The organism is Halorussus rarus (assembly GCF_003369835.1).
In the GTDB taxonomy this organism is placed as follows: domain Archaea; phylum Halobacteriota; class Halobacteria; order Halobacteriales; family Haladaptataceae; genus Halorussus; species Halorussus rarus.
Map to the genome: position 1 here is coordinate 607,552 of NZ_QPMJ01000002.1, position 215,379 is coordinate 822,930.

General features: G+C 68.3%; 235 protein-coding genes, 4 tRNA genes and 1 pseudogene (2 of these 240 cut by a window edge). 112 read left to right on the forward strand and 128 right to left on the reverse strand.

Translation table 11 applies throughout. The annotated features are described in order from the left end of the window. The 3 genes from DVR07_RS11225 to DVR07_RS11235 form a co-directional block, all read right to left on the reverse strand. Window positions 1-513: the 5' portion of a molybdopterin-dependent oxidoreductase gene (locus DVR07_RS11225; RefSeq protein ID WP_240318875.1), read on the reverse strand. 1,068 nt of this gene lie to the left of the window's left edge; only the first 513 of its 1,581 coding nucleotides appear in the window; it begins with the start codon at window positions 511-513; its stop codon lies off the left edge, out of view. After that, window positions 510-1,166 carry a PGF-CTERM sorting domain-containing protein gene (locus DVR07_RS11230; protein ID WP_115797382.1) on the reverse strand — a complete coding sequence of 219 codons (657 nt, stop codon included), beginning with the start codon at window positions 1,164-1,166 and terminating at the stop codon, window positions 510-512. The genes DVR07_RS11225 and DVR07_RS11230 overlap by 4 nt, the downstream gene beginning before the upstream one ends. 148 nt (window positions 1,167-1,314) lie before the next feature. Then, a complete protein-coding gene (locus tag DVR07_RS11235) occupies window positions 1,315-1,962 on the reverse strand; it encodes a TVP38/TMEM64 family protein (RefSeq protein WP_115797383.1) in 648 nt (215 codons plus the stop codon). A gap of 103 nt (window positions 1,963-2,065) precedes the next feature. Here DVR07_RS11235 and DVR07_RS11240 point away from each other — a divergent pair, with 103 nt between their 5' ends. Continuing rightward, complete coding sequence (locus DVR07_RS11240) at window positions 2,066-2,527, forward strand: DUF5830 family protein (protein ID WP_394338817.1); 462 nt, start codon at window positions 2,066-2,068, stop codon at window positions 2,525-2,527. A gap of 56 nt (window positions 2,528-2,583) precedes the next feature. Here DVR07_RS11240 and DVR07_RS11245 read toward each other — a convergent pair whose 3' ends face one another. Continuing rightward, window positions 2,584-3,912 (reverse strand): DUF7115 domain-containing protein, encoded by a 1,329-nt coding sequence (locus DVR07_RS11245; protein ID WP_115797384.1) that lies wholly within the window; start codon window positions 3,910-3,912, stop codon window positions 2,584-2,586. 199 nt (window positions 3,913-4,111) lie between these two features. On the opposite strand from DVR07_RS11245, the gene DVR07_RS21570 reads away from it, so the two are divergent. The 3 genes from DVR07_RS21570 (at window position 4,112) to DVR07_RS11260 (ending at window position 6,164) form a co-directional block, all read left to right on the forward strand. Then, window positions 4,112-4,261: transfer RNA gene (locus tag DVR07_RS21570), tRNA-Met, on the forward strand. 197 nt (window positions 4,262-4,458) lie between these two features. After that, window positions 4,459-5,550: a matrixin family metalloprotease gene (locus DVR07_RS21575; RefSeq protein ID WP_162829526.1), complete on the forward strand. Its 1,092-nt coding sequence runs from the start codon at window positions 4,459-4,461 to the stop codon at window positions 5,548-5,550. 317 nt (window positions 5,551-5,867) lie between these two features. Continuing rightward, complete coding sequence (locus tag DVR07_RS11260; protein ID WP_115797385.1) at window positions 5,868-6,164, forward strand: hypothetical protein; 297 nt, start codon at window positions 5,868-5,870, stop codon at window positions 6,162-6,164. 246 nt (window positions 6,165-6,410) lie between these two features. Here the strand turns inward: DVR07_RS11260 and DVR07_RS11265 are convergent, their stop codons facing one another. The 3 genes from DVR07_RS11265 to DVR07_RS11275 form a co-directional block, all read right to left on the reverse strand. Continuing rightward, a complete protein-coding gene (locus tag DVR07_RS11265; protein ID WP_115797386.1) occupies window positions 6,411-6,614 on the reverse strand; it encodes a hypothetical protein in 204 nt (67 codons plus the stop codon). Window positions 6,615-6,728: 114 nt separating this feature from the next. Further along, window positions 6,729-7,661 carry a DMT family transporter gene (locus DVR07_RS11270; RefSeq protein WP_115797387.1) on the reverse strand — a complete coding sequence of 311 codons (933 nt, stop codon included), beginning with the start codon at window positions 7,659-7,661 and terminating at the stop codon, window positions 6,729-6,731. A gap of 91 nt (window positions 7,662-7,752) precedes the next feature. Beyond that, window positions 7,753-8,265, reverse strand: coding sequence for a CBS domain-containing protein (locus DVR07_RS11275; RefSeq protein WP_115797388.1), 513 nt, complete (start codon window positions 8,263-8,265; stop codon window positions 7,753-7,755). A 92-nt stretch (window positions 8,266-8,357) separates the two neighbouring features. Here DVR07_RS11275 and DVR07_RS22120 point away from each other — a divergent pair, with 92 nt between their 5' ends. Beyond that, window positions 8,358-8,477, forward strand: a complete 120-nt coding sequence (locus DVR07_RS22120) for a C2H2-type zinc finger protein (protein WP_193570133.1) — start codon at window positions 8,358-8,360, stop codon at window positions 8,475-8,477. Window positions 8,478-8,548: 71 nt separating this feature from the next. Here the strand turns inward: DVR07_RS22120 and DVR07_RS11280 are convergent, their stop codons facing one another. Further along, window positions 8,549-9,199 (reverse strand): reverse transcriptase-like protein, encoded by a 651-nt coding sequence (locus tag DVR07_RS11280; protein WP_115797389.1) that lies wholly within the window; start codon window positions 9,197-9,199, stop codon window positions 8,549-8,551. Window positions 9,200-9,332: 133 nt separating this feature from the next. On the opposite strand from DVR07_RS11280, the gene DVR07_RS11285 reads away from it, so the two are divergent. The 9 genes from DVR07_RS11285 (at window position 9,333) to DVR07_RS11325 (ending at window position 17,521) form a co-directional block, all read left to right on the forward strand. Continuing rightward, window positions 9,333-10,946, forward strand: coding sequence for an ABC transporter substrate-binding protein (locus DVR07_RS11285; RefSeq protein ID WP_165881754.1), 1,614 nt, complete (start codon window positions 9,333-9,335; stop codon window positions 10,944-10,946). Window positions 10,947-10,986: 40 nt separating this feature from the next. Continuing rightward, window positions 10,987-11,973: an ABC transporter permease gene (locus DVR07_RS11290; protein WP_115797390.1), complete on the forward strand. Its 987-nt coding sequence runs from the start codon at window positions 10,987-10,989 to the stop codon at window positions 11,971-11,973. After that, the gene (locus DVR07_RS11295) at window positions 11,973-13,046 is read left to right on the forward strand and encodes an ABC transporter permease (protein WP_115797391.1); all 1,074 of its coding nucleotides are present in this window, start codon (window positions 11,973-11,975) and stop codon (window positions 13,044-13,046) included. The genes DVR07_RS11290 and DVR07_RS11295 overlap by 1 nt, the downstream gene beginning before the upstream one ends. After that, a complete protein-coding gene (locus tag DVR07_RS11300; RefSeq protein ID WP_115797392.1) occupies window positions 13,046-14,302 on the forward strand; it encodes an ABC transporter ATP-binding protein in 1,257 nt (418 codons plus the stop codon). Before DVR07_RS11295 ends, DVR07_RS11300 begins: the two co-directional genes overlap by 1 nt. Further along, window positions 14,295-15,353: an ABC transporter ATP-binding protein gene (locus DVR07_RS11305; protein ID WP_115797393.1), complete on the forward strand. Its 1,059-nt coding sequence runs from the start codon at window positions 14,295-14,297 to the stop codon at window positions 15,351-15,353. The genes DVR07_RS11300 and DVR07_RS11305 overlap by 8 nt, the downstream gene beginning before the upstream one ends. A 186-nt stretch (window positions 15,354-15,539) precedes the next feature. After that, on the forward strand, window positions 15,540-15,941 hold the full coding sequence (locus tag DVR07_RS11310) for a DUF7344 domain-containing protein (RefSeq protein WP_115797394.1): 402 nt from the start codon (window positions 15,540-15,542) through the stop codon (window positions 15,939-15,941). Window positions 15,942-16,037: 96 nt separating this feature from the next. Continuing rightward, window positions 16,038-16,586: a peptidylprolyl isomerase gene (locus DVR07_RS11315; protein WP_115797395.1), complete on the forward strand. Its 549-nt coding sequence runs from the start codon at window positions 16,038-16,040 to the stop codon at window positions 16,584-16,586. A gap of 223 nt (window positions 16,587-16,809) precedes the next feature. Next, a tRNA-Leu gene (locus DVR07_RS11320) sits at window positions 16,810-16,894 on the forward strand. A 63-nt stretch (window positions 16,895-16,957) separates the two neighbouring features. Continuing rightward, the gene (locus DVR07_RS11325; RefSeq protein ID WP_193570134.1) at window positions 16,958-17,521 is read left to right on the forward strand and encodes a DUF5813 family protein; all 564 of its coding nucleotides are present in this window, start codon (window positions 16,958-16,960) and stop codon (window positions 17,519-17,521) included. Between the two features lie 41 nt (window positions 17,522-17,562). On the opposite strand, the gene DVR07_RS11330 is transcribed toward DVR07_RS11325, so the two are convergent. Further along, entirely contained in the window at window positions 17,563-17,793 is a 231-nt protein-coding gene (locus DVR07_RS11330) for an Lrp/AsnC family transcriptional regulator (protein ID WP_115797396.1), read from the reverse strand. 1 nt (window position 17,794) lies between these two features. After that, complete coding sequence (locus DVR07_RS11335; RefSeq protein WP_115797397.1) at window positions 17,795-18,490, reverse strand: potassium channel family protein; 696 nt, start codon at window positions 18,488-18,490, stop codon at window positions 17,795-17,797. Between the two features lie 82 nt (window positions 18,491-18,572). On the opposite strand from DVR07_RS11335, the gene DVR07_RS11340 reads away from it, so the two are divergent. The 7 genes from DVR07_RS11340 to nadC all read left to right on the forward strand — a co-directional run bounded on the left by DVR07_RS11340 (window position 18,573) and on the right by nadC (window position 25,427). Then, window positions 18,573-18,803 carry an Lrp/AsnC ligand binding domain-containing protein gene (locus tag DVR07_RS11340; RefSeq protein ID WP_115797398.1) on the forward strand — a complete coding sequence of 77 codons (231 nt, stop codon included), beginning with the start codon at window positions 18,573-18,575 and terminating at the stop codon, window positions 18,801-18,803. A 274-nt stretch (window positions 18,804-19,077) separates the two neighbouring features. Then, a complete protein-coding gene (locus DVR07_RS11345; RefSeq protein ID WP_115797399.1) occupies window positions 19,078-19,722 on the forward strand; it encodes a helix-turn-helix domain-containing protein in 645 nt (214 codons plus the stop codon). Window positions 19,723-19,830: 108 nt separating this feature from the next. Next, the gene (locus DVR07_RS11350) at window positions 19,831-20,124 is read left to right on the forward strand and encodes a HalOD1 output domain-containing protein (RefSeq protein ID WP_162829527.1); all 294 of its coding nucleotides are present in this window, start codon (window positions 19,831-19,833) and stop codon (window positions 20,122-20,124) included. Between the two features lie 60 nt (window positions 20,125-20,184). Then, complete coding sequence (locus tag DVR07_RS11355) at window positions 20,185-21,747, forward strand: amidohydrolase (protein WP_115797400.1); 1,563 nt, start codon at window positions 20,185-20,187, stop codon at window positions 21,745-21,747. A 212-nt stretch (window positions 21,748-21,959) separates the two neighbouring features. Further along, the gene (gene nadA / locus DVR07_RS11360) at window positions 21,960-23,093 is read left to right on the forward strand and encodes a quinolinate synthase NadA (protein ID WP_115797401.1); all 1,134 of its coding nucleotides are present in this window, start codon (window positions 21,960-21,962) and stop codon (window positions 23,091-23,093) included. 2 nt (window positions 23,094-23,095) lie between these two features. Further along, window positions 23,096-24,625, forward strand: a complete 1,530-nt coding sequence (locus DVR07_RS11365; protein WP_115797402.1) for an L-aspartate oxidase — start codon at window positions 23,096-23,098, stop codon at window positions 24,623-24,625. Further along, complete coding sequence (gene nadC, locus DVR07_RS11370) at window positions 24,612-25,427, forward strand: carboxylating nicotinate-nucleotide diphosphorylase (RefSeq protein WP_115798324.1); 816 nt, start codon at window positions 24,612-24,614, stop codon at window positions 25,425-25,427. Before DVR07_RS11365 ends, nadC begins: the two co-directional genes overlap by 14 nt. A gap of 324 nt (window positions 25,428-25,751) precedes the next feature. Here the strand turns inward: nadC and gpmI are convergent, their stop codons facing one another. Continuing rightward, window positions 25,752-27,374 (reverse strand): 2,3-bisphosphoglycerate-independent phosphoglycerate mutase, encoded by a 1,623-nt coding sequence (gene gpmI / locus DVR07_RS11375; protein WP_115797403.1) that lies wholly within the window; start codon window positions 27,372-27,374, stop codon window positions 25,752-25,754. Between the two features lie 150 nt (window positions 27,375-27,524). Between gpmI and DVR07_RS11380 the strand changes: the two genes are divergently transcribed. Together DVR07_RS11380 and DVR07_RS11385 are read left to right on the forward strand one after the other, a co-directional pair. After that, on the forward strand, window positions 27,525-28,931 hold the full coding sequence (locus DVR07_RS11380) for an NAD(P)/FAD-dependent oxidoreductase (RefSeq protein ID WP_115797404.1): 1,407 nt from the start codon (window positions 27,525-27,527) through the stop codon (window positions 28,929-28,931). A 104-nt stretch (window positions 28,932-29,035) separates the two neighbouring features. Then, window positions 29,036-29,794 (forward strand): hypothetical protein, encoded by a 759-nt coding sequence (locus DVR07_RS11385; protein WP_115797405.1) that lies wholly within the window; start codon window positions 29,036-29,038, stop codon window positions 29,792-29,794. Between the two features lie 81 nt (window positions 29,795-29,875). Here DVR07_RS11385 and DVR07_RS11390 read toward each other — a convergent pair whose 3' ends face one another. After that, the gene (locus tag DVR07_RS11390; RefSeq protein ID WP_115797406.1) at window positions 29,876-30,469 is read right to left on the reverse strand and encodes a DUF6149 family protein; all 594 of its coding nucleotides are present in this window, start codon (window positions 30,467-30,469) and stop codon (window positions 29,876-29,878) included. 131 nt (window positions 30,470-30,600) lie between these two features. On the opposite strand from DVR07_RS11390, the gene DVR07_RS11395 reads away from it, so the two are divergent. Then, window positions 30,601-31,842, forward strand: coding sequence for an NAD(P)/FAD-dependent oxidoreductase (locus DVR07_RS11395; protein WP_115797407.1), 1,242 nt, complete (start codon window positions 30,601-30,603; stop codon window positions 31,840-31,842). Between the two features lie 146 nt (window positions 31,843-31,988). On the opposite strand, the gene DVR07_RS11400 is transcribed toward DVR07_RS11395, so the two are convergent. Continuing rightward, the gene (locus DVR07_RS11400; protein WP_115797408.1) at window positions 31,989-32,273 is read right to left on the reverse strand and encodes a hypothetical protein; all 285 of its coding nucleotides are present in this window, start codon (window positions 32,271-32,273) and stop codon (window positions 31,989-31,991) included. Window positions 32,274-32,376: 103 nt separating this feature from the next. Here DVR07_RS11400 and DVR07_RS11405 point away from each other — a divergent pair, with 103 nt between their 5' ends. From DVR07_RS11405 to DVR07_RS11425, 5 genes are all read left to right on the forward strand, one after another. After that, window positions 32,377-32,613, forward strand: coding sequence for a DUF7120 family protein (locus DVR07_RS11405; RefSeq protein ID WP_115797409.1), 237 nt, complete (start codon window positions 32,377-32,379; stop codon window positions 32,611-32,613). 149 nt (window positions 32,614-32,762) lie between these two features. Continuing rightward, complete coding sequence (locus tag DVR07_RS11410) at window positions 32,763-33,005, forward strand: hypothetical protein (RefSeq protein ID WP_115797410.1); 243 nt, start codon at window positions 32,763-32,765, stop codon at window positions 33,003-33,005. Between the two features lie 161 nt (window positions 33,006-33,166). After that, on the forward strand, window positions 33,167-33,580 hold the full coding sequence (locus DVR07_RS11415) for a DUF7124 domain-containing protein (protein WP_115797411.1): 414 nt from the start codon (window positions 33,167-33,169) through the stop codon (window positions 33,578-33,580). 224 nt (window positions 33,581-33,804) lie between these two features. Further along, window positions 33,805-34,338 carry a DUF5815 family protein gene (locus DVR07_RS11420; RefSeq protein WP_115797412.1) on the forward strand — a complete coding sequence of 178 codons (534 nt, stop codon included), beginning with the start codon at window positions 33,805-33,807 and terminating at the stop codon, window positions 34,336-34,338. A gap of 119 nt (window positions 34,339-34,457) precedes the next feature. Then, a complete protein-coding gene (locus DVR07_RS11425; RefSeq protein ID WP_115797413.1) occupies window positions 34,458-34,679 on the forward strand; it encodes a hypothetical protein in 222 nt (73 codons plus the stop codon). A 40-nt stretch (window positions 34,680-34,719) separates the two neighbouring features. Here DVR07_RS11425 and DVR07_RS11430 read toward each other — a convergent pair whose 3' ends face one another. Next, window positions 34,720-35,679: a diacylglycerol/lipid kinase family protein gene (locus DVR07_RS11430; protein WP_115797414.1), complete on the reverse strand. Its 960-nt coding sequence runs from the start codon at window positions 35,677-35,679 to the stop codon at window positions 34,720-34,722. Between the two features lie 55 nt (window positions 35,680-35,734). On the opposite strand from DVR07_RS11430, the gene DVR07_RS11435 reads away from it, so the two are divergent. After that, window positions 35,735-36,454: a CehA/McbA family metallohydrolase gene (locus DVR07_RS11435; RefSeq protein ID WP_115797415.1), complete on the forward strand. Its 720-nt coding sequence runs from the start codon at window positions 35,735-35,737 to the stop codon at window positions 36,452-36,454. A gap of 131 nt (window positions 36,455-36,585) precedes the next feature. Here the strand turns inward: DVR07_RS11435 and DVR07_RS11440 are convergent, their stop codons facing one another. Next, complete coding sequence (locus tag DVR07_RS11440; protein ID WP_115797416.1) at window positions 36,586-36,999, reverse strand: Lrp/AsnC family transcriptional regulator; 414 nt, start codon at window positions 36,997-36,999, stop codon at window positions 36,586-36,588. A gap of 102 nt (window positions 37,000-37,101) precedes the next feature. Between DVR07_RS11440 and carA the strand changes: the two genes are divergently transcribed. Beyond that, complete coding sequence (gene carA / locus DVR07_RS11445) at window positions 37,102-38,172, forward strand: glutamine-hydrolyzing carbamoyl-phosphate synthase small subunit (protein WP_115797417.1); 1,071 nt, start codon at window positions 37,102-37,104, stop codon at window positions 38,170-38,172. A 67-nt stretch (window positions 38,173-38,239) separates the two neighbouring features. On the opposite strand, the gene DVR07_RS11450 is transcribed toward carA, so the two are convergent. Continuing rightward, a complete protein-coding gene (locus DVR07_RS11450) occupies window positions 38,240-39,337 on the reverse strand; it encodes a CNNM domain-containing protein (RefSeq protein WP_115797418.1) in 1,098 nt (365 codons plus the stop codon). 137 nt (window positions 39,338-39,474) lie between these two features. Here DVR07_RS11450 and DVR07_RS11455 point away from each other — a divergent pair, with 137 nt between their 5' ends. Then, the gene (locus DVR07_RS11455) at window positions 39,475-40,461 is read left to right on the forward strand and encodes an LLM class flavin-dependent oxidoreductase (RefSeq protein WP_115797419.1); all 987 of its coding nucleotides are present in this window, start codon (window positions 39,475-39,477) and stop codon (window positions 40,459-40,461) included. A gap of 91 nt (window positions 40,462-40,552) precedes the next feature. Here DVR07_RS11455 and DVR07_RS11460 read toward each other — a convergent pair whose 3' ends face one another. Both DVR07_RS11460 and DVR07_RS11465 read right to left on the reverse strand, forming a co-directional pair. Beyond that, the gene (locus DVR07_RS11460) at window positions 40,553-40,912 is read right to left on the reverse strand and encodes a hypothetical protein (RefSeq protein ID WP_115797420.1); all 360 of its coding nucleotides are present in this window, start codon (window positions 40,910-40,912) and stop codon (window positions 40,553-40,555) included. A 108-nt stretch (window positions 40,913-41,020) separates the two neighbouring features. Continuing rightward, window positions 41,021-42,022 carry a metallophosphoesterase family protein gene (locus DVR07_RS11465; RefSeq protein ID WP_115797421.1) on the reverse strand — a complete coding sequence of 334 codons (1,002 nt, stop codon included), beginning with the start codon at window positions 42,020-42,022 and terminating at the stop codon, window positions 41,021-41,023. 202 nt (window positions 42,023-42,224) lie between these two features. Here DVR07_RS11465 and DVR07_RS11470 point away from each other — a divergent pair, with 202 nt between their 5' ends. Beyond that, on the forward strand, window positions 42,225-43,133 hold the full coding sequence (locus DVR07_RS11470) for a Vms1/Ankzf1 family peptidyl-tRNA hydrolase (RefSeq protein ID WP_115797422.1): 909 nt from the start codon (window positions 42,225-42,227) through the stop codon (window positions 43,131-43,133). Between the two features lie 36 nt (window positions 43,134-43,169). On the opposite strand, the gene DVR07_RS11475 is transcribed toward DVR07_RS11470, so the two are convergent. Together DVR07_RS11475 and secY are read right to left on the reverse strand one after the other, a co-directional pair. After that, entirely contained in the window at window positions 43,170-44,636 is a 1,467-nt protein-coding gene (locus tag DVR07_RS11475) for a dihydrolipoyl dehydrogenase family protein (RefSeq protein WP_115797423.1), read from the reverse strand. Between the two features lie 209 nt (window positions 44,637-44,845). Continuing rightward, on the reverse strand, window positions 44,846-46,318 hold the full coding sequence (gene secY, locus DVR07_RS11480) for a preprotein translocase subunit SecY (protein ID WP_115797424.1): 1,473 nt from the start codon (window positions 46,316-46,318) through the stop codon (window positions 44,846-44,848). Between the two features lie 169 nt (window positions 46,319-46,487). Here secY and DVR07_RS11485 point away from each other — a divergent pair, with 169 nt between their 5' ends. Further along, a complete protein-coding gene (locus tag DVR07_RS11485) occupies window positions 46,488-47,114 on the forward strand; it encodes a DUF6663 family protein (protein ID WP_115797425.1) in 627 nt (208 codons plus the stop codon). A gap of 183 nt (window positions 47,115-47,297) precedes the next feature. Here the strand turns inward: DVR07_RS11485 and DVR07_RS11490 are convergent, their stop codons facing one another. The 25 genes from DVR07_RS11490 to DVR07_RS11610 form a co-directional block, all read right to left on the reverse strand. Continuing rightward, on the reverse strand, window positions 47,298-47,957 hold the full coding sequence (locus DVR07_RS11490; RefSeq protein ID WP_115797426.1) for an HAD family hydrolase: 660 nt from the start codon (window positions 47,955-47,957) through the stop codon (window positions 47,298-47,300). Between the two features lie 211 nt (window positions 47,958-48,168). Continuing rightward, window positions 48,169-48,663, reverse strand: a complete 495-nt coding sequence (locus tag DVR07_RS11495) for an uL15m family ribosomal protein (protein ID WP_115797427.1) — start codon at window positions 48,661-48,663, stop codon at window positions 48,169-48,171. Window positions 48,664-48,665: 2 nt separating this feature from the next. Continuing rightward, a complete protein-coding gene (gene rpmD / locus DVR07_RS11500) occupies window positions 48,666-49,130 on the reverse strand; it encodes a 50S ribosomal protein L30 (RefSeq protein WP_115797428.1) in 465 nt (154 codons plus the stop codon). After that, the gene (locus DVR07_RS11505) at window positions 49,130-49,774 is read right to left on the reverse strand and encodes a 30S ribosomal protein S5 (protein ID WP_115797429.1); all 645 of its coding nucleotides are present in this window, start codon (window positions 49,772-49,774) and stop codon (window positions 49,130-49,132) included. The genes rpmD and DVR07_RS11505 overlap by 1 nt, the downstream gene beginning before the upstream one ends. Window positions 49,775-49,777: 3 nt before the next feature. Then, entirely contained in the window at window positions 49,778-50,329 is a 552-nt protein-coding gene (locus tag DVR07_RS11510) for a 50S ribosomal protein L18 (RefSeq protein ID WP_115797430.1), read from the reverse strand. Between the two features lie 2 nt (window positions 50,330-50,331). Beyond that, window positions 50,332-50,772 carry a 50S ribosomal protein L19e gene (locus tag DVR07_RS11515; protein ID WP_115797431.1) on the reverse strand — a complete coding sequence of 147 codons (441 nt, stop codon included), beginning with the start codon at window positions 50,770-50,772 and terminating at the stop codon, window positions 50,332-50,334. Further along, entirely contained in the window at window positions 50,769-51,479 is a 711-nt protein-coding gene (locus DVR07_RS11520; RefSeq protein ID WP_115797432.1) for a 50S ribosomal protein L32e, read from the reverse strand. Before DVR07_RS11520 ends, DVR07_RS11515 begins: the two co-directional genes overlap by 4 nt. 3 nt (window positions 51,480-51,482) lie before the next feature. After that, window positions 51,483-52,019 (reverse strand): 50S ribosomal protein L6, encoded by a 537-nt coding sequence (locus tag DVR07_RS11525; RefSeq protein ID WP_115797433.1) that lies wholly within the window; start codon window positions 52,017-52,019, stop codon window positions 51,483-51,485. A gap of 4 nt (window positions 52,020-52,023) precedes the next feature. Continuing rightward, window positions 52,024-52,416: a 30S ribosomal protein S8 gene (locus DVR07_RS11530; protein WP_115797434.1), complete on the reverse strand. Its 393-nt coding sequence runs from the start codon at window positions 52,414-52,416 to the stop codon at window positions 52,024-52,026. A gap of 2 nt (window positions 52,417-52,418) precedes the next feature. Then, complete coding sequence (locus DVR07_RS11535; protein ID WP_115797435.1) at window positions 52,419-52,601, reverse strand: 30S ribosomal protein S14; 183 nt, start codon at window positions 52,599-52,601, stop codon at window positions 52,419-52,421. Further along, complete coding sequence (locus tag DVR07_RS11540) at window positions 52,598-53,122, reverse strand: 50S ribosomal protein L5 (RefSeq protein ID WP_115797436.1); 525 nt, start codon at window positions 53,120-53,122, stop codon at window positions 52,598-52,600. Before DVR07_RS11540 ends, DVR07_RS11535 begins: the two co-directional genes overlap by 4 nt. After that, complete coding sequence (locus DVR07_RS11545) at window positions 53,119-53,868, reverse strand: 30S ribosomal protein S4e (RefSeq protein ID WP_115797437.1); 750 nt, start codon at window positions 53,866-53,868, stop codon at window positions 53,119-53,121. The genes DVR07_RS11540 and DVR07_RS11545 overlap by 4 nt, the downstream gene beginning before the upstream one ends. After that, window positions 53,865-54,221 (reverse strand): 50S ribosomal protein L24, encoded by a 357-nt coding sequence (rplX, locus tag DVR07_RS11550; RefSeq protein WP_115797438.1) that lies wholly within the window; start codon window positions 54,219-54,221, stop codon window positions 53,865-53,867. The genes DVR07_RS11545 and rplX overlap by 4 nt, the downstream gene beginning before the upstream one ends. After that, complete coding sequence (locus tag DVR07_RS11555) at window positions 54,218-54,616, reverse strand: 50S ribosomal protein L14 (protein ID WP_115797439.1); 399 nt, start codon at window positions 54,614-54,616, stop codon at window positions 54,218-54,220. Before DVR07_RS11555 ends, rplX begins: the two co-directional genes overlap by 4 nt. Further along, window positions 54,616-55,023: a 30S ribosomal protein S17 gene (locus DVR07_RS11560; RefSeq protein WP_115797440.1), complete on the reverse strand. Its 408-nt coding sequence runs from the start codon at window positions 55,021-55,023 to the stop codon at window positions 54,616-54,618. The genes DVR07_RS11555 and DVR07_RS11560 overlap by 1 nt, the downstream gene beginning before the upstream one ends. Then, window positions 55,014-55,442, reverse strand: a complete 429-nt coding sequence (locus tag DVR07_RS11565) for a ribonuclease P protein component 1 (RefSeq protein ID WP_115797441.1) — start codon at window positions 55,440-55,442, stop codon at window positions 55,014-55,016. The genes DVR07_RS11560 and DVR07_RS11565 overlap by 10 nt, the downstream gene beginning before the upstream one ends. Window positions 55,443-55,449: 7 nt before the next feature. Beyond that, window positions 55,450-55,677: a 50S ribosomal protein L29 gene (gene rpmC, locus DVR07_RS11570; protein ID WP_115797442.1), complete on the reverse strand. Its 228-nt coding sequence runs from the start codon at window positions 55,675-55,677 to the stop codon at window positions 55,450-55,452. Further along, window positions 55,677-56,627: a 30S ribosomal protein S3 gene (locus DVR07_RS11575; protein WP_115797443.1), complete on the reverse strand. Its 951-nt coding sequence runs from the start codon at window positions 56,625-56,627 to the stop codon at window positions 55,677-55,679. The genes rpmC and DVR07_RS11575 overlap by 1 nt, the downstream gene beginning before the upstream one ends. After that, the gene (locus DVR07_RS11580) at window positions 56,627-57,088 is read right to left on the reverse strand and encodes a 50S ribosomal protein L22 (RefSeq protein ID WP_115797444.1); all 462 of its coding nucleotides are present in this window, start codon (window positions 57,086-57,088) and stop codon (window positions 56,627-56,629) included. The genes DVR07_RS11575 and DVR07_RS11580 overlap by 1 nt, the downstream gene beginning before the upstream one ends. 4 nt (window positions 57,089-57,092) lie before the next feature. Then, window positions 57,093-57,518 (reverse strand): 30S ribosomal protein S19, encoded by a 426-nt coding sequence (locus DVR07_RS11585; RefSeq protein WP_115797445.1) that lies wholly within the window; start codon window positions 57,516-57,518, stop codon window positions 57,093-57,095. A 1-nt stretch (window position 57,519) separates the two neighbouring features. Further along, window positions 57,520-58,239 (reverse strand): 50S ribosomal protein L2, encoded by a 720-nt coding sequence (locus tag DVR07_RS11590; RefSeq protein ID WP_115797446.1) that lies wholly within the window; start codon window positions 58,237-58,239, stop codon window positions 57,520-57,522. Between the two features lie 3 nt (window positions 58,240-58,242). Further along, window positions 58,243-58,497 carry a 50S ribosomal protein L23 gene (locus tag DVR07_RS11595; RefSeq protein ID WP_115797447.1) on the reverse strand — a complete coding sequence of 85 codons (255 nt, stop codon included), beginning with the start codon at window positions 58,495-58,497 and terminating at the stop codon, window positions 58,243-58,245. After that, window positions 58,494-59,240, reverse strand: a complete 747-nt coding sequence (rpl4p, locus tag DVR07_RS11600; RefSeq protein ID WP_115797448.1) for a 50S ribosomal protein L4 — start codon at window positions 59,238-59,240, stop codon at window positions 58,494-58,496. Before rpl4p ends, DVR07_RS11595 begins: the two co-directional genes overlap by 4 nt. Window positions 59,241-59,243: 3 nt before the next feature. Beyond that, the gene (gene rpl3p / locus DVR07_RS11605) at window positions 59,244-60,260 is read right to left on the reverse strand and encodes a 50S ribosomal protein L3 (protein ID WP_115797449.1); all 1,017 of its coding nucleotides are present in this window, start codon (window positions 60,258-60,260) and stop codon (window positions 59,244-59,246) included. A 4-nt stretch (window positions 60,261-60,264) separates the two neighbouring features. Next, window positions 60,265-61,158 (reverse strand): putative RNA uridine N3 methyltransferase, encoded by an 894-nt coding sequence (locus tag DVR07_RS11610; RefSeq protein WP_115797450.1) that lies wholly within the window; start codon window positions 61,156-61,158, stop codon window positions 60,265-60,267. Between the two features lie 213 nt (window positions 61,159-61,371). Between DVR07_RS11610 and DVR07_RS11615 the strand changes: the two genes are divergently transcribed. The 3 genes from DVR07_RS11615 (at window position 61,372) to DVR07_RS11625 (ending at window position 63,040) form a co-directional block, all read left to right on the forward strand. Next, a tRNA-Gly gene (locus DVR07_RS11615) sits at window positions 61,372-61,442 on the forward strand. Between the two features lie 267 nt (window positions 61,443-61,709). Beyond that, complete coding sequence (locus DVR07_RS11620) at window positions 61,710-62,150, forward strand: zinc ribbon domain-containing protein (RefSeq protein WP_115797451.1); 441 nt, start codon at window positions 61,710-61,712, stop codon at window positions 62,148-62,150. A gap of 53 nt (window positions 62,151-62,203) precedes the next feature. Further along, window positions 62,204-63,040, forward strand: a complete 837-nt coding sequence (locus tag DVR07_RS11625; protein WP_115797452.1) for an RAD55 family ATPase — start codon at window positions 62,204-62,206, stop codon at window positions 63,038-63,040. Between the two features lie 30 nt (window positions 63,041-63,070). Here the strand turns inward: DVR07_RS11625 and DVR07_RS11630 are convergent, their stop codons facing one another. The 6 genes from DVR07_RS11630 to DVR07_RS11655 form a co-directional block, all read right to left on the reverse strand. Next, window positions 63,071-63,271: a hypothetical protein gene (locus tag DVR07_RS11630; RefSeq protein ID WP_115797453.1), complete on the reverse strand. Its 201-nt coding sequence runs from the start codon at window positions 63,269-63,271 to the stop codon at window positions 63,071-63,073. A gap of 166 nt (window positions 63,272-63,437) precedes the next feature. Beyond that, a complete protein-coding gene (locus tag DVR07_RS11635; protein ID WP_115797454.1) occupies window positions 63,438-63,926 on the reverse strand; it encodes a hypothetical protein in 489 nt (162 codons plus the stop codon). 21 nt (window positions 63,927-63,947) lie between these two features. After that, complete coding sequence (mch, locus tag DVR07_RS11640) at window positions 63,948-64,880, reverse strand: methenyltetrahydromethanopterin cyclohydrolase (RefSeq protein WP_115797455.1); 933 nt, start codon at window positions 64,878-64,880, stop codon at window positions 63,948-63,950. Window positions 64,881-64,973: 93 nt separating this feature from the next. Continuing rightward, window positions 64,974-65,285: an MTH1187 family thiamine-binding protein gene (locus tag DVR07_RS11645; protein WP_115797456.1), complete on the reverse strand. Its 312-nt coding sequence runs from the start codon at window positions 65,283-65,285 to the stop codon at window positions 64,974-64,976. A gap of 180 nt (window positions 65,286-65,465) precedes the next feature. Next, window positions 65,466-66,455, reverse strand: coding sequence for a beta-ribofuranosylaminobenzene 5'-phosphate synthase family protein (locus DVR07_RS11650; RefSeq protein ID WP_115797457.1), 990 nt, complete (start codon window positions 66,453-66,455; stop codon window positions 65,466-65,468). Window positions 66,456-66,529: 74 nt separating this feature from the next. Further along, window positions 66,530-67,489 (reverse strand): glycosyltransferase, encoded by a 960-nt coding sequence (locus DVR07_RS11655; protein ID WP_115797458.1) that lies wholly within the window; start codon window positions 67,487-67,489, stop codon window positions 66,530-66,532. Window positions 67,490-67,797: 308 nt separating this feature from the next. Between DVR07_RS11655 and ilvD the strand changes: the two genes are divergently transcribed. Beyond that, window positions 67,798-69,510: a dihydroxy-acid dehydratase gene (gene ilvD, locus DVR07_RS11660; protein ID WP_115797459.1), complete on the forward strand. Its 1,713-nt coding sequence runs from the start codon at window positions 67,798-67,800 to the stop codon at window positions 69,508-69,510. Between the two features lie 43 nt (window positions 69,511-69,553). Here the strand turns inward: ilvD and DVR07_RS11665 are convergent, their stop codons facing one another. After that, window positions 69,554-70,096: a GNAT family N-acetyltransferase gene (locus tag DVR07_RS11665; protein WP_115797460.1), complete on the reverse strand. Its 543-nt coding sequence runs from the start codon at window positions 70,094-70,096 to the stop codon at window positions 69,554-69,556. Window positions 70,097-70,235: 139 nt separating this feature from the next. Between DVR07_RS11665 and DVR07_RS11670 the strand changes: the two genes are divergently transcribed. Then, a complete protein-coding gene (locus tag DVR07_RS11670; RefSeq protein ID WP_162829528.1) occupies window positions 70,236-70,646 on the forward strand; it encodes an acyl-CoA thioesterase in 411 nt (136 codons plus the stop codon). A gap of 476 nt (window positions 70,647-71,122) precedes the next feature. Here DVR07_RS11670 and DVR07_RS11675 read toward each other — a convergent pair whose 3' ends face one another. From DVR07_RS11675 to DVR07_RS11700, 6 genes are all read right to left on the reverse strand, one after another. Continuing rightward, window positions 71,123-72,250 carry a tyrosine-type recombinase/integrase gene (locus DVR07_RS11675; protein WP_115797462.1) on the reverse strand — a complete coding sequence of 376 codons (1,128 nt, stop codon included), beginning with the start codon at window positions 72,248-72,250 and terminating at the stop codon, window positions 71,123-71,125. Continuing rightward, window positions 72,243-72,824 carry a J domain-containing protein gene (locus tag DVR07_RS11680; RefSeq protein WP_115797463.1) on the reverse strand — a complete coding sequence of 194 codons (582 nt, stop codon included), beginning with the start codon at window positions 72,822-72,824 and terminating at the stop codon, window positions 72,243-72,245. The genes DVR07_RS11675 and DVR07_RS11680 overlap by 8 nt, the downstream gene beginning before the upstream one ends. A 75-nt stretch (window positions 72,825-72,899) precedes the next feature. Next, on the reverse strand, window positions 72,900-73,070 hold the full coding sequence (locus DVR07_RS22125) for a DUF7835 family putative zinc beta-ribbon protein (protein WP_205410986.1): 171 nt from the start codon (window positions 73,068-73,070) through the stop codon (window positions 72,900-72,902). A 41-nt stretch (window positions 73,071-73,111) separates the two neighbouring features. Beyond that, a complete protein-coding gene (locus DVR07_RS11690; protein ID WP_115797465.1) occupies window positions 73,112-73,525 on the reverse strand; it encodes a DUF7344 domain-containing protein in 414 nt (137 codons plus the stop codon). After that, a complete protein-coding gene (locus tag DVR07_RS11695) occupies window positions 73,522-74,145 on the reverse strand; it encodes a hypothetical protein (protein WP_115797466.1) in 624 nt (207 codons plus the stop codon). The genes DVR07_RS11690 and DVR07_RS11695 overlap by 4 nt, the downstream gene beginning before the upstream one ends. Continuing rightward, window positions 74,142-74,390 carry a hypothetical protein gene (locus DVR07_RS11700; RefSeq protein ID WP_115797467.1) on the reverse strand — a complete coding sequence of 83 codons (249 nt, stop codon included), beginning with the start codon at window positions 74,388-74,390 and terminating at the stop codon, window positions 74,142-74,144. The genes DVR07_RS11695 and DVR07_RS11700 overlap by 4 nt, the downstream gene beginning before the upstream one ends. 702 nt (window positions 74,391-75,092) lie before the next feature. Here DVR07_RS11700 and DVR07_RS21580 point away from each other — a divergent pair. From DVR07_RS21580 to DVR07_RS11710, 5 genes are all read left to right on the forward strand, one after another. After that, a complete protein-coding gene (locus DVR07_RS21580; RefSeq protein ID WP_162829529.1) occupies window positions 75,093-75,848 on the forward strand; it encodes a hypothetical protein in 756 nt (251 codons plus the stop codon). Beyond that, the gene (locus DVR07_RS21585; protein ID WP_162829530.1) at window positions 75,845-76,426 is read left to right on the forward strand and encodes a hypothetical protein; all 582 of its coding nucleotides are present in this window, start codon (window positions 75,845-75,847) and stop codon (window positions 76,424-76,426) included. The genes DVR07_RS21580 and DVR07_RS21585 overlap by 4 nt, the downstream gene beginning before the upstream one ends. Window position 76,427: 1 nt before the next feature. Next, on the forward strand, window positions 76,428-77,339 hold the full coding sequence (locus tag DVR07_RS21590) for a hypothetical protein (protein ID WP_162829531.1): 912 nt from the start codon (window positions 76,428-76,430) through the stop codon (window positions 77,337-77,339). Next, the gene (locus DVR07_RS21595) at window positions 77,332-79,395 is read left to right on the forward strand and encodes a hypothetical protein (protein ID WP_162829532.1); all 2,064 of its coding nucleotides are present in this window, start codon (window positions 77,332-77,334) and stop codon (window positions 79,393-79,395) included. Before DVR07_RS21590 ends, DVR07_RS21595 begins: the two co-directional genes overlap by 8 nt. Window positions 79,396-79,596: 201 nt before the next feature. Beyond that, complete coding sequence (locus tag DVR07_RS11710; protein ID WP_115797469.1) at window positions 79,597-79,803, forward strand: hypothetical protein; 207 nt, start codon at window positions 79,597-79,599, stop codon at window positions 79,801-79,803. Window positions 79,804-79,842: 39 nt separating this feature from the next. Here the strand turns inward: DVR07_RS11710 and DVR07_RS21600 are convergent, their stop codons facing one another. Further along, window positions 79,843-79,992 (reverse strand): hypothetical protein, encoded by a 150-nt coding sequence (locus DVR07_RS21600; protein ID WP_162829533.1) that lies wholly within the window; start codon window positions 79,990-79,992, stop codon window positions 79,843-79,845. A gap of 1,220 nt (window positions 79,993-81,212) precedes the next feature. On the opposite strand from DVR07_RS21600, the gene DVR07_RS11720 reads away from it, so the two are divergent. From DVR07_RS11720 to DVR07_RS11755, 9 genes and pseudogenes are all read left to right on the forward strand, one after another. Next, window positions 81,213-81,764, forward strand: coding sequence for a hypothetical protein (locus tag DVR07_RS11720; RefSeq protein WP_115797471.1), 552 nt, complete (start codon window positions 81,213-81,215; stop codon window positions 81,762-81,764). Between the two features lie 348 nt (window positions 81,765-82,112). Then, window positions 82,113-83,306 carry a CAP domain-containing protein gene (locus DVR07_RS11725; protein WP_115797472.1) on the forward strand — a complete coding sequence of 398 codons (1,194 nt, stop codon included), beginning with the start codon at window positions 82,113-82,115 and terminating at the stop codon, window positions 83,304-83,306. Window positions 83,307-83,577: 271 nt separating this feature from the next. Beyond that, a complete protein-coding gene (locus tag DVR07_RS11730; protein ID WP_115797473.1) occupies window positions 83,578-84,375 on the forward strand; it encodes a helix-turn-helix transcriptional regulator in 798 nt (265 codons plus the stop codon). A gap of 101 nt (window positions 84,376-84,476) precedes the next feature. Further along, window positions 84,477-85,412, forward strand: a pseudogene (locus DVR07_RS11735) (complex I NDUFA9 subunit family protein); the annotation flags it as partial. A 335-nt stretch (window positions 85,413-85,747) separates the two neighbouring features. Beyond that, window positions 85,748-86,032, forward strand: coding sequence for a hypothetical protein (locus DVR07_RS21605; protein WP_162829534.1), 285 nt, complete (start codon window positions 85,748-85,750; stop codon window positions 86,030-86,032). 146 nt (window positions 86,033-86,178) lie between these two features. Then, a complete protein-coding gene (locus DVR07_RS11740; RefSeq protein ID WP_115797475.1) occupies window positions 86,179-87,531 on the forward strand; it encodes a hypothetical protein in 1,353 nt (450 codons plus the stop codon). Window positions 87,532-87,841: 310 nt separating this feature from the next. Then, a complete protein-coding gene (locus tag DVR07_RS11745; RefSeq protein WP_115797476.1) occupies window positions 87,842-88,042 on the forward strand; it encodes a hypothetical protein in 201 nt (66 codons plus the stop codon). A gap of 790 nt (window positions 88,043-88,832) precedes the next feature. Continuing rightward, window positions 88,833-91,262: a BGTF surface domain-containing protein gene (locus DVR07_RS11750; protein ID WP_162829535.1), complete on the forward strand. Its 2,430-nt coding sequence runs from the start codon at window positions 88,833-88,835 to the stop codon at window positions 91,260-91,262. Window positions 91,263-91,495: 233 nt separating this feature from the next. Then, a complete protein-coding gene (locus DVR07_RS11755) occupies window positions 91,496-92,152 on the forward strand; it encodes a recombinase family protein (protein WP_115797478.1) in 657 nt (218 codons plus the stop codon). 3 nt (window positions 92,153-92,155) lie between these two features. On the opposite strand, the gene DVR07_RS11760 is transcribed toward DVR07_RS11755, so the two are convergent. Continuing rightward, complete coding sequence (locus DVR07_RS11760; protein ID WP_115797479.1) at window positions 92,156-92,386, reverse strand: AbrB/MazE/SpoVT family DNA-binding domain-containing protein; 231 nt, start codon at window positions 92,384-92,386, stop codon at window positions 92,156-92,158. A gap of 424 nt (window positions 92,387-92,810) precedes the next feature. Between DVR07_RS11760 and DVR07_RS21610 the strand changes: the two genes are divergently transcribed. From DVR07_RS21610 to DVR07_RS11820, 13 genes are all read left to right on the forward strand, one after another. Then, the gene (locus DVR07_RS21610) at window positions 92,811-93,008 is read left to right on the forward strand and encodes a hypothetical protein (RefSeq protein ID WP_162829536.1); all 198 of its coding nucleotides are present in this window, start codon (window positions 92,811-92,813) and stop codon (window positions 93,006-93,008) included. Then, a complete protein-coding gene (locus DVR07_RS11765; protein WP_115797480.1) occupies window positions 93,005-93,394 on the forward strand; it encodes a hypothetical protein in 390 nt (129 codons plus the stop codon). Before DVR07_RS21610 ends, DVR07_RS11765 begins: the two co-directional genes overlap by 4 nt. Before the next feature lie 8 nt (window positions 93,395-93,402). Further along, window positions 93,403-94,923, forward strand: a complete 1,521-nt coding sequence (locus DVR07_RS11770) for a hypothetical protein (RefSeq protein ID WP_162829537.1) — start codon at window positions 93,403-93,405, stop codon at window positions 94,921-94,923. Between the two features lie 6 nt (window positions 94,924-94,929). Continuing rightward, on the forward strand, window positions 94,930-95,385 hold the full coding sequence (locus DVR07_RS11775; RefSeq protein WP_115797482.1) for a hypothetical protein: 456 nt from the start codon (window positions 94,930-94,932) through the stop codon (window positions 95,383-95,385). A 66-nt stretch (window positions 95,386-95,451) separates the two neighbouring features. Continuing rightward, the gene (locus DVR07_RS11780; protein WP_115797483.1) at window positions 95,452-95,838 is read left to right on the forward strand and encodes a hypothetical protein; all 387 of its coding nucleotides are present in this window, start codon (window positions 95,452-95,454) and stop codon (window positions 95,836-95,838) included. Continuing rightward, complete coding sequence (locus DVR07_RS11785; protein ID WP_115797484.1) at window positions 95,839-96,336, forward strand: hypothetical protein; 498 nt, start codon at window positions 95,839-95,841, stop codon at window positions 96,334-96,336. It begins immediately after the preceding gene. Then, entirely contained in the window at window positions 96,336-96,572 is a 237-nt protein-coding gene (locus DVR07_RS11790) for a hypothetical protein (protein ID WP_115797485.1), read from the forward strand. Before DVR07_RS11785 ends, DVR07_RS11790 begins: the two co-directional genes overlap by 1 nt. Window positions 96,573-96,636: 64 nt before the next feature. Further along, window positions 96,637-97,074, forward strand: a complete 438-nt coding sequence (locus DVR07_RS11795; protein WP_115797486.1) for a hypothetical protein — start codon at window positions 96,637-96,639, stop codon at window positions 97,072-97,074. A 37-nt stretch (window positions 97,075-97,111) separates the two neighbouring features. Then, window positions 97,112-98,821 (forward strand): hypothetical protein, encoded by a 1,710-nt coding sequence (locus DVR07_RS11800; protein ID WP_115797487.1) that lies wholly within the window; start codon window positions 97,112-97,114, stop codon window positions 98,819-98,821. After that, a complete protein-coding gene (locus tag DVR07_RS11805; protein ID WP_240318876.1) occupies window positions 98,811-99,785 on the forward strand; it encodes a hypothetical protein in 975 nt (324 codons plus the stop codon). Before DVR07_RS11800 ends, DVR07_RS11805 begins: the two co-directional genes overlap by 11 nt. Beyond that, a complete protein-coding gene (locus DVR07_RS11810; protein ID WP_115797488.1) occupies window positions 99,782-101,185 on the forward strand; it encodes a hypothetical protein in 1,404 nt (467 codons plus the stop codon). Before DVR07_RS11805 ends, DVR07_RS11810 begins: the two co-directional genes overlap by 4 nt. A 238-nt stretch (window positions 101,186-101,423) precedes the next feature. Then, window positions 101,424-104,543, forward strand: a complete 3,120-nt coding sequence (locus DVR07_RS11815) for a hypothetical protein (protein ID WP_162829538.1) — start codon at window positions 101,424-101,426, stop codon at window positions 104,541-104,543. 3 nt (window positions 104,544-104,546) lie between these two features. Beyond that, window positions 104,547-104,852 carry a hypothetical protein gene (locus DVR07_RS11820; protein ID WP_115797490.1) on the forward strand — a complete coding sequence of 102 codons (306 nt, stop codon included), beginning with the start codon at window positions 104,547-104,549 and terminating at the stop codon, window positions 104,850-104,852. Between the two features lie 653 nt (window positions 104,853-105,505). On the opposite strand, the gene DVR07_RS11825 is transcribed toward DVR07_RS11820, so the two are convergent. From DVR07_RS11825 to DVR07_RS11880, 12 genes are all read right to left on the reverse strand, one after another. Next, complete coding sequence (locus tag DVR07_RS11825) at window positions 105,506-107,383, reverse strand: DUF7845 domain-containing protein (RefSeq protein WP_115797491.1); 1,878 nt, start codon at window positions 107,381-107,383, stop codon at window positions 105,506-105,508. Further along, a complete protein-coding gene (locus tag DVR07_RS11830; RefSeq protein WP_115797492.1) occupies window positions 107,380-107,850 on the reverse strand; it encodes a hypothetical protein in 471 nt (156 codons plus the stop codon). The genes DVR07_RS11825 and DVR07_RS11830 overlap by 4 nt, the downstream gene beginning before the upstream one ends. Further along, on the reverse strand, window positions 107,847-108,122 hold the full coding sequence (locus tag DVR07_RS11835) for a hypothetical protein (protein ID WP_162829539.1): 276 nt from the start codon (window positions 108,120-108,122) through the stop codon (window positions 107,847-107,849). Before DVR07_RS11835 ends, DVR07_RS11830 begins: the two co-directional genes overlap by 4 nt. A 209-nt stretch (window positions 108,123-108,331) precedes the next feature. Then, window positions 108,332-108,655, reverse strand: a complete 324-nt coding sequence (locus DVR07_RS11840; RefSeq protein ID WP_115797494.1) for a hypothetical protein — start codon at window positions 108,653-108,655, stop codon at window positions 108,332-108,334. Beyond that, on the reverse strand, window positions 108,652-109,635 hold the full coding sequence (locus tag DVR07_RS11845) for a DUF4326 domain-containing protein (RefSeq protein ID WP_162829540.1): 984 nt from the start codon (window positions 109,633-109,635) through the stop codon (window positions 108,652-108,654). Before DVR07_RS11845 ends, DVR07_RS11840 begins: the two co-directional genes overlap by 4 nt. Beyond that, a complete protein-coding gene (locus DVR07_RS21615) occupies window positions 109,632-110,129 on the reverse strand; it encodes a hypothetical protein (RefSeq protein ID WP_162829541.1) in 498 nt (165 codons plus the stop codon). Before DVR07_RS21615 ends, DVR07_RS11845 begins: the two co-directional genes overlap by 4 nt. A 232-nt stretch (window positions 110,130-110,361) precedes the next feature. Then, a tRNA-Pro gene (locus DVR07_RS11855) sits at window positions 110,362-110,432 on the reverse strand. Between the two features lie 100 nt (window positions 110,433-110,532). Continuing rightward, entirely contained in the window at window positions 110,533-111,612 is a 1,080-nt protein-coding gene (locus DVR07_RS11860) for a succinylglutamate desuccinylase/aspartoacylase family protein (RefSeq protein ID WP_115797497.1), read from the reverse strand. Between the two features lie 48 nt (window positions 111,613-111,660). Then, a complete protein-coding gene (locus DVR07_RS11865) occupies window positions 111,661-112,530 on the reverse strand; it encodes an RNA-guided pseudouridylation complex pseudouridine synthase subunit Cbf5 (RefSeq protein ID WP_115797498.1) in 870 nt (289 codons plus the stop codon). Between the two features lie 5 nt (window positions 112,531-112,535). After that, on the reverse strand, window positions 112,536-113,111 hold the full coding sequence (gene cmk, locus DVR07_RS11870) for a (d)CMP kinase (protein ID WP_115797499.1): 576 nt from the start codon (window positions 113,109-113,111) through the stop codon (window positions 112,536-112,538). 171 nt (window positions 113,112-113,282) lie between these two features. After that, on the reverse strand, window positions 113,283-114,149 hold the full coding sequence (locus DVR07_RS11875) for a DUF106 domain-containing protein (RefSeq protein ID WP_115797500.1): 867 nt from the start codon (window positions 114,147-114,149) through the stop codon (window positions 113,283-113,285). A gap of 248 nt (window positions 114,150-114,397) precedes the next feature. Next, window positions 114,398-115,030, reverse strand: coding sequence for an adenylate kinase (locus DVR07_RS11880; RefSeq protein WP_115797501.1), 633 nt, complete (start codon window positions 115,028-115,030; stop codon window positions 114,398-114,400). Window positions 115,031-115,217: 187 nt separating this feature from the next. Here DVR07_RS11880 and DVR07_RS11885 point away from each other — a divergent pair, with 187 nt between their 5' ends. After that, window positions 115,218-116,102, forward strand: a complete 885-nt coding sequence (locus tag DVR07_RS11885) for a homoserine kinase (protein ID WP_115797502.1) — start codon at window positions 115,218-115,220, stop codon at window positions 116,100-116,102. Window positions 116,103-116,262: 160 nt separating this feature from the next. On the opposite strand, the gene pdxS is transcribed toward DVR07_RS11885, so the two are convergent. Beyond that, entirely contained in the window at window positions 116,263-117,171 is a 909-nt protein-coding gene (gene pdxS, locus DVR07_RS11890) for a pyridoxal 5'-phosphate synthase lyase subunit PdxS (RefSeq protein WP_115797503.1), read from the reverse strand. A gap of 126 nt (window positions 117,172-117,297) precedes the next feature. Between pdxS and DVR07_RS11895 the strand changes: the two genes are divergently transcribed. Next, window positions 117,298-118,044, forward strand: coding sequence for a DUF1405 domain-containing protein (locus tag DVR07_RS11895; protein ID WP_115797504.1), 747 nt, complete (start codon window positions 117,298-117,300; stop codon window positions 118,042-118,044). Window positions 118,045-118,063: 19 nt separating this feature from the next. On the opposite strand, the gene DVR07_RS11900 is transcribed toward DVR07_RS11895, so the two are convergent. Together DVR07_RS11900 and DVR07_RS11905 are read right to left on the reverse strand one after the other, a co-directional pair. After that, window positions 118,064-120,745 carry a valine--tRNA ligase gene (locus DVR07_RS11900; protein ID WP_115797505.1) on the reverse strand — a complete coding sequence of 894 codons (2,682 nt, stop codon included), beginning with the start codon at window positions 120,743-120,745 and terminating at the stop codon, window positions 118,064-118,066. Window positions 120,746-121,068: 323 nt separating this feature from the next. Further along, complete coding sequence (locus DVR07_RS11905) at window positions 121,069-122,007, reverse strand: HFX_2341 family transcriptional regulator (RefSeq protein WP_115797506.1); 939 nt, start codon at window positions 122,005-122,007, stop codon at window positions 121,069-121,071. Between the two features lie 400 nt (window positions 122,008-122,407). Between DVR07_RS11905 and DVR07_RS11910 the strand changes: the two genes are divergently transcribed. Beyond that, window positions 122,408-122,857 (forward strand): DUF2240 family protein, encoded by a 450-nt coding sequence (locus DVR07_RS11910; RefSeq protein WP_115797507.1) that lies wholly within the window; start codon window positions 122,408-122,410, stop codon window positions 122,855-122,857. Window positions 122,858-123,138: 281 nt separating this feature from the next. Then, a complete protein-coding gene (locus DVR07_RS11915; RefSeq protein WP_115797508.1) occupies window positions 123,139-123,525 on the forward strand; it encodes a hypothetical protein in 387 nt (128 codons plus the stop codon). A 21-nt stretch (window positions 123,526-123,546) separates the two neighbouring features. Here DVR07_RS11915 and DVR07_RS11920 read toward each other — a convergent pair whose 3' ends face one another. Next, window positions 123,547-124,203, reverse strand: a complete 657-nt coding sequence (locus DVR07_RS11920) for an HAD family hydrolase (RefSeq protein ID WP_115797509.1) — start codon at window positions 124,201-124,203, stop codon at window positions 123,547-123,549. Between the two features lie 144 nt (window positions 124,204-124,347). On the opposite strand from DVR07_RS11920, the gene pyrF reads away from it, so the two are divergent. After that, complete coding sequence (gene pyrF / locus DVR07_RS11925) at window positions 124,348-125,241, forward strand: orotidine-5'-phosphate decarboxylase (protein WP_115797510.1); 894 nt, start codon at window positions 124,348-124,350, stop codon at window positions 125,239-125,241. A gap of 27 nt (window positions 125,242-125,268) precedes the next feature. Here pyrF and DVR07_RS11930 read toward each other — a convergent pair whose 3' ends face one another. The 3 genes from DVR07_RS11930 to DVR07_RS11940 form a co-directional block, all read right to left on the reverse strand. Next, window positions 125,269-125,475, reverse strand: coding sequence for a hypothetical protein (locus DVR07_RS11930; protein ID WP_115797511.1), 207 nt, complete (start codon window positions 125,473-125,475; stop codon window positions 125,269-125,271). A 116-nt stretch (window positions 125,476-125,591) separates the two neighbouring features. Further along, entirely contained in the window at window positions 125,592-126,521 is a 930-nt protein-coding gene (gene mptA, locus DVR07_RS11935; RefSeq protein ID WP_115797512.1) for a GTP cyclohydrolase MptA, read from the reverse strand. Window positions 126,522-126,571: 50 nt separating this feature from the next. Then, a complete protein-coding gene (locus DVR07_RS11940; protein WP_115797513.1) occupies window positions 126,572-127,393 on the reverse strand; it encodes an NAD(+)/NADH kinase in 822 nt (273 codons plus the stop codon). 120 nt (window positions 127,394-127,513) lie between these two features. Between DVR07_RS11940 and DVR07_RS11945 the strand changes: the two genes are divergently transcribed. Next, complete coding sequence (locus tag DVR07_RS11945; protein WP_115798325.1) at window positions 127,514-128,797, forward strand: KaiC domain-containing protein; 1,284 nt, start codon at window positions 127,514-127,516, stop codon at window positions 128,795-128,797. Window positions 128,798-129,218: 421 nt separating this feature from the next. Here the strand turns inward: DVR07_RS11945 and DVR07_RS11950 are convergent, their stop codons facing one another. Both DVR07_RS11950 and DVR07_RS11955 read right to left on the reverse strand, forming a co-directional pair. Further along, window positions 129,219-129,647 carry a universal stress protein gene (locus tag DVR07_RS11950; RefSeq protein WP_115797514.1) on the reverse strand — a complete coding sequence of 143 codons (429 nt, stop codon included), beginning with the start codon at window positions 129,645-129,647 and terminating at the stop codon, window positions 129,219-129,221. 162 nt (window positions 129,648-129,809) lie between these two features. Beyond that, a complete protein-coding gene (locus tag DVR07_RS11955) occupies window positions 129,810-131,720 on the reverse strand; it encodes an ATP-binding protein (protein WP_115798326.1) in 1,911 nt (636 codons plus the stop codon). Between the two features lie 87 nt (window positions 131,721-131,807). Between DVR07_RS11955 and DVR07_RS11960 the strand changes: the two genes are divergently transcribed. Further along, window positions 131,808-132,587: an inositol monophosphatase family protein gene (locus tag DVR07_RS11960; RefSeq protein ID WP_115797515.1), complete on the forward strand. Its 780-nt coding sequence runs from the start codon at window positions 131,808-131,810 to the stop codon at window positions 132,585-132,587. Between the two features lie 41 nt (window positions 132,588-132,628). After that, complete coding sequence (locus tag DVR07_RS11965; RefSeq protein ID WP_115797516.1) at window positions 132,629-132,979, forward strand: DUF7113 family protein; 351 nt, start codon at window positions 132,629-132,631, stop codon at window positions 132,977-132,979. 53 nt (window positions 132,980-133,032) lie between these two features. On the opposite strand, the gene DVR07_RS11970 is transcribed toward DVR07_RS11965, so the two are convergent. The 5 genes from DVR07_RS11970 to DVR07_RS11990 form a co-directional block, all read right to left on the reverse strand. Further along, window positions 133,033-134,469 (reverse strand): aldehyde dehydrogenase family protein, encoded by a 1,437-nt coding sequence (locus tag DVR07_RS11970; protein WP_115797517.1) that lies wholly within the window; start codon window positions 134,467-134,469, stop codon window positions 133,033-133,035. Between the two features lie 80 nt (window positions 134,470-134,549). Next, window positions 134,550-135,845: an ABC transporter substrate-binding protein gene (locus tag DVR07_RS11975; protein WP_115797518.1), complete on the reverse strand. Its 1,296-nt coding sequence runs from the start codon at window positions 135,843-135,845 to the stop codon at window positions 134,550-134,552. A 91-nt stretch (window positions 135,846-135,936) separates the two neighbouring features. Then, on the reverse strand, window positions 135,937-136,905 hold the full coding sequence (locus DVR07_RS11980; RefSeq protein WP_115797519.1) for an ABC transporter substrate-binding protein: 969 nt from the start codon (window positions 136,903-136,905) through the stop codon (window positions 135,937-135,939). Then, window positions 136,902-137,894 carry an ABC transporter substrate-binding protein gene (locus tag DVR07_RS11985; protein ID WP_115797520.1) on the reverse strand — a complete coding sequence of 331 codons (993 nt, stop codon included), beginning with the start codon at window positions 137,892-137,894 and terminating at the stop codon, window positions 136,902-136,904. Before DVR07_RS11985 ends, DVR07_RS11980 begins: the two co-directional genes overlap by 4 nt. A 67-nt stretch (window positions 137,895-137,961) precedes the next feature. Beyond that, complete coding sequence (locus DVR07_RS11990; RefSeq protein ID WP_115797521.1) at window positions 137,962-138,864, reverse strand: ABC transporter substrate-binding protein; 903 nt, start codon at window positions 138,862-138,864, stop codon at window positions 137,962-137,964. A gap of 77 nt (window positions 138,865-138,941) precedes the next feature. Between DVR07_RS11990 and DVR07_RS11995 the strand changes: the two genes are divergently transcribed. Then, entirely contained in the window at window positions 138,942-139,283 is a 342-nt protein-coding gene (locus tag DVR07_RS11995) for a cupin domain-containing protein (protein WP_115797522.1), read from the forward strand. A 58-nt stretch (window positions 139,284-139,341) separates the two neighbouring features. Then, window positions 139,342-139,770, forward strand: coding sequence for a VOC family protein (locus DVR07_RS12000; RefSeq protein ID WP_115797523.1), 429 nt, complete (start codon window positions 139,342-139,344; stop codon window positions 139,768-139,770). Window positions 139,771-139,850: 80 nt separating this feature from the next. Here the strand turns inward: DVR07_RS12000 and DVR07_RS12005 are convergent, their stop codons facing one another. Together DVR07_RS12005 and DVR07_RS12010 are read right to left on the reverse strand one after the other, a co-directional pair. Beyond that, a complete protein-coding gene (locus DVR07_RS12005; protein WP_115797524.1) occupies window positions 139,851-140,171 on the reverse strand; it encodes a hypothetical protein in 321 nt (106 codons plus the stop codon). A 335-nt stretch (window positions 140,172-140,506) separates the two neighbouring features. Next, window positions 140,507-141,766 carry a DNA double-strand break repair nuclease NurA gene (locus tag DVR07_RS12010; RefSeq protein ID WP_115797525.1) on the reverse strand — a complete coding sequence of 420 codons (1,260 nt, stop codon included), beginning with the start codon at window positions 141,764-141,766 and terminating at the stop codon, window positions 140,507-140,509. 79 nt (window positions 141,767-141,845) lie between these two features. Here DVR07_RS12010 and DVR07_RS12015 point away from each other — a divergent pair, with 79 nt between their 5' ends. Continuing rightward, the gene (locus tag DVR07_RS12015) at window positions 141,846-142,331 is read left to right on the forward strand and encodes a hypothetical protein (protein WP_115797526.1); all 486 of its coding nucleotides are present in this window, start codon (window positions 141,846-141,848) and stop codon (window positions 142,329-142,331) included. Window positions 142,332-142,410: 79 nt separating this feature from the next. Here DVR07_RS12015 and DVR07_RS12020 read toward each other — a convergent pair whose 3' ends face one another. Further along, the gene (locus tag DVR07_RS12020) at window positions 142,411-142,641 is read right to left on the reverse strand and encodes an Lrp/AsnC ligand binding domain-containing protein (RefSeq protein ID WP_115797527.1); all 231 of its coding nucleotides are present in this window, start codon (window positions 142,639-142,641) and stop codon (window positions 142,411-142,413) included. A 129-nt stretch (window positions 142,642-142,770) separates the two neighbouring features. Between DVR07_RS12020 and DVR07_RS12025 the strand changes: the two genes are divergently transcribed. The 6 genes from DVR07_RS12025 to DVR07_RS12050 all read left to right on the forward strand — a co-directional run bounded on the left by DVR07_RS12025 (window position 142,771) and on the right by DVR07_RS12050 (window position 146,488). Beyond that, entirely contained in the window at window positions 142,771-143,418 is a 648-nt protein-coding gene (locus tag DVR07_RS12025) for a helix-turn-helix domain-containing protein (protein WP_115797528.1), read from the forward strand. A 174-nt stretch (window positions 143,419-143,592) separates the two neighbouring features. Then, a complete protein-coding gene (locus tag DVR07_RS12030; RefSeq protein WP_115797529.1) occupies window positions 143,593-144,249 on the forward strand; it encodes a helix-turn-helix domain-containing protein in 657 nt (218 codons plus the stop codon). 169 nt (window positions 144,250-144,418) lie between these two features. Continuing rightward, window positions 144,419-144,577 (forward strand): DUF1059 domain-containing protein, encoded by a 159-nt coding sequence (locus DVR07_RS12035; protein ID WP_115797530.1) that lies wholly within the window; start codon window positions 144,419-144,421, stop codon window positions 144,575-144,577. A gap of 3 nt (window positions 144,578-144,580) precedes the next feature. After that, window positions 144,581-145,336, forward strand: a complete 756-nt coding sequence (locus DVR07_RS12040; RefSeq protein ID WP_115797531.1) for a helix-turn-helix transcriptional regulator — start codon at window positions 144,581-144,583, stop codon at window positions 145,334-145,336. A 322-nt stretch (window positions 145,337-145,658) separates the two neighbouring features. After that, window positions 145,659-145,985, forward strand: a complete 327-nt coding sequence (locus tag DVR07_RS12045; protein WP_115797532.1) for a HalOD1 output domain-containing protein — start codon at window positions 145,659-145,661, stop codon at window positions 145,983-145,985. An 83-nt stretch (window positions 145,986-146,068) separates the two neighbouring features. Then, a complete protein-coding gene (locus tag DVR07_RS12050) occupies window positions 146,069-146,488 on the forward strand; it encodes a DUF7344 domain-containing protein (RefSeq protein ID WP_162829542.1) in 420 nt (139 codons plus the stop codon). A 42-nt stretch (window positions 146,489-146,530) separates the two neighbouring features. On the opposite strand, the gene DVR07_RS12055 is transcribed toward DVR07_RS12050, so the two are convergent. The 8 genes from DVR07_RS12055 to ppc all read right to left on the reverse strand — a co-directional run bounded on the left by DVR07_RS12055 (window position 146,531) and on the right by ppc (window position 155,216). Next, on the reverse strand, window positions 146,531-147,406 hold the full coding sequence (locus DVR07_RS12055; RefSeq protein ID WP_115797534.1) for a hypothetical protein: 876 nt from the start codon (window positions 147,404-147,406) through the stop codon (window positions 146,531-146,533). A 6-nt stretch (window positions 147,407-147,412) separates the two neighbouring features. Next, complete coding sequence (locus DVR07_RS12060; RefSeq protein ID WP_115797535.1) at window positions 147,413-148,081, reverse strand: hypothetical protein; 669 nt, start codon at window positions 148,079-148,081, stop codon at window positions 147,413-147,415. A 185-nt stretch (window positions 148,082-148,266) separates the two neighbouring features. Then, the gene (locus DVR07_RS12065) at window positions 148,267-149,079 is read right to left on the reverse strand and encodes a TrmB family transcriptional regulator (protein ID WP_115797536.1); all 813 of its coding nucleotides are present in this window, start codon (window positions 149,077-149,079) and stop codon (window positions 148,267-148,269) included. An 84-nt stretch (window positions 149,080-149,163) separates the two neighbouring features. After that, a complete protein-coding gene (locus tag DVR07_RS12070) occupies window positions 149,164-149,385 on the reverse strand; it encodes a helix-turn-helix transcriptional regulator (protein ID WP_115797537.1) in 222 nt (73 codons plus the stop codon). Further along, window positions 149,382-149,801, reverse strand: coding sequence for a DUF2178 domain-containing protein (locus DVR07_RS12075; protein ID WP_240147530.1), 420 nt, complete (start codon window positions 149,799-149,801; stop codon window positions 149,382-149,384). The genes DVR07_RS12070 and DVR07_RS12075 overlap by 4 nt, the downstream gene beginning before the upstream one ends. Before the next feature lie 137 nt (window positions 149,802-149,938). After that, window positions 149,939-151,621, reverse strand: coding sequence for a thioredoxin domain-containing protein (locus tag DVR07_RS12080; protein WP_115797539.1), 1,683 nt, complete (start codon window positions 151,619-151,621; stop codon window positions 149,939-149,941). Window positions 151,622-151,841: 220 nt separating this feature from the next. Beyond that, on the reverse strand, window positions 151,842-152,384 hold the full coding sequence (locus DVR07_RS12085; protein WP_115797540.1) for a hypothetical protein: 543 nt from the start codon (window positions 152,382-152,384) through the stop codon (window positions 151,842-151,844). A gap of 138 nt (window positions 152,385-152,522) precedes the next feature. Next, on the reverse strand, window positions 152,523-155,216 hold the full coding sequence (gene ppc, locus DVR07_RS12090; protein ID WP_115797541.1) for a phosphoenolpyruvate carboxylase: 2,694 nt from the start codon (window positions 155,214-155,216) through the stop codon (window positions 152,523-152,525). Between the two features lie 136 nt (window positions 155,217-155,352). Between ppc and DVR07_RS12095 the strand changes: the two genes are divergently transcribed. Beyond that, window positions 155,353-155,742 (forward strand): thiol-disulfide oxidoreductase DCC family protein, encoded by a 390-nt coding sequence (locus DVR07_RS12095; protein ID WP_115797542.1) that lies wholly within the window; start codon window positions 155,353-155,355, stop codon window positions 155,740-155,742. Between the two features lie 13 nt (window positions 155,743-155,755). On the opposite strand, the gene DVR07_RS12100 is transcribed toward DVR07_RS12095, so the two are convergent. The 4 genes from DVR07_RS12100 to DVR07_RS12115 all read right to left on the reverse strand — a co-directional run bounded on the left by DVR07_RS12100 (window position 155,756) and on the right by DVR07_RS12115 (window position 158,771). Further along, window positions 155,756-157,252 (reverse strand): lipase maturation factor family protein, encoded by a 1,497-nt coding sequence (locus DVR07_RS12100; protein WP_115797543.1) that lies wholly within the window; start codon window positions 157,250-157,252, stop codon window positions 155,756-155,758. A gap of 64 nt (window positions 157,253-157,316) precedes the next feature. Further along, window positions 157,317-157,622: a HalOD1 output domain-containing protein gene (locus DVR07_RS12105; RefSeq protein WP_115797544.1), complete on the reverse strand. Its 306-nt coding sequence runs from the start codon at window positions 157,620-157,622 to the stop codon at window positions 157,317-157,319. A gap of 55 nt (window positions 157,623-157,677) precedes the next feature. Then, window positions 157,678-158,346, reverse strand: a complete 669-nt coding sequence (locus DVR07_RS12110; RefSeq protein WP_115797545.1) for a helix-turn-helix domain-containing protein — start codon at window positions 158,344-158,346, stop codon at window positions 157,678-157,680. 95 nt (window positions 158,347-158,441) lie between these two features. Then, window positions 158,442-158,771 (reverse strand): transcription factor S, encoded by a 330-nt coding sequence (locus DVR07_RS12115; RefSeq protein ID WP_115797546.1) that lies wholly within the window; start codon window positions 158,769-158,771, stop codon window positions 158,442-158,444. 165 nt (window positions 158,772-158,936) lie between these two features. On the opposite strand from DVR07_RS12115, the gene DVR07_RS12120 reads away from it, so the two are divergent. From DVR07_RS12120 to DVR07_RS12140, 5 genes are all read left to right on the forward strand, one after another. Further along, the gene (locus tag DVR07_RS12120) at window positions 158,937-159,497 is read left to right on the forward strand and encodes a J domain-containing protein (protein ID WP_115797547.1); all 561 of its coding nucleotides are present in this window, start codon (window positions 158,937-158,939) and stop codon (window positions 159,495-159,497) included. 118 nt (window positions 159,498-159,615) lie between these two features. Next, a complete protein-coding gene (locus DVR07_RS12125; protein WP_115797548.1) occupies window positions 159,616-161,058 on the forward strand; it encodes a BGTF surface domain-containing protein in 1,443 nt (480 codons plus the stop codon). A gap of 58 nt (window positions 161,059-161,116) precedes the next feature. Next, on the forward strand, window positions 161,117-162,145 hold the full coding sequence (locus DVR07_RS12130) for a restriction endonuclease (RefSeq protein ID WP_115797549.1): 1,029 nt from the start codon (window positions 161,117-161,119) through the stop codon (window positions 162,143-162,145). A 179-nt stretch (window positions 162,146-162,324) separates the two neighbouring features. Beyond that, entirely contained in the window at window positions 162,325-163,974 is a 1,650-nt protein-coding gene (locus tag DVR07_RS12135) for a GTPBP1 family GTP-binding protein (protein ID WP_115797550.1), read from the forward strand. A gap of 3 nt (window positions 163,975-163,977) precedes the next feature. Continuing rightward, the gene (locus DVR07_RS12140; protein WP_115797551.1) at window positions 163,978-164,298 is read left to right on the forward strand and encodes a hypothetical protein; all 321 of its coding nucleotides are present in this window, start codon (window positions 163,978-163,980) and stop codon (window positions 164,296-164,298) included. A gap of 55 nt (window positions 164,299-164,353) precedes the next feature. Here the strand turns inward: DVR07_RS12140 and DVR07_RS21620 are convergent, their stop codons facing one another. Continuing rightward, window positions 164,354-164,860: a hypothetical protein gene (locus DVR07_RS21620; RefSeq protein WP_162829543.1), complete on the reverse strand. Its 507-nt coding sequence runs from the start codon at window positions 164,858-164,860 to the stop codon at window positions 164,354-164,356. Between the two features lie 82 nt (window positions 164,861-164,942). Beyond that, a complete protein-coding gene (locus DVR07_RS12145; RefSeq protein WP_115797552.1) occupies window positions 164,943-165,713 on the reverse strand; it encodes an HAD family hydrolase in 771 nt (256 codons plus the stop codon). Window positions 165,714-165,824: 111 nt separating this feature from the next. Between DVR07_RS12145 and DVR07_RS12150 the strand changes: the two genes are divergently transcribed. The 5 genes from DVR07_RS12150 (at window position 165,825) to DVR07_RS12170 (ending at window position 169,974) form a co-directional block, all read left to right on the forward strand. Continuing rightward, entirely contained in the window at window positions 165,825-166,724 is a 900-nt protein-coding gene (locus DVR07_RS12150) for a hypothetical protein (RefSeq protein WP_115797553.1), read from the forward strand. Continuing rightward, on the forward strand, window positions 166,721-167,341 hold the full coding sequence (locus tag DVR07_RS12155; RefSeq protein WP_193570137.1) for a hypothetical protein: 621 nt from the start codon (window positions 166,721-166,723) through the stop codon (window positions 167,339-167,341). The genes DVR07_RS12150 and DVR07_RS12155 overlap by 4 nt, the downstream gene beginning before the upstream one ends. A gap of 93 nt (window positions 167,342-167,434) precedes the next feature. Further along, window positions 167,435-167,950 carry a DedA family protein gene (locus tag DVR07_RS12160; protein ID WP_240318878.1) on the forward strand — a complete coding sequence of 172 codons (516 nt, stop codon included), beginning with the start codon at window positions 167,435-167,437 and terminating at the stop codon, window positions 167,948-167,950. 247 nt (window positions 167,951-168,197) lie between these two features. Then, window positions 168,198-168,668, forward strand: a complete 471-nt coding sequence (locus tag DVR07_RS12165; protein WP_115797554.1) for a phosphate-starvation-inducible PsiE family protein — start codon at window positions 168,198-168,200, stop codon at window positions 168,666-168,668. A 52-nt stretch (window positions 168,669-168,720) separates the two neighbouring features. Beyond that, window positions 168,721-169,974, forward strand: a complete 1,254-nt coding sequence (locus DVR07_RS12170) for an outer membrane protein assembly factor BamB family protein (protein WP_115797555.1) — start codon at window positions 168,721-168,723, stop codon at window positions 169,972-169,974. 26 nt (window positions 169,975-170,000) lie between these two features. Here the strand turns inward: DVR07_RS12170 and DVR07_RS12175 are convergent, their stop codons facing one another. Together DVR07_RS12175 and DVR07_RS12180 are read right to left on the reverse strand one after the other, a co-directional pair. Next, a complete protein-coding gene (locus tag DVR07_RS12175; RefSeq protein ID WP_115797556.1) occupies window positions 170,001-170,318 on the reverse strand; it encodes a cupin domain-containing protein in 318 nt (105 codons plus the stop codon). A gap of 571 nt (window positions 170,319-170,889) precedes the next feature. Then, window positions 170,890-171,108 (reverse strand): hypothetical protein, encoded by a 219-nt coding sequence (locus DVR07_RS12180; RefSeq protein ID WP_115797557.1) that lies wholly within the window; start codon window positions 171,106-171,108, stop codon window positions 170,890-170,892. 158 nt (window positions 171,109-171,266) lie between these two features. Here DVR07_RS12180 and DVR07_RS12185 point away from each other — a divergent pair, with 158 nt between their 5' ends. Further along, window positions 171,267-171,962 (forward strand): MBL fold metallo-hydrolase, encoded by a 696-nt coding sequence (locus DVR07_RS12185; RefSeq protein ID WP_115797558.1) that lies wholly within the window; start codon window positions 171,267-171,269, stop codon window positions 171,960-171,962. 31 nt (window positions 171,963-171,993) lie between these two features. On the opposite strand, the gene DVR07_RS12190 is transcribed toward DVR07_RS12185, so the two are convergent. From DVR07_RS12190 to pyrG, 3 genes are read right to left on the reverse strand one after another with little or no spacing between them, the layout of a single operon-like run. Beyond that, window positions 171,994-172,314 carry a DUF7126 family protein gene (locus DVR07_RS12190; protein WP_115797559.1) on the reverse strand — a complete coding sequence of 107 codons (321 nt, stop codon included), beginning with the start codon at window positions 172,312-172,314 and terminating at the stop codon, window positions 171,994-171,996. 1 nt (window position 172,315) lies between these two features. Further along, complete coding sequence (gene guaA / locus DVR07_RS12195) at window positions 172,316-173,233, reverse strand: glutamine-hydrolyzing GMP synthase (protein ID WP_115797560.1); 918 nt, start codon at window positions 173,231-173,233, stop codon at window positions 172,316-172,318. Next, window positions 173,233-174,933, reverse strand: coding sequence for a glutamine hydrolyzing CTP synthase (pyrG, locus tag DVR07_RS12200; RefSeq protein WP_115797561.1), 1,701 nt, complete (start codon window positions 174,931-174,933; stop codon window positions 173,233-173,235). The genes guaA and pyrG overlap by 1 nt, the downstream gene beginning before the upstream one ends. A gap of 171 nt (window positions 174,934-175,104) precedes the next feature. On the opposite strand from pyrG, the gene DVR07_RS12205 reads away from it, so the two are divergent. Next, window positions 175,105-176,226, forward strand: coding sequence for a S1C family serine protease (locus tag DVR07_RS12205; protein ID WP_115797562.1), 1,122 nt, complete (start codon window positions 175,105-175,107; stop codon window positions 176,224-176,226). A 50-nt stretch (window positions 176,227-176,276) separates the two neighbouring features. Here DVR07_RS12205 and DVR07_RS12210 read toward each other — a convergent pair whose 3' ends face one another. Continuing rightward, a complete protein-coding gene (locus tag DVR07_RS12210; RefSeq protein ID WP_115797563.1) occupies window positions 176,277-176,891 on the reverse strand; it encodes an alpha/beta hydrolase in 615 nt (204 codons plus the stop codon). Between the two features lie 478 nt (window positions 176,892-177,369). Between DVR07_RS12210 and DVR07_RS12215 the strand changes: the two genes are divergently transcribed. Beyond that, window positions 177,370-178,221, forward strand: coding sequence for a PspA/IM30 family protein (locus DVR07_RS12215; protein ID WP_193570138.1), 852 nt, complete (start codon window positions 177,370-177,372; stop codon window positions 178,219-178,221). On the opposite strand, the gene DVR07_RS22365 is transcribed toward DVR07_RS12215, so the two are convergent. After that, a complete protein-coding gene (locus tag DVR07_RS22365) occupies window positions 178,199-179,692 on the reverse strand; it encodes a hypothetical protein (protein WP_240147531.1) in 1,494 nt (497 codons plus the stop codon). The two genes, DVR07_RS12215 and DVR07_RS22365, sit on opposite strands and share 23 nt — an antisense overlap. Window positions 179,693-179,857: 165 nt before the next feature. Between DVR07_RS22365 and DVR07_RS22370 the strand changes: the two genes are divergently transcribed. Further along, complete coding sequence (locus DVR07_RS22370; protein ID WP_240318879.1) at window positions 179,858-180,340, forward strand: desampylase; 483 nt, start codon at window positions 179,858-179,860, stop codon at window positions 180,338-180,340. A gap of 27 nt (window positions 180,341-180,367) precedes the next feature. On the opposite strand, the gene DVR07_RS12225 is transcribed toward DVR07_RS22370, so the two are convergent. Together DVR07_RS12225 and DVR07_RS12230 are read right to left on the reverse strand one after the other, a co-directional pair. Continuing rightward, on the reverse strand, window positions 180,368-180,751 hold the full coding sequence (locus tag DVR07_RS12225; RefSeq protein WP_115797565.1) for a hypothetical protein: 384 nt from the start codon (window positions 180,749-180,751) through the stop codon (window positions 180,368-180,370). Then, window positions 180,748-181,794, reverse strand: coding sequence for a zinc-binding dehydrogenase (locus tag DVR07_RS12230; protein ID WP_115797566.1), 1,047 nt, complete (start codon window positions 181,792-181,794; stop codon window positions 180,748-180,750). Before DVR07_RS12230 ends, DVR07_RS12225 begins: the two co-directional genes overlap by 4 nt. 188 nt (window positions 181,795-181,982) lie before the next feature. Between DVR07_RS12230 and DVR07_RS12235 the strand changes: the two genes are divergently transcribed. Next, window positions 181,983-182,633, forward strand: a complete 651-nt coding sequence (locus DVR07_RS12235) for a MogA/MoaB family molybdenum cofactor biosynthesis protein (RefSeq protein WP_115797567.1) — start codon at window positions 181,983-181,985, stop codon at window positions 182,631-182,633. 57 nt (window positions 182,634-182,690) lie between these two features. Here DVR07_RS12235 and DVR07_RS12240 read toward each other — a convergent pair whose 3' ends face one another. Then, window positions 182,691-183,284 carry an NUDIX hydrolase gene (locus DVR07_RS12240; protein ID WP_115797568.1) on the reverse strand — a complete coding sequence of 198 codons (594 nt, stop codon included), beginning with the start codon at window positions 183,282-183,284 and terminating at the stop codon, window positions 182,691-182,693. Between the two features lie 420 nt (window positions 183,285-183,704). Between DVR07_RS12240 and carB the strand changes: the two genes are divergently transcribed. Next, complete coding sequence (gene carB, locus DVR07_RS12245; protein ID WP_115797569.1) at window positions 183,705-186,998, forward strand: carbamoyl-phosphate synthase large subunit; 3,294 nt, start codon at window positions 183,705-183,707, stop codon at window positions 186,996-186,998. Between the two features lie 31 nt (window positions 186,999-187,029). On the opposite strand, the gene DVR07_RS12250 is transcribed toward carB, so the two are convergent. Together DVR07_RS12250 and DVR07_RS12255 are read right to left on the reverse strand one after the other, a co-directional pair. Beyond that, window positions 187,030-187,329, reverse strand: coding sequence for a hypothetical protein (locus DVR07_RS12250; protein WP_115797570.1), 300 nt, complete (start codon window positions 187,327-187,329; stop codon window positions 187,030-187,032). Between the two features lie 105 nt (window positions 187,330-187,434). Then, window positions 187,435-187,791, reverse strand: a complete 357-nt coding sequence (locus DVR07_RS12255; protein WP_115797571.1) for a DUF5802 family protein — start codon at window positions 187,789-187,791, stop codon at window positions 187,435-187,437. Between the two features lie 213 nt (window positions 187,792-188,004). Between DVR07_RS12255 and DVR07_RS12260 the strand changes: the two genes are divergently transcribed. The 3 genes from DVR07_RS12260 to DVR07_RS12270 all read left to right on the forward strand — a co-directional run bounded on the left by DVR07_RS12260 (window position 188,005) and on the right by DVR07_RS12270 (window position 190,814). After that, the gene (locus DVR07_RS12260; RefSeq protein ID WP_115797572.1) at window positions 188,005-188,652 is read left to right on the forward strand and encodes a DUF1405 domain-containing protein; all 648 of its coding nucleotides are present in this window, start codon (window positions 188,005-188,007) and stop codon (window positions 188,650-188,652) included. A 115-nt stretch (window positions 188,653-188,767) separates the two neighbouring features. Further along, complete coding sequence (locus DVR07_RS12265; RefSeq protein WP_115797573.1) at window positions 188,768-189,916, forward strand: coiled-coil domain-containing protein; 1,149 nt, start codon at window positions 188,768-188,770, stop codon at window positions 189,914-189,916. Window positions 189,917-189,992: 76 nt separating this feature from the next. Further along, window positions 189,993-190,814, forward strand: a complete 822-nt coding sequence (locus DVR07_RS12270; protein WP_115797574.1) for an ArsR/SmtB family transcription factor — start codon at window positions 189,993-189,995, stop codon at window positions 190,812-190,814. A gap of 31 nt (window positions 190,815-190,845) precedes the next feature. Here the strand turns inward: DVR07_RS12270 and DVR07_RS12275 are convergent, their stop codons facing one another. Next, entirely contained in the window at window positions 190,846-191,349 is a 504-nt protein-coding gene (locus DVR07_RS12275) for a hypothetical protein (RefSeq protein ID WP_115797575.1), read from the reverse strand. 355 nt (window positions 191,350-191,704) lie between these two features. On the opposite strand from DVR07_RS12275, the gene gatD reads away from it, so the two are divergent. Together gatD and DVR07_RS12285 are read left to right on the forward strand one after the other, a co-directional pair. Then, window positions 191,705-192,952: a Glu-tRNA(Gln) amidotransferase subunit GatD gene (gene gatD / locus DVR07_RS12280; RefSeq protein ID WP_115797576.1), complete on the forward strand. Its 1,248-nt coding sequence runs from the start codon at window positions 191,705-191,707 to the stop codon at window positions 192,950-192,952. A gap of 5 nt (window positions 192,953-192,957) precedes the next feature. Further along, on the forward strand, window positions 192,958-193,899 hold the full coding sequence (locus DVR07_RS12285; protein WP_115798329.1) for a GNAT family N-acetyltransferase: 942 nt from the start codon (window positions 192,958-192,960) through the stop codon (window positions 193,897-193,899). A gap of 48 nt (window positions 193,900-193,947) precedes the next feature. On the opposite strand, the gene DVR07_RS12290 is transcribed toward DVR07_RS12285, so the two are convergent. From DVR07_RS12290 to DVR07_RS12305, 4 genes are all read right to left on the reverse strand, one after another. Continuing rightward, window positions 193,948-195,135, reverse strand: a complete 1,188-nt coding sequence (locus DVR07_RS12290) for a hypothetical protein (protein ID WP_115797577.1) — start codon at window positions 195,133-195,135, stop codon at window positions 193,948-193,950. Between the two features lie 91 nt (window positions 195,136-195,226). Continuing rightward, window positions 195,227-195,517 carry a ubiquitin-like small modifier protein 1 gene (locus tag DVR07_RS12295; protein WP_115797578.1) on the reverse strand — a complete coding sequence of 97 codons (291 nt, stop codon included), beginning with the start codon at window positions 195,515-195,517 and terminating at the stop codon, window positions 195,227-195,229. 74 nt (window positions 195,518-195,591) lie between these two features. Beyond that, the gene (locus DVR07_RS12300) at window positions 195,592-196,824 is read right to left on the reverse strand and encodes a TrkA C-terminal domain-containing protein (RefSeq protein ID WP_115797579.1); all 1,233 of its coding nucleotides are present in this window, start codon (window positions 196,822-196,824) and stop codon (window positions 195,592-195,594) included. Next, a complete protein-coding gene (locus DVR07_RS12305; protein ID WP_115797580.1) occupies window positions 196,821-198,278 on the reverse strand; it encodes a potassium channel family protein in 1,458 nt (485 codons plus the stop codon). Before DVR07_RS12305 ends, DVR07_RS12300 begins: the two co-directional genes overlap by 4 nt. A gap of 77 nt (window positions 198,279-198,355) precedes the next feature. Between DVR07_RS12305 and DVR07_RS12310 the strand changes: the two genes are divergently transcribed. From DVR07_RS12310 to DVR07_RS12320, 3 genes are all read left to right on the forward strand, one after another. Then, the gene (locus DVR07_RS12310; RefSeq protein WP_115797581.1) at window positions 198,356-199,540 is read left to right on the forward strand and encodes an NAD-binding protein; all 1,185 of its coding nucleotides are present in this window, start codon (window positions 198,356-198,358) and stop codon (window positions 199,538-199,540) included. A gap of 185 nt (window positions 199,541-199,725) precedes the next feature. Beyond that, complete coding sequence (locus DVR07_RS12315; protein ID WP_115797582.1) at window positions 199,726-201,099, forward strand: TIGR00341 family protein; 1,374 nt, start codon at window positions 199,726-199,728, stop codon at window positions 201,097-201,099. 118 nt (window positions 201,100-201,217) lie between these two features. Then, a complete protein-coding gene (locus tag DVR07_RS12320; RefSeq protein WP_115797583.1) occupies window positions 201,218-202,258 on the forward strand; it encodes an FAD-binding oxidoreductase in 1,041 nt (346 codons plus the stop codon). Between the two features lie 69 nt (window positions 202,259-202,327). Here the strand turns inward: DVR07_RS12320 and DVR07_RS12325 are convergent, their stop codons facing one another. The 5 genes from DVR07_RS12325 to DVR07_RS12345 form a co-directional block, all read right to left on the reverse strand. Then, window positions 202,328-204,205, reverse strand: coding sequence for an alkaline phosphatase PhoX (locus DVR07_RS12325; RefSeq protein WP_115797584.1), 1,878 nt, complete (start codon window positions 204,203-204,205; stop codon window positions 202,328-202,330). A gap of 123 nt (window positions 204,206-204,328) precedes the next feature. Next, window positions 204,329-205,834, reverse strand: coding sequence for a universal stress protein (locus DVR07_RS12330; protein ID WP_115797585.1), 1,506 nt, complete (start codon window positions 205,832-205,834; stop codon window positions 204,329-204,331). A gap of 107 nt (window positions 205,835-205,941) precedes the next feature. Further along, window positions 205,942-206,673, reverse strand: coding sequence for a nucleoside phosphorylase (locus DVR07_RS12335; RefSeq protein ID WP_115797586.1), 732 nt, complete (start codon window positions 206,671-206,673; stop codon window positions 205,942-205,944). A 54-nt stretch (window positions 206,674-206,727) separates the two neighbouring features. After that, window positions 206,728-207,636 (reverse strand): carbohydrate kinase family protein, encoded by a 909-nt coding sequence (locus DVR07_RS12340; RefSeq protein WP_115797587.1) that lies wholly within the window; start codon window positions 207,634-207,636, stop codon window positions 206,728-206,730. 437 nt (window positions 207,637-208,073) lie between these two features. Then, window positions 208,074-208,880, reverse strand: coding sequence for a DUF63 family protein (locus tag DVR07_RS12345; RefSeq protein WP_115797588.1), 807 nt, complete (start codon window positions 208,878-208,880; stop codon window positions 208,074-208,076). A 166-nt stretch (window positions 208,881-209,046) separates the two neighbouring features. Here DVR07_RS12345 and DVR07_RS12350 point away from each other — a divergent pair, with 166 nt between their 5' ends. Beyond that, a complete protein-coding gene (locus DVR07_RS12350) occupies window positions 209,047-209,961 on the forward strand; it encodes a hypothetical protein (protein WP_115797589.1) in 915 nt (304 codons plus the stop codon). Here DVR07_RS12350 and DVR07_RS12355 read toward each other — a convergent pair. Further along, window positions 209,928-210,494 carry a DUF7553 family protein gene (locus DVR07_RS12355; protein ID WP_115797590.1) on the reverse strand — a complete coding sequence of 189 codons (567 nt, stop codon included), beginning with the start codon at window positions 210,492-210,494 and terminating at the stop codon, window positions 209,928-209,930. The two genes, DVR07_RS12350 and DVR07_RS12355, sit on opposite strands and share 34 nt — an antisense overlap. Before the next feature lie 131 nt (window positions 210,495-210,625). Next, entirely contained in the window at window positions 210,626-211,030 is a 405-nt protein-coding gene (locus DVR07_RS12360; RefSeq protein WP_115797591.1) for an SPW repeat protein, read from the reverse strand. Between the two features lie 110 nt (window positions 211,031-211,140). On the opposite strand from DVR07_RS12360, the gene DVR07_RS12365 reads away from it, so the two are divergent. Further along, window positions 211,141-211,734 (forward strand): NUDIX hydrolase, encoded by a 594-nt coding sequence (locus DVR07_RS12365; RefSeq protein ID WP_115797592.1) that lies wholly within the window; start codon window positions 211,141-211,143, stop codon window positions 211,732-211,734. A gap of 252 nt (window positions 211,735-211,986) precedes the next feature. Beyond that, window positions 211,987-213,309 carry a hypothetical protein gene (locus DVR07_RS12370; protein WP_162829544.1) on the forward strand — a complete coding sequence of 441 codons (1,323 nt, stop codon included), beginning with the start codon at window positions 211,987-211,989 and terminating at the stop codon, window positions 213,307-213,309. 139 nt (window positions 213,310-213,448) lie between these two features. On the opposite strand, the gene DVR07_RS12375 is transcribed toward DVR07_RS12370, so the two are convergent. Beyond that, the gene (locus DVR07_RS12375; RefSeq protein ID WP_115797594.1) at window positions 213,449-213,880 is read right to left on the reverse strand and encodes an FxLYD domain-containing protein; all 432 of its coding nucleotides are present in this window, start codon (window positions 213,878-213,880) and stop codon (window positions 213,449-213,451) included. A gap of 89 nt (window positions 213,881-213,969) precedes the next feature. On the opposite strand from DVR07_RS12375, the gene tgtA reads away from it, so the two are divergent. Then, window positions 213,970-215,379: the 5' portion of a tRNA guanosine(15) transglycosylase TgtA gene (gene tgtA, locus DVR07_RS12380; RefSeq protein ID WP_115797595.1), read on the forward strand. The gene runs 60 nt beyond the window's last position; only the first 1,410 of its 1,470 coding nucleotides appear in the window; its start codon is at window positions 213,970-213,972; the stop codon falls past the right edge of the window.

Consider the following 215,379-nt stretch of genomic DNA (forward strand, 5'->3'; position numbering starts at 1 on the left):
CGCGCCCGCCATCGCCCGGAGGACGCGCCGCCGGGCGACGGTCGGTGCGGCGGCGTCACCGCGGCTCGGGCCGAGGCCGACCGAGGCGATGCCGACGACGAGCCCCGCGCCCGCGCCGGCCGCGAGCGCGGAGGTCGCTGCCCCGACCAGCGCCACCGCAGCGGCGACGCAGCCGACGCCGGCGACCGGCCACGCCGGGACCGCGAACCGGTCTGCCAGCGCGGCCCCGGCCGCGGCCGTCGCCGCGAACAGCCCGACCGCGAGCGCGAGCGCCAGCAGGAAGCCGAGCTGGTGGCCGAGGTCGCCGAGCGTCTGTATCGACCACGTGATTACCGCGTCGGGGGTCGACGCGACGACGAGGTCGGCGACCGGTGCGGCGACGAACGCCGGCGTCCGACCCACCGCCGCGTACGACCCGCCGACCGCCGCGACGCCGGCCGCGACCGCGACGACGCCGGACGAGAGCAGGCTCCGCACGCGGGACGCGTCGCCCGAACCAGGGTCGCCGGTCACGGTCGCCTCCGCGCGACGAACAGCGCCGCCGCGAGCGCGACGACCGCCGCGCCGACGCCGAACCCGGGCACGAACGCGCTCGACCCGTCGTCGGGCGTGGCCGTGCCGTCGTTCATCGAGTCGTCCATGCCCTGCTCGGTCGTCTCGTCCATCGAGCCGTCGCCCATCTCGCTTGTGGTGTCGTTCATCGAGTCACCGCTCATCGACCCGTCGGCCATCGACCCGGACGCGCAGGTGGTCGTCTCGGAGGCCATCGAGTCGGTCGTCCCGTTCATCGATTCGTCGCCCATCATCTCGGTGGTCTCCGCCATCGAGTCGTTCCCCATGGATTCGTTCTCCATCGACTCGGTCGTTTCGCTCATCGACTCGTTGCCCATCATCTCGCCCGACTCGTTGTTCATCGAGTCGTCCGCCATGGACTCGGTAGTCTCGTTCGCCATCTCGCCCATCGACTCGTTCCCCGTGGACTCGTTGGCCATCGAGTCGTCGCCCATCATCTGGGTCGTCTCGTTCATCATCTGCGCGGTCGTCTCGTCGCCCATCGTTCCGTCACTGGTCGTCGTGGCGCACTCGGTCGTCGTCTGGGCCGCCACCGGAGCGACGCCGGCCGTCAGCACGACCAGCGCCACCGCGATCGGAGTTGCGAAACGCATGGTTCTACCGGCGACAGCCACCCTAAAAGGAATTTTTCGGACTCTCGCCCACTTCGTGAGGAGTCGGGTGAGACTCTCTTCCAATTTCGTTCCGAGTGCGACCGCCGCGGGCGGTCGGCGTCGTATCGGTGCGGCACTCACCGCGTCGCTACCGCCGGGCGGACGCGGCCCGGTAGGCCGGCCCGGCGAGTAGCGCCACCGCCACCGCGCCCGCCGCGGCGATGAGTTCCCACCCGACGGCGCTCAGGCCCGCGGTCGAGAGCCGGTCGAGCGACCCGCCGGCCAGGACGGCCGCAACGGTCCACGGCACCTCGCCGACCGCGGTCCCGGCGACGAACGCGCCGGTCGAGACGCCAGAGAGGCCAGCCGCGGCCGAGACGGGGTCGGAGGGCGCGGGCGCCAGTCGGGAGGCAACCATCCCGCGGAGGTCGCCGGTTGCGGCGAAGAACCGCTCGCCGGAGTCACCGAGGCGCCCGACCAGCCCCGACCCCGCACCGACGTAGCGCGCGGCGAGGAAGGGGAGGAGCGCGCTCCCGGTCGTCCCCGCGAGCGCGACGGGAAAGCCGACGACCGGGCCGTAAGCGTACCCCGCCAGGATGGCGACCAGCGTGGTGGGCCACGCGAACAGCGGGCGGACGAGATAGACGCCGAACAGGAGCGCGCCGAAGGCGACCGGCCGGTCTGCGAGCCCCCGGGCGGTCCCGAGGAGGTACTCCGGCCCGGCGAGGAGGCTCGCGGCCGCGACGGCGGCGAGGAGGGCGAGGCCGACGGCCTGCCGGCGGACGAACGCGGTCATCGCCGGGGGTTTCGGTCCGGCAGGTAACTGCTTTTTGGGTCGCGACGGCGGTCCGGGCCGCTTCGCGCAAGGTTTAATCCGGCTCGCGGGCGAATCGGGAGTGATGGCCGACGACGAGGACCCGGCGAACGGGGGTCGCGCCGGCGACTCCGGAGGTGGGCGCTCCGCTGCCAGGGCGGGGGGCGACCGCGAGGGGGCCGACACCGGCTCGGACCCCGACCCCGTCGAGCTGGGCGTCGAACTCCTCTCGAAGCTCGAACACCCGGAGCTGTCGGTCGCCGAGGCGGTCGACCGGATCGAGACCGTCACCACCCATCCCGCGACCACCCGGAAGATCCTCGACGAGGCCGAGAAGCGCGGCGTCATCGAGCGCGAGGACGGCATCGTGAAGACGACCGGCGGGGGCTACGTCAGCTTTCAGAGCGAGGTCGTCACGAAGGAGGGCGAGTTCTCGTGTCGGCGCTGCGGCGCGAGCATCTCGACGGGCTACTTCATAAAACTCGACGCCGGCGAACACGGCGCGTTCGGTCCCGAGTGCATCCGGAAGGTCACGGGGCGGGACTGACTGAGAGAACAGAAAGCGAACGTCCGGGGTGTGCCCGCCGGCGACCGGACGGGAGTTCAGCGACCGCGGCTCAGTTCCTCGATGAGCTGTTCGAGCGTGCGCTGCTGCTCGGCCAGCAGCTCGTTCTGGCGCTCGACCGCCTCGGTCAGCGCGGCGAGCTGCTCGTCGGTGTCGTCGGTCTCGACCGACGAGCTCGCGGGCTCGAAGCCCGAGTCGGCGAAGCCGCTCGACGAGGCCGACTTGTCGGTCGCGCTCCCAGCGTCCTCTCCGGCGTCGACGGACCCGGCGTCTCCGGCGGTCAGGGGCGCCTCGTCCGCGTCGGCGGACCGCTCGGCGTCGTCGCCCGCCGACGTGTCGGCGGGTTCGTCATCGGTCGCCGCAGCATCGGCCGACGCGTCGTCAGTCGCAGCGGCGTCGCTCGCGCCGGCTTCGGTCGTCGCGACGCTCGTCGAGTTCGTCCCGTCGTTCGCGGTCTCCTCGGTCGCACCCGCGGTCGCGGCGGCGGCCTGCGCCGTCGCATCGCCCGACTCGGCGGCGGCCGACTGTTCGCCGGCGGTCGAGCGCTCGGCGTCGCCGCGCTCGCCGGTGGTCACGCTGGTCTCCTCCTCGATGATGGCGCCGTCCTCGTCGAGCTCCGGCGGGTTGGCGTCGATGGGGTCGACGCCGCCGCCGGCCAGCGGGTCGTTCTCGTTGGCGGGCTCGGTCGCCTCGTCGGGGTCGCGCTCGGCCTCGGCGTGGTCCTCGGGGTCGGCGTGCTGGCGGGCGAACTCCTCGTAGGAACTCAGGCCGTGGTGGTCGAGCAGCGCGCGCTCGATGCGTTCGCGGACCTCGCGGGTCTGGTCGCTCGGGGTCTTGATGCGCTGTGGCCGGCCGTCGCTCTCGATGATGATCTGGGAGGAGACGCTCCCCTCCTCGACGTCGAGGGCGGTCACGTCGTCGAAGTGGAACTCCTCGTAGTCCTCGTCCCAGACCGCGGCGCCGACGTGCTTGACGACGCGGTCGCTGGTGATGACCAGCGTGAGCTCGCTGAACTGGTAGGTCTGCTTGACCGTCTCGTCGGGGCCGGTCACGCCGGCGGCGTTGAGCACGCCCGCCAGCACGGGGTGGAGCGCCTCGTACAGCCGGTTGCTCGGTACCTTGAACTTCGCCTCGCCGTCGATGCCGTAGTCGAGCTCGACCGCCGACTTGCGGCGCCCCTCCGAGATCTCGATGCGTTCGGCCTCGTGGGGGTACTCCTCGACCGACTCGTCGCTCAGCAGCCCGTCGGCGTGGTAGATGAGCGTCCGGGTCCGGGTGACGTAGAGGCCGTCCTCGCTGCCGAGCGAGACGTGGGCCGCGACCTGTTCGCCGTCGAGCTGGGACTGCACGATTCCGGGAACGTCCATGCAGACGTATGATTAGCCCCCCGGCTTAAATCCGCCGGGTGAGTACCGGGGCGGTTTCGTCTCCGCGAGATGGACCGATTACGGCCCCTCAGCGGTCGAATCCGCCGGGTCGATCGGCGCGGAAATCGCCGTGCGCCGGAGTCCCGAACCGGCGGGAGATGAGAACTTTAAAGAGCAGCACCCGCCTACCCAAGACTGAGCCCGGGTGGCTTAGCTGGACATAGCGCCGCACTCATAGGGTTACTGAGATTCGGTGCTCAGGCCTTGGAAGCCTCCCATGCCCGTGAGGCCCGCCGAGCCTCGTACCTGGGTCATGCGGAGATCGAGGGTTCGGAGCCCTCCCCGGGCATCCGTCCGTTTCTGTCGCGGTCATTCCGACGTCGAATCCCCGCCGAGTATCGACGACGGCGTGTCGGAACGCGCGAAGAGGTCACCGTCGGAGATGCCTATTTTTATGCTGTCTCACTCTTCACGCTACGCTACGACATGAGGAATTCTGGAGCAGTGCTCGCCGTTCTTCTGGTCGCATTGGCGGGGTGTTCTGGGATGGTCCAAGAGCGACCCGGGACGACTACCGCCGAACCGACGACCACGTCGCCTCCCGCACCGGCGACGTCGACATCGACGGCGGACGCCGAGACGACGGTCCCGGCGACGACCGGCGGAACACCGACCGTGACGACGACCACCCGTCCACCGTCGACCCCACCGGGGACTCCCTCGTCGGGCAATCCCTGGGGGAAGAGGACGGTCACCGTCGCGGTCTACAACTACGCGAACGAGTCGCGGCACGTCGCGCCGCTCGTCGAACGAACCCTGGAGTACTGGAACGAGAACGCCGCCCGGTACGGCGACTACGCGGTGCGGTTCGAGCTCACCGAGGGTGCTGACGCCGACATCCACCTGGAGTACGTCCACCGGATCGCCGAGTGCGGTCACGAGCGGAGCAACCGTTCCGTCGGATGCGCGCCCGTGCTGGAGTCGGGAACGACCGCTGACCCGTTCGAGACCGTCCGGATCGTCGCGAGCTACTCGAACGAATCGACCCTCCAGATCATGAGACACGAGTTCGGCCACGTCCTCGGCATCGAACACGGCGAGGAGCCGATGCCGACGATGCGGGCGCTCAGCCGGTACCGGCACCTCGCCCGGCCGAACGCGACCGAGCGACCGGTCCCGTGGGCCGACCCGACGCTGTCGGTCCACGTCGACGCGAGCAACGTCTCGTCGGGTTCGCGCGACGAGGTGGACGCCCAGATCGGACACGCGCTGCGCTACTTCGAGACCGGCGCCGAGGGCAGCGTCCCGGAGAACGTCACGTTCGTCCGGACCGAGAACCGGACGAACGCGGACATCCGAATCGCGTTCCACGACGACGCCTTCGACTGCTACGGCGAGGAGACTGACGAGGGGTCCTGCGGGACGTCGTGGGGGTACAACACCGACGCGGACGCCGCCTTCGAGTACTACTCGGACTGGACGATTCGGCTCCGGGGCGTCGACGACGACGCGGTCGGCTGGCACGTCGGATACTGGCTGACCGAGGCGCTGGGGCTCACCGAGGACGAGCGTCCGTCGCCGTTTCGAGACGCGACCTACCGCGACCGCCGCGACGACTGGTGGGAGAGCGACGGATAGCCCGGCTCGGCACCCGGTGGTCGACCGCTGACACGTCCGGTCAGGCGGTCCCTTCGACGCCGCCCGACGTCGCCTAGACAACGCCTGATTACCATCGGTCCGGTCCCGAGTATCGTCCCATTTCTGAGCGAAAATACGAATCGAGAAAAACGCACAGAGACGGTTCTAAATTTTATGCGGGCGTCAGAGACGTTTTTGAAACGTACCGTTCTCACTCGTTTTTGCGCGTTCGCGGGTGAACTGTGATGAAATCGCGCTAACACTCTCGGCGTTATATGACCCTCCCGGTGGAATGATACGTCGAGGTCGAACCGCCCATGCCCGAATCCACCCTCCAGAACGAGAACAACTCCGCCATCGGCTCCCCCGCGGACGCCGGCGAGGCGACCGGCGGGAGGCAGCGACTCGCCGCGCTGTACGACCGCTACCGGAAGCACGCACTCACGACCCCGCTCGAGGTGGTCGGCTTCTGGTCGGCGATCGCCCTCCCGTTCCTCTACCTGCCGCTCCTGCTGTCCGGCATCTCGACCCAGGGCGAACTGCTGACGTTCGTCGGCCTCATCGTCCTGAACCTCGCGGCCTTCCTCGCCGGCCACGGTCACAAGCAGGAGTAGCACCGCTTCGGCCCTCCCACTCGCTGTCCTCGCCCCTGGGTCCCCGCCGCCGGTCCCCGCGAACCTCACCGCTGCTCTCTCGTCCGGCTCCTCCCCTGTCCAACGCTTCTCCTCTCTCGACTACCGTTCCACAGATCGTCTAACTACTCGACCGTCATCCTCGGTCCACTCGTTCGACCCCTTCGCACTCCGCCCTCGGGGAATCCCTGGAACAGTGGTGGTTCGCCGCAGTGGAGCGGTCCGTCGCTACCGCTCTTTGAGGTACAGCGGCACCAGCAGGCCCAGCGCGAGCACCGAGACGGTCGGGTGGGACACCGACTCGACGCCGAAGAAGTAGAGCGCGCTGTTGGCGACAACCGCGACCAGTCCGACGACGAACAGCGCGGTGGCGGCCCGCGACCGCTCGGGTCCGGACGCGACCTCGGCGTACTGTGTCCCCCGTTCGGTCATTGCTCGGTCCCATTCGGCGGGGTGTTAAAGTCCTTGTGGAGCGCAGCCGCCCCGGGTTCGCGTCATCGACCGGACCGCCGCGTCGTCACCGAGGCAGAGGACGAGGGTCGCCGATCACTGCCGGGTCACGGCGGCCCTGAGCTTCGGGAGCTCCCGGGCCAGCGCGTCGCGCTTCAGGAGGCAGAACCCGGCGAAGATGACGAGGAAGCCAGCGACGGTCGTCAGGTCGATGCCCTCGCCGAGGAACCACCAGCCCGAGACCGCCGCGAACACCGGCGCGACGTACGAGACGAGGTTGATCTCGATGGGGCCGAGCCGGTCGAGCAGGTCGAAGTAGACCAGGAACCCGAGCGCGCTCGCCGCGATGGAGAGGTACGCCAGCGCCCAGAGGGCCTCGGGCGTCCACCGGACCATGGCCAGCGACTCGCTCGGCCGGGCGACGCTGGCGACGTGCATCAGGACCGCGCCCAGCACCATCGACCACGCCTCCATCGTCTCGATGGGGAGCTCGGCGTCGATGCGTCGGGTCAGGACGCTGCCGAGCGCGAACGACGCCGCGGCGGCGAACACCAGCCCCTTGCCGACCATGCTCGAGGTGACGAGGTTGTTCGGGTCCGGGTTGCTGAGGACTACGACCCCGACCAGCCCGAGCAGGAGCCCCGCGACGCCCGCCGGCGTCAGGCGCTCGCTCGGCAGCAGGGCGCGGGCGAACCCGGTCGTCAGGACGGGACTGAGGCTGACGACGACCGCGGCGACCGCGCTCGTGACGCCGTCGTACCCCTCGCCGACGAACAGGAAGGCGTGGTAGCCCGCGATCAGCAGGGTCGCGCCGACGAGGACGAGCTGCCACTCGCCGCGGGTCCGGGGCCGCCAGCGGTCGGTCGCGTACGCGGCGTAGCCCAGCATCAGCACGCCCGCGATGTCGTACCGGATGGCGGCGAACAGGACCGGCGGGAAGTACTCGAGCCCGACCTTGATGGCCATGAACGCCGACCCCCAGACGGCGGCCAGGGCGACGAACAGCGCGACGTTCCGGTATCTGCTCACGACCGAACTGGTCGCCGCCGGAGAGTCAACGTTTCGAATGGTGACGGGGATTGCCGGTTCGAGGAGCCGTCGGGTCGAGGGGCCACCGGCGCTACGAGACCTGCTCGTCCCGGGTCCGACGCTCGTCGCGGACGGCCCGGAGCACGTCCTGGCGGGCGACGATGCCGACGAGTCGCCCCTCGTCGTCCACGACCGGCAGCCGATTGATGTCGCGCTCGTCGTCGGCCAGCAGGTCGAGGATGGCGTCGAAGCCCGTATCCGGTTCGACCGTCACCACGTCGTCGGTCATCACGGTGCGCACCGGCTTACCGGCGTGCTTGAGCATGTCGAGTTCCGTGTCGAGGTCGTCCCACGAGAGGTCGATGGCGTACTCCAGCGTCTCGAGGAACGGCGGGAAGCCGACCGGGATCCAGAGCGTCCGGTCGCTGGGCTGGAAGATGTGGACCAGGTCGTGCTGGGTCACGATGCCGACCACTCGCTCGTCGTCGTCCACCACGGGGAACCCGTTGAAGTCCGCGCGCGCGAGGCGCGTCAGCACCTCGCTGATCTCGTCGTCGGGGTGGACCGTCTCCACGTCGGTCGTCATCAGGTCGCGGGCGTTCATGTTCGAAGCCGAGGCGGCGGCGCGCCGTATCGTTTCCGGTCGCGCGACAGGTTCGGGCAACGCTTACCCGGCAGCCGACCGTTCCTCCCGCCATGGGGAACCGAGAGGATCCGGGAGAGCGTGGGCGGTACGTCTGCGAGGCGTGCGGGGAGTCGTTCGCTTCGGAGACCGAACTCCGCGACCACCTGAACGCCGTGGGGCTGGTGGAGTAGGTCGCGCGGCCCGCCGGTATCGACGGCGCCCGCGACCGAGCGGCGCGATTCGACCGGACGCTGGCCCGGGGTCAGTCGCTGGCCCGGGAGTCGCTCGCCCGGCGGTCGGCCCGGGACGGCGGCGGAATCTGGGCCTCGCTCGACGCCGGGCGCTCGGGCAGGAGACACCGGTCGGTCTCGCGGTTGACGTGGGCGTACTCCTCGGGGTCGTTCGCCAGCGCGTGGGCGGGATTCTGTCCGCTGTCGAGGACGGCGGCCCGGAGTTCGCCGAACCGACAGATTCGGGCCCGGATGCCCCGCCAGTGGTTCCTGCCGGCGGTCGGCACCGTCAGCTCCCGCGGGGGCGTGTGGTCGGTCCGACGCGTCGCCAGCGCCGCGCTGTTGACGTTCGCGGCGAGGTCGTCGTGGTCGACCAGGACCCCGACGCGACACCCCGACGGCGCGCGGGCCGCCAGGACGTCGAGACCGAGGTGGAGCGCGCGGTACTCCGCGATGTTGTTGTCGGCGACGGTCTCGTCGGGAATCGAGAGGCGGGCGACCCGCTCGCCGTCGCGCGTTTCGATGATGGCGCCCAGTCCGCCGTCGCCGCTCCGGAGGTCGTAGGAACCGTCGGTGGCGACGTAGAAATCGCGGTGGTGCGTCCGCGGCGGGTGGGCGATGTGGGGCGTGGGCGATTCGTCGAACAGTGCCCGAAGTGGGGAGGAACGGCCGTGAACGGCCATACCACACTTTCGGTTTGGCATGTCTTAAAGCTACGGCTCGTAACGGTCGGTTCGGAAAATGGAGCCATTATCGCGTTAGTCGGCGGCAACTTACCCCTACGCTTAATGGGGATAATGTCGTGGCTACCCTCTCATGGGGGAGAACAACGACGCGACCAGGCGGTCAGTTCTGAAAGCAGTGGGCGGTGCGGCGGCGGCCGCCGCCGCGACGGGTGCAGCGAGCGGACAGGAGACCACGACGTCGGGGAGCGGCGGGCAGGAAACCACGACGTCGGGCGGCGACCTGCCCGACGACTTCCCGGTCACCATCACGCAGGGCCAGATGCCGACGACGCTCGACCCGCAGAACCACCGGTCGACGCCGACCGATAACGTGGTCCTGCACGCTTACGAAGGGCTGCTCGGTCGCGACCAACAGGGCAAGATCGTCCAGAAGCTGGCGACCGGGTACGAGCGCCAGGAGCCGGGGCGGGTGCGGTTCCAGATCCGGGAGGGCGTCACGTTCCACGAGGGCGGCCAGCTCACGCCCGAGGACGTGGCGTTCAGCATCAACCGCGTCGTCCAGCAGGACGTGAGCATCGCGAGCCCGCAGGCCGACCAGCTCGCGGGGGTCACGGGCGCCCAGGTGGTCGACGGCCAGCGCGCGGTGGACGTGATGTCCGACGGCATCAACCCCATCGTATTCTCGCTGTTCGCCACCTACTGCGACATCATGCAGAAGTCGTGGGTCCAGGAGCGCTCGAGCTCCGAGGTCGCCCAGCAGATGAACGGCACCGGGCCCTTCGTGCTCGAACAGTACCAGTCCGACGTCCTGGTCCGGTTCTCGCGCAACGAGGACTACTGGCGCCGGCCGCCAGCGGTCACTCAGCTGACGTTCCGGGCGGCCACGGAGTCGAGCACCCGAGTCAACCAGCTTCTGGAGGGTGAGAGCGACGTCATCGTCAACGTCCCGCCCCAGGCGATCGGCCGGGTCAGGAACGCGAACAGCGCACGGGTGAGCGCCGCGCCGAGCACGCGCATCATCTACAACGCGATGAAGTACAACGTCGAGCCGTTCTCCAGCGTGGAGTTCCGGCGGGCGATGAACTACGCGGTGAACCTCCAGAGCATCATCGAGAACGTGCTGTCGGGCTTCGCGGACCCGACCGGCCAGCCCACCCTCGAGGGGTTCTTCGGGTACAACCCCGACACGAGCCTCTACCCGCACGACCCGGCGCAGGCCGAACAGCTCGTCGAGGAGAGCGGCCACGCCGGCGCGTCGATCACGCTCCACACGCCGGTCGGCCGCTACCTCAAGGACGTCGAGATCGCCCAGGCGGTCGCCAACCAGATCGACCAGCTCTCGAACGTCTCGTGTTCGGTCCGTCAGCGGGACTTCGCGACCCTCGCGGGCGAGCTCACCGACGGGAACATCGAGACCGGGCCGGACTTCTACCTCATCGGCTGGGGGAACGCGACGTTCGACGCGAGCCAGACCATCATCCCGCTGCTGACCTGCGACGGGGCGCTCACGTCCTACTGCAACGAGCAGGTCGACCAGCAGATGGACCAGGCCCAGAGCCAGGCCAACCAGGACCAGCGAGACCAGACGCTCCAGCAGGTCAACCAGACGCTCCACGACCAGGCGCCCTGGATCTACCTCAACCGTCAGTACAGCGTCTACGGCGTGCGCAACCGGATCCAGTGGCAGGCCCGGCGCGACGAGCGCATCGACGCCTACGCCATGGAGCCGGCGGACGGCCAGTAACATCCCGATCGATGCTCCCGCCTCGACGGAGTGATGGCTGATGGCGATTGGACGGTTCCTGCTGAAACGCAGCGCGCAGGGCGTGTTCGTCGTCTGGGGCGTCGTGACCGTGGTGTTCGGCCTGCGGTACGTAACGCCGGGCAACCCGATCACGTTCGTCGCACCGCTTGACGCCAGCCAGCAGCTACGCCAGCAGATCGCCCGGGAACTCGGGCTGACCAGGCCGTTCTACGTCCAGTACTTCGACTACATCGCGGGGCTGGTCCAGGGCGACATGGGCTACTCGTACATCCGGGGGGTCGAGGCGAGCGGCCTCATCTTCGCCCGGCTCCCGGCCACGGTCGAACTGGCCGTGGCCGCGAGCATCGTCGCGGTCGCGCTCTCGATTCCGCTCGGGGTCGTCTCGGCGACCCGGCGACACGAGCCGGCCGACTACGCCGCGACCGGCTTCTCGCTGGTCGGCATCTCGACGCCGAACTTCTGGCTGGGCATCATGCTGGTGCTGGTACTGGCGGTCCAGTTCGGGCTGTTCCCGACCAGCCGGCGCGGCATCGGCTTCCTGCCGGCGGTGGCGATGCTGTTCACCGAGTTCCGGATCTCCGGGCTGGTGAACTGGCTCGCCCACATCACGCTCCCGGCCATCACGCTGGGCACCTACTTCACCGCGCTCATCACCCGACTCACCCGCAGCGGGATGCTCGACGAGCTCGGCAAGCCCTACGTTAGGGCCTCGCGGGCGAAGGGGCTGCCCGAGACGCTGGTCCGGTACAAGCACGCGCTCCGGAACACGCTGATTCCGGTCATCACGGTGCTGGGACTCCAGCTCGGGACGCTCATCGGCGGCGCGGTCATCACCGAGGCCGTCTTCGCGTGGCCCGGGCTCGGTACCCTCCTCATCGGCGCCATCAACGCGCGCGACTGGCCGCTGATTCAGGGGTCGCTCATCGTCATCGGCGTCGGGTTCGTCCTCATCAACATCCTGGTGGACTCGCTGTACGCCTACATCAACCCGCAGGTGGTCCACTGATGCTCGACGACCTCCTCGCGCGGCTCGGCAGCGTCTTCTGGAACGGCCTTCGGAAGGGGGTCTCGCCCCGGACGGTCCGAAACCTTCGGAAGGAGCTCCGCAGCAGCGCGCTGGCGAAGCTGGGCATCGTCGTCGTGGTCGCCATCGTTCTGGTGGCGCTGTTCGCGCCGCTGCTGGCGCCCCACAACCCCACGAACCAGCACCTCGACCAGTCGCAGCTGCCGCCGCTCGGGTTCTCCAAGACCACGACCCAGACCAGTTCGGAAATGGTCAACGGCTCGATCGAGGTCGTCAACGAGACGGTCACGGTCTCGGCCACGCCGAAGTACCCGCTCGGGACCGACGCGCTCGGCAGGGGGATGCTCTCGCGGGTCATCTACGGCGCGCGGACCTCGCTGCTGGTGGGGCTGTTCGGCACGGTCATCGCGGGGACGGTCGGCGTGACCGTTGGGCTGGTCGCGGGCTACTACGGCGGGAAGATCGACGACGCGCTGATGCGGAGCGCCGACGTCATGCTCGCGTTCCCGTCGCTGGTGCTGGCGGTCGCGCTGGTCGGGCTGTTCGGACGGGCGGTGGTCCAGCTTCCCGATCCGCTCGTGGTGGCCGGCGTCGCGCCGAACATGCCCGAGACGTTCGCGTTACCGGGGACGGTCATCATCGTCGTGGGGCTGGTCAACTGGGTGTGGTTCGCCCGGGTGGCCCGCGGCGAGGCGCTGTCGGTCGAGGGCCAGGAGTACGTCAAGGCCGCCCGGTCGGTGGGTGCCGACGACGGGTTCATCATCCGCAAGCACATCCTGCCCAACAGCGTCACGCCCATCCTGGTGCTGGCGACCATCCAGATCGCGGCCATCATCCTGCTCGAATCGGCGCTCTCGTTCCTCGGATTCTCGGGGACGAGCCTCTCGTGGGGCTTCGACATCGCGCAGGGCCGGGACTATCTGGCCTCCTCGTGGTGGATATCGACGGTACCGGGCATGGCCATCGTGCTGACGGTCATCGGCATCAACCTGGTCGGCGACTGGCTCCGGGACGCGCTCGACCCCGGCATCGAGGGCGAGGGAGGTGGCGTCTGATGGCCGAAGATCTGCTGCGGGTCAGGGATCTCTCGACCCGCTTTTTCACCGAGGACGGCCAGATCAACGCGGTCGAGTCGGTCGACTTCGACGTGCGCGACGGCGAGGTGTTCGGCATCGTGGGCGAGTCGGGGTCGGGCAAGAGCGTGACAGCGCTGTCGGTCATCGACCTCGTGGAGTCGCCCGGCCGCATCACCAGCGGCGAGGTCTGGTACCGCAACCCCGACCTCGCCGACGAGGTCCGCGACGACGACCCCGAGGCCGTGGACGGCGACTTCGTGGACGTGCGCCGGGTGCCCGAGAACGTCCGGCGGGCGCTCCGCGGGCCGTCGTTCGCCACCATCTTCCAGGACCCGATGAGCAGCCTCAACCCCTCGCTGACCGTCGGCGAGCAGATCGCCGAGGCGGTCGAGGTCCAGCGCCGGGCGCGAGCGAACCCGCGGTCGACCCGGTCGCGCACGCAGGGGTACGGGCTGGCCGACCTGCTCACGAGCACCGTGCTTCCCTCGCGGAGCTACGTCAACGAGGAGAGCCGCGCCGAGGCGATCGACCTGCTCGAGCAGGTCGGCATCCCCGACCCGGCCGAGCGGGCCGAGGAGTACCCCCACGAGTTCTCGGGCGGGATGCTCCAGCGCGCGATGATCGCCCAGGCGCTCGCCGGCGAACCCGACCTACTGGTCGCAGACGAGCCGACCACCGCGCTCGACGTCACCATCCAGGCCCAGATTCTCGACCTCCTCCGGGACCTCCAGGAGGAGACCGGGATGAGCATCGTGATGATCACCCACAACCTCGGGGTCATCGCCCGGATGTGCGACCGGGTCGGCGTGATGTACGCCGGCGAGATCGTCGAGCGCGGCACGCTGGCCGACGTGTTCGACGATCCGGTCCACCCCTACACGCGGGGGCTGCTCGGGTCGATTCCCGACCTCGACGACCCCGCGCCCCGGCTCCAGCCCATCGAGGGCAACGTGCCGGACCTCTACGACGAGGAGATGGGCGACCGGTGCTACTTCGCCGACCGGTGCCCGAAGGCGATGGAGGAGTGCCAGGACCACCCGCCGGAGTTTGACACCGAAACCGGCGAACCGCGGGACGTGAAGACGCCGGCCGGCGAGCACGGCGTCCGGTGCGTCCTCGCACAGCACGAGTACGACCCCTCGCGGGCGCTGCCCGACGACTACTTCGAGCGGGAGGCCGACGCCGAATCGGGCCGGGCGTCCGACCGCGAAGAGGAGGTGAGCGCGGATGACTGACGACCCGCTGATCCGCGTCGAGAACCTGGAGAAGTACTACTACGAGCGCGACAGTCTCACCGACCGGCTGCTCGGCCGGGAACCCGAGAGCGTCAAGGCGGTCGACGGCGTGAGCTTCGAGGTCCGCGAGGGCGAGACGCTCGGGCTCGTCGGCGAGTCGGGCTGCGGCAAGTCCACGACGGGCGAGACCCTGCTCGACCTCCGCGAGCCGACCGGCGGCGCGGTGTACTTCGACGGGGAGAACGTCTTCGAGCGCGACGACCTCACGGAGTTCCGCGAGCGCGCGCAGGTCGTCTTCCAGGACCCGTTCTCCAGCCTCGACCCGCGGATGACCGCGGGCGAGATCGTGCGCGAACCGCTCGACGTCCACGGCGTCGGGACGAAGGACGACCGGAACGAGCGCGTGGCGGCGCTGATGGAGCGGGTCGGCCTGTCAGCCGGCCAGGTCGACCGCTACCCCCACGAGTTCTCGGGCGGCCAGCGCCAGCGCATCGGCATCGCCCGGGCGCTCGCGCTCGAACCGGACTTCATCGTCTGCGACGAGCCGGTGTCGGCGCTCGACGTGAGCGTGCAGGCCCAGATTCTCAATCTGCTGGAGGACCTTCAGGAGGAGTTCGGGCTGACCTACCTGTTCATCGCCCACGACCTCAGCGTGGTCCGGCACATCTCCGACCGGGTCGCCGTGATGTACCTCGGCGAGATCGTCGAGGTCGGCCCGGTCGACGAGATCTTCGAGAGTCCGGGGCATCCGTACACCGAGGCGCTGCTGGAGAGCGTCCCGCGGGCCGACACCGGCGAGCAGGGTCGCGAGGTCGAGACGCTGTCGGGCGACGTCCCCTCGCCGCGGGACCCGCCATCGGGCTGTCGGTTCCACACGCGCTGTCCGCACGCCCGCGAGGTCTGCGCGGAGGCGGACCCCGAGGACTACGAGGTCGACGCCGACGCCGACCACCGGGCGGCCTGCTTCCGTCGAGCCAGCGACCACGAGTACTGGTCGAGCCCGCCGCTCGACGTCGACGAGCGGACGGCCGGGACCGCCGCGGACGACTGACGGCTCTCGCGGCCGATTTCGTCGGTCTGACTGTCTCTGCTTGAATAGTCGGGCAGGGCCCTTATCCCCGTGAGTGTGTTTGTCAGACCACGGGACGACGCCCGGTGTGGCTCTCCCGCCGTGGGAGGACAGCGACTGCGAGCGCGGAACGCGGCGCGGTCGCACCCGGAGCGTCACACGATAGATATGAGCCAGGATCACAACCGGGGGACGCCGTCCCCACCGCACGTTTCGGAGAAGGACGTACTGCCGGTCGACAGCGACAGCGAGTCGCTCGACGTGGTGTTCCGGGCGCTCTCGGACCACCGGCGTCGGTGCCTCTGTCACTACCTCGCGCGGAGCGACGAGCCGATGCGGGTCGACGAGCTCGCCGAACTGCTGGCCGCGTCGATGACCGAGAAGACCCGCGCCGTGCTCACGTCCGCCGAGATCGAGAAGACGAGAGCCGAGGTCCTCCAGATGCACCTCCCGAAGCTGTCGGAGGCCGGCATCGTGGACCACGACAGCGGCGAGGGGGTCGTCCGCCTCGTCGACTCGCCCGGCCTCGTCGACACGCTCCAGGCGGCCGGCGGCGTGGACCTGCAGTAGCGCGACGCTGGACGGTCCGGACCCGTCACCGCTTCGCCCGGCGCCGCTCGGAACGCGTCCGGCACCGTTTTCTATCCGGCGACCCTTCCCCGAAGCATGGCAGACGATCTGACCGCGACGCTCCACACGAACCGCGGCGACATCGAGGTTCGACTGTTCGACGAGCGGGCGCCGACCACCGTCGAGAACTTCGTCAACCTGGCGAAGCACGACCCGGCCGCGAACGACGACCCCGCGCCCGACACCACCACCTGGGAGGACCCCGAGTCCGGCGAGACTCGCGGGGACGCGCTGTACGAGGACGTCGCCTTCCACCGGGTCATCGAGGATTTCATGGTTCAGGGCGGCGACCCGACCGAGACCGGTCGCGGCGGTCCCGGCTACGAGTTCGAGGACGAGTTCCACGAGGAGCTCCGCCACGACGACGCGGGCAAGCTCTCGATGGCCAACAGCGGCCCCGACACCAACGGCTCGCAGTTCTTCATCACGCTCGACGCCCAGCCGCACCTCGACGACCGCCACGCCGTGTTCGGCGAGGTCACCGACGGGATGGACGTGGTCGAGGAGATCGGCTCGCTGCAGACCGACGCCAACGACCGGCCGACCGAGGAGGCGGTGCTGGAGTCCGTCGAGATCCACGACTAGTCGGTGCTGTTTTCGCGTAACTCAGCCGTCTCCGATTAGTCGGACTGGCGGTCCCCGGTCTCGACCGCCCGGGGTCGGCCGCGACGCCGGACGACCGCGCGAGGCGTCCGGACGGGACTCGTCCCGGCTTCGGCCTTGAACCTTCGTACCGCCGGAGGGTCCGGAGCCGGAGTTACCCGCGTACCGAAACCCACTTCGGACAGAACCGTCAACCCACTCCTGCGCGAGGGTTGCCCAGCCTGGCCAACGGCGGCGGGCTTAAGACCCGCTCGTGTAGACGTCCATGGGTTCGAATCCCATCCCTCGCATCCGACCTTTTCATCGCGGGCAGTCGAAACCCACATTCCCCTCAACAACCTACGCACTCGAAAATGACCGACGAGCGAGTCGAACGTGCGTTCCGAGAGCATCCGGACTTCGAGCCGACCGACGACGGGGAGTTCGAGACGCCCGCTAAGCCCTTCGAGAACGTCGTCACCGTCGAGGAAGATGGCGACTCCCGACGGTACGAGGTGGTCGTTCGGACCCCGATGCTCGACGCCGCAGTCGAGGGCGAGACTGTCGCCGACGTGGTGGAGGACGGCTGGTTCGAGACGCTGGAGCTCCGGCTGGAGGACGCCCACACCGTGGCCGAGGCCGACGACGCCGAGCCGCCGGCGATAGAGCGCGAGGGCGACGAGGCGGTCGTCACCGTCGAGTTCGCGTCGTCCGACCCCGAGCGGGCCGTCGAGGACGCGCTGGCGATCGCCGAGTACGTCGAGGGGACCTGGGTCCAGGGCATCATCCCAGGGTACGACTACCGCGAACCCGCCGCGGGCCTGCGCGAGCGCGCCCGGCAGAACTACGACGACGATGGCGGTCGGGGCGACGGCAACGGCGGCGGCGAGTCCGGACCGAGCGGACCGTCCGGCGGGTCCGGGGGCACCCCGCTGTAATCCGGAACGGGGTCGACGTATCGCCGGTCACTCCGCGGCGGTCACTCCATCGCGATGTAGGTCTGGGTGCCCTCCACGCCCCGGATGCCCTGGATGGCGTCGGCCGCGATGTCCTTCACGTCCGCGGGCGTCTCGACGTCGAGCTTGGCGACGAGGTCGACGTCGCCCGCGACGATGTGGGCGTCGACCACGCCGTCGACGTCGAGGATCTCCCCCTTGAGCCTGTCCGCCTCGCCCGTGTTCGCCTTGACCATGACGTACGCGGTGACCATCTCAGCTTCCCCCCGTCATCGCCTGGGCGCTGGCCCTGCTGGCGTCGCCGACCAGAATCCTGCGCACGTCCTCCAGCACGTCGAAGTCGGCCAGCACCGCGAGCCGGTCGCCGACCTCCAGCGAGTCGTCGGGCAGCGGGATGCCCATCGCCTCGTCGGCCTTGCCGAACGCCAGGATGCGGGAGTCGGCCGGCAGCGAGAGCTCGCCCATGGAGTAGCCCTTCACCGGCGAGTCGTCGGTGACGGTGAGCTCGACGACCTGGAGGTGGTGGGCGATGTCGGCGATGGCCCGGATGTTCCCGCCGAGCAGCGCGTTCTTCGCGCCGATGGCGCCGAGCCGTTCGGGGTAGACCACCTCGTCGACGTCGCTGGCGAACTTCCGGTAGATGTCCTCGCGGTAGTCCTCGTCGATGCGCAACACCGTCCGGCAGTCGAAGTGCTTGGCCACCATGCACGCCGCGAAGTTGACGTTGAGGTCGCCCGTGAGCGCCCCGACCGCGTCGGCGGATTCGAGGTCGGCCTTCCGGAGTATCTCCTCGCGCCCCCCGTCGCCCTCGACCACCTCGAAGTCGTCGGTGCGAGCGCGCTCGACCTTGTTGGCGTCGCGCTCGACCAGCGTGACGTCGTGGCCCTCCTCGCGGAGGACCCGGGCCGTGCGGAGTCCCACCCGGCCGGAACCAATGATAACGAATTTCATGGTAACGCTTACGCGGCACTGCCTGAATAAGTTTTCTCCACCCCAAACGCTTTTCTTGTATGGTACTGAATGGCACAGTGCGATGGTCCACGCGTTTATCATGATCGAGACCGCTGCCGGGCGCTCCGGCGACGTGCTGGAAGCCATCCGGAGACTCGACCGCGTCACGGAGGCCCACGTGGTCGCGGGCGAGTTCGACGTCATCGCGGAGGCCGACGCCGACGAGGTGTACGACGTGCTGCACGCCGCCTCGACGGACATCTCCGGGATGGACGGGGTCGCCGACACCAAGACCTACATGGCGATCGACTAGGGCGGCCGCAACGCTCGTTCTCTGCGCACAGAAGCCCGCTGTTCCCCGAAAGTGGCGGGTTCGCGAAACGGAGCACCGCCGCGGCGTCCGTGCCGCTCAGCAATCGAGTTCCTGCACCTCGTGGTCGGCCAGGAACGAGTCGAGCTCGCCTTCTGGTCGCGAAGTTCCGGCTGGAGGTCGGCGTACACGCGCTCGAACACGTCTCGGGAGTCGCCGGGGTCGGACAGTTCGCGTCCCAAACGACCTTACCGCAGCGAGGCGAAGCCGGGGTGGAATGAGTGTCATCGCGGAACTGTCGGTCCCCGTCGAGGACTTCCCGCTCGGCCGGGCGCTCGCCGCGACGCCCGAGCTGGAGGTCGAACTCGAACGCATCGTCCCGACGGGCGACGCGACCCTGCCGTTCTTCTGGGTGTGGGGCGACGACGTGGAGGCGTTCGTCGCGGCGCTGGAGGACGAAGACGGCGTCGATTCGGTGACGGTGCTCGACCGGGTGAGCGACGGTGCGCTCCTGCGCGCGACCTGGACCGACGAGGCCGGGCTCGTCGAGGCCGTCGTCGACTCGGAGGCGACCCTGCTGTCGGTGGCCCGGCGCGACGGCGAGTGGCGGTTCCAGCTCCGGTCGCCCGACCGCGAGGCGGTCGCCGACCTCCAGCGCTACTGCGCCGCCCACGACATCGACCTCCGGCTCAACTGGATCCACTCGGTCGCGGCGGTCGAGGCCGGCGAGCAGTACGGCCTGACCGACGACCAGCGCGCGGCAGTCGTGGCGGCCTTCGGGGCGGGCTACTTCGACGAGCCCCGAGGCACGACCCTCGAGGAGCTCTCGGCGGAGTTCGACATCTCCCCGCGGGCGGTCTCGAAGCGGATGCGCCGCGGCCTCCGGAATCTGGTCGCGGCGACGCTCGCGACCGAAGAGTGACCGCCTCTTAAAGGCGTTCAGAGGCGAACGTGATAGGGTACACCCCTGGGTCCCGATTTCCGGGTAGGAACGCTCCGAAGACCCCGCGCTCTTCGAGGCCGAGTTATCATGAGCGAGAAGCAATCGACGACGCGCCGCGAGACGGTACTGACCTACGAACTGAACGGACACGAGCGACTGAGCGAGGGGGTGGTCGCGGCCGTTGCGGCGGCCGCTGACGCCGACCCCACCGAGATAGATCCGCTCGCCGAGGTCGTCGACCCGGACGCGCTCGACGCGCTGTTCGCCGCCCACCTCGACGGGACGCCCCGGGACGCCGGCCGAACCGAGTTCTCCTTCTGCGGGTACGGCGTCGTCGTGAACAGCACGGGCCTCGTCTCGGTGTTCGACGCGGGCCGGTAGGCCGGCCGCCGGGTCGCCGATTCCCCAACGGTTATCGCCTCCCGGGCGCACATCTCGGACATGACAGCGCCGGCAGACCGCATCTTCACGAACGCGGAGGTCCACACCCTGGGCGACCCCGACGAGGTCGCCGAGGCGGTGGCGGTCCGGGACGGCGAGATCGTCCGCGTGGCCGACGCCTACGAGGTGGACTTCCTGGCGGGCGTCGGGACCGACGTGGTCGACCTCGGCGGCCGGGTCCTCCTCCCGGGGTTCGTCGACGCACACACCCACCTCCAGCACCTCGGAGCCAGGCTGGTCCACGCCGACCTGTCGGCCGCCGACTCGCCGGCCGACGGCGTCGGCCTGCTTCGCGAGACGGGCGAGGCCCGCCCCGACGACGAGTGGGTGCTCGGCTTCGGTTACGACGAGAGCGCGTGGGACGAGTCGCGGTACCTCACCCGCGAGGACTTAGACGCCGTCTCCGAGGACCGGCCCGTCGCGGCGTTCCGCGAGGACATGCACACAGCAGCGGTCAACTCGGTCGCGCTCGACCGCCACGCCGACGCGATGCCCGACGACGACGTCCGGACCGAGAGCGGCGAACCCACGGGGGTCATCGTCGAGGAGGCTGTCGACGTCGTCTACGAGGCCATCGAACCCGACGCCGACCAGATGCGCGAACTCCTCACGGCCGCCCAGCGCGAGGCCCACCGGCAGGGCGTGACCGCGGTCCACGACATGGTCCGCCAGTCGCGCGCTCCTGAAGTGTACCGTCGCATGGACCTCGACGGCGACCTCGCGCTCCGGGTGCGCATCAACTACTGGTCGGACCACCTCGACGCGCTCGACGAGGTCGGCCTCCGGACCAACCACGGCAGCGAGTTCGTCCGGGTCGGCGGGATCAAGACGTTCACCGACGGGAGCTTCGGCGGCCGGACCGCGAAGCTCTCGGAGCCGTACGCCGACGCCGGAAGCGAAGAACCGGTGGACGACGACGCCACCGGCCAGTGGGTCGTTCCGCCCGAGGAACTCCGGGACCTCGTCGCAAGGGCCGACGACGCCGGGTTCCAGCTGACCGCCCACGCCATCGGGGACGAGGCGGTCGACGAGGTGCTGGCGGCCTACGAGGCGACCGGCGACCCCGGCGCCGCCCGCCACCGGGTCGAACACGCGGAACTCGCCGACGACGAGGCGGTCGAGCGGTTCGCCGAGTCGGGGGTCGTCGCTTCGGTCCAGCCCAACTTCCTCAAGTGGGCCCGACCGGGCGGCCTGTACGACGACCGCATCGGAACCGAGCGCCGACGGAGGGCCGACCGGTTCGCGGATCTGCTCGAGGCGGGCGCGCACCTCGCGTTCGGGAGCGACTGCATGCCGCTGGACCCGCTGTTCGGCGTCCACCAGACGGTCGACGCGCCGGCCGACCGCCAGCGGCTCTCGGTGACCGAGGCGCTGCGGGCGTACACCCGCGGGGCGGCCTACGCCGGGTTCGACGAGGATCGCCTCGGCACCGTCGCGGTCGGCAAGAAGGCCGACCTGGTGGCGCTGGAGCGGTCGCCGTGGGACCACTCCGAGGACATCGAGAGCGTCGACGTGGCGCTGACCGTGGTCGACGGCGAGATAGTCTACGACGACCGGAACTGACCCCGACTGTTTCCGCTACTCTTCGCCCGTAGACGGGATTTAGCTGCTGTCTGCTCGTACTCTGCAGTGGTTCCCTTTCGCGACGCCCCTCGAACTACATCGTATTCTCTCGAGACCGAGTAGTACGTCGAGTCGCTTCACCGGGGACTTCTGAAGAGAAAATATTTTCAATGACGGACACCGAAGTCAGTCACAATCGTAGGTGGCTTACTGTGCCAAAGATGGAAACGGCGGACATCGAAACGGACCTCAGTCTCTTCAAGTATGACAACCTCGAACAGTTACCCGAAGCGTACCGGGGACTGGACGAGGAGGAGCGAACGGAACGCATCGAGGCCGCCAAGGCGGCGCTCGGCGACGATCTCGTCATCCTCGGCCACAACTACCAGCGCCGGGAGATCGTCGGGCACGCCGACTTCGTCGGCGACTCGTACCAGTTGAGCGTCGAGGCCGCGGAGGCCGACGCCGAGTACGTGGTGTTCGGCGGGGTGACGTTCATGGCCGAGTCGGCCGACATCATCACCGACGACGACCAGACGGTCATCCTGCCGTCGATGGAGGCCTCCTGCCCGATGGCCGGGATGGCCGAGGCCCTCCAGGTCGACGCGGCGTGGGCCGAGATCACCGAAGCGGCGCCCGACGCCGACATCGTCCCGGTCACGTACATGAACTCCTACGCCGACCTGAAGGCGTTCTGCGCCGAGCAGGGCGGCGCGGTCTGCACCTCCTCGAACGCCCACGAGGTGTTCGAGTGGGCGTTCGAGCGGGGCGACAAGGTGCTGTTCCTCCCCGACAAGCACCTCGGCGAGAACACCGCCCACCGCCTCGGGATGGCGGACAGCATCGCCGAGTGGGACCCCTGGGACCCCGAGGGCAAGGACGCCGACGAGGTCGCGGAGAGCGACATCATCCTCTGGGACGGCTACTGCCAGGTCCACGAGCGCTTCCGCGTCGACCACGTCGAGCGGGTACGGGAGGAGTACGACGACGCCAGCGTCATCGTCCACCCCGAATGTCGCCGCGAGGTCGTGGAAGCCGCCGACGTCGCCGGCAGCACGGCGACCATCTGCGACACCGTGGCCGAGGCCGACCCGGGCGAGACGTGGGCCATCGGGACCGAGATCCACCTCGCGAACCACCTCCAGCGGTGGCACCCCGAGGTGAACGTCGTCCCGCTCTGTGGGGAGGCGTGCATGGACTGCAACGCGATGCGCCAGATCGACCCCAACTACCTGACGTGGGTGCTGGAGGAGCTCGTGGCGGGTCGCGAGCGCAACGTCATCGAGGTCGACCCACAGGAGGCCGAACTGGCCGAACTGGCGATGGAGCGCATGCTGGAGATCTGACGATGACCGGAACTGCCATTCCCGCGGAGACCGACGTCCTGGTCGTCGGCAGCGGCGTCGCGGGCTGTGCGACCGCGCTCGCCGCCGCCAGCCAGGGCGCGGAGGTGCTGGTCGTCACGAAGGCGACCCGGCCCGAGGAGACCACGTCCCACTGGGCGCAGGGCGGGGTCGCCACCGCGCGGTCGGACCCCGACTCGTTCGCACAGGACGTCCTCGACGCCAGCGCCGGCACCGCCGACCCCGAGGCGGTCGAAGTGCTGGTCGAGGAGTCGCGGGATGCGGTCGAGGACGTGCTGGTCGAGACGCTGGACGTGCCCTTCGACCGCGAGGGCACCCAACTGGATTACGCCCGCGAGGCCGCCCACTCCGAGCCCCGCATCCTCCACGTCGACGCCAGCACCGGCAGGCACGTGCTCGCGCCGTTCCTGAACCACCTCGACGCGCACGACCGGGTGACCGTCCGGGAGGACACCGCCGCGCTCGACCTGGTCACCCACGAGGGGCGCGTCCACGGCGCAATGGTCGACGGAAGCGGCGGAACCGCACCGAAGCCGGTCTTCGCCGGGGCGACCGTCCTCGCCACGGGCGGCATCGGCGCGCTCTACGAGCACTCCACCAACCCGGAGACCGCGACCGGCGACGGTATCGCGATGGCCGCGCTGGCGGGCGCGACGGTCGCGGACATGGCCTACGTGCAGTTCCATCCCACGGCCTACTCGGGTGAGGACCCCTTCCTCGTCAGCGAGGCAGTGCGCGGCGAGGGCGCGGTCCTGCGGAACGCCGAGGGCGAGCGCTTCATGCCCGACTACCACGCGGACGCCGAGCTCGGGCCGCGCGACGTGGTCGCCCGCGCGGTCGCCGACGAGCGCGAGCGCACGGGCGAGGTCGTACTGGACGTCTCGCCCCTCGACTTCGTCGGGGAGTTCCCGGACCTCGCCGAAAAGTGCGAGGCCCGCGGCGTCGACTGGCGGGACGGGATTCCTGTCGAACCCAGCGAGCACTTCCTCTGCGGCGGGATCTCGGTGGACGACCGCGGCCGGGCCGACCTCGACCGGCTGTTCGCTGTCGGCGAGTGCGCCCGGACCGGCGTCCACGGCGCGAACCGGCTCGCGTCGACCAGCCTGCTGGAGGGGCTGGTCTGGGGCCTGCGGGCCGGCGAGACCGCGGCCGGCTTCGAACCCGAGCGCGTCGAGGCGCCCGACCTGCGCGACAGCGACCCCGACCTGCCCGCGGGATTCGCCCGCGAGAAGTTCGTCCGGCTGCGCCGGGTGATGGACGAGCACGTGGGGCTGCGCCGGACGCCCGGGGGCCTCCGGCGCGCGACCGCGGTGCTCCGGCGGCTCAAGGGCGAGGTCGACGCCTACACCCGGACCCGGACCAGCCGGAGCCTCTACGAGCTCCGGAACGCCAGCGTGGTCGCGCTGCTGGTCGCCCGGCACGCGACCGAGGCCGACCCGGTGGGCTGTCACGCGCTCGAAGAGGGGGAGTCCGAAACTCGCTCCGAGGAGGTCGAGGCCCGTGCGGGTGACTGACCGGAAAGTGGAGGCGTGGCTCCGCGAGGACGTGGGCCACCGCGACGTGACCAACCACGTCCCGGGCGAGACGACCGGTCGGCTCGTCGCGAAGGAGTCGGGCGTCGCGGCCGGTCTCGACGCCGCGGAGGCCGTCTTCGATTACTTGGACGTGGACGCTGCGGCGACCGTCGACGCGGGCGACCGAATCGACCCGGGCGACGCGGTGCTGGAAGTGGCGGGGCCTGCGGAGTCGGTCCTCCGGGGCGAGCGCGTCGCGGTCAACGTCGCGGCCCACGCCTCTGGCGTGGCGACGGAGACTCGGCGGGCGGTCGACGCGGCCCGCGAGGTCACCGACGAGGTGGCGATCGCCGGCACTCGGAAGACAACGCCCGGCCTCCGCGGCGTCGAGAAGCGCGCCGTCGCGGCGGGGGGCGGGGACACCCATCGCCTCACGCTCTCGGGGATGGTGATGGTCAAGGACAACCACGTCGCCGAGATGGGCCTTGAGGAGGCTATCGCACACTTCCGCGAGGAGAAGTCGTTCGCCGCGAAGATCGAGGTCGAGGTGGAGGCTCCGGAGGACGGCGTCCGGGCCGCCGACGCGGGGGCCGACATCGTCCTCTTCGACAACATGACGCCCGAGGCGGTGCGGGAGGGCGTCGAACTGCTGCCCGAGGGCGTGCTCGCCGAGGCGAGTGGTGGCATCGGCATCGAGGACGTGCCGGAGTACGCGGCGACCGGCGTCGACGTCATCTCGATGGGGTCGCTCACGCACTCGGCGCCGAGCCTGGACCTGTCGTTCCGGACCGGAGAGGAGTGACAGAGAACTGCTTTCCTGTCGCGGTTTTCTCTTCCTTTGGAACTGCCGTACCCCGACACTGACTGGCTACTGACTGCTCTTCTGATTCCCGTCAACGGCCGGGACGAGGGTGATTGGCGGCAAGACGCTAGCTACTGCCGTCACCTATGAGTTACAGCGACCGCACGGCACCGCAGCCTCACACCTCCCCAGCCTCCTGCGTTGCTCGCTCGCTACGCTCACTGCGCTACTCGTCCCTCGCGCGCTTGGCGGACCCTAAGGGTCCGCCAGCGCGCGCCGGGTGGAACCGAGCCTCTAAAACTGGACGAGAAAATCCCGCGAACCCTACTCCAGCAGGCTATCGCCGGTCATCGCTTCGGGCTGATCGACGCCGATGAGCGAAAGCAGGGTCGGCGCGATGTCGCAGAGCGACCCGCCCTCGCGGACTCGTTTACCCCCGTCGTCGCCCTCGGGCGTCAGGTAGGCGAGCGGGACCGGATTGTAGGTGTGGGCGGTGTGGGGGTCCTCGGGCGTGCCCATGTCGTCGGCGTTGCCGTGGTCGGCGGTGACGAGGACGTGCCCGCCCGCCGCTTCGGCCGCCTCGACCAGTCGGCCCAACTGGGCGTCGACCGCCTCCACGGCTTCGACCGCGGCGTCGAAGTCGCCGGTGTGGCCCACCATGTCCGGGTTCGCGTAGTTGAGCACCAGCACGTCCGGGTCGTCGGACTCGATGGTAGTGACGGCGGTGTCGGTCACTTCCTGCGCGCTCATCTCGGGCTGCTGGTCGTAGGTCGGGACGTCCGGCGAGGGGACGATCTCGCGGCGCTCGCCCTCGAACTCCACCTCCCGGCCGCCGTTGAGGAAGTAGGTGACGTGGGCGTACTTCTCGGACTCGGCGATGCGGAGCTGTGTGAGCCCGTTCTCGGCCAGCACCTCGCCGAGCACGTCCTCGGGCTGGTGGGGCGGGAAGGCGATCGGCAGGTCGAACTCCTCGTCGTACTGGGTCATCGTGACCAGCCGGATCTCGGGCGGGTCGGTCTCGAACGTCCAGACGGGGTCGATGTCTTCTCGCGGGCTTTGCCCGCTCGAATGGGTCGCGGAGCTTCGCTCCGCGTTCTCCGCGAGCATTCTGGTCAGTTGGCGGGCGCGGTCGGCCCGGAAGTTGAAGAAGAGCGCGGCGTCGCCATCTCGCATCGCGAGATGGCTGCTCGCCGAGCTCTGCTCGGCGGTGTCTCCATCCTCCATCGCGGGGACGCCCTCGACCAGGGTGGGCTCCACGAACTCGTCGGTGGTGTCGCGGTCGTAGCTCTCCTCGACCGCCGAGACCGCCGAGTCGGCGGCGTACTCGGCCTCGCGCTCGACGATGGCCTCGTAGGCCCGGCGGGTGCGCTCCCAGTTCTGGTCGCGGTCCATCGCGTAGTACCGCCCGGAGACGGTCGCGACCTCGCCGGTCCCCTCCCGGTCGATAACTTGCTGGAGGTCCGCGAGGAAGTCGGCGCCGCTCCGCGGCGGGGTGTCCCGGCCGTCGGTGAACGCGTGGGTCACCGCGTCGACCCCGCGCTCGGCGGCGAGTTCGATGAGGGCGTAGAGGTGCTTCTGGTCGGAGTGGACTCCGCCCTCGCTGACCAGTCCCATGAAGTGGACCCGGCCGTCGTGCTCGCGGGCGTACTCGAAGGCCGAGTCGACGGCCTCGTTCTCGCCGAGTTCGCCGTTCTCGATAGCGTCCTCGATGCGGGTGTACTCCTGCTTGACCACCCGGCCCGCGCCGATGTTGAGGTGGCCGACCTCGCTGTTGCCCATCTGTCCCTCGGGCAGGCCCACGCGTCGCCCGGTCACGTTCAGGGTTCCGTAGGCGCCCGCGTCGGCGAACCGGTCGAAGTTGGGCGTGTCGGCGGCCTCGATGGCGTTTCTTCCGCCGTCCTCGCTTCCCAATCCCCAGCCGTCGAGGATTATCAGCGCGGCCTTCATGGCCGAAGGGAAGCCCTCGCATCCTAACTACCCTTCGCTTGGCGGGGAAGCGCGGACCGGTGCGGATTCCCGGCCGGACCGACGTGTTCTCCGTCCGACACTCCGGAACGTTCAACAAGACCTTTGGCCGCCCGCGGCGAACGGCGTGGTATGAAAGGTGTCGTCGGTGGGGGAATCGCGGGTCTCGCGGCCGCCTACCGCCTCCAGCAGCACGGTCACGACGTGCAGGTGTTCGAAGCCAGCGACCAGGTCGGCGGGCTCGCCGCGGTGTACGAGACCGCGGGCGACCCGATAGAGAAGTTCTACCACCACCTCTCGGCGACCGAGGAGACCATCGTGGACCTCATCGAGGAGTTGGGGCTGGAAGACGACCTGCAGTGGCCCATCGGCAAGAACGCCTACTACTGGGACGGGACCGTCTATCCGATGGACAAGCCGTGGGAGATTCTGGCCTACCCCTATATGAGCGTCTACGACAAGTTCCGGCTCACGATGCTCACCCAGGAGATCGACGTCCGGGGCGGGATTCCGAAGTTCGACACCTACGAGAACCTCGAGGACTTCGAGGACGTCCCCATCGAGCGGTTCCTGCGCGAGCACACCACCAACGGGGTGTACGAGGGGTTCTTCGAGCCGCTGCTCGACGCGAAGTTCGGCGACCGCAAGGACGACGTGAGCGCGGCCTGGCTGCTGGGCCGCATCAAGTTCCGGGGCGAGCGCGACCTCCTGCGGGGCGAACCCCTGGGCTACCTGGAGGGCGGCTTCGGTCAGCTGCTCGACGCACTCGTCGAGGCGGTGGGCAGGGAGAACATCACGACCAACGCCCGCGTGACCGGCCTGGACCTCGATGACGGCCGCGTAAGCGGGATGACCGTCGAGACGAGGCCACCCGCGGACGCCGAAAGCGGCGAGGCTGTCGAGGCCGAGGCGGACGGTGGAGTCGAAGCTCAGGACCCCGGCGTCACCACCGAGACCCACGCGGTCGACGACGTCGTGGTCGCGGCGATGCCCAACGTGCTCGAGGACCTCTGCGGCTACGAGTGCGACATCGACTTCCAGGGCGCGGTCTGCGCGCTCGTGACGATGGACGAGCAGCTGACCGACACCTACTGGCTCAACATCGCCCACGACGCGCCGTTCGGCGCGCTCATCGAGCACACCAACTACATGCCGCCGGAGAACTACGGCGGCGACCACCTGCTGTACGTCGCCAGCTACATCCAGGACTACGACGAGGAGCTCTGGCAGCTGGACGAGGGCGAGATCGAGGAGCTCTGGCTCGGCCACATCGAGGAGATGTTCCCCGACTGGGACCGCTCGCACGTCGAGGAGTTCCGGCTGGCCAAGAACCCCCGCGCGGCGCCCATCTACGAGCGGGGGTACCTCGACACGGTCATCCCGTACGACCTCTCCGAGGAGGTCGCCGAGGGGCTCTACTACGCCGGGATGGCGAGCCGGGCGCAGTACCCCGAGCGCAGCCTCAACGGCGGCATCGTCGCGGGCTACGAGTGCGCCGACCGAATCGCGGGCCGCAAGCGGGTCGTCAGCCCGGAATAGTCCGAGGACACATCCCGGGCTCGCCGGCGGAATCGGCCGGGTCTGCCGGCAGAACGCCCAGAATACTTTTCCGCGATTTCGGCCTATCCCCGCCGGGGAGACCAATGAGTAGCATCCTATCCGAAGCGGCAGACGCGGCGCGAACAGAACTGACGGACGACGGCGCGCGCGGCTCGATACTCCGAGTGGTCGAGCTGGTCGAGGAGACCGACTCCGACGGCGAGGGCCGGGCGGTGGCTCGCTCGCTGGGCCGGCCGTTCCTGCTCGTCGACCTGAAGGCCGTGCTCGACTACGTCCGCGGGAACCGCGGGAAGACGACCGAGATCGCCGAGGGGCACGTCGAAGAGGCGATTCAGACGGCGACCGACGACGGGGGCCGGCGGCGGGACGAGAGCCGGGGACGCGACGGCGGCGAGAGCGACGGCCGCGGCGCCCTGTCGAAGCTGTTCCTCCTCGGGGCCGTCGTCGGTCTCGGGTACGTGCTGCGAAAGCGGTCCGACTCGGTCGGTCAGGCCGTCAGTCAGGCGACCGACCGCGCCCGTGAGGTCGCCGACGAGACGGCCATGCGTTCGGGCGAAGCCGCCCAGCGGACGGAGGCCGTCGCCGGAGAGGCCGCAGACCGGATCGAGGAGAGCGGCGAGATGGCCGCCGACCGAGTGCAGGAGGGCAGCGAGACCGCCGCCGAGCAGGTTCGAGAGGGCGGTGAGATGGCCGCCGACCGAGTGGAAGAGGGCGGCGAGAAGGTCTCGGACGACATCGAGGGGGCCGCGGACACCGCCGAGGACGCCGAATCGACGGCCGAGGACAAGGCCGACGAGATGTCGAGCGACGGGAACGGCGACGACGAAGAGAGCGAGGAGTAACGCTCTCCTCGCGGTGACTGGTGGGAACGCAGACTTTTTCGGGCGATCCGCCTTCGGCAGCGTGTAGCTCGCGTGAACGGGTTACGCCTCGGCGTCTTCGTCGCTGACGCCGGGCGCCTGGGTCACGTCCACGTCGGCCGGTTCGTCCTGGCCGCCGACGTGGACGTTGCCCTCGGCGTCCTCGACGTACACGTCGTCGGCGAAGCCGCCCTCGGCGTAGGGGTGCTCGGGCTCTTCCAGCTTCTCGGGGGTCGAGGGCGCGTCGGGGATGCCGCCCGCGGGCTCGAACTCCCCGAGCGGGTCGTCGATGGCGATGCCGTGTCGCTCGAAGAACTCGGCGTAGCGGTCGTAGTGGTCGTCGAGTTCGTCGCTCGGGAACTCCATCATCTCGGTCCAGCCGTGGTTGTAGAAGTCGAAGTTGGCCTGGACGTGGGTGATCTCGCGGGCCTCGGCCTCCGGGGCGCCCTGCTGGAGCGCGGCGAGGTAGGTGTCCATCGTGGCGTCGAAGAACGCGTCGAGGCGCTCGCGGCGCTCCTCCCGGTGGTCCGGGTCGGCCTTCTCGAGGAAGATGCGGGTGTGGAGGTCCACCAGCCTGTCCTTCACGAGGTCCGAGACCACCGGCAGTTCCAGCGCCTTCCGGGACGCGAAGTGACGGACGTTCTGGTTTATCTTCATCGGGCGGAAGTTGGGACCCGACCCCCAAAAGTCCGTCCGTTCGTCAACAGTTCGCGTGGTACTCGGTCGGCTCTCCCACAAGCGATACCCAGATAGCAACCCACTTTAACCCCGATGCTGAAGTTTCGGCTATGAGCGAGTCGTACGTGATAATCGGAGACGGCATCGCGGGGAGCTCCGCCGCGGAGACCATCCGCGAGGAGGACCCCGACGCCGACGTCGCCGTCATCACAGACGAAGGTGAGGCCCTGTACAACCGCATCCTCATCAAGGAGTTCGCCAAAGGAAAGCTCCCCGAAGCGCCCATCTCCATCCACGAAGAGGGCTGGTACGCCGAACGCGACATCGACCTCGAACTCAACACGTTCGTCACCGACGTCGACCCCGACGCCCACGAGGTCCACACTCACGACAGCGGCACCTACGAGTACGACAAGCTGCTGGTCGCGACGGGCGGGACGCCGACCCAGCTGCCGGTCGAGAACAGCGACGCGGAGGGCGTCCACCACTTCTGGACGTTCCAGGACGCCCGGAAGATCCAGGAGCACGCCGAGTCGGCCGACACCGGCGTCGTGGTCGGGGCGGGGCTGCTGGGCATCGACCTCGCGGCCATCTGCGCCGCCCAGGAGGTCGACGCGAAGTACATCATGCGAGGCAACCGCTGGTGGCGCTACGGGCTGAGCCTCGACGGCGCCGAGATCATCCACGACGCGCTCGAGGAGAAGGGCGTCGAGCCCGTCCTCGAGAGCGGGGTCGAGGAGTTCCGGACCGACGACGACGGTCGGGTCGTCTCGACGGTCGACGCCAACGGCGAGGAGTACGAGAGCGACTTCGTGGGGGTCGCCATCGGCCTCAACTTCAACACCGAGTACCTCCAGGGGACCGGCGTCGAGGAGGACAGCGGTATCGTCGTCGACGAGTACATGCAGACCAGTGTCGACGACATCTACGCCGGCGGCGACATCACCCGGTACTACGACACCATCCTCGACGAGTACGCCCAGAACGGCTCGTGGGGCTCCGCGAAGGAGCAGGGCCAGATCGCCGCGAAGAACATGGTCGCCGACGGCGAGGCCGAGGCGTTCCGGTGGGTGTCCTCGTACTCCATCACCCACTTCGACTTCCCGTTCCTCAGCTTCGGCTTCCCGACGCTGGGCGACGACGAGTGCGAGCGCAAGTACAGCGACACCGAGTGGCGCCGTCTCGCGTTCAAGGACGGTAAGCTCGTCGGCGGCGTCCTCATCGGCGACATCGCCCCGCAGGGCAGGTACAAGGACCTCATCCGGCAGGAGGCGGAGGTCGCCGACCAGAAGGAGGTCCTGCTGGAGAAGGACTTCGACCCCGACGAACTCGCGATTCCCCAGGAACAGTAGCGGTCCGCGGCCGACTCACCGACCGGTTCGACGCCTCGGCTGACGGGGTTCACCGACCGTATTCACCGACCGACTCTCCTCATCGACTGACCCGCTCGTCAGTCGACGCGATTCACCGACCGACGGCACTCACCGACTGACGCGACTTACTCGGCTAACCACGAGTCGGCCGGTATCTCGTACCCCTCGTCGTCGCAGATGTCGCGCGCGAGCGACCGCACCGACTGCTCCTGGGGCAGGGTCCCGGACTTGCGTATCGACCGCGCGACGTCCTCGGCGAGCCGGTCGACCGCCGACTCGCCGCCGACCGCGCGCACCGCCTCGAACGCCTCGCGGTACTCGTGGTCCTCGGGCGCGGGACCGATTCGCTCGTCGAGTTCCTCGTCCGCGAGTGTCGCGATCTCCTCCAGGTGGGTGTCGACGCTCGTCATGCGAAATTCGACGGTCTCGACGCCTAAAACCCTGGTCGCCGCAAGCGGAACGAACTGCAACCGTACCCAACGTTGTTATACGTGGAACCGCTACCGAGCGCACATGCCCCAACTCGAAATCGCCCTGTCGGACGACGTCGACATGCAGATCGACCAGCTGGTCTCCCAGGAGGAGTTCGTCGACCGGCAGGAGGCGCTCGAGGAGATACTCTCGCTCGGGATCAAGGAGTACCAGACCACGATGGAGAGCGACACCCGCGACGAGATGGAGTTCGCCGACGAGATGATGGAGACCACCGAGCGGTCGCTGGGCGACGAGGACGAAGGCTACCGGTTCTGAGAGCTCGTTCCGCTCGATTCCGCCTCGGACGGCCCGCGCGCCCCCTTTTCCGAAGCCTCGCTCGCGAGGAATATCTACCTCTCGGAGAGTTTGGTTCCGCTCGCCAGAAGGTTTAAGATACTCCGAGACATTTGGTACCGTGTAGCACAATGTCCCTGGACACGACTTCCGGAACCGACAGCGACGGGTGCACCCTTCACCTCCGTCCCACGACGGGCGTGTCGCCCGGCACGCCGGTGCGACACTTCGACGAGCTGTCGGACCGGGCCCAGCAGCTGCTCGCCGAGACCGACGACCGAACCCACGTCGCGGTGACGCCCGACCTCGCCGCCGAGTTCGCCGACGAACCGGTGGTGGTGTTCTCCGAGTATCTGCGGGTCGAACTCGCCTGACGCGGGTCGCCCGGTCGCGGGGGAGCCCCACTGTTCGCCGCCGATTCCCGCGCCGCCTTCGTCCTCCGACGCGACCGCTCGTCGCCAGCGTCGGCGCCGGTCCGGAGACGGGAGAGCTCCGGACCGAAGGCGTTTTGCCCGCCACGGGCCGAGGAACAGGCATGAACGGAAGCGGCGACATGACCCTCGCCTTCGAGCTCTCGGCGCTGGAGGAGCTGGCCGACCCCGGCGCGGTGTTCGAAGACGCCCGCCGGTGGAGCAAGTACGTCGGCGTGGTCTCGGACAAGCCCACCTACGTCGTGACCAACTTCACCCGGAAGAACCGCATCCGCCAGGACTTCTTCTCCGGCCCGCGCGGGAAGGCCGAGAGCTTAGAGAGCGTCCGCGAGCAGTTCGACACCGACCGCCACGTCTTCGTCAGCACGAACGACGAGGACCGCGACCTGGCCGACGAGCGCGGCTGGGAGTTCCTCGACGTCACCGACGCCGCCGAGGCCGCCGAGTGGCAGCTCGCCGACGACGTCGACGAGGAGGCGGTCGAGAGCGAGGCCGACCAGCGCGACGACTGGCCCTGAACTCGGTTCTCCGTGACCCGGAGGACGACCTCCGAAAACGCCTCCCGTCGTCCCGCAGCGCCTTCAGGCGGTCGCGGGCCTCGCGGGAGATACAGATCTTCTTCGCCACGGCGTCGGATGGAGCGGAGTCGTCTCGGTCACGTACTTGACCCGTCACAGGAACCCCGAAGCGACCCCTCCCCCGAGTCGCGGCCTTTAAACGCCCGAGTCACCAATCCCGGGACATGGCAGAACCGCGCGTTCCGGGCGGCCGCGGGGCCGAACTCGACCTCCCCTGCGGCGAGTCGGTCCACGTCCACGACCTCGACATGGGCATGCGCGAGTACGACTGCGCGTGCGGGGAGGCCCACGCGGTCGTGACCGACGTCCACCCGCCCTCCCGCTTCTTCCCCGAGTTCCTCGTGGAGGTGCTCCGGGCGACCATCGACACCGACGACGACCTCGGCGAGTTTGGCACGCCCCACGTGATGGGCGTCGTGCTCGAGGAGTTCCCGGAGTCGGTCGTCAGCGAGAACGTCGAGGACGACCAGGACGTCGGCTACGCGCTGGTGTGGGTGACCGACTTCGACTCGCGTCGCCTCCACGAGATCGTGGTCGAGCTCGTTGTGGAACTGATGGAGCACGCCGTCAGCCACGCCGACGACGACTCCGCGATGGCCCAGTTCGAGGACGACATGCTCGACTTCGACGTCTCGGAGTTCGTCGCACAGTACCGCCGCGAGCGGGACTTCTCCGGCCCGCACGACCAGGCGATCTGAGGCCCGCCGACCCAGCGTCCTGTCGATCGACACCTCATATTTATCCATACAAATACATTTGTCTGACGCTCGTCTGACCGGGGATTAAGTGAGAACGTCTCACATACCAAAGTAGACGCATGGCTCAGTGCGCGAGGGAGTACGACCGGATTCGGACCGTCCTCGCCGACGTCGACGCCGACGAGCCGTTGACCGCGCGAGAGATACTCCAGTTGCTCGAGGCGCGCGGCGAACCGATCGAGAGCGCCCACCGCGTCGCCACCGTGCTCGGACGCCGCGCCCGCGACGGCGAGGTGACCGTCATCCAGTCGTCGCCGTACCGGTACCGGCTCGACGCGTAGGTCGGCGACTCCGCTTCTCCGAAACCGATACCGTCCGACCTCAACCGGGGGACGGGTCGTAGTTCTCGCCCACCGGGAGTTCGACCGTCTTCTCGCCCGTTCGCATCGTCAGCGAGCCGTAGGACTCCGTCTCGCCGTCGAAGCTGAACCCGACCGGGTCCTCGCGGCGGACGTCCAGCCGGAGCTCCGACGCGAGGAGGTTGGTGACGTGCTCGGTCTCGTCGCCGAACAGTCGGTGGAGGGCAGTCTCCCCCAGGAGGTTGCTCGGCGGCGTCTGCTCGACGATGGTGACCTCCAGCAGGCCGTCCTCGCAGTCGGCCTGGGTCCGACCCGACGACGGGAACCGCCGGGCGTTGCCGACCAGCACCATCACCGCCTCGCCCGACCACGTCTTCTCGGCCGCCGGGCAGTCGGCCTCGACCGCCAGGGGGAGCGCGTCGAACTCCCGGACGGTGCGGAGGCCCGTGACCACGTAGGCCAGCATGCCGAGCCGGTCCTTCAGCTCCGGGGACGTCGAGGCGCTGGCCTCGGCGGTCAGCCCCGCGATACAGGAGTTGAGGAACAGTTCCTCGCCGGCGGTCGCCACGTCGATGCGGCGGCGCTCGCCGTCCGCGAGGACCTTGAACGCGTGCTCGACGCCCTCGATTCCGAGGTTCGACGCGAAGTTGTTGCCGGTCCCGGTCGGGACGACCCCGAACGTCACTTCGTCGAGGGCGTCGGCGGCGTCGATACCACGGGCAACCTCGTTGATGGTCCCGTCGCCGCCCGCGGCGGCCACGACGTCGGCGCCGGCCGCCGCCGCGAGCCGACCGAACGCGACGCCCTCGCCGCTCGCCTGGGTCTCCAGAACCGTGAATCCGACCCTGTCGGCCAGCTTCCGGACCCGGTCGCGGTGGTCTCCGCTCCCGCTGACCGGATTGAGAACGAGCACTCGGTCGTTCTGGACGCCGCCGTCGGGGAGAACCGCCTCGCCCGTGGGATCGACCCCGTTGTCGGGCATGTGACAGCGAATTGGGGGCAGAAAACAAAAGGTCTACCGGCTGTTACGGTTCGGCGTGTACACGGTCGACCTTCACGCGCACACGCGGTTCTTCCACGGACGCGAGCGGGCCGCCGCCTACTACGACCCGCTGGGCGTCCGACTGCTGGCGGGAGCGGCCCGACTGCGGGGCCTCGACGGGGTGGCGCTGACCAACCACGACTACTACCGCGAGTTCGACCTGGGCGACGCGGGGCCGGACGGCCGGTTCGCCGAGACGGTTCCCGGTATCGAGATCTCGACCACCCACGGCCACGTTCTCGTGGTCGGTCCGGACCCGCCCCGCCGCACCGAGCCCGGCGACCTCTCGCCGGCGGAGGCCGTCGACCTCGCCCACGACCGGGGGTGTGCGGCCATCGTCGCCCACCCGTACCGGAACAGCACGGTCCGGCAGGTCGACGCCGACTTCGACGCCATCGAGATCAACGGCAAACACCCCCGGACCGAGGAGTGGGTCCGGGAGCTGGCCGACCGCCACGACCTCCCGCTGGTCGGCGGGAGCGACGCCCACTTCCCGGTCGAGGTGGGCCGGGCCTACACCGAGGTCGACGTCGCCGAGTTCTCGCCCGAGGCGGTCGTCGACGCCATCCGCGACGGCCGGGTCCGGCCGCAGGTCAACCGGGGCGCGCTCAACCGGACGGTCCGGACGCTCTACCGCCGGGTCCACGAGGAGAAGGACTACCTCCAGCGGCCCGAGTGGCTCGAGTCGCCGGGCGTGGGCGACCCCCCGAAATAGGGCTACGGACGCACGGTCGACCAGGAGAGAAATCACCCCACGCGGCAGAACGAGTCGGCCGCGTTCGCACAGACAGAACATCCCCAGTCCTCCGGCGAGTCGGTCGCCCCCGGCTCGGCCTCGTTCCCGGCTCACCCCAGCTTCTCGTTGAGAATCAGTCTGGTCTTGGTGTTGACGACCTCCTCGAGTTCGCGGGCGCGGGTGATGAGCTGGTTGACGCTCTGCGTGTCGGCGGCGTCCACGACCAGCACGATGTCCTCCTCGCCCGAGACCTGCCAGACGAAGTCGACCTGCTCCCAGTCGGCCACCCGCCGGCTCAGCGACGAGGTGTTGACGTCGACCGCCACGTCGAGTTCGATCATCGCCTTCACGTTGCCGGTCTGGGTCGCGACGGTGAACCGCTCGATGACCCCCTCGTCGGTCATCCGCTCGACCCGGTTCCGGACGGTCCCCTCGCTGGTGCCGACCTCCTCGGCGATCTCCGTGTACGGTTTTCGGGCGTCTCGCCTGAGGATGCTCAGGATGTCGCGGTCGAGTTCGTCCATGGAGATGCGAGAGTAGACCGGGGGTCCACTTGATGATTACGAAATTCGTAATCTCGCTACGAAAGCAAGGTTTATACGGCCGGGTTTCGTATGAATCTCGTAATGCCGGACGCATACGTCGCGCTGGAGGGCGGCAGTGTCGTGGAGGCACGCTGTTGCGCTCCGGGCACGTCCCACGGGGAACTAGTGTTCACGACCGCGTACACCGGGTACGAAGAGAGCCTGACCGACCCCTCGTACGAGGAGCAGGTCCTGACGTTCTCGTACCCCCTCATCGGGAACTACGGCGTCCGAACCGATCGATTCGAGGACGACCGCGTCCACCCGCGCGCGGTCGTCGCGCGCGAACTCACCGACGACGTGGCCGAGTGGCTCGCGGACGAGGGCGTGCCCGCGGTCGACCACCTCGACACCCGCGACCTGGTGGGCCAGATCCGGGAGGGCGGCGCCATGAAGTGCGGCATCTCGGCCGGTCCCGACGCGTCGCCAGAGAAGGCGAAGGCGGCGCTCGCGGACTGTCCGGGTATGAGCGACCACACCGACATCGGCGCCCAGGTCAGCGTGACCGAGGCGACGACCTACGAGGGCGGCGACGGTCCCGACGTCGCGCTGGTCGACTGCGGCGCGAAGGGCAGCATCACCGACTCGCTGCTCGCGCGCGACGCGACGGTCCACGTCCTGCCCTACGACGTCTCGTCCGAGACGGTCGCCGACCTCGACCCCGACGTGCTGTTCATCTCGAACGGGCCGGGCGACCCTGCGAACTTCGAAGCCGCCCAGGCGCTCGTCGAGGAGTTCGCCGGCGAGGTCCCGCTGGCGGGCATCTGCCTGGGCCAGCAGATCGTCGCCCGGGCGCTCGGCGGCACGACCGAGAAGATGGACTTCGGCCACCGCGGCGTCAACCAGCCGGTCCGGGACCTCCGGACCGACCGGGTCGTGATGACCACCCAGAACCACGGCTACACCGTCGCCGAGCCCGGCCCGGAGCTCGACGTGACGCAGGTCAACGTCAACGACGACACCGCCGAGGGCCTGGAGAGCGAGGACCTGAGCGTCATCACCCGCCAGTACCACCCCGAGGCCAACCCCGGCCCGCACGACAGCCTCGACTTCTTCGAGGACGTGCTCGCGATGGCCGGCGACGAGTGTCGAGCGCCGGTCGCCGCAGACTGAGGCGCTTCGCTGCGGACGTTTCTTTTCGTTTCTCGGTTCCTGTCGAAGAACAGGAGTGCTCGGGCTGCTATTCGGGCGTGGCCTGGCCCCGACCGGTCCACTCCGACCCGCTCTCGCCGTCGAGCGGGTCCTCCAGTTCGCCCATCACGGCCTCCAGCGCGTCGGTCGCGGTGACGAGGCCGACCACGTCGCCGTCGGAGAGCACCAGCGCGAGCTCCTGGCCCTCGGCCTGGAACCGGTCGATCGCGTCGCTGATGGTGGTGTCGGCCGAGACCGTCATCGGCGGCGCCGCGATCTCCTCGAACGTCACCTCGCCGGCCTTCAGCTCCTCGATCTTGTCGACGACCGCCGGAACGTAGACGATCCCCACGACCTCCTCGACGTCCGCCCCGACGAGCGGATAGCGGGTGTGGGGCGTGTCCGAGACCCGCCGGAGGTTCTCCTCAGCCGAGTCGCCGGTCGAGAGGAACACGACGTCCTGCTCGTCGACCATCACGTCCCGGACCTCGATGTTGCCGGCCGCCAGCGCGTTCACCACCTCGTCGTGGCGCTCGCCCGAGATCTCGCCGCGTTCCAGCAGCGAGCTCAGCCGGTTCCGGAGCTGTGCCCGGCTCTCGATGGCGTCCTCCTCGGCTTCGAGCCAGGCGCCGGTCATCTCGACGCCGAACAGTCGCAGCGTCCACTTCGCGATCCAGTCCCCGAACGTGATGAGCGGCGAGATGAGCCTGTAGAACCAGTAGAGCGGCGCGGCGCCGTACCGGCTCACCATCCGCGAGCGCTCGACGCCGAGATACGTCGGGGTCTGCTCGCCGTGGGTGAGGTGGACGAGGTTGATGATAGCGTACGCGATGATCGCCCCGGCCCCGATCGTCGCGAGCGTCGTGCCCGCGAACAGCGGCTCGAACAGCGCCGCGAGCGCCGGTTCGGCGACGATGCCGACCGCGATGCTCGACGCCGTGATGCCGACCTGGCAGGTCGTCAGGTAGAGTTCGAGGTCCTGGGTCATCTCCCACGCCCGTTCGAGTCGCGAGTCGCCGTCGACGAACTCGTCCTCCGTGAACTGCCGAGCACGCGTCAGCGCGAACTCGATGGCGACGAAGAAGCCGTTCGTGAGGATGAGCAGGACGCCCGCGACGAGGCGGAGACCGAGCTCTATGGGGGTCATCGTCAGTCGGTATCCCCTTCTCGCCCAACACTTTAGAAAGCGTTGGCTCGGCGAGCCGAATACGGAGAATCCGATCCAGCGGATCGTCGGCGGAGCGACGGCGCGGCTTTTTCACCGACGACGTGGTGGGTAGTTCCATGCCGACCGACCTGCTGCTGCCGCAGACGACCGACCTCGACACCACCGACCTCGGCGTCCGCGCCGAGGAACTCGGATACGACGGCCTCTGGCTCGGCGAACTCTGGGGCGAGAGCGCCGTGGTCCGGCTGACCGACATCGCGGCCCGGACCGACGAGGTAGCGCTGGGGACCGCCATCCTGAACGTCTTCTCGCGGTCGCCCGCTGTGCTCGCGATGACTGCCGCCACCCTCGACCGGATCTCGGACGGCCGGTTCCGGCTCGGCGTGGGCACCTCGACGCGGAAGGCGGTCGAGGACCTCCACGGCGCCGACTGGGACGACCCGAACCCGGTCCGGCGCGCCCACGAGACCATCGAACTCGCGAAGGCCTTCCTCGGCGACGAGGGCCGGGTCGGCTACGACGGCGAGGTGTTCGACGTGCGGGACTTCCCCGCCCTGGATGCGGACGTCCCCGTCTACCACGCCGCGCTCGGGGAGGCCAACCGGCGCGTGGTCGCCAGGCTGTGCGACGGCTGGATCCCGCACAACGTCCCGTTTCCGGACCTCAACGGCGCCTACGCCTACATCGTCGAGCGGATGGAGGCGGCCGGCCGCGAGGCGTCGATCGACGTCGCGCCGTACGTCCCCGCGGCCGTCGACGACGACCCCGAGGCGGCGAAGGACGTCATCCGCGGCCACGTCGCGTACTACGTCGGCAACGGCCGGGGGTACGAGCGCGCGGTCGGCCGGCGGTTCCCGGACGAGGCCGAGGCGGTCGCCGAGGCGTGGCGGGACGGCGACCGGGGAACCGCCGCCGAGCGCGTCACCGACGAGATGGTCGCGGCGCTCGGGGTCGCGGGGACGCCCGACGAGGCCCGGGAACAGTTCCGGGCCGTGGCCGACATCGACTGCGTGACCCGACCGATGGTGACCATCCCGAGCAACGCCGACGACGAGACGGTCGAGCGGACCGTCGAGGAACTGGCTCCCGAGAACGCGGGGTGATCGGTCGGGACAGTTCCCGGTCGAATTCCACCGGTTCTACCGGCACGCCGATCGAAGGAATCGGAACCTGCGGAGTGGTGGTGTGAACCGCTCAAAGCGTTGCGAAGAACAGAGTCCATCCGAGGATAACCGTGCCGGTGAGCGCGAACAGTACCCGGGTCGGCAGTGGGAGGTCGGCGTGTGTCCCCCGGGAGACCTCCATGCCATACGTTGTAGCCGATTGGCGGGAGAGTTCACCACTCGGGCGTGCGGCGTCCATCCGTCGTCCCCCGCCCACGAAGGCAACCCACGCGAGCGCAGCCGCTCCAGTGGAGACGAACAGCACGGTCCCGAACTCGATGTTAGTCACGCGACTGCCGGTATAGAGGGCGGCGAGGACGACGAGCGGGATACCTATCCCGAAGACGGCCACTGCCCGCGCGAGCCGACGCGAACGGGATTGTTCACCCATGCGATGGAAAATTGTAGGGGATATAATATATGTTTGTCCGTGAAGGGACTCGCCTGCACTTACCGACGAGAACAGCGGCAGCGAAGATCAGAACGGCCGAGCCGACGATTACCGCGACCGCTCGTCCGCGAGCGGCAGGTCGGCGAGCTGGTTCTCGACCAGGTCACAGATGTTCGCGCTCCGGTCGGAGTGGGTCTGCGCAAGGTCGTAGGCCTCCGCCAACCCCTCGTCGTCGGCGACCGGTACCAACCGGAGCGTCGTGCCCGACGGACCGACCTCCGCGAGGACGTACGACTGCGGATACGACGAGAGCGCGGGGCAGACCAGCCCCCGGACGTCGCCGGTGATCGCCGCGGGCAGGTGGACGTGGCCCGAGACGTGGAGCGCGTCGCGGCCCGACAGCGCGTCGACCAGCGCGGGCGCGTCGCCGACCGGCGGGTGGGGCGCGTGGCCGTCCGGGCCGACCGCGGCGTCGAGCCCCGGCAGGTTGTGGTGGCTCACCACCAGCGCGGCGTCGGTCTCGGGCAGCGTCGCGTCGAGCCACGAGAGCTGGTCCGCCGAGACCGCGCCGTCGTGGGTGGCGTCGAGCTCGCCGTCGGGCGCCGACGCGGAGTTCAGCCCCAGCACGTCCACGCCGCCGAGGCGCTTCCGGAACGGGAACTCGTCGGGCGCGAACCGGTCGGCGAACGACGCGACCGGCGGCGTGTCGTGGTCGTCGAACGCCTTGGGCACGTCGTGGTTGCCCGGGACGGCGACCGCGGGCCCGTCGAGGTCGGCCAGCGCGTCGGCCGCGGCGTCGAAGTCCGCGGGCAGGCCGTCCCCGGTCAGGTCGCCCGCGACCACCGCCCCGTCGACGCCGCGGTCGTTCGCGTCGGCGACCGCGGCCCGGAGCCGGTCCTCGGTCCGGTGGTACGCCTTCCAGGTCCCCTCCTCGCGGGTCGAGACGTGGGGGTCGGAGAAGATCGCGAGCGCGGTGGGCGTCTCGGCCCGCGGCGCGGCGAACCGGGCCAGCGTGGCGGGCTCGCCGCGGAACTCGAACTCCGCGTCTTCGCCGTCGTCGGGCGACGTTGCGGCGTCTCGTCTGGTGACTGCGGTTCCCTCGGTAGTCATTGCTCGGTCGGAGCTAGCCGACTGACGCCCTTAAGCGTGCCGCAGAAAGTATATATTTAGCACCATAGTCTATATATTTCTGGGCGTGGATTCCGGTCGCGTCGACGCCGACCCTACCCGGCCTCATCCTCGTCCCGAACTGGCCCGGGACGGCCCGGCCGAACAGAAACTACAAGGCGCCTCCGCCCGGTCTTTCCGCCGAATGCTCGACGAGCTGCTCGGGCGCGCGGAGCTGAAGGAGCGCATCGCCGACCTCGAGGAGGACAAGCGTCACCTCGAGCGCCAGCTGGAGGCCGAGGAGGAGCGCCGGGCCGAGGCCGCCACCGCCCGCCAGGCGGCCGAGGAGCGGGTCAACCGGCTGGAGGACCGCATCGCCGAGCTCGAGGACCGCGTCGAGCGCACCGAGGGCGACGGCGACGCCGGCCTCGACTTCCGTGGGGCGGAGTCGGTCCGCGGAGACCGCCTCGTCGACGTCCTCGACCGACTCGACTCGGTCGCGACCGGCCCGGAGGCCGCGCTCACCGCGATGGTCGGCGAGGACGGCGACCTGCCCGACCCGGTCCGGGACGCCTTCGGCGACCACGCCGCCCTCGTGGACCGTGCGCGGCCCTGCCTCGCAGTCACTGACGACGCAGGCCTCGTCAGCGCCGCGCTCGCGCCGCCGGTCCGCCCCGACCCGTTCGCCGAGTGGGCCGAGGGCTTCCGGCTCGACCGGGAGTGGTTCCTGCCGACCGGCGGGTTCGCGCTGGCGCTGGTCCGGTCGGACCTGTTCGCGCTCGGCGTCTACGACGGCCGCGACCGGGTCGCCTTCGAGGGGTTCGAGAGCGACGTGAAGGGCGACCACTCGAAGGGCGGCTTCTCGCAGGGCCGGTTCGAGCGCCGGCGCGACGCCCAGATCGACGAGCACGTAGAGAAGTGCGAGGACGCCGTCGACGAAGCCCTCGCGGGCGACGGCCCCGACCGCCTGTTCGTCGCGGGCCAGCGCACTCTGCTGGGCGAGTTCGCCGAGCGCGCCGACGCGACCCGGCCGGTCGACGCCACCGGGGAGCCCGAGGCAGCCCTCGACGACGCATTCCGGGAGTTCTGGACGACCCGGCTCTACCGGATATAGCTGCGGCCGCTGTGCGTCCCTCCGGCTGCGACAGTCTCAGATGCCCGTCGGCGGGTGTCCCCTGGCCTCCCGGAACGCGCCCTGGACGACCTCCGAGAGCGCCGGGTGGACGTGAATCGTCTCGGCGATGCGGTCGGCGTCGGCCCCCGCCGCGACCGCGGTGGCGACCTCGTGGACCAGCATCGAGGCGTGGGGCCCGACCACGTGGAACCCGAGCACCTCGCCGTCTTTGGCCGCGAGGACCTTGGCGAACCCCTCCTCGACGAGCGCCGACCCGAGCGCGGTGTCGTCGTACGCGAAGGTCCCGACGTCGTAGTCGTCGCGGTTGAGGTCGCCCTCGGTCTCGCCGAGGCTCCCGACCTGGGGCGACCCGAAGACCGCGTGGGCCATCCCGGGGTAGTCGACGCTCGCGCGCTCGCCCCGGACCGCGTTCCGGACCGCGAACTCGGCCTCCCGGTCGCCCGAGTGCTTGAACATGTAGTTGCCCGCGATATCGCCGATGGCCCAGACGTCGTCGGTCGACGTCCGGAGGTACTCGTCGGTCTCGACGAACCCCTTCTCGTCGGTGTCGACGCCCGCGGCCTCTACGTTCCAGGAGTCGGAGTTGGGCCGCCGGCCGGTCGCGAGCAGCACCTCGTCGCCCCGGAGTTCGAGTTCCTCGCCGCCCTCAGATTCCGCGCGTACCAGCTTGGTGCCCTCGTCCGCTCCCTCCTCGGCGTCGTCCACCTCGCCTTCGGCCAGTTCCGTGACCTCGTACCCGGTGTGGACCTCGTGGCGCTCGGCGTACGCGCCGGTCACGAACTCGGCGACGTCTCGGTCCTCGCGTCCCAGGAGCACGTCGCCGCGGCCCACGATCGCGACGTCGGTCCCCATCGCGCCGAAGAAGTGGCCCAGCTCGACCGCGATGTAGCCGCCGCCCGCTATCACGAGGCGGTCCGGGCGCTCGCGGAGTCGGAGGGCGTCGGCGCTCGTCAGGAAGTCGACGTCGTCGGTGCCCTCGATGGAGTCCGGAATCATCGGCCGAGAGCCGCCGGCGAGCACGACCTTCTCGGCCGTTAGCTCCTCGGGACCGGTCGCGTCGTCGCCGACCCCGGCTCCTGCGTCGCTCGTCGGTCCGGACACCTCGCCGGCGTCGACCTCGACCGTGCGCTCGTCGACGAACCGGCCCTCCGCCTGAAAGAAGGTGATGCGGTCGCTCTCGCGGGCGGTCTCGGCCTTCGACTCGGCCGCGTTCGTAATCTTCTCGTTCACCTCGTCGACGACGTCGGCGAACGCGATGTCCTCGACGCTGGCCTCGACGCCGAGCGCCCCGGCCCGTCGGACGGTCTCGGCCACGTCGGCCCGGTGGATGAGCTTCTTCGAGGGATTGCAGCCCCGGTTGAGGCAGGTGCCCCCGAGCCGGTCGCGCTCGACCAGCGCCACGTCCAGCCCCTCCTCGGCGGCGGCCGACGCCACGACGTTGCCGGTACCCCCGCCGAGGACGAGCAGGTCGAACTCGGTCATGCGAACAGTGTCGGGAGCGAGCCAAATGAAACTCCTCGCCGAGGCCGCGACGGACTGCGGTCTCAGCAGAGGCGTCGAGACGTGCGCGGACGCGTCCGGAGCAAGACGAACGTGGACGCGTCAAGCGAGACGACAGAAACCACGGGACCGAACAGTAGTCCCCGGGGTCCCACCCGCGTCCGCAGTCCGAGAGAACGGCGCCGCGGCCGTTATCCGAACATCTCGCGCATCATCGGGTGCATCTCCATCAGCTGCTCCTCGGCGATCTCCTCGTAGAGCTTGTACGTGATGGAGACCGTCAGCAGCAGGCCCGTGCCGGAGACGCCGCCGATGGTGCCCAGCATGTTCGCGAGCACGGCCAGCAGGCCGACCAGCGCGCCGCCGATGACGGTGACCTGCGGGATGTACCGCTCCATCACCTTCTCGATGACGCCGGTGTTCTGCCGGAAGCCGGGGATCTGCATCCCGGAGTTCTGGATCTGCTTCGCGGTCGCCTCCGGGCCCATGTCGGTGGTCTCGACCCAGAAGATGGCGAAGATGGCGCCCCCGATGACCATGAACGTCAGGTCGATGAGCACCCGGATGATGACCTGCCAGGGCTCCTGGGTGACAGCGCCGGTCCACCACATCCACTGCCCGCGGGTCTGGATGGGCGCGAGGTAGTAGAACAGCCCGCCGGTCGGGTTGCCGGCCGACCCGTAGGTCCCCAGCCAGTTGGGCATCCCGCCGGGACCGAGCTGGCTGTAGAGGATGCGGCCCAGGAACTGGATGTTCTGCTGGAGCGCGCGGACGAGGATCATCGGCAGGACGCTGGCGTAGATGAGCTTCACCGGGAACCGACCCCGGGCGCCCTTCACGCGGGCGTGGCTCAGCGGGATCTCGACCCGGACGCTCTCGGCGTACACGACGATGCCGAAGATGAGCAGCGTCGTGACGAGCGCGAGCAGCTGCCCGCCGTCGAGCAGCAGGTACTGGATGCCGTTGCCGGTCAGCAGCGAGGGGACGTTCTGGGCGCTCCCGGTGAGGATGGCTATCCACGTCGGAACCAGCCCGGTCTGGCCCGGGAGCCCCGGCCACGCGAACATGCCGCCCAGGAGCTTCTGGCTCACGCCGGCGATGATGAACAGCCCGATGCCGGACCCGACGCCCCACTTGCTGATAATCTCGTCCATGAACAGGACGAGGACGCCCCCGACCGCGATCTGGGCGAAGATCAGCCACTGGACGCCCGCCGTGCCGATGCCGAGGCTCTGGACGACCGCTGAGTCGACCTGGAGGAACCCGCCGGCGAACACCATCGGGAGACCCGTCAGGAAGATCATCACGACCACCAGCAGCTTCTGGAGGCCCTGGTAGAGCACCTGGTCGCGGGGGTCGTCGGTGTCGAGGCCGAGCAGGTCCGCACCGCCGAGCAGCTGGAGGACGATGCTCGCGGTGACGATCGGACCGATGCCCAGCTGGAGGATTGTACCTTGCCCGCCGGCGAGAATCGAGCGGAACTGCCCGAATGCGTCGGTACCGCCGACGTTGACCCCGTACAGGTAGACGTTCGTGAGGAAGAAATACAGAACCAACACGCCCGCCGTCCATCCAAGCTTCCGCTTGAACGGGACGTGGCCCTCCGGACGCCTCACGGAGGGCATCCGGGTGAGTACTGGTTCTGCGGCTTCTTTCCAACTCATGTATCTGCATACACCTGATGGGGGTTTGTATGTGCTTCGCTTTGAACCACGTCGTGCGTGTGAAGAAATATCACGACGACCCGGGGAACCACGTCCCGCGTCGGCCTCGACCGGCGGAGAAACGCGTCGATGCGAGTCCTTTTCCCGCGGCCGAGCCCTATCGATCCCCATGACCGACCGCACCGCGGACGCCGACCCGTCCGACGGCGACGAGGCGACCCACCGCGTGCTCGCCGCCCCCGACGGGGGACCGCTCCGGCTGCTCGACCTGGAGACGTACGAGCCGGTCGTCACCGCCGACGCCGGCCACGACGCGCCTGTCGCCGACCTCCGTCCGGGCTACCTCGTCGACGCCGACCTCGACTGGTCGACCACCGAGCCGACGATTCGGTCGGCGTCGGTCGTCCGGCCGACGCTGTACGCGTTCGCCGACGACGTCGACCCGATGTTCGAGGCGGCCAGAGACGCGTGGAACGACGCCCGCGCCGCGGGCGACTCGATGAACGGCCGCGTGACCAGGAACACCGACAGCGAGGTCAACGGCGTCCTCTACGTGTTCGCCGAGGACGAGCGCAACGGGACGTTCGAGGCGTTCCGCGACGGCGCCCGCCCGGTCGAACCGCTGGTCGACAGGGTGAACGAGCAGGAGAGGCCGGCGCCCCGCGAGGCGTTCGTCCTGCGGCCCGCCGACGGCCGGTTCGTCGCCGTCGTCATCGCGCTCCGGAAGGGCGGACAGTTCGCGGACACCCTCCGGGAGACGTACGACCGCCCGCGGCCGGACGAGCCGCTGGCGTAGCGAGCGCTCGGCGACCCCACCGGCATCCTTGGCGCACTGAGAGGGCGAGCGCGGGCCGCGCGAGGGCTTTCGGGGACACTGCTGCCGCGTTGCTTCTGGCTCTGCACAGCGCGAGAGCTTTCGGGGACCTCGCTCCGTTCGTCAGTACGGATCTGGACGCAGCCTTCCGAATTGGCCGTCCCTTCAGGTACTACAGACCCGGTGGAGGTCGTCGAGGCACTCGATGTCCCACGTGGGCCAGACGTTCAGGTCCCAGTCGCTCCGGTGGGGCCGCCGGATGAACGCCGAGTCGATGCCGGCGTTCTCGGCGGCACGGACGTCCGACTCGTTGTCGCCGACGAACAGCGCCGAGTCGGCGTCGAGGTCCGCGAGCGCCCGGTCGACGTAGTGGGAGTTGGGCTTCCGGAGGTCGAGGCTCTCGATGGTCGCCTCGCGGCCGTAGGCGGTGTCGAAGTGGTGGCCGACGTCGAAGTGGTCGAGCAGGAAGTCGACCGTCTCCTGCTGGTTCGAGCTCACGATGCCCATCGAGGCGTCGAGGTCGGCCAGGGTGTGGATGTCGTCGTACGGGGTCTTGCGGCCCTCGCGGGCCTCGCGCTGCTGGGCCTTCGAGGCCGCGGTGTCGAGCGCCTGCCAGAACGTCTCGGCGTGGAGGTCGTACTCGGTACAGACTTCGGCGACGCGACCGGGGGTCGCTCCCACGGTCATGTCGTCGACGTGGTCGGGGTCCGGGTCGGTGACGCCGAACTCGGCGAACGTCTCCTGGGTTGCCTGCCGGAGGACGTCGAAGCTCGTGCGACCGACGAGGACACCGTCGTTGTCGAAGACGACGGTATCGTAGGTCATACTACGTATTGCGGAGTGGGGCTTATAAGTATTTCACCCAGTTTCCGCGCCCACCGGTCGTCTTGCCGGCGGTTCGGGAGACGGGCGGCCTCGGAGCCGTCGCTGGCGGTGACACCGGTAGAACGAATCCGCGCCGCACAAGGAATGGTTCGGCGCTCCGAGAATCGAAAGGACGCGGGAAAACGGGAAAACAGACCCCGTAGCTACGTCACTACTCCTCGTCGTCAGATTCGGCCTCGGCTTCCCCGTCGTCCTCGGCCTCCTCGCCGCGGTCGCTGAGGACGGCGTCGCCGCCGGCCTCCTCGATGAGCTCGACCGCGCTCGCCGAGAAGGCGTCGGCGGTCACTTCGAGCTGGTTGCGGACCTGGCCGTCGCCGAGCACCTTGACGGCGTCGGCGTCCCAGCCGTCCTCGACGACGTCGCGGGCGTCGAGGCGGTAGCCGAAGTCGGTCTCCTCGGCGTCGCCGTCGGCGGCCAGCAGCGCCGCGTCCTCGTCGAGCTTCTGGACCGTGACGGTCAGGACCTCCTCCTTGACCTTGTCCGGCCGGGAGAAGCCGTGCTTGCCGAGCGGTTCGTAGTTGTGGAACTCGTGTTTGGCGCGACCCGCGCGTCCGCGACCGCCGCGGTGACCGGCGCCGCGCCGGTTCTTGTGGCTACCGCCGCCGTGCGTGCGGGAGCCGCGCTGTCGTCGTTTCTTGTCGGTCATGGTTATCGCATCGCCTTCAGCAGCGAATCGATTTCCTCGGTCTCGTGCTTGCCGAGCTGGCCCCCTTCCTTGGTGGGGTGTTTCAGCCCGTCGTGGCCGCCGCGGGGCGGGTGGAGCCGGATGGCCGGCGAGAGGCCCTGCTCGCGCAGGGTCGTCTCCTCGTCGAGCAGCGCCGCCGCGAGGTCGGCCACGTCGTCGTAGTCGGTCTCCTCGGCGACCCACTCGTCGTCGACGTCGGCGTCGCCCTCGAGGGGCTCGGCGCGCTTGGCCAGCACCGTCTCGAGGACGTCCTGGCTCGGCTCGCCGTGCGCGGTGTACTCGTTGACCTTGGTGATCATCCCGCGGTAGGCGTCGGTCTCGGGTACGAGCGTGCAGTGGTTCACCCGATGGAGGTTGAGCATCTCCAGGGTGTCCTGGGTGTCGCCGCTCATGTCGACCTCGCCGCGGATCTGGACGACGGCCTCCATCAGTCGGCCACCTCCTCGCTGAAGTCGGTCCGACCCCGGGGACCGCGGGACTCCGCGGCGTTCTCCAGGGCGTTGTACGTCGCCTTCGCCAGGTTGAGCGTGGTCCGGGTGTTGCCGTGGCTCTTGGTCCAGGCGTTCTCGACCCCGCCAAGCTCCAAGATCTTCCGGACGGTGTCGGTCGCCGCCAGGCCCAGCCCGGTCGGCGCCGGAATCAGTTCGACCTCCACGCTACCGGCCTTGCCGGTCGTCCGGCGGGCCAGCGAGTGGGGCCGCTCGCTGCGGTCCTCCCAGGAGCCGGCGCCGCGGTTGACCCGGATCAGGTTGAGCTTCGCGATCTCGATGGCCTTCTGGATGGCGCCGCCGACCTGATCGTCGCGGCCCTCGGCGTAGCCGACGTAGCCGTCGCGGTTGCCGATGGCGACGACGCACCGGAACTTCACGCGCCGACCGGAGTCGGTCATGCGCTGGACCATGTTGATGTCCAGCACCTCGTCCTCGAGTCCCGGCAGCAGCTGGTCGACCAGTTCGGGCTCCTTCAGCGGGAGCCCGGAGTTGAGGGCCTCCTCCATCGTGTCGATGTCGCCCTCGGCGACCTTGCGGCCGAGACGGGTCTGGGGTTCCCAGCCGTCGTGGTTAGCACACATAGGTTAGTCCTCCATGATTGTCTCTCGCACTTCGTCGAAGTGCTCGGGTAGTTCAGTGGCGTCGAACTCCCCGCTGTACAGCGGCTCGTCGAGCTGCTCGGCGTACTCGGCGATGTGCTCGCCGCGGTTGCGCGACCAGTCGGCCAGCACGCTGTCGTTGTGGGGGATGTCGAGCCCCGCGTCGATCGCGCCCTCCTGCACCGCGAACACCTTGCCGCCCGGCGTCGCGGTGTTGAGGCCGATGTCGAGCACGGCCTCGTCGAGGCCGGCGTCGAGCGCTCGCTTGCCGGCGAGCAGCCCCGTGAGGTACGCGGCCGGGAGGTTGCCCGTGGGGGCCTCCCAGCCGTAGTCCGCGAGGTCGCCCGAGAAGGCGCTCGCGGCGGTCTCGTCGCCCTCCGGACCCATCGTGACCAGCTGCGCCCTGACGTGCTTGTTGCTCTTGCGAGCGACAAGCCGGGGCTTGCCCGATTTCAGCAGGCGCAACCTCTGATGGTAGTCGGTCCGGACCTCGCGGCGACGGCGCATCGGCACCGTGTATCGTGGTCCTGTTGCCATGGTTAGTAGTTACTCTCGATGTAGTTGAGCAGGTACTGGACGCTACGGAACTCCCCGCCCTTGGACTTGTCGTAGAGGTCGCGGTACTGCGACTGGGTGATCTCGCCCTCGGCGCGGAGTTCGCGCAGCTTCCGTCGCTGCGCTCGGATCGTCTGCTGCCACTGTTCCTTCCGCTGCTGGCGGCCGCCCGACTTCCCCTTCCGGGAACCGGGGCCGCTCTGGTGGCCGTAGTCGCGCTTGGCCTTGCGCTTGCGGGCGCGGCCGCGCGAGTTGCCCTTCGCCTCCTCGGCCCGGATCGTGCCCTCGTCGACGAGTTCGCGGATGTCCTCCCGGGTGATGGCCTCGGCGATGTCGGCCTGGGCCTCCGGATCGAACCACACGCGGCTCTCGCCGACGTCGAGCACGTCCGACGCGAGTCGCTTCTGTGCGCTCAGGTCAGTCATTCTTCGACCTCCACTTCGACGTAGGTGGGATTCAGGACGCGGATGCCGTTCTCCTCGGCCTGTTCCTCGATGCGCTCGCGCTTGCGAGCGCCGACCTTCGAGGCGATGCGGACCGCTTCCGTGTCTCCGTCGACGCCGTCGAGGTCGTCGGTGTTGTGGACGCGGACTTCCTCGAAGCCGCTGGGGTGCTTGCCCCGCACCTCGGTCGGCGTCCGGAAGCCGGCCTCGACCTTCGGGCCCTTGCCCTTGACGCCGCGGCGCTGCTTGCTGAGCTTGCCGCGGGGGCGCCGCCACGAGGTCGGCGTCCGCTTCTTCTTGTGGTAGTCCTGCCGGTTGAACTGCGGCTTGCCGACCCGCTTGCGCTGGGCGAGGAGCTCCTCCTCGCGCTCGGTGAGGTCGGGGGTCTTCTCGACCAGGCCGCGGGGCCGGAGCTCGGTCTCGGCCGCCTCGGTCTCGGCTTCCGCCGGCTCTTCGGGCTCTTCCTCCTCGATCTCGGCCTCGGTCTCCTCCTCGACCTCGAGCCCGCCCACGTCGGCCTTGATGCGGGCCGCCAGGGCGTTCCCGATGCCTTCGACCTCGGAGAGATCGTCCTGCGACGCGGCCTTCACGTCCTCGACGGAGTCGTAGCCGGCGTCGCGGAGCGCGTCGGCCTTGCTCGCGCCGACGCCGCTGATGTCTTCGAGTTCTGCTAGTTCGTCGTCTGCCATGCGTTAGACACCTCCTGTCTGGGGCTTCTCGGTGATGTAGACGCCGTCCTGGAAGACGCGGGTGTCCTTGCCCTGCACGCGGGTGAGCTGCTCGATGTCCGCGGCCGTCTGGCCGACGTCCTCGATGCTCGGCCCGCGGAGGTAGAGGACCTCGTCGTCGACCTCGACGGTCGTGTCACCGTGGATGTTCGTTCGTCGCGGCGCTCGCTCGCCGAGGAAGTTCTCGATGACGACCTCGTCGCCCTCGGCGCGGACCTGCATCGGGAAGTGGGAGTAGAACACCTCCATGGTGTACTCCCAGCCCTCGGTCACGCCGTGGAACATGTTGCGAACGTGGCTCTCGAACGTGCCCACGGTCGCGTTGGTCTTGGCGTCCTCGACGTCGGTCTCGATGACCACGTCGCCGTCCTCGACGTCGACGTTCACGTCGGGGTACCAGAGGCGTCGGGTCACCGACCCCTCCGGCCCCTCGACGGTCAGGTCGAGGTGGTCGATCTCGGCGGTCGCGTCGTCCGGAATCTCGAGTTCTGTTCGTGCCATTGTTCTAGTAGACGTACGCGATGACCTGGCCACCGACGCCCTCCTCGCGGGCCTCGTAGTGGCTCATGACGCCGCGGCTGGTCGTGACGACGAGCGCCCCGTAGTCGCGGGCGGGGAGGAACCGCTTCTCCCACTTCTCGAACTCGTCGGCGCCCGCCGAGTAGCGGGGCTTGACCGAGCCGCACTCGTTGATCGCGCCCTTCAGTTCGACCTCGAACTGCCCGGCTTTGCCGTCGTCGACGAACTCGAAGCCGTCGATGTACCCGCGGTCGTAGAAGACCTCGAGTACGCTGCCGATCTCGTTCGAGGCGGGCTGTACCGTGTGGTCGAGATGACCCACGCTCTCGGCGTTGTCGATGCCGGAGAGCGCGTTGGCCAGCGGATCGTTTCCTGCCATTGTTATCGATACTTCTTGAATCCCATGCTCCGGGCGATCTCGCGGAAGCACTGCCGGCACAGGAAGATATCGTACTTCCCGACCAGGCCCTGCTTGCGGCCACAGCGCTGGCACTCCTCGATCTGGCCCGTGCGCTTGGCGGCGTGCTCGCCGGTCGCCTCGGCGTCGGTCTCGCTTTCGCTCATTCGTTGACCTCCACGTCGTAGTTCGCTTCGAGGTACGCGATGGCGTCCTCGGCGGTCAGCTGGTGGCCCGAGGGGATCGACCGGGTGATCTTGTCGCGCTTGCTGACGCGGTAGCCCGGTCGAACCAGGTTGACCGTCACGTCGAGCCCGTAGATGCCGACGTTCGGGTCGTACTCCTGGCTCGGGAACTCGGTGTGCTCCTCGACGCCGAAGCTGAAGTTGCCGGTCTCGTCGAACTGACGAGCGGCGATGTCGGCCAGCGGCAGCGCCTTCTCGAGGAACTCCGCGGCGTCCTCGTCGCGCAGGGTCACCTTCGCGCCGATGGGGTCGCCCTCGCGGATGCCGAACTCCGGCTTGGTGGCCTTCGCGAGCGTCCGCACGCTCTGCTGCCCCGTCACGTCCTCGATGATCTCCTCGGCGTCCGCGAGCTCGCGGCCGCCCTCGCCGACGCCCATGTGGACGACGACCTTCTCGACGGTCGGCTCGCGCATCTCGTGGAAGTCGGCGTCTGCTTCGCTCATGCGGCCTCACCTCCGTCAGCTTCGTCGGTTCGAGTCGCCTCGGCCTCGTCGCCGCCGACGAAGTTCTCGTCGATGACGACGACGTACTCCTCGACCGTCTCGAAGGTCCCCTCGTCGTCGATCCGCTCGACGATGACGTTGTTCGAGCCGCTGCCGGGCGTCACCTGGATCTCGGTGACCTCGCCGATGTCGCCCGCGTGGGCGCCCCGGACCGCGGTAACGAGGCTGCCCTCCTCGTAGGGGAAGTGGGCGACGACCTCGTTGTCGTCGTTGTCGACGACGATGGAGTCGCCGGTGCCGTACTCGTCGTCCTCGACGAGCAGGTTCTGCCCGTCGTGGAGGTTGAGCTGGACCCGGCCGCCGTCGACCAGCGTCTTGTCCTCGATCTTGGCGAGCTTGCTCCCCGCGGCGTCGCCGTCGATGGGGGTCAGCGCGAGCCGACCGCCCTCGTCGGGGAAGACGCGGTAGTACTCCTCGCGCTCGTCGAACCCAACGATGTCGAACATCCCGATGGGCCGGTCCTCGGCGACGTTCTCGTCGCCGTTGACCAGCACGTTGCCCTGGTCGAGGGCGTACCGGGCTTCCTTCCGGGACTGGACGTAGCCCAGCACGTCCCGCAGCAGGATGAGCAGCGGGACGCCCTCCTCGCCGTGGGGGCCCGAATCGGCCTTCACGGTGAAGGTCTCGGTCTTTCGCTCGACCGGCCAGGACTTCGGAACGGAGAGTCGCTTCTGATGCTTCGTCATTCGTTCTCACCTCGGAGGCGCGCCTCGCGCCGGTCGTCCTCGAGGTCGAGGTCGGTGACCCGGAGGTTGCTCGCGTCGAGCGGCCGGGGCACTTCCTCGCCGTCGGCCTTCTCGAGGGTCACGTCCTCGACGCGGACGACCGCGTCGCGCAGGTCGACGTCGACGACCTCGCCCTCCTCGCCGGCGTGGTCCCCGCGCATCACCTCGACGGTGTCGCCCGCGTTGACGCGGACGCTGCGGGCGTCGAACTCCTCGCGGAGGTCGTCGGCGAGCGTCGCCTTGACCTGCTCGTGGCGCTCGTGGAGCGGGGCGCGCTCGGTCTGGTTTCGCTGTTTGCGTGGTTGCTGAGTCATACTATCATCGTAGCGGTGCTCGCGATGCTTCCGAACCGCTCGGCGACTTCCCGCGCGATGGGACCCTTGATCTCGGTCCCGCGCGGTTCCTCGACGTCGTCGATGACGACGGCCGCGTTGTCTTCGAACTTGACGCGGGTGCCGTCGGGGCGGCGGATGGGCTTGCGCTGGCGGACGATGACCGCCTCCAGCACCTGCCGGCGCATCTCGGGGGTCCCCTTGGTGACCGAGACGGTCACCTTGTCACCGATGCCCGCCTTCGGGTGGCGGTTCTTGGTGCCGGAGTAGCCCGAGACGCTGATGACCTTCACCTCGCGTGCGCCCGTGTTGTCGGCGCAGTTGAGCAGCGAGCCCTTCTCGAGGCCCTGGGTCACGTCGGCTTTGAGCGCTTCCATTACTCTTCGCCTCCTTCCTCGACGTCGCCGGTCGATTCCTCGCCCGACGGTTCCGCGTGGTCTGTGCCGCCCGCGCCGAAGCTCCGCGTCGTCTCGAACTGCTCGACGACGACGTGGCTCTTGGTCTTCGACAGCGGTCGGGTCTCTGCGATACGGACCGTGTCGCCGACGTCCAGTTCCATGCAGTCCGGCGCGTGGGCCGGAACGCGCGACCGGCGCTTCATGTACCGGTCGTACTTCGGAACCGGAACGTCGTACTCTCGCTCGACGATCACGGTCTTGTCCATGTCTGTGGAGGCGACCTCTCCTTCGAGGGTCTGGCCGCGCACGGAAAGCGTTCCGTGGAACGGACAGTTCTCGTCGGAGCAGGTCCCCTCCGGCTCTGATACGTTCAGTCCTATTGCCATTGAGAGTCACCTGCCTTCTCGGTGCGCAGTTCGGGTCGTGAGAGCAGCCGCGCGCCATCCACCGTAACGTAGGCCACGCCCTCGCGAGGGCCGGACTGACCGGAGCGGACTCCGGCAGTTTCCGACCCACGTTTGGACGCGGTCCCCGAGGTCTTCTCGACATCGTCGCGCGAAGCGCGACGTGGCTCCGAGTGTGACTCGGAACCCTCGGCGGGTTCATCTGTGAGCGCGAACTCGAACGTCGAACCCTGCTTTGGCACCTGTCGCACCCGGTCGGCGGACGCGACGCTCAGCGTGCCCCGCGTCTCGGCGACGACCCGGCCCTCGATTCCGACGAGGTCGGGGTTCGCCGCGTCGACGACGCGGACGTGAAGTCCGTTGAGCTCGTGTCGCGTCAGCGTCTCGGGTGTGAGTGGCATGGTTCGGTTATTCTGCTTCCGCAGCTTCTTCTTCGAGGTCGCCTTCCTCGCGCTGGATCGTCTTGATCCGCGCGATGGTCCGGCGCAGTTCCTTGAACCGGCCGGGGTCCTCGGGGGCGCCACCGGCCGCCTTCACTGCCTTCGCGTTGAGGAGTTCGGTCTCGAGGTCGTCCAGCTCCGACTCCCGCTCGGCGGGGGTCATGTCGCGGATCTCCTCGTTGTGGAGGATGGCCATTACTCCTCACCCTCCTCGTCGTCCTCGTCGTCCATCTCGTCCATCAGTTCCTCGGCCTCCTGCTCGACCTCCTCTTCGAGTTCGTCGAGTTCCTCCTCGGCCGACTGGTCGGACTCCTCCGACTCCTCGGCCTCGGCCTCGGATTCGGATTCGGACTCGGCGGTCTCCTCCTCGATGACCTCCTCGACGACTTCCTCGTCGATCTCCTCTTCGCCGGCCTCGGCGGGCTCCTCGCCCGCGTCCTCCTCTTCGCGGAGCTCCTCGAGCTCCTCGTCGGTCGGCTCCTCGAGGAGTTCCTCGACGCCGGCCTGCTCGTTGGCCTCGACGGCCTCGGGGACGACCTCTTCGGGGCTGGCGCCCTCAGAGACCTCGAAGTCGTCGGGCAGGTCGGCGCCCGGCGGGATGATCTTCACGTCGACGCCGATGGTGCCGAGCTTGAGGACCGCGACGCCCTGGCCGTGGTCGACGATGTTCTCGGCGGGTTCGCCGTTGTGCTTGATGTACCCGCGGTTGAACTTCTCGACGCGCGAGCGGGCGCCCGTGACCTTCCCGGAGAGGACGATCTCGGCGCCGAGCGCGCCGGCGTCCATGATGCGGTCGATGGTCGTGTGGCCGGCCTTCCGGAAGTACCAGCCGCGTTCGAGCGCGTTGGCGAGCCGGTCAGCGACGATGCGGGCGTTGAGGTCCGGCTCGTCGACCTCCTGGACGTCGATCTGGGGGTCGTCGAGCTCGAACTGCTCCTCGAGCTGGCTCGTGATCTTCCGGATGTTCTTCCCGCCCTTGCCGATGACCATGCCGGGCTTCTCGGCCTTGAGCACGATCTGGGTACCCATCGGGGTCGGCGCCATCTCCATGCCGCCGTAGCCCGCGCGACCGAGTTCGTTCGCGAAGAACTCGTCGATCTGGGACCGCTGCATGCCCTGGTCGATGAACTCCTGTTCGTCAGCCATTATTCTTCGACCTCCTCGAGGATTAGTTCGACGTCTACCTCGGGCGTGTTCCACGCGCTCGCCCGTCCCATCGCCCGCGGCTTGCGGCCCTGCACCTCGCCGACCTTGTGGGCGGCGACGTGCATGATCTCCATCGACTCGCCGTCGAAGCCCTGCTCGGTGGCGTTGTTGACGACGTTCTCGATGAGGTCGAGGAAGGCCTCGCTGGCCTTCTCGGGGAAGCGACCGGCGTCCCAGCCGTCGATGTCGCTCCGATGGCCGACGCCGCTGTTGTGGGACTTGAACGGCACCGACCGCTCGCCGTCGACGACCGCCTCGAGGTACTCCGTGGCCTCGGCGGCGGTCTTGCCCTTGATCTCGCGGGCGATGGCTTTGCTGTGCTTGTGGCTCATGTGCCGCTCCCGGAGCATCCCCTTGGCGGTGGTGTCCGGGTCGGTCTCGACGCTGTAACTGATTCCCATGATATCACTTGAGTGGCACGAACTTCGAGGAGCGGGTCGCGCCGATGCCGGCCTGTCCGTGCTCGACCGACTTGCGGGTCAGCTGGAACTCCCCGAGGTAGTGGCCCAGCATCTCCGGTTCGACGTACACGCGGTCGAAGCTCTGACCGTTGTACACCGCGAACGTCAGGCCGACGAACTCGGGGAGGATCGGCATGTTCCGGAGGTGGGTCCGGATGGGGTCGTTGGCCGTCTCCTCCTCGCCGGCCTCGCGGGCCTCCTCCAGCAGCTTCTCCTGCTGGGCGGACAGACCGCGCTCGATGGTTCGCCGCTGCCGTGCGGGGAGCAGTTCCGCGACTTCGTCCAGGCTCATGTCCTGCAGTTCGTCGAGGTCGTGACCGCGGTAGGTGAACTCACCCTCGCGGCCGGTTCGGTATTCGCCTTCGCTCATGCTAGTTGCCTCCCCGTCCCGTCCGCCGGGACGAGATGTCCCCGACCTTCCGTCCCGGCGGCGCGTTCCGCGAGACGGACTTGGGTTTGCCGGGGTGCTGGCGGCCCCCACCGCCGAACGGGTGGTCGACGGCGTTCATCGCAACGCCGCGCACGTTCGGCCACTTGGTGCCGCGGGCCTTCATCTTGTGGTACTTGTTGCCCGCTTTCACGAACGGCTTCTCGGTCCGGCCGCCGCCGGCGACCACGCCGATGGTCGCCCGGCAGTCGGGCGAGAGCCGCTTGACCTCGCCGCTGGGCAGTTCCACGACCGCAGCGTTGCGGTCGTGGGTGACGAGGTTGGCCGCCACGCCCGAAGCCCGGGCGAACTTGCCGCCGTCGCCGGGCTGGCGCTCGACGTTACAGACCGGGACCCCTTCCGGGATCTCGGCCAGCGGCAGGGTGTTGCCCTCCTTGATCTCGGCGCTGACGCCGATCTGGATCTGCTCGCCGACGCCGACGCCCTCGGGCACGAGGATGAGCCGCTGGTCGCCGTCCTCGAACTCGACGGCGGCGACCGGCGCGCTCCGGGCCGGGTCGTGCTCGATGTCGACGACCGTGCCGGCCACGGTGTCGACGTCCTCGGGTTTCTTGTGCGTGAGATCTGCCTTGTACCGGTGCGACGGGGCGCGGAACGTCGGTCCGCCCCGTCCGCGTCGCTGTCCCTGGATTCGTCGTCCCATGTGTCAGAACACCCCGATCCGCGAGGCGACTTCCTGGGCGTCGTCGTCCTCCGAGAGCCGGACGGTCGCCTTCTTGTCGCCGTTCATCGTGACCATCGTGTTGATCTTCTCGATGGTGACGTCGTACTGGTCCTCGATCTCCGCTTGGATCTCTGGCTTCTCGGCGTCGAGGTCGACGATGAACTGGAGCTTGTTCTGGAAGTCCATCTCGTTCATCGCCTTCTCGGTCACCCACGGGTACTCGATGACCGACGTCATCGGTCGGCCACCTCCTCGAGCGCGCTCTCGGTCCAGACGGTGAGCCGGCCCGGATGCGTGCCGGGCGCGAGGTCCTCCGCGTTGACCTCTCGTGCGGTCGCGACGTCCGCGCCCGCGAGGTTGCGGGCGGCCTTCGAGGGCTCGTCGCCGGTCACGAACAGGATCGACTTCGGTGTCTGGTACTTCCGACCCCGGGTCGTCCCCTTGCCGGCCCGCACCGACTTGTTCTCCTCGGCGCGCTCGACGTCCGCGTGGACGCCGACCGCTTCGAGGAACGAGACGACCTCCTGGGTCTTGAGGAGGTCCTCGAACTCGTCGCTGACGACCAGCGGCAGGTCGAGGTCCTCGTCGAAGCGGTGGCCGCGCTCGGCCACGAGGTCGGCGTCGGCCGTCGCAGCGACGGCCGACCGGACCGCCTTCTTGCGCTCCTTCGTGTTGATGTCGAGCGTTCGGTCCTTCTCTTCCTTCGGCGGGTGGGCCTTGCGACCCCCGACGGCCTGGGGCACGCGCGCCGCCTGGCCGTTCGTCCGGGGGACGTGGGCCATCCCGCGGCCGCTGCCGGGCGACTCCGCCGAGGTCCGCATCCCGGCGTAGTCGTCGGCGCCGTAGTCCTGCTTCCGGTTTGCCTGCGCGGCGAGCACGGCTCGCTTGATGAGGTCCGACCGGACGGTCGCTTCGAACACGTCCGGCAGGTCCACGGAGCCGTCTTCCTCGCCGTCGAGGTTGCGTACTGTTGCCTGCATAGATTATCCCTGGTTCGAGTCGGTGCTCACGTACCGCACCTCGGGGTCGAGGCGCGGCTGGTCTTTCGGCCGGATGGCCGGGCGGAAGCGCAGGAGGCGCTTGTTCGGACCGGGGACCGACCCCTTGACCAGCGCGTACGAGCCGTCGACCTCGCCGTAGTTGACGAAGCCGCCGTCGACGTTGATGTCGTCGCCCTCACCCAGGTCGATGAGGCGCTTGTTGAGCTCGGTGCGCTGGTGGTAGCCGGTCTGGCCCTGCTGGGGCACCGTCGAGCGGACCCGGGACGGGTTCCACGGACCGAGGTTGCCGATCCGTCGGCGCCATCCCTGGCGGGCGTGCTTGCCCTTCCGCTTCTGGACGCCCCATCGCTTGACGGGACCCTGCGTCCCCTTGCCTTTCGTTACGCCGCTGACGTCCGTGTACTCGCCCGCGCGGAACACGTCGTTCATGGCGTGTTCCCCGCCGTCGGCGAGCAGGTCCAGCGCGAAGTCGACGCGGTCGCCGAGCGACCCGCCGCCGACGCGGCTCTCCATCACGTCGGGCTTCTTCTTCGGCACGCTGGGGATCTGGTCCGGGACGGTGTGGGTGACGATTCGCACGTCGGCGACGTCGCCGTTCTCGAGCGCCTCGCGGAGTTCGTCCTCCGCGGCGTCGGCGTCGTGGTCCTCCGGCACGTCGAGCGTGCGCGAGAGGTCGTCGTGGAACTCGTCGCCCCACACGTCCGTCAGCGGCTTCTTGCCGTACGGCGTCTCTTCGTAGGCTCGCAGGGCGACCGCCCGCATCGGCGGCGTCTCCACGATGGTGACGGGGACGGTCTCCTCCATCCCCTCGGTGGGGGAGTCGGACTCGTCGTTGACCATCACCACGTGGGTCATGCCGACCTTGTAGCCCGCGAAGCCCTGGAGCGACGGGTTGCCGTCGCCGTCGGGCCACGAGTTGAAGCGCGGCACCTCGCTGGACGCGCGCTTGCGGGGGCCGAACCCTAGCGAACCTTTGCGTGGTCTGCTTGTTTCTGGCATCGTATCACTTCTCTTTGAGGTTCAGGCAGCCGAGCGCGGCGAACATCGCCTCTTCGGTTCGCACGACCTCGCTGCCTTGATTCGGAACCGCGTTCAGCCAGAGGTCGAACCGGCCGGGTGCGCCGTGTTCGACTCCGGACTCCGCGTCCGCCTCGTCCCCCGACGCGAGGTCGCCGGGCCGGTCGCGGCCCAGCGAGTCGGTCGGGAGGTCGAGCATCTCCGGCAGCCCGCGACCCGGGGAGCCGAACGCGACGGTCATACCGTCGCGCTCGACGCGGCCGACCACGTCGGTCAGCCGCCGGGTCGTCAGCTCGACCCCGTGGCGGGACGTCGCGATTCGGACGCCCGCGTCGTCGCGGTCGAGCGCTGCCGGGAGGTCCGCGCGCGTCACCGACCAGCCCGAGAGGGGCTCGTCTACGAGCTTCGCGCGGACCGGACTTCGCGAAGAGATCCTGACGGTAACGCGCTCCCCCTCGCCGACCTCCATTTCTGGCGGCACGACGAGCGAGATCGGGTGTTGCAGTCCGCAATTGACCCGAACGCGCCCTTCAGGTCCGACCTCGGTCACGATTCCCTGTCTTAACGACCCCGAACCCTCGGATTCGGAGCCGGTCAGTGAGGGGGCGCGGAGCGGCGGCAGGACGCCCGCGTACTCCAGTTCGTCCCGCTTGCCGAATACCTCCTTTCGGAGGTAGGGCGGCGTCGCGGCGTACTCCAGTACGGTGCTTACGAACCCGCCACCCCATCGCCGCTCGCCGTCGCGGTCGGGAAAGACCACGAGGCGGTCGGCCCGGAACACCGTCGCCGCGCGGGCGACGTAGCCGATCTTGCGGGTCGCCTCCCGCTTGTCTTCGGCTTCCCGGACGAGGGATGACGGAACGAGTACGCTGACGGTCATACCGTGACGCTTCGACGCCCCGTCACTAGACTGTAGCGAATCGTACCGTCTTGGGTCTTAAAAGGGTGCCGCTTTCCGTCAGGGAGTGGGAGCCGGTCACAAAGCTCGTGCCGGCGGAAATCGGAGCTTGAACCGTGCCACCGTCCCCCGATTCTAGCTCGTTTCGGAAGCCTTATTTACTGGCCGGGCGTTATCTGGAAATGCAATCGCAGGGCGCCGGTAGTGTAGTGGTATCACGTGACCTTGCCATGGTCGCAACCTGGGTTCAAATCCCAGCCGGCGCACTTCTCTCGGATTCCACGCTCGCGAAGTTTCATCTCCTCGTATTCACGGAATTCGAGTAATTCGGTTTGCGGGATTTGAACCCCGCCAGTCGCACGCTCGCGCAGTGACCGAAGGGAACGAGCAAGAACGTCTGGCTCCGGTTCACAATTCCAGCCGGCGCACTTCTCTCGGACGCGAACCGGTGAGCCACCGGTGTATCGTCCCTCCCGACGCGACGGAGCGCGGCGACGAAACATTGATTTGTGACTGACCATTCAGTTAACTACATGGGACGGACGCAATCTCGAACGCGACCCTGGCTCGCCGCGGTGCTCGGCGTGGCCGTCACGGGACTGGGCCACCTCTACCTCCGCCGGTGGCGGCGTGCGCTCGGGTGGCTGCTCGCGGTCTTCGCGACCGGCAGCCTCTTCGTGCCCGACGCGGCGCTCCAGGCGTTCGCGACCGGCGAGCGGCTCCCGTTCGTCGAACTCCTCCCCGTCGTGGCCGTCAGCACGCTCAGCGTCGTCGACGCGTACCTCCTGGCGGTGAGCAAGCGGTTCGGCGCGGAGTACGACGACGAGGATCGCACGATGTGCCCCGACTGCGGTCGGCCAGCCGACGCCGACCTCGACTTCTGCCAGTGGTGTTCGACCCGACTGGCCGACCGTAGTGGGGACGCCGACAGTATCGCGGACGCTGACGCGGACACCGACCGCGGCAGTCGCTGACCCCCGGAGACGAAAGACCCAAGCACCCCGCTCGAGACGCCCCTAGGAAGGACATGGACCGAGTTCCGTTCGGCGTCTCCCGGCTCGACGACATCATCGACGGCGGCGCCCCGCCCGGAAGCGTGGTCCTGCTGGCGGGCGAGGCCGGCGCCGGCGCCCGCGAGTTCTGCTACACCGCGGCGACCATCAACGGGCTGGCCCACACCGACGAGGAGACGTTCGAGCTCCACTACGGCGAGGTGTCCGACGAGGCCGCCGTGCCCGAGGACATCCACTACGTCTCGTTCACCGCCAGCGGCGACGAGCTCCGGCGGGAGATCGAGTTCACGATGAGCGAGGAGCTCGTCCGCGCGGGCGTCGAGGCCGTGGACTTCGCCGACTTCAGCCAGGAGTACTTCCAGCTGTCGGCCATCCCCCGCGAGTGGTACACCCGCAAGACCCAGACCATCACCGACCTCGGCAGGGGGAACGACCGTCGGGGCGTGCTGGAGGCGCTCGGCGGCTACCTCAACGAGCACGCCGCGGCCAACCTGGTCGTCATCGACTCGCTCACCGACCTCGCCCGCGCGCCCAGCGGGCACCTCGGCTGGAGCGACATCACGCTGCTGGTCAAGGGGCTCCAGAAGGCCTCCCGGGCGTGGAACGGCCTCATCCTCGTGCTCGTGAACCAGGAGGCGCTGACCGACATCCAGATGGGAAGCCTGATGGGCGCGGCCGACGGCACCATCGCCTTCGAGTGGGAGACCGGCGGCAGCGAGCGCGACCGGGTGATGTTCGTCCGGGAGTTCCGCGGGGTCCTCTCGCGGCTGGAGGAGGAGGACATCGTCCGGTTCGAGACCGAGATCCACGACGGCGGGTTCGACGTCAGCAACGTCCGGAAGATCCGGTGACACCGCCGAGCCCGCATCCCTGCGAGACGGTCACCCCGCGAGCCGGTCGTACCCGTCGCGCAGGAGCTTCCCCGCGCCGACGACCGTCAGCGCGGCGGCCCCGACCACTACGCCGGCGTGCACGCCCGGAAGTAGCGGAGCGAGGGTGTAGCGCCCCAGCATCAGGAGCACCACGGCGACGAGCCACAGGACGTACAGGCCGACCGCGACTCGCCGGAGGGCAACGAACATGCGTACGTTCCCGTCGGAAACCCTCTTATTCCTGTCGAATTTGCAACCCGAACGCCGCTGGCACGCGTCAGGTGTTCGACTCGCTGTCGACCGTGCCACCGCTTCCGGTTGTGCGACGGTCTGACCGCACCGACTGCGAGTGTCGTCGTTGTGAGTCTCGGTTGGATCACTCGGCCTCGTACGTCCCGTCCGCTTCCTCGGCCAGTCCAAGCAGCACGGCCCAGTCCAGCAGGTACTCGACGCGCTCGCGCCATATCTCCGCCCACGAGTTCGGGTTCTTGTGGTGCTCCCACGTCGGCACTTCGTCGCGGAACCGCTCGAACACCTCGTCGGCCGACAGCGGTTCTCCGGCCTCCGAGAGAATCGCCAGCACCGCGTCCGCGCCGAAGACGTCCTCGCGGAACTGCTCGCGCAGGAATGGGGCCTCCGGGTCCTCGCGCGTGCGGGTGAACCCCGACGTCCGCTCCTCGGCCAGGCCGAGCGCCCGCAGGAAGGTCAGCCACGTCCGGGCCGCGTCCCGGCTCGGCAGGTCGGTCCGGTCGAGCAGTCGGGCGCAGCAGTCGTCCTCGCTGCCGGGCACCAGCGGGACCGCCCGCTGGGCGGTGGCCACGAAGTCGAGGTCCGCGGGCGGTTCCGGAACCAGTTTGAACTTCATCGTTCTCTCACCACCTCGGTCTCAGAACCCGAAGCTCTCGGCCAGCAGGTCCTCGTCGCGCTCGCCGACGACGTAGGTGTCGCCTCCGACCACGTCGACGGTCGCCTGCGCGGGTGCGAAGACGCTCTCGTCGACCTCGTAGAAGTCCCAGTCGACCGACTCGAAGATGTCGGCGAAGTGGGTGCCGTACTCGTCGGTGGCGGTCGAGACGATCTCGTCGAACCGGTCGAACTCCTCGCGGACGGTGAGGTGGACCCGGCCGCCGTAGGCCAGCGCGTCGTTGGTCCGCGCGATGGCGGCCTCCTCGCCGCCCGCGACCGGCGCGACCGGCGCCGACCCCGTGGCGCTCACCACGTCGAGGGGGTCGTAGCCGAGCTCCGAGAGCCGGAACACCGCCATCTCGGCCGCCCGGGAGGCGACGCTCACGCTGCCCGCGACGCTCGCCGTGGGGACCGACGCGATGAAGACGCTGCCGGGCTCGACGCCGGTCAGGTCCGAGACGTGCTCGGCGACCGACTCGGTGGGGTAGTCGCCGCTCTCGACCGCCAGCACCGCGAACTCCGAGACGTCCTCGTAGCCCACGCGCGCGAACTCGTCCTCCTCGGCCACGAGCGCCCGGGCCGGACCGCTCCCCAGGCCCTGGAAGTCGTCGGTCGAGACCTCCCAGCCGGCCTTCTGCGAGCAGAGCAGCGCCAGCGCGGGGTGGTCGCTCGTGAGCTCGACGTGCCGGAGCGGCGCGCCGGCCACCTCGTCGAGCCGGGTCTGGACCGTGGCGAGACCGGCGGTCTGCAGCTCGGCCAGCAGCAGGCCGGCCTCGACGCCCCCGTCGAACTCGTGGCCGAAGTCGAGCACTGTCGCCCCGTTGTCGAGCTCCCGCGCCCCGATGTCGAGCTCCTCGGCGAAGTCCAGCGCCTCGTCGGCGAGCTCCAGCGCGTTCCGGTTCAGGCTGTCCATGGGCGTGGGTTGGGCGTCACCCCGTAAACAGTTTATCAGTCCCGACGCGACCGGGTCGCGGAGTCCGGGGAACTCCGCTTCCGGTCGGCCGAGCTATCGCTCCCGCCTGGCCTCGCGACCCAGCGCCTCCTCGACGGCGTCGACCTTCTCGTGCGCGCGCTGCTCGCGCGTGCGCTTGTCGTCTATCTTCAGGACGGTGCTCACCCGGTCGCCGTCGACAGCCTCGTGGGCGGCCTGCGCGGCGGCGAACAGTTCGTCGACGGTGTCGGCCTCGATGACGGTTCCCATCGGGTTGGTCTCGTAGGAGACGTCGAAGTCGTCGAGCGCGGCGACTGCCTTGGCCACTTCCTCGGCCATACTACCTTCGACGACCGGTGCGACGCTCAGGAGTGCGATGACGGTCATGCTCACGCGGAGAGACGCGGGGCGATCCCTTTGTCATTTTGTAACCGAGCTGCCATCCGGTCGAACGTCCCGCGCGAAGGTTCAAGTGCGAAAACGGAACGAATCCCGACCGGACGCCCCGCGCGGTCCCGGACGAGGGCGGCGTGCGTACCGTCGCGCACTACGGGACCGCCAGTCCGACTACTCCGAGAGGACTGCGCCATCGCTCGCCTCGACCCGCGCGCCGCGGTTCCGGGGTCCGGCGACCAGCACGTCGCCGCCGACCCCTGCCGCCGAGAGCGCCGCCTCCGCCGCCTCGCGGGCCGCGTCGGCGCGGCGCTCGGTGGTCACGCCGTAGACCGCCGGCCCCCACGACGACTGGCCGGCGCCGGCGACCGCGGGCGAGTCGCCGAGCTCCGCGACCAGTTCGCCGACGGGCGGCCGGTAGACGCCGCCCTGCTCGTCGGCGTACCACGCGCCGTTGAGCCGGCCGACCTCCGCGACCGCCGCGCCGAACGACTCGGCGTCGCCCGACGCGACCGCGGGGAGGACGCGCCGAGTGACGACCGCGGCGATCTCGTCGCCGATGGTCGGGTCGGCCCGCTCGACGACCGACCGCATGCTGGCGTCCTCGTCGTCGCCGCTCCGGCCGGGGTCGGCGTCCGGGAGGACGACGACGAACCGCCAGTCGCCGGGAACGCCGTGGCGAGCCGCGACCGCCGGGACCGTCCACTCTCCGCGCGGAGGTCGGTCGGCCGTGAACCGCTCGGTGGGGTGGCCCGCGTCGAGGACGAACCCGCCGGCCTCGAAGGCGGCGACACCGACGCCGCTCCGGCCGCCACGACCGAGTTTCGGCGCGCACTCGCGGACCCGCGGCTCCCGGTCGTGGGCGCGGGCGACCGCCGCCAGGACCGCGAGTGCCAACTGGGTCCCGCTCCCGAGCCCGACGTGCCGGGGGAGCGTGCGCTCGACCGCCACGTCCGCGCCCGGCACGCCGAGCAGGTCGACCGCCCGGCGGACGTGCGCCCGGGCGACGTCGTGGTCGCAGCGCACGCTCCCGGCGGGGGCGGCGGTCACGACGACCCGCGGCGAGTCGAGCGCGACCCCCAGCGACCCGTAGAGACGCTCGTGGGCCAGCGAGAGGTTCTGGAAGCCGAAGTGGAGGCGCGCTCCGGCCGAGACCCGTGCCATGGCGGCGAGTTACTTCCAGAGGGGGTTGCCCGTTCCGGCAGTGGCAAAAACTGGCCGCATTGTCGGGTGTGCGCTCACGCCAGGTCGGAGATGACGTGGTCGGCCACGCGCTCGATGCCGTTCTCGTGGTCGGGCGACTCGGGCGGGTGACGGACAGCGCGGGCCACGTGGGCGACCGAGTGCTCGACCTGGAACCCCCGGACGCCCCGGCGTTCGAGGACGCGGGTCACGCCGTGCTGCTCGTCGGTGAACGGGTAGACCACGCAGGGCGTGCCGGCGACCGCGGCCTCCATCACGGTGGAGTAGCCCGAGCAGACCACCACGTCGGCGGCCCGGACCCACGGCAGGAGCGCGGGGACCGCCTCCCAGCCGTCTGCACCCACGTGGATCACGTCGTGGCCCTCGGTCCGGAGCGTCTCGGCGAGCACGTCGAAGTCGGTCGAGTAGACGCTCGGGACCACCAGCACCTCCAGGTCCCGCTCGGGCGACCGACAGCCGGCGGGGTCGAGCGCGATGGGCGGGACGTGGGTCACGCCCGGTGGATCCCCGTCGTCGGGCGGCCACACCGCGGGGTAGAGGAACGACTCGGCCGCGCCGAGCTGGTAGCGGTTGAGCAGCCACGTGAACACCTGCTCGACCGCGGCGTCGTAGTAGGACGCGGCGTTGTGGGTGACGACGTACAGCGGCGTCCCGGTCACAGACGCGGCCATCGCCGCGAACATGTCGTCGGTCACCAGCGCTGCGGGGTCGACCCGGCGGAGCCACCGGATCAGGTCGATCACGCGCTTGGCGCTGTACGGGAGGCTCCGCGTGAGGACTCGGCCGAGCGACCCCTCCTGGTAGTCGCCGATGTAGTCGACCGGCGCGGCCCGGAACACGTCGTAGCCGTTGTGCTCGATGAACCGCGAGCCCGGACCGCCGCCGGCCAGCGCGATCTCCGCGCCCGCGTCCTCGAAGGCCTGAGCGACCGCGAGCATCCGCGTCGCGTGGCCGGCGCCCTCCGGGTAGTGGGCGACGGCCACCGTCTGGTCCATGGCGTCCCTTCGACGGCCGCCCGAAAAGTATGTTCTCATTCTAGGATTTCGGCGGCGTTTCGGACCGGCTGCCGCGAGTTCCTGTACCACACCGCTCCGGCTTCGTTTCCCGTTTTCGAGGCAGGAAACTACCGGAGGTCCAGGGAGATGGCGGCGATGGGACACGAACGAGATGCGCGTGCAGCGACCGCCCCGAGAACGTCGCCGGGGAGTGCGCCGGCAAGAGACGGCAACCGAACAGATTCGGGTCCGACAGCAACGTTTGTTGGAGCGGTGGAACTTAAGCCTCTCCGGGGCTACCCCCGGGTATGTCCGAGAAACCGGCCGACCTCCCGAGCACCGAGGTCACCGAAGGAGTCGAGCGCGCGCCCCACCGGTCGATGTTCCGGGCCATGGGCTACGACGACGAGGACCTCTCGTCGCCGATGGTCGGCGTCGCCAACCCCGCGGCCGACATCACGCCGTGCAACGTCCACCTCGACGACGTGGCCGCGTCGGCGTACGACGGCGTCGACGACGCGGGCGGGATGCCCATCGAGTTCGGCACCATCACCATCTCCGACGCTATCTCGATGGGGACCGAGGGGATGCGGGCCTCGCTGATTTCGCGGGAGGTCATCGCCGACTCGGTCGAACTGGTCGCGTTCGGCGAGCGCATGGACGGCCTCGTCACGGTGGCGGGCTGCGACAAGAATCTGCCGGGGATGATGATGGCCGCCATCCGGACCGACCTCCCGTCGGTCTTCCTCTACGGCGGGTCCATCATGCCCGGCGAGCACGAGGGGAGGGAGGTCACCGTCCAGAACGTCTTCGAGGGCGTCGGCGCGGTCGCAGAAGGCGAGATGAGCGAGGAGGAACTCGACGACCTCGAGCGCCACGCCTGCCCCGGCGCGGGCTCCTGCGGCGGGATGTTCACCGCGAACACGATGGCGTCGGTCTCGGAGGCGCTGGGCCTCGCGCCGCTCGGGAGCGCGGGCGCGCCCGCCGAGTTCGACGAGCGCTACGAGGTCGCCGAGCGCGCCGGCGAGCTCGCGCTCGACTGCATCGAGAACGACCGCAGGCCCTCCGACATCCTCGAGAAGCGGTCGTTCGAGAACGCCATCGCGCTCCAGGTCGCCGTCGGCGGGTCGACCAACGGCGTGCTCCACCTGCTCGCGCTGGCCGCCGAGGCCGGAATCGGCCTCGACATCGGCGAGTTCGACGAAATCTCCCGTCGGACGCCCAAGATAGCCAACCTCCAGCCCGGCGGCGAGCGCGTGATGTACGACCTCTACCGGCAGGGCGGCGTCCCGGTCATCATCCGGCGGCTCGTCGAGGCGGGGCTGTTCGACGGCGACGCGATGACGGTCACGGGCCGGACGATCTCTGAGGAACTGGAACACCTCGACCTGCCCGACGACGACGAGGTCGACGCGGAGTTCATCCGGCCGGTCGACGACCCCTTCCACGAGGAGGGCGCCATCAAGATCCTCCGGGGCAACCTGGCGCCCGACGGCGCGGTCCTGAAGGTCACCGGCGAGGACGACTTCCACCACGAGGGGCCGGCCCGGGTCTTCGAGAACGAGGAGGACGCGATGAAGTACGTCCAGGAGGGTCACATCGAGTCGGGCGACGTCATCGTCATCCGGAACGAGGGCCCCCGCGGCGGCCCCGGCATGCGCGAGATGCTCGGGGTCACCTCCGCGGTCGTCGGCGCGGGCCACGAGGACGACGTGGCGATGGTGACCGACGGTCGGTTCTCGGGCGCGACCCGCGGGCCGATGATCGGCCACGTGGCGCCGGAGTCGTTCTCGGGCGGTCCCATCGCGGCGGTGGAGGACGGCGACCGCGTCACCATCGACATCCCCGACCGGACCCTGGACGCGGAGCTCTCGGACGACGAGATCGAGTCGCGCCTCGACGCCCGCGACGACCCGGAGCCGGCCTACCAGAACGGCGTACTGGCGAAGTACGGCGCGACGTTCGGGTCGGCCGCGAACGGCGCGGTGACGAACCCGGGCGTGCGGCGGAACGGGGAGTAGCGAAGTCGGGCGCGGACCGGAGACGGAAGTATCGGAGACCCGCCTACGCTCGCCACTCTTCTGCCAGCAGTCCGAACCGGAGCAGATCGACGAACTCGCCGTCGACGTACGCCTCCTCGCGGAAGACGCCTTCCCGCTCGAATCCCAGTTTCTCCAGCACACGGACCGACGCCTCGTTGGATGCGAACGACTTCGCGGTCACCTTGTGGAGGCCGAGGCGGTCGACCCCGTGGCCGAGGACCGTCCGGGCCGCGTCGGTGGCGTAGCCGTTGCCTTGCGCGGCGGGCGCGACCCAGTAGGCGAGCTCCGCCCGCCGGTATGTCGCGTCGTTGGGCTTCTCTCGGATGAGGTAGACCTGGCCGACCCTGTCGCCGTCGGCGAAGACCACAAGCGCGAGGGTGTCGTCCCTCCGGCCGAGCGTGCCGCCGAGTCGGCGGCGGACGTCGTCGGGACCCGACGGCGCGGTGACGCTCCGCGTCGCGCGCACGTCGGGGTCGTTCTCGTGATCGAGCAGGAAGTCCACGTCGGACTCGTCGGGGACGCGAAGCGTCACGCGGTCGCCGTCGAGGAACGTCGGTCCGGGCATCGTGGTCGACCAGTCGGCCGGCCGAGCAATAAATGAAAGCCATCCGACCGGACGGCGACCGAGTCGGGGCGACTCTGCCCGAACCGCCGCGACGGCCGAGATAGGTGATTTCAAATCGGCCGTCGGCGTCGTTCCGGACGTGACTCCGCGAACGTTCACTCACGACGTCGAGGTCCAGTTCCGGGACCTCGACACCCGCGCGCACGTCAACCACGTCGTCTACGCCGCCTACTTCGAGCGGGCGAAGGAGCGCCTGTTCGAGGAGGTGCTGGGCGTCCCGCTGTCGGAGGCACCCACCGTCGTGCGGTCGCTGGAGGTCGACTACGTGGCGCCCATCGGCCCCGACCGGACCGTCACGGCGGCGCTCGGGCCCATCGAGACCGGCGAGACCAGTCTCACCATCGAGTACGAGCTCCGTGACGGCGACGACGTCGCGGCGACGGGTCGGACGGTGTCGGTCTACCTCGGCGAAGACGGTCGACCGGCGTCGCTGCCGACGGCCTGGCGGGAGGCGCTCGCGACGTACGATTCGGAGAGTGATGGGGAGTAGCTCGAGTAGGAGTAACTTCCGGACGCGATGGGCGAGAACGCCAAGCGCAAGCCGATAGATTAAGCGGGGGCTTCCACATCAAGGTAGCCGGTACCGGCCAGAGAAGCTCGTACTCGTCGGTCTCGGGATACCACCGACCATCAACCACGTCCAGCACCTCGGTCACCGACACCCTCGTAATCTCTAGCGGCTCCCACCCACTCGACACCACCGAGGGATACAGCACGACGACGCCACAGTGGTGGCTTTCGTGCCGGAGCGACCGGAGGAGATGGAGGTTGAACCGCAAGACGCCCAGCGGACCGCCGGTACCCGACGGAACCAGGGTTGGACCGTTCCATCGACGTTTTGCGAGCGAGGTACTCGCAGAGTATCTCACGCAGTAGAAGGTTGTAGTGGGACCGCCGAGGTCCGCGTGCCGGTTTCTGCGCATGCCGATGCGAGTTTCGTACTGCTGGGGGAGTAGGGATTCATGATTACTCAAGATCGTCGAGGTAGCTCCGGCGGGACTCCATCCGGCGAAGCTTCTCGGGGTGGTCGTAGTGCGCCCGAATCGTCTCCGGGGTCGCGTTCACCTTCTCCGCAAGCGCCTCAGGCGGCCAATCACAATCGCGATGCCAGGTGATCGATCCGGTGCGGATCTTGTGGGGTGACCGCGCGGACGGACACCGCTGCTCGCGACCGTGCTCGAGCGCCTCGCAATCGTCCGGATCGCGGTCGTGGGGGCACGTCCCGTACCGGCAGGGCTGGGTCTTGATGTAGAACCGCCGCCGAATCGCACCCTTCGTAAATCGCCCATTGCCCTTCTTCGACGCGAACAGTGGTCGACGGCCGTAGTCGTCGGTGACGTTCGGCCGGTTCACCTCGATGTAGTCCCGGAGAATTTCAGCAAGGTCGCCGTTCAGCGAGACTGGACGTTCGCCCTCCTCTTTGTTCTTCAGCGGCGTCTCAGTCTCCGGGCGATGCCGGAAGAAGATGAACGGGACGCTCACCTCGTCCAAGAGGGACTCCACGTCGTTCTGGTCGGGGGTCTTGAACAGGCCCGCCTCGTCGAGGTCCTCCTCGTGGGCGAGGCGTTCGAGGTCACTCTTATCGAGATAGCAGTCCTGGACGTCGAGCGCTCGGAGCGCCCCAAGGCGGCAGCCCGTCCGCCACGCCGTGACGAACAGGGCGTGGTCGGTGCTGGCCCACTCGTAGCGCTCCAGTTGCTCCATTATCGTGTCCGCACGGGCCGCCGGGAGCTTCTCCTCGTTCGCGCGCTCGGCCTTCGAAAGTTCCGGCACGTCGAGGCTCGCCGCGACACCTCTCTCAACTGCTTCGATGTCCTCGCAGAACGCGAGGAACAACCGGAGCGTCCCGAGTTGGTTGTTCAGCGTCGTGATGCTGAGGTCCTGACCACGCCGATGCGTGTCGAAGCGGAAGAGGTCGCGACCGTCGAGCTCGTTCAGGTTCTCGATGTCCTCGCGCTCGCACCACTCGACGAACTGGTTGATGCGGTATCCGTAGCTCTTGACGGACTCGGCCGCCTTCTCCGACCGCTGACGTTCGAGCCACATCTCCATCGCCTCTCGGGGGCCGAGGGGTTGGAGATCGTCCTCACTCATCCAGCATCGCCTCCTTGGCGTTCTTCACCCGGCGGAACTCTGCCTCGCTGCCGCCGTGATCGGGGTGTCTCTCCTGAACCTGCTGGCGGAACGCTCGCCGAACCTCATCGGGAGTAGCATTCCGGTCGACGCCCAACACCATGTGGGGCGGCTGTTCGTCGACAACGAGCTCGGAGTCACCGGAGGGGAGTCGTGCGTTGGCGAACTCGGATGCACCGGTCTCGACCGGACGCTGCTCCATCTTGCGCTTCTCGTGGACGTAGAGGTAGAGCGTCCGGACGTTGTCGCGGAGTCGCGAGTAAGCGTCGCAGGCAACCGCGAACTGCTTCCCGTTCATCGTCCAGCGGACGACCGCACCGGGGTCGTCCGGCGAGGCGTCGGCGTAGGGGTACTTCGGGTTCTGCGACTGGTGAAGCGCCGCCGTCGAGAGATTCCAGTCTCCGACGTCCATTCGCTCAAGCTCTGTCTCGAGGTCATCGATGGACTCCCGGAGAGTCGTGCCGTAGTGGTTGTTCCGCGTCCGCTCGGCGGGGTCGGTCCGCTCGAACCCCTTCGGCCAATCGAGACCCGTCACGCCGACCCCTCCGTCGCGGTCTCGCCCTCGATGATCTGTTCCGCTGCGCTCCGCTCGCCGTTGTCGTCCGTAGTCTCAGGCATCGTTCATCCTCGTCGTGGTCTGCGTCCCGCAGATACGGCACTCGCTAACCCGGTACGGTTCGCGCGAAAACTCCGCGTTCTCGCGGCGCTCACTCTCGGTCCGAATCTCCACCGCCACCTCGTGCGGCGTCTCACGCTCGCAGTCGTCGCACTCCTCCAGCATCGCCGAGAAGACCGCCGAACTGTCGGCCTCAGCGGTCGACCTCATCGGTACTCTCCCACGGGGAACTGCTCGCGCGCCGACGCGATGACCGCCGTCAGCGCCTCGACGTCCGACGACCGCGTCACCTCGCTCGCCCGCTGGTCGTACTCGATGACGCCCATCTCGTCCAGCTTCGGTAGGTGCGTCTGGTGGAGCGCCGACCGGACCGTCTTCTTCTGACGGGCCGAGACAATGTCCGGCTCGACGTCGAACTCCAGCGAGGCGATGTAGATGGTGAGCTCACCGACGCTCACCGTCTCGCCCGGCTCCAAGTCCGCCAGGTACTCCGCGACGTGCCGGCGCCGACTGTTCCGGAGCAGCTGGAACGCCTCGTCGAACGTCACCTCGGGTTCCGGCGCCGGACCACTCAGCGGCGACCAGTCGGACACTCGGCTCGTCACGGCGCCGAGCATCATGGCGCATCACCTCCCGGGAGCGCGTCCTCGCCACGGACGACGGGGTCGAGGCCCTCGTCCGCGGGGAAGTGGACCTTCTCGCCGTTCGGCGGCGCGACGATCTCCGAGTGCTCCTTGTCGACCGGGATCCAGTATCCGCCGAACGGGTGATAGTCGGGGTCGATACCGACGTGGAGGTAGCCCTGCGCGTCCGCCACGGGTTCGACCGCGTCGACCAGGTGCTCCGGGACGTAGCAGCTGTATTCGGCGTCCGCTGCTTCGCCGACTCGGATCACCTCCAGCTTGAAGGCGTACCGTTCATCGTCGGCGAGGTAGAGCACCGCGTCACCGTCCGGGGTTTCGACTTCCGGCACGCAGTCGATGACCGCTTTCTCTTCGAGCTCGTCTTCGTCGAGATGCACGGCATCGACAGTCCACTCGCCGGTCCCCCATCCGACGGTGGCTACGAGGACACCGTCTTCGTAGTCCTGATGGACCGCTATCGCGGTATCGTAGGCGTCTCGGAACTCCATCCGTTCGCCGTTCAGCTTGACCGCGATGCCGGTTCCGTTGCCGAACTCGTGGTGCGGTCTGAGTTCGCCCTCCTGACTCGGAACCCCGCCGTCGGTCGCGGGACTCACGCCGACCCCTCCTGGTGGACGTCCCGGTAGGTGCCGACAGGCGTGACGAGTTCGAGCTGGTCGCGCTCGTGGGTCTCGCCGGTCTGCTTGTTCAGGAGGTCGTGGAACACCCCGTCGGTGTCGTAGTGGCGCGCGCAGGTCTCGCACCAGAAGTGGTGGTTCGTCGGCTCCCAGTTGCGGTGGCCGTTGGGACACACCCACTTCCACCGATCTACCTCATCGTCGAGATGAATTCGCTCCGACATCCGACTCGGGCTGACGAACCCACCTGTAAAAGGCCGAATCCTCGTCCGAAGCGGAAGTGAAACTGTAACTCGTGCGCGCCGACGAGTTTCGAATCGTCGGCGCGGCGATGCAGACCGTCGGTCGGGGCTTTCAAGACCCCGCGTAGCGATTGCGTACATGGCTTCCGTACCTCAGTTACGGAGGCTCACGCGGACCCGATGGCCCAAACATCGGGGTCCGCTTTCTGAGGACCCATCGGCGAGCGACGGGTCCGCGATTTTGTCTCCGTGATTAGCGGATGTTCATGCCACCGTAATAAAACTTGAGCATTTTATGGCTCAATTGAGCCTAATAATGTCGCACAGATAGACATATCGTCAAAGGTAATAAACAGTGGTCTGAGTTTCTTTTACGATGTCGAGAGGGCCGGAGTGGAAGAATAGCGCCACTGAACCAACTCTAAAATTTCTGGAAGAGCATGATCTTGCCCTCTCCGCTACGGCGATTCACTATAATTTAGAGCAACTACTACAGCGTCCTCCGTCTCGGTCAACGATTACACGGGCACTCAAAGGATTACGAGATACTGGCTTAGTAGAACAACCTCATGGTTCGCTCTATCAAATTACCAACAAAGGTCGGAAATATCTTGCTGGTGACCTTGACGAGAGCGAGTTAGAAAGTGACAGATGATTAATTAGATATATGCGAGTGAGGATAGAATGCGTATAAGGGATTATTTTACCTTCGGTCGGCCAGAAGGTACTGCTGTTGCAATCTTCTTGCAATCTGTTCCGATCTTTTTCGCCTTACTACCCGGAAGTCCACCAATTATTAAGTGGCCTTTTGGTCAGAAAATTGCTGTTTTAGTGTCCTCGTCAGTAGCTCTTCTCTTAGCCTATGCCCTATATCGGACTATTGACCAAATTTCCCAATCCCTTCTCTCCATTGAGATGCAGAAAAGGAGTAACAAACTGATCTCGGTCGGACTTTATTCTATCGTTGGTTTGTGCTCGGCTATTATTGCGTATCTCTTGTTCATTTTCCCCACGAATGTTCATGTACCGGTTGGCCTTGATGATTACACAACTGGAGCTGCAATGGGCCTTCTCTATTCGGAGTATATTGCACTACCACAGGCAGTACGGATAAAGGCGTCAGTAAACGGTGAACAACGAAATCAAATGATTAGTAAATTTCTCTCAGATATAGAGAAGCTCCAAGTAGAATCTGGGAGCGAATTAGATGGCGTTTCTGAATCAATTAGTGAGTTAGGAGACGAAATCATAACTGAAATTGAAGAGGAGCCGATATCCGGGAAAGGTTCCTTGCATACCTATTTGAAAGATTGGCTTGCCGATTTCGATGAGGCACGGAATCTTCCCCAAGAGAGGAAATTGGTGGACCCAGACGAAGATAATCGTATCGAGTATATTACGAATAATTTAAGTGCGTTGGCACAGATTTCCGGTCCATGACTGGGGGAGCATACATTGATCCGTATCCCCGCGACAAAACTCTCACTAATCACAAAGAGAATATTGCTGTAATCTGTGATCCCAGTGCGACTTGTTTTGGGGAACCACTTGAGGATTTCTTAAATAATGTGTGCTCTCAGATAACCGATTATGGGAATACAATAGATACGGCAGATAATTATAATGCAATTGAATTAGTTGAACGATCCTGTCCTACGGGGAGTTCTACCCCAGATGAACAGCGAGATGCAGAAAAATCGCTCATCACCCATAGTTTGTGGGTTATTCGGTATGAGACCTTGCTCCGAGATGACCTCTATACCGCACTCTGTTACCAAGTCCGCGGGCTTCCTGACGAGACTGCGGTCTTCTCGTGGGTTGATTCAGAAGGAGATCGGGAAAGTATCGAAACTGAGATTTCCTCACAGTTTACTAGTGTACAAGTAGCTACGAGTAAATCAGAATTGGAAGACAACATAAAGGGATATCTCGGATTTCAAGTGAATCCAAATGGGGCGGAGCAAAACGTAATTGCGTGGAGCCACAATGCTGCTAATAAGATAGACAAGATCGATTGATATGGTTAATGAATGGCTGGCTATCCAACGGGTTGGCGAATGGGCCGGGCTGAAAGGCCAAGAGTTAGATGACTACCTTAAAACAGCTCGCGAAATCCACGAAGATGCCCTCGAAGATCGCGGAGGCGAATTTGATTTGGATAGTCAGTACTTCGAGTTCCTTAACCAAGAAGTATTTTCTAAGGATGAAATCCAGGTTCTACTCAAGGAGTTTGAGGTCAGTGAAATTACAGTATCTCACTTTGAAGAAAGCTCGGTTCCAATTGAGGAAGCTTTCCAAGCGCACACGGTAGTTGATTATGGAATTGATGAGATTGCAGACTTCGTTATGCTTCTCAAACTCATTGACAAACACCAACAATTAACGGGGAAGGAACACATTAAACCATTAGAGAAATTCCATAGTTTAGTTTACATGGTGAACAACCGCCTATCTCAGGAGGACAATCCCCAAATTAGTAATAGCGATTTGGAGTTTGGTATGTTAGAAAGAACGGGATACCGTTATTCATTCAGGAAAAAACAGTCTTACCCTTGGTCCTCTAGCTTACAGCGTGATCGAGACCGTCTCTTTGCATGGAATTTGCTTGATTCAAGCCCTCTTGAAGAAAGTCAAGAAAGTTGGGACATCTCCTACTCCGTTTCACTTGGAGATGCAGCTCAAATGTTTCTGACAAGGTTCGAATCAAAGCTGGAAAACTTCGATAGTGTGTTACTAAAGGAATGGGATTTGAAGCAGCGCAAAGTCTTGGAGGACTTCGCAGATAGCTCGATGACTGGAATTGAGGACCAGTTAGAATCGCAAGACCGGTATAATGAACATGATGCTGGAGAGACCATCTTGAATGGACGGCCAAAACGTTTTGAATCAACCAATCAAATAACAGAAAGAGTGACTGCCATTAATGTCTGAAGAACCACCCGTTTTCGACCAAGTAGCGGAGAAAGTCGATAGAGAAAGTGAATTCTCGGACAGTCAACGGGAAGAGCTCAAGGATTTCTTCCTAAAGCATTATGATGAGATAGATTTCCAATCGTCAGACATTCGTTTGGACCGAATGGCTGTTGAACACTTTCGGACAATCAATAAACGCGAAGTAGATTTCGACAAAAGAAGTACCATCCTGTACGGAGAGAATTCTCAAGGGAAAACCAGCTTAGTGAAGTCAGTCCTTTTCAATATTGCAGGACTTCCTGAGAACAACGATTTTGAGATGACTAATCTCATTCAGTTTGGATATTCTGGTCTCTCTACCACAGGATATTGGACAATAAATGACGAACCATATACGTTAGAACGATCTCTTCGACAATCTGGACAAGGAAGTGCACTTTCAATGGCTGATAAGCCATACCTTTCTGAAGGACATACTACTGATGCCTCAATAACTTCAAAGTACACAGATCCTTCTGAGGTCAGAGAACGGTTTGGGCTTCAGGACCTTCGGACCCGTGGGCACGACCCATATGAAGTTCTCACTATCTTCTTCTTAATGTCCGAAGATTTCACCCGGTTCTTAGGAAGTAGCCATTCTGAGCTGATGGATTTACTATTTGGAATCAATATCACGACGGTCATATCAGTCATAGAAGACAAAATTGATGAAATTGATACCCAGATCAAAAATTACGAACTAAATGAATCTGGAGAGTCTCTCCTCCAAGAATCACTAGGTTATGGTTCTAAACAAGATGATTTGGAACACCACTTAGAAATCAAAAAAGATTTGCGACAGAGTATAGTTGACACTTTGAAAGCTAAACGGGGTCAGTTAGAGTCCCTAAATGCTACGCTTGCCGGAGAAGAAATCCCTCACGGCTTGAAATCTCGCAGAGACGAGCTTCGCGCAGAGATTGCTGATCTAAGATACGATCGAAAGGAGGTCTATGAAAAGCTTACTAGCGTGAAACGTGTAATCGAACGCTATGAGGATACAGAAATGTTGGATGATTTGGAGGGAATTGGTGATGAACTCCGGAATTTCATGACCATTCCAAATCGTTGCCCAATTTGTACTAATAGCGTCGATAAGGAACAACGACAGAGGTTATTGGATGAGAAAGACTGTCCTCTCTGTGCAAAAGATATGCCAGAGGACCGATATCGGAAAGAGGCTGAGCATGTGGAGACTGAATCAATTACAGATACCAGTGCACAAAAGCACCAAGAGGAGTTAGAGGAACTTCAGGAGGAAAAACAGGAATTAGAAAGAGAAAAAAGAAGTATTGAAACGCGTTTAGAGGAGGCAGAAGCTGAATTCGAGACAGTTAAACAGCGAATTGAGGAGAATGAGATCACCGACGTTGTAGAGGAACAAGAGGAGTTACAGCGTGAAGTAAGGAATCTCCAAGATCGAGTTGTGGATGTCGATGTTGAAATTGACTCCTTAGAAACAGAGCTACGAAGAGTTAAGAAAGAGAAGTTGGGGGTTAGACACATTAGAGATATTGTTGCTTCAAAAGAAGATAAACGGGATGCATACAAGCGGTTTAGAGATATTGTTGAAAAATCACGAAAAGCTCAACGAGAAGATTTGAAACAAGACTTAGCCGAGACTATGGAGAGCTTCTTGAAGGACTTCAATCATGGAACGCTAGAAAGTGCTTATGAAATCAGGTTCAAGTCTGGCGGGTCCTATCACTTTGATATCCACACAGAGGAACGAATCTTAGATTCATCAGTAGCTGACGAGAGTACTGCAGAAATCAATCTCCATGCACTGTTATTCCACACAGCCGTTCTGAAGCAACTGAGCAAGTCGTTCAATAGCCCTCCAATTCGCTTGTTCACTATCGATTCACCATTTGCAAATGAAGTGGATGAGAACAATGCGAAGGCAATCTCTAATTTCCTAATTCGCCTCCCTGATATCCTGCCCGAATATCAAATCATCTTAGCCTCCGCAGAAACGGACTCCTTTGAACCAGACGAGTATCAAGATTCATACCAGATGCTTCAGTTCCATTAGATATAGACAAATAAACTATTCTCCTGTCCCACTACCGACTCTACTGATAGCTCTCTGGGAAACCAATCCACCTGTCTGGCACGAACTTTTCTCCCAATAATATGCGAATAAGAACATCAATTCTACAGAAATTGAGCGAGAGCCCTAGGTCGCCGCCGAGGCCGACCCCAACGAACTGGTTGAGACCACGAATACAACACCATGCCCGACGCGGTGAAAGCGAAGCTCCAAGAAATCGAGCAGGGCGAACTCGAAGAGGGTGCATTCGACAAGGGCAAAATCGCGGAGACGATCTGCGACCGGATAACGAGTGGAGAGTATAAGGCGGACGACCTCGGCGAGGAGACGGTAGAATCGATGAGGTCGTTGGTAGAGAGACTAAGTGGTGTTCTCGAAGAGTCTGAGTGAGTTGCTCTCCCCTGTCAGATAATTCTCTCCTACGGCAATCTAGAGCAGGTCCGCATCCTCAGACGACTCGATCTCCCCATCCCAGTCCTGGGCCGCTTGCCGAATCCCGTACTTCCGGTCGGCGATACTCAACATCCGACTTTCGAGGCTGTCGATGTACTCCTTCAGCTCGTCCTCGGTCTCGATCACGAAGTAGCCGTTCCCGCCGGAAGTGATTGGGATGTTCTCCTCGAGGATGAGTTCCCGGATGACAGCTCGCGTGTTCGGGAATGAACCGATATCGTTGACGCCGATCTACTCGGTGATTTCTCGGGCCGAAATCGAGCGGGCAAACATCACGCATTTCAAAGGAATGGTTTTCTGCATCTACTGTATTTTGAGCGACCCTTGCACGATGTGCACGGAATAAACTGAATATACTCTGAATTGCCACTTTGGGTGTGCGTGGGGTGATAACGCATGGCAAAAAAGTTCGGACACTGTAAAGAGTGTGGACAGAATTTCAAGCGAGCACGGATTAGCGGACGCCGCAAAGGGTACAAAGTGCTGAATAAGGGCAAGCATAGTACCCGCATTCGTTGCAAGGGGTGTGGCCGTACTGTTACTGTCAACGATAGATAAGCGACGACGTTCCATTTTTTGTAGAGTTCGATATTCACGACTCATCGGTTCCGGACCGGATTCGTCCCCCGCGAAGTCGAGCATCGCAACGCCGAAGTCACCCATTTCACCGAAATCTTCGCCCCACTCACCGACGGTAACCCCGCCGACACCACTCTCCTCCTCGGTCCCTCGGGAGTCAGGAAGACCTGCCTTGCGAAGTACACCGCCGAGCAGCTCCGCCAGGAGGTCCTCGACGTCGAGTACCAGTACGTCAACTGAGAATTGATTAGCAGATTCTCAGGGTTCCCCAGCTTCCCCCAACTCCGCAATCCGCCTGGCCATATCCTCAGTTGCTCGCGCTGCTGAATTACAACTGTATGTACGGATTCTCTGAGTCTCGCAGATACTCCCTCGCGGGGTTCGTCGCACCGTTCGCCCGCTCTTTTCGGAACTGTTGGGCCTCTGCGACGTGCGCGAGTCTACGAGGCTTCCCGAAGGTCTTCCGGTACTGAGGAGAGGTACCGAACTTCTCCTTAACATTAGACCCAGATGGGTCGTACGTCGGCGGAACTGACGGGAGCCCTTCCACGTCGGGGGATTCCCGTTCGCTTCAAGGTACTCCTCGAGGTCGTCGTCGTCGACGGCTCGAAGACGAAGTACATGGCCCAATTCCTCGACGCTGAGGCTACGACAAGGCCGACGTCAAGAAAGAGAGATTACGCGATGACCCCGAAATTACGATGTCGATGGTACAACAATCTACCAGAGCCATAAATGTTAACGAAAAGCACTTCCTATCCACTGTAATGGACGATATCAACCAACACGCCCTTGAGGAGATTAGCCACACTGGTGGTTCCATCTCGACTGAAAGAATCCTGTTCTTAATCGAGTACTACGATTCCGACGGTGAGCCAGGAATCCCCCGCGATCGATACGACAGGTACGCGGAGGCTATCGAGGCGAACGACCGGGTCCCGTACACCGCCGAAGAAATGCGCGCAGTCATCGACTCACGGCTGACGGACTCTCGGACGTGGGTCCCGCATGCGTTCTATCAGATCGCACCGAATCGAATCAGCCTCTTTCCGGCGCGCTGGCACGATAAACTCGATGGAGAAACCGACGTGCGAGAACACGTGCGTTACATCCAAAGCGCCGACTCGGGCTTTCATGGCGACGATGGGAACCTACATACAGCTGGAGTACCCAAACAGTTGCTGATTCGAGCAGTATCCGTGTTCGGAGGTGAAGACCCGGAGACTGTCAAGGAGCAACTCGATAATCACATACGGAACGGAGACCTACGCGCGCTTCCCGACCAAAATCCAAACGCCGACATTCAACTTCAGGAATGAAGCGGTGCTCTTGTGTAGTAAATTGTTGATTCCAGATAGCTTGCTTCAGGACTACTACTTTGAGAGGCAATCGTAGGAAGAGCACTCAAAGTAATACTTTCACTTCCGGTGTGGCGAGATTACGGTTTTGAAGGAAAGAGCCCACTTCCAGATTGGGGAGTAAGAATAGAAGATACGATTCCGTAATCCTCACTGACAATTCGTACTTGTAACGCTTCCAGACCAATGTTAGAAATCCGCCTCGGGTCCCGTACTGTTGCTCAACCTTCCCACTGAGCCAAATCGTGTAGCCCCTCGGCAGGAGGATGAACAAAACCATTAACTTACGACATGAAAAGGAGGCGGTAAATGGGCGAATGCTCGCACTGTGGCACAACAGATGCCCTGACCCGCAACTGCAACCACTGCGGGAAAGAGGTCTGCAGTAACTGTACTCTTCCCGAGAAACACAACTGCGCTGCAGTCGATTTCTTCGGAAAGAACTCGAAACACCTGCAGAACGACCTCGACGCTCGTCGCGATCCCGACAACGAGTCCAGCGACTCAGACACGTTCGAGTGTAGCGATTGTGGCGAGTCGTACGAGTACTTCGCCGACGCCCAGCACTGCTGTCAGGAGTCTCCCGAGCCGGTCGACAATCCACGGACTCACGGCGGGTCTGGACGAGATCGAGAGAAGGCCGATTTTTCGTCCAGTCCTGACGTCAACCCGGACGGCTCGATCAACGACGAGGACCTAAACGCCGAACTTGACCGAATCCGCGAATCGGCGACCACTGAGCAGGGACTTTTCGATGGTTTCTCGCAGAAACTCGGACGTCTCTGGCTCAAGATCAAGCTCGGGACTCCTCGTCTGCGCACACTCGTCCTCGTTCTCGCTATCGGGATGCTCACTGCCGGCCAGCTCGGCTTCGCGCCCGTCCCAGGCTTCCCGGTCGATACCTCTCCAGCGGAGTCCCTCGTCGATGATGCGATGAGTCCAGCAGCAAACGGTACTCACGAAACAACACGAGCGTCAGGGGGTTCTACCAACGGCGGAAGTTCTGGCTTCTTCGATCAAGATCTCAATCGAACGCGAGTCGAGTATCTGATTCACAAAGGGATAAACGAACGGCGGCAGGAACACGGCCTCCAGCCCATTGCATTCGATACGGACCTCCGAACTATCGCTCGGTATCACAGTCGCGATATGGGCGAGGAACAGTATTTCTCTCACACGTCACCGGATGGTGAATCGATGGAGGACAGATACGAGAAGTACGATTACTCCTGTCGAGTCTCTACTGGCGGAAACCAATATGCGACAGGTGCGGAGAACATTGCATACACGTATTTCGACGAGGATGTAGTCCGCGATAACGGTGAAGTGGTTCACTACTCCAACGAAGAGGAGCTCGCGCAAGGCCTCATCAATCAGTGGATGAACTCTACGGGGCATCGGAAGAACATCCTCAAAGAGTACTGGAAGAACGAGGGTATCGGGATCTACGTGGTTGAGGTAGACGACAAGACGAGGGTGTACGCGACGCAGAATTTCTGCTAACGCTCGCCCGTCCGCTAGAGGTTCGGTGCTGACATCTCCGGCTCGCTGTTCGGCAACACCAAGAACGTCCTAGTCGAGGCCGCCGGCCGCGAGCACAACACCATGCCCGACGCGGTGGAAGCAAAGCTCAACGGAATCGAGCAAGGCAAGCTCGTAGAGGGTCAATCAGACGAAGAAGAGCGTATCTCTGCCTGGCTCGGTTCTCCGGAACTCACTCGTCGGTCCACTCGCGCAGGTCAGACTTTTAACGACCGACGGTGACCCTCCGTTCATGCAGGATGACGCCCGGTTCCTCGCCGACTCCCCGGACCGGCTCGCCCTCCTCACCCGACTCCGCGAGGGTGTCGCCGGCCCCGCGACCCTCGCCGATGACCTCGACTGTACGCGTCGAAGCGTCCAGCGCAACCTCGCCGCCTTCGCCGATCGGGGCTGGGTCGAACGCAGCGACGGCGGCTACCGGCTGACCACCGCCGGAGACCTCGTCGCGACGACCCACGCGGACTACCTCGACCGACTGGAGCGCCTCGACCGCTTCGCTCCGCTATTGCGCCACCTCGACGCCGACCACGCCCCGCCGCTCTCGATGCTCGGGGACGCCGACCTTGTCGTCGCGACGCCGGAGAACCCGCAGGCACCGGTCCACACCTACGTCGACCGCCTCAAGCGGTTCGAGGGTGACACTGTCCGGATGTGTTCGCCCGTCCTCTCGCGCATCTTCCACGAGGCCCACGCCTCGCTGGCAATGCGAGGGGTCCACACCGAGCTCGTGCTCTCGGAAGCGACGGCCGAGAAGGCCCGCGAACTCAATCCCCTGGAGTTCGAGACCGTTCTCCGCGTCGGCGTCCTCGACCTGTATGCCCACTCCGACCCAGTTCCGTTCGGCCTGACCGTCGGCGAGGACCGCCTATTGCTCGCGGCCTATAACGAGGAGGGACGTCTGGAAGCTTGCCTCACCTCGGACGACCCCGACCTTCTCGCATGGGCCGGTGATCTCTTCGAGCGCTACCGCGAGCGCTCGGTGAAGGTCGAACTGTCGGGTGGCTTCCCCCTCGGTCTCGGTTCGCAGTAGGCCGGTCCTCGACGCCAATGGTGACCCGGCCACTGAGGTGACAGCCCCTGTCACGTAGGCCCGGAGGTGACGTAAAGCCCCGACAGCGTGTTCCTCCGAGTATGAAGGTCCTCGTCGCCGGCGGCACCGGCTTCGTCGGTACCGCCCTCGTTCAGGAACTGACTGCCCGCAATCACGATGTGACCGTCCTTGCGCGCTCGCCCGAGGACGCGGACCTGCCCGCGGGGGTCGACCGCGTTACCCTCGACCTGACGAGCGCCGACGCCACCGCGGTCCGGGAGTCCCTCGCCGACCACGACGCCGTTGTCAATCTCATCGCACTCTCGCCGCTGTTCACCCCTAGCGGCGGGAACGAGATGCACGAGACGGTCCACCTCGGCGCGACCGAAGCCCTTATCGCCGCCGCCGAGACTGCCGGTATCTCCCGGTTCGTCCAGATAAGCGCCCTCGGCGCCGACACCGACGGTGACACCCACTACATACGGGCGAAGGGTCGGGCCGAGACGGTCGTCCGCGACTCGGCCCTCGACTGGGTCATCGTTCGCCCTTCCGTGGTCTTCGGAGACGGCGGGGAGTTCGTTGACTTCACCCGACTGCTAACGACGCCGTACGTCTCCGGCCTCCCCAGCGGCGGGAGCACCCGGTTCCAGCCCATCTGGGTCGGCGACCTGGCCCCGATGCTCGCCGACTGCGTCGACGAAGAAGACCGCGGGGGCGAGACCTACGAGCTCGGTGGGCCCGAGGTGTTAACCCTCGCGGACGTAGCTCGCCAGATATACGCCGCCGAGGGGAAGTCACTCCGGGTACTCCCGATTCCGATGCCGCTGGCGGAACTCGGACTCACCGTCGGCGGGGCCGTCCCGGGCTTCCCCATGGGGCCCGACCAGTACCGATCACTCCGGTTCGACAACACCGTCGGCGGGGGCGACTCCGACGCGAACGACGTACACGCCTTCGGCGTCGGCCCGGCGGAACTCCGGACGTTCGATGACTACCTCGCCGGCGGCGACGGTGACGGGGGTTCCGAGACCGACTCCGAGTCGGTCCTCGTCGGCGTGGAGACGCTCGGTCTGTTTACGTTCCTTTCGATAGCGTGGTTCCTCCCCGAAGTCGTCGACATCTACTCGATTCCGGGACTAGTCCTGTTGATCATCCCCTCGTACTTGGTGAACATGGTGTTCTACGACGGCTTCTTCGGCCTCGAAGCCGTCGTCTACGCGCTCGAAAGTATTGTCGGCGAGTCGCCCTCTTTGTGGGACGCTGGCCTACTGGTCACCTACTACCTGTTCTCGGTCGCCACCGTCGCCCTCGGTCGGGCGCTGAAGCGCAGGTTCAGATTAGTCTCTGCTGACGAACAGCCCTCCAATGCCCAATGACGCTTCGCTACACCGTCGCCGCTGGCTGTCTGCTCGTCGGCCTCTTGCTCGTCGTGCAGAGCCTCGTCGTCTCCCCGGAGATCACCTCCGTCGAGTGCACCTCGTCGTCCTCGGTGAACACCACCGTGCCGAACCCGACACCCGACTGCGTCCGGACGACTGAACCTGCGACCGGCCAGCGGCTCTATACCCTCGGGCTCGGCGCTGGAATCGCTGGCCTCGGGGTCGCAATCGTCGCCCTCGACCGTCGAATTGTTCGTCGGGAGCGCAGAGCGTGTTGAGTGATCCTGTCGCCTTACAGTGGAAGAAGGTAGCAGCAGTGTACGGTTTGCTCGCTGTTTTGACCTGAGCTCCGACTGATGCCGGGAGCGCGATATACGGTGTGCCACTGCCGATTCAAGCGGTGAGGGGTCTCGAGCACAAGACCATGTCCGACGCGGTGACGGCGAAACTCCAGGAGATCGAGCAGGGCGAGCTCGAGGATGGTGCGTTCGACAAAGGCGAGGATACCCCTTTGAGACCATCCACAGAAGGCTTTTGTGACAGTCGTCTGAATCGCCGGACGATGCCCTCCACACGCCTCGTCTATCGAGTGGTATCCCTCAGCGTCCTCGTTTGCGTCTGTTCGAGCACCGCTATTGCCTCGTTCGGAGTTGTCCACGGAACGACCAACAACGCCGCGACGGGATGTTTCCCCGGCGTGGACTCGATAGAGCGTGGGGAAGCCGTCGGTGACGTAGTCGAAATGAAGATGCTACTCTGTTTCACCGGATCAGTCACCATCGAAGGTCCGGGGTATAGCGGCAAAGCGACGCTCGGGGATGGAAACAATTCCGGACACGTCACCCTACACCTGGACACCGGCGTCAACGGTTCAGCCGTCTTCGACGTCACCTCCGACCGACTTGACTCGGTACCGATGAACGCGACCGGCGACGGGTCGTTCGAGCCCGGAAACTACACCGTCACGATCCGCGACGGGAGCGGAGACGTTGCCGATACGATCACCTTCGAGCTCGACGAACCGCAGTCCCGAACGAACGTGACAGGTGACGGCCCGACCGTGTATCGGGCGGCGAACGCCAGCTTCGAGAGCGTCGCGTCTATCGAAGACGCGATTTCCACGGGTAGGGCCGAGCCTGCCGACGCCGTCGCTGTCGGGGATACCCTCATCGTTGCCATCGAATCCGAACAACTCGCCGACGCGATGAATACCACGAACGGTTCGACCACAGAGCAGTTCTTCACCGCGTTGAATGGCAAAGCGGAGTTCCGCATCATCCAGACAAACCCCACCCCAGAGGCAAACAGAAAGTTCGCGGCGATGGGTCAGGAGAACGTGACAGCTCACCGCGTCGGGACGACCGTGTACGCTGTCGTCGAGACGGAGAACCTTACGGTCAAATACCGCCGCGTCCTTCGAGAGACGCAGTTCGACAGCGGGGATCGATTCGCCGTTCAGTTCGGATACGACCTCCCCGACACCTGGTCACGGGCGACCGTTCCGTCGAGTCCGATCATCGAATTCCAACCACGGTCTCAGCTGACGACCACACAGTCCCAGACGACAACACGGCCAGAAACACCGATTCCGTCAACACACCCGGAATCGGAGACTTCCACGCTCAGGGGTTCGACGACATCTGAGCAAGTGACGTCGAAGGGAACCAGTGACGATCAGGCCGAGACTTCCGGTGTTCCGGGATTCACCGCACCGACGACGCTCCTCGCACTGCTCGGATTTGTAGTTCTGTGGATTCAGCGGTCATATAATCGATAGACTCGTCTTGGTCACGTCTGTACTGGAATAGTGTCGGGAAGCCACTTGACTGCTTGCTGCCAAGCCAGATGGTGATTCCTTCGGACCAAAAGTTCCTTTCAGTTGCCTTCTCTGCGTCGTAATGCCGAACATTCATACTAGTGGTCTGATATGGTCTAACTGCGCGTAGTACGGGGATTTCGATACCGGGCGGGGAGGAGACCGACCCCGCCGCGCAGATCACGTCCAGACCTTGGACGCACCCATCTTACTTTCACTTCCGGTCCGGGTATGGCTCACCTCTTAGTCACACTCCCGTGCATAGCCAGATATGTCGCAGCAAACGCAGAAACCGCAGAGTGAGAGGACCGACTACGGCGCGACCATGGTCGAGCTCGCCAAGCGCCCCGACGGCACGTGGGAGGCGACCCAGCCCGGCCTCGACGTCGTCGGGACCGGGCCGTCCGCCGCGCGAGCGACAGAGGACATGGCCGCCACAATCGCCGACCAGTTCGACACTACGGATGCCTAGGTCGCGACTTGCAGCGCTCGCGCCAAAGGGAAAGGCCGACCTACTCGGTGAGATTGCGAACGAGCTCGTCGACCTCCGCCCGGACCTCACCCGATTCTCGCCGCCCGCCACCTGGTCCTTCGGTCGGCGCCCCATTTCGTCGGACTCCAGCCCGACGGCCACGCCGTCTACAACTGGCAATACACTAGATTCGCGTCAGCGGTTCCGTTCGATGACGAGGATGTCTACGGTGGCGAGTCGGAGATGGTCGCGCGCGGATAACATCCATCAACGAGACGTCCCGGAATCAAGAGTATGTCTGGGTGCATCCCGACTTCTGTGACCGGATACCCTAACTGATTCACAGTGTCGACTGGCAGTCTAATCGCTATCGAGTTGTAGTCTGTCGTTGAAAACCATGGCTTCACGCCGTCGCACCGGCGCGAAGTCCCTACCCATGGCAGGCATGTGGTCACCGATCGAGGTGACCAACCAAACCTATGCAGTCAGTACTGACGTGCATCTTACTTGTTTGAACGACAACGTTTAAAAGTTATGTATTCTGATACTATGCGGGTAGTTGTCGAAGTAAAAATTGAAACACAAAACACTTAATGGTAGGATTACATTTCTCCGACTGTACCCCTACCCGACAGGTGTTAAGTAACGTTGCTCGCCTCCCCAGAGGATTGCGCAACCGAAAGACTCCTGTCAACGAAGACAACCCCCAACCATGACAAACACAACCGAGAAGGTTCGCAGCGTATTCCTCGCTGCACTCCTCGTCATGTCGGTGTTTGCCGTCGTCCCCATGTCTGCGAGTGCAGACCTGGACGGCGACGCCTACGCAAACACCAGCAACGGCGAGATCGAAATCGGAAGTACCGAAACCCAAATAATCAACGTCGCTGGCGTGACTGACGCTGGTAACAGCGACACAGTCACCATCGACATCAGCGAAGCCACCGACGCTGGTCTCGACGTTAGCGTCGACTCCCTCGGTGCTAACGTTCTGGACAACGAAGAGACTGGTCTGTCCGGCGATACACTGACGCTTGACCTGGCGGACGATACCGACAACGAAACGGTGTCGGTTACACTGTCCCTCGACGCGACGGGCGACGATGTCGAGGAAGACAGTCGGATCCGCTACGGCATCAGCTCCGACGGTGATTCGCTGAGCAGCAGTGCAACTGCTTCGTTCAAGGTCATCGACTCGGCGTCCGCCGACCGCACGTTCGGTGGCGGCGACTCGGCGACCATCTACGCCGGTGAGACGATCACCTTCAACACCGAAGGTGAGCCGACCAACGTTGTCACCATCTACGAGAACACTGCTGACGACGGCACCGACTGGGAGCAGGTCGACCGATTCTCGACCGCGCCCGGTAACCTGGTGAACTACGACACGTCCGACCTCGAAGGTGAGTTCGTCGTCACCTACGACGACGAGGAGCCGGACTCGGACGATTCGTCGAACTCGCAGACTGTGCTCGAGGTCAACCCACTGGACCTCGAAGCGACCGCGCAGGACGTCAACATCACGACCGAAGAGGACATCGTGGTTGACGCTTCCTCTGCGGACTTCGGCGGTGACTTCTCCGCGGAGCTCTACGAGGAAGGCACGGACTTCGAGGACAACGACGCGCTCACTAGCGAGGACGAGACCTTCGACGGCACGGGTGAGGCGACCGTCAACCTCGGGAACATCTCCGAGATCGAAGACCAGGGCGCTGGCGAGTACGTCGTCCGTGTCGTCCACGACGCCACTGGTGTTGAGGTGACCACCGACACGCTCAACGTCACTGAAGCTGGTGATGCCTCGGTGAGTGTCCCCCAGGACACCATCTACCAGGAGCGCGGTGACGTAGCGAACGTCTCGATCGAACTCGAGAACCGTGACGACGCCTACGTCCAACTGGGTGGCGACTCCAGCAACTTCATGGCGAACTTCACGGTGGTTGACGAGGACGGTAACGGCTACGTCAACCTCTCGATCAACACCTACGACTCGATGGGTGCGACCGCCATCACCGGTGACAACGGCTTCGTCAGCGTCACCAGTGATGATGACTTCATCTCGACCTCCGGCGCGAACGCCATGAGCGACGACCACGGCATCTACGTCGGTAATCCGCTCGAGCCCGTCGGTGACGGCGAGGACGAGGTCGACGCGCTGGACAACCCGATGGCGGCGGGTAACTACGACCTCGTTGTTGCGCAGGCCAACGACGACCGCGACTCGAAGACCATCCTGAGCGTGAGCGACCCGTCGGTCGACGAGGTCAACACGTGGGTCCACGAGGGCGTCAGTGCAACCAACCTGCCTGACAGCGGTGAACTCGACGAGTTGCTCAACGGTGTCGCGGAGACCGACACCATCGCCAACGGCGACTACGTCGTTGTCGAAACCCAGGTCTCGGGTATCTACGGCTACATCGGTGACGCTGGCTTCGCGGACGACGAGACCACCCCCGGTGACGACACGGTCTACCTGAACCTGACCCAGACCAACGCCGGCCCGAACACGAACGGCAACACGCTGTACGGCGGCGACGCTGAGAAGATGTACTTCGACGCGGGGAACAACACCGTCTACGCGGTCTTCCCCGACGAGAGCGGTGACTTCTCCGACGGTCAGGAGTACAAGGCCGACTTCCACGTCCCCGAGGAGAACGCGGCGTACAAGAACGACCAGAACGCGTCTGCGGAGTTCGAGGTCGCCGAGCGTTCGATCGAGTTCAGCAACCTGAACTCGAGCGACATCCTCGAGGTCGAAGCGAGTGAGAACGCGTCCGTCGAGGGCACGACCAACCTCGCGCCCGGTACGGCGGTCGACGTCGAACTCGAGTCGTCGGGCCAGCTGTTCACCAAGACCGTCGAGGTCGGTGACAATGGCACGATCAGCGCCACGTTCGACCTGAGCGGTCAGGACGTCGGCACCGAGCTCTCGGCGCTGCTGTCGGCCGACTCCGACACCGAGGCGACGGCTGACGCCGTTGTGGTCGAGCAGGTCGACGATGGCACGGACGAGACCACCACCAGTGACGGTGGCGAGGACACGTCCACGACCACGACGACCACCACGACGACCACGACCGAGGAGACCACGACCGAGGAGACCACGACCGAGGAGACCACCACCACGTCGAGTGACGGTGGCATCCCCGGCTTCGGCGTGGCCGTCTCGCTGGTCGCCCTCGTCGCGGCTGCGCTGCTGGCACTCCGCCGCAGCAACTGAATAGCTGACTAACCACCGAACCCTTCCGGGTTCGATTCGATTGCAGCCCCCATTTTTCGGACGCTACCCTGGTAGTGACAGCAATCGAAGCGATAGCTTCAACGTAGAAGTCCTCTGGTGAACTGCTCGAACTGTACCAAGGGATTTGAAAGGGACTGTACGAGAACCCTGGTTCCCGTACAGACCGTACGCAATTGTGTCTGTTTAAATGAGCGCCCAGGGTGTACGAGAGCATGGGCAACATCGCCTGCTACTGTCGCGTGTCCACCGCCGACCAGAGCCTTGAGCGCCAACTGACCTCCACCCAGGAGTTCGCCGAGCGAGAGTTCGGCGCGGAGCTGGCCGACCTCGAGATCTATCGCGACAAGAGCACCGGGACCAACACCGACCGCTCGGGCTACCAGAAGATGATCGACGATGCGGACGCCGGCGACCTCCAGGCCGTGGTCGTCCACAGCGTTTCGCGCATCTGCCGGTCAATCTCCGACCTGGAGCGAACGGCCGCCCGCCTCGAGGCCGCCGACGTGGAGCTCCACATCGTCAGCGAAGGGCTGACGCTCCGCCCCGGTGACGAAGACCCGTTCCAGCGGGCGCTGTTCCAACTGCTCGGCGTCTTCGCGGAACTGGAGGCGAACATGGCCCAGCAGCGGACGAAAGAAGGAATCGCAGCCCGCCAAGCGAACGATGACTACCACCACGGTCCGGCCCCGCTCGGTTTTGAGAAGGACTCGGGCCGCCTCGTAGAGGCGGAGAACTACCACGACGTGGTGGCGGTCCTGGACATGGTGGCGAAGGGAGAGCTCTCGAAACGGAAGGCCGCGGAACGATTGGATACGTCTCGGCCGACAATCAACCGGGCGCTGGACCGAGAAGAGTTGTACGCAGTCTGAGAATCAGTCGTCAGCCAGGACCGCGCCGGAGGGGCGGAGTTGGAGTGTGCGCTCGCCTTCGGGGCCAGTGATCAGCACGCGGTCGCCTTTCTGAAGCCCGAGATCTTCGACAGCTCCCTTCGGGAGTGAGACGTGATACGTCCCATCATTCTGCTGGACGATCATCGATTCCATGACGTTCTTCGAGAGAAGTCCGCCGGTATTCCGCTCCGAACGCCCTTTTTCTATACTCATGTGTACAGCAGTGTACCCTCGGATAAATAAAACGTAACAACTCACGACAACTGTACCTTACCCCGCACAGGTATTGTTTTTCCGATATTTTAGGTTCGAATGAACGGAACGTGGAGAGTGACGGCCGCGGTCCGGTAGCTCCGGGCTGGCGGTCGGGGTATCAAACCATGACCCGAGTACGCGGGCCTCCTGGCCCGAACACCTCCTTTTCGGAGGAAACGGGACGACGAACCGCCCAAGAGAACGGCAGAGGCTGTCAGTACGTCACGCCGGGCGGCCGGTGTGGCGACGCTGGCGTGACCCACCAGGTCGGTGGCGTCAGCCTCAAGCTCTGCCACGGCCACCTCGAGGCCGTTCTCTACGAGAACGACCTGGCCGCGCCGCCGCGATCGCCGCGGGGCCGGCTCGCCAGGAGGGCTCGAGCTTGAGCTGGCCGTGGTGGTTCACCCGATCCGATGCAGAGATTCTCGTCGGGGCGTGGATGTTGACGGCAGTCGGCTTCGCACTGTTGGGCATCCTAAACGCCAATGCCGTGATTAGCCTGGCTGTCGGGGCTCTGCTGTTCGTCGGCTTCTGCTGGTACACCAACGAACCTGGAGAAGATGTGGAGGCCAGCGCGTGAACCGAGAGACCTACGCCCACCTCGTGGGCTACTCGACGCTCGCGCTGATCCTCGGAACGGCCAGCTGGAGCACGTTCGGCTGGGTATTCGCCCTGCCGCTCGTGCTCGGGACGCTGGCGCTCGTCGGCCGGGCCGGCTCGAGCCTCGTGATCGAGAAGGCGCGGATCGACGATGAGCCGCTGGACCTGAGCCCCGATCAGTCGCCGAAAGCGGCGACGGATGGCGGCCGGACAACCCGGCTCTCACCCGCCGAGGTGGCGGATGCAGTTCGGGAGCACGGGGCGGAAAACGTCCAGGACGACGCGATCGCCTGGGCGATCGAACAGGGCGGATTGAACGCGGGTGGCGGCCGGAACCGCCGACACACTACTTCAGAACGGAACTAAGCACACAGATGATAGATAGAAAGCAACTGCTGGCGGTATTCGCGGTGTTCGCTGTCGTGACCAACATGACCGCTCCGGCACTCGCGGCGGCCACCGCACCGAGTAGCGGCCTCGGGATGAACCCCGACGCCGACCAGTACCCCGAAACCAGAATCGTCGAAGATCAGCTGACGATCGAGAGCCACGACCGCTCGAGCATGTCGTGGCTCCAGTACGAGAACGACAACGGCAAGATCGAGACCATCGACGCCCACGTGAACGGTACCGAGTCGGGCGCGAAGGTCTCGTACCGCGCCGACCAGCTTGAGCTCGCCGAGTTCGGCAAGTACCCGCGCCAGGGTGACGAAGAGAACAACAGCGTCACCTGGCTGAACGCCGGCAACTGGACGAGCTCCGGCGGCGTCACCGTCTCGGATAGCGCCGGGTCGACCGCCTCCGGCGTGGAGTCGGTCGAGATCGCCACGGACGGCTCGTTCACCTCGGGAAGTAGCGGCCACGTCGCCTACGGCGAGCAGTCAATCACCGACGACGCCGAGAAGCGGTACCTCCAGCTCGTCATGAACGTCGACAGGCTTGAGAGCAGCGCGGTCCTCGAGGTCCAGGTCCGCGACGGCGGCGGCGACTACGTGGCGGCGACCGTGGATAGCTCGGCGAACGCTTCGAAGGCGAACGTAATCGCCAACCAGACTGCCTCCGGCGTGATCTTCCAGGAGCAGCTCGGCCAGCTCGAAGTTCAGGGCTCGGGTGACGGTAGCCTGGACGGTGTGGAGGAGGTCCGCGTGGTCGCCACTGATGGCGACGTGACGGCCACGGTGGTCGGGCTGAACGTCCAGAAGAAGAGCCAGTGGGACTTCGGTGACGAGAAGGTCCCGGACACGAGCACGGACGACAGCGGCGACTACACAACTGAGCGAGTGATCGACCGGCCCCAGGGCGGGGCAATCATGCTGGCGGACTTGGCGAGTCTCGGGAGCTTCGCGTCTGACGCGGTGGTCCACAAGCTGACCTACTACGACGTGGAGTACCGGATGCAGGACAAGCCGAGCGCGGTCTCGGCGGAGTTCCGGGACGCCGACAACCGGTACCCGAACTTCAACGTGTTCGACTTCACGTACCGGCGGACGATTCCCGCGGCGTACGACATCACGCACGGGAATTTGACGCTCGAGACCAACCAGACGTTCCTTAGCGAGCGGTACGTCCAGCTCCGGGTCGCCGAAGGCGTCGGCGACACCGAGACCTCGGAGATCTCCGACAGCTCCTGGATCGACCTCACCGGCTCGCTCGGCGAGGCTGGGACGTGGCTGACCGCCGACAGCACCGTGAGCGCCGACAAGACGTACGTGATCGACGCCGAAATCAAGGTCACCGACGACCAGCAGAGCGCGCTCGAGCAGGCCGCCGGAGGTGGTGGCTTCTGGGGCGGCGGCGGTGGCGGCAACCCGTTCATGAGCCTCTACAACTGGGTCGCGGGCGGGTTCGTCGGCCTGCTGACCGCGCTGGGCCTGAAGAGCAAGGCCGGGAGCTGATCGTCGATGCCTGACGAAGGACCGCGGCTGACGAAGGCCATGACGTACATCAGTACGTCCAGGCAGTACGGCGGCTTCGCCGAGTCGTTCGTGTACGGTGCCGGCGGGCTCGTCATGGCGTTGTTCACCATCATCATCGGTATCGGAGAGGCGTTCGCGGGCCTAATCATTCGGCCAACGGACGCCTTCAGCAGCGTGACGGCGCTGCTGATCGACGCCGGGTTCGGAGCGCCGGCGAGGTTTCTCCAGTCGGCCTGGAACACCGCGGCGGTCGCGCTCGGGATGGACCCGTGGTTGCAACTTGGGCCGTTTCTGGCGACTGTCGCAATGGTGGCGTTCGTCGCCACCCTCTGGGTTCTGATCCAGTTCCTGGACGCGATCGACGCGGACACGCCGACCGGGATCAACCTCCCGTTCATCAATCTGGACACCGGCGGCGACATGGAAGACGAGAACGACTGACCATGACTGGCTACCGCCGCCTTCGACCGAGTGCTACTCACCGGCCCCCCGGAGGTGCTGGCTCCTGTGAGTAAGTCGTCCCGAACCACCCTGAACGAGGGCGGGAGCATGAACCTCTGGGCGACCACGTACATCAAGGACGGCGAAATCCTCGTCGGGAAGCTGGTCAGCTCGCTGCTCGGCGGCCTGTGGTTGGCCGTCGCAGGGGGCTGGATCACCGTCATGCAGTCGATCAATCGGGTCCACATCCAGATCCTGGACGCGGCGGCGGGAATGGTAGTCAGAATTGTCGAGGCGGCTGGTGGTGGCGGGGCCGAGACCATCCGGGTCGCCTGGGCCGAGGCGTACAGGGCGGCGGTGGCCGCGAACCCGCTGCTTGCGCCGGCGCTGATGACGCTCGAGATTATCCTGGTCTCGGCGCTGCTACTGTACGCTCGCCGGAGGTGGACGTAGATGGGAGACAAGTCTGTCTCCTGGTCCAGCCTCACAGGTGTCCCGGACTGGGTTGGTGATCTAAAAACGCTGACGACAGCGGGAAGCGGCGGTATCGTGGGAACCCTCGTGACGATAGCGACAGACCCACGGGATTGGCTTCGAGAGAACGTCTTTGCGCTGATCGCCGAATGGATTGTGAACCAGATCCTGGATGGGGCGACGTACATAATCGGCTGGGTCGTCTTCGCGTTCGACCGTATCGCGTCGATTATCTTGGATGCGCTCGGCCCGGTCGCCACGCCGTTCGAGATCATCGGGGACGCCGTAGTCGGCGCTGTCGAGACGGTGTACGGCGTGGCGCTCGCCGCCGCCCATGCAGCAGGGTTCACAGGCCCGCCAGCAGCGGCGTTCGCTGTCGCGCTGGTCTCGGCGGCGCTGGCGGCCGTGGTGTTCGCGGTCTGGAAGGCGCTCCCGGTCACGGAGGCACTCGGCGGCGGCATGGAGGCACTACGGTAATGGCGCGCAGAGACCTCGCCGCGGGCGTTCTCGCCGTCCTCGGCCACGGCTTCGCATGGGTATCGCACACCGAACAGATCTGGATGCCGATGGCGGGCGCATACGTCCGGTACGTTGCTCCCGCCACCGGCCTCCCCGACCTCCGAGGCCCGTTCCTGTTCATCACGCTGGTGTACATCGGCCTCCGGATCGGGGACCTGTGGGACAGACGAGACGACTTGGAGGACACGATATGAAACCCGAAACCAACCGGTACAGACACGGAAGCGGCGTATCGAGCGGAAAGAAGGAGGTGAGAGCATGGCGGTGAGCCCGGTCCACTGGGCGCTGTCGCACCCGGCGCTGGTGCTGACCGCGGCGCTCGGCCTAATCGCGGTGGTCTGGGCGTACGACGCCTACGAGGACGCCGACGACGGCAAGGAGGCGCTGGGCGGCTTCGCCGAGAACGCGAAGAGCGGGACGGGCGGCGCGCTGAACGTCGTCTTGGCGTCCCTGGTAGCGTTCGTGGGCTGGGCGGCGACGTGGTTCGGTACCGCGGGCGAGTTCGTCCAGTTCCTGATCGGGGTCGCGCCGCAGTTCCCGCTACTGAGCTCGACGATCTTCACGATCGGACTCGGAGCGCTCGGCCTCGGCGGCGTGATCGAGCTGAAGGCGATCCACTTCATCGGGTTCAGCGCGCTGGCGGTCCTGATCGCACTGGCGTTCCGGACGGACTTCGGGGAGGTTAGCCTCCAGTGAGACGGACCGCCGCGCTCGTGGCGCTCGTCGGCTTGTCGTGAGTGGAGCCGCCGCGCCGATCGTGCTCGCCCAAGACGGCGACACGGGCGCGGCGGCCCGTGATCTCACCCTGGAGGAGCTGACCCCCGGAGGCACGAAACCGACGAACGCACCGGACAGTATCCGCGCGAACGGCCGCTACGGCGAGTTCGCCGTGAAACAGCTCCCGACCGGCCTCATGGTCAACGAGGGCGAGCGGTCGCCGAGCTGGCGGTACATGAGGTCGGGTCAGACGATCTCCCGGAACTACCTCCAGCTGTGGAGCAAGCGCCCCTACGGGGCGGACGGCGAGGATTACGTAGTGGAGATCGCCCACTACCGGGTCGGCCCCGAGCGGTACCAGACCGAAGACGGCGGGACCGCCACCCGGAAGGCGGCGCTGAACGTTACGACCTACGAACGAACCGTGACGTTCTCGGGCGGCTACGACTTCGCCCGAATCGACCTCCGGGAGCACTACGACCAAAAGGTCCGGACAGTCATGTGCGTCCGGTCGCCGGGCGAGGCCAGCTGCCTCGAGAACCCCGGCGATACCCGCTGGACGTTCTACCACAAGTCCAGCAAGGCGACGCTCCCGATCGAGACCAACAGCGCCGGCGCGCGGCTGGCGTGGGGCATCCTTTCGCTGTTGCTCCCGTTCTTCGGCGCGACGGTGACGACGCTGTACGCCGGCAAGAAGTTCGTGGAGAAGGCGAAGGCCGGCCCGCAGGTCTCGGCGCTGTGGTGGGTGCTGGCGGCGATCGGCGGGATCCTGTTTATCGTCGTGGGCTGGAACTGGATCTCGGCCAGACTGATCCGGGCGCCGTGGCTCGTGGCAGCAGCCGGCGGAATCCTGCTCGGCGTAATCGCCGTGGAGTGGTTCGGTCGCCGGACGTACGGCGCCGGATTCCTCCAGTTCAAGCTCGCCGAAGGGTTCGACCCGACGGATCCGAACGACGTGCAGGAGGCCCAGCAGCAGGCCAAGAAGGCAGAGGACCCCGAGAACGACACCGACGCGCCGGGCGTCCTCAAGGCGTCGTTCAACATCGCGCGGTTCGCCCGCGGCGATCAGGGCGAGCGGTCGGTGATTCGGAAGGGCATCCGGAAGTTCTGGGCTCGAGCGCGCGGGGCGACCGCGGACTTCGAGACCGACGGCAACATGCAGACGAAAATCGAGGTGGACGGCCCGATCGACGAGCTGTACCTCCTTGACCCCGAGGACCCGGACCCGATGGAGTACCAACCCGAGCACCACGCAATCGAGTTCCCGGACCTCGTGACCTACGACGACGAGGGGAACGCGACGTACCACCCGGTCCCGTACCTGATGGGGATCGGGGCGCTCGGGTTCTCGTGGGTCGCCGGCCAGCTGGCGGCGGGCTCGGGACTGCTCGGCCTGTTCGTCGGCGGCGTGATCCTGTTTGCTACCCGAATCGCCAAACCCCGCAAGGGCCGGTTCTTCGCCAACCTCGCGCCGGTTCACTACCATCACGCGGTCGGGACGATGCTGACCCACGCTCGAGGGCTGGCCGACGCGAAGAGCTGGGAGGACTGGTTCAAGAACTACGCGGAGAGCGAGGCCGAGAGCCACGCCGACCGGAAGGAACTGCTGGACGACCGGAGCGAGAGCCAGCTGGAACAGCTGTACGACCGGTACGTGGGCGAAGGCTCGTCTGACGCGCCGGTCCGGAACGGCAACGCCGGCCAGGAGGTGACGAGTGACGACTAACGCCGAGAGCGAGGCTCAGGACGTGCTGGCCGAGGGCGCGTTCCCGGACGAGCCCCGCGGCGAGGTCACGATTACCGACGGGCTCCGGACGGTCTTGGGGGTGGCCCAGGAGGCCGCCAACGGCGCGGGCGCGTCCGGCCTTGAGGTCGACCCGGAGGATCTCCGGGACGAGTTCCACGACGCGCTGGAGACGGCGGGCGTGGAGACGCACACCCGCCCGGCCACGGCGAAGCTGACCCACGACCAGGCCGACCTGCTGGTGGACCTCTTGGCGGGGTTCGACAGTCGGCGGGCGATTCTCGAGTGGGAACAGGAGCTCGTGATCCAGACGGTCGGTCAGCTCAAGGACGAGTGGTACACCCGGACAGCCTCGGACGCTCCGACCGTGGCGGCGCTGCTCGGCGAGCCCTGGGGGCCATGCGAGACCATGCCGCCGGAGCTCGCCGTGGAGATCCGGCGTGGAATGGTCGCCAAAGACCTGCTGCCGGCGTTCCACGCGGCCCACGAGGTCGCCAGGTGGGCGGCGGTGGAGCGGGTCGACCACCTGGACGACGACGCCGAGGGTGACGGCCCGGACGAGATCGACCCGCAGGCCCAGAAGTACCCGCTGATGCGACCGGCGTTCGGCGAGGTGGCGGGCCAGCAGGCGGCGGCGCTCGAGGCGCTCTTGGAGGGATTCAGATCGGCCGAGGAGCTGCTCGGGTGGACGCTCCGAGTGGTCGGCGCGTCGTACGCCCAAATCGACCGAGAGACGGTCACGACGCCGTACTTCGAGCAGCCGCTTCGGCGGCGGCTCGTCGGCCAGGACCCGGACGGCCGCGACCGGTTCATCCGCGAGAGCTGGGCGGCCGAGTTCCTGCTGCCGGCGTTCAACCGGGCCGCTGACCAGCTGGGTCAGCGGGCCTCGGAGGTCACGGCCGGTCAGAAGTACCACGCTGACACGGGGAGCGGATCTATCACATGAGCAAGTCAGACCGAGACGCGCGGCCCGCTGGGGTCGCACAGAAGGACGAACAGGCCCACAATCTCCTGGAGGTCGTCCAGGACCGCCAACTCCTGAAGGCACGGCTGGAAGGTCTCGAGGCGCCGAACTTGGACCAGACGCGGGAGGTAACGGGAGAGGGCGACCACCACACGGTCGGCGAGAACCTCCGGCGCGCCTTCGGCTTCCGGCGCTGGGCGGCGGTCCTCGAGGACCTTGAGGACGAGCCTCACCCGGCGATCGAGGGCGCGCCCCATCCGATTGTCCACCATCCGCGGGCGTTCCTGGATCACCTGATCCACCTGGACGACATGGACAAGCTCCGAATCGAGCACGACGAGTTGGGCGGGCTCTCGAGGGAGCGCCGCGAGGTGTTCCGCTGGCTCCAGGACCACCCCGAGATCGTCCGCGACCTCCGCAACGGCGGGACCGACTGGCTCGCCTACGGGCCGAAAGGGAGCGGCAAGTCGACCATGACGATCGCGCTCCCGGTGATCCGGAACCTCGGAATCAACCCGGACGCGGTGGTCTGGCGGGGCTCGCCAGCGCGGGCCGAGTGGCTCCCGCTCCGGGCCTGGACGCGGCTGTGCCTCCCGAAGGGACTGGAGGTCGAAGCGGTGCTGGACCCGCCAGCGGACGACATGGAGCCCATCCCTGTCGACCTCGAGAAGATGGTGTACGAGGTCGTCCGGTACAAGAACATCCGGGACCTGAACCACGAGGTCCTCCAGGAGGGAATGCTCCACGTCGTCTACCCGGATCCGAAGTTCCGAGGGGCGACACAGGCGTACCGGGAGGCTGACGAGATCCAGGAGATCCGGCACTACGACGCCTGGGGCGTGCTGAACGGTCGGTACCCCGAGATCGCCGAGCCGGACCCGTCGGAGGTGACGCCGACGAAGATGTGGTGGTTCGCCTGGGCGATCGACAAGATCGACCACGGGCCGCCGATCTGGACGAGCTGGGTGTGTGACGAGATCGGGAACGTCATGCCGGAGCACGCGAGCAACGACTTCCACCGGCTCCACGACCGGATCAGCGCCTACCGTGACAAGTACGTGGACGCTCGCCGCAACAAGTTCAGTCAGTACGGGATCGGCCACGACGTGGACGACGTTCACAACCTGATGCGGAAGAAAAAGCGGTGGCAAATCACGATGGCGGGGGTCGACAACCCGACGGGGAAGACCGTCGGGATGGGCGAGGCTCCGATGGACGAGAACCTGACCCAGCGGATGAAGCTCGGGGAGGCTTTAAGTTGGAATAGTCAGGACTACGCGGAGTTCTCGTGGGACGACATTCCGGCCTGGGCGAAGGTTCCGGGCCAGCTGCATATCCGGTTTCCGGAGCTCCAGGAGGCGATCAAACAATGCTCGCGGTGATTTCCGCCGATTTCGGCGTCGAGACGGTTCGAGGCGTCGGTTCGCAAACGATTCGGCGATATTCCGCGCGGCCGGCGCTGGCTGGCAGTACGCGCCCGCGCGTAGTTACGTTACGGGAGTCAACCCCCCTCCCCCCTACCATGGTTCCAGAAATTAAGAGCGAGAGAGTCTATAACGCAAATATAAGCAGTACAGTGCCGCTAACGGTGTCGCTGCCGGAAACGAACGGGAGGCGAGTATGACCAGGACGACCTCGGGGGCAGCGACCATGCTGGCAGTGCTGCTGCTCGTGGCGGCGCCGATCGTCGGCGCGGCGTCGGTCAGCGCCCAGCAGGTGACGGCACCGGACGGGTACGTCGGTGTGCCGGACACGAACATCGTCGAGGACGTTCCGGTCGGCGCCGACGTGGGCCTCGAGGCGCACGATCTGGAGGGCTCGGTGATGGCGTCGGACTACGCCAGCTCGCTCCAGGTGATCGTGACGACGCCGGAGCGCGCGGGGCAGTACGTCGGAACGAAGATTTCGGGTGCGGGCAACGTGGCGCTGGTGGTGAAAGACGACACGAATCACGACGGCAGGAAGGTGGCGCTGCCGGCCGACGCGGTTCGGACGGCGCTGGGCTACAAGCCGCGCGTGGTGTACGGCCGTCACGAGGATGGCGAGCGGTGGGCGTCCAACGTCACCGGTCGGAATGGGCTGCTGATCTTCGAGGTACCAAAGTTCTCGAGCAACGCGGTGACGTTCTCGGGGCGCGTGGAACAGACGTTCTCGCCGGCGACGGACGGAACGGAATCGACGTACGAGCTCGGGAGCTACGACGCGGCGAGCGATCCAAACGTGACATTTGAGGGCTGGACGGCGACCGAGTGGGATAACGTCAGCGGAACCTCTCTGGGCGACGGTGACACGCTGGCGGTGAACCCCGCAGGGAACACCGACCTGCGCGGGCCGAACGGCTCGAAGCCGGAGATCGTGTTCACCGGCGATGGGTTCATGCGATGGGATAACAAGAGTGTGTCGGATGTCTCGGCGTCGAGCAGTCAGTCAATTAGCGTCGAAGGGAACCTCGATCCGACCGGGCTGAGCGCGAACGGGAAACCGACACTACAGGTAACTGCCCCGTCGAATTTCTCACATTTCGGTTCTAAGACGCAGGGCTGGGCGATGATTGGAGACGATGGCGGCACAGAGATTGAAAGCGAGATCAGGATGGATAGCGGACCGGCAACTATCGACGAAATTTACTTCGAGGATTTGTCTCCGAGTGGCGCGTCGGGGACGATAGACGTGTACATCGAGGAGGACAGCCCTGACGGGTATTATGGAGAAGGGACGTTAGTTAAGCAGAACTGGGACATGAGCGGGAGTGTAATTGATATTCAGGATTATAGTCCCTCGTCCTATCCGATAACGGTAGAGTTGGTGTCAAAGAACTTTGACACTGACGAGTCCTATACCGTGTGGAATGATGGAAATGACGAGTCAGGAACAGTTTATACAACTTCCCTCGGAGAAAGCGGTTCGGCGCACGTCGAGCTTGGACTCTCCCCTCCGAAGGCGAAGAATATCTACGCGAGCGCAGACGGCGCGTCGGCGTCGTTCGGAACTCTCGACTATGGTGAAACTGTAACCAAAGAGTTCGGACTGTCGTCCTCCGCCTCAAGTATCGACTGGTCGGGGTCCGGAATAATCCAAGACTGGACGCTGAAAATGAAGGAACGGAAGGCCACCGAGGACCCCGCCGTAGACTTGGACGGGGACGGCGTGGACGACATAACCTACTCCGGGCTACTTTCGGATGGCGAGACCGTGGCGTATCAAGCGTCGGAACTATCGCTGTCGGACGATTCGCTGACGGTTTCGACAGCAAGCAGTTCGACCGTGGACGTGGGGGTTCGCCTCCAGGAGGTCACGCAGACTCGGAACCCGACGCTGACGCTGAACAATCAGACGGTAGCCAGCTACTCCGGCGTGCTGGCGGACGGCGCGACGGTCGAGCGGACCGTGGACAAAACCCACCTCCGGGAGGGACAGAACAACCTCTCGGTCTCGGTCGGTGACGGCTCGCTGACGGCGGACGCACCCACGCCCTCGGTGGGGCTGAACGTCACCCACGACGCGGATGTAAAGGTCACGAGCTCGTACGCGGCGGACGGCTGGAAGGAATCGTACAACGTCAGCCACCAGTACGCCGGCGATCGCTCCGAGGCGACCGTGACGGTCCCGTTCTCGAGGCACGTGTACGATGTACAGAACCTCGAGTACCGGGTGAACGGTGGGGAGTGGACGACAGTCTCGGAGGCGAACTGGAACCTCGTGGAACACACGACGCTGAAGATTTCGCCACCCGACCCGGACGGAACGCCGGGCTACGAGGCTGGCGACGAGCTGGCGGTCCGGACGAGTGGGTTCAAGGTGAAAGTCGTGGACGGAGAGATAACCGTCACGGACCCGACGGACCCCGGTGACGACGGCCTGAACACCGAGTTCCGAGTGGACAATCGGAGCGTCGGGTTCCACCTGGGGGTCGGGACCTCAGCGAACGGCGACCGCGTTCACTACCTGAAAGAGGAGACGTGGGAGAACCCAGACGAGAAGGCGGTCCTTACTGCCGACGGGAGCCAGGAGATCTACCTGCCGAACGCGAAGGCGGGCGGATCTGCGCGGGTTTCGACGATTCCCGTGGAGGTCGGCCTCTCGAGCGGGGATGTAGGGTTCAAGGTCCAGGCGCCGGAGAAACCGCGGTTCGAGGTGACGCCGGGCCGGACCGGCTCGGGAACCGACGTGACGTACAAGTGGTTCGGCGGGTCGGTCGGCGAGACGTACGGAATCTACTCGGTCGACCAGAGCCGGTTCCTGGACAAAGCCGAGTTCAGCGGGTCGTACGTCGAACTCTATGATGACGATAGCTCGGACGTACTGGCGATCAAGACGGCGACCGAAGACTCAGGGAGTTCGTCGGACAACTCCGGCGATAGCGAGGTTGCGGGCGGCTCGTGGGACGAGAGCACGCCGGATGGAACGCTTCAGCAGCTCGCCGTGCTGGGCGCGTGGGTGGCGCTGGTGATCGTTCTGATCGGAGCAACCGGGCGGTCCAACCTCGAGGGCCGGCGGCGCTGGGCCGTGGTCGGCGCGGTCGGCCTCGGCTCGGGACTTGGCGCGCTCGAGATCCTCCGGCCAGGCTCGGTCTCGGGCGCGATCAACGTCGGCCTCCAGGAGGTCGTCCCGCTGGCGGGGCTGGCCGCGATCGGCGTGGTCGTGTACTCAGTCGTCACGTGGTGGCAGTCACGGAAGGCTGAGGCGTCCACGCCCGAGACGAAAGTGACGCTGGACCTCGGGAAGGGTGGTGGCGACTGAGCCATGCTGGCCGAGATCGTCCGGGAGGCGGTCCGCGCGTTTGGCGTCCAGGGCGTCAGCGCGGGCGTGCTGGCGCTGCTCGTTGCAGTGGCGCTCTACGCCCACAAGCTGGGGAGCGCCGGCTCGAAAGCGGTCCACGCGGGCTCCACAGTCCGCCACGACCTTCAAGTGGTGGCGCTGGTCCTGGCTGGGCTGCTCGTCCTCGGCGTGGCGACTCTGGACGTGGCTCGAGCGCGGGAGCTGGCCGGCGTGATCGGGCGGCGGCTCGCCCAGCTCCCCGTGGAGCAGTGGGTGGCCGGGCTGGTCTGACCATGCCGACGTACGAAGAGTTCGAGGACCCACGAGAGCGTTCCACCTGAAACGCCTCCACCCGAAAGACCGCAAGACGGACCGCCGTCCGGTGGTCTGACACCCCTTTTCGCTATTTGCCTCAAATCGCCGGAGGGGAGTCGCGTGCGACCGGCCGCGCGTCGGCCTAAGCGGTCCCGGAACGGGTCCCTTCCGAAGTACCACCTGCTGGGGCTCCCGCTGGCTTTCCACCGTGAGCGCCTCGCTCGTCCGTCCACGGCGGTTGCGGTCGGGGCGAGCGGTTGCGGTAGGCCGGAGCCGCTATGGCTCCGGCCGTTTTCTCCCTTCCCCCCAGGGGCACTCTCACTAAGGGGTCCCGGAGAGGTACCCCGCACTGCCACCCTTCTCTGTAAGGGTGCTGGCGGCCTCGAGCGGAGCGAGAGAGCCTAATCGGGGCCGGCCGTAGGCAGGATTCATTTATACTTGCACAAGAAAACTGGCTGAACTCAACACGGGCGGCCTCGGTAACATCCCAGCGGAAGTGAAAGGTGGCGAATTCTGACCCTCTTAACCAACGCTCGGAGGGAGGTGGTCGGAGAAAAGTTGGTTAAGACCGCAAAAGCGACAGCGCCGCCGCTGGCGACCAGCGGGCTCGTGGCCCCTACGGGGCCCATTCAGTCCCGCAACGTCGGGTACGGATCAGTCCGGACTTCCACGTACTCGTCGGCGATTGCGCCGACCTCGAGGGCGGTCCCGAGCTGCTCACCGGTCAGCGGGAGCTCTCGGAACGCCTTCCACAGCGCCTCGTCGCTCTCGCTGCTGGACGAACTCACCGCGTCAGCATCGTCCTGGTCCTCGTCGACAGTCTCGCCCTGATCGACGCGGCCGTCCTGGTCGCCGGCCCGATCGTCGCGGTCACCCTGGCCGGCGTCGGCGATCGCCTCCAGGAGCGCGTCGCGCTCGCCGCGGTCGGCGTCCTGGTCGCCCTCGAGGGTCCGCTTCAGGAAACGCTTCTCCCGGCGCTGCTGGGCGCGGTCGTGGCGGTCCTCGGCGCTGTCTTCGGGGTACACCTCGTCCAGGGCCTCGTGGGCGTCTTCCTCCCACCACTGGGCGCTGAAGGTGACGAACGTACAGGCGTCGGGAATCGTCTTCAGGATTCCCGGCTCGCTGTCGGTCCCGCACAGGCGTTTGACGTGGCCGCGGACGGTCCGTTTCACGAGGCCCACGTCTTGGGCAATCTCGTCGTACGTGGCGACGCCGCGGCGCTTAATCGAGTGGAGAATGTCGTAGACGGCCGTGGTCTGGGCCTTCCGGGCCTCGGCGTACAGCTGGGGCCGGAGGCTCTCGTAGTGGTCGCGGAGCCACGCACGGCGGCCCTCCGGGTGTTCCCACTGGAGCAGCTCGGCGGCCGGGCCGAGGCTCTGCTCGTCCTGGAGGATGTGCTCGGTGCCCACGTCGGCCCACTTGAGGTGGGACAGTAGGATCTGCTCGAGGATGTGGGTGATCTGCTCCCACCGGTCGGCGCTGTAGGCGTCACCGCCCTTCGGGCGGCCCTCCAGCGAGACCTCCACCTTCGGCTGGTCATACGGATACTCCAGGTACTCGGCCGGCGCGTCGGGAAGGTACAGCTTAATCTGGATCTCCTGGCCGTGGAGAATCGGAAACCCCAGCTGCTCCCATCCGTCCGTCCGGAGCTTCACGATCTGCCACTTTCCGTCACTGTACACGGACTCCTCTTTCAGTTCCGCCTCGTGGCGAGCCAGCAGCTCGCTGGACTGCCGGATCACGTGGACCACTTCGTCGGCGACGCCCTCCGAAATCCGGTGGTGGACCTCGCTCTTCCAGAAGGTCCGGCTCTCCTGGTTCACGTCCAGGTCGTCCACGTCGTACTCGAGGGCGTCGTACAGCAGCGTGACGGCGCGGTCCTCGATCTCGGCGCTATCCTCGGCCCACGTAGTCTGGACGGTGAGCTCGGTCCCGTCACCGTACGGCGGCGTCCAGTTCTCTGAGATCCCTTGCTGAGTTTTCTTCAGCAGCGAGGCGTACTGGGGCCGGAGCGTCACGTTCAGCGAGGTCGTAGGGGTCTTGAACCACTGGATTTCGCCGTCCTCCACGGGCTGGAGTGTCAGATTGTACTTGAACCACTGACGGAAGGCGCCGCCTCTGGTCTCGCGGCCGAGCTCGCAGCGGGAGCTGTTCAGCGAAACGGCGACCGTCTCGCCGAACAGCTCGTACTCGTCCAGGAGGACGACGTACTCCCGCTCCCGGCCGCGGCTGTCCTCAACGGTGACGATCTCGCCGTCGTCCTGCGCCTCGTACCACCGAGCGCGGGCGTACTGGTAGGCCGAGCCGTCCCGGATTCGGCGGTCGCCGAAGTCGTGGGGAATCTCGGTCTCGGGCCGGTACACGTCGTTCAGCACGAGGTGGAGGTTCCCGCCGTGGCGGGTCGGCCGCGGGAGCAGCTCGGTGGAGGTCTCGATTCCCTCCACGCGGACCAGGCCGTTATCCGGGTCCGTCGGCGGCTCGGCCGGACTCGGAGCGTCCAGGCTCACGGCTCCACCTCGCTGGGGTTGAAGACATTGGTCCAGGTCAGTTGGGCGTAGTCGGGGCGCTCGTCGGGCGAGATCCAGGAGTGGATCAGCTCGTCGACGATCGTCGCGGGGACGACCTTCAGCGCGATCACGTCGCGGTCGGGGGTCGGTTCACAGACACCGAACAGGTACACGCCTTCGGCGTCCAGCAGCGCCTCGTGCTGGCCTTTCCGGAGGTAGTACCGGCCGTGCTTCTGGTTCTCGCCGTAGACCGCCATGACGGTCTTGATCTCCACGACGGTCCCGGCCTCAAGGACACAGATGCCGGCGAACGGGACCGTCTCGTCGGGCGTCACGAGGGTCGTGGCTCGGGCGTCGTAGTGGAGGGCCTCCTCGTCCGGGACGTACTCGAGCTCGGCGACGACCTGGAGGACGGCGCTCTCGGCGTTATCTCCCGCTTCGCGGGACGAGAGCGTAGTCTGGCTCATTCGGACCGACCTCCGAAGTGGTGGACCGCGCGGCGGACGGTCAGCTTCGCGGTCGGCGCGTGAATCACAGTGACGAGCTGGGTGTTCTTCCGGACGAGCACGGTCTCGGAGAGCTCGTGGTACCGAACCTCGTCGCCCTCGAGGCCGTGGCCGTAGATAGGGGTGGCGGCACCCCAGGCGTTCAGGACGGCCATGCACGGCGCTTCTGACCGCTCGAGCCACCGGCGCTCGGCGTGGTCGCTAACCTGGAGGCAGCTGGCCTGTTCAGGCATCGGAATCACCGCCCTGCTGGGTGGCCGTGCTCGACTGCCCAATTTCAGCATTCACTTGTTTAGTGAATACCTTAGGAATCCTACAGACTATTACGTCTGGTCCACCATTCCCTATCAGGGGGGAACGTGCCTCAAAAGGCACAGTCCAGTGTCCCAACCACTGTAGCCCTCCGGTGTTTTTACGACGCTCAATTCTGTCCGCGGACTGCTCAGTCATCGCTCTCTCCCTCCAGAAGGGTCCGCTGGTAGCCGTCCAGCCGTGGGGGCGTCGTGCCTCTCGGGACCGTCTGGCCGGTCGGGTACTCGGTAAGGTCCGGGTGGTAGCCGGTCTCTTGACACCACTGAGCGACGACCCACTGGGCGCGCTCCTTGTCGCTCTCGAAATCTCGGTGGTACTTGATGGCCTCGCCGATCAGCCCGAGCAGGTATTCGAGGTCGTTGGAGGCATCGAGGTCGTCGGACTCGGCGAGCAGTGAGCGCACGAAGGCGTCCCCCTTGCTGCGCTCAGTCTCGTTCGCGGACTGCCCGGTCACACCTGATCACCGCCCTGGTCGCCCTCCGGGCGACGTTTCAGCACGCGGTCGGCCACCCGAGCTATCACGTCGGCGTGACACACCGGATGGTCCTCGCCAGTGTCCTCGAGGCGATGGCACCAGCAGCCGAGGACGTTCCCGCGGAGCTGGTACACGGCGTCCACGAACTCGGGGCGCTGCTCGAGCGCCAGGAACAGCGAGCTCGTGAACATGGCGACGGACTGCTCGCGGCCGAAGTCGTCCGCGGGGTACGGGTTCCCGAGCCACCCAGCTTCGCCGGGCTCGTCGACAGTCACGAGATTTTGGCTCCCCTCGTCGCCGTGGCGACCGGCGTACACGTCCACGTCGTCCTCCTGGCAGTGACCGACGTACGTGAACCGCGGGTGGCCGTCCTCGTACTCGGTCGGGAGGCCCAGCTCGTCCACCACGTCGGGGCGCTCGAAGACGCCGACGGGTGGCTCGGCTTCGCCGAGGCGCTCGGAAATCGTGGCCTCGTTTCCCGTCTCGACCTCAGTGGGCTCGCTGGTGGCCTCAGGAGTCCGAGCCGGCCCAGTACCGTCACGGGTCGTGCTCCCGCCGTCAGCGGAAGCCGTGGGGTCGTGGGCGACCTCGTGGGCTCTGTCGGCGGCCTCGAGGTCGTCTGACCGGACTGGAATCCACGCGGTGCCTTCGGTCAGCTGGGCGCGGACGCCGACCATGCGACTCGAGTAGCCGTGGGCGTCGGGACCGCCGACCTGCTCGGGGAACAGGAGATCTTCGTCCGGGCTCTCGTAGCCGCGGGAGCGAACGTATTCCACGTCGGCGTCCTCGAGTGCCTCGCGGAGATCGTCGTCAGCGAGCCGGACGACCGGAACGCTGATCTCGCCGCGGGAGTAGGTGATCGGAATCTCGCTGACGGGACAGACGACCTCGCCAGCGTCGTCCCGCTGGATCTCCCGGAGGGAGGCCCACGTCCTCGCGCCCCAGTCCTCGAGGCTCATCGGTCCACCTCCTGTCCGATGTGGGCACAGCTGACGCGCTCTCGCTGGCACTCGGGGCACCAGGTCGTGTCGGCGGTCGTGATCCAGCCACCGTCGGTGGCGGGCGTGAACTGGTCCTCGCTCGGGTGCTTCGGCTGGCATTCGAGACAGAGGTCCAGGTACTCGATTTCGTCGCGGTCGCGAATCAGAATCTTGTGGTTCTCGGGGTCGACCTGTCCGCCACAGTCGTCGCAGGTGAGGGAGCCACCGTCAGCGAGAACCGGAGGCTCGGTTTCAGGGTCGTCCTCGTGGTGCTTGATGATGGCCCGGACGCGATCGGGGTCGGGGCCGCCTTCTTGGAGCGCGCCGAGCTCGGCGTAGAGGTCGCGAACTGGACAGTGGGGGAGATGGTCCGCCATGCCCTGGCGAGGCCGGAGCGAGGTTCCGCAGAGGCCGCAGGCGGTCGTGACGACGAGGTGTTTCCCGTTGGGCTTCTTGCGGTACTCCAGCGTCACGGCGAACACCTCCCCTCGTCGAGTGCCAGACACTGCTGGCCTGGCTTGTCGATGAAGCCGCCACAGTAGTTACAGATCGGACGACTGATGGCGTCGGCGGACTCCGCACGACCCGCCATCAGGCGACACCTCCATTACAGTCCCCTATCTCTAAATCTAACGTTTTAGAGAGCGTATTTTGAGTTGCTGAAGGCTCTCGCTCCGGAGTATGAGAGCCTTGGTGAAAGGTTAGTGGGACCGCCGAGATTCGAACTCAGGTCCTACCGACCCCATCGGCAGAGGATACCACTACCCTACGGTCCCGCTCACGCGCAATAGCGCGCAACTGGACGAAAGGCCGTCCCCGAGTTAAGCGCTTCGTTTCGCCCTCGGGCGTACCGGTCGCTTCGACTCCGCTCCGCCGTCACTCCGACTCGTCTTCGCCCGCGTCCCACGGGACCACCAGATCCCCGTCGTCGCGGACCGCCATGCTCGCCAGCGCGTCGTTCTCGTAGACCGCGACGCCGGCCATTCGTCCGAGCACGTAGCCGTCGTGGTCGGATTCCACCGTCGCCTTCCGGTCGCCGTGGGGCGTGCAGACCTCGGCAACGACATCGCCTTCGGCCACCACGTCGCCCGCGTCGACGCGGTGACGTGCGATACCCGCCGTGTCTGTGTGGGGGTGGACTGCGCGCTTGACCGGGTAGTCGACCGGCGCCTCGGGGCCGACGGCGTCGGGGTCGGGGTCGCCCGGAAGTACGCCGAGTTCGCGCATGACGTTCCGGACGCCCGCGACGCCCGCCTCGCGGACGTCCTCCTCGACCACTTCGTGGCCGCCGAGCTCCGCCGTGAACGCGGGGATGCCGGCGTTGTTCAGGGCCGCGCCTGCGGTCGAGCGTTGGAGGTTCTGCTCGGTGTACTCCGCGGCGGCGTACTCGTTGACCACCGGCATCCCGAAGGCGTCGACGAGCGATTCGAGGTCCGTCGCGAGCTCGCGGGCCTCGTCCTCGGTGCGGTGGTCGCCGTACAGCACCCGGTCCCGAATCAGGAACGGCATCGACCCGACGTGGGCGGTGTGGAGGTCGACGAGCGCGTCGGCCGAATCCTCGAACGCCTCGTAGACGCGCTCGTCGATGAGCTGCTGGACGCTCGGCGGGCGCGCGCTCTCGGCGTCGGGGTCCGGGAAGTAGCGGTTGGGGTCCTCGTCGTCGTAGTAGGACGTCCGGGAGTTCCGCCGGAGACCGGCGGGGTTCAGCGTCGGGACGCAGACGACAGTGCCCCGGATCTCCTCCGCCAATTTGTCGGTCATCACGTCCTGTGCGACCGCGAGGCCGGTCACCTCGTTGCCGTGGATGGCGGCCGTTATCCAGAGCGTCGGGCCGTCCTCCTCGCCCTCCGCGATGACGATGGGGAGTCGTTCGGCCGTTCCGGTCGGGAGGTCGGTGACGTCAAGCCACCCGGTGGCGAGCTCGCCGGGCGCGGATTCGGCGGTGCCGAGTTGCATGCCCGGAGGGTGGCGGGGCGCGGTGAAAAAGGTGGGTCTGGCGAGACGCTACACCAGCACGCGCTCTAGCTCCACGACGACGCCCGACTCGGCGTCGGGGTCGCCGACCATCGTCCCCAGACAGACCGCGGCGCCGTTCGGGGTGAAGCAAGCGACTAGTTGGCCCTCCTCGGCGTCTTCCGCGTCGATGACGCCCGGGGCGTACACCTGCGCGCCGTGGGCGACTTCCGCGGCCGCGCTCGGCGCGACGGTGACCGCCGGGAGGTGTTCGAGCGCGCGCTCGGCCGGGTGGACGACCTCCCGTAACCAGTCGTCCTTCCCGTCCTCGCGCCAGCGCGCCAGCCCGTCGGCGAGGTCCTCCATCGTCACCAGCGTCGAATCGTCGAACGGGTCGGTGCCGGTCCGGCGGAGGTCGCCCATGTGCGCGCCCGTCCCGAGCGCGAGGCCGAGGTCGTGGCAGAGCTTCCTGACGTACGTCCCGCTCTCGCACCGGATGCGGAGCAGCGCCTGGCGCTCGTTCACCTCCAGCACGTCGAGGTCGTACACCTCCCGGACCCGGAGCCGGCGGGCGACTGCGCTCTTGCGCGGGGGCTTCTGGTAGAGCGGCCCCTCGAACTCCGCGACGACGGCGTCGAGGTCGGCCGGCGGGTCGTCGTGGAGCTCCAGCACCGCGACGTACTCCTTCGCGCCCTCCAGGAAGACCTGCGAGAGCCGGGTCGCCGCACCCGTCAGCACGGGCAGACATCCGGTGACCTTCGGGTCGAGCGTGCCGGCGTGAGCTGCTTGTTCCACCTCCGCCATGTCGCGGACCCAGCCCGCGACCTGATGGGCCGAGGGACCCGGCGGCTTGTCGAGGTCGACGACGCCGAACGCGAGCAGTTCGTCGGGCGAGCGGTCGTCGGGCGGTCCGCGGAGCATGGGCGTCAGAAGTCCGCGTCCAGTTCCACGGGGTACTTGCCCTCGTCGACGCCGGCGTCGTACTCCTCGACGGCGGTCACGAGCATGTCCAGCACCGCGTCGGCGTCCCACCGCGCCGTGTTGATCGAGAGGTCGTAGATCTTGAGGTTCGTGATGTCGATGCCGTAGTACTCGCGGTACCGATCGGTCTCGCTGCTCTCGCGGGCCGCGGTCTCCTCGCGGGCGTTCTCGACAGGCTTCTCCTCGCGCTCGGCGATGCGCTCGGCCCGCACGTCGAGCGGCGCGTCGAGCCACACCCGGAAGTCGGCGTGGTCGCCCGCGAGCCACCCGGCGAGCCGGGACTCGAGCACGAGGTCGTCCTCCTCGGCCGCGATGTCGGCGAGCCGGCGGTCGAGGTCGCGGTCGATCTGGTCGTCCTCCTCGGCGAGCTTGTTGAACTCCAGCGTCGAGTAGCCGCGCTCGGCGGCCAGCTCCCGGAAGATGTCCCCGCCGCTCTTGTGCTCGAGGCCCAGCGCCTCGGCCAGCTTGGAGGCCGTCGTGCTCTTCCCGCTCCCCGGCGGGCCGGAGACTGTGATCAACATATCTCAACTCGGAGTGGCGGTCTCAAAGAGGTTTTGAACTCGGCCCGGGGTTCGAGGCGACGCGCCGCGAGAGACGGTCGCACGCGGAGGTTCGCACGCGAATCGAAAGCCCGACGGTGAGCGATGAATCGCGGGAGAGGACCGAGAATCCGAGAGAGAAGCGGAGGCCGCCTACGTCGGCGTCGTCTGGATGTTCAGCGACTTCCGGAGGAGCTGGGTGAAGCTCATCGAGCAGAGGAAGTACCAGATGATCCAGAGCTGCATCGGGCCGAGCACCTTCGAGGTCCACCGGGCCTCGCCGATGAGCGGCGCCACGATGGTCCACTCGCCGGTGCTCACGTGACCGTCCAGCACCATCCAGTAGATCCAGAGGAACACCGGGATGGTGACGAACATCGTCCACACCATCGGGCGGAACTGCTCCTTGAACATGCCCATCTGGTCGCCCATCGCGTCCATCTGCTCCTCGCGGATCTCCTCGAGCGCCTCGTCGTCGCCCCGCTCCTGGGCCTGCTTGCGCTTCTCCTGGATGTCCTTCATGCGCTGCTGGTAGGCGCTCATCTTGTCCATGTCCATCAGATTTGCCTGGAGCAGCGTGGTGAACAGCCCCGTCAGCAGCGCGACGACCAGCACGACGACGTAGAACGGGACCACCGCGTCGACCGGGCCGAGCACGACGTCGACGGTCCCGCCGACGATGTCCCGGATCGGCCGCTGGGAGTACCCCAGGAAGAGGCCGGCGGCGCCGACCGCCGCCAGCTTGTCCCACTTCGTCCACGACGACTCGTCGTCGTCGATGTCCGCAACGTCGGCGTCGGTGTCGGTCGTCGTGACGGTTGTGGCGGGTTCGTCGTCGAGCGCCGCCTCGACCGCACCGGGGTCGGCGAGCCGGAACTCGTCGCCGACGCTCTCGAGGACGTCCTTCTCGATGAGGCGGCCCCACTGGCCGCTCGTGAGCGCGTCGTTCACGTCGGCCCACTCGATGCGCTCGGAGCCGCCGTCCGTGCGGTCGTAGACGACCGCCAGGGCGTCGGCCATCGGCGATGAGCGACTCTATCTTGTCCGCGGTCCGTGCCATTGTGAGAGATTTGGAATCCCCCGGTTAATCAACTTTCGTCTTTAGTCGACCCGTCCCGACCGCGTAATCGGGCGTTTCGGTCCGCGAGGGCGCGCTGGAACCGGTCCCTCCCGGGGGCCGGTCGGGGATCGGTCGCGGTGCTGGTCGGCAGTGCGTCCGATTCCGGTCGGAGAAGCGACAGGCGCCCCAGCGAAAAACCGCGGACGCCTCAGGCGTTGCTCTCGATGGCCGACTTCACGTCGTCCCACACCTCGTCGGGGGTCTGCTCGCCGTCGATGCGGATGAGGTCGCCCTCCTCCTCGTAGAACTCGATGACCGGTTCGGTGTTCTCCTGGTAGACCCGGATGCGCTCGCGGACCGTCTCCTCGGTGTCGTCCTCGCGCTGGACGAGCCGCTCGCGGACGTCCTCGTCGTCGGGCATGTCGAACTCGACGTGGTAGATGTCGCCGGTCTCGGGGTCGAGCCGGCGGCCGGTCAGCCGCTCGACCAGCTCCTCCTCGTCGACGTCGAGGTAGAGCACGACGTCGAGGTCGGTCATCTCCGAGAGGGTCTCGGCCTGGTCGAGGTTGCGCGGGTAGCCGTCGAGGACGAATCCGTCGGCCTCGTCGAGGGCGGTGTCGACGATCTCGTTGACGACCTCGTCGGGCACGAGTTCGCCCCGGTCCATGTACTGGCCCGGCGTGTCGTACTCCACGTCGAGGTGGCTGATGTCCATCTGCTTGTTCGCCCGGAGGGCGTCGCCCGTCGTGACGTGGTCGACGCCGAACTCCTCGACGATGTTGTCGCTCTGGGTACCCTTGCCCGCGCCCGGCGCGCCGAGTATCAGAATGTGCGGCTCCATGGGAGAGAGTGCGCCGCCCTCGCATAAAGGCTTAAAGAAAGCGGACAGTACGACGCTCCGACCGGCTGTCGGGGCGGGCGTCGAGCGGGATGGACGCCCGCCGGGACCGGCCCGGTAGGCGCTCGACCGGGCCGCGGAGCGGGCGCGCCCCGGCAGACTTTTGATTTGGCCCTGATAATGCACGGCCATGCTCACGGTGCGGGCGCCGGCGACGAGTGCGAACCTGGGGAGCGGCTTCGACGTGTTCGGGGTGGCGCTGACCCGTCCCGCCGACGTCGTGCGGGTCGAACGAGCGAGCGAGACCACCATCGAGGTGACCGGTGCGGGCGCGGAGTTCATCCCGACCGACCCCGCGGAGAACACGGCGGGCGTAGTCGCCCGCGAACTCGACGCGCCGGCCCGCATCCGGATCGACAAGGGCGTCAGGCCTTCTTCGGGGCTCGGCTCCTCGGCCGCTAGCGCCGCCGGCGCCGCGGTCGCGCTCAACGACCTCTACGACCGCGGGCTCTCCCGGAAGGAGCTGGTCCGGGTCGCGGCCGAGGGCGAGGCAGTCGTCTCGGGCGACGCTCACGCAGACAACGTCGCGCCCTCGATCCTGGGCGGATTCACGGTCGTCACCGACGACGGCATCACCTGCGTCGACGCCGACCTGCCGGTCGTGGTCTGCCTGCCCGAGACGGTGGTCTCGACCCGCGACGCCCGGGGCGTCGTCCCCGACTCGGTCGCGATGGACGACGTGGTCGAGACGGTCGGCAACGCCTCGACGCTGGTCGCCGGCATGTGCCGGTCGGACCCCGACCTCGTCGGCCGGGGGCTGACCGACCCGGTGGTGACGCCCGCCCGCGCCGAGCTCATCGACGGCTACGAGGCGGTGGCCGAGGCCGCCGGCGAGGCCGGCGCGACCGGGGTGACCGTCTCGGGCGCGGGTCCGGGCGTGCTCGCGGTGTGTCGCCACCGGAGCCAGCGCCGGACCGTCGCCTCGGCGATGGTCGAGGCCTTCGACGACGCCGGAGTGGACGCGTGCGCCTACCAGACCGAGATCGGCGGCGGCGCGGTGCAGTATCGTTCGTAGGGCGGGGTCGGAGCGGGGCGAGAAACGAACTCAGCCGAGCAGGTCGAGCTTCTCGGGGAGGTCGGCCGACGGCGCGTCGTCGACGGTGAGGTAGGCGGTCATCGTCGGGGTGAAACGTGTGAGCCGGGGGAGAACGACGGTCCGATCGCGGGCGCGTCGCTCAGTTCCCGCGGCCCTGGAGCTTCTCCTCGTCGGGCAGGTCGGCGTTGGCCTCGCCCTTCATGCCCGAGCCGATGTCCTTGCTGATGGCGGCGAGTCGCTCGGGGTCGTCCCAGCTGTTGGTCGCCTCGACGATGGCGTCGGCCATCGCCTCGGGGTCCTCGGCGCCGAAGATGCCAGACCCGACGAAGATGCCGTCGCAGCCGTGGTGCATCATTAGCGCGGCGTCCGCGGGCGTGGCGATGCCGCCCGCCGCGAAGTTGACGACCGGGAGCCGGCCCTCCTCGGCGGTCTCGTGGACCAGGTGAGCCGGCGCCTCGATGTCGCGGGCGAACGCCTCGCGCTCCTCCTTGGTCATCCCCTCGATCTCGCGGATGGCGCCCTTGATGTTGCGCTGGTGGTGGACCGCCTGGTTGACGTCGCCGGTGCCGGCCTCGCCCTTGGTCCGGATCATCGCCGCGCCCTCCTCGATGCGCCGGAGCGCCTCGCCGAGGTTGCGCGCGCCGCAGACGAACGGCGAGGTGAACTCCCGCTTGTCGATGTGGTACTTGTCGTCGGCGGGCGTCAGCACCTCCGACTCGTCGATCATGTCCACGCCGATCGCCTCCAGAATCTGTGCCTCCTTCGTGTGACCGATGCGGGACTTGCCCATCACCGGGATCGACACCTCGTCGATGATCTCCTCGACGTCGGCGGGGTCGGCCATCCGGGCGACGCCGCCGCGCTTGCGGATGTCGGCCGGGACCGCCTCGAGGGCCATCACCGCGACCGCGCCCGCGTCCTCGGCGATGCGGGCCTGCTCGCGGTTCACCACGTCCATGATGACCCCGCCCTTCTGCATCCGCGCGAACCCGCGCTTGACGAGTTCGCTGCCGCGCTTGAGCTCCTCGATGTCGGTCTCTTCGGCCATGCGAGTCAGTTGCCACGCGAACGGTTAATGCGTACCGATTGCCCGACTCGGCTGCCGGGTCCGCCGGCCGGCGTCGCGCCGTCCGGGACCGTCAGAGCTTTGCGCCGGAGGTGAGACGACACCCGTATGCTCCCCGACCGGGACGGCCGCTCGCGGCTGCCCGACCGCGCCCAGCTCCCGCGGTACCTCGCCCCGCTGCCCGAGCGGCTGGAGGACGTCGCGCTCCGGTACGCCTGGGTCATCGTCGCGGTCAACCTCCTCGGGACCGCGTTCGGCTTCTGGTACTACGGCTTCCACCCGCTCCCGCTGTCGGACCCCCTCATCGCGCTCCAGTTCGGGCTCGAACCCCCGGTGATGTGGCCGTTCGTCCCCGACAGCCCGGTGGCGACCCTGTTCATCGCCGGCAGCCTCGCGCTCTGGAAGCTCGGCCGGAACTCCGAGGTGGTGAACGCGCTCGCGTTCTTCGGCTGTCTGAAGCTCGGGCTCTGGACGCCGTTCACCCTGCTGGCGTTCATGGAGGGGTTCTCGTACAACTCGGTCTGGATGTACAACTTCCTGTTCTGGAGCCACCTCGGAATGGTCGCCGAGGCGTTCCTCGTCCACCGGTACAGCGACTTCCCGGTCGGCGCGGTGTTCGTCGCGGTGGTCTGGTACGGCTTCAACGACGTCGTCGACTACTTCGTGCCCATCGTCGGGTCTGCCCACCACACCCTGCTGCCGGCCCAACTGCTCGGGCCCGACGGGTTCGCGACCCACCCGTCGCCGACCCACGAGATCGCGGCCGCCGGGGCGATCGTCATCACCATCGCCGCCACGTTCCTGGCGCTCGCGACCCGGGTGAAGAAGCTGGAGGCCCGGACTCGAGAAGCGTGATTTTCGTGGACCGTCCGACCTACTCCCGAACGACGACCAGCGCGGACTCCGTCTCCAGCATCTCTCCCTCCCCGGCGTAGGTGCGCTCGCGCTCGACGGCGAACTCCTCGGGCTCCAGGATCTCGCCCGCGGCCCGGAGCCGGTCGCCGTCGAGCTCGAACTCGCCGGTCTCGATGGCCGCCTCGATGTCGCCGACCGTCCCGCCGTACTTCGGGCCGACCGTCTCGTAGTCGAGGTTCACGTCGCGTATCTCGGTCGTGGTCTCGGGTTCCTCGGCGAGCACGTCGAGGTTCCGGACGTGCGCGACCTCCCGGATGGCGTCCTCGAATCCCGCGACGTCGCCGTGGACCGCGACCTCGTCCAGTTCGGCGTTGAGCGCCAGCTGGTGCTCGGTCTTGTACTTCCGGAGCGCCGAGACGACCGCCATCGAGGTCTCGCCCGCCGCGAGGTCGGCCTCGTAGCCCGCGGGCTCGGGCCAGTCGGCGGTGTGGACGCTCTCGTCGCCGTACATCGTCCGCCACAGCTCCTCGGTGACGTGGGGCAGCAGCGGCGCGAACAGCTTCAGGAAGGTCCGGTGGGCGCTCGTCAGTGCGAAGTCCCGCGAGCGCGACGCCTCGCGCTGCTTGGCAATCTCGAGGTAGTCGTCGCAGAACGTGTTCCAGAAGAAGCTCCGGAGCCGGTCGCGGGCCTTCGAGAACTCGTAGGCGTCCATGTGGGCGGTGACGTCGGCGACGACTTCGTCGAGTTCGGCCAGCAGCCAGCGGTCAATCGCGGCGAGGTCGTCGGGGTCGCCGGAATCAGTGGTCCCGCCGGGCCCGCCGGACCCGCTGCCGGAAGCGAGGTCCGCCACGAGCTTCGAGGCGTTCCAGAGCTTCGTGAGCAGCTTGTCGCCCGTTCGAAGGTCCTTCTCGCTGTAGGGGAAGTCGTCGCCGACCGCGGTGCCGGCGGCCCAGTACCGGACCGCGTCGACGGGATAGTCGGCGAGCGCCTCCTCGGGCGCGACGACGTTGCCCTTCGAGGAGGACATCTTCTCGCGGTTCTCGTCGAGGACGTGGCCGTTTATCATGACCGCGTCGAACGGGGCCTCGCCGGTGTGTTCGACGCACTTCACGACGGTGTGGAACAGCCAGAACGAGATGATGTCGTGGCCCTGGGGACGGAGGTCGAACTGATAGAGTTCGGGGTTGGCCATCTCGGTCTCGCCGGTCGCCTCGTCGTAGTCCCATCCCGCGTTGATGAGCGGCGTCAGCGACGAGGTGGCCCAGGTGTCGAAGACGTCCTCCTCGGGGACGAACTCGTCGTGGCCGCACTCGGGGCAGGCGTCGACCGGCGGGTCGTCGGCGAGGGGGTCGACCGGCAGGTCGGCGCGGTCGGCCACGACCTCGGTCCCGCAGTCGCCGCAGTACCAGACCGGGAACGGGATGCCCGAGTCGCGCTGGCGGGAGATGCACCAGTCCCACTCCAGGCCCTCGATCCAGTGCTCGTACCGGGTGAACATCTTCTCGGGGTACCAGTCCATCTCCCGGCCCGCCTCCAGGTACGCCTCCTTGCGGTCGAGCAGCTTCACGTACCACTGCTCGGTGACGAGGAACTCGACGTCGGTGCCGCAGCGCTCGTGGACGTTGACGGTGTGGGTGATGGGCCGGCGGTCGCGCAGGTGCCCCTCCGACTCCAGGTCCGCCACGATGGCCTCGCGAGCCTCCTCGGTGCTCATCCCCTCGTAGGGCCCCGCGAGGTCGGTCATCGTGCCCGACTCGTCGATGGCGACCCGGAGCGGCAGGTCGTGGGCCTGGTACCACTCGATGTCGGTCTGGTCGCCGAAGGTGCACGACATCACCGCGCCGGTCCCGGTCTCGAGGTCGACGCGCTCGTCGGCGATGACCGGCACCTCGTGGCCGAACAGCGGGACCTCGGCGGTCTCGCCCGCGAGGTGGGCGTGGTCCTCGTCGTCGGGGTGGACGAACATCGCGACGCACGCCGGGACGAGTTCGGGCCGCGTGGTCGAGATGACGAGCTCGCCGTCGGTGCTGGTCAGGGGGAACGCGATGTCGTTGAAGTGGGCGTCGCGCTCGGCGTCCTCGGTCTCGACCTGCGAGATGGCGGTCTCGCACTCGGGACACCAGATGGCGGGCGCCTCCCGGCGGTACTCCCGACCGTCCTCGTAGAGTTCGACGAACGAGAGCTGGGAGACGCGCTGGACCCGGGGCTCGATGGTCTTGTACGTCCGCGACCAGTCGATGGAGACGCCCAGCCCCTGCATCTTCTCGGTGAAGTCGGCCTCGTACTCCCGGCAGACCTCGCGGCACTTCTCCTGGAACTTCCGCCGGGAGAAGTCCTGGTGGCGGACGCCCAGGTCGCGCTCGGTCAGGCGCTCGGAGGCGATGCCGTTGTCGTCGTAGCCGAACGGGAAGAACACCTCCGCCCGGGACATCCGGCGGAACCGGGCGGCGAAGTCCTGGAGCGTGTGGCCGTAGAGGTGGCCCATGTGGAGGTCGCCCGAGACGGTCGGCGGCGGGGTGTCGATGGAGAAGACGGTGTTGGGGTCGGTCTCGGGGTCGCCCTCGTAGGCGTAGGTCTCGTCCTCGACCCAGTGCTGCTGCCACTTCTGTTCCACCCCTCGGGGGTCGTACTCGCCGGTCGGCTTCGAATCGGTGGCTTCGGGTCGGCTCTCTCCGGTCGTCTGGGATTGGTCGGCTGTCATGGATGTCGCGTAGACTGGTCGGTTGTCACGGCTGTCGCGCGGGTCGGTCGGCGGCCTGCGCGCTGAAAGGCGGTGCGTCGGGACGTGGGTGAGGAGAGAGCGGGGGCTAGCGGCCCCCTACCTTTACGGCCGGGGATACCGCGAGGGCTCGCGCCGGACGAGCGTCGGCCGCAGTCATCACTCCCGAGTTATCCGTTCGCGGTCATAATACTTGCGCAGTCGCGCCGGCCCGGAGGTCTCGTTGCCGTCCGGTCTGCGCCTCACTCCGTTCGGGTCTCCCCGTTCGCGGGTCGTCCTTCCCCGCTCACCTCACGAGGCCTCCACTACGTTCCGGCCTCGCCGTTCGCGTGCGAGCGGACCCACAGCTCCCCGATGCGCGACAGTCGCGTCCGGTAGGACTTGCCGTGCTCCTCCTGCTCGATGTACCCCTTGCCGCCCGGCCCGAGCCGGTCGACGTTGTAGATGACCTTCGACCGGAAGCTGTCGGTGTACTCCTCGTCGAGTTCGCTGGCGAGCGCCTCCGCGAGCTCCGAGACCGACTCGAACTCGCCCTCCTCGCCGAGCTTGAACAGGATGACCTCCTCGAAGGGTTTGACGTTCGAGAACGAGGCGACCGGGATCTCGGCGATGTGGCCGTCGCCGACCCGCTTGGCGCCGATGGTGGTGCCCCGCTCGTCGAACTCCGAGAGCAGTTCGCGGGCGCTGTCGAGGCGCTCGTCGATGCGGTCGCTACTCGCCTGCGCGGCCGGTTCGTCATCGGCGGAGTCGCCGGCTTCGGCGTCCTCCCGGAGGTCCTCGAGCAGGCCGGCCTGCCGGCGGAGCTCCTCGGCGAGTTCGGTCTCGAGGTACTTCTCCGGGGCGGTGTAGTAGGTGTGTATCTGCTCGCGGTCCTCCTCGCGCTCGACCATCACCGAGTGGGCCGCGGTGGCGAACGCGAAGCTGACGGTCCGGGGCATCGCCGAGATGTTGACCCAGACCTCGCGGCCCGCGTCGAGTTCGTCGTTGATGAGGTGGTAGGCCTGCTCGAAGGCGGCGTCGTAGTCGTACACGTCATCGACCACGACGCGCTCGGTGGTCGCCCCTAGCAGGTTCCGGAAGTCCTGTTCGAGCTTCTGGGAGAGGTTCCGGGAGTACTCGACGTTGGCCTCGCTGCCGACCGCGCCCTCCAGCAGGATGACGCGGTCGACGTCCAGCTGGTCGCGCACGAGGGGCGCGATGAGCCGGTCGTAGTCGAACCCGACCGGGACGATGTGGGTCTGCATGTGGCTCCGTAGCGCCGAAGGGGGGTTAAACCCCAAGCTTTCGCTGTACTCCGCAAGCCATCAGGATGCGCCCTGTACCCGGCTACCGGTAGCGCCCGGTGAATCAGCCCACCGTCTGGGTGTCTGCACGAGCGAAGCGAGTGCAGGCTCGGAGGACGGGGTTGTCCTCCGGTGGACTGAAAGGGGCCGGCCGGCCGGTCGCGTCCGAAGGATTTGGTCGCCTCTGCAGGCCACTATTCGGCGAGCGTCAGCGAGCCGAATATCCTGCAGAGCGACCGGGACCGGCCGGGGGCTTTCGAGGACAACTCGGAGTCGACGCTCGCGCGATTCGGTAACGCGTTGAGAACACGCCGTCGGAGAACCGCCACCTTTACGCGCCGCTCCGTCACCCTTGGAACCGATGAGTCTCCGGAGTGCGGTCGCCGCCCCGTTCCAGCAGAAGGGCACGGAGTCGATGGCCGAGAGCGAGTTCGTGGTCGCGCTGTCGCTGGACCGCGACTGGTTCTCGCCCGACCAGGCCGAGCGCCTCATCGACGTGGCCAGCGGGCAGGGGCTGCTCGTCCGCGAGGACGGCGACGTCGTGACGGCATTCGACCCGAGCGAAGTCGAGATTGCCGAGGGGTTCGTCCCCGACGAGTCCATCCTCCAGGAGCAGTCGACCTTCGAGAAGCTGCTCGACAAGGTCGTCTCGGCCGGGACCGAGAAACAGACCGCGGTCGCCGAGATCAACGACCTCCAGAACCGGCTCGGCGTGACCATCGAGGCCGCCGCGGTGGTGTACGCCCGGCGTCGGGGCGTCGAGGTCACCCGCGAGGCCGCCGAAGCGCGCGAGGAACTGAAGGCCGACTAGGCAAACAGGGAAGCGAGAAAACGAGGGGCTGTACTTTCTCGAAAGCCCCCGCCCGGTCGCGGTCGTTGCACGACATATCTGCGCCTCTCCGCACCGCCCGGCGCAGATAGGGGTCGTGCAAGCGACCACGTGAACGCGACCGGGCTGCCCCTTTCAGTCCACCCAAACGCCGGTTGTGTCACCGAGCGCATCCAGAGAGACTGGACAGGCAGTCCTCGATTCCGGAGATCTCCGCAACCCAAAGCCGAAGGCTGATTCGGATCCGCCGTCATTCTTGACGTATGGTCGAGGAGCGAACCACCGACGGCAAGCGCATCGCTCAGTTGCTCTCCTCTGAGGTGTCGGGCCGCGAAGACTCCGGGCTCGACGCCCTCGACGTCGTCAACGCCGACGCCGACGTAGAGCCGTCGGCCGACGGCGAGCTCGCCTACGAGATCGCCAGAAAGGACGGCGACTCAAACGAGTCAGAACTTCTCGCGGAGGTCTACGTCCAGGAGGACCGCGCCCGAATCGAGTTCCGGGAGGAAGTCGACGCTGCGGCGGAGGCCGCCGAGGAGGCAGACCTGCGCGTCCGACCGAAGGCGGTCCGTCCCCCGCGGACGCTGGTATTCGTCGAGGACGGCGCGGAGGTCAAGCGCGCGACCGACGTCCTCGTGGCGGTGCTGTAGCCGTCGGCGTACGCCGCGACACTACAACTGGCGAATTACGTCCGGAAGTTCCGTCGCCAGCGCGTCGCGCTCGACGTGGGCGTCGGCGTCCGGATGCGGCTCCGGCCCGTCCGCGTAGAGGACCTGTACCGCGTGCATCCCGGCGTTCTTCGCGCCCTCGACGTCGGCCTCGGGGTCGTCGCCGACGTAGACGGCCTCGTCGGGGTCGACGCCGAGCCCGTCGAGGACCGCCCGGAACGCGCGCTCGTCGGGCTTCCCGGCTTCGAGGTGACCGGTGATCACGACTGCGTCGAACTCCTCGACCCAGTCGAACCGGTCGAGCTTGCTCTGCTGGGCGTCGGCCGGCCCGTTCGTGAGCAGTCCGAGCGCGTACTCCTCGAGGAGGTCGGCCAGCAGGCCGGCCACGCCCTCGACCGACCGGAGCGAGTCGGCGACCTTCTCCCGGTAGGCGTCGGCGAGCGCCGCCGGGTCGACGTCGCTGTCCTCGGGGAGCAACTCCGCGAAGATGGGGACGCGGCTGTCGCTGTCGAGGTGCCGCGAGTGGGCGTCTAGATACGCCTCCCGACTCATCCGGGGCGCGCCGACCGCGTCGGTGGCCTCGTCGAGCACCTCCTGGCGGGGCCGGTCGGGGACGGTCAGCGTGTAATCGAAGTCGAAGACGACGGCTGAGACGGTCACGGGTCGGTGTTGGCGGGACGACCCCTTGATACCTGCGGGAGGGCGGCCCGGAGTCTTCGGAAGGACCGAGCGAGACGGGAATCGGCTGCGCGAGCGAAATCGACGGACAGCAAGAGCCTTGACCGCCCCATCGCAATCCGTGGTATGGCGTTCTTCGACCGCCTCCGCGAGCGGATCCGGACCACCGGCGGCGTCCTCGCGGTCGGCCTGAACCCCGACCTCGCCCGCCTCCCCGACGACTGCCGGGAGTACGACTACCCGCGGCGGGCGTTCAATCGCCGCGTCGTCGACGCGACCCACGACCACGCCGCGGCGTACGCGGTGAATCCCGCGTTCTACGCCGACCATTCGGGGTGGATCGCGGTGGCCGAGACCGTCGCCTACGCCCGCGGCAGGGGCGTCCCGGTCGTCGTCGACGGGAAGTGGAGCGACCTCCCGGATCCGAACGCAGACTTACTCGACGCCGCCGACGCCGCGACGGTGTCGCCGTACTGCGGCCGGGACGCTCTCGGGGACCTGTTCGATTCGGACCTGGGCGTCTTCGTGACCTGCCGGACGCCGAACGCCGGCGCGGCCGACCTCCAGGACCGCGAGCTCGTCGACGGTGTCGACGCGCCTGCTACCATCGAAGCAGAGTCGACCGGGGGTCAGACGGAAGAAGACGACAGCGAGCACGACGAATCCCCGACGCTGTCCGAGGGGGTGGCGGCTATCGCGGCCTCGTGGGCCGACGACGCCGCGGCGGACGTGGGCCTGCTCGTCGGCGGGGACGCCGCGACGGTCGAGACGCTCCGGGAGCGCGCGCCCGACCTCCCGTTCTTCGCGGTCGGCGGCGCGCGGAACGACCCCGAGGTCGCGGCCCACGCCGCGCCCGACGGCGGGCCGGTCGAAGGGGTCGGACTGGTCGCGGCCTCGCGGGAGGTGCTCTACGCCGGCGAGACCGCCGGGCGTGGTCGGCGCCGCGGCCAGGACGACTACGCCGCGGCCGCCCGGCAGTCGGCCAAGCGGCTGAAGCAGCAACTGAATCGATACCGCTGACCCCGCCTCCCGTACTGACTGGCGGCCTCAGAACCGCATCACTTCGTCGTCGTCGAGGTCCTCGGGGCGGACCGTCCCCCCGTCGCCCCCACCGCGGTCGACGGCCGCGGCGCACTTCGCGCAGAGGCCGGTCGCCTCGTTCCAGTGCTCGTCGCAGGCCAGCGTCCCGCAGTTGGGACACGAGTGCTCGGCTTCGTGCTGTTCGCAGATCTGGCAGAGGCCCGTGACACTCATGTTTTTCACTCGATTGAGGTAGGGCGTCGAGGCGTATCAGTGTGTGGGAGGCTCCGGCACGGGCGGCCGTCGAAAACGGGAGAACAGCAACCGAACGGGAGAGTTCGGTAACGTCCTCAGTCGTCGGCCAGTTCCTCGCGGAGCGTCCCCATCTCGGCGACGCGCTCGGCGTGGGCGTTGTGCTGGTGGATGGACTCGTCGTTGCTCTGCTTCATCGTCACCACGGCCTCGTCGGGGAGGTCGGGAAACTCCCTGAGGACGCCCTCGGCCATGTCGCGCACGCAGTCCTCGACGAACTTGGCGTTGGCGTGGGCCTCGAAGGTCATGTGGTCCTCGTCGGGGCGCTTGGCGAGGTTGTAGATGCGGGCGCTCATCGAATCGCGGGCGACCTCGATGATGTCCCGGAGGTCGGCCTCGGGCGCGCCGTCGCTCTCGATGGTGAGCGTGGCGTGGCCGCGCTGGGAGTGGCCCGCCTGCGGGACCTCCTGGAGGAACTCCTCGACCTCCGCGTCGCCGACGCCCAGCTCTTCGAGCTTCTCGCGGGCGGTCTGGCTCATCATCCCCTGCGAGCAGGGACAGACCGTCATGCCCGTGACGCGGGCGCCGATCTCCTGGCGGACGCCGTCCTCGGTCGCGGTCGCGCTGGCGACGATGTCGGCGGTCGCCTGGGTCGGCCGGTCGCTTTCGGGGGTCCGGTCCTTGACCATGTACTCGGCCTCCATCCGGACCTCGGCCTTCGAGGTGTAGTCGTGCTTGCCGAGCAGACGGTTGGCCACCTCGCCGCAGAGGTCCTCGACCGAGTAGGTCGGCTCGCTCACGGCGTCCTCGAGGAGTTCGTCGACGACTTCCATGTTGCGGCTCATGTCGGCGCCCTTCCGCCAGCCCGGCAGATCGACCAGCACCTCGAACTCGGCGGTCAGCACGATGGGCCGCTTGTCGGGACGCGCGAGTTTGACCAGCTTGGTGACGCCGGTGACGCCGACCCGGTTGAGCCCCACGCTCACGTCGGGTTCGGAGGCTTGAACGTCCGGCAGTTGCTCTTCCATTACCCGAGCGTAGCGAAGCCGCGGGATTAGGACTTTCCCTTCCGGAAAGACTAATCGAGTTTCCCGAGCGCCTGGAAGAAGTCGCTCGACGGCTCGGCGATGCGGGTCGGGTCCGGGTCGGGCCGGACCGTCACCGACTCGGGCATCTCGATCCGCTCGCGCGTGCTGTCGCTGCTGACGTAGCCGTGCTCGGCGCCCTCGGCCCGGATCTCGACCTCGCTGTCTCCAGGTACGACCAGCGGCGACATCGACTCGGCGGCGCACATCTCGGTGATCACGAACGCGTCGACGTCCGGGTGCACCAGCGGGCCGCCCTCGCTGAGGTTGTAGGCGGTGCTCCCGGTCGGGGTCGACACCAGCACGCCGTCGCCGGTCCCCGAGGTGAAGATGCGGTCGTCGACCCGGACCGCGTAGTCGAACCCCTGACCGTGGCCGCGCTGGGGGCCCTGGACGACGATCTCGTTGAGCGCGGGGTGGACCGACCAGTCGCCGTCGCCGGTGGCCCGGAGCCGGGGCACCTCCCGGGACGGGATGGTGTCGGTCTCGCGGTAGCCGGCGACGACCGCCTCGACGGTCTCGACCGCGTCGTCGGGCGCGACCCCGTTCAGGAAACCGACCTCGCCGAGGTTGACGCCCAGGATCGGCGTCGGCCCCGCGCCGCGGGCCGCGAAGAGGAACGTGCCGTCGCCCCCGATGGAGACCACCAGGTCGCAGGCGTCCATCTCGTCGACGGGGTAGCCCTCGCGGTCCAGCCGCTGGGCCGTCGCGTCGTCCAGTCGAACCTCCACCTCCTCGGGCAGGGTGTCGCGGATCCGGCCCGCCAGCACGGACGCCCGCGAGTTGCCCTTCTGGGCGACGATGCCGACTCTCATCGTTGGCCATTCTCGCCCGCCCGTCAAAAGTCCGCCGACGCGGCGGCGAGAAACATTCAAATGCGGTCGGTCCGACGTGCCCGATATGTCCCGCGCTCGTCCGCCGCGGAGGTGGCCGCCGTGACCGAGGACGACGACTGGTTCGAGCGCGCGCTCCGCGAGGACGACGCGGACGAGGACGGCTCGGAGGAGGGCGACGCGGACGGGTCGGTCGACCGCGACGACGTGGGTTCGGAATTCGCCGACTCCAGCGCCGGCTCGACCGACGGGCCGTTCGGCGATGCGACCGAAGGGCCGGAGGAGGTCGGCGGATCCGCGGACGCCCCCGAACCCGGCGAAGGGTCGTTCGGCGACGAGGCCGAGGACTTCCCAACGGGCGACGCCGGCTCGGGATCGGCAGGTGCCGGCTTCGGATCGGTCGACGATTCGGGACGGGACGCTCCGTCGGGCGGATTCGCGGACGCCGACCCGTACGACCCCGACGAGTCGGACGGGGGCGACGACCTCTTCGACGAGGACTTCGCCACCGCGTTCGAGAACGCGCCCGGCGGCGGCCCCGGCGCCGGACCGGCCGGCGGCGAGGACGCGGGCGGCGGCTTCGGCGGCGGAGGCGGCTTCGGACCGGACGCCGACGAGGGGTTCGGCGGTGGCGGCGGCGAGCCCTTCGAGAGCGAGACGTTCGACGACGAGGAGTTCGACTCGGACATCCCCCGCATCGACCTCGGCATCGAGGGGCTCGACGACATGATCCAGGGCGGCGTCCCCGAGCGGTCGCTCATCACCACGATCGGGTCGGCCGGGACCGGGAAGACGACGTTCGGTCTCCAGTTCCTCCACGAGGCGCTCGTCGCCGGCGAGAACGCGGTGTTCATCACCCTGGAGGAGAGCCGCGACCGCATCCGCAGCACCGCCGGCGAGAAGGGCTGGGACTTCGAGACGTACGAGGACGAGGGGAGCCTCGCGGTCATCGACCTCGACCCCATCGAGATGGCCAACAGCCTCACCTCCATCCGCAACGACCTGCCCCGGCTGGTCGAGGACTTCGGCGCGACCCGGCTGGTGCTCGACTCGGTGTCGCTGCTGGAGATGATGTACGACGACCAGGCCACCCGCCGCAACGAGGTGTACGACTTCACGAGGAGCCTCAAGGAGGCCGGCGTGACCACGATGCTCACCAGCGAGGCCAGCGAGGACAACGCCTACGCCTCCCGGCACGGCATCATCGAGTACCTCGTCGACGCCGTCTTCATCCTGCGGTACATCCGGTCGACCGACGACTTCCGCGAGACCCGGCTCGCCGTGGAGATCCAGAAGATACGCGACGCGAACCACTCCCGGGAGATAAAGCCCTACGCCATCACGAACGAGGGCATCAGCGTCTACCGGCAGGCCAACATCTTCTGAAGCGACCTTTTTTCTCGTCGGGTGTCCTCGCTCGCTTCGCTCGCTGCGGGCACCTCTCCTCGAAAAAACGTCGATGAAAAAGAGCCGCTCGCTCACTCGCTTCGCTCGTTCGCTCGCGGTACAACTGCTGGTACTCTACGTGGATCGGTTCCCCGGCGCGATCTGCTGTTCGGCCGGTAGTGAGCTCACCGTCGTTTAACAGGTGCGACGCCGTACATACACCGAACGAATGATCGGTCCGCTCCCGGTCGACAGTCAGCAGGCGGTCGTCCTCCTGGTGTCTGCCATCTTCCTCGGACTCGGCGCGCTGCTCGCGGGCTCGGTCGGCCTCCGCTGGTGGGCGGCCCTCAAGCGCGTTCGGGCGCGTATCGGGTGGGACGGAAAGCCGTGCCGGATGACGACGACGAGAACGAGGAGTAGCCTACCGGACCACCGTCACCGGCATCGTCGCGCGCCGAACCACCGTCTCGGCGACGCTCCCGAGCAGGATGCGCGAGACGCCCGCGCGGCCGTGGCTCCCCATCACGATGTGGTCGAACCCCTCGTCGTCGGCGAACTCCACGATGGTCCGGGACGGGCTGCCGAGTTCGGTGGCGGAGTCGAGGGCGACGCCGTACCCGTCGGCGACGGCCCGAGCCTCCGCGAACAGCGCCTCGCTCTCCTCCTGGGCGTTCTCGTACCACTCCTCGGACCCGCCGGGGATGGCGACCGGCGAACTGTACCCCGCGTCGACCGGGTCGATGACGTGGAGCACCGTGATGTCGTGGTCGGCGAACTCTTCGAGCGCGTGTTCGAGCGCGTCGTCGGACTGGACCGACCCGTCGATGGGGACGAGGATCTTCTTGGCCATGCGCGAAGCTACGGCGGGCGGTCGTTTAAGTATTCAGGCAATTCCCGGCGAATGAGAACTCCGGGCCGCGACAGCTCGGATCGCGTCCGGCCGGCGCGCCGAGAGGGCGGTGACGGGCGAGCCCGGCGTCGGAATCTCTCGGGCGGCTCGGACCGACGCGGGCTACTCCCGGCCGTGCTTGGTCACGCACTTCGAGAGGCCGACGATCTCGACCGGCTCGGAGTTGTCGGGCGAGTAGACCACCATCTGGCCCTTCTCCATGTAGGGGACCTTCCCCTCCAGTTTGCTCGGGATGTTGACGCTCTTGATGGCGTCCTCGTCGCCCAGGTTCAGCACGACCGTGGTGTTGACCTGTTTGAACACGGGTTCGGCGATGTCCTGGGGGTCCTGGGTGATGAGAAAGAGGCCGAGGCGCTCCTTGCGGCCCTGCTTGGCGGCCTCGGTGAACTTCCCGATGACCTTCCGGGCCTGGACGCTCTCGGCGTCGGTCAGGAAGTTGTGGGCCTCGTCCATCCCGACGACCAGCGGCGTCTCCTTGATGCGGGGGTAGTGCGGCGAGTTCGACAGCTTCTCGTCGACCAGCAGGCTCGACAGCGCCAGCACGACGACCTCCGCCGCCCGGGAGTTGTTGAGGTGGTAGGTCGGGACGACGCTGAGCTGGCCGGGCTTGACGAACTGCTTTATCTGGTCGGTGATGGGCCGGGCGTCCCGGTCGAACACCTGGCGGAACGCCCAGTTGTCGGTCTTGCGCCGGACCGCGTCGAAGGTGGCCTCGTGGACCCGACCGCTCTCGTCGAGCTCCTCGCGCAGCGCCGGGTCGTCCACGAAGTCGAGGAACTGGGCGTACGTCGTCGTCTCGTGCTCCGAGAAGAACCGCCGGAGGAGGTACTCCAGGGCGTTGTACTGGTTGTCGTTGAGGCTCGCGCCCGCGATGAGCCACGGCCGCGAGCGCACCATCGAGAACGGGATGGTGAACGCGACCTGCTCGGCCCGGTGATGGTCGGCGGCGTACCCGCCCTCGCCCACCTTCGGCACGAACGCCTTGGTCTCGTCGTGGCCGCCGTGGGCGACGCCCTCGGCGGCCCACCGGCGCTCGTCCTCGCGGGTCGCGTCGGGGTTGTCGTCGTGCATCTGGGCGTACTCGTCCTGGGGGTCGAACTGGACCACGGCGGCCCGGCGGGCCGCGCCGTCCTCCATCTCGTACCGGCGCTCCTCCGCGAGGAACTGCCGGAGGATGTTCTTCGCGCCGTGGGTCTTCCCCGAGCCCGTCCCGCCCGCGACCAGCGTGTGCCGGAAGACGAGGGGGTCGCCGTCGGTGTAGTCGTCCTTGAGCCGGTAGTCGATGGTCGGGGGCTCCGCGGCGGTCCGGACCTTCTCGCCGCCGACCGAGAGGTGCCCGAGGAACACGCCGTCCGCGGGCATCTTGAGCCCGGTCTTGATCTCGGGCTTGTCGCTGGCCTCCCTGACGACCGACTTGGGCTTGGGCACCCGGTCGGTCATCCGGCGCTTGAGCTCGGCGTCCGGCCCCTCGCCGTCTTCGTACAGCACGGCGACCGGCTCTAAGTCGGCCATGAGCTTGTAGTCGGTCTCCTCGATGTCGTCGCGGCGCATCGCGCGCCGGGAGTGGATCTCGGTCGCGTCGTCGACCCGGTACTCCTGGCGGTACTCCAGCGCGCAGACCCGGCAGAACAGCTTCTCGCCGTCGGGGTAGCCCACGAGCAGGTACTTGCCGACCCGCACGTCCTCGCGGTTGTCGGCGGTGACGTACGCCTGGAGGTGGGTCTCGTCCTCGCCCTCGCCGATGCGGAGACCCTCGGCCGCCGACAGGATGCCGATGCCGCGGTCCGCGCCCGCGGGGTCGGTCGCCATCGCGTCGAAGCGGTCGTCGCCGCGCGTCTTCGAGTCCGTCGTCCCGGTCTCGAAGTCGCCCACGTCGTCGAGGTCCGCCGCGGGGCCGTCGGAGGCGTCGACGCCCAAGGCGTCCGCGTCGAACTCGTCGGTCGGGGAGCCGGACCCGGAGCCGCCCGAGTCGTCGTCCCCGCCGGAGGTGCTGAAGTCGCCGAGGTCGGTCATCGTTCCGCCCATTGCGGCAGACCCCCTTGTCACTTTTCCTCCGGGCGCTCCGACGGATTCTTGTCACCCCGGCGAGACGACTCCCGCATGTCCGACCTCGACGCGATGGAGAACGCCGCGGTCCGGGCCTGCCGCGACGGCGGCGCGTACCTCAGGGAGGCGTTCCGGGCCGGCGACCGCGACGGCGAGTTCACGGCCCACGACGTGAAGGCCGCGGCCGACCGCGAGTCCGAGCGCCGGATGCTCGACGTGCTACTCGAGGCGTTCCCCGACCACCACGTCTACGCCGAGGAGTCGGGCGACCACCCCGGCGACGACACCCCGTACCGGTGGGTCGTCGACCCGCTCGACGGGACCAACAACTTCGCCGCCGGCATGGGGTCGTTCGCCACCTCGGTCGCGGTGCTGGAGCGGGGCGACCCCGTGCTCGCGGTCGTCTACGTCCCGATGCTCGACGACTGCTACGTCGCGCGCCGGGGCGCCGGCGTCCGGTACGACGGGGAGCGCGCGACCGCCGGGAGCGACCGGGACCTCGACAGCGCGACTATCGGGTTCGTCATCGGCCACGACGTGAAGCTGGACGACGACCTGCTGGCGACGTCGAAGGCGATCCGCGACCGCCTGGAGGCCAGGTGCAAGCGCGTCATCAACACCTGGTCGCCCTGCGTCCACTGGGGGCTGCTCGCCCGCGGCCTCGTCGACGGGATGGTGACGTTCCGCGCCGACGAGGAGGAGCAGTGGACCGGCGAACTGTTCGCCGACGAGTCGGGGGTCGCCTCCCGGTCGTGGGACGGCTGCTACGTCGGTGTCGGCGACGACGACGCGCTCGCGGACCTCTGCGGGACGGTCGACGCCGCGCTGGAGTGACGGTCGCGCTCCTTTTACCTTCCCGCACCGTACCCCCGACCATGCTACTCATTCGTGGCGAAGCCGGGGGGACGACGCTGACTGGCACGCTGTACGAGCGGGGGGAGCGGGCGCCGCGGTTCAAGGGCGCGCCCGACGAGGACGCCCCCTACGTCTGGGTCTGCGACGAGTTCTACCAGGTCGAGAGCGGCGGGACGGTCCAGCGGGTCGACGGCGAGGAGGTCAACGTCGCCTTCGAGTCGCCGATGCCCCGCGGGTTCGACACGCGCGAGCAGGCCACCGAGGCGGCGCGCGAGCACATCCGGACCCAGTTCGCGCGCATCGGCATCGATCCCGCGGACGTCGAGATCACCGTCGAGAAGCAGGAAGCCGAGACCGCCGAACCGCGGTAGCCGGACCGCCGTCGGATCGCGACTTCGACTGCCGGAGCGAGCCGACGACGCCCTTACCCGTCCAGCGAGACCACGACGTTCTTCGTCTGCGTGTACTCCCGGATCGCCTGCGTGCCCTTCTCGCGGCCGATGCCCGACTCCTTGTAGCCGCCGAACGGCGCCTGGGGCGGCGTGACCGGGAACTCGTTGACCGAGACGCTGCCGGCCTCGAGCCGCCCGGCGACCCGGTGAGCGCGCGCGAGGTCCCGTGTCCAGACCGTCGCGTACAGCCCGTACCGCGTGTCGTTGGCGCGCCTGACGGCCTCGTCCTCGTCCGAGAACTCGTAGAGGGTGAACACCGGGCCGAACACCTCGTCGCAGGACAGCGGCGCGTCGTCGGGGACGCCCTCGACGACGGTCGGCGCGTAGAAGTTGCCCGCCTCGCGGGGGATCTCGCCGCCCGCCAGCACCCGTCCGGGGCCGTCCTCGACCGCCTCGGTCACGTACGCCGCGACGCGGTCCCGGGCCTCCCTCGTTATGAGCGGGCCGACGTCGGGGTCCTCGGTCCCCGGCCCGGTCGTCAGTTCCTCGGTCGCGGCCGCGACGCGGTCGGCGAACTCGTCGTAGACGTCCTCGTGGACGAACACCCGCGTCGTTGCGAAGCAGACCTGGCCCGCCATCGCGAACACGCCCAGCGTGTCCTCGACCGCCGAATCGAGGTCGGCGTCCGGGAAGACGAGGCTCGGGCTCTTGCCGCCGGTCTCCAGGCCGACCGGCGTCAGGTGGTCCGCGGCGGACTTCATGACGGCCCTGGCGGTCTCGACCGACCCGGTGAACACGACCTTGTCCACGCGGTCCGAGCCGGTCAGCGCCGCGCCGGTCGTCGCGCCGTCGCCGGGGACGACGTTCCAGACGCCGTCGGGGAGGCCGGCCTCGCTGGCGATGCGTGCGATCTCGGTGGCGACCAGCGGCGCCTCCGGCGCGGGCTTGGCGACGACGGCGTTGCCGCAGGCCAGTGCCGGCGCGATGCCCCGGAGCGAGAGCAGCGCGGGCGCGTTCCACGGGATTATCTGGCCGGTGATGCCCAGCGGCTCGAGCCGGGTGTAGTCGAGGTACCCCTCGCCGACCGGGACCGACTTGCCCTCGATCTTGTCGGTCAGCCCGGCGTAGTAGTCGAGGTACTTCGCCCCGTTCCGGGCGAACAGCCGGGACTCGCGCAGCGGTCGGCCGGTCTCGGCGGTCCCCAGTTCGGCGAGGTCGTCGGCGCGCTCGCGGACGGCGTCGGCGACCTCCCGCAGCAGGCGACCGCGGTCGCTCGGGTCCATCGCCCGCCACTCGGGAAGCGCGCCCTCCGCCGCCGAGAGCGCGGCGTCGATGCCCTCGCGCCCGCCTTCGGCCGCAGTGGCGACGGGGTCGTTGGTCGACGGGTCCAGCACCGCGAACGCGTCCTCGCCCGGTCGCTCCTCCCCATCGATGTAGCACCCGTACTCGCCGTGCGTGTGCCCAGACATGGACGTCTCGTTCGCCGGCCACGCAGATAAGTCCCCGAGCGCCTCACGAGTCGGATCGATGCCCCGAGCGCGACCGGCGCCTACTCGTCCGCGTCGAGGTCCGCCACGGAGAGCGCGGTCTCGAGCCGGTCCCACGTCTCGCGGTCCTGCCAGCCCCAGCCGTGCTCGCAGACCGCATCGTTGGCGCCGAACTCGCCGACCGCGCGCTCGAAGGTCCGGCGCTCGTCGTCGTCGAAGATGATCCCGCTGCCGGTCGACACCTCGTACGGGCGGCTGACGGCGGCGGCCCACCCCGCCGCGGTCGCCGCGAGGAACTCCGCGAGCGGCCCCCGTCGCCGACGGAGCGCCCCCTCGGTCGCGACCAGCGACGGGCCGCAGATGGGGAACTGGTCGGCGACCCGGAGCGAGTCGGTCCGGACGCCGTCCTCCCGGAGCTCCCGCGGGTCCGAGAACGACCCCGTGACCGCGTCGGCCTCGCCGTCCAGGAGCGCCCGCCGCTCCTCGCCCGCGATGTCCACGAGCTCCACGTCCGCGAGGACGCCCGACTGGGCGAGGAACAGCCGGCCCAGCAGCCCCGCCTCCGACTCGACGGGCATCCCGACGCGGCGGCCCCGCAGCTGCTCGACGCTCTCCAGGCCGCCGTCGAACCGGTCGCGCTCGGCGTACAGCACCGTCATCGCCCGCTGGAACAGCAGCGCCAGCGGGACGACCGGCTCGCCCCGCCGCCGGGCCTCGACGAGCGACACCGCCCCGGCCACGCCCACGTCGGCCTCCCCCGAGGCCACCGCGGCGAGCGACGCCGACGAGCCCCGGTGCTCGGCGAAGTCGACCGACAGGCCGCGGTCGGCGTACTCGTCCCGGCCAGCGGCCGCGAACAGCGGCAGGTGGAGGCCGTTGGGCGTCCAGTTCAGGCCGACCGTGAACTCCCGGTCGGCGTCGTCGTCGCGGTCGGCGTCGTCGGAATCACTGAATTGAGCACTTTCGGCGGACTCGTCGCCGACGTCGAACGCGGTCCGCGCCCGGTCGAGCAGCCGGTCGGCGTGGCGGTCGTACACCCGACCGGGGGCGGACGCCGGACCGTACGCCACCTCCCAGGCCTGTGGCGGGCGGCCCCGGGTCTCGTCCTGCACGGTCGTCGCGGTCACGAGTCCGCGGTCTTCGAGCGACGAGAGCGCGTCGGTGACCGCGTTCCGACCCAGGCCGGTGCCGACCTGCACGGTGAGCAGCGTCGCGGGCTCGTCGCCGACGCCGTCGCGCTCGGCCCGGAGCAGGAGGTAGGCCAGCACGCGGGCCGGCCGGTCGCCGAGCCCCGCACCGAGGCGTTCGACGAACGGCTCGTCGTCGTCGGAGAGGGCCGGGAACGTGCGAACCTCCATGGCTCGCTAGGTGCACTACCGCGACGAGCAAAAGTACTCCGGCGGTCCCGAGCTCCCCAGGACCCCACGGCCGACCCGGTCGGCGGACGCGTCACCGACTCGCCTGCCCCGCGTACGCCCCGATAGCGTCGGCGTCCGCGTCGAGGTACTCGTTCGTCCACGCCGCGTCGGGGTCCACTTCGCCGTCGAGCAGGTCGGTCTCCGCGAGGGTCTCGCCCAAGGTCCGCCACCGGTCGGCGTCGTGGTGGCCCCAGCCGGTCTCCCGGAGACGGTCGGTCCACTGGAGTTCGTCGGCGGCGACGCCGAACTTCCGGCGCTCGACGTCGCGGGTCCGTTCGAGGGTGGCGTTGCGCTCGACCAGCACGTCGACGGCCTCGTCGGGGTCCTCGGTCGCGGCGACCCAGCCCCGGGCGGTCGCCCGGAGGAACGACCTGACGGTCTCGGGATTCTCCGCGGCGAACTCGGGGTTCGTCACGATGGTCATCCCGTAGACGTCGAGGTAGTCGCCGATGCGCAGCTCGTCGGCGGTCCGGTCGTGCTCCGCCTGGAGCTCGTAACCGTTGGTGACGACCCCGACCGCGGCGTCGACCTCGCCGCTGACCAGCTTGTGCTGGACCCGGTGGTGGGTGTGCTCGTCGACGTCCAGCAGGTCGACATCGTCACTGATACCTTCGTTTTCGAGGAGCTGTGCCGTGAGGATGCGGGTCTTGGTCGCCGAGGGGGCGATGGTGCAGCCGGCGAGCTGGTCGGGCGATTCGAGCGCCGCGCCGAACGCGTCCCGGAAGGTGTACACCGCGGCGGGCGTCTTCTGAGTGACCGCGGCGACCGCGAGGGGTTCGACGCCCTGGCTCCGGACCGACAGCACCGCGCTCCCGCCGGCCAGGGCGAACTCGCGTCGACCCTCCCCGGCCTGCTCGGCGGCGAACGGCGAGCCGTGGCCCTCCACGAACCGGACGTCGAGCCCCTCCTCGTCGTAGAAGCCCCGCTCGCGCGCGAGGAAGTACGGCGCCTGGAACCCGTTGGGTTCCCAGTTGAGCTGGAAGTCGACCTCGGTCGTCATCGGCCGGCCTCCGGGACGAACGCGCCGTCGGGGATGCGCTCGACGCCGAGCGCGTCGGCGCCCGCGACGTCGCGGAGGTGGTCGAACAGCTGCTCCATCCCGGCGACGGTCTCGCGGTCCCAGTCGGCGACGACCATCTCGCGCCAGCCGTCCCGGATGGCCCGCCAGGCCCGCTCGTCGTCGGTGTCCATCAGCCGGTCGCCGATCTCGGCCCAGAGCTCGTCGTCCTCGCGGAGCCTGGCGACCGCGTCGCGGTAGGCGTCCCGGAACGCGCCGACCGTCTCGGGGTGGTCGTCGAGGTACGCCTCGCTCGTGAGGAACGTCGAGACCGGGAGCCGGTCGTCGGTGCCCGAGAGCCGCTGGACCAGGTCGGCCATCGGCAGCACTTCCCGGCAGTCGCCCGCCTCGGTCAGCTCGGGCACGATCTGCCAGAACTGGAGTCCGGCGTCGACCTCGCCCTCCCGGAGCAGCCGGGAGAGCTCGACCTTCGAGCCGGCCTCGACCGCGGTGGCGGTGTCGGCGGGGTCGAAGTCGTGGTACTTGCGACAGGCCGCCCGGGTGAGAATCCAGTTCTTGTCGAGCCGCCGGACGACGCCGACGTCCACGTCGCGGAGGTCGTCGAGCCCCGCGACGTCCGAGTCGGGCGCGGCGACGAGCGACCCCACGGTCCGGCCGTAAGGGTGGAAGCCGACGATGGGCGCGCCCTCGGCGCGCTCCCGGGCGGTCGAAATGTAGTCGATGTCGATGAGGTCGGCGTCGCCCTCCTGGAGCTTGGCCTCGACGGTCTCCAGTCCGTCCTCGGTCTCGTCGGAGACCAGTTCCACGTCGAGGTGGAAGCCGTGGTCGCGGTCGAGGCCGAGGCGCTTGATGGTGTACAGGAGGTAGCGCGGGCTCCCGTTGTGCTCGAACCGGGCGCGCATCACCGGCCGGTCGCCGGGGTCGCCGTGCTGCTCGTCGAGCGCGGCCTGCTTCTCGGCGATGGAGGTCATCGCTGGCCCCCTCGCACCGCGGCGGCGTGCGGTGGGACGACGGTGTCCGGTGGGGCGACCTCGCGGGTCACGGCCGGCCTCCCGGCGCCACGATGGACCGGATCTCGGCGTCGGCGTCGACCAGGTCGCGCTCCTTCATCCAGTCGAGGTGCTCGCGGAGCTCGTCGTAGTCGGCGAGCTCGGGCGCCTCGTACTCGGGCACGGTGATCTGGTCGCGGACCGCGTCCACGTCGACGTCCTCGAACAGGTCGGGCGCGACCGCCTCGTCCTTGCCCAGCATGTCGAGGTAGTCGTCCCGGAACTCGGCGGGGTTCTCGTTGATGTCCTCGACGGCGCGGCGATAGCCGGCCACGAACTTCCGGAGCGCCTCCCCCGTCAGCTGCTCGCCGCCCACGATTCCCATGTGGTTCTCGAACTCCATGACGCGCTCGAAGCCCAGCTCCTCGGCCAGCGTGCTGTGGGGTTCGAGCAGCGTCGCGGCCTCGACCTCGCCGTCGCGGAGCGCCCGCAGGCGGTCGGTGGGCATCCCCTGGTGGTCGAGGGTCACGTCCTCGGGCGGCACGTGCTCCTCCAGCGCCCGGATAGCGGTGTACTCCTGGCCGGTCCGGCGGTTGACCCCGACCGGCACCCCCGCGAGGTCCGCCGGTTCCTCGACGTCGGTGTCGGGTCGCGTGAACACGGCGTACGGCTGGTCGGCGAACGTCCCCTTGGCCACCACCTTCCCGTCGTGCATCTCCCAGGTGCGCTTGAGGCTCTCCCACTTGCAGATGGGATACAGGTCCACGTCGTAGTCGTCGGTCAGCGTCTCCTCGGCCGGGATGTACTTGCGCTCGACCTCCTCCCGGTCGCGCTCCACGAGCTCGACCCGTAACCCCTCGTCCCCGAAGTACCCCCGCTCGCTCGCCACCCGCTGGGGCAGCATGAACGAGAACGGCAGGTGAAAGAGCCGAACGGTCGTTTGTTCGGACATCGCAACCAGCTAACGTGAGAGTCCTACTTAGGGTTTTTCGCAATTCCTTTAAGTGCATCCGTGTGATACAGCGTGGCATGGAACTGGTGAACCTGACCGCCCGAGAGACCGAGGAGGCCGTCGACGGCGTGCACTTCACCCAGCTGGCCGCGGGGGAGAACATGAGCATCCAGCACTTCCGCATCGACCCGGGGGCGACCATCCCGGAGCACACCCACGACCACGAGCAGCTGGGGTACATGACCAGCGGGGAGCTGGTGGCGACGGTGAACGGCGAGGAGCGGGTCTTCGGCCCGGACGACTCCTACTGCTTCCTGAGCGAGGAGCCCCACGCCTGCGAGAACCGGCGCGACGAGCCCGCGGTGGGCATCGGCGTCTACAGCCCGCCGCGCCGCGAGGCCGACTGGAAGGACCGATGAGAGCGGGGAACCGGACCGGCCGCGCGGCATCAACCGGGATGCGGGGGGAGTGGGGGCGATGCGGGGCGTAGACCACATCAACGTCGACGTCGACGACCTGGCGGCATGCCTCGCGTTCTACCGGGACGCGCTCGACCTCGACCTCGTCCGACCGCCCGAGGACTTCCAGGGCGCCCACGCCATGTTCGAGGCCGGCGACACGGTGGTGACGCTAGCCGAGACCGGCCGGGCCGAGGGGTGGGACGACCGCGGGCTGGACCACCCGCTCGACAAGGCCCACGTCGCGTTCGAGACCGAACGCGGGCAGTACGAGGCGGTGATGGACGACCTCGACGACCAGTTCCCGAAGCAGGGCCCCTACGACTGGGGCGAGTTCGAGGGGTTCTACTTCCTCGACCCGGACGGGAACCTCCTGGAGGTCGTCACCTACGAGCCGCCCGAGGGAAGTCGGGACCGCCCGCTGCTGACCCACGACGACGTGGAGTGAGGTCGAGCTGACGCACTAGGGTCTGCGGTTCGGAGGTTCTGCTCCATTCGCGGTGCAAATTGCTCAGTGAACTCCGCTAGTCAGTCCTCACTGTCTCGAACACGGCGTTGTTTCGCTCCGGTTTGCAAACCGATAAGACTGGCTCCGAGGAGCATACTGAGTATCCCAAGGAGGATGAACCCCAGTGCCACCGTCGCGGTGGTTGTGGTCGTGGCAAGCATGAGTTTCCCGACAACGAGAGCACCGCCAATGAGAAACAGCCCCAATCCGGCGGTCGTTATCGGGACTGTCCAGTGCGTATATGGCATCTCAGATTCGACCACCATCTGCAGGAGGATGGCGAACGCAGGGAGTGAGAGCGCCACTAACTGGAGAATGCTGAATGCGAGTTGCCGGTCCATCGTGTCCGCAGTATCAGCGCCACGAAAATCGGTCTATCGGTCAATTCACGCTCTGCATCGAGCGACGATACCGACGCGATTCCGAACAAAGGGAATCGTGTTATCAACTGCTGCCGGTGAAGTCTACCAGATGAGATGAGCGGAGCGATCGGTCCAACCCGCAGACTCTACGCCGAGCGGAGCGAGGCGTTTCGCCGACCGCGAGGCCTTCGGCCGAGCAGTCGGGACTTTTTCATCGACGTTTTTGGTGGAGGGGTTCCCGCAGCGCCGGAGGCGCGAGGAAACCCCTCCTCGAAAAACGTCGGAACCGAGACCCCTCCTCGAAAAAGGTCGGTTCAGTAGTCCCGGCCCCACCGGACCGCGTTGTAGTTCTCGTCGAGGTCGGTGTCGAGCGAGCGCTCGAACGCCCGGACCAGCGACCCGGCGCTCCCGCGGTCGATTGCGGCGAGGTCGTCGGCCTTCGCGACCGCCTGCGGCGGGCCGCGCTGGACCGCGACCTCGCTCAGGACCTGGCGCTCGATGCGCTCGCGGGTCTCGCGGTCCGCCGTGACCGCCCGCGGGGCCTCGACCTTGAATATCAGGTCCCGGCGGGGGTCGTACACCACGCAGAACGTGACCTGGTAGTCCTCGGGGTCGAGCTCGCGGTCGAGGTGCGGGTTGTCGGACTTGCTGAAGAACTCGTCCATCCCGCCGGTCGAGGCGAACCAGTTGGTGAGCGTGAGTTCGTCGGTCAGGCGCTCGAACTCGCCGTCGACGAGTTCGCGGCGCTCCAGAATCTGGGCGAACAGGCCCGCGTCGTGGGCCCACGGCACCGGCCCGAAGTCGGTCTCGCGCTTGAGCGTCCGGACGACCGCCTTCGAGGAGACGTTCTTGACGAACCCGGCGAGCGGGACCCCGCGGTCGGCGAACGCCTCGACCAGGTCGACGTAGTTGTCGAGGATCTGCTTGACGTGGGGCGACTCCTCGAACAGGTCGGTCAGCACCGAGCTCCGGTAGTACCACCGGAGCAGTCCCTTCGGGTAGATGGGGCCGTCGAGCAGCAGGAACTCCGAGACGCGGTCGGCGTGCTCGAGCGCGTGGGTGCTCTCGGCCAGGTAGAGCGCGAGCGCGTGGACCACGTCCTCCTCGTACTGGTTCTCGGGGAGGTGGGTGTGGACGATCTTCCGCCGGCTCCCGCCGTCGTAGGCCTCCCATTCGGTGCCGAACTTCTTCGAGGTGTCGTTCGAGTGGAGCGCCTTCACCACGGTCCGGCTGTCGTGGAGGTCGAGGTCCGACGGCGCGGCGCTCATCGCGGCGTGGGCCACGTCGAGCACCAGCCCGTTCTTGAACGGCCTGGGGTTGAGCGTCCCGGCGTCGAGGCCGTGGGTCGTCCCGAACGGCTCGTCCTCGAGCGCGATCTCCTCGGCGTCGACCCGACGGCGGGCCAGTTCGTCGACCGGTTCGAGGACTTTGTCGCCGTCGCCGTCCCGGAGCGGGTCGAGGAAGTGCTCCCAGACGGTCTCGGCCGAGTCCCGGTGGTCCTCGTCGTCGGCGTCGTAGTCGATGCGGTCGGCCAACCCCGCGATGCCGTCGAAGTGCACCGGGTCCAGCGTCATACCAACCGGATGCGGACCCACCGCCAAAAACCCCGCCGTTCGGACGGGGTTTTTGAGGTCCGGTCCCGTATCGCCGCCCATGACCCGATTCGACGCCGCGACGCCCGAGGAGCGCCGGAAGCTCTTCGCCGAGGCGATCGCGGCCCACCGCGAGCGCGGCAGTCCGTTCGCCACCTTCGAGGCCGACGCCGACGCGTCGGCGCTGGCGGCCGAAGCGGACGCGAGCGACGAGGAGAACGGCGATGCGGGCGAAAGCGCCGGCGCCGGCCCCGGCGGCACTGCCGACGCCGACGACCCAGAGGCGCTGCCGCCGTGGGTGCAGTTCGGCGACGGCGTCCTCAACCTCGACTGCACCGAGGACGAGCTCGACGAGCTCAAGTCGGTGCTCGGCGAGTTCCCGGCGTTCAAGATCGACGACATCACCCGGCCCGAGGAGGCCGAGGGGGTCAACGTCCGGGTGTCGGCGCTGGCCGACCCCAACCGGGTCGCCCAGTGCGTCGACCGCGTGTTCCGCGAGGTGTACGGCCAGCCCGAGTCGTTCCGAGCGTGGGTCGCCGCGGTCTGAAGCGACGAGGCCGGGCGGGCGCCGTGGGGCCGCAGGTCGGCGCCGCGGGCCATCGATCCCCGGACGGGCCGTAGCGGCCCTAGTCCAGGTGGACGTACGTCCGGGTCGTCCCGACGCCCTCGATCCCGTGGATACCGCCGGTGACCGTCTTCTGGAGGTCCCGGACCGTCTCGCCCTCGATCTCCGCGATGACGTCGTAGTCCCCCGAGACCACGCGGGCCGACGACACCCCCGGTACGTCGCGGATGGCGGCGGCGGCGTCCGCCGAGGCACCCGCGCCCGTGATTATCGCGACGTAGGCACGAACCATACCCCCGATACGCCGGGCGCCCCCAAAGCCTTACTGCCGGCCGATCGAGCCGGCGTCACAGCCGCCGACCGGGTCGCCGCACCGCCGGCCCGCCACACGAGGTTTCCGTCTCGGGACGCAACCGTGAACATGAGCCTCGTCGTGGAGTTCTCGGTTCCGACCGACGAGTTCGCGCTCGGGCACGCGCTCGACGCGGCGCCGGGGGTGCAGGTCGAGGTCGACCGCCTCGCCACCCACAGCAGGGAGTGGGTGATGCCGTTCGTCTGGGCGACGGGCGGCGACCTCGACGCGTTCGAGGGCGCGCTGGCGGACGACGAGACGGTCGCGAACGCCGAGACGCTCGACCGCCTCGGCGAGACCGCGCTCTACATGATCGAGTGGAACGAGTCGGTCGAGCGACTCGTCGACGCGATGGTCGACGAGCACGCCACCGTGCAGGACGCCGTCGCCGACGACGAGTGGTTCCTCAAGGTCCGGTTCGTCGACGACGACAAGCTCTCGTCGTTCCGCGACACCTTCGAGTCGAACTTCGAACTGGTCCGGAAGCGCCGGACGAACGAGCCCAGACGCGCCGATTTCGGCCTGACGCCCGAGCAGCGCGAGGCGCTGGTGGTCGCGTCGGAGCTGGGCTACTTCGCGGTGCCCCGCGAGGCCACCGTCGAGGACATCGCCGACCGGCTCGACATCTCGACGAACTCGGTCTCCCAGCGCCTCCGCCGGGCCCACGACGCGCTCGTCCGCAACACCCTGCTCGTCGACGGCAGCCGACGGGGATGAGCGTCGGCGGTCGGGGACCGGGAGAAACGTCGACGGCCGGCGACGGGGCTGCATTAATATCGAGGCCGAGGCCTTATGCTGGCGTTCTGATTATCGTGGCACGATGCGAACGATGGCAGCAGACACGGCGCGGACGGCGGGTCGACGTGCGACGGGGGGAGGACACGCCGACGGATGGGGGTAGCCACCGCCTTCGAGATCGAGGTGCCCGCGTCGGCGCTCGCGCTCGGGGAGACCTTCGAGCGCGCGCCCGGCGCGACGGTCAGGCTCGAGCGCACGGTCGGTCAGGCCGGCGACACGGCCGTGCCGTTCGCGTGGATCTCCGGCCTCGACTTCGACCGGCTCCCCGACCTGCTCGCGGCCGACCCGTCGGTCGCCGGGGCCAGACGGCTCGGCGCCGACGACGACGCCGAACTGTTCGAGATCGAGTTCGACGCCGGCATCTGTCGGTTCGCCGAGGCCGTCTTCGCCCGCGACGGGGCGGTGCTCCGGGCGTCCGCGACCGGCGGCGTCTGGACGCTCCAGCTCCGGTTCGCCGACCACGACGACGTGAGCGAGGTGTTCGACGAGGAGTTCCGCCGGGAGTTCGACGCGACCATCACCCGGCTCCACCGGACCAGCGACGCGCCCGCGGTCGGGACCGGCGTGACCGACAAGCAGCGCGACGCGCTGGAGACCGCCTTCCGGGGAGGGTACTACGACGTGCCCCGAGACATCGACCTCGAGGGCGTCGGCGAGCGGCTCGGCATCTCCCGGCAGGCGGTCTCCGAGCGGCTCCGCCGCGGCCACGAGCTGCTGGTCGCGGGCTTCCTCGGGAAGCGCGACGAGTGAATCGTCCGACCGGAGATTGAACCGGTACCGGCCGTTTTTCGGAGTTCCAGCGCCGGAAATCCCGGAATAGTCCCTCGCGGGACTCGGCGGCGAGAACGGTGGCCGTGCGCCTTATTGTCGACGCGACCCACTACGCGTTGTGATCGGCTAGACCGGTCGTTACCCTACAATGCCATACGAATTTGAATGCTTCCAGAGCGGCTGCAACTTCATGGTGCGGGCCGACACCGAGGACGAGATCGTACGGCTCGTCGAGAAGCACGCCGCCGATGAGCACGACCTCGACATCGAGGACGACGCCATCAGGGACGAGATAGAGTCAACGTAGACCATGGGCGACTGTCCGCTGGTCTCGCTCGTCAAGCGCGTCGAACTGCTCGACGCGCTCCGGGAGGAGCCGCGCACGGCCGGCGACCTCGAGCGCGACCTCGACGCCTCGCGGTCGACCGTCCACCGCGCGACCGAACGGCTCGCCGACGAGGGCGTCCTCCGGAAGGAGGGTAAGGCGTTCGAGCTCACCCGGTCGGGCCGGCTCGTCGCAGACGAGGTCGTCCGGTTCCGCGACCGGACCGAGACCGCCTGCGAACTCCGACCCTTCCTGGACGCCGCGGACCTGCGCGACGTCGACCTGCCGCTGGCCGCGCTCGCCGACGCCGCCGTCGTCAGCCCGGACGAGCGCCACCCCCACAGGGTGGAGGCGGCCATCCGCGACCGCATCCGGTCGAGCCGGTCGCTCCGGCTGCTTTCGGGGGTGGTCTCGCCGTTCTACCTCCGGGAGATCCACGACGCCGTGCTCGACGGCGCCGCCGTCGAGGCGGTCTTCGACCCGCAGGCCGTGGAGGTCCTCTTCGAGGAGTACGGCGGGCTGTCCCGGAACGCCGCCAGCGAGGGCGACGTCTCCATCGAGATCCACGAGGACTGCCCGTTCGAGCTGTTCGTCTTCGAGGACGCGGTCGGACTGGCCGCCCACGACGGCCGGGGGTTCCCCCAGCAGTTCGTGGTGTCGGAGTCGCCCGCGGTCCGCGACTGGGCCGAGCGGCTCTTCGAGCGGTACGAGAACGACTCTGAGTACGCGACCCTCTTCTGAGCCCGGCGGGCGGCGCCGACTTTCGGGACCGGTGGGGAACCGTCTCTGTCTGGCGATACTGTCTCCGGAGCCGTCGTTACTGCACGCGAGGTGGGTAGTAGCGCCGTTCGGGGATTCGATTCGGGTCCGACATGGAATCGACCGCCGCGACCCGCGTTTCAGCGCTGATAATTTTCTCTCCGGTGAAAAGGAGAGGATGATTAACTCTCTTTGAGAGTTGATTAACCAAACGGCAAGGTATAAAATCGGCAGGAAGCTAGGAGGAAGCCATGGTGACCACCGTGCGGACGCGACGTCGAGCAACGGCTGGAGGGGAGCCCGCGTGACGGTCGGGTTCGGCGGCTACGACCGGTCGGAGCCGACGTACGACCCCGAGACCGACAGCTACCGGCTCGACTACGACCCCGAGGCCGACCGGGACGTGGTGACGCTCGCGGTCCTCGCCGTCGCGGACGTCCTCGACGCGGACCCGACCGACATCCGCCCGCTGGCCGAGTCCGTCGACCCCGACGACCTCGCCCGCGCGATCCGACTCCGGGACGACGGCGAGGCGTCGCTCGGAAACGTGACGTTCCCCCTCGGCGACTGCCGGGTGACGGTGACGAAAGACGCGGTTATCCGAATCGAGAAGTTAGCCGAGACGGCCTGAACGCCGCACCACGGACCGCCCCCGGCGCGACCGTTCCGTTCCGCTCGGGAGCGACGACGGGTTTAGAAGTCCGGGGCCACTCGGTGCAAGCAATCGTGACCGCCGACCGCCAGCGCGGACTGTCGGACGCGACGGTCCGGTGCGACGGAGGGGCCGACCGGCCCGGGCTCGACGACCTGCTCGGACTGCTGGGGGACCGCCACCGCCGGCAGGTCCTCTACGAGCTGCGAGACGCGGACGACGTGGTCTCGATCGACGACCTGTCGCGCCGCGTCGCCGCGCGGGAGGCCGACTGCGCGCCCGAGGCGGTCCCCGAGGAGATGCGCGAGCACTTCGCCGCGCGGCTCCACCACCGCGACCTGCCGAAGCTCGCCGACCTCCACCTGGTCGAGTTCGACCCCCGGAGCGGCGACGTCGTCCCCGGCGAGGGGTTCGACCGGCTCCGGAGCTACCTCGAACTCGCCGAGCGCGAGGAGGCGAAGGAAGAGGACCGGAAGGACTGATTCTCCCCGCCGACCGGTCGGCGGGGCCGCCAGCGGTGACCGTCAGTTCGACCCGCCGCCGACCGGCGGCGCGCGGTCGACCCGCTTCGCGACGTCGACGGGGAATCGCGTGGTCGTCCCGCCGACAGCGAGGTTGTCGTAGTAGACGTCGAGGGTAGTCGGGTTGACCGCGTCGCCGTGGCCCACTCCGACCCGGACGAGCCTGGCGTCCGCGCCGAACCGCGCGACCACGTCGTCGAAGCTCCGGTCCTCGTAGCCGTCCTCGGTCTCGGTGTACTCGAACCAGCCGCTCGTGCCGCCGGTCTGGCCCCGCATCCGGGCGAGCACGTCGAACGTCCGCCACTCCTCGGTCGGCGCCTCGCCGCCCCCGCCGTAGGTGAGGTACATCCCGTGGCGGCCGTCGTCGTTCTCGACGACCAGGAACGTCTGGTCGGGCGCGAGCGCACCCGACCCGTCCCGGTTGACGTTGTTCGGCCCCTCGTAGTAGTCGTAGGCGAGCCGGTCGAGGCCGCCCAGCGTCGTCCCGGCGCTCGGCTCGGCGATCGAGGCGGCGTAGTCGACCGTCGAGTTCCCGCCCGAGGTGACGTGGATCGGCCGCGGGTGGGCGTCGTCGCGCATCGCCTCGGGCGCCGCCTCGACCCTCGCGGTGTAGGCGCCGTCGTCGTTCAGGTCGAACAGCGTGACCCCCGGCGGGAGGTCGGTGTCGACCTGCTGGCGGGCCGACCGGCCGCGCGCGTCGTCGGCGCTCCCGATCGCCGCGCGCTCGGCGACCGCGCCTCGCGTCGGCGTTCGCCGGTCGTCGGCGGTCCGGGTCGTCGTCCGATCGCCGGCCACCGCGCCGCTGGCGCCGGCGACTCCCGTCAGGGCGGCGAGGCCGCGCAGCACCGCGCGCCGCGTCCGATTGGTGGTCGGCGACACGTTTCGTCAGTCCTGGTCGATGTCGAGGGTCACCGTCAGCGGGCCGTCGGCGTCGGCGAACGCGATGGCGCCCGAGTAGTGGTAGTCGTCGACCGGGTCGTCGTTGCCCTCGATGGACCCGCCGACCTTGCCCCGGACGACGTTGTCCTCGATGGTGTCGACGCCCAGGGTGCCGGCCTCGGGCCCCTTCTCGACCTTGCCGGAGACCCGGAACTTGTACTCGACGCGCTCGTCGCCGCCCTCGATGGTCACCGTGTTCGAGAGCTTCTCGTGGTCGTCGTCATCGTCGTCGTCCTTCGTGGTGTCCTTGTAGAGGTCGCCGTCGACGTACACCTTGCCCGGTCCGTCCAGCTTGAGTTCCTCGATCTCTCCCTCGAACATGAAACTGTCACACCGCTTCTCGCTCGTAGCGCCCTTGGCGAACACGTCGCCGACCTTGTCCCACTCGTCGCTCTCGTACTTGCCCCCGCGCTCGAGGCTGTCCGAGACGCGGACGTAGTACTCGAACGTCTCGTGACCGGTCGCGCAGAACCGGATCTCCTTCTCGCCGCCGGCCGCGCTCGCGTTCCCGGCAAGGGCGGTGCCCGCGAGTCCGGCGGCCGCAGTGCCTTTCAGGACGGAACGCCTGTCGATACGTCCGTCGGTCGATTCTCCGTCTCCCTCGGTGTCGTTCATTGCTTCCACACCCCGTCAGCCCCTGCGGTCGCCAGCAGTTTCAACCCCGACGCCCCTCAACTCCGATTTCGCCGCCTTTCGGCCGACTTTACCCCGATTTAATCTCGAAACGGCGCGTTACGCGAGTCAATCCCGGATGGAACCGACCGCGAGGCGGTTTCGGTCGGCTTAGGGCGCCGGTGCGGTCACGTCCCGCCGAACGAGAGCGGGTCGGCCTCCTCCCACTCGGGCGCGAACGCCTCGCGGACGTCGGCCGCGAACTCGGGGTCCTTCATGTCGATCATCGCGAACGCCTCGCCCGGGCTCAGGGGGTTGGCCACCTCGATGCACACCTCCACGTCGTCGATGAGGTTGAACGCCCCGTCGAGGCCCCCGGTGGTCCGGACCGCGAACTCCGGGTGGTCGGCCATCGTGTCGATGTAGCGCTCGCCCACGCTCGGCGGCAGGGTCTCGACGACCTCGGGCGTCATGAGCAGCGAGATGCTCACGCCCCGGTCGAGGGCGGATTCGAGGTGGCGGGCCACCAGGTCGCCCACGTCGCCGATGTCGAACTGGGCCGAGGAGTCGCCCGCGACCATCACGATGCGGTCGTCGGCGGCGTCGAGCCGCTCGACCAGCAGGTCGACCGACTCCTCGGGGCCGACCGCGGCGGTCCAGAACCCCTCCTCGACCGGCTCGGCCGCGTCGAGTTCGTCGGTGAGGTCGTCGACGATGTCCTCGTACTGCTCGGCCTGCTCCTCGAGCTCCTCGAGCTTGTCGTCGAGCAGGCGGTTGAGCGCGGTGTCGGGCTCGACCGCGACGTACTTCTTGGGTCGGCTCGCGCTCTGGGAGCGCGCGAGGTTGTGGGTCTCGAGGCTGCTCAGCACGTCGTAGATGCGGCCCATCGGCACGTCGCTGGCGCGGGACAGCTCCTTGGCGGTCGTCGGCCCAGCGTTCAGCAGCGCCCTGTAGGCCCGGGCCTCGTACTCCGAGAGGCCGAGGTCTCGTAGACTCGCCATGTCGGACAGCAGACGCCCCGCCCCTATAAACTCTCGTATCGTTTCAAGTTTATAGTCGCGACGAGAACGCGACCGGCACGGGGTTCAGGTTCGGTCGCCCGACCCGTTGCCCTCGAGCTCCGGGTCGAACAGGTCCTCGACGGAGCAGTCGAAGTAGCGGGCCAGCTTGAACGCGAGCTCGATGGAGGGGTCGTAGCGGTCGCGCTCGATGGCGTTGATGGTCTGGCGCGTGACGTCGACCGCGGCGGCGAGGTCGGCCTGGCTGATGCCCTCCGCGTCCCGGCGCTCCCGGACTCGGTTCTTCATGAGCGGAACCGGAGGACGCCGTAGACGGCGCCGAACGCGACGTACACGGCGACGACCCCGTACAGCGCGTACCAGACCTCGGCGGGCAGCGCGTAGTCGGTGAAACGGGGCAGGAGGCGGCCGACCGACGCGACGACCGCCAGCACCGGCGCCAGCAGGGTCAGGGTGAGCTGGCTCGCCCGGCGCTCGAGCGCCCGGTCGCGCTCGTCGAACAGCGTGATCGACGAGCCGACCGCGACGGCGAGGAACCCCAGGACGCCGAGCCAGTAGACGGCCTCGCTGACCAGCGGGTAGCCCAGCACCTCCCGGAGGACGAGCCCGAGACCGACGCCCCCGGCCAGGAACCCCCACATCAGTCGCCGATGCGTGCGTCGCTTCGCGAGCGGATTCGGCTCGGTGGTCGATGTCGGTGTCATTGGTGAGGCGAGCGCGACGTAAAGCGCGCTTTACAGTAAAGCGTCCTTTACACACCGCCTTAACTCTACCGGTGGAATCGCACCTCGTCGAACGGTTGCGCGACCGAACATCCCCGAATACGTCCGTCTGCGACCGGCTACTCGGTCATCTCGGCGACCCGCTCGCTCAGCGCCTCGGGCGTGGTCACCGGCTCCGAGCGCTCGCCGTCGACGGTCACGTAGGCCGCGCCCGACTCGTACTCGTCGCCCTCGACCCCCGGAACCACGACCTTCTCGTGGTCGGCGACCCTGAGGGCGGCGCGGTGGAGGTCCGACCCGGCCTCGTCGGCGACTTCGACGAGCAGCGGGTCCCGACAGAGCCGGGCCGCCGCGGTGGCGTACGACGCGACCTGGACGCCGAACCGGTCGGCCGCGTCGGCGAACGCCGCGACCGCGCCCTCGGCGGCCTCCCGGTAGCGGTCCTCGCCCGTCAACAGCGCGAGGTCGGTCAGCGCGTCGGCCAGTTCGGCGTTGTGGTCGAGCGGCCGCAGCGGCCGGTCGAGCAGGCCCGGGCCCTCGCGGGGGCCGTCCACGAAGGCGCCGGCGTCGTCGCCGTCTTCGCGGAGTTCGTCGAGCGCGTAGTCCGCGACCTCGCGGGCCGCCCCGAGGTACCGCTCGTCCCCGGTGACCTGCCGGGCGGTCGCGAGCGCGCCCGTCAGGTGGGCGTGGTCGGCGAGCAGGCCCGACTCGCTGGCCTCGGTGTCGTCGGTCGCGACGAAGTGGGTGATCTCACCGCCGTCGACCAGTTCGGTCAGCGCGTAGTCGAGCGCGCGCTCGGCGTACGCGCGTGCGCGGTCGTCGTCGGTGTAGGCGTGGTAGGTCAGCAGGGCGTCGGCGGCCATCGCGTTCACGTCGGCGTAGGCGGTCTGGTCGACCGCCGGCGGGTCGGCGGCCTCGCGGTCGGTCGGCGAGAGGCCGTAGTACTCGCTGACGTCCGGGTCGTCGTCGCTCGCGCCCGGAGCCTGGCTGCCGGCGAACGCCTCGCCGGTCCACAGGGTCGTGGTCAGGTACTCGACGGTGCGCTCGGCCGGGTCGCGGTAGGTCTCGTCGCCGGTGTAGAGGTAGGCGTTGGCGTACGCCCGGACCAGCGCGGCGTTGGTCGAGCCCAGCTTCTCGTGGTGGACCTCCGACCAGTCGCGGCCCTCGGCGAACCGGAAGAAGCCGCCGTCGTAGTCGTCGTAGAGGTGCTGGCTGACCGCCGAGAGGGTGCCCAGCGCCTGCTCGCGCTCGCGCTTGAGCGCGAACTCGACGGTCCGGGGGAGCGGGAACTTCTCGCTGTCGCCCCACCCGCCGTAGCCGTCGTCGAACTTGTCGCCGAGCTGGCCGGCGACCAGCCGCTCGATCTCGGGCGAGAGCTCGCCCGCAGGCGGGTCCTCCCGGAGGCTGCGCGGGATGCGGGCGGCGTCCTCGCCCTTGTGGGTCCAGAGGTCCCGGACGCGCTGGACCACCTGGCGCATCCCGTCGACGCCGAGGTAGGTCGCGCCGGTCAGCAGGTCGCCGTCTGGCGTGCAGAAGACGGTCGAGGGAAACCCGCCGACGTTGTACCGCTCGCGGACCCGGGGCTGGCGGTCGACGTCGACGCGGATGGGGACGAACGAGTCGTTGACGTTCGCGGCGACCATGGGGTTGCTGTACGCCTCGCGGTCCATCTCGTGGCACCACGAGCACCAGGTCGCCGACAGCGAGAGCAGGACGGGGCGGTCCGCCTCGCGGGCCTCCGCGAAAGCGTCCTCGCCCCACTCGCGCCACTCGACTTTGGTCTCCTCGGCGCTGTCGTTCATGGTCGGTGGTTGGCGGCGGGCCGGGATGGGTCTTGCTATGTCGGAACTCCGGGCCGCGGCGGGGAGCGAGTCGGCGGGCGACCGGCGACCGCGAACGAGCCTCGGGCGAAGCGGTCGCTCCCCGTCTGCGTTCGCAGTCCGTGGTCGGGCTCGCGCGGAGAAAAGCCGCCGGCAGCGGTAGAGCTGCCGGCGACAGTCGAGCCGCCGATAACGGTAGACCTCAGAACTCCTCGTTCAAGTCGTTCGTCCCCCCGCCCGTACTCACGTCGGGACCGGTCTGGATGTCGACGCCCGGGAGCTGGGTGGCGGTCACGCCGGCCGTGTCGCCCGGACAGCCGACCAGACCGCTGACGATGTACGGCGTCCCCAGTTCGGGCGGCGTGTCCTGCTGGTCGACGTAGATCTGCTTGCGCTCGACCAGCTGCTGGGCGTCCACGTTCGGGTTCGTCCCGAAGAACCCGCCAAGCGCCCCCTCGTACTCGACGATGATACCCTCCCAGAGCGTCAGCCGCTCGGGCGGCCAGTCGGCGAACTCGCAGTTCTCGACCGCGCTCACGTCGGGGTTCTCGCTCGTCTTGTCGGTCAGCAGGATTATCTTCCGCTTGAGATCCGCGTTGAGTCGCTCGGGGTAGTTGAACGCCATTCGGCGGGCGAAGAGCGCCTGGTCCGGTTCGTCCTGCAGCGCGAAGCCGCCCAGGCCGAACGCCCCCACCGCGCTCTGCTTCAGGAAGCTCCGTCGGTCGATGTCGTTCTCCTCGGTCATTTCCCCATCCCGTTCGTGCCAGGGCGCGGACGCCCGTAACGGTTGTTGCCGCCTCGGGAACCCGCACCAAGAACAGTGACGGAGCGACCGGGTCCCCACGAATCCGCGGTCCCGACGCCCCGCCTCGGACGCCGCGAGCTACCCGGTGTTCTTCATCCCGGCCGCGATGCCCTTGACGGTCAGCCGGAGGGTGCGCTCCTCCTCGGGGGTGAGGTGGGACTGGCCGAGCAGCTGGGTCTGGAGCAGGTTCAGCGGGTCGACGTAGGGGTTGCGACGCGACAGGCTCTCCGCGAGCCACTCGCGCCGGAGCAGGCTGTCCCGGCCCGTGATGGCGGTCACGAGCTCGACCGCCCGGTCGTACTCGGCCTCGATGCGCGGGAAGAACCGGTCGCGGCGGTCCGCGGGCGCGAGGGCGGCGTACTCGGCCGCGATCTCGAGGTCGGTCCGGGCCAGCGCGAGCGCGGCGTTGTCGAGCGTCGTCCGGAAGAACGGCCACTCGTCGTACATCTCCCCGAGCGTGTCGAGGTCGCCGCCGTCCTCCAGGTACGCGTCGAGTCCCTCGGCGAGCGCGTACCAGCCGGGCAGGATACACCGGGCCTGGGTCCACGAGAACACCCACGGGATGGCCCGGAGGTCCTCGACCGTGCGCTCGCCCGACCGCGAGGCCGGCCGCGACCCCATGTTGAGCTCCTCGATGACCTCGATGGGGGTCGCGTCCTCGAAGTACGAGACGAACCCCTCGGTCTCGAGCAGGTCGCGGTACGCCTCCCGGGCGGCGTCGGCGGCGGTCTCCATCGCCGCCGACCACTCGTCGGGCACCGCCTCGGTCGGCTCGCGGATGGCCTCGTGGCGGGCGCGCACCTGGGCGTCGAGCATCTGCTCGAGGTTGCGCTCGGCGATGCGGGGGTTGGCGTACTTCTCGGCGATGGCCTCGCCCTGCTCGGTGAACTTGACCTGGCCGGTGACCGTCTCGTTCGGCAGCGCGAGCAAGGCGTCGTTCATCGGGCCGCCGCCCCGCGAGATGGAACCCCCGCGACCGTGGAACAGCCGGAGCGTCACGTCGTAGTCGTCGCAGATGGCCGCCAGCCGCTTCTGGTTGCGGTAGAGGCTCCAGTTGGCCGCCAGGAAGCCGTTCTCCTTGTTGGAGTCCGAGTACCCCAGCATGATCTCCTGGGTGCCACCTCTGGCCTCGATTGCGGCCGCATAAGCCTCGTTCTCGAACAGGGTGCCCATGATGCGCCGGGCGCCCGACAGCGCCGACTCGGTCTCCAGTAGCGGCACCACGTCGATGCCGGCGTAGCCCGGCAGGTCGACGACCCCAGCCTGGTCGGCGAGGAACAGCACTTCGAGCACGTGGCTGGGCTCCTCGGTCATGCTGATGCAGTAGGTGTCGATGGCCTCGGCGCCGTACCCGGCCTGCCAGTCGGCGGTCCGGTCGAACAAGGTGAGCACCCGGGCCGCGGTGTCCGAGAGATCGTCGGTGTCGGTCACGTCAATGATTGGATCGTCCTCCAGGACGGCCTCGGTCAGCACCTCGACGCGCTCGTCCTCGCCCATCGCCTCGTAGTCGATGCCCTCGCGAGCCAGCGCCTCGCCGACCGCCTGGGTGTGGTTCTCCCGGTGGTCGCGCAGGTCGAGGCTCGCCAGCGAGAGCCCGAAGGTGGCGACCCGCCGCCGGAAGGGGTCGACCTTCGCCTCGGCGACCGTCTCGGCGCCGTTGGCCCGGAGGCTCGCGGCGATGGCGTCGACGTCGGCCAGCAGTTCGTCCTCGCCCTCGTAGCCGCCGGGTCGCACGCCCCCGACCCGGTCGAGGCGCTCGCGCATCAGCTTCAGCTTCTGGCGGTAGGGTTCGTCGGGGTAGCGCTCCTCGGCCTCGGCGGCCACGCCGGGCATGCGCTCGCGGTCGGCCTCCAGGCGCTCGCGGAGGGTCTCGCCGACATCGACGCTCCGGTCGTCCTGGCTCAGCACGCCCGAGAGCCGCTTGCACTCCTCGCGGTAGCGCTCGACCACGACCTCGCGCTGGCGGTCGAGCGTCTCGGCGGTCACCTCGGGGGTGACGTAGGGGTTGCCGTCCCGGTCGCTGCCGGCCCACGACCGGAACTCGAACAGCTTCGGGATGTCGAGCGAGCCGAACTCCTCGCCGAGTTCGCGCTCGAGTTCGTCGTACACCTCGCCCACCACGTCGAAGAGGGTGTTCTCGAGGTACCACTGGACGTTGAGCGCCTCGTCGGTGACCTCCGGCCGGCGCTCGCGGACCTGCGGGGTCTGCCAGAGGCTGGTGACCTCCGCCTCGAGGTCGCGCTCGACGGCAGCCTCCTCGCGGTCGGTCAGCCGGCGCTCGTCGAGGGTCTCGATGTCGTCGGCGACCGCCCGGAGCTTGGCCTTCACCGTCTTGCGCCGGGCCTCGGTCGGGTGGGCGGTGAACGTGGGCTCGACCAGCACGTCGTCGAGCACCCGCTGGACCGTCTCGGGGTCCGCGCCCGCGTCCGCCAGCACCTCGGCGGTCTCGGCCACGCTGTCGGCCAGCGTCCCGTCCTGAGAGCCCTCGCGGACCGCCCGGACCCGCTCGCGCTCCTCGGCGAGGTTGATGAGCTCGAAGTAGGTGGCGAACGCGCGGGCCACGACGCCCGCCCGCTCGGGCTGGAGGCCGGCGAGCTGGGCCCTGAGCGGGTCTCGGCTCTCGGCGTCGCCCCGTCGGTAGTCGATGGCCCCGGTCCGGACCGACTCGACCACCTCGAACGCCTCGGCCGATGCCTGGTCCTCCAGCACGTCCCCGAGCAGCGCCCCGAGTTCGCGGACGTCCCGGCGCACGTCTCTGGCGTGGAGTTGCATGCCACGCCCTTCGTGACGGCGGGGCTAAAACGTCCGGAAGCCGGAAAAATTGCCACTCGATAACGAGTAAACTCTCAGCTCGTTTCCGCGAGGCGGTTCCAGCAGGAATTAGTTCCCGACGCCCGTCGGTCCGCGTATGAGCGAGGTCACCCTCGTCTACGACGACGACTGCGGCTTCTGCACGTGGTGGGCCGACTTCTTCGAGCGCCGGTCGGAGTTCCGGGTCGTGGGCTTCGCGGAGCTCACCGACGAGGAGCGCGACCGGCTCCCGGACGACTACGAGGAGTGCTCGCACCTGCTGGCCGACGGCCGGGTGTACTCCTGCGGCGAGTCGCTGGAGCAGGCGCTCGTCCGGTCGGACGTCGGGGAGGACGCGGGGCCGGTAGTCGGGTTCCTCCGGAGCTTCGAGGACTACGAACGGCTCCGGGAGAACGCCTACCGGGCGGTCGCGGACAACCGCGACCTGTTCGGGAAGGTCGTCTCGAAGACGCCGCCGGCGAGGCGAGAGTCCGAGGACCGCGAGTAGTCGGGGTCGAACGTCACCGGCGGCGGGCCCGACCCCGGGTCCGATGGCCCGTTCCGAGGTCGTCGCGCGACACCGGCCGGACGTAGCTGCCGACGCGCTCGCGGGACCACCACCGGCCGGTCTCGGCGCGCTCCTCGGGCGACGTGAACTCGTAGCGGTACCGGACCGCCCGGACGTGGGTCGGCGGCTCGTCGGGGAAGGGGTTCGTGCGAAGCAAGCCCAGCACCCGCTCGTCGCCCTCCAGGAGCTTCTCCAGCAGGCGCCCGAACCACCGGTGGCGGCCGGCCGAGGGCGACATCGCGGCGAACCAGAGCTGCCAGTCGAGCCGCAGGTGGTAGGGCGCGACCTGCGGCGGCCGGCGCTCGGGGTCGGTCGGCTTCCCCTCGAAGGTGTACGCCTCCCACTCGGTGTCGGGCGTTACCTCCTCGTCGCGCGTCCCCTCGACCACGATCTCGTAGCGCCGGCGGGTGATGGAGCCGAACGCGCCGTAGGTGTTGACGAGGTGGAGCGGGTCGAACGCGGTGTTCATCACCTGCTCGGACGAGACCATGTTGAGCGTCGGCCGGACGCTGAGCGCCAGCACCGCAGCGGTCACGCCGCCGACCGCGACCCAGAACCACAGGGGGAGCGCGACGGTCGCCGGCGCCGCGACCGGGAGGCCGAGCGCGCCGAACGCCCCGGTCAGCGCCGAGTCGGCGAACGTCGGGACCGCGAGCACCACCGTCAGCGCGTTGAGCCACGAGAAGTTGCCGGTCACCATCAGCCAGCCCTGGAACAGGACGGTGGCGACGCCCGCCAGCGCGGCGACCGGCTGGGGCGCGAAGTAGAGGAACGGCACCGCGAGTTCGACGACGTGGTTGACGACGACCGCGGCCCTGTGGACCGACGCCGGCAGGTGGTGGACGTACCAGCTCGCCGGGTTCGGCATCGGCTGGGTCTCGTAGTGGTACTCCATGCAGGTCAGGTCGCGCCAGCACTCGTCGCCCCGGAGCTTGATGAGGCCCGCGCCGAACATGTTGCGGAACAGCACCCACCGCAGCAGCCAGACGACCGGCCACGCGACCGCGAACGGGCCGGCACCGAGGAAGACGGCGAGGAAGCCGGTCTCGAGCAGCATGGACTCCCAGCCGAAGCCGTAGAACACCCGGCCGGCGTTGACGAACGAGAGGTAGAGCCCCCACAGCGCGGTCCAGAGCGCCATCGACGCCGGGAGGACGAACTGTCGAGGGAGCCACGAGGGCGCGCCGACGAGCGCGAGCGCCGAGAGGCCGACGCCCGCCCACGCCGCCAGGCCGACGGCGCGGTCGGAAGGGAAGAAGTAGAAGAGGCTCGGACGCTCGCGGAACTCGGCGTGCTCAGCATACTCGTCGAGAGGCAGCAGGCCGTCTTCGCCCGCGAGCGCCCGGAACTGGTTCGCCGCGACCAGGAACGCCAGCAGGTAGATGACCGCGAGCCCCCGGTGAAACAGGAGCCGGACGAGCCAGTAGCTCTCGGGTCCCCAGAGGGGCATGTGTGTCGGTGAGCGCCCGGACGCTCAAAGGCGTGACGAGACGGCCGAAACGAGGCGACGGTCGCTACGGTTCGGTGACGGTCACCAGGCCGGTGCTGTCGACCGTCACCTCGTAGCCGGCGTACGCGAACTCGACCGCCCCGGTCCGCGAGTCGTCGACGTGGCGGAACAGCGCGTCGAGCGCGTCGGGGTCGACCGCGTCGTAGAGCGGGTCGAGCCGCTGGTCCGGGTCCTCACCGGCCGAACTCCTGTCGGAGAACGCCGCGACCGCGCGGACGACCGCCTCCGAGAGCGACTCGTCGCTCGCCGCCCGATAGTAGTACGTGTCGCCCGTCCGCCACCCGTCCCCGGCGTCGCTCGCTGATGTCATGGTGACGAGTAGGGCGCGGCCGACCGAACGCCACCGGGTTCACCCAGTTATCGGTTTAAGTATCCCCCGCCAGCGCGAGGGTGTTGCGGAGCAGGTTGCGCTGGCCCCGCCGGAGCCGCCGGGAGAGCGCGGTGGTCGAGACGCCCAGGTCGTCGGCGATCTCGGCCATCTTCGCGGCCCGCGGGACGTCGAAGTAGCCGGCCTCCAGCGCGCACAGCAGCGCCTCGCGCTGGGGGTCCGTGACGCCGTACCGGTTCGCGACGCCGCCGTCGTTGGCGACCGCCTCCTCGTCGTAGAGCTGTTCGAGGCCGAACGCCATCCCCCGCTCGCGGCAGGCCTCGCGGAACGCGGCCAGTGCCTCGCGCGACGGGAACCGGGCCAGCATCTCCAGTCGGTCGGCCGTCAGGGAGAGGTCGATGATCGTGATGTCCTGCTCGACCACGATGGAGTGGAGCATCTGCTGGCGGGTCTCCTCGCCGAGCGTGACCCGGTAGAGCCGGCGGTCGGGGAGCGCGGTGAGCCGCTCCCAGTCCGCGACGGCGGGGTCGTCGGTCATCGCGGCTTCGTAGGTCTCGAAGTCGTCGCCGGAGGCCCAGAAGATGACCCGCCACGCCTCGTCGGAGTCGGGACGGACGTCCTCGAGCGTGGCCACCATGTCCGGGACGGCCGAGAGCGCGACCTGGCCGGGCTGGGAGTCGGTCTCGACTCTGCCGATGAGCCCCATGAAGGTTCGTTATGGTTCGGGCGGGGAGAGTATTTCGCCGAACCCCGCGAGAAGTGAGAGGTCCTCCATCTGACGGGGCGACGGCGGATCGGCGCCTAGCTGTACTCGCGCCACCGGTGTCCGCACTCCTGGCACTTGAAGAACCGCGTCGGCGGTTCGTCGGCGGCGCCGGTCTGCTTGATGGTGTACCACGCCTTGCCGTGGCCGCACTCCTCACAGGTCACGTCCTCGGCGGTGGGTTTGCCCTCGAAGTTGGCGTCCTCGGAGGTCTCGATGACGTCGTCGTCGGTCTGGGCCTCGGTGGAGACGAACTCGGCGGCCAGTTCCTCGTCCTTGGCGTCGGTGTGCTGGCAGTCGTCGTTCGAGCAGACCATCTTCGACCCCATGGACTTCATCATGGAGCCGCATTCGTCGCAGAACTGCATACCCGGCGCTAGCGGGCGACTCCCCATAAGCGCCACGCTCGGCGCCGTCTCGTCGGGGAATCTCCGGGACAGGAGCGCCCCGCGGTCGGACGAACCCCGAGCCGGCTCGTTCGCGCCGTCACGCCATGCGGGACGCTTACGGTCCCGGACCACGAAGGCCGGATCGTGCAGGAAGACCGGCTCTTGTTCGGACTGGCGGCGGTCCTCGCGGGCATCGCCACCCTGGAGTTCGTCCTGGCGTTCGTCTACACCCCCGCGCTGTTCGCCATCGCCGTCCCGTTCGGCGTGGCCGCCTACCTGGTGTGGTACCACGCCAGCGGGCGGCTCCGCGAGCGGGTCGCGAGCGGCCGGGCCGGGAGCTACCGGCGGGCCGAGACCGAGACCGGCGGCTTCGGCGCCGGCCCGCGGGACTCCTTCACCGGGCGGCGGGGGTTCGACGCCGACGGCGGCGGGACGCGGGCGGGGCAGGCCGGCGGGCGACGAGCCGCAGGTGCCCGGGGGGCACGCACCGGCCGGGGCGGCGCGGCGAGCGCGGTCCGGGACTCCGGGCCGAGCGCGGCCGAGGCCTACCGCGTCCTGGGGCTCGACCCCGACGCCGACGGCGAAGCGGTCCGGCGGGCCTACCGCGAGAGGGTCAAGGAGGTCCACCCCGACCGGGAGTCCGGCGACGAGGAGGAGTTCAAGCGCGTGAAGGAGGCCTACGAACGCCTCCAGGCGCGGAACTGAGGGCCGAACTCGGCCTCGACGACGCGGTCCGACTCCGGCAACCCCGCAGGCAGCGCGGGTATCACCAATCGGATTTATTACGGATGGGTCATAACACGTCGCTTACTTTCACCCCGCCATGTCAGCGAGACTTCCCCGACTCCGCGCCGCCGCCCTCGTCACGCTGCTGCTCGCGGCGGCCGTCGCGCCGGCCGTCGGCGCGAGCTCGACCGCCGCGAGCGCCTCCTTCTCGCCGACGGTCACATACGGGGTCCGGGGCGACGTGGCGAACATCACCGTCCAGGCCTCGGACGGCGGTATCGTCAACATCGGGTCGCAGTCAGAGGCGTTCTGGATGCAGGTCAAGGTCGGCAACGGGAAGACCCAGCTCAGGTTGAACACCTACCGGGCGGGCGTCGCGGACACCGAGGCCGAAGTCAAGCGGGCGCTGTCGGGCGGTACGGTGGTCCGCGCCGCGCCGACCCCGGTCGACAAGCCGCTTGAGGCCGCCAAGTACGATCTGAACGTCACCAGGGACGGCCGGGAGATCGCGCTCGGAAAGCTCGTCCTCGACGAGCGGGCGACCAACGGCATCGACGCCCGCATCGCGCCGTCGTCGCTGAAGGTGGCGGAACTGAAGAAGAAGTCGAAGATCGTCGGGGCGACGAGGGCGCCGTGGGGGAACAACTCGGTCGCCCGCGGCGACTGGCTCGCGGTCCACGTCAACGCAACCGGGCTGAAGGGGCTGTTCGCGTACAAGGGCCTCGGCAGCGCGAGCGGCGTCGACCTCCGGTTCGAGCAGACCGAGGGCGTCATGAACGCCGACCTGAACGAGTTCGACGGGGACGACGCCGAGCGGTTCGTCCCCGTCGAGGACGGGTTCTACGTCTTCGTGGACACCGACGAGCACGACATCGAGGCGCGCGACCGGTACAACGTGAGCTTCGTGATCGAGGCCGGTAGCAAGCTCTCGAAGCACAAGGAGGTCGTCTCCACCTCGTTCAGGGTCGCCCCCAGGAGGGTCACCGTCGAGCGAAACGGGCCGGGCGACGAGGTCGTCGTGGAGGGCAAGGCGACCATCGCCGGAACCACGACGCTGACCCCCGGCTCGACCATCAACGTCACCGTCCGGGACGACGGGATGCCCCCGTTCCACCAGTCGCGGACCGTGCGGGTTTCGGCCAACCGGACGTTCGGGACCGCCATCGACTTCTCGGACCTCCAGCCCGGCCGAACGTTCGAGATCAGACTCGTCGACCAGGGCCGGACCGTCCCCGGTATGGTCGAGCCCGAGGAGACGACGACGGCGGCCCCCAACACGACGACCGCGACGACGATCACGACGGTACCGACGACCACGACGACTACCGCGGCCACGACGACAACCACCGCGACGACCACGGCCGAGGGCCTCACGCAGGCCGCCGGACCGGGCACCGAGCGCCCGCTGCGCCAGCAGGCCGTGCGCGAGGGCGGCGAGGAGAGCAGCGGCGGCCCCGTCCCGGGGTTCGGCCCGACCGCGGGCGTCGTCGCGGTGCTGGCGGCCGCCGTGCTGGCTGCCCGGAGGGGACGAGGGAGATGAATTTTTATACGGTGACTGATGATATGAACGCGAACGCGGTTCCCCGCGCGGTGAAATAATGTTGCAGGGATTGGACGAGTCCGAGTTCGGCCAGTTCGTCGCGGCCCTCTGGGAGCGGCAGGGCTGGCAGACCCAGGTCAAGCGCGACGACGGCAGAGTGTTCGTCGCGGTCCAGCGACCGTCCACCGGCGAGGAGGGCCTGCTGTGGGCGCTCGCCGGCGACGGCGAGGTCGGCGGCCAGCAGGTCCAGCAGTTCGCCAAGCTCTGCCAGCAGTACGAGGTCGGGGAGTCGGCCATCGTCACCGCGGGCGAGATCTCGGACCACGCCGAGAAGGTCTCGGAGGGGACCGGCGTCGACCTGCTCGGCAGCGAGGGCATCGCGACGATACTCGAGCGCAAGGGGTGGACCGACCTCGCCGAGCAGTACGGCGGCGACGGCGACGCCGACGCGTCGGACGAGAGCGACGGCGAGGGCGGCAACTCGCCGGTCGACCGGGTACGGGCGGTCGGCGCGCGCGCGAAGGCGACGGTCGGGGGCGCGCTCGGCGGGAGCGTCCCGACGAAGCCCGTGCTGGCTGTCGTGGTCGTCGCCGCGGTGCTGGCCGCCGGCGTGCTGGCCGGAGTCCCGCTGCCGTTCCTCGGCGGAGGCGGCGGCCCCGTCTCGGCCGAGAACGTGTCGCCGCCCAACAGCACGTCCACCCTCCGGGTCTCGTGGAACGCCAAGGCGGTCGACGAGATCGACCCGAACCGGACCGACGAGAGGGCCTACTACCCGCCGGCGGGCGAGCAGTTCGTCCTGGTGGCGATGCGCGTCAACAACACCGGCGAGGGGACGGTACCGGTCAAGCAGGCCGGGTTCGAGCTCCGGGTCGACGGCGAGACCTACTCCCACCAGCCGCTGCGGGACCACGACGGCTTCATGGACTTCTCGATGTCGCCGGGCACCTACTACGCCGGCTGGACCGTCTTCTCGGTGCCCGAGGGAGCCGCGGGGACGCTGACCTACGACCACAACGTCAGCGACACCCCGGTCGCGGTCGAGTTCGTCCACGACTCGGACATCGCGGTGAACGAGACGCAGCTGTAGCAGCGGGGCGGAAGCGGTTCTGATTGTACCTGTGCACGTGCCTGTGTGGCGGCTCGACAACCTACCGCGACGCCGCCGGTAGCCGACGCGCGCGAACGGAGGCGTACGGCCCGGTACGGTGGGAAACGTAGACTTGCGTTCGGGCAAGGCTTTTGACGGCTCCTCCCTAACCCGGTCGTATGTGCCCTAACCGGGCCGTACTGCAAAGCGCCCTCGAACGCGGCGAACAGGAGGGCGGCAGCGTCGAGTTCAAAGAGCGACTCACCAAGGAGCTCCACCTGGCCGACGGCCGGATGGAGAGCCTGGCGGCCCAGCTCCGCCACCGGGTGCTCTCGGGCGACGGCGAGGCCACATACGTAGTCGGGGTGACCGACGACGGCGGCATCGCGGGGATCGACCACGACGACTTCTCGGAGTCGATGGACGTGCTGAGCCTGCTCGCCGAGGAGGCAGGCGCCCACATCGAGGACGTCCAGACGTGGGGAATCACCGACGGCACCATCACCACCGAGGGCGAGGCCGACGGTCTGGTCGGAGTCGCGACCGTCCGCGAGGGCGCGATGCTCGACACCGACAGCGAGCACATCGTGGTCGGGACCGCGGGCCACGTCGACCACGGCAAGTCGACGCTGGTCGGGTCGCTCGTGACGGGGCAGGCCGACGACGGCGAGGGCGGCACCCGCGGGTTCCTCGACGTCCAGCCCCACGAGGTCGAGCGGGGGCTGTCGGCCGACCTCTCGTACGCCGTCTACGGCTTCGACGGCGACGGCCCGGTCCGGATGGACAACCCCCACCGTAAGTCCGACCGCGCGCGCGTGGTCGAGGAGAGCGACCGGCTCGTCTCGTTCGTCGATACCGTGGGTCACGAGCCGTGGCTCCGGACGACCATCCGCGGGCTGGTCGGCCAGAAGCTCGACTACGGCCTGCTGACGGTCGCGGCCGACGACGGGCCGACCAAGACGACCCGCGAGCACCTCGGCGTACTGCTCGCGACCGAGCTCCCGACCATCGTGGCGATCACGAAGGCCGACGCGGTCGACGACGAGCGCGTCGCGGAGGTCGAGCGCGAGGTCGAGCGGCTGCTCCGGGGCGCGGACAAGACGCCGCTACTGGTCGACCGTCACGGAGTCGACGCCGCAGTCGAGGAGATCGGCGAGAGCGTCGTCCCCATCGTCACGACCAGCGCGGTCACCAAGGAGGGGCTCGACGACCTCGACGAGCTGTTCGAGCGGCTCCCGAAGACGACCGCCGACTCGGGCGAGTTCCGGATGTACATCGACCGGACCTACTCGGTGACCGGGGTCGGCGCGGTCGCCTCCGGCACCATCATGTCGGGCGAGGTCGAGGCCGGGGACGAGCTGCTGCTCGGCCCGATGGCCGACGGGGCGTTCCGCGAGGTCGAGGTCCGGTCCATCGAGATGCACTACCACCGGGTCGACAGGGCCAAGGCGGGCCGCATCGTCGGCATCGCCCTGAAGGGGGTCAGGGAGGCCGACGTCGAGCGCGGGATGGTGCTGCTGCCCGGCGACGCCGACCCCGACCCCGTCCGGGAGTTCGAGGCCGAGGTGATGGTGCTGAACCATCCGACCCGCATCGGCGACGGCTACGAGCCGGTCATCCACCTCGAGACCGTGAGCGAGGCGGTGAAGTTCCACCCCGCCGAGGGGCAGTTGCTGCCCGGCGACTCGGGGGCCACCCGAGTCCGGTTCAAGTTCCGGCCCTACCTGGTCGAGGAGGGCCAGCGGTTCGTCTTCCGCGAGGGCCAGAGCAAGGGCGTCGGCACCGTGACCGACGTGAACCCGGGCGACGCCCCGGCCGCCGACGACTGAGCCGTGGGCCGCGACCGCCTCGTCGGTCTGGCCGCGAAGGGGCTGGCCGGCGTCCTGTTCGCGCTGAGCCTGATCGGGCTCGCCTTCGCCGTGCAGACCGGCGACGACCTCGTCACCGCGCTGTTCGGGGCGTACCTGACGGGGCTGCTGTTCGCCGGGGTCCTTCGCGACGCCACGAACGCCCGGAGCTGGCAGCTCGCGTTCTTCGGCGGCGTCGCGGTCTGGGGCGGCTGGGAGTACGCCGCGTCGGGCGACCTCGTCTCGCTGCTGCTCGCGGCGATGGGGGTCGTGATGGTCGCGGTGGCTGCGCTGAACCTCCGATAATTAGTCATATTGAAGCCGATACGAAAGAGAAGTCTTCCGTCGTAACTTGGACCATTTATAAGATGTAGAGTACGGCAGCAACTGCAATCAAGAAAACGACTAGCTTTGTCGCAAGCCACCAATAGTTGACAGACTCCGTTCTGGTAGTGCTGTTTTGGTTCTCGTATTTCCGTACTTCATTGATGTTCGAAAATGTAGGAGTATCGTCTCCATCTTCAGCCCCGTTATCTAATTCCGAGTCATCAACGCCATCATCAGCCCGGGTTTCTAATTCCGAGTTGCCATCTCCGACAGCACTAAACTGCTCCCTGCCGCAGACCTTGCATTGGGAGGGTTGCTCGTCGTGAGCTTGTTTACAATGGTTGCAGATCCATCTCTTCAAGTATGAGGAATCAGAAGTTGCTGAAGAGGTCCGATTCCCCTTGGTCCTTGGTTTCTTTTCCTCCTCACCAGTGCTGACCTGCTGAAGAATTGTGTGCCCGCAATTTCGACATTCCTCGGGGTTCTTGCGGTGTTTAGTATCACATTTTGCGCACCGCCATTTCTTGCTGAACAGCCCCATTTGGCCGATTTCTACTCACGTCAGGACTTATAATCTTGGATAGGTTTTGTTCTATCCCTCGCGCCGAGACGGGTGGGCCAGCTCACCGCACCCACGGCGGACGCCCGCTCCCGGCCAGCCGCTCCAGCGACGACAGGGCGTGGTGGGGCTCGGGGACGGGCTCGACGCCCGACTCGGCCGGCACCCAGACCGACCGGAGCCCGGCGGCGTGGGCGCCCGCCACGTCCGAGGAGAGCGAGTTGCCGACGTGGACCGCCCGGTCGGCCGCCGCGCCGAGGTCGGCCAGCGCGACCTCGAACGGCTCGGGGTCGGGTTTGGCCGCGGCGTCGTGGCCAGCGAACACCACCGTCTCGAAGCGGTCGGCCAGCCCCGCGGCCGCCAGCTTCGTCGCCTGCATCTCGGGCGGCCCGTTGGTCACGACCCCGAGCGCGTGGTCGGCGGCGAGGGCGTCGACGGCCTCGACCGCGCCCGGCAAGTGCTCGACCCGGGAGTGGTCCCGCTTCGCGGCGAAGGCGTCGGCGACCCGGCGGCCGAGGTCGGGGTCGCGGCCGCGGTCCGCCGCGATGGCCGCGAAGCAGTTCGCCCGCCCCTCGGCGATCGAGACGCCCGGGCCGAGGTGGTCGTCGTACCGGTCGAAGTACGCGGTCGCGTCGAAGAACGGGTCGACCCCGACCGACTCGAAGGCCAGGTCGAGCAGTTCCGCGGGCGAGCGCTCGTACTCCACCAGCGTCCCGTCGAGGTCGAAGAGGACGGCGTCCACGTCGGCGGCGCTACCGTCACTCCCGACGGGGTCGGCGGCCGTGCTGTCGGCGGCGGGAACTTCGCCGGCGGGTGCAGTGTCGTCGTCGGACATGTCGTCGGGCGGAGGTCGGACGCCGAGGGCGAAAATCGTGTCGGTGGATGGTCACGAGGACGCGACGGCGGAGGCCAACCATTAAGTCGGGGGTGTGATAACTCGAACTGAATGGCTGGCGAAGACGTCGGCGAGTCGTCGGACGCGACCGCCGACCCTCTGGAGGGGTGGCTCGACGCGAAGGCCGAGGAGCTGGGCGTGAGTCGGCGGGAACTGCTCGCCCGCCTCCAGAACGGCGACGCGCCCGAGACAGACGGCGAACCGTTCGCCGACCTCCGCCGGGAGTTCGGCGAGCGGCTCGCGGACACCCGCGAGGAGTTCGAGGCCCAGCTCGCCGAGGTGGAGGCCGACCTCGCAGACGCCGAGGCCGACTTCGACGAGAAGATCGAGGACGTGCGCGAGCGCGTCGTCCAGGTCAAGCGCGAGACCGACGAGAAGGCGCCCGCGGACCACGGCCACGACGACCTGCACCGGCAGACCGAGACCGTGGCCGACCGGGCCGACCGGCTCGCCGACGAACTCGACGCGCTCGCCGAGACCGTGGCCGAACTCGAGGACAGAGTCGAGACCGGGTTCGAGAACTACGAGGACGTCCTGGAGTACCTGACCGACGCGACCGACGACGTCGAGACCAGGCTCGCGACGCTGGCCGAGGTGACCGTCGAGCTCCGCGACCAGACCCGGACGCTCTCGGCGCGCCACGCCGCCCGCGCGGCGGCCGACGAGCTCGCGCACCTCGCCAACCGCCGGGGCGTCGACAGCGCCAAGTGCGGCCACTGCAGGGAGACGGTCCACGTCGGGCTGCTCGCCGAGCCCAAGTGCCCCCACTGCGCGAGCACCTTCAACGACGTCGAGCCCAAGCAGGGGCTGTTCGGGTCGGCCCGACTCGTGGTCGGCGATCCGCCCGCGCTGGAGGGCGAGCGCGCCGACTGGGACCTCGACGACGTGGTCGCCGACGACCGCGACGTCGGCGAGGCACTGGACGACATCGTCGCGGAGGACGACGGATGAGCGACGACCGCGAGGAGGCCGCGAAATCGTCGCGCGACAAGACCGCGAGCGACGAGGCCGAGCGCCCCGCGGACGACCGCCGCGGGCGACGGGGAGACCGACCGGACGAGCCGCTCGGCGACCTCGCCGCGGAGGTCCGGAATCGAACCGGCCGCGGGCGCGCCGACGAGCGCGCCCCGGGCAGCCCGGGGAAAGCCGCAGACCGGCCGGACAGGGAGGGCCCGCTCGCCGACGTCGCCGCGGCGGTCGACGAGCGCCGCCGCGAGCGCGACGGCGACGACGTCGACGCCTTCGATTCGGTCGAGGTCGGCGAACTCGACGGCGAAGAGCTCTGGGAGCGGCTGGCCGAAGGCGAGGACGAACCGGCCGTGACTGCCCCCCCGGAAGCGGAGGACGACGGCGAGTGGTCGGACGGACGGGACGTGCGCACGATTCCGAAGGCGACGTGCCACGGCTGTCCCCACTTCGGCGACCCGCCGGAGCTCGCCTGCAACCACGAGGGGACCGACATCCTGGCGATGCCCGACGCCGAGCACTTCCGCGTCGCCGGCTGCCCGATGGTCGGCGACGACGAGGAGGACATCGGGACTGTCGCGGCGGCCGACCGCGAGGAGTGAGGAGCAGCGGGGACCGGGACGGGCCCGCGGTCGAACGACCGGGGTCGACCCCCTGGCCGACCGTATTTTGCCGTCCGAGCACCAAGTCCGAGCGTGTTCGAGAACCTCGGAGGGGCCGCGCTCGGGGTGGTCGAACAGTACGGCTACCTCGCGCTCGCGGCGTTCACGTTCCTCGAGGCCTCGATGCTGTTCCCGCTCCTCCCGAGCGAGGTGGTCGTGCCGGGCGCGGCGGCCATCCTCGTCGGCGGGCCGGCGTCGTTCGGCCTGTTCGTCGCGGCGGTGGTCGTCGGCACCACGGCCGGGGGCCTGTTCGCGTTCCACGTGTTCGCCGAGTACGGTCGGTCGGCGCTGGCCGACCGCGGCGGTCGACTCCGGCTCTCGGAGGACCGACTGGAGCGGGCGACCGGATGGTTCCGCCGGTGGGGCGAGAGCTCGGTGCTCTGGGGTCGGTTGCTACCGGTTCTGCGGTCGGTGGTCTCGGTGCCCGCGGGGCTGGCCGGGATGGTCCGCTGGAAGTTCACGCTCTACTCGGCGTCGGGCGCGCTCGCGTTCGGCGCGCTCGTGGGAGTAGCCGTCGAGACCGGGTTGAATCTGCTGGGCATCGCGTGAAGTCGGGCCCGGGAACCCCCGCCGGCCGACGTCGCAGCCGTCGCTCCGTCGGGGTGGCTCGGCCCTCTCGGGGTAGTCGGACTGGCGGTCGCCGGTCCCGCCGCCGACCGACCGCGCGAGGCGTCCGGGTCGGCTTCGTCCCGGCTTCGCACTCGAACCTTCGTGCGAGACCGCGACCGCTGGAGGGTCTTCGGCTGTTCTCGGGCAGAACGCACTTCCGGCGGCGGGTCGAGTTTCCGACACGACGATGGATCCAATCGAGGCCTCCCGCTTCACGAGCTGGCTCGAGAGCGGCGTCACGATCCTCCAGTCGGCCATCGCGGCGTTCCTGGTCGTCCTCCTGTTGCTCGGCGTCGTCAATCTCGCGGTCACCATCGGGGAGTCGATCCTCGTTCGGGACGTCACCGACACCGCGGAAACGCTGTCGCTCGTCCGGTCGGCGATCGACATCGTGCTCTACCTGTTCGTCATCGTGGAACTGTACCACACGGTCGTCGCCTACGTCGAGGCCCAGAGCGTCGTGCTGGCAGTCATCCACGCCGGCCTCATCGCGGTCGTGCGCCAGATCATCACCTTCAAGCCCGACGACTACGGCTCGACCGAGGCCATCACCTTCGCGGGCGTCTACGCCCTCCTGCTCGCGGCGCTCCTGGTCGGGTTCTGGGTGGTCCACCGCCAGATCGAGGCGGAGGCCGAGGCCGAGAGCGAACTGGCGTGACCGCGGTCGCGAACCCCCGGACGTTTTCGCCCCGGAGTACCACGGCCGAGACGTGCCCTCCCGCAGACGCCTCCTCGCGACCGCCGGCGTCGCTGCGACGGTCGGTCTCGCCGGCTGTTCGGCCGGAGGCCGGTCGTCTGACGCCGAACCGCTTCCGAACGCGACGCCGACGGCCGCCGACTGGCCGACGCTCCGGTACGACGCTCGCAACGCGGGCTGGAACGCCGGCGCAGACCCGCCCCGCGGCCGTCCCGAACCGCGCTGGGCGACCGACGTCGGCTGGGGGTTCCGGCCCCTGGTCCGTGGCACGCGCGTCGTGCTCCAGACCTACGACGGAGTGACCGCACTCCGCGCGACCGACGGCGAGCGCGTCTGGACCGCCGGAAACGACGGCGGCGGCTTCAGGGAGCCGACGCTGGGAGCACGCCGCGCGTTCTTCCCTGCCGACGACTGCGTCCGGGGGTTCGACCTCGAGACAGGCGCAGAGACGTGGCGCCAGCGCGACTGCGTCGGCGCGAACACCGCCGCGCCCGCGGTCGCTCGGGGACGGCTCTACCTCGCTGTAGGAGGCTTCGCGGCCTACGACGCCGAGGGTCGGGCGACGTGGGCGGCCTCCCTCTCGAACGTCCCGCCGACGCCCGCCGTGGTCGGCGACACCGTCTACGCGACCGGCTACGACAGCCTGGTCGCGCTCGACGCGACCGCGACCCCGTCGCGCCGGTGGCCCTGGGAGAGCGACGACGCCGACCTGCCGTACGTCGCCGACGACCGGGTCGAGCGGTGGCGACGCGACCTCGCGCTGACCGGCGCCCGGTTCCGCTCGAACCCGGCGGTCGTCGACGGGACGGTCTTCGCGGCGGTCGAGGGCGCCGGGCGGGCGCGACTCGACGCCCGCGACGCCGAGACCGGCGACCGACTGTGGCGGTTCGCGGCCGACTCCGGTCCCAACGGCGGGCTGTTCACGCCGCCGGTCTGCGACGGTGAGCGCGTCTACGCGGGTTGCGACGACGGGCGCCTCTACGCCGTCGCCGACGGCGAGGCGGCGTGGTCGCGGTCGCTCGACCGCCTCCCCAACCGGATCGCCGGCGCCGGCGACGCGCTGTTCGTCGGTACCTACGGCGGAGACGGGAGGCCGTCGTCGCTCTCCGCGCTCGACGCCGCGACCGGCGAGACGCGCTGGCAAATCGGATACGACGACGAAGTCCGTGGCATCTCGGTCGCGGGCGGCACGGTGTACGCGACCGTGGTGACCGACCGGCAGCCGGGCGGCGACATCACCGGGACGACAGTGTACGCGTACGGGTAGCGTTCACGGAATCACGGCCGGTGGAATCACGACGGCAGCGGGCAGAGGCTCGCGGTCAGCACCGCGGGCTCGTCGGTCTCGTTGCGCGCCCCGTGAACCTGGCCGCGCTCGTGGAGCACCACGCCCGGCGCCTCGACGGTCTCCTCGTCGCCGTCCTGTATCACGGTCACGGTACCCTCGAGGACGTGGAAGACGTTGGTGGCGCCCGCGTGGTCGTGGGGCGACAGTTCGGCGCCCGGGCCGAGCGCGAACGCCTTCACGAGCACGTCGTCGGTCACGGCCAGTTCCTCGTCGAGCACCTCGCCCTCGTCGGGGTCGAGCTCCGGGTAGCGGTCGAGTCCCATGGGACGGTAGACGCGGCGGTCGGCCTTAAAATCGGGTCCGGTCGAGACGAGTGCGGCCGAGGTCGGGTCGTCCCCGGCCGGCGGCCGCCCCGAGAAAAGCGGGGCGGCCGGTTCGCAAGGGATAGCGGAGCGGCGGTCGATGGGTGCGGACTGTGCCTCTGGCGGTAGGAACGACGAGCGGACGCCGAGGCGGTCGGCTGTCGCGCTGACGGAAACCGGGCCGGTGGGCGGGTCCGGCCCGGCCGGGTGTGTGCGTCGTCGCTCGTCGCGCCGGGATGTGCGGTTGCGGTCGGACACGCGCTATCGGGAGCGGGACGACAGCGCGCCTGTCGCAACGACCGCGTCGAAACGTATGGGCGCCGCCCACTTCAACCGGGGCGACCGTCCAGATGGTTCAGACCCGTTCACCGTCGATTGAACGGTCGTGAACAGTTCAACTTCCGCGTAGGCGAGGGGACGCGCGCTCAAGCATCGAGTAAGTGCACTCGAAAAGGAGGCGTCGGGGCGGGACGGACTCGGGGACGACGGCCGGTCGTCCGGATTACGGACGGGCCGAGCGGTCGCCGAGGAGCTACGTCCGGTGCTCGCCGACGAACCCCGAGGAGAACGCGATCCACGCGAGCACGCTCACGAACAGGATGGGCGGCAGGATGGCGAACCCCCAGAGCGGGTCGACGCCCCACCCGAGCAGCAGCACCACGTCGAGCAGTCCCAGCGTCAGGAACGGCAGCACGGCGAGCGCCGCCTTCCTGCGGTTCCGCGACCCCGAGTCCGGGAAGCGATTCTCCATACTCGAACCACGGGCCCGGACGGACAAAAAGTGTCCGTTCGGCCGCGGCGACCCTGGCGTCGGTCGGCCTGGATTGCCGGGGGAGCGGGGACACCGCGGAGCCGCGGTCCCGACCGCCGGGGAACAGGGATTTGGTGACCGGCGACGTACTCCGGACCATGGCGACGACGACCAAGCTCGAAGCCGACCTCGGCGCCGGCGCGGGCGTCTGGTGGCTCGACCTCGGCGGCGTCAACGCGTACCTCGCCGACGACCGCGGCGACCTGGTGCTGGTCGACGCCGGCACGCCCCGGGACGCCGGCAACATCCGGGACGCCGTCCGGGAGACGGGCCACCGGGTCCCCGACGTCGACCGAGTGGTGGTCACCCACTACGACCTCGACCACGTCGGCGCGCTGTCGAAGCTCGACCTCGACGCGCCGGTGTACGTCGGCCGGGCCGACGCCGAGGTGCTGGTCGGCCGGCGCAAGCCCGACTGGCGCAACCACAAGGGGCTGCTCCAGCGCGCGAGCGACCTGCTCGTCTCGGCGCCCGACCTGCCCATCCGCCCGGTCGAGGACGGCGACCGGATCGGGAGCTTCACCGCCTATCACACGCCGGGCCACTCGCCCGGCCACACCGTCTACGTCGCCGAGGAACCCAGCGTGGCGTTCCTGGGCGACCTGGTGCGCGAGTCCGACGGCCGGCTGGAGGCCTCGCCGTGGGCGATGAGCTACGACACCGACGAGGTCGACCGGAGCCTCCGGCGGCTCGTCCGGGAGGCGCCCGACTTCGAGGTGGCCGCGATGGGCCACGGCACGCCCATCCTGCGGAACGGGAGCGACCGGCTCCGGGAGGCGGCCAACCGGCCCTGAGAACCGGTAAAAGCAGCGCGGCGGGCGGGCTTCAGGCCGCCAGTTCCTCGGCCACCGCGTCGGCCGACAGCAGCGCGGGGTCGAGGATGAGGTCGGCCTGGCCGCGGGCGAAGTCCGGCAGGTCGGCGTCGGTGTAGACGACCACCCGGACGTCGTCGTTGAGGTCCCTCGCGACCGGGATGGCGGTCGCGCCGCCGGTCTCGGTCAGCACCAGCGCGTCCGCGTCGGTGATGCCGGCCTCCTCCAGGGCGGGTCGGGTGGCGACCTCGGGTATCCGCGTCAGTTCGACCCCCTCGGCGTCGAGGGCGTCGCCCAGTCCGTCGTCGTCGGGACCAATCAGGATGGCCTTCATCTCACTCGTACTCGATGGTCGCGGGCGGCTTGTGGGTCACGTCGTACACCACCCGCGAGACGTTGTCGTTCTGTCCGGTGATGCGGCTCTGGATGCGCTGGAGGGTCTCCCAGTCGATCTCCTGGGCGCGGGCGGTCATCCCGTCGCGGCTCTCCACGGAGCGGACCGAGACCACGTGGCCGTGGACCCGGTTGTCGCCCTTCACGCCGGTCGCCTTGCCGAGGACCGCGGCGAACGCCTGCCACGGGTCGTACTCCTCGAGCTCGTCCTCGACGACGTGGGTCGCCTCGCGGGCGACCTCCAGCTTCTCGGCGGTGACCTCCCCGAGGATGCGGACCGCGAGGCCCGGACCGGGGAACGGCATGCGCTCGGCGATGATCTCCTCCAGGTCGAGCGCCCGGGCGACCTCCCGGACCTCGTCCTTGTAGAGGTCCCGCATCGGCTCGACGATGCCCTCGAAGTCGACGACCTCGGGCAGCCCGCCGACGTTGTGGTGGGACTTGATGGTGCCCTCGCTCTCGATGCGGTCGGGGTAGATGGTGCCCTGGACCAGATAGTCGGCGCCGGTCTCCTCGGCGACGGTCTCGAACTCCCGGATGAACTGCTCGCCGATGACGTGGCGCTTCTCCTCGGGGTCGGTGACGCCCGAGAGCGCGTCGAGGAACCGGTCCTGGGCGTCCACGACGCGGAGGCTGTCCATGTAGGAGAACGTCTCGCGGATCTCGTCGGTCTCGCCCTTTCGCATCAGGCCGGTGTCGACGTAGACCGGAGTGAGCTGGTCGCCGACCGCCTCGTAGGCCAGCGCGGCGGCGGTCGAGGAGTCGACCCCGCCCGACAGCGCGATGACCGCGTTTGCGTCGCCGACCGACTCGTGGATCTCGGCGACCTTCTCGTCGACGAACTCGTCGGTGTCGACCATCAGGCCTCGACCTCCTCGGGAGCTTCCGCCTCGCCGTCTGCATCCGTTTCGTCGCCGGACTGCTCGCCGGTCCGCTGCTCCGTCCGGTCGAGCACCGCCTCCAGCAGCCCCACGAACGGGGGGCTCGCCCGGGTCGGCCGGGACCGGAACTCGGGGTGGAACTGGGTGCCGAAGAAGTACGGGTGGTCGGCCAGTTCGAGGATCTCCATCCGGTTGCCCGACCGTCCGGAGAACACCAGCCCGGAGTCCTCGAACGCGTCGAAGAACTCGGGGTTGACCTCGTAGCGGTGGCGGTGGCGCTCGGTGCACGACGTTCCGCCGTACACCTCGGCCGCGAGGGTGTCGGGCTCGATGTCGGTCTCGTGGGCGCCCAGCCGCATCGTGCCGCCCAGGTCCTCGAGGTCGTACTGCTCGGGCAGCAGGTCGATGACCGGGTAGGGCGTCTCCTCGTCGAGTTCGGCGGAGTGGGCGCCCTCCAGGCCGAGCACGTTCCGGGCGTACTCCACGACCGCGAGCTGGAAGCCCAGGCAGAGCCCGAGGTACGGGACGCCGTTCTCGCGGGCGTACCGGATGGCCTCGATCTTCCCCCGGGTCCCCCGGGAGCCGAACCCGCCCGGGACGACGATGCCGTCGGCCTCGTAGAGCCGCTCCTCGTGGTCCTCGGCCATCTTCTCGGAGTCGACCCACAGCACGTTCACGTCGACGTTCTTCTCGAGGCCGGCGTGCTTGAGCGCCTCGTTGACCGACATGTAGGCGTCCTCGAGGTCGTACTTGCCGACCAGCGCGATGTCGACCTCGCCATGGGTCTCCTGGGTCACGAGCTCGCGCCACCTGTTGTCGCGCTCGCCGGCCGGGATCGCCTCGTCGGTCAGGTCGAACTGCTCCATCACGTACTCGTCGAGACCCTCCTCCTCGACCATCAGCGGGACGTGGTAGATGTCCTCGACGTCGGGGTTCGAGAAGACCGCGTCGGTGGGCACGTCGCAGAACAGGGCTATCTTCTCCTTGGTCGAGGGGTCGAGTTCGTCCTCGCAACGCCCCACGAGGATGTCGGGCTGGAGGCCGATAGAGCGCAGTTCCTTCACCGAGTGCTGGGTCGGCTTGGTCTTCTGCTCGCCGTTCTTCGAGTAGGGGACCAGCGTCACGTGGGTCAGCAGGAAGTCCTCCTCGTCTTCCTCGTGGGCGAACTGCCGGAGCGCCTCGAGGAAGGGCATCCCCTCGATGTCGCCCACCGTGCCGCCGACCTCCACGATGCAGACGTCGTGGCCCTCGGCGGCCTCCCGGATGCGGCGCTTGATGTCGTCCGTGACGTGGGGGATGATCTGGACGGTCTTGCCGAGGTAGTCGCCGGCCCGCTCCTTCTCGATGACGTGCTGGTAGGTCTTGCCCGTGGTGACGTTGTGGTCGAACGTCATGTCCTCGTCGAGGAACCGCTCGTAGTTCCCCAGGTCGAGGTCGACCTCGCCGCCGTCCTTGAGGACGTACACCTCGCCGTGCTGGAAGGGGTTCATCGTCCCCGCGTCGACGTTGAGGTACGGGTCGATTTTGACTGCCGTCACGTCGAACCCGGCGTTGGCGAGCAGACGGCCGGTGCTGGCGGCCGTGATGCCCTTGCCGAGTCCCGACATGACGCCCCCGGTGACGAAGATGAACTTGTTCCCGAGGGAGGGGTCGTATTCGGTTTCCGGTTCTGTCGGCATACTGGGTTTCGGCGGGCGCTGTTCAAAACGATTTCGGAGCGCGAGTTGCGGACGCGAGCCGGTTCGAACCGCCGGCAGTCGGGGGGACGATACTCGGAGCCGGACGCCCGCCCGCGGCGGGAAGTCGCCCCTTTCCCAATCTTCTTTAGCCGACGGTCGAACCGTCGGACGATGCCATTCGAGCCAACGCGGCGCGACCTCCTCGGCGCGCTCGCCGCCGCGACCGCAGGCGGTCTCGCCGGCTGCTCGTCAGACTCGCCGCCCGATCGGGGGACCGCAGGTACCGGACGCCCGTCGGCCGGGACCGGTACCGCGGCGGCGCCCGTCCGGGACGCGTCGGCCACGACCGCCGCCGACCGGGGGAGCGTCTACACCCGGGTGTACCGCCGGACCTCCGACGGGGTCACGCTGCTCCGGACCCCGTCGGGCTCGCAGGGGTCGGGGTTCCTCTACGACGACTCGCACATCGTCACCAACTACCACGTGGTGGGCGACGCCGACCGGCTGAGCGTCCAGTTCGACGAGGAGACCTCCCGGGTCGGCCGGGTCGTCGGCCGCGACCCGCGGAGCGACCTCGCGGTCGTCGAGGCCTCGGCGCCGGACGGCGCCGAACCGCTCTCGCTCGTGGAGTCCGAGCCCGAGATCGGCACCCGGGTCGCGGTCGTCGGGAGCCCGTACGGGCTCCGGGGATCGCTCACCTCGGGCATCGTCAGCGGCGTCGACCGCCAGGTGCCGAGTCCGGTCGGCGACTACCGGATTCCGAACGCCGTCCAGACCGACGCGCCCGTCAACCCCGGCAACTCCGGCGGCCCGCTGGTGAACCTCTCGGGCGACGTGCTGGGCGTGGTCAACTCCGGGGGCGGCGACAACATCGCGTTCGCCATCTCGGCGCCGTTGATCCGACGGGTGGTGCCGGCGCTGATCGCCGACGGCGAGTACGACCACCCGTACCTCGGCGCCGAGACCGCGACCGTCACGGAGCTCATCGCGCGCGCGAACGAGTTCCCGAGCGCGAAGGGCGTGCTCGTCGTCTCGGTGCCGGACGGCGTTCCGGCCGACGGGCAGCTCCGGCCCTGCACCAGCGCCGAGCGCGTCGAGGGGTTCCGCGTCCCGGTCGGCGGCGACGCCGTCCTCGCGGTCGAGGGCGAGTCGATCAACGCGCCGACGGACCTCCACGCGTACCTCGCGCTCGAAGCCAGTCCCGGCGACGAACTCTCGATGCGGGTGCGCCGCGACGGCGAGGTGCGGACGCTTGCGGTCGAGGTCGGCGAGCGACCCGAGCTGGTCGCCTGAGCCGAGGTCGGAAGCTCGCCTCCCGATGACGCGGGCGCACGGCGCGGGGACTACTCCGCCCCGAGCGCTCCGACCAGGAACTCGCACACGCGGTCGGCGACCTTCTCCTGTTGGCCGACGAAGAAGTGGTCCGCGCTCAGCTCCACGACCTCGTGATCGAGCTCCCTCGCCCGTTCCACGAGCGGCCGCCAGTCGGCGGTGTCGTCGCGCGTCCCGTAGACGACCTGCACCGGTCCCGTCAGGTCTGCCAGCGCCGCGGCCGCGTCGAGGTCGCTCGCCAGTCTCGACGCCGGAGCGAGCAGCGAGACCGCGTCGGGTTGCGGTTCGACCGTCGCGGCCGCGAGCGCCGCGATCGCGCCGCCGAAGCTGAAACCGAAGACGCCGACGGTATCGTACCGGTCGCGCGCCCACCGGAGCGCGTTGCGGGCGTCCTCGCGCTCGCCGTACCCCTCGTCCCAGTCGCCGTAGTCGAACCGGAGGCAGGCGATTCCCGCGGCGACCAGCGCCTCGCTCACCGCGGTCAGCCGCTGGTCGCCGCGGTGGCCCCGGTGCTGCGGGTGGGGCGGGCACGCGACGATTACGGTCTCGGGGTCGGCGTCGTCGGGAGCGTCGAGGGTCGCGCGAACGTCCCGGCCGCCGGGAATCGGCAGGTCCTCGGAGTGCATGCGCGTCCGTAGTGCGAGCGACCGGATAAGGGTTGTACTCCGGGTTCGTGGCGGTCGTATCTTCTGATTGGTCAACACCAACCGAAGTCGATTCCCGGACTGTGACCCCCAGAAAGCCCCCGCTCGCTCGCGGTCGTCGTCCGAGAGAGCGACGCTCTCTCGTGATCACGAAATCTTCGATTTTCGAACGACTCAGCAGGATATTCTCGCGCCTCGCTGCGCTCTGCGCATCGAATAGTGGCCTGCTGAGACGACAAGGTGAACGCGAGCGAGCGGCCCCTTTCATCCACCCCAACAGCGATTACGTCACCGAGCGTCTGCCAGGTGGATCGCGTCACCGAGCGTTCGCCGGAGGACTGTGTCACCGAGCGCGCAGAGTCGACGCCAGCCGACCGCTCGCCTGGCCCACCGTCGAACGCTCGTCAGACGACTGTTGGAGAGGTGAGGATTTTAAGGGTCAGGTCACGAATGAGGGGATATGGGAGTGCTTTCACGCATGTCGTACGTCGTCCGGTCGAAGATAAACGCCGTCCTGAATCGGGCCGAGGACCCGTCGGAGACGCTCGACTACTCCTACGAGCAGATGCGCGACGAGCTCCAGGAGGTCAAGCAGGGCATCGCCGACCTGACCACCCAGAAGAAGCGCCTCGAGATGCAGAAGCGCCGGCTCGAGGAGAACGTCGAGAAGCACAACGAGCAGGCCCGGGAGGCGGTCAACCAGGACCGCGAGGACCTCGCCCGGCGCGCGCTCGAGAAGAAGAAGCAGAAGATGAACCAGATCGAGGACCTGGAGGGACAGATCGCCAGCCTCCAGAACACCCAGGACAACCTGGTCGAGAAGAAGGACGAGCTCCAGAACCGCATCGAGGAGTTCCGCACGAAGAAGGAGAGCATGAAGGCCCGCTACGAGGCCGCCGAGGCTCAGACACGCGTCTCGGAGGCGATGACCGGCGCCGGCGACGAGATGGAGGACGTCGGTCGGGCCATCGAGCGCGCCGAGGAGCGCACCGAGGACATGGAGGCTCGCTCGCAGGCGATGGACGAGCTCCAGGACTCGGGCGTCTTCGAGGACGCGCTCTCGGACAAGGACAGCCTCGACCGCGAGCTCGAGGAGGTCCGGACCTCCGGCGAGGTCGACGCCGAACTCGAGACGCTCAAGACCGAGATGGGCAAGGGCTCGACCGATTCGAGCGACTCGGAGGCCGAACCCGCCGACGCCGAGACCGATCTGGAGGCCGACCTGGAGACGGAGGTCGAGACCGAGGGCGAACCCGTCGACGAGGACGTCGAGGCCGAACTCGAGGAGCTCAAGGACGACGAGGAGAGCTGACCGCGCCGCTCTCGTTCGTTCCGGCGGCCGAATCGACGTCCGGCTCCGAATCGACCGCCGCCTCCGCGCCCTCCGCTATCGCGTCGCCGAGCCGGTCGACCGTCTCGGGCCGCTCGGCCGCGGTGATGCGGACCGTCGCACCGTCGCGCGCTATCTCGTAGTGCATCCCCGGCGCCTGGTCGCTGGCCGGCACGGAGACGGTCCCGTCGCCCTCCCCGCCGGGTGCGGCCGCGCCGTTCGCCGCCAGCATCGCGCGCCACGCGTCGGCGAACTCCCGGGCCTCGCCCGCCGACTCCCAGACCGTCACCCAGCGGGTCGCCGGCCCGGCCGCGCCCCCGGCGGCGTAGTAGAACATCCGGTCGGCCGCCCACCCGTCGGCGGCCGCGGCGGCCCGGGAGAACGACAGGCCGTTCATCCGGAGCGCGTGCCGGACGACGAGTTCGCCCGCGGTGTCGGCGTGAATCCGCGAGAACTCCGCGGACTCGGGAATCTCCGGGGCGTCGGGTATCGACGCGGGTTCGAGGCGTTCGCCGGGATGGAGCAGTTCGGCGGTCGAGCCCGGCGGGTCCCGGATCGCGGCGGTCCGCTCGGTCGGGGCGCTGCCGGCTCGCTCGTAGAACGCGTATCCGTAGTAGTAGGGCGTGCCGGCGACGCTGTGGGTCCAGGCCGGCCGGGTCAGCGTCCGGTTGTACTCGGTGACCGAGTAGTCGCCCCCGCCGTACCGCCGGAGGTACTGCTCGGTGACCCACATAGCGTCGCCCTCGACCAGCGCCGTGGTGACCAGCCGGGCGTCGGTCGTCCAGCGCGGGAACTCCGACTGGAGCGCCGCGCGCGAGGGCGACAGCAGGTCGTGCTGGAACTGGAGCGCGTGGACGAACTCGTGGGCCAGCACCGCCCGCTGGGAGACGTTGAACGCCGCCAGCGCGGAGTCGTTGAGCAGGTAGATGTGGACGGCGGCCTGGCGCTCGACCGTGTACCCGAGGGGCGCGCGGCGCTCGGTCGACGCGTTCGAGTACAGCTGGAGCGCCTTCGCGCCGGCCGGCCGAATCCCGCCGAACACGTCCCGGGCGTCGTAGGTCTCGTCGGCCGGCGGCTCGTACTCGTGGAGCGTGATGCCCTGGAGCGCCGGGAGGTCGCGGAGGCGCTCGACCCGGTCGAGCACCGTCGCCGGGTCGTAGTCGGGGTCGAACCCCTCGGTTTCGATCTCGACCGTCTCGTCGGCCGATTGGTCGGCCGTCCAGGTCGTGGTCCCGTCGGCCCCTGCGTCGTCGGTCGGCGCACCGGTCGCCGCCGCGTCGTCGGGCGTCACTGCCGCAGTCGTCGCGTCCTTCGCTGTCGATTCCGCCGTTCGGTCGCCCGCCGCCGGAATCGAATCGGTCAGCCCCGAGTGCCGGTCGCCCGCCGCGGGGGACGCGCCCGCGAACGCGAGCACGACCGCCAGCGCGAGGGCGAGCCGCGCTCCCCCTGCCATGGAGCCACGCACGCGCCGAAGCGCCTAAAGGCCCCGGGTCCTCCGGCTGCCGACAGCGGTCGGGGGCTCGCGGGGAGTTCGGGAGCGGTCCGGAGGTCGTCGAGGGAGACGCCGCGAGAACCAGCACTTATCCCGACGAACCGCGAATCGGACGACAGACAGCCAGTGACGACCGACGACACCGACCGTCCGGTCATCGCCGTCCCCGCGTCAGTTCGCGACGAAATCGTCGCACACGCTCGCGAGGGTGCGCCCGAGGAGGTCTGCGGGATCCTCGCGGGTGTTCGTGAGGCTCGAGGCGAAGCCGACCGGACACGACACCGCGTCGAGAGCCGACACCCGGCCGCAAACGTCGCCGAGACGCCCCGGACGCGCTACGAAATCGATCCCCGCGAGCAGCTCGACCTGCTGGAGCGGATCGAGGACGCGGGCCGGGAAGTAGTGGGTTTCTACCACTCGCATCCGCGGGGACCGGCCGCCCCGAGCGCCACCGACGCCGCGCAGGCGACGTGGCCCGACAGGTCGTACGTCATCGTCTCGTTGGGGAACGACGAAGGAGAACCAGAGGCCTCGCTCGGGGCGTGGCGCTGGAACGGCGAGGAGTTCGTCGAGGAGACGGTCCGACTCGCGGACGCGGAGTCCGCGTGACGGCGGAGTCGCGGGGACTGCGCGACCTCACTCGCTGCGCTGGGCCGACCAGACCGCGGTCGCGCCGAGCAGGATGGCCGGGATCATCGGCAGGACGAGGTAGGCGAACTTGTAGGGGCGGACCGGCGGGAGGTAGAGGATGGCCGCCGGAACCACCAGGAAGCAGAGGGCGATGACGCCGACCAGCACCCAGCCGCGCCAGTCCCACTCCTCGCGGCCGCGCTCGACCGGCGCGGCGGGGTCGAACTCGTCGGCGGCCGGGTCGACGCCGTCCTCGTCGGGGCCGCTCCGCCGACCGCCCCGGCCCTCGTCGACGTCGCCGACCTCGCCGGGGCCGCTCCGCCGACCGCCCCGGCCCTCGTCGACGTCGCCGACCTCGCCCGGGCGGTGAGTGTAGGTGTCCTCGGTCATCCGTCGTACCTGCCGTCGGGCACGACGACGACCTTGCCGAAGCCCTCGCGGTCCTCGAGCATCTCGTGGGCTTGCGCGGTCTCGCTCATCGGGAAGACCTCCCGGATGCGGGGCTCGAACGTGCCGTCCCAGACCAGTTCGAGCACGTCGTCGACCTCGCCGGGGTTGGCCATGGTCGAGCCGATGACCGAGAGCTGATTCCAGAAGATGCGATTGAGGCCCGCGCCGGGGTTCGGCCCGGTGGTCGCGCCGCAGGTGACGACCCGGCCGCCCTTCGCGAGGCTCTTGAGCGAGTCGGGGTAGGTCGCCTCGCCGACGTGGTCGACCACCATGTCGACGCCGCGCTTGCCGGTCCACTCGCGGACGGCGTCGGCGAAGTCCTCGTCCTCGTAGTTGACGGTGCGGTCGGCGCCGATCTCCTCGGCGTACTCCAGCTTCTCGTCCGAGGAGGCGGTGGCGTACACCTCCGCGCCGGCGTAGTCCGCGACTTGGACCGCGGCGTGGCCGACGCCGCCGGAGGCGCCGAGCACCAGTACCGACTCGCCCGACGTGAGGTCGCCGCGGTTGAGCAGCATCCGCCACGCGGTCTGGAACACGAGCGGTGCGGCCGCCGCGGTCTCCCACTCGACGCCCGTGGGAACCTCGACGAGGTTGTCCTCGGGCACCGCCGCGCGCTCGCTGTGGACGCCCCGGACGTGCTCGCCGATGATGTGGAAGTTGACGCATATCGAGTACTCGCCGTGGCGGCAGTACTCGCACTTCCCGCAGTAGACGCCCGCCGAGACCGCCACGCGGTCGCCCGGCTCGAACCGGGTCACGTCCTCGCCGACCTCGAGGACGACGCCCGCCGCGTCGCTGCCGGGAATGTGGGGCATGTCGAGGTCGATGCCCGGGAGCCCCTTCCGGGTCCAGACGTCGAGGTGGTTGAGCGCGCCCGCCTTCACGTCGACCAGTACCTCGTCGCGGTCCGGCGTCGGGTCCGTGAAGTCGTCGTACTCGATGACGCTCCGGTCCCCGTGCTCGCTGAACTGGACGGCTTTCATACCTACCACGTGGGTCTCGCGTGGTAAAACTGTACCTCAACTGGTCCTGTCCCTCAACCGGTCCGCCCGGCCGGTCGTCGCGGACGCTTCGGCCGCCAGCCTCGAGCGGGGGGAGCCGACGGTAATCAGTCCGACACGAGCGCGACTCGCCGCCTTGATTTAAGGTGCTGTCTGTCAAATACTCGCGCATGGTCGATTTCCAATCGCGCGACACGCGGCGCGACCGCGACGACGAGGACGACGGGTCGGAGTCGGCGCCGGCGGAGGGCGTCGACGAGGAGGCCCACGACCCCGACGCCTCCGACGATGGGCACGACAGCGGGCACGCCGACGACGCACACGACCACCACGCCCACGACGTCGACTCGCTCGGCGCGGCGGTCGTGACGGTCTCGTCCTCGCGGAGCCTCTCGGACGACCCCTCGGGCGACGCCGTGGTCGCCGGGGTCGAAGACGCGGGCCACAGGGTGGTGAGCCGCGACCTCATCGGCGACAGCTACGACGGCGTCCAGAGCTCGCTCACCGGGCTGGTCGGGCGCGAGGACGTCGACATCGTCGTCACGACCGGCGGGACCGGCGTGACGCCCGACGACGTGACCATCGAGGCGGCGGGCCAGCTCTTCGACAAGGAGCTGCCGGGGTTCGGCGAGCTGTTCCGGCTGCTCTCGCACGACGAGATCGGCACGCGGGTCGTCGGCACGCGCGCGACCGCCGGCGTGGTCGACGGGGTGGTCGTCTTCTGCCTGCCGGGCAGCGAGAACGCCGCCCGCCTCGGCGTCGAGGAGATAATCGTCGAGGAGGCCGGCCACCTGGCCGGGCTCGCCTCGCGCGAGGAGTAGTTACCGGAGCGGAAGGTACCGGGAGAGGGATACTGCTGTTCTACCGGCGCCGCCGACCTACTCGAAGTCCCGGCGCATCGCGATCTCGAACCACGGGCAGAGCCGGAGCTGGCGGTACCACTCGGGGTGCTCGTGGAGCCGCTCGTAGGGCACCCACATCAGACCCGCGACCTCCTCCTCGTTCGGGTCGACGCCGGTGTCGTCGAGCGTGAGCTTCAGCACGGCGCAGACCTCGTGCTCGACGCCCGCGTTCTCGAAGTAGCGCTTGTACTCGAACCGGTCGGTGACCCGGAGGTCGTCGTACTGGTCGGGCGTGACCCCCAGCTCCTCGTCGAGTCGCCGGCGGGTCGCCTCCTCCTGGCTCTGACCCTCGACCGGGTGGGAGGCGACGGTGCCGTCCCACCACGTCCCCCAGAGGCGCTTGTCGGGGGCGCGCTGGGCCAGCAGGATGTTTCCCTCGCCGTCGAACACCAGCGAGGTGAACGCGCGGTGGCGGATGCCGTCGCCGGTGTGAGCGTCGAGGCGGTTGACCACGTCCTGTCGCTCGTCGTCGGCGTCGACGGCGACGACGTGCTGGCGTGCGTTCTCGTGGCGCTCCTCCGGAGTGGACGTCCTGGCCTCGTCAGCCCCGTCGTTGGCGTCGGTGCTCATTGGCCTCTGCTTGTCGGGGATAGGTAAAACCGTCTTCGATAGTTCGCGGCGACGGAAGAGGCGGTGGTCAGGCTGTCTCCGGTCGCAGTCACGTGTCCGGGAGGAGAGGGTACAGTCAACGATTACCGCGCGTATATTTCCGAAAGCCCCGGCCGCTCGCGTGACGGCGAGCGGCCGGCCCCTTTCGTTCACCCGAACTGTCGGCGGTGTCACCGAGTGCGGCCGACCCGAATTCGGCGAGTGCGCTCCCGCAGCTGGTTCCCGAGCGCACGGGGGTGAGGGGTCCAGAACCGCGTCAGCACGCTGCGAGGACGGAGCGCGGACCCGCGAACGCCGAAATACGAATTTCGAAATTGCGTTCCGGAACTCGTAATCTATCGTCGGATTTATTACGATGAGCGAACTTCCCACTACCAACGAATGACCGACGACACCGCAGGCGACGGACGGACCATCCTGCTCATCGGTAGCGGACCGATCCAGATCGGCCAGGCCGCCGAGTTCGACTACTCGGGCGCGCAGGCCTGCCGGGCGCTGCAGGAGGAGGGCGCGCGAGTCGTGCTGGTCAACTCCAACCCGGCGACCATCATGACCGACCCGGAGATGGCCGACGAGGTGTACATCGAGCCCATCACCACCGAGGCCATCGCCGAGATCATCCGGAAGGAGAACCCCGACGGCGTCATCGCGGGGCTGGGCGGCCAGACCGGGCTGAACGTCACCGCCGAGCTCTCCGAGGAGGGCGTGCTCGAGGAGTACGACGTCGACATCATGGGCACGCCGCTGGACACCATCTACGCCACCGAGGACCGCGACCTGTTCCGCCAGCGCATGCGGGACCTGGGCCAGCCGGTCGCGCGCTCGACCACCATCACGCTGGACGACGACGAGGAGCTCTCCGGTATCACCGAGAGCGACCTCCGGGACCGCGTCGAGGCCGCGGTCGAGGAGGTCGGCGGCCTGCCGGTCATCGCCCGGACCACCTACACCCTCGGCGGCTCGGGGTCGGGCGTGGTCGAGGAGATGGACGAACTGCTCGAGCGCGTCAGGAAGGGCCTGCGGCTCTCGCGGAACGGCGAGGTGCTCATCACCGAGTCCATCGCCGGCTGGGTCGAGCTCGAGTACGAGGTGATGCGCGACGCCGGCGACTCGTGCATCATCATCTGCAACATGGAGAACATCGACCCGATGGGCATCCACACCGGCGAGTCGACCGTCGTGACGCCCAGCCAGGTCATCCCCGACGACGGCCACCAGGAGATGCGCGACGCCGCGCTCGAGGTCATCCGGGACCTGGGCATCCAGGGCGGCTGCAACATCCAGTTCGCGTGGCGCGACGACGGCACCCCCGGCGGGGAGTACCGCGTCGTCGAGGTCAATCCCCGGGTCTCGCGGTCCTCGGCGCTCGCGTCGAAGGCGACGGGCTACCCCATCGCCCGGGTGACCGCGAAGGTCGCGCTGGGCAAGCGCCTCCACGAGATCGAGAACGAGATCACGGGCCAGACCACCGCCGCCTTCGAGCCGGCCATCGACTACGTGGTCACCAAGGTCCCGCGCTGGCCCAAGGACAAGTTCCCGGACGTCGACTTCGAGCTGGGCACCGCGATGAAGTCGACCGGCGAGGCGATGGCCATCGGCCGGACGTTCGAGGAGAGCCTGCTGAAGGCGCTGCGCTCCTCGGAGTACGACCCCGCGGCCGACTGGGCCGAGGTCGACGACGAGACCCTCGAGACCGACTACCTGGAGGCGCCGACGCCCGACCGCCCGTACGCCATGTTCGAGGCGTTCGACCGGGGTTACTCGGTCGAGGAGGTCGTCGACCTGACCGGCATCTACGAGTGGTACGTCGAGCGCTACGAGAACGTCGCGGACGCCGCGGTCGCGGCTCAGGACGGCGAGTTCGGTGAGGCCGCCGAGATCGGCTTCACCGACCACGAGATCACCGCGATGGCGGGCGGCGAGTTCGCCGACACCCACTCGTCGTGGATTCCGGCCGAGAGCAGCGCCGGCGACGACGCAGGCGCGGACGACGAGAAGCTCGCCGACGGCGCGGGCGTGACGGTCGAGGACGTCGAGGCGGGCTCGCCCGACCGCGACTTCAAGCAGGTCGACACCTGCGCCGGGGAGTTCGCGGCATCGACGCCGTACTACTACTCCTCGCGCCGTCCCGGCGACGGCCTGGGCCGCGACGAGGTCCAGGTCGACCGCAACGTCGAGAGCGTGGTCGTGGTCGGCGGCGGCCCCATCCGCATCGGGCAGGGCGTCGAGTTCGACTACTGCTCGGTCCACGCGGTCCGCGCGCTGCGCGAGCAGGGCATCGACGCCCACGTCGTGAACAACAACCCCGAGACGGTCTCGACCGACTACGACACCTCCGACGGCCTGTTCTTCGAGCCCATCACCGCCGAGGAGGTCGCCGACGTGGTCGAGGCCACCAACGCCGACGGCGTGATGGTCCAGTTCGGCGGCCAGACCTCGGTCGACATCGGCGACCCGCTGGAGGCCGAGCTCGACCGCCGCGGCCTCGACTGCGACATCCTCGGGACGTCGGTCGAGGCGATGGACCTCGCGGAGGACCGCGACCGGTTCAACCGCCTGATGGACGACCTCGGCGTCGCCCAGCCCGAGGGCGGCTCCGCGACCAGCGAGGAGGAAGCGCTCGACCTCGCCCACGACATCGGCTACCCGGTGCTCGTCCGGCCCTCGTACGTGCTCGGCGGCCGCGCGATGGACGTCGTCCACGACGACGAGGAACTCAAGGAGTACATGGAGGAGGCCGTCAGGGTCAGCCCCGACAAGCCCATCCTCGTCGACGAGTTCCTCGCCGACGCGGTGGAGCTCGACGTCGACGCCGTGGCGGACGGCGAGGACGTGCTGATAGGGGGAATCATGGAGCACGTCGAGACCGCCGGGGTCCACTCGGGCGACTCGGCCTGCATGATCCCGCCGCGCGCACTCGACGACGAGACCCTCGGTCGGGTCCGGGAGGTCGTCAAGGACATCGCGGTGGCGCTCGACACCGTGGGGCTGCTGAACGTCCAACTGGCCGTGCAGGACGGCGAGGTGTACGTGCTGGAGGCCAACCCGCGGTCCTCGCGGACGGTCCCGTTCGTCTCGAAGGCGACGGGCGTCCCCATCGCGAAGCTCGCCGCGAAGGTGATGGCCGGCGAGTCGCTGGCCGACCTCGAAATCGACGAACAGGTGCCCGAGCAGATCAGCGTCAAGGAGGTCGTGCTGCCGTTCGACCGCCTGCCGGGCAGCGACCCCCGGCTCGGCCCGGAGATGAAGTCCACCGGCGAGGTCATGGGCACCGCCGACACGTTCGGCAAGGCCTACGACAAGGCCCAGGACTCGACCGGCAAGCCCATCCCGTCGGGCGGCACCGCGCTGGTCGACCTCACCGACGACTTCGGGGAGTACTTCAGCACCGAGGAGTTCGGCACGTACTTCGAGGTCGTCACGCCCGACGAGTTCGGCGACGACGAGGCCGAGTGGACCGAGCGCGCGAAGCGGGCGGTCCTCGACGGCGACATCGACCTCATCGTCTCGCGGAACCGCGACCTGCTGGAGACCGCGGTCGAGGAGGAGATCACCTACTTCTCGACCGAGGCCAGCGCCGCGGCCGCGCTGGAGGCGCTCGGCGCCCGGGACGAACCCCTCGACGTCCAGCCGGTCGGCGACCGGCCGAAGCGGGTCCGCGAGTGGGGCAAGTAGCGCCGCGGAACCGAGAACTGTAGCCGATTTCTCACGCGACCATCGCCGTCCCGCCGCCCAGCAACGCCACGGCGGCGGTTCCGCCGACCAGCAGGGCCGCGAGCGCGTACCACGGCTCGCGCCGCACGGTCGCCTGGGCCTTCGACAGTCTGCCGGCGACCCCGAGGCCCAGCGCCGCGGCGACGAACGCCGCCGTGAGCCAGGTCGCCAGGTCGGTCCGACCGATGACGTGGCCGTAGCCCGCGAGGACGCCGACGACCCCGCCCAGGACGAGGGCGTGGACCTCCGTGTACGTCAGGGGGTTGTCCGAGCCGAGAACGGGTTTCGCCATGGTCGCCACTACGCGCCGCGTCGATTAAATTTGTTTTCCATCTTGGAAAATAATCGCCCGGCTGCCGGTCCACGTAGTAGGGACACAGGGTCAGCGACTCCGGATTCAGGTGCCGACGCCGGGGGTCGTCTCCTGGTACCGGAGCAACTGGTCGGCCCGGTCGGCCTTCGCCAGTAGCACCTCCTTGAGCGTCGGCGGGTTCCGGATTCGGGTGTCGTCGAGGAGCCCCTCGGGAAGCGCGAGCGTCCCCTCGGGGACGCCGTCGCCGCCGTGGACGGCGACGTGGCGCCGGTCTACCTTCATCACGAGCGGATTGTCGAGCCGTTCGACGCCCTCGCCGGTGGTGTACAGTTGCTCGTTGATGCGCCGGTGGTCGTCGCGGCGCATGACCGCGTGTTCCCCGTCGGACGGTTCGACGTAGAGCCGCCCGAGGTAGTAGCCGCTCGAAAACTCCTCGAACATGGGTCGTGTTGTCGTATACCACTGCCCAGTGATAAAGGTTACGTAAACACTTATATAGAAGAGTAAGTCCACTATTTAATGAGTTTCGACTTGGGGTTGGCGGCCCCGCACTCTCAAGGACCGTCAAGCCCCATTCTTGGGGTCGGAAGTTGCGGCCCCGGGCGCCGTCGCGGTCCGGGAAGACCTTTGTCGCTGGCGCCCCCGGTCACCTGCATGGCGACGCTGGAGCGGTACGCGCGACGGTACCTGGAGGACGGGCCGAACCTCGCGTGGCTCGTGGCCGTGAACGTGCTGGCGATCCTCGTCGGGATCGAGTTCTACGTCGAGACGCTACCCGAGGTCCCGATCTACCTCTGGCCGTACTACGCCGACTCGCCCGCCGCGCTGTTCCTGGTGACGCTGTCGCTGGTCACGCTCCTGCCGAACCTGGGTCGGCCGCTCGACGAGGCGCCCAGAAATCGGGCGCTTGCGTACCTCCACACGCTCGCGTTCGCGTGGCTGGTCAAGTACGGCATCTGGACGTTCGTGGCGCTCAACCTCGGCTTCGGGGCGTACTTCGGGCCGCCGTGGAACCCCGACGCGTTCTGGTCGTACTGGTTCATCGTCGTCACCCACCTCGGATTCGTGGGCGAAGCGGGGGTGCTGCCGTACTTCGGCGCCACCACGCGCGGGGCCCTGGCGACGGCGCTCGTCGCCCTGCTGGCCAACGACGCGGTCGACTACCTGCTGGGCTACCACCCGCCGCTCCGGTACGACCCCGGCCTGGTGCTTCCCGTCGCGACCGTCGCGCTCTCGGTGCTGGCGGTCGCGGCGGCCGCGAGCGCGTTCGACCGCCTCCCGGCCGACGGCGGGGCTACGTAGGAAGGTTCTAAGCCGATTTTAAACTCTAAGGAGACACCTGACTCCCCGAGTCGGGGGCGTGAACGGAACGAACGAATCTCGGCCTTTTTAAGTCACGGGGGTATAGGAGGAACCGATGAGCCTCTACCGAGCCCTCCTGCTGGCGCTGATCGTCGTCGGCGGCGCGGTGACCGCCGGCGTCGCGGCGGGCGCGACGGTCCACGATGGCGCGGAGCGCGTCGCGGACGATACCGCCGACCGCGACGGCGCCGAGCGCACCGCCTCGCCGGTCCCCGCAGACGTCGACGCTGCCGAGGTCCGGGCCGGCGCCGCCGCCCAGGACGCGGCGAACAACTCCACCGGCGGCTCGGCACTGGGCGCGGACATCTCGGCGTTCATGCAGACGAGCGCCGCGGAGGTCGACGGCGCGGTCGAGACCGGCATGTGGGGCGCGGCGTTCAACGGCACCGAGAACCGGTCGGAGCGCGTCCGGCTCGTCGAGCGCCGGACCGAGGAGCTCAATTCGACGCTGGCCGAACTCCGGGAGCGCAAGGCCGAACTCGTCGCCGAGCGCGCCGCCGGCAACGCGAGCGAGGCGGCGTACAAGGCCAAGATAAGCGGCCTCGTCGGCCGGATCAACGCGCTCGAATCGGCCGTCGACGCCACCGCGGACCGCGCCGAGGAGGTCGGCGTCGACCCCGAGGCGCTCGGCACGCTCCGGACCGCGACCGCGAACCTGTCCGGGCCCGAGCTCGCGGCGGTCGCGCGCAACGTGACCGGCGTCGGCACCACCCCCGTCGCTCCAGGAAACGGCCGGGCCGGCCCGGCGAACGGCGAGCGGCCCGGCGCCGGCAACGCCAACGGAACCGGCAACGGGCTCGGCCTCGAGAACGGCACCGACCTCGGGAACGGGACCGCCGTCGGCGACGGAGACCGACCCGGCGTCGGTAGCGAGGACGCCGCGGGCAACGCCACCGGAGCGAACGGCGCCGGCGTGGGCTCCGAGGGTAACAACGTCACGAACGTCGGTAACGGCAACAGGGGTGCGGGACAGAGCGGCGACGGCGACCCGCCGAGTCGCCGCGGCAACGGCGACGGGAACGCCAGCAGCGGCGGACCGGGCAGCGACGGAACGCCCGCCGGCGCGGCCGACGGCGTCCGGAGCACGGTCGCGGCGGTCGACGGCCCGACCGAGACGGTCCTGGCGACCGTCACCGCGACTCCCGGCCTCTTCGGTCACGTCTCGACCGCGCTCGAAGCGCCCGCCGTCGCGCCGGCCGCGTAGGTCTCGCCGGCCGGCGACGCCGGGACGCGACCGAGAGACACGCTTTTGGGCGCGCGATTCCTACCCCCGGTAGCGAATGGACTCCGCCGAGCTACTCGACATCCTCGGGAACGAGAACCGGAGGCGCATCCTCCGACTGCTCGCCCGACGACCCTGTTACGTCACCGAGATCAGCGAGTACCTCGGCGTCAGCCCGAAGGCCGTCATCGACCACCTCCGGAAGCTCGAGGACGCCGGGCTGGTCGAGAGCCGGACCGACGACCAGCGCCGGAAGTACTTCTCGATCTCGCGCAACCTCCGGCTGGAGGTCAGCGTCTCGCCCTACGAGTTCGGGATGAAGAGCGCCTACCCCGCGAGCGCGAACCTCGACGCAAGCCGGTGGCGCTACGTCTCGCTCAACGTCCAGCTCGACGCCGCCGAGGCCGACGAACGGTCGGACGAGTCGGGCGCGGACGCCGGAATCGAGTCCGGAGAGCCCGAGAGCGAACCGGACGACGCCGCCGAGACCGAGTCGGTCGACAGTCCCGAGAACGAGCGAGCAGAGGACGCCAGCGCCGAGAGCGACGGGGACGACGCCGCGGACGGGACGGCAACCGACCTCGCGTCGGAGCTCGACGAGCTCAGGCAGCTCCAGCGCGAGCTGTCGCTGGCCCAGCGGTGGGTCCACGGCCGCATCGCCGACGTGCAGGACCGGCTCGGCGACGCGGTCGACGGCGACGGGGAGGCCCGGCTCCGAGCCGACGCGCTGGCGGCCGTCGCGGGCGGCGCGACCACCGTCGCGGAGGTGAGCCGGGCGGTCGAGGCCCCCGAGCACGCCGTCGAGGCGTCGCTGGTCGAACTGGCCGACCGGGGGTTCGTCGACCGGACCGACGACGGGGAGTGGACGCTCGCGGAGTGACGCGGCGCGACGAACGCGACGGGGGTCCGACTCAGATGTCTTCGGTCAGGCCCTTCCGGAGGTCGCCGCCGAAGTACGCGCCGAGCGCGCCCGCCAGTAGGCCGGTCCCCGCGCCGAACGCCGCGATGGGGACGCCCATTCCGCCGGCGACCGAGAGCGCGAGGTGGCCGAGCAGGGCGGTGACGCCGGCCGCGACCGCGCCCGCGGTGGCCGACTCGAGGACGGTCGAGCGCTCGACCGCGAGGCCGAGCACGAACGCGCCGGCGAACACGCCGAGGAGTCCCGCCAGGTTGTCGAGGAACGGGAGCGGGACGAAGGCGGTGCCGGCGACCATACCGCCGCCGAGCAGGGCGAGCGCGTAGAGGAACGCGCGGGGCGAGAAGATGTTCGCGGCGCGGTGCTGGAGGCGCCGGCCGAACGACGTGGAGGACGACGCGGAGGACTGGGTCTCGGCGTCCGCGGAGTCGTCACCGAGAACGTCGGTGAAGTCGTCCGCGACCGAATCGCGGGTGCGCTGGTCGGAGCGCTGGGGCATACGGGAGTGTGTGTCGGCCGAGGTAATGGGTCTTTCCGTGGATGAGCCATCTCGCTGCGTGTTTTCCCCCGTATCGGTTTTGCCAATCTGCCCGGATAGAGCATCCTGACGCTCGTTTCTCGATGCAGGCACAGTCGTGGTCGTGACGCCCCCTCGAAAGCCCCTCGCTCAGCACGGCCCCTTTCAGTCCCACCCTGTCGGTTGGTCCGCCGGGCGCTTCCCGGTGGCCTGTCTCACCGAGCGCGTCCGGCGCCTGTCGCTGCTTTCTTCCTCGATCGTGCCCGCCGCGTCGCCCCACACCACACGTTCCGCCCGAAAAGATGGTTTCAAGTCCGGCGCGCCGGTACCTCGTGGTATGAATCCCGGCGACCGCGTCCGCGTCCAGCGGGCCGACCAGACCTACGAGGGCGTCCTGCTCCCCTCCTCGACGAGCCAGAACCTCGTCGTCAAGCTGGAGGGCGGCTACAACGTCGGAATCGACCGCGACGACGCCGACGTCGACGTGCTCGAGACCGACGTCTACGACATCGACGCCGGCGAGACCGACGAGGAGTCGGCGGTGGAGTTCGACCCCGACCTCCCGACCATCTCGCTCATCTCGACCGGCGGCACCATCGCCTCGACCGTCGACTACCGGACCGGCGCCGTGACCGCCCAGTTCGACGCCGAGGACGTGCTCCGGGCGGTCCCGGACCTCGCGGGCCGGGCCAACTACCGGGGCCGCGTGGTGACCAACATCCTCAGCGAGAACATGACCCCCGACGTGTGGCGTGAGCTCGCCGAGGCCGTCCGCGAGGAGATCGAGGCCGGCGCCGACGGCGTGGTCGTGATGCACGGCACCGACACGATGCAGTTCACCGCGAGCGCCCTCTCGTTCATGCTCGACACCCCCGTTCCCGTCGTGTTCACCGGGAGCCAGCGGTCGGCCGACCGGCCGTCCTCGGACAACGTGATGAACGCGGTCTGCGCGGTCGAGGCCGCCAAGGCCGACGCCGCGGAGGTGCTGGTCTGCATGCACGCGACCGAGAGCGACGACGTCTGCGCGCTCCACCGCGGGACGCGGGTCCGCAAGAACCACACCTCGCGCCGCGACGCCTTCGAGACGGTGGGCCGCAGCCCCCTCGGCGAGGCCGCGTACGGCGGCGGCGACGTCGAGATAAGCTTCCGGCGCGCTCACGGCGAGCGCGGCGAGACGGACCTCGACCTCTCGCCCGACCTCGACCCCGACGTGGAGCTGGTCAAGTTCACGCCCGGCACCGACGAGTCGATCCTCGACCTCGCGGATGGCAAGGACGGACTCGTGCTGGAGGGCACGGGCCTGGGCCACGTCCACACCGACTGGATCCCCCGCATCGGGGAACTGGTCGACAACGGGACGACAGTGGTCATGACCAGCCAGTGCCTCCGGGGCCGGGTCTGCGACCGGGTGTACGACACCGGCCGGGACCTGCTCGACGCGGGCGTCGTGGAAGCCGGCGACACGCTCCCCGGCACCGCGAAGGTGAAGCTGATGTGGGCGCTGGAGAACAGCGCCGACCCCGCCGAGACGATGCGCGAGCCCGTCGCGGGCGAACTGACCGAGCGCTCGGTGCCCTGGGAGTGAGTCGCGTGAGCGGCACGCACGTCAGCGTCGACGTCAGAGCGGCGCGTCACGACGACTACGAGGACATCGAGGCGTTCACCACGAACACCTGGCCCGAGCGCGACGGCGGCGACTACATCCCGGACGTCTACCACGACTGGATCGAGGGCGACCGCCGCCGGACCGCAGTCGCCGAGGTCGGCGGCGAGGTGGCCGGCATCGCCCAGTGCGTCATGCTCTCGGAGTGGGAGGCGTGGTGTCAGGGGATGCGCGTGAACCCGGAGTTCCGCGGCCGGGGCGTCAGCGTCGCGGTCACCGAGGACCTCTTCGACTGGGCGCGCGAGCAGGGTGCGACCGTCGCCCGGAACATGGTCTTCTCGTGGAACGTGGCCGGCCTGGGCCAGTCGCGGGCCGCCGGCTTCGACCCCGCGACCGAGTTCCGGTGGGCCCACCCCGAGCCCCGTCCCGACTCCGGCCGGGGTTCGACCGACGGGAGCGACGCCGAGACGACGGCGGACCCGAACGCGGCGTGGCGGTTCTGGACCGACAGCGACGCCCGCGACCGACTCGGCGGGCTCGCGCTCGACCCGGAGGAGACGTGGGCGGTCTCGCAGCTCACCCGCGAGCACCTCCGGGCCGCGGCCGACGAGGACGGCCTGTTCGTCGTCCAGGACGACGGCACGCGCGGGTTCGCCCACCGCGTCCGCGAGTACGAGCGGCAGGCCGGCGACGACGACGGCTCGGAGAAGACCGAACGGTGGGTCGAGTACGGCGTCGGCGCGTGGGCCGACGCCGAGGGCGCGCGGGCGGTCCTCGACGCGGTCGCCCGCGACGCCGCCGACCGGGGCGCCGACCGGACCCGGGTCCTGATCCCCGAGTCGGTCCGCCACGTCAGCGACGTCGCGTACTGCCGGGTCGAGGTGTCGGACGAGCCCGACTTCGTGCTGGGCGCGGACCTGACCCGGTAGGTCGCGGAGCTCGGGCGGTTCGTGGCGTGCGGCCGCGGACGACTCGCGCTAATCGTCGTCGGCGGCGGGCTTCTCGTCGGGCTGGTCGTCGCCCCCGTCGTCGGGCGTCGGGATGCTCGCGTCGGACACCTCGACGCCGTCGTCCCAGTCGAACTCGTCGAGTTCGTCGCTGTGGCGCAGGACGAACGGTCCGGACGCCAGCGTCTGGAGCGTCACCGTCATCGCGCGGATGACGTAGGAGGTCAGCACGACGTAGGGGGCGAGCGCGATGGTGTAGGAGAAGGCGACGAACATCGTGAGCGGCTTCATGCTGAACTCCTGGGAGACGATCCACAGCTCCTCGATCGGGATGAACTGCTTGGAGTGGATCGCCAGCATCACGTACGAGATGAAGACCACGGTCGGGAGCGCGACGTAGAGGAGTCGGGCCGACAGCCGGGCGAACTCCCGCTTGTAGTACAGCGACTTGAAGTACTCCCGGCCGGTGGCGAACACCTTCAGCGTCTCCACGAGGTCGTCGATGGCCTCCTGCTGGTCGTCGCTCAGGCAGTGGCCGTACTTGCGCTTGAACCGGCGGGCGACGTGGAGCTGCCAGGAGTAGTCGTAGTTCAGGCCGGCGAGCAGCACCTTGAACGAACCGAAATTCGAGCCCGAGAGCGTGTCGGCCGCCCGCTCGGCCTCCTTCGTGACCTCCTCGGAGAAGATCTTCGCCTCCTCGGCGAACTCGTCGTTGTCGCCCTCCTCGGCGATCTCCTCGATGCCGTTGGCCTGGCGGTCGATGACCTTGAGGATCGTCCGGAGGAACTCGGCCGGCCGGGCGGGGCTCACGTCCGACTCGATGAACTCCTCGATCTGCCCCCGGTAGCGGATGGAGGCGTCGATGCGCTCGCGCTGGCTCTCGATGTCGGTGATCTCCTCGGAGAGGACGATGGAGTTGATGGAGACGACGATGGAGACCAGCAGTATCGACCCGCTCAGGAGGGCGCTGAACAGCGTCTGGACCGTGTTGGTGTTCGAGAGCAGGTTGTCGATGTTCCACGGCCGGAGCACCGACGCGATCAGGAGGACTGCCAAGACGCCGACCAGCAGGGCGAACGCGACCCACATCCGCTTGCCGCGCAGGACGATCCACTGTCGGAGCCGCCGATAGGGCGAGGTCGCCTTCTCTCGCTCCCGCTCGCCCGGTATCAGCGAATCGAGCGCGCGCTCCTCGGACCCGTCCCCACCCAGTTCCATTCCACCGTTGGTAGCGGCGCGGAACGTTAAGCACTTCTGGCTGACCCGGAAAGCCGATCCGGACCGCGGCCCGGGGTCTACCTGCGGCGCGTCAGGGCGCGGTTACGGACCCGCCGCTGACCGGCGGGAACAGCGCGAGCTCGTCGCCGTCGTCGAGCTCGGTGTCGAGGCCGTCCTCGGCGTGGACGTTCGTCCCGTTCCGGAGGACGTTGATGTGGTCGCGCAGGTCGCCCTCCTCGTCGTAGATTCGGTCCTCCAGGCCGGGGTGGTCGGCGACCAGCGCCGCGAGCGCCGCCCCGACCGTCTCGCCGGGGTCGGCGTCGACGTCGACCCGCTTGCCGCCGGCGATCTCGGCGAGGTCCGCGAACAGCTTCCACTCCATGTCCGACTGGTTGGCACCGGTCGGCCTTTGTTCCATCGCTCGCGGAGACCCCCTCGTCCCCTCTCGAGACCCGGTCACTCGGCGACGACCGGTTCGGTCCCGCCGCCCGCCGCGGCCTCGACCTTCCGGAGCAGTTCGGGCCGGGCGACCACGTAGAGCGTGTCGCCGGCCCCGAGCAGCCGGTCGGTGGGCGGAATCGTCTCGACGCCGTCGGCGCCGCGGACCGCGACCACCGTCGCGTCGATGCTGCCGACCGGCGCGCCGACCAGCGGGCTGTCGGCCGAGAGCGAGACCGCGCCGACCGTCTCGTCGGCCGCCCGGAGCCGCGCGGAGAACTCCCGGTCGGCCCGGGGCTGGGTCGGCAGCGTCACCAGCCGGTACTCGGCGCCGGGGTCGAGGCGGGCGGCGTCGGCGGCGTCGAGCGCCAGCGTCACCACGTCCCCCGCCGTCGCCCGGAGCTCGGCCGTGGCAATCCGCTGGGGATCCGAGTCCGGAGATTCGGCGCTCGCCGATTCGGAACTCGGCGATTCGTCGGCCGGGTGCTCGTCTCCACCTCCCTCCTCATCACCGCTCCCCGCCGGCGGAGTCTCTCGCCACACCTGCACGACGTCGCCCGCGCCGGCGCTGAACGCCGGGTCCGCCCGGACCGCGACCGCGACCGTCCCCGGCGCGAGCGTCGGCCCGATTCCGGCCGCACGCCCGCCCGCCGCGAGGTACGCGACCGTCCCGTCGTCGGCGAGTTCGACGTCCACGTGGGCCACGCCGTAGTCGTCGCGGAGGCGTTCGACCAAGCGTTCGCGGAGTTCGGCCACCGTCAGGCCGCGCGGAAACCGGAGCGTCTTGCCCGCCAGCGACTCGGCGGTCTCGGCGTCGAGGGGTTCGTACCCGTCGATCTCCTCTATCTCGTCGGGGAGTTCGACGGTCACGAACCGGCCGACCGACCCGACGAACCGGCTCACGTCGGCGTCGACGCCGACGACGCCGGCGAGGAGGTGCGCGCCAGACCGCGCGCCGACCGAGGCCGCGCCCGCGCCCAGGACGAACGCCGCGACGGTGACCGCCACGGTACCGGTCGACGGCACGACGCGGCCGGCGCTGAGGAACTGGCGGAGCGCCGTGGTGGTGTTGAGCCACGCGCCGACGACGCCGAGGCCGACCAGCACGGCCAGGCCCTCCGGCATCTCCTCGCGGGCGTACGACCGGTAGAGCAGGCTCGCCAGGGTGGCCGCGCCGCCGGCGAGCAGCGTGAGGCCGAGTACCCGCCCGACAGCCACCGCGGGGCGTTCGAGCGCCGCGAGGAGGTTCATCGGTCCGCCTCCCCGTCGTCGGGCTCCCGAGCGACCGCCTCGTCAGTTGCCTCCGGAGCGATTGCCGCGTCGGCCGACCCCGACGAGGCCGCCGCGTCGGTCGGTTCCGAGACGACGCCACCGCCGTCCGATTTCGAGGTGACGTCTCCGTCGTCCGACTCCGGCGCGGCCGCCGTCTCCGGCGACCGCCGGACCGCGTCCTCGAAGCGGTCGAGCGCCTCGCGCGACCCGACGACGTAGAGTTCGTCGCCCGCCGCGAGTCCGGTCGCGCCGCCCGGCGCGACCGTCCACGACCCGTCGCGCCGGACCGCCAGCACCGCGACGCCGTGCGCCTCGCGGGGCGCGGCCGCCCCGAGGGTCGCGCCGTCGAGCGCGCACCCGGCGGCCAGTTCGACCTGCCGGACCCGTTTACCGTCCCGTCGGAGGAGCGAGAGGAGTTCGAACTCCCGGCGGGTGCCGCGGGCGCGGACCCGGACCGCGGCCGACGACGCCCGGAGCAGGGGCTCGGCGTCGCGGGGCGGCACGGCGACCGTCACCCGGCCGTCCCCGCCGGTCGCCCGCGCCGAGGCCCCGCTCGCCGTCGACGGACGCGTCCCACTCGGTTCGGCGGTTTCCGGTTCGTCGGATTCAGGGTCTTCGCCGGCAGGAGGGGCCGGAGCGGTCGGTGTCGTCGCGGGGGCCGCGTCGGACCCCGACCGGGCGCTCAGGACGGTCCCCTCGACCTCGCCGCCGGGCGTCGCGACAGTCACCTCGTCGGCGCGGGCCAGCCCGGTCGGGACCAGCGCGTCGACCGAGACCGCGCGCCGGCCCTTCGGGACCCGCCGCGAGAGCGCGCCCGCGGGCGGGGCGGCGCTCACGGTCGCTCGCCCCCTGGAGTCGATGCTCGCGGTCACCTCCGCCAGCCCGTGTTCGGTCCGGAGCCGCTCCTCCAGGCGGAGTTCGATCTCCGACAGCGGGAGGTCGGCGGGGAACGTCCACTCGCCGTCCCGGATGGTCGCCCGCAGCTCCGCCGAGAGCGACGGGTACCCCTCGACGTCGCCGACCTCGCCGGTCACCCGCACCCGGACCTGCCCGAACCGCCCCACGCGCTCGACCGCGTCGGCCGACAGCCCGCGCTCTCGGAGCCGCCGGAGCGTGAGCCGCCGCGGGAACTCCGCGCCCATCCGGTCGCCCTGCGCGTGAGCGTAGAGGGTCGCCATCATCACCACCAGCGCCGACACCAGCGCGGTGGGCGAGGTGACGAACTGGGGGTCGAGCAGGCCGAGCAGCCCGCCCTGGATGCCGGCGAGCGCGACGCCGAACACCAGGACGCCGAACCCCGGGATCGAGACGCCGGTGAAGTACTTGAACGTGAAGCCGAGCGACCACGCCACGAGCGCGGGCACCACGGCCGTCAGCACCCCGAGGTAAAGACCGAGGAGCAGATCGACGACGAGATCGGGGCCGAGAGGCATGCGTTACGTTCCGGACAGACACACCACCCCCAAAGAACTACCGACCTTTTTTAATCGAGACCGCGAGAACCACCGGTATGGAGGCGGGAACTCGGCGCGGCTGGGTCGGCGTCCGGCTCGCGGTGACGCTGACGTTCGCGGTAGCCCTGCTCTCGATAGCGACCGGCATCTCCAGCATCGGGTTCACCGCGGCGTCGACCCAGAACCTCTTCGGCGGCCAGATTCCCCGGTGGGCCCAGGAGACCGCCGGGTTCACCGGGACGCTCACCGGCTTCCTGATGCTCGCGAGCGCGCTCGGGATGCGCCGCGGCCTGCGAGCGGCGTGGTACTCGACCGCGCTGTTGCTCCCGCTGACCGCGGCCCAGGGACTGATCCAGTCGAGCCCGTACTCGCTGCCCCTCGTTGTCGCGTCGCTGGGGTCGCTCCCCGTGATCGCGCTGGCGCGCCGCCGGTTCGACCGGGAGGTCGACCTGTCGACCACCCAGCTCGCGGCGGTGGCCGCGCTCGCGGGCGTGCTGGTGTACGGGACGGCGGGCACGTACGCGCTGGAGGACCACTTCCAGAACGTGGAGACGCCGCTCGACGCCTTCTACTACACGCTGGTCACCGCCAGCACCGTGGGGTACGGCGACCTCACGCCGACGACCCAGACCGGCCGGCTGTTCGGCATGACGGTCGTGGTCCTCGGCACCGCGAGCTTCGCCATCGCGCTGGCCTCGCTGCTGGGGCCCGCCATCGAAGCCCGCCTCGCCACCGCACTCGGTAAAATGACAGAGACACAGCTCGAACTCCTCGAAGACCACGTCATCGTGCTCGGCTACGGCGACCTGACCGAACCCATCCTGACCGAACTCGACGGCCAGACCGAGTTCGTGGTCGTCACGCCGGAACCGCAGCGAGCGACCGAACTCGGCGACAGGGGGTTCAAGGTCCTCAGGGCCGACCCCAGCGACGAGGAACCGCTCCGCCGGGTCGGCATCGACGAGGCCCGCGCGGTCGTCGCCGCCACCAACAACGACGCCGAGGACGCGCTGGCGGTGCTGACCGCCCGGCAGCTGAACCCCGACATCCGCATCGTCGCGGCCGCCACCGACCGCGAGAACGTCGACAAGCTCCGGCGCGCGGGCGCGGACTCGGTCATCAGTCCCGCGACCATCGGCGGCCACCTGCTGGTGCGGTCGGCGCTCGGCAACGACGGGATGGAGAGCGTCGCCGACCGGCTCTCCGGCGAGTCTCCGAGCAGTGAGTCTGCAAAGCGGTGAATACGACCAGTCCGTCCGGGTTCCGGGCCGGGCATAGCGGCTGTCGGACCGCGGGCTCGGCGTCGAAGGAGGGTCCCGGGACGGGGCCGGAGCGCGTCCGTCGAGATTCCCGACCCGACCTCGCCGAGCGGCGGGTCCACGCCGCGTTCCCCAAGGTTATTTGAGCCGGCGCGGGACCCCCAGACATGCGGCTGCTCCAGATCGCCGTGCCCGTCGGCAAGCGCGACGGCGTCGAGCGGGTGCTGTCGGACAACGACGTCGACTACTTTCTCACCGACGAGACCTCGGGGCGCGACTACGCGGCGCTCGTGTTCGTCCCGACGGGGCCCGAGGACGTGGAGGCCCTGGTGGACGAGCTTCGAGCGATCGGCATCGAGCGGAAGGGGTACGTGACCGTCGGCAAACTCGAAACGGTCCTGTCCGACCGGTTCGAGCGCCAGCAGCACGACGGACCGACCGCCGAGAGCACCGTCGAGGAGACCGACGGTCGGATCGCGCGGGAGGAACTCCGCGCTCGGGCCGCGGCGGTCGCGCCGATAACGCCGAACTACGTCGTCTTCACGGTCGTGAGCACGATCATCGCGACGGCCGGTCTGCTGATGAACAGCGCCGCGGTAGTCGTCGGCTCCATGGTGATCGCCCCGCTCATTGGCCCGCCGATAGCCGCGAGCGTCGGGAGCATCCTCGACGACGACGACCTCTTCCGGACGAGCGTGAAAGCGCAGTTCGCCGGCCTGCTCGTCGCGGTCGCGAGCGCCGCCGCGTTCGCCGGCCTCCTCCGCGCGACGGTGATGCCCCACGCCGACCTGCACGTCGTCGAGCAGGTCGCCGAACGCATCAATCCGGGCGCGCTCGCGCTGGTGGTCGCGCTCGGCGCGGGCGTGGCGGGGGCGATGTCGCTCACGTCCACGACGAGCGTCGCGCTGGTCGGGGTCGCCATCGCCGTCGCGCTCATCCCGCCGGCGGCGACCGTCGGTCTCGGAATCGCCTACGGCGACCTGACCGCCGCCGTGAGCGCCGGGATCCTCGTCCTCATCAACGTCCTGTCGATCAACGTCGCGAGCCTCGGGACACTCTGGGTCCAGGGCTACCGGCCGGAACACTGGTTCGCCGAGCAGGCGGCCCGGCGTGCGGTCGTTCGGCGCGCGGCACTGCTCTTCTCGGTCGTCCTCGTGCTCTCGTCGGCGCTCGTCGTCACGACCATCAACGTCTCGGAGAACGCGGAATTCGAACGAACGGTCACCGAGACGGTGTCCGAGGCGGACGCTCGCGTCCTCTCGACCGACGTGTCGTATCGGACGGAGCTCTTCCTCCGCCACCCCACCACGGTGACGGTTCGGACCGTCGGCGGGTCGGCGGGCGCGGCGGATGCCCTCCGGGAGCGAATCCGAACCCGAACGCGGCTGGACGTGACGGTCATCGTGATCCGTGAGAGCGGGGAGGTCTCGACCGCGCGACCGGTCCGCTCGTCGTCGACGGACGAGTTCGCGCGGCCGGACTCGCCGACGATCACCGCATCAGGCCTCGACGGTCGCCATCCGACCGCGGGAGTCGCGTAGCGCAGCGGGCGGACCAGCGAACGAAGCGGGCGACGGGGCGAACCCGGAGCGCTGTCCGGCGCACGAAGCGGGGTGGGGCTATCGCCACGTATTTCCAGCTCCGATTCCGGCGTGCGGTATGGTCGCACCGATACGGGAACACCAGTCCCAGCACGACGCCATCGCTGACCTCCCGCTCATCACCGAGTCCGCGCGCGTCACGGACGTCACCAGGATGGACCGGAACCGGCGGTCGGAGGTCACCGCCGCAGTCGCTCGGTGGCTCGAGGAGCGCGGCGTCGCTCACGAGTACGGCCCGGTCGAGGGCCCCGACGACTGCCGGCGGCTCTCCGCCCGGCTCGGCCGCGACGGCCGTCCGGCGGTCGCCCGGCGCGTCGCGACGCTCGCCGAGCGGATCGAGCGACCTGAGCCGATGCTCACCCGCGTTCGGTTCCGAACGGAGGCGGACGTCGATTTTCTCGCCGGCCAGTACGTCGGACTCCGGTACGGCGGCACGTCACGGGCGTACTCGCTGGCGAGTTCGCCCACCGAGGACGAGCTCGAAATCTGCGTCCGGCGCATGCCGGGCGGGCGCCTCTCCCCGCGACTCTGCGACGAGCTGACCGTCGGCGACGAACTGACGATACGCGGCCCGTACGGCGAGCTGGTCCTCCAGGACCACTCCCCGCGGGACATGGTGTTCCTCGCCACCGGGACGGGAGTCGCACCGTTCAAGAGCATGATAGACCGCGTCTTCGAGACCGGCCGTGACGAGCACGCGGGCGGCAGACGGGACGTCTGGCTGTTCCTCGGGGCGGGCTGGGAGGACGACCTCCCGTACCGGGAGGCGTTCCGTGAACTCGACCGAACTCGAGAGAACTTCCACTTCGTGCCGTGTCTGAGCCGCGAGCCCGTCCTCTCGGAGTGGGACGGCGAGACGGACTACGTCCAGCACGCGCTGCTCAAGCACGCCGACTCCGCGGCCGTGACCGCCGGAACGGGCGAGCGACTCGAGCGCTGGCTGCGGGCGCGTCCGCGGTCCGGCGTCGAGGCCCGCATCGACCCGGCGAACGCCGAGGTGTACGCGTGCGGCATCAACGCGATGGTCCACGGCCTCGTCGAGGCCGTCGAGCGGCTCGGCGTTCCGGAGTCCCGAATCGAATCCGAAGGGTTCGGATAAGCGCTCCCCCGGAGAGCGATGGCGCCCGTCGAGAGAATCGCGAGACAGTGGAGCGGCGGTCAAGCGGCCCTACGAGCCGCCGTCTCCCGTCCGCTCCCCGTCACCCGGGTCGTAGAGCCAGATCATGTTGTTCTCGTGGAACTCGCTGTCCTCGCCGATGATCACGCGGTCGTCGCTCGTCACCAGTAAATTGTCCGGGTTGGCGACGGCGTTCTCGGGGTCGACCTGCCCCTGCATCGGCGCGGTGCCGAGCAGCGCCGCGCCGGTCCCCTCCGTGCTCCCGGCCGCGCCGCCGCTCTCGGCCGGGCCCTCGCTCTCCTCGTCGTGCGTCGGATTGAACGCGCAGGACCGGCAGACGGTGCTGGCCGAGTCGGGCCGCGCGTCGTACGGACAGCCGCCGCAGATGTTGGCGTTCGGGCCGCCGGTGACGACCGGCTCCATCCGACTCACGTCGAAGCTCTCGTCGAGTTCCATCCGGTAGACCGCGCCGTAGTCGTTGCCCTGCAGCCGGATGGTCCCCTCGCCGTCGGCCATCGTCTCGTTGACCTCCGACATCGCGACGTAGACGTAGTCGCCGGGCTCGGCCGCGCCGGCCTGCGGGAACTTGACCGTGATCCCCTCCATCTTGCGGAACTCGTCGGTCGCGCCCTTTGCGCCCGCCGCCTTCCGGGACTCGAGGAAGGCCACCCGGTCGTCGGCGGCGTCGCCGTTGGCCCACCGCCGGACCTCCTGCTCGGTGATGTAGTTCGCGTCCGTGCTCTCCTCCTGGCCGTCGTACTCGGCGATCCACGACTCGATCTCGTCCTCGTCGCCGTGGGCGAGCTCCACCCACTCGATGTCGAAGGCGACGTTCGCCGGGTCGTTGCCCCGGCCGGGCTTCGCCCTGGCGGCGTACAGCGTGCCCGACGAGAGGTCGCCCGCCTCGTCGGCGACGAACTTGAACAGCACCGTGCCGGTCCCGTCGTCGCTCATGTAGGCGGTCCGCCGGTCGGGCATCACCACCGAGTTCTCGTGGGAGAACCGGCCCATGGCGAACCGCTTGTCGGGCGTCGGGTCGTCGGACTTCGGTTCGGTTATCTCGACGATGTAGCCGTAGCGGTAGGGGTTGCCCCAGTAGCCGAGGTACTCGGCCATCCGGCCGTCGCCGTTGCCGTAGGTCTCCTGCTCGGGGTCGTACCAGACGTCGGCGGGCGGCTCGTACTCCTCGGAGGTCAGCGGCGTCCCCCACGGCGAGACGGTGCCGAAGCAGTTGGTCCAGGTCCCCTCGACCGGCCGGAAGTCGACGTTCATCGCGTCGGTGACCTGCCAGGCGGCGGCTCCCGGCCGACCCCGCCGCTCGACGCGGAGCCGGCTCACCAGGCCTGGCGAGCGCTCCCAGTTGGTGAACAGGTAGCCCGCCGAGGGGCCGTCGCGGACGAACCCGTTGAAGTCGGGCCACATCCCGTCGGTCATCGGTTCGCCCGCGGCCGAGTAGACCACGCCGAACTCGTCGCCGGAGTTGGGCACCTGGTCGCCGCCGTTCATCAGCGGCTGGTAGGTGCCGGCCGCGGTCCGGACCCGCTCGTGCTCGATCCGGGTGTCGGGCACCTGCACACTCTCGAAGTCCGAGGGGAGGTCGTCGATGCGGGCCCCGACGAGCGCGCCGACGGTGCCCTCGTCGTAGGGCAGCACGTTGTCCGGGTCGGGGTGCTGGACGTTGAAGAACAGTTCGCCGTCGGTGGTGAGGAACAGGCCGGTTATCTCGGCCCCGAGGACCGTCGTCGCCAGCCGATTCAGCGTGGGGCCGGTCTGGGCGCCGTCTCGTCCTCCCGGTCCGTCCCCGTCGCCGCCGTTTCGGTCGCCGTCGCCGTCCTCTCGTGCCGCGGCCGCGGTCGCGCTCGCCCGACTCCCCAGCGCCAGCGTCGTCAGGAGCGCCACCGCGTCGCGCCGGTCGTAGCCCTTGCGCATGGCTCGCACGGACCACCGAGAACGTAATCATCTTTCCTTAAGTATGCTGGTACCGACGTGGCACAACGAAGATGTGACTGCTGTCGTATGTCGAGGGTTCCCTCGACACGGCGCGGAGCGTGGTCAGCTCCGGTGGACGACCGCCACGTCGCACTCGAGGTCGTGGATGCGCTCGAACGTCGGCGGCGAGACGAACCGCGAGGCGGCCGACCGGTCGGTGCTCGCGCCCACGATGATCAGATCGTAGTACTCGTCGTTGGCCGCGAGGAACGACTCGATGGACGCCCGCGACACCCGGGTCTCGAACGACCCCTCGAACGTCTCGACCAGGTTCGCCAGCGTCGTCTCGGCCGACCGGCGCTCGTTCTCGCGGTCGATGCAGGTGCAGACGCTGATGGACCCGGCGAGGCCGGTGAGCCGCTGGGCGAAGTCGATCATGGCGTGGGCGGTGTCGCCGGGGCGTCGGATCGGGACCATCACCCGCTTCCAGCGCTCGCGCGACTCGCTGCCCGACCGGAACGCGATCGTGTCGACGTCGCTCCGGAACAGCCCCCGGACGAACCCCGACAGGCTGCCGCGCTCCTCCTCGTACGGCGTGACCACGAGGTCGCAGTTCGTCTCGCGGGCGGTCTTGAGCACCGTGCGGGCGGGGTCGTCTCCGTCGCCGACCACGACCACCTGGCAGGGGACGCCGACCCTGGTCTCGATGCGGTTGGCCTCGGTCTCCAGGCGCTGGGCCGACTCCTCGGCGACCTGGACCTCCTCGGTCTCGGCGCCCTCGGCCGCGGCCGCCGCCGAGTCGACGAGTTCGGTGTCGGCGTCGCGGGTCGGCACCTCCATGGTGCGCTCGGCCTCCTCGATGGCCGACTCGTCGACCACGTCGAGCAGGACGACCTTGCCGGCGTCGTGGGCCGCGGCGAGTCGCGCGCCGAACATGGCGGCGCTGCGGCTCTCCTCGTCGCGCATCGGGACGAGCACGTGATCGTCGCCCTTCGTCGACTGGTAGAGGAGCCGCGACCGGCGCTCGTAGAACTGCTCGCGCCAGACGTGGAACGCGCCGGCCACGATGGTGCTGGCGACGAACACCGACACGACGAACTGGAGGAAGAACTCGTCGAAGCCGACCGGGCTGCTGAACGCGGGCGCGATGAGCGCGAGCAGCGCGGTCGAGAACGCCGAGGGCTCCTCGAAGTCGAGCGCCCAGGTCACGCCGCCGGTGAGGAAGACTGCCAGCGCGGCCTCTAGCGGGGAGACGAGCAGCCCGCTCGCGCCCAGCGGGTCCCGCATCGACGTGTGGAGGCCGACCCAGATGGCGACGGTCCCGCAGAGCGCCCCGGCCGTGAGGCCGCCGACGAACTTGGTCGGCGAGGCGTACTTGCCCTCCGGCTCGGCGAACAGGGTGAACGTGCCCGACGCCAGCGGCGGGAACAGGACGAACGGCAGCGCCTCGAGCGAGTTGGCGACGGCGGTCACGGCCGCGATGAGCAGCGGGACCAGCAGCAGCACCGAGAGGTGGATGAGGTTGGCGGTGTGCTCGATCCACCGGCGGAACTCCCGCACCTCGCGCCGCTCGAACCGGCGCACGCGCCGGAGCGCGGCGTGATACCGCGAGCGCAGACCGTCCGACATTACGGTCACGTCGGCGGTCCCGCCTCAAGTATCTGTTCGCTCGCGATCGAGGGCGTTGGGCGCCGACGAGGAGGAGTCGAACCGTCTACGCCGCGATACCTGCGTGGCTACGCCGCGAGGTCGACCACGGCGTCGAGCGAGATGCGGATGGCGCGCTCGACGTTGTCCTTGGCCTTCTCGGGGAGTTCGTCGTCCTCGGTCTCGCCCTTCTGGGTCCCTTCGACGAGGTTGCCGTCGACGGTGCAGATGGCGCCGGCCCGCATGTCGCGGCGCCGGGTCAGCGAGAACACCGCGGCGGCCTCCATCTCGACCGAGAGGATGTTGGCCGCCTCCCAGTCCTCGACGTACTCGTCGGTCTCGGCGTAGAAGGCGTCGTCGCTCGCGATGGGACCGACGTGGACGTCCTCGTCGTTCGCTTCCGCGGAGTCGACCAGCGCGGACAGGACGCCGTAGTCGGGCACCGCGGGGTACTCGACCGACTCGTAGCGCTTGCTGGTCCCCTCGTTCTTGGCCGCGCCGGTGGCGACCACCATGTCGCCGATCTCGATGCCCTCCTGGAGCGCGCCGGTCGTCCCGACCCGGATGACGGTCTCGACGCCGACCTCGTGGAGTTCCTCGACCGCGATGGCCGCCGAGGGACAGCCGATGCCGGTCGAGCAGACGGTGAGGTCGGTCCCCTCGTAACTGGCGTTGACGACCTTGTACTCGCGGTTCTCCGCGACGACCGCCGAGTCGTCGCAGAGGTTCGCGATGCGGTCGACCCGGCCAGGGTCGCCGGGGATGAGCGCGATGTCGTTCACGTCGCCCTCCTCGACGAGGAGATGGGGTTGTTTCGCCATGGGCGTGGATTCTCCCGAGCGGGAGAAAAAGCGTGGGGATTCGGAACGGCAGGGTCAGAACTGCTCGTCGAGGAACGCCTCGACATCGCCGAACGTCGGGGCGGTCCGGGCGCCCTCCTCCGTCGCCGCGAGCGCGCCGCAGGCGTTGGCGAACTCCAGGGCGCGCTCGTAGTCGGCTCCTTCGGTCGGACCCCCGCCGTCCCGGAGCAGCACCGCGAGAAATCCCGCGGCGAAGGCGTCGCCAGCGCCCGTGGTGTCGACCGCCTCGGCGTCGAAGCCCGGGTGGTCGAAGGAGGCCCCGGGCGTGTCGACCCGGGCGCCGTCCTCGCCGTGCTTGATGACGACGACACGGCCGTGGAGCTCCGAGGAGGGGTGGTCGAGGTCCTTGTCGAGCAGCGCGCGGGCCTCGCGGTCGTTGAGGAAGACGACGTCGGCGTAGGCCAGCGCCTCGGCGAAGTCCCGCTCGGCGAGGCGCCGGCCGGGGTCGAAGCTCACGCCGACGCCGGCCTCGGTCGCGATCCGGGCCAGTTCCGCGGCGGTGTCCGGTCGCTGGCTGGTCAGGTGGAGGTGGTCGGCGGTCGCGACGTACTCGGGGTCGACGTCGTCGGGCCCCACGGCCTCGTTGGCGCCCTCGTTGCCCAGCACCATCACCTCGCCGCGCTCGTCGACGATGAGGTACTTCGTCGTCGTCTCGGCGTCGGGGACCTCCAGCAGGTGCGAGCAGTCGACGCCGGCGGCCTCGAGCCCCCGCCGGGCGAACTCCCCGGTCTCGTCGTCGCCGACGCTGCCGACCAGACCGGCGTCGAACCCCATCCCGGCCAGCGCGACCGAGACGTTGGCGGCGCTGCCCCCGCCGGACCGGATCTGGGAGTCGATGCGGGCCTCGCCGTCGGGCGTCGGGAGGGCGTCCACGCGGAGGGTCACGTCCCAGTTGACGTGGCCGGCGGCGACTACGTCGACCATGGCTGGCGACCGTGGCGGCGGTTTACGCGCGACATACCGCCACGGTACGCACCCGGCCGTCAAAACGCTGGCGGGGACGCGAGTTGGGAGCTTGAGTCAGCATAGGAAGTCTCGCGAGTTGGGTGGAAACAGCGTAGCACTAGCTACTGCCGTCACCTCTGAGTTTCCGCCCACCACCGCACGGCCCTCACGCCTCCCCAGCCTCCTCGCTCACTCCGTTCGCTCGTCCCTCGCGCGGCCTGGCGGACCACCGGAAGACTCACTGCGTTCGTCTTCCGAGCCCTGTCGCCCGAAAATCGGAGATTTTCGGGATCACGAAAGGCTTCGCCTTTCGAACGACTTCGCTTCGCTCAGCAGGACACGAGGGTCCGCCAGCGCGCGCCAGACGTAATTCAAAGTTCGGGCAAACCGGTAGATTGCGCGATAAATCACCCGGACTACCCCGCCACGACGAAGAGTATCAGATTGTGCGCGCCCGGGCCGAGGCCGACCGCGGCCACGGCCCCGAGCAGCAGGAACCCCTGCCGGGGGTCCTCCCGGACGAAGTCGGCGAACAGCACCACCACGACCTCGGCGATGACGAGCTTCACGAGCACGAACAGCCAGCCGACGCCGAGGGTCTCGGCGGTCGGCAGCGACGCCGCCAGGTCGAGCACCGCCCGCGAGATCGGGGTCCGCTCGCCGAACCCGAGCAGGTCGACGCCAACCGCGGTCGAGACCGCGTCGAGCGCGTGGCCGAACAGCGCCAGCGCGCCGACCGCACCGGTCGCGGCGGTCACGCCGGGGTAGGTCCGTCGGGTCGCGGCCCAGAGCGCCGCGGCCAGCACCGTCGCGACGACCAGGCCGACCAGCGGCCAGAACAGCCTGAGGCCGTCCGGCGCGCCGCGGGCGAGCGCGTAGCCGACCGCAGCGAGCGCAGCCAGCGTCCCGGCCGCGGCCAGCGGACGCTCCGGGGCCGCGCCCGAGCCCATCGCCGCGAGCCAGACGACGCCGGCGACGGCGAACGTCGAGAAGTAGACCGCGGGCGTGCCGAGCAGCGGCTCGACCGCCGCGGGGACCCAGCCGAGCACGAACAGCACGTGGAGGCTCGACCCGACGACCACCCACGGCGCGAGCGCCAGGACCGTCCGGTCGGAGACGGCCGGGTCGGTCCGGACCAGCGCCGCCCCGACCAGCCCTACCGCGGCGAGCAGGCCGACCAGGTACGGCAGCGGCGGGAGCGCGAACCCCTCTGGAAGCACCATGGCCGAGACAGCGGAGCGCGGGGCCGAAAGGCTTGCGGTACGCGTGACGGCGACTCCGGACGGAGTACGGGGAAATCGGGAGGGCCGAATCGGAACCCCGGAACACCGGAACACCGGGCTCGTGCCCGACAGAAGACATTTATCGGGACCGGCGGAACCGTCGGCCATGCGACGCCGCACCCTCCTCGCCCTGACCGGGTCCTCCATCGCGGGTCTCGCCGGCTGTCTCGGCGGCACGCGCTCCGACGGGACGGCCGGCACGACCGCCGACGCGACGATGGGAACGACCGGCGGTTCGGGCGGAACGACCGAGCGCTCCGGCGCGACCACGACCACCGCGAACGCCGACGTCTCGGTCGCGCTCGACGCCCTCCAGCCGGGACTGGTGTCGATGAACTCGCCCGACTCCATCGGGGTCCACCCGACGGACGGCCAGTACCTCCTGCTCGAGGTGGCCGCGGAGGGGCCCGCGCCGCCGGCGGCCGACGACTTCGCGTTCCGACTCGGGGAGACGACCCGCCCGCCGGTGACGGAACAGCAGTGGCGCATCTGGCGGTTCTACGGTGAGAAGGACTGGCGTTACGACGCCGACTCCGGCGAGGGACTGCTGCTGTTCGAGCTACCGGAGTCGGCCCACGACGGCGAATCGGCCGCAGCCGCGCTCGCGTGGCCCGGCGGCGAGTGGCGGCCCGACGAGGCGCTCCGACGGCGGCTGGCGACCCCGGAGCCGCCGCTCTCGGTCTCGGTCGAGATTCCGGAGGAGGTCCCCGTTACGGACCACCCCACCGTCAGCGTGAGCGTGACGAACGACGGCGACGTGCCGGGGCGGTTCGTCGCCGGACTGAACCGCTCGGGCCCGATGGTCGCCCACACGCCGGTGTCGCAGGTCTCGGTGCTGGTCCCCGCGGGCGAGACCGAGACCTGGGAGCTGGACGACGACTCCATCATGGGCGGCTACCAGGACGAGCGGGTCGGTGACGGCGACCCGGACATGACCTACTACCTCGTCTGGGGCGACGACAGGGCCGAGCGCGAGGTCCGGTACGTTCAGACGCCCGCTTCGACGACCGACACCGCGTAGCGGCTGGCCTCGCTCGGCACCTCAACGTCGACGTGGATGCGCTCCTCGACGCCCGCCGGGAGGTCGAACGCCGGCCCCCGGACCGACTCGACCTCGTCGCCGTGCTCGTCGTAGAACGCGGCGACGGGGACGACCTCGGCGTCGTCGCCGGTGTTGGCCACGGTCACGGACAGCGTCACCTCGCCGACCGGGAGCACCCCGTCGGCGGCCGGTTCGTCGGACTCGTCGACCGACGAGTCGACGACCGCGAAGTCCTCGGCGGTCTGCTCGCGGCTCTCCCGGTAGATGTGGATGCGGTTTCGCGCCGACTGGATCGCCCGCGACGCCTCGTCGTCGTCAAGCAGCTCCTCGACCCGGAGCAGTTCGTTGTCGATCTCGTCGACGACGCCCTCGCGGTCGGCCAGGTCGCGTTCGCCGAACGCGTCGAGCCGGTCGCGCACCGTCTCGAAGTCGTCGCGCACGTCCGCGTCGGCCGCCTCGCGGGCGCGCCGCAGGTCGTCTCGGATGTCGAGTATCGGTGGTATCGAAGCCACGGTCTCCCCCGTCCGACTTCCGGCCGCGACGGGGAAGTGTGCTCCGGCCGTCGCGTCGGCCCGTGCGCTGAGGGACGCAGCCGTCGCTCCGAGAACGATGGATGCCGCGAAAAACGACCGGCCGAACTCGGCTACCGGGTCTCGGCGTCGGCGGTCGGCGCGCGGCGATCGACGCCCCGGGACCGGTACGCGTTGTAGCCGGCGAGGACGGCGACCAGCGCGCCGCTTATCACGTCGCTCCAGAACGAGGCCGCGCCGGTCGTCTCGAAGACGAACGGCGCGACGACCATCCAGAGGCCGAGCAGCGCGACCAGCGACGCGGCGCCGGTGTTGATGCCCTCCGGGTCGTCGGCCCGGAACGCGTTGTAGCCGGCGATGAGGCCGACGGCGGCGCCGACCACGATGTCGTTCCAGAAGTCGGCCACGGGTATCGGTGCGAAGACGAACGCTCCGACCACGATCCAGCCGCCGAGCAGGGCCGTCGCCGCCGACACGTATCCCCCGATGTCGTCGTCGCTCCGTGCCGTTTCGCTCATGCCTGGACCCCCGTTCGAGGTTGGTACGGGAAGTCGATAAATCGAACGGGCGGGGCGAGCAAGCCGGGCGAATGATACCTTTTTTCGCGCTCGCCGCGCGACTCACGGGTATGACCGACGAACGCACGTCAGGGGAGCGACCCGCCGACGAGCAGCCGACCGACGACCCGCTCGCGTGGGACCTGCTCGACTCGGAAGTCGCCTACTCCTGTCCGGGCTTCGACGTCCGGCGCGAGCAGGTCCGACTGCCCGACGGCACCGAGACCGACTTCGACTACCTCGCCGAGCCCGAGAGCGTCGTGATCCTCCCGTTCACGCCCGACGGCGACGTGGTCGTCATCGAGGAGTGGCGCCAGCCCGTCCGGCGGGTCAACCGGAGCCTGCCGGTCGGCGGGACCGAGCCCGACGACGAGGACCTCGCCGCCGCGGCCCGCCGGGAACTCCGCGAGGAGACCGGCCACGAGGCCGACAGCGTCAAGCTGCTCACCAGCATCGAGCCCGCCAACGGCGTGGCGAACTCGGTCCTGCACTTCTTCGTCGCCCGCGGCTGCACCCCGACCGCCGAGCAGCAGCTCGACCACGACGAGTCCATCCGGGTCGACACCGCGACGTTCGAGGCGCTGCGCGACCACGTCGCGAGCCGGGAGATCCGCGACGGCCGGACGACGCTGGGCGTGCTCTACTACGAGGCGTTCGCCGACTGAACGTCGGCCCGTTCCTCGACTGAGCGTCGAAGCGCTCCCCGACCGACCGTCGAGGCGTTCGGACAGCGGAAAGGAACGTCGGCAGACCGGAATTATAGACGGCCAAACCGGTCGAAGGCGGGAATTAATGCGCGAAACCATAGCTCGTAAAACATTTAAGGCCAACCTGAGAAACGTCAGACGAGCAACTCCGCCACCGCGACTGCCCTCCACTTCCGGGAGCCGTCCGTGAGCGCGAGTTGCGGTAGAAACATGAAACTACGAACCCTAGCCCTCGTCGTGCTGGTCGTCGGTTCAGTGCCCGCCGCCACGGCGCTGACGCCGTCGGCCACCGACTCGACCGCCCTGACGGACTCGACAGTATCGGCAGCACAGGACGACGCGAACGAGACCACCGCGACCGACTCGGACGCGGGCTCGGACAGCAGTTCGGCGTCCGAGTCGTCCGATTCGGACTCGACGTCGACCGACTACACCAAGCTCTACGTCGAGAGCGACTACGACTATCCGGAGCTCAAGCCCGGCGAGTCGACGACGTTCAACGTCACGGTCGCCAACCGCGAGGACTCCGAGGTCGAGCTCGACCCGCACGTCTACGTGCCCCCGGTCGGCGAGAACCTCCTCGAGAAGTCGTGGGTCTCCATCGAGGGCGACTCGACGGTCGCCCCCGGCGGTGAGACCAAGTTCACCGTCACCGTCTCCGTTCCCGAGAGCGCCGAGATGGGCCACTACAGCGGCCAGGTCGCGTTCACCAACGAGACGGTGACGTACCCCGGCCGGCCCGCCCGTCCGGTCCACGCCGCGGGCGTCAACGTCCGCGTCTGGAAGCAGCCGACGGTCGACATCGTCTCCGGCACCTACCTGCGCGGGCAGGTCGAGGCCGGTGACACCACGACCAAGCAGATCGTCATCGAGAACAAGGGCGACCAGGCCGTCCCGCTCAGCCCGCAGTTCCAGTCCGAGCGCAACCGGTACGGCAGCAGCTCCTCGCAGGTCGACCCTGCGTGGGTCGACATCGACGCGCCGTCGAGGATCGGCGCCGGCGAGACCGCGACCGTGACCGTCACGTTCTCCCCGCCGGAGGACGCCGACAGTAACCGCTACCGCGGCGAGCTCGACCTCGGCCTGAAGGACCCCAACCGCGACGACGACAACAACTACTGGCAGCGCGTCAGCATGAACTTCGACGTCTGGAACCAGCCCGACGAGCCGTTCGAGACGTCGTTCGACGTGAGCGAGGACGCCCAGAACGTCACGCTCACGCTCTCCCCGCGGTCGGGCTACGGCACCAGCGGCGACTCCGACCCCGCGAACTTCGACGTGACGTTCGTCAAGCCCGACGGCACCACGGTCGACGCCGAGCGCGTCCGCGTGTCCGACAGCGGCTACGTCGACCTGAGCGAGTCGAACAACCCCAACACCCAGAAGCAGGGCGAGTACTCGTACCGCAGCGGCGGCCAGCAGTTCGTCTACCGCATCGACGACCCCGAGGCCGGCAGCTGGGACCTCCAGGTGATGCCCGAGGACGTCATCGGGTTCAGCTACGAGATTACGCGGAACGAGACCGCAGAGTAAGCGATTCGCTGACCGTTCTTTTTTATCGGCGTCGTGCCGTCGGCTGCAACGACGTGCAGTTGCTCGGACGAGCTTCGTCACCTACTGGCGAGAAAGAGCAGCGTTTTACCGCCGATTCACCGACCCACGGTCGACGGTCTCAGTCGCCCGTCTCGACCGCGAGCGAGTAGTCCGCGACGGCGCGGGCGTCCTCGCCGGTGCCGGGGTAGACGAGCTCGAACGACCACGTTCGGTCGGGCGAGAGGTCCGAGGTGTTCGCGCTCGCCCGGTCGAGCGATTCGCCGTCGGCGTCCTCGAACGTCGCGGTCACCGTCGCCTCCGGGACCGTCTCCTCGGAGACGTTGCGGACGGTCCCGGTCACCCGGGCCAGTTCGCTCTCGGACCCCTCGTTCGACCGGACGAGCTCGCCGCTCGCCAGTTCGAGCCGGGGCGCGGGGTCGGCGGTGGTGGTTCGGTCGGTCGTCTGCGATTCGGTCGGGGAGTCTGCGTCCGTCGGGTCGCCGCCGAGGCGACCGCCGCAGCCGGCGAGGGCGGTCGCGCCGACGACGCCGAGGAGGGCGCGGCGTCGCATGGTCTCACGTCGGACAGCCCACAGATAAACGTTCTGAGTGGCGACCGCGAACGGAACCCTTACCCGGCCCCTCGGGCAATAGCGCGCCAATGAGGGACCACTTCGAGGTACGCGACCACGACGGGCTGGGTCGCATCGGGGAGCTCTCGGTGCCCCGGGCCGGCGTCACCGTCGAGACGCCCGCGCTCCTGCCCGTCGTCAACCCCCACGTCCGGACCGTCGAGCCGTCGCGGCTCGCCGCGGAGTTCGGCGCCGAGATACTCATCACCAACTCCTACATCTTCTACGGGAGCGAGGACTACCGCGAGGCGGCGCTCGACCGGGGGCTCCACGACGTGCTCGGGTTCGACGGCGCCATCATGACCGACTCGGGGTCGTTCCAGCTCGCCGAGTACGGCGAGATCGACGTGACCACGCCCGAGATTCTCGAGTTCCAGCGCGACGTCGGGAGCGACATCGGGACGCCGGTCGACATCCCGACGCCGCCGGACGTCCCGCGCGAGCGGGCCGCGGAGGAGCTGGCGACCACGCAGGAGCGGCTCGAAGTCGCCGAAGGCGTCGACGTGGGCGAGATGCTGGTGAACGCGCCGGTCCAGGGGTCGACCTACCCCGACCTGCGGGAGGAGGCGGGCCGCCACGCCGAGGCCACCGACCTCGACGTGTTCCCGGTCGGCGCGGTGGTCCCGCTGATGAACGACTACCGGTACGCCGACATGGTCGACGTGGTGGCGGCGGCCAAGCGCGGGCTGGGCGCCGACGCGCCGGTCCACCTGTTCGGCGCGGGCCACCCCATGATGTTCGCCCTCGCGGTCGCGATGGGCTGCGACCTGTTCGACTCGGCGGCCTACGCGCTGTACGCCCGCGACGACCGCTACCTGACCGTCAGGGGCACCGAACAGCTCGACGACCTCGACTACTTCCCCTGCTCGTGTCCGGTCTGTACCGACCACGCGCCGGCGGAGCTCCGGACCCTCGGCGACCGCGAGCGCGAGGAGCTGCTGGCCGAGCACAACCTCCACGTCACCTTCCGGGAGATGCGGACGGTCAAGCAGGCCCTGCGGTCGGGGAACCTGCTCGAACTGGTCGAGACCCGAGCCCGGGCCCATCCCGCGATGCTCGACGGCTACCGCGCGCTGGGCGACCACGCCGCCCAGCTCGAGCGCGAGGACCGGACCTCGAAGGGAGCCTTCTTCTACCTCTCGGGCGAGAGCGCCCGTCGGCCCGAGGTCGTGCGCCACCACGACCGACTGGCCCGGCTGGATCCGTCGGGGTCGGTCCTCCTCACCGAGGGCGGGCCCAGCGACCGCTACGACGAGTCGTGGCGCGTGGTCGCGCCGTTCGGCCCGTTCCCCCGGGACCTCTCGGAGACCTACCCGCTGACCGCCGAGGTCCCCGAGCGCATGGACGCCGAGGGGTACCGGTCGGCCGCCGAGGGGGTCGCCCGGCTCGACGAGGCGAACCCCGACACCGAATTTACGCTGGCCCACCGCGGCTGGCCC

What these genes read in the sequence shown, in the direction of transcription:
- DVR07_RS11865 (WP_115797498.1), bottom strand. Translation starts at nt 112,530, where the DNA reads ATGCTCCGCGGACCGCCCGACGACCGCTCGCCCGACGAACTGCTCGCG.
- DVR07_RS12015 (WP_115797526.1), top strand. Translation starts at nt 141,846, where the DNA reads ATGACCCGATTCGACGCCGCGACGCCCGAGGAGCGCCGGAAGCTCTTC.
- DVR07_RS11355 (WP_115797400.1), top strand. Translation starts at nt 20,185, where the DNA reads ATGACAGCGCCGGCAGACCGCATCTTCACGAACGCGGAGGTCCACACC.
- DVR07_RS11495 (WP_115797427.1), bottom strand. Translation starts at nt 48,663, where the DNA reads ATGACCGACAAGAAACGACGACAGCGCGGCTCCCGCACGCACGGCGGC.
- rpmD (WP_115797428.1), bottom strand. Translation starts at nt 49,130, where the DNA reads ATGGAGGCCGTCGTCCAGATCCGCGGCGAGGTCGACATGAGCGGCGAC.
- DVR07_RS11725 (WP_115797472.1), top strand. Translation starts at nt 82,113, where the DNA reads ATGGGCGAATGCTCGCACTGTGGCACAACAGATGCCCTGACCCGCAAC.
- DVR07_RS12010 (WP_115797525.1), bottom strand. Translation starts at nt 141,766, where the DNA reads ATGACGCTGGACCCGGTGCACTTCGACGGCATCGCGGGGTTGGCCGAC.
- DVR07_RS22120 (WP_193570133.1), top strand. Translation starts at nt 8,358, where the DNA reads ATGGGGAACCGAGAGGATCCGGGAGAGCGTGGGCGGTACGTCTGCGAG.
- DVR07_RS22365 (WP_240147531.1), bottom strand. Translation starts at nt 179,692, where the DNA reads ATGGCAGGGGGAGCGCGGCTCGCCCTCGCGCTGGCGGTCGTGCTCGCG.
- DVR07_RS11700 (WP_115797467.1), bottom strand. Translation starts at nt 74,390, where the DNA reads ATGTCGGAGCGAATTCATCTCGACGATGAGGTAGATCGGTGGAAGTGG.
- DVR07_RS11385 (WP_115797405.1), top strand. Translation starts at nt 29,036, where the DNA reads ATGAGTAGCATCCTATCCGAAGCGGCAGACGCGGCGCGAACAGAACTG.
- DVR07_RS11985 (WP_115797520.1), bottom strand. Translation starts at nt 137,894, where the DNA reads ATGACCTCCATCGCCGAGAAGCAGGCCGCGCTCGACGAGCAGCACGGC.
- DVR07_RS11720 (WP_115797471.1), top strand. Translation starts at nt 81,213, where the DNA reads ATGGACGATATCAACCAACACGCCCTTGAGGAGATTAGCCACACTGGT.
- DVR07_RS11280 (WP_115797389.1), bottom strand. Translation starts at nt 9,199, where the DNA reads ATGGCCGTTCACGGCCGTTCCTCCCCACTTCGGGCACTGTTCGACGAA.
- DVR07_RS12325 (WP_115797584.1), bottom strand. Translation starts at nt 204,205, where the DNA reads ATGCGCAAGGGCTACGACCGGCGCGACGCGGTGGCGCTCCTGACGACG.
- DVR07_RS11905 (WP_115797506.1), bottom strand. Translation starts at nt 122,007, where the DNA reads ATGCAGACCCACATCGTCCCGGTCGGGTTCGACTACGACCGGCTCATC.
- DVR07_RS11835 (WP_162829539.1), bottom strand. Translation starts at nt 108,122, where the DNA reads ATGCCTGAACAGGCCAGCTGCCTCCAGGTTAGCGACCACGCCGAGCGC.
- DVR07_RS11875 (WP_115797500.1), bottom strand. Translation starts at nt 114,149, where the DNA reads ATGGCCGACGCCCTGGCGGTCGTCTACGACCGCACGGACGGCGGCTCC.
- ppc (WP_115797541.1), bottom strand. Translation starts at nt 155,216, where the DNA reads ATGCAACTCCACGCCAGAGACGTGCGCCGGGACGTCCGCGAACTCGGG.
- DVR07_RS11880 (WP_115797501.1), bottom strand. Translation starts at nt 115,030, where the DNA reads ATGGAGCCGCACATTCTGATACTCGGCGCGCCGGGCGCGGGCAAGGGT.
- DVR07_RS11450 (WP_115797418.1), bottom strand. Translation starts at nt 39,337, where the DNA reads ATGACCCCCATAGAGCTCGGTCTCCGCCTCGTCGCGGGCGTCCTGCTC.
- DVR07_RS11400 (WP_115797408.1), bottom strand. Translation starts at nt 32,273, where the DNA reads ATGACGAGCGTCGACACCCACCTGGAGGAGATCGCGACACTCGCGGAC.
- DVR07_RS11845 (WP_162829540.1), bottom strand. Translation starts at nt 109,635, where the DNA reads ATGAGCCTCGAGGACTGGGGCGCGAGGACGTGGGCCTCCCTCCGGGAG.
- DVR07_RS12040 (WP_115797531.1), top strand. Translation starts at nt 144,581, where the DNA reads ATGGGCGACTGTCCGCTGGTCTCGCTCGTCAAGCGCGTCGAACTGCTC.
- DVR07_RS12110 (WP_115797545.1), bottom strand. Translation starts at nt 158,346, where the DNA reads ATGGGGCTCATCGGCAGAGTCGAGACCGACTCCCAGCCCGGCCAGGTC.
- gpmI (WP_115797403.1), bottom strand. Translation starts at nt 27,374, where the DNA reads ATGAAGGCCGCGCTGATAATCCTCGACGGCTGGGGATTGGGAAGCGAG.
- DVR07_RS12185 (WP_115797558.1), top strand. Translation starts at nt 171,267, where the DNA reads ATGGCGACGACGACCAAGCTCGAAGCCGACCTCGGCGCCGGCGCGGGC.
- DVR07_RS11710 (WP_115797469.1), top strand. Translation starts at nt 79,597, where the DNA reads ATGCCCGACGCGGTGAAAGCGAAGCTCCAAGAAATCGAGCAGGGCGAA.
- DVR07_RS12130 (WP_115797549.1), top strand. Translation starts at nt 161,117, where the DNA reads ATGTTGCAGGGATTGGACGAGTCCGAGTTCGGCCAGTTCGTCGCGGCC.
- DVR07_RS12225 (WP_115797565.1), bottom strand. Translation starts at nt 180,751, where the DNA reads ATGACCGAGGACACCTACACTCACCGCCCGGGCGAGGTCGGCGACGTC.
- pyrF (WP_115797510.1), top strand. Translation starts at nt 124,348, where the DNA reads ATGGCGTTCTTCGACCGCCTCCGCGAGCGGATCCGGACCACCGGCGGC.
- DVR07_RS12100 (WP_115797543.1), bottom strand. Translation starts at nt 157,252, where the DNA reads ATGCCCCTCTGGGGACCCGAGAGCTACTGGCTCGTCCGGCTCCTGTTT.
- DVR07_RS12375 (WP_115797594.1), bottom strand. Translation starts at nt 213,880, where the DNA reads ATGCGACGCCGCGCCCTCCTCGGCGTCGTCGGCGCGACCGCCCTCGCC.
- DVR07_RS11430 (WP_115797414.1), bottom strand. Translation starts at nt 35,679, where the DNA reads ATGCCCGACAACGGGGTCGATCCCACGGGCGAGGCGGTTCTCCCCGAC.
- DVR07_RS11265 (WP_115797386.1), bottom strand. Translation starts at nt 6,614, where the DNA reads ATGACCGAACGGGGGACACAGTACGCCGAGGTCGCGTCCGGACCCGAG.
- DVR07_RS12235 (WP_115797567.1), top strand. Translation starts at nt 181,983, where the DNA reads ATGGTCGATTTCCAATCGCGCGACACGCGGCGCGACCGCGACGACGAG.
- DVR07_RS12020 (WP_115797527.1), bottom strand. Translation starts at nt 142,641, where the DNA reads ATGGTTCGTGCCTACGTCGCGATAATCACGGGCGCGGGTGCCTCGGCG.
- DVR07_RS11625 (WP_115797452.1), top strand. Translation starts at nt 62,204, where the DNA reads ATGGACCGAGTTCCGTTCGGCGTCTCCCGGCTCGACGACATCATCGAC.
- DVR07_RS12155 (WP_193570137.1), top strand. Translation starts at nt 166,721, where the DNA reads ATGAGCGACGACCGCGAGGAGGCCGCGAAATCGTCGCGCGACAAGACC.
- DVR07_RS12095 (WP_115797542.1), top strand. Translation starts at nt 155,353, where the DNA reads ATGAGCGAGGTCACCCTCGTCTACGACGACGACTGCGGCTTCTGCACG.
- DVR07_RS11580 (WP_115797444.1), bottom strand. Translation starts at nt 57,088, where the DNA reads ATGGGAATCAGTTACAGCGTCGAGACCGACCCGGACACCACCGCCAAG.
- DVR07_RS12210 (WP_115797563.1), bottom strand. Translation starts at nt 176,891, where the DNA reads ATGCACTCCGAGGACCTGCCGATTCCCGGCGGCCGGGACGTTCGCGCG.
- DVR07_RS11415 (WP_115797411.1), top strand. Translation starts at nt 33,167, where the DNA reads ATGAACGGAAGCGGCGACATGACCCTCGCCTTCGAGCTCTCGGCGCTG.
- DVR07_RS12190 (WP_115797559.1), bottom strand. Translation starts at nt 172,314, where the DNA reads ATGAAGGCCATCCTGATTGGTCCCGACGACGACGGACTGGGCGACGCC.
- DVR07_RS11980 (WP_115797519.1), bottom strand. Translation starts at nt 136,905, where the DNA reads ATGACGACCGAGGTCGACTTCCAGCTCAACTGGGAACCCAACGGGTTC.
- DVR07_RS12305 (WP_115797580.1), bottom strand. Translation starts at nt 198,278, where the DNA reads ATGCCTCTCGGCCCCGATCTCGTCGTCGATCTGCTCCTCGGTCTTTAC.
- DVR07_RS11510 (WP_115797430.1), bottom strand. Translation starts at nt 50,329, where the DNA reads ATGGCAACAGGACCACGATACACGGTGCCGATGCGCCGTCGCCGCGAG.
- DVR07_RS11620 (WP_115797451.1), top strand. Translation starts at nt 61,710, where the DNA reads ATGGGACGGACGCAATCTCGAACGCGACCCTGGCTCGCCGCGGTGCTC.
- cmk (WP_115797499.1), bottom strand. Translation starts at nt 113,111, where the DNA reads ATGTTGATCACAGTCTCCGGCCCGCCGGGGAGCGGGAAGAGCACGACG.
- DVR07_RS11520 (WP_115797432.1), bottom strand. Translation starts at nt 51,479, where the DNA reads ATGGCAGACGACGAACTAGCAGAACTCGAAGACATCAGCGGCGTCGGC.
- DVR07_RS12205 (WP_115797562.1), top strand. Translation starts at nt 175,105, where the DNA reads ATGCCATTCGAGCCAACGCGGCGCGACCTCCTCGGCGCGCTCGCCGCC.
- DVR07_RS11390 (WP_115797406.1), bottom strand. Translation starts at nt 30,469, where the DNA reads ATGAAGATAAACCAGAACGTCCGTCACTTCGCGTCCCGGAAGGCGCTG.
- DVR07_RS12345 (WP_115797588.1), bottom strand. Translation starts at nt 208,880, where the DNA reads ATGGTGCTTCCAGAGGGGTTCGCGCTCCCGCCGCTGCCGTACCTGGTC.
- DVR07_RS12065 (WP_115797536.1), bottom strand. Translation starts at nt 149,079, where the DNA reads ATGGCGAGTCTACGAGACCTCGGCCTCTCGGAGTACGAGGCCCGGGCC.
- DVR07_RS11315 (WP_115797395.1), top strand. Translation starts at nt 16,038, where the DNA reads ATGGCAGACGATCTGACCGCGACGCTCCACACGAACCGCGGCGACATC.
- DVR07_RS11675 (WP_115797462.1), bottom strand. Translation starts at nt 72,250, where the DNA reads ATGAGTGAGGACGATCTCCAACCCCTCGGCCCCCGAGAGGCGATGGAG.
- DVR07_RS12075 (WP_240147530.1), bottom strand. Translation starts at nt 149,801, where the DNA reads ATGACACCGACATCGACCACCGAGCCGAATCCGCTCGCGAAGCGACGC.
- DVR07_RS12260 (WP_115797572.1), top strand. Translation starts at nt 188,005, where the DNA reads ATGGCGACGCTGGAGCGGTACGCGCGACGGTACCTGGAGGACGGGCCG.
- DVR07_RS12230 (WP_115797566.1), bottom strand. Translation starts at nt 181,794, where the DNA reads ATGAAAGCCGTCCAGTTCAGCGAGCACGGGGACCGGAGCGTCATCGAG.
- rpl4p (WP_115797448.1), bottom strand. Translation starts at nt 59,240, where the DNA reads ATGCAGGCAACAGTACGCAACCTCGACGGCGAGGAAGACGGCTCCGTG.
- DVR07_RS11560 (WP_115797440.1), bottom strand. Translation starts at nt 55,023, where the DNA reads ATGGCAATAGGACTGAACGTATCAGAGCCGGAGGGGACCTGCTCCGAC.
- DVR07_RS11730 (WP_115797473.1), top strand. Translation starts at nt 83,578, where the DNA reads ATGCAGGATGACGCCCGGTTCCTCGCCGACTCCCCGGACCGGCTCGCC.
- DVR07_RS11235 (WP_115797383.1), bottom strand. Translation starts at nt 1,962, where the DNA reads ATGACCGCGTTCGTCCGCCGGCAGGCCGTCGGCCTCGCCCTCCTCGCC.
- DVR07_RS11965 (WP_115797516.1), top strand. Translation starts at nt 132,629, where the DNA reads ATGCTACTCATTCGTGGCGAAGCCGGGGGGACGACGCTGACTGGCACG.
- DVR07_RS12300 (WP_115797579.1), bottom strand. Translation starts at nt 196,824, where the DNA reads ATGAACCTCCTCGCGGCGCTCGAACGCCCCGCGGTGGCTGTCGGGCGG.
- DVR07_RS12310 (WP_115797581.1), top strand. Translation starts at nt 198,356, where the DNA reads ATGGAGGCGGGAACTCGGCGCGGCTGGGTCGGCGTCCGGCTCGCGGTG.
- DVR07_RS11330 (WP_115797396.1), bottom strand. Translation starts at nt 17,793, where the DNA reads ATGGTCACCGCGTACGTCATGGTCAAGGCGAACACGGGCGAGGCGGAC.
- DVR07_RS12035 (WP_115797530.1), top strand. Translation starts at nt 144,419, where the DNA reads ATGCCATACGAATTTGAATGCTTCCAGAGCGGCTGCAACTTCATGGTG.
- DVR07_RS12150 (WP_115797553.1), top strand. Translation starts at nt 165,825, where the DNA reads ATGGCTGGCGAAGACGTCGGCGAGTCGTCGGACGCGACCGCCGACCCT.
- DVR07_RS11365 (WP_115797402.1), top strand. Translation starts at nt 23,096, where the DNA reads ATGACCGGAACTGCCATTCCCGCGGAGACCGACGTCCTGGTCGTCGGC.
- DVR07_RS12030 (WP_115797529.1), top strand. Translation starts at nt 143,593, where the DNA reads ATGGGGGTAGCCACCGCCTTCGAGATCGAGGTGCCCGCGTCGGCGCTC.
- DVR07_RS11380 (WP_115797404.1), top strand. Translation starts at nt 27,525, where the DNA reads ATGAAAGGTGTCGTCGGTGGGGGAATCGCGGGTCTCGCGGCCGCCTAC.
- DVR07_RS12180 (WP_115797557.1), bottom strand. Translation starts at nt 171,108, where the DNA reads ATGGAGAATCGCTTCCCGGACTCGGGGTCGCGGAACCGCAGGAAGGCG.
- DVR07_RS12340 (WP_115797587.1), bottom strand. Translation starts at nt 207,636, where the DNA reads ATGGTCGACGTAGTCGCCGCCGGCCACGTCAACTGGGACGTGACCCTC.
- DVR07_RS11860 (WP_115797497.1), bottom strand. Translation starts at nt 111,612, where the DNA reads ATGCAACTCGGCACCGCCGAATCCGCGCCCGGCGAGCTCGCCACCGGG.
- DVR07_RS11440 (WP_115797416.1), bottom strand. Translation starts at nt 36,999, where the DNA reads ATGGACGAACTCGACCGCGACATCCTGAGCATCCTCAGGCGAGACGCC.
- DVR07_RS11410 (WP_115797410.1), top strand. Translation starts at nt 32,763, where the DNA reads ATGTCCCTGGACACGACTTCCGGAACCGACAGCGACGGGTGCACCCTT.
- DVR07_RS11885 (WP_115797502.1), top strand. Translation starts at nt 115,218, where the DNA reads ATGCTCACGGTGCGGGCGCCGGCGACGAGTGCGAACCTGGGGAGCGGC.
- DVR07_RS11465 (WP_115797421.1), bottom strand. Translation starts at nt 42,022, where the DNA reads ATGACTACCGAGGGAACCGCAGTCACCAGACGAGACGCCGCAACGTCG.
- DVR07_RS11575 (WP_115797443.1), bottom strand. Translation starts at nt 56,627, where the DNA reads ATGGCTGACGAACAGGAGTTCATCGACCAGGGCATGCAGCGGTCCCAG.
- DVR07_RS12360 (WP_115797591.1), bottom strand. Translation starts at nt 211,030, where the DNA reads ATGAGCGAAACGGCACGGAGCGACGACGACATCGGGGGATACGTGTCG.
- DVR07_RS21620 (WP_162829543.1), bottom strand. Translation starts at nt 164,860, where the DNA reads ATGGGGCTGTTCAGCAAGAAATGGCGGTGCGCAAAATGTGATACTAAA.
- DVR07_RS11460 (WP_115797420.1), bottom strand. Translation starts at nt 40,912, where the DNA reads ATGGGTGAACAATCCCGTTCGCGTCGGCTCGCGCGGGCAGTGGCCGTC.
- DVR07_RS11740 (WP_115797475.1), top strand. Translation starts at nt 86,179, where the DNA reads ATGTCCGACGCGGTGACGGCGAAACTCCAGGAGATCGAGCAGGGCGAG.
- DVR07_RS12250 (WP_115797570.1), bottom strand. Translation starts at nt 187,329, where the DNA reads ATGGCGAAACCCGTTCTCGGCTCGGACAACCCCCTGACGTACACGGAG.
- DVR07_RS12105 (WP_115797544.1), bottom strand. Translation starts at nt 157,622, where the DNA reads ATGACATCAGCGAGCGACGCCGGGGACGGGTGGCGGACGGGCGACACG.
- DVR07_RS12370 (WP_162829544.1), top strand. Translation starts at nt 211,987, where the DNA reads ATGAAACTACGAACCCTAGCCCTCGTCGTGCTGGTCGTCGGTTCAGTG.
- DVR07_RS11950 (WP_115797514.1), bottom strand. Translation starts at nt 129,647, where the DNA reads ATGGCCAAGAAGATCCTCGTCCCCATCGACGGGTCGGTCCAGTCCGAC.
- DVR07_RS12315 (WP_115797582.1), top strand. Translation starts at nt 199,726, where the DNA reads ATGCGGCTGCTCCAGATCGCCGTGCCCGTCGGCAAGCGCGACGGCGTC.
- DVR07_RS12115 (WP_115797546.1), bottom strand. Translation starts at nt 158,771, where the DNA reads ATGCAGTTCTGCGACGAATGCGGCTCCATGATGAAGTCCATGGGGTCG.
- DVR07_RS11455 (WP_115797419.1), top strand. Translation starts at nt 39,475, where the DNA reads ATGCCGACCGACCTGCTGCTGCCGCAGACGACCGACCTCGACACCACC.
- DVR07_RS11750 (WP_162829535.1), top strand. Translation starts at nt 88,833, where the DNA reads ATGTCTGCGAGTGCAGACCTGGACGGCGACGCCTACGCAAACACCAGC.
- DVR07_RS11275 (WP_115797388.1), bottom strand. Translation starts at nt 8,265, where the DNA reads ATGAACGCCCGCGACCTGATGACGACCGACGTGGAGACGGTCCACCCC.
- carA (WP_115797417.1), top strand. Translation starts at nt 37,102, where the DNA reads ATGCCGGACGCATACGTCGCGCTGGAGGGCGGCAGTGTCGTGGAGGCA.
- DVR07_RS11505 (WP_115797429.1), bottom strand. Translation starts at nt 49,774, where the DNA reads ATGTGTGCTAACCACGACGGCTGGGAACCCCAGACCCGTCTCGGCCGC.
- DVR07_RS11895 (WP_115797504.1), top strand. Translation starts at nt 117,298, where the DNA reads ATGCTCCCCGACCGGGACGGCCGCTCGCGGCTGCCCGACCGCGCCCAG.
- DVR07_RS11405 (WP_115797409.1), top strand. Translation starts at nt 32,377, where the DNA reads ATGCCCCAACTCGAAATCGCCCTGTCGGACGACGTCGACATGCAGATC.
- DVR07_RS11650 (WP_115797457.1), bottom strand. Translation starts at nt 66,455, where the DNA reads ATGGCACGGGTCTCGGCCGGAGCGCGCCTCCACTTCGGCTTCCAGAAC.
- DVR07_RS11310 (WP_115797394.1), top strand. Translation starts at nt 15,540, where the DNA reads ATGAGCCAGGATCACAACCGGGGGACGCCGTCCCCACCGCACGTTTCG.
- DVR07_RS12295 (WP_115797578.1), bottom strand. Translation starts at nt 195,517, where the DNA reads ATGGAGTGGAAGCTGTTCGCGGACCTCGCCGAGATCGCCGGCGGCAAG.
- DVR07_RS11340 (WP_115797398.1), top strand. Translation starts at nt 18,573, where the DNA reads ATGGTCCACGCGTTTATCATGATCGAGACCGCTGCCGGGCGCTCCGGC.
- DVR07_RS11565 (WP_115797441.1), bottom strand. Translation starts at nt 55,442, where the DNA reads ATGCCACTCACACCCGAGACGCTGACGCGACACGAGCTCAACGGACTT.
- DVR07_RS11930 (WP_115797511.1), bottom strand. Translation starts at nt 125,475, where the DNA reads ATGAGTGTCACGGGCCTCTGCCAGATCTGCGAACAGCACGAAGCCGAG.
- DVR07_RS11910 (WP_115797507.1), top strand. Translation starts at nt 122,408, where the DNA reads ATGAGTCTCCGGAGTGCGGTCGCCGCCCCGTTCCAGCAGAAGGGCACG.
- DVR07_RS11530 (WP_115797434.1), bottom strand. Translation starts at nt 52,416, where the DNA reads ATGGCAGGAAACGATCCGCTGGCCAACGCGCTCTCCGGCATCGACAAC.
- DVR07_RS12000 (WP_115797523.1), top strand. Translation starts at nt 139,342, where the DNA reads ATGCGGGGCGTAGACCACATCAACGTCGACGTCGACGACCTGGCGGCA.
- DVR07_RS11775 (WP_115797482.1), top strand. Translation starts at nt 94,930, where the DNA reads ATGCCTGACGAAGGACCGCGGCTGACGAAGGCCATGACGTACATCAGT.
- DVR07_RS11955 (WP_115798326.1), bottom strand. Translation starts at nt 131,720, where the DNA reads ATGACCGACCTCGGCGACTTCAGCACCTCCGGCGGGGACGACGACTCG.
- DVR07_RS12165 (WP_115797554.1), top strand. Translation starts at nt 168,198, where the DNA reads ATGGATCCAATCGAGGCCTCCCGCTTCACGAGCTGGCTCGAGAGCGGC.
- DVR07_RS11795 (WP_115797486.1), top strand. Translation starts at nt 96,637, where the DNA reads ATGGCGGTGAGCCCGGTCCACTGGGCGCTGTCGCACCCGGCGCTGGTG.
- DVR07_RS11555 (WP_115797439.1), bottom strand. Translation starts at nt 54,616, where the DNA reads ATGGAAGCGCTCAAAGCCGACGTGACCCAGGGCCTCGAGAAGGGCTCG.
- DVR07_RS11995 (WP_115797522.1), top strand. Translation starts at nt 138,942, where the DNA reads ATGGAACTGGTGAACCTGACCGCCCGAGAGACCGAGGAGGCCGTCGAC.
- DVR07_RS11655 (WP_115797458.1), bottom strand. Translation starts at nt 67,489, where the DNA reads ATGGACCAGACGGTGGCCGTCGCCCACTACCCGGAGGGCGCCGGCCAC.
- DVR07_RS11490 (WP_115797426.1), bottom strand. Translation starts at nt 47,957, where the DNA reads ATGACCTACGATACCGTCGTCTTCGACAACGACGGTGTCCTCGTCGGT.
- DVR07_RS12265 (WP_115797573.1), top strand. Translation starts at nt 188,768, where the DNA reads ATGAGCCTCTACCGAGCCCTCCTGCTGGCGCTGATCGTCGTCGGCGGC.
- DVR07_RS12080 (WP_115797539.1), bottom strand. Translation starts at nt 151,621, where the DNA reads ATGAACGACAGCGCCGAGGAGACCAAAGTCGAGTGGCGCGAGTGGGGC.
- DVR07_RS11630 (WP_115797453.1), bottom strand. Translation starts at nt 63,271, where the DNA reads ATGTTCGTTGCCCTCCGGCGAGTCGCGGTCGGCCTGTACGTCCTGTGG.
- DVR07_RS11515 (WP_115797431.1), bottom strand. Translation starts at nt 50,772, where the DNA reads ATGACTGACCTGAGCGCACAGAAGCGACTCGCGTCGGACGTGCTCGAC.
- DVR07_RS11760 (WP_115797479.1), bottom strand. Translation starts at nt 92,386, where the DNA reads ATGAGTATAGAAAAAGGGCGTTCGGAGCGGAATACCGGCGGACTTCTC.
- rpmC (WP_115797442.1), bottom strand. Translation starts at nt 55,677, where the DNA reads ATGGCCATCCTCCACAACGAGGAGATCCGCGACATGACCCCCGCCGAG.
- carB (WP_115797569.1), top strand. Translation starts at nt 183,705, where the DNA reads ATGACCGACGACACCGCAGGCGACGGACGGACCATCCTGCTCATCGGT.
- DVR07_RS12025 (WP_115797528.1), top strand. Translation starts at nt 142,771, where the DNA reads ATGAGCCTCGTCGTGGAGTTCTCGGTTCCGACCGACGAGTTCGCGCTC.
- DVR07_RS11395 (WP_115797407.1), top strand. Translation starts at nt 30,601, where the DNA reads ATGAGCGAGTCGTACGTGATAATCGGAGACGGCATCGCGGGGAGCTCC.
- DVR07_RS12125 (WP_115797548.1), top strand. Translation starts at nt 159,616, where the DNA reads ATGTCAGCGAGACTTCCCCGACTCCGCGCCGCCGCCCTCGTCACGCTG.
- DVR07_RS11420 (WP_115797412.1), top strand. Translation starts at nt 33,805, where the DNA reads ATGGCAGAACCGCGCGTTCCGGGCGGCCGCGGGGCCGAACTCGACCTC.
- pdxS (WP_115797503.1), bottom strand. Translation starts at nt 117,171, where the DNA reads ATGGCCGAAGAGACCGACATCGAGGAGCTCAAGCGCGGCAGCGAACTC.
- DVR07_RS11745 (WP_115797476.1), top strand. Translation starts at nt 87,842, where the DNA reads ATGTCGCAGCAAACGCAGAAACCGCAGAGTGAGAGGACCGACTACGGC.
- DVR07_RS12060 (WP_115797535.1), bottom strand. Translation starts at nt 148,081, where the DNA reads ATGAACGACACCGAGGGAGACGGAGAATCGACCGACGGACGTATCGAC.
- DVR07_RS11810 (WP_115797488.1), top strand. Translation starts at nt 99,782, where the DNA reads ATGAGCAAGTCAGACCGAGACGCGCGGCCCGCTGGGGTCGCACAGAAG.
- DVR07_RS21605 (WP_162829534.1), top strand. Translation starts at nt 85,748, where the DNA reads ATGACGCTTCGCTACACCGTCGCCGCTGGCTGTCTGCTCGTCGGCCTC.
- DVR07_RS11755 (WP_115797478.1), top strand. Translation starts at nt 91,496, where the DNA reads ATGGGCAACATCGCCTGCTACTGTCGCGTGTCCACCGCCGACCAGAGC.
- DVR07_RS21590 (WP_162829531.1), top strand. Translation starts at nt 76,428, where the DNA reads ATGGTTAATGAATGGCTGGCTATCCAACGGGTTGGCGAATGGGCCGGG.
- DVR07_RS11485 (WP_115797425.1), top strand. Translation starts at nt 46,488, where the DNA reads ATGACCGACCGCACCGCGGACGCCGACCCGTCCGACGGCGACGAGGCG.
- pyrG (WP_115797561.1), bottom strand. Translation starts at nt 174,933, where the DNA reads ATGCCGACAGAACCGGAAACCGAATACGACCCCTCCCTCGGGAACAAG.
- DVR07_RS12350 (WP_115797589.1), top strand. Translation starts at nt 209,047, where the DNA reads ATGCGACGCCGCACCCTCCTCGCCCTGACCGGGTCCTCCATCGCGGGT.
- DVR07_RS12240 (WP_115797568.1), bottom strand. Translation starts at nt 183,284, where the DNA reads ATGAGCACCGACGCCAACGACGGGGCTGACGAGGCCAGGACGTCCACT.
- DVR07_RS12085 (WP_115797540.1), bottom strand. Translation starts at nt 152,384, where the DNA reads ATGACCGAGGAGAACGACATCGACCGACGGAGCTTCCTGAAGCAGAGC.
- DVR07_RS12145 (WP_115797552.1), bottom strand. Translation starts at nt 165,713, where the DNA reads ATGTCCGACGACGACACTGCACCCGCCGGCGAAGTTCCCGCCGCCGAC.
- DVR07_RS11525 (WP_115797433.1), bottom strand. Translation starts at nt 52,019, where the DNA reads ATGGCACGAACAGAACTCGAGATTCCGGACGACGCGACCGCCGAGATC.
- DVR07_RS11645 (WP_115797456.1), bottom strand. Translation starts at nt 65,285, where the DNA reads ATGACCGTCATCGCACTCCTGAGCGTCGCACCGGTCGTCGAAGGTAGT.
- DVR07_RS11545 (WP_115797437.1), bottom strand. Translation starts at nt 53,868, where the DNA reads ATGACGAAGCATCAGAAGCGACTCTCCGTTCCGAAGTCCTGGCCGGTC.
- DVR07_RS12275 (WP_115797575.1), bottom strand. Translation starts at nt 191,349, where the DNA reads ATGCCCCAGCGCTCCGACCAGCGCACCCGCGATTCGGTCGCGGACGAC.
- DVR07_RS11690 (WP_115797465.1), bottom strand. Translation starts at nt 73,525, where the DNA reads ATGATGCTCGGCGCCGTGACGAGCCGAGTGTCCGACTGGTCGCCGCTG.
- secY (WP_115797424.1), bottom strand. Translation starts at nt 46,318, where the DNA reads ATGAGTTGGAAAGAAGCCGCAGAACCAGTACTCACCCGGATGCCCTCC.
- DVR07_RS12070 (WP_115797537.1), bottom strand. Translation starts at nt 149,385, where the DNA reads ATGAAGAACCGAGTCCGGGAGCGCCGGGACGCGGAGGGCATCAGCCAG.
- DVR07_RS12135 (WP_115797550.1), top strand. Translation starts at nt 162,325, where the DNA reads ATGTGCCCTAACCGGGCCGTACTGCAAAGCGCCCTCGAACGCGGCGAA.
- DVR07_RS12320 (WP_115797583.1), top strand. Translation starts at nt 201,218, where the DNA reads ATGGTCGCACCGATACGGGAACACCAGTCCCAGCACGACGCCATCGCT.
- DVR07_RS11335 (WP_115797397.1), bottom strand. Translation starts at nt 18,490, where the DNA reads ATGAAATTCGTTATCATTGGTTCCGGCCGGGTGGGACTCCGCACGGCC.
- DVR07_RS11830 (WP_115797492.1), bottom strand. Translation starts at nt 107,850, where the DNA reads ATGAGCCAGACTACGCTCTCGTCCCGCGAAGCGGGAGATAACGCCGAG.
- DVR07_RS11230 (WP_115797382.1), bottom strand. Translation starts at nt 1,166, where the DNA reads ATGCGTTTCGCAACTCCGATCGCGGTGGCGCTGGTCGTGCTGACGGCC.
- DVR07_RS11820 (WP_115797490.1), top strand. Translation starts at nt 104,547, where the DNA reads ATGCTGGCCGAGATCGTCCGGGAGGCGGTCCGCGCGTTTGGCGTCCAG.
- DVR07_RS11540 (WP_115797436.1), bottom strand. Translation starts at nt 53,122, where the DNA reads ATGAGCGAAGCAGACGCCGACTTCCACGAGATGCGCGAGCCGACCGTC.
- DVR07_RS11285 (WP_165881754.1), top strand. Translation starts at nt 9,333, where the DNA reads ATGGGGGAGAACAACGACGCGACCAGGCGGTCAGTTCTGAAAGCAGTG.
- DVR07_RS22125 (WP_205410986.1), bottom strand. Translation starts at nt 73,070, where the DNA reads ATGCTGGAGGAGTGCGACGACTGCGAGCGTGAGACGCCGCACGAGGTG.
- DVR07_RS11350 (WP_162829527.1), top strand. Translation starts at nt 19,831, where the DNA reads ATGAGCGAGAAGCAATCGACGACGCGCCGCGAGACGGTACTGACCTAC.
- DVR07_RS11470 (WP_115797422.1), top strand. Translation starts at nt 42,225, where the DNA reads ATGCTCGACGAGCTGCTCGGGCGCGCGGAGCTGAAGGAGCGCATCGCC.
- DVR07_RS11975 (WP_115797518.1), bottom strand. Translation starts at nt 135,845, where the DNA reads ATGGAGGTTCGCACGTTCCCGGCCCTCTCCGACGACGACGAGCCGTTC.
- DVR07_RS12005 (WP_115797524.1), bottom strand. Translation starts at nt 140,171, where the DNA reads ATGGACCGGCAACTCGCATTCAGCATTCTCCAGTTAGTGGCGCTCTCA.
- DVR07_RS11635 (WP_115797454.1), bottom strand. Translation starts at nt 63,926, where the DNA reads ATGAAGTTCAAACTGGTTCCGGAACCGCCCGCGGACCTCGACTTCGTG.
- gatD (WP_115797576.1), top strand. Translation starts at nt 191,705, where the DNA reads ATGAATCCCGGCGACCGCGTCCGCGTCCAGCGGGCCGACCAGACCTAC.
- ilvD (WP_115797459.1), top strand. Translation starts at nt 67,798, where the DNA reads ATGTCCGAGAAACCGGCCGACCTCCCGAGCACCGAGGTCACCGAAGGA.
- DVR07_RS11590 (WP_115797446.1), bottom strand. Translation starts at nt 58,239, where the DNA reads ATGGGACGACGAATCCAGGGACAGCGACGCGGACGGGGCGGACCGACG.
- DVR07_RS21580 (WP_162829529.1), top strand. Translation starts at nt 75,093, where the DNA reads ATGCGTATAAGGGATTATTTTACCTTCGGTCGGCCAGAAGGTACTGCT.
- DVR07_RS11300 (WP_115797392.1), top strand. Translation starts at nt 13,046, where the DNA reads ATGGCCGAAGATCTGCTGCGGGTCAGGGATCTCTCGACCCGCTTTTTC.
- DVR07_RS11260 (WP_115797385.1), top strand. Translation starts at nt 5,868, where the DNA reads ATGCCCGAATCCACCCTCCAGAACGAGAACAACTCCGCCATCGGCTCC.
- DVR07_RS11345 (WP_115797399.1), top strand. Translation starts at nt 19,078, where the DNA reads ATGAGTGTCATCGCGGAACTGTCGGTCCCCGTCGAGGACTTCCCGCTC.
- DVR07_RS21595 (WP_162829532.1), top strand. Translation starts at nt 77,332, where the DNA reads ATGTCTGAAGAACCACCCGTTTTCGACCAAGTAGCGGAGAAAGTCGAT.
- DVR07_RS11960 (WP_115797515.1), top strand. Translation starts at nt 131,808, where the DNA reads ATGTCCGACCTCGACGCGATGGAGAACGCCGCGGTCCGGGCCTGCCGC.
- DVR07_RS11770 (WP_162829537.1), top strand. Translation starts at nt 93,403, where the DNA reads ATGATAGATAGAAAGCAACTGCTGGCGGTATTCGCGGTGTTCGCTGTC.
- DVR07_RS11585 (WP_115797445.1), bottom strand. Translation starts at nt 57,518, where the DNA reads ATGAGCGAAGGCGAATACCGAACCGGCCGCGAGGGTGAGTTCACCTAC.
- rpl3p (WP_115797449.1), bottom strand. Translation starts at nt 60,260, where the DNA reads ATGCCAGAAACAAGCAGACCACGCAAAGGTTCGCTAGGGTTCGGCCCC.
- DVR07_RS12330 (WP_115797585.1), bottom strand. Translation starts at nt 205,834, where the DNA reads ATGTCGGACGGTCTGCGCTCGCGGTATCACGCCGCGCTCCGGCGCGTG.
- DVR07_RS12255 (WP_115797571.1), bottom strand. Translation starts at nt 187,791, where the DNA reads ATGTTCGAGGAGTTTTCGAGCGGCTACTACCTCGGGCGGCTCTACGTC.
- DVR07_RS11305 (WP_115797393.1), top strand. Translation starts at nt 14,295, where the DNA reads ATGACTGACGACCCGCTGATCCGCGTCGAGAACCTGGAGAAGTACTAC.
- DVR07_RS11290 (WP_115797390.1), top strand. Translation starts at nt 10,987, where the DNA reads ATGGCGATTGGACGGTTCCTGCTGAAACGCAGCGCGCAGGGCGTGTTC.
- DVR07_RS11610 (WP_115797450.1), bottom strand. Translation starts at nt 61,158, where the DNA reads ATGACCGTCAGCGTACTCGTTCCGTCATCCCTCGTCCGGGAAGCCGAA.
- DVR07_RS11990 (WP_115797521.1), bottom strand. Translation starts at nt 138,864, where the DNA reads ATGTCCGAACAAACGACCGTTCGGCTCTTTCACCTGCCGTTCTCGTTC.
- DVR07_RS11295 (WP_115797391.1), top strand. Translation starts at nt 11,973, where the DNA reads ATGCTCGACGACCTCCTCGCGCGGCTCGGCAGCGTCTTCTGGAACGGC.
- DVR07_RS11425 (WP_115797413.1), top strand. Translation starts at nt 34,458, where the DNA reads ATGGCTCAGTGCGCGAGGGAGTACGACCGGATTCGGACCGTCCTCGCC.
- DVR07_RS11900 (WP_115797505.1), bottom strand. Translation starts at nt 120,745, where the DNA reads ATGACAGCCGACCAATCCCAGACGACCGGAGAGAGCCGACCCGAAGCC.
- DVR07_RS11940 (WP_115797513.1), bottom strand. Translation starts at nt 127,393, where the DNA reads ATGAGAGTCGGCATCGTCGCCCAGAAGGGCAACTCGCGGGCGTCCGTG.
- DVR07_RS11915 (WP_115797508.1), top strand. Translation starts at nt 123,139, where the DNA reads ATGGTCGAGGAGCGAACCACCGACGGCAAGCGCATCGCTCAGTTGCTC.
- DVR07_RS11475 (WP_115797423.1), bottom strand. Translation starts at nt 44,636, where the DNA reads ATGACCGAGTTCGACCTGCTCGTCCTCGGCGGGGGTACCGGCAACGTC.
- DVR07_RS21585 (WP_162829530.1), top strand. Translation starts at nt 75,845, where the DNA reads ATGACTGGGGGAGCATACATTGATCCGTATCCCCGCGACAAAACTCTC.
- DVR07_RS11245 (WP_115797384.1), bottom strand. Translation starts at nt 3,912, where the DNA reads ATGGACGTTCCCGGAATCGTGCAGTCCCAGCTCGACGGCGAACAGGTC.
- DVR07_RS12175 (WP_115797556.1), bottom strand. Translation starts at nt 170,318, where the DNA reads ATGGGACTCGACCGCTACCCGGAGCTCGACCCCGACGAGGGCGAGGTG.
- DVR07_RS12270 (WP_115797574.1), top strand. Translation starts at nt 189,993, where the DNA reads ATGGACTCCGCCGAGCTACTCGACATCCTCGGGAACGAGAACCGGAGG.
- DVR07_RS21575 (WP_162829526.1), top strand. Translation starts at nt 4,459, where the DNA reads ATGGTCCAAGAGCGACCCGGGACGACTACCGCCGAACCGACGACCACG.
- DVR07_RS12215 (WP_193570138.1), top strand. Translation starts at nt 177,370, where the DNA reads ATGGGAGTGCTTTCACGCATGTCGTACGTCGTCCGGTCGAAGATAAAC.
- DVR07_RS11665 (WP_115797460.1), bottom strand. Translation starts at nt 70,096, where the DNA reads ATGCCCGGACCGACGTTCCTCGACGGCGACCGCGTGACGCTTCGCGTC.
- DVR07_RS11815 (WP_162829538.1), top strand. Translation starts at nt 101,424, where the DNA reads ATGACCAGGACGACCTCGGGGGCAGCGACCATGCTGGCAGTGCTGCTG.
- rplX (WP_115797438.1), bottom strand. Translation starts at nt 54,221, where the DNA reads ATGACTCAGCAACCACGCAAACAGCGAAACCAGACCGAGCGCGCCCCG.
- DVR07_RS11785 (WP_115797484.1), top strand. Translation starts at nt 95,839, where the DNA reads ATGGGAGACAAGTCTGTCTCCTGGTCCAGCCTCACAGGTGTCCCGGAC.
- DVR07_RS11240 (WP_394338817.1), top strand. Translation starts at nt 2,066, where the DNA reads ATGGCCGACGACGAGGACCCGGCGAACGGGGGTCGCGCCGGCGACTCC.
- DVR07_RS11325 (WP_193570134.1), top strand. Translation starts at nt 16,958, where the DNA reads ATGACCGACGAGCGAGTCGAACGTGCGTTCCGAGAGCATCCGGACTTC.
- guaA (WP_115797560.1), bottom strand. Translation starts at nt 173,233, where the DNA reads ATGGTCGACACCGACGAGTTCGTCGACGAGAAGGTCGCCGAGATCCAC.
- DVR07_RS12365 (WP_115797592.1), top strand. Translation starts at nt 211,141, where the DNA reads ATGACCGACGAACGCACGTCAGGGGAGCGACCCGCCGACGAGCAGCCG.
- DVR07_RS11595 (WP_115797447.1), bottom strand. Translation starts at nt 58,497, where the DNA reads ATGACGTCGGTCATCGAGTACCCGTGGGTGACCGAGAAGGCGATGAAC.
- DVR07_RS11535 (WP_115797435.1), bottom strand. Translation starts at nt 52,601, where the DNA reads ATGAGCGAAAGCGAGACCGACGCCGAGGCGACCGGCGAGCACGCCGCC.
- mch (WP_115797455.1), bottom strand. Translation starts at nt 64,880, where the DNA reads ATGGACAGCCTGAACCGGAACGCGCTGGAGCTCGCCGACGAGGCGCTG.
- DVR07_RS12290 (WP_115797577.1), bottom strand. Translation starts at nt 195,135, where the DNA reads ATGGAACTGGGTGGGGACGGGTCCGAGGAGCGCGCGCTCGATTCGCTG.
- DVR07_RS12335 (WP_115797586.1), bottom strand. Translation starts at nt 206,673, where the DNA reads ATGGCGAAACAACCCCATCTCCTCGTCGAGGAGGGCGACGTGAACGAC.
- mptA (WP_115797512.1), bottom strand. Translation starts at nt 126,521, where the DNA reads ATGGAAGAGCAACTGCCGGACGTTCAAGCCTCCGAACCCGACGTGAGC.
- DVR07_RS11970 (WP_115797517.1), bottom strand. Translation starts at nt 134,469, where the DNA reads ATGTCTGGGCACACGCACGGCGAGTACGGGTGCTACATCGATGGGGAG.
- DVR07_RS11790 (WP_115797485.1), top strand. Translation starts at nt 96,336, where the DNA reads ATGGCGCGCAGAGACCTCGCCGCGGGCGTTCTCGCCGTCCTCGGCCAC.